Source organism: Thermophagus xiamenensis (genome assembly GCF_900112795.1).
Lineage (GTDB): Bacteria > Bacteroidota > Bacteroidia > Bacteroidales > Marinilabiliaceae > Thermophagus > Thermophagus xiamenensis.
Window position 1 is genome coordinate 1 of record NZ_FONA01000008.1, and the last position, 172,139, is coordinate 172,139.

At 39.6% G+C, this 172,139-nt stretch carries 152 protein-coding genes and 1 tRNA gene; 57 read left to right on the top strand and 96 right to left on the bottom strand.

Annotated features, from left to right (window positions below; translation table 11 throughout):
* The first annotated feature begins 601 nt into the window (after positions 1 to 601).
* The 5 genes from BM130_RS05930 to pncA all read left to right on the top strand — a co-directional run bounded on the left by BM130_RS05930 (position 602) and on the right by pncA (position 5,908).
* A complete protein-coding gene (locus BM130_RS05930) occupies positions 602 to 1,339 on the top strand; it encodes a polyprenol monophosphomannose synthase (RefSeq protein ID WP_010528325.1) in 738 nt (245 codons plus the stop codon).
* A 213-nt stretch (positions 1,340 to 1,552) separates the two neighbouring features.
* Positions 1,553 to 2,887 (top strand): dihydroorotase, encoded by a 1,335-nt coding sequence (locus BM130_RS05935; protein ID WP_010528326.1) that lies wholly within the window; start codon positions 1,553 to 1,555, stop codon positions 2,885 to 2,887.
* A gap of 129 nt (positions 2,888 to 3,016) precedes the next feature.
* A complete protein-coding gene (locus BM130_RS05940) occupies positions 3,017 to 3,514 on the top strand; it encodes a hypothetical protein (RefSeq protein ID WP_029626686.1) in 498 nt (165 codons plus the stop codon).
* Between the two features lie 166 nt (positions 3,515 to 3,680).
* Positions 3,681 to 5,159 carry a nicotinate phosphoribosyltransferase gene (locus BM130_RS05945; RefSeq protein WP_010528328.1) on the top strand — a complete coding sequence of 493 codons (1,479 nt, stop codon included), beginning with the start codon at positions 3,681 to 3,683 and terminating at the stop codon, positions 5,157 to 5,159.
* Positions 5,160 to 5,296: 137 nt separating this feature from the next.
* Positions 5,297 to 5,908 (top strand): bifunctional nicotinamidase/pyrazinamidase, encoded by a 612-nt coding sequence (gene pncA, locus BM130_RS05950; protein WP_010528329.1) that lies wholly within the window; start codon positions 5,297 to 5,299, stop codon positions 5,906 to 5,908.
* A gap of 27 nt (positions 5,909 to 5,935) precedes the next feature.
* Here the strand turns inward: pncA and BM130_RS05955 are convergent, their stop codons facing one another.
* The 6 genes from BM130_RS05955 to BM130_RS05980 form a co-directional block, all read right to left on the bottom strand.
* Positions 5,936 to 7,192: an aspartate kinase gene (locus tag BM130_RS05955; RefSeq protein WP_010528330.1), complete on the bottom strand. Its 1,257-nt coding sequence runs from the start codon at positions 7,190 to 7,192 to the stop codon at positions 5,936 to 5,938.
* 325 nt (positions 7,193 to 7,517) lie between these two features.
* On the bottom strand, positions 7,518 to 7,886 hold the full coding sequence (locus BM130_RS05960) for a helix-turn-helix domain-containing protein (protein ID WP_010528331.1): 369 nt from the start codon (positions 7,884 to 7,886) through the stop codon (positions 7,518 to 7,520).
* An 11-nt stretch (positions 7,887 to 7,897) separates the two neighbouring features.
* On the bottom strand, positions 7,898 to 8,092 hold the full coding sequence (locus BM130_RS05965; protein WP_010528332.1) for a hypothetical protein: 195 nt from the start codon (positions 8,090 to 8,092) through the stop codon (positions 7,898 to 7,900).
* A gap of 54 nt (positions 8,093 to 8,146) precedes the next feature.
* On the bottom strand, positions 8,147 to 8,476 hold the full coding sequence (locus BM130_RS15260; protein WP_138956929.1) for a hypothetical protein: 330 nt from the start codon (positions 8,474 to 8,476) through the stop codon (positions 8,147 to 8,149).
* Between the two features lie 506 nt (positions 8,477 to 8,982).
* Positions 8,983 to 9,585: a hypothetical protein gene (locus tag BM130_RS05975; RefSeq protein WP_029626687.1), complete on the bottom strand. Its 603-nt coding sequence runs from the start codon at positions 9,583 to 9,585 to the stop codon at positions 8,983 to 8,985.
* 5 nt (positions 9,586 to 9,590) lie between these two features.
* Positions 9,591 to 10,733 (bottom strand): AAA family ATPase, encoded by a 1,143-nt coding sequence (locus BM130_RS05980; RefSeq protein ID WP_010528335.1) that lies wholly within the window; start codon positions 10,731 to 10,733, stop codon positions 9,591 to 9,593.
* Between the two features lie 643 nt (positions 10,734 to 11,376).
* Between BM130_RS05980 and mfd the strand changes: the two genes are divergently transcribed.
* On the top strand, positions 11,377 to 14,757 hold the full coding sequence (mfd, locus tag BM130_RS05985) for a transcription-repair coupling factor (protein ID WP_010528336.1): 3,381 nt from the start codon (positions 11,377 to 11,379) through the stop codon (positions 14,755 to 14,757).
* 404 nt (positions 14,758 to 15,161) lie between these two features.
* Here the strand turns inward: mfd and BM130_RS05990 are convergent, their stop codons facing one another.
* The gene (locus tag BM130_RS05990; protein WP_010528337.1) at positions 15,162 to 16,244 is read right to left on the bottom strand and encodes a response regulator; all 1,083 of its coding nucleotides are present in this window, start codon (positions 16,242 to 16,244) and stop codon (positions 15,162 to 15,164) included.
* 308 nt (positions 16,245 to 16,552) lie between these two features.
* On the opposite strand from BM130_RS05990, the gene BM130_RS05995 reads away from it, so the two are divergent.
* From BM130_RS05995 to BM130_RS06040, 10 genes are all read left to right on the top strand, one after another.
* Entirely contained in the window at positions 16,553 to 17,287 is a 735-nt protein-coding gene (locus tag BM130_RS05995; protein ID WP_010528338.1) for a type III pantothenate kinase, read from the top strand.
* Complete coding sequence (gene bamG, locus BM130_RS06000; protein ID WP_010528339.1) at positions 17,280 to 18,554, top strand: BamG family beta-barrel-assembly machinery protein; 1,275 nt, start codon at positions 17,280 to 17,282, stop codon at positions 18,552 to 18,554. Before BM130_RS05995 ends, bamG begins: the two co-directional genes overlap by 8 nt.
* A 369-nt stretch (positions 18,555 to 18,923) precedes the next feature.
* Positions 18,924 to 20,282 (top strand): tetratricopeptide repeat protein, encoded by a 1,359-nt coding sequence (locus tag BM130_RS06005; RefSeq protein WP_010528340.1) that lies wholly within the window; start codon positions 18,924 to 18,926, stop codon positions 20,280 to 20,282.
* A gap of 3 nt (positions 20,283 to 20,285) precedes the next feature.
* Complete coding sequence (lptC, locus tag BM130_RS06010; protein WP_010528341.1) at positions 20,286 to 20,885, top strand: LPS export ABC transporter periplasmic protein LptC; 600 nt, start codon at positions 20,286 to 20,288, stop codon at positions 20,883 to 20,885.
* A gap of 341 nt (positions 20,886 to 21,226) precedes the next feature.
* The gene (locus tag BM130_RS06015; RefSeq protein ID WP_010528342.1) at positions 21,227 to 22,489 is read left to right on the top strand and encodes a hemolysin family protein; all 1,263 of its coding nucleotides are present in this window, start codon (positions 21,227 to 21,229) and stop codon (positions 22,487 to 22,489) included.
* A gap of 122 nt (positions 22,490 to 22,611) precedes the next feature.
* Complete coding sequence (locus BM130_RS06020) at positions 22,612 to 24,705, top strand: peptidylprolyl isomerase (protein WP_010528343.1); 2,094 nt, start codon at positions 22,612 to 22,614, stop codon at positions 24,703 to 24,705.
* Between the two features lie 482 nt (positions 24,706 to 25,187).
* Complete coding sequence (locus tag BM130_RS06025) at positions 25,188 to 26,012, top strand: ATP-binding cassette domain-containing protein (protein ID WP_010528345.1); 825 nt, start codon at positions 25,188 to 25,190, stop codon at positions 26,010 to 26,012.
* Positions 26,013 to 26,025: 13 nt separating this feature from the next.
* Complete coding sequence (locus tag BM130_RS06030) at positions 26,026 to 26,727, top strand: GTP-binding protein (RefSeq protein ID WP_010528346.1); 702 nt, start codon at positions 26,026 to 26,028, stop codon at positions 26,725 to 26,727.
* Between the two features lie 27 nt (positions 26,728 to 26,754).
* Positions 26,755 to 27,438, top strand: a complete 684-nt coding sequence (locus BM130_RS06035) for a (Fe-S)-binding protein (protein ID WP_010528347.1) — start codon at positions 26,755 to 26,757, stop codon at positions 27,436 to 27,438.
* Between the two features lie 90 nt (positions 27,439 to 27,528).
* Positions 27,529 to 27,816, top strand: coding sequence for a hypothetical protein (locus BM130_RS06040; RefSeq protein WP_010528348.1), 288 nt, complete (start codon positions 27,529 to 27,531; stop codon positions 27,814 to 27,816).
* An 18-nt stretch (positions 27,817 to 27,834) separates the two neighbouring features.
* Here the strand turns inward: BM130_RS06040 and BM130_RS06045 are convergent, their stop codons facing one another.
* The 14 genes from BM130_RS06045 to BM130_RS06110 form a co-directional block, all read right to left on the bottom strand.
* Positions 27,835 to 28,287, bottom strand: a complete 453-nt coding sequence (locus BM130_RS06045; protein ID WP_010528349.1) for a GatB/YqeY domain-containing protein — start codon at positions 28,285 to 28,287, stop codon at positions 27,835 to 27,837.
* Positions 28,288 to 28,331: 44 nt separating this feature from the next.
* Positions 28,332 to 29,837: a cell division protein FtsZ gene (ftsZ, locus tag BM130_RS06050; protein ID WP_010528350.1), complete on the bottom strand. Its 1,506-nt coding sequence runs from the start codon at positions 29,835 to 29,837 to the stop codon at positions 28,332 to 28,334.
* 27 nt (positions 29,838 to 29,864) lie between these two features.
* Complete coding sequence (ftsA, locus tag BM130_RS06055) at positions 29,865 to 31,220, bottom strand: cell division protein FtsA (RefSeq protein ID WP_010528351.1); 1,356 nt, start codon at positions 31,218 to 31,220, stop codon at positions 29,865 to 29,867.
* The gene (locus BM130_RS06060; protein WP_010528352.1) at positions 31,217 to 31,954 is read right to left on the bottom strand and encodes a cell division protein FtsQ/DivIB; all 738 of its coding nucleotides are present in this window, start codon (positions 31,952 to 31,954) and stop codon (positions 31,217 to 31,219) included. The genes ftsA and BM130_RS06060 overlap by 4 nt, the downstream gene beginning before the upstream one ends.
* Before the next feature lie 44 nt (positions 31,955 to 31,998).
* Positions 31,999 to 33,402, bottom strand: a complete 1,404-nt coding sequence (gene murC, locus BM130_RS06065; protein WP_010528353.1) for a UDP-N-acetylmuramate--L-alanine ligase — start codon at positions 33,400 to 33,402, stop codon at positions 31,999 to 32,001.
* Between the two features lie 388 nt (positions 33,403 to 33,790).
* Complete coding sequence (gene murG / locus BM130_RS06070; protein ID WP_010528354.1) at positions 33,791 to 34,906, bottom strand: undecaprenyldiphospho-muramoylpentapeptide beta-N-acetylglucosaminyltransferase; 1,116 nt, start codon at positions 34,904 to 34,906, stop codon at positions 33,791 to 33,793.
* Between the two features lie 58 nt (positions 34,907 to 34,964).
* Entirely contained in the window at positions 34,965 to 36,155 is a 1,191-nt protein-coding gene (locus BM130_RS06075) for an FtsW/RodA/SpoVE family cell cycle protein (RefSeq protein ID WP_010528355.1), read from the bottom strand.
* Positions 36,148 to 37,500 (bottom strand): UDP-N-acetylmuramoyl-L-alanine--D-glutamate ligase, encoded by a 1,353-nt coding sequence (gene murD, locus BM130_RS06080; RefSeq protein WP_010528356.1) that lies wholly within the window; start codon positions 37,498 to 37,500, stop codon positions 36,148 to 36,150. The genes BM130_RS06075 and murD overlap by 8 nt, the downstream gene beginning before the upstream one ends.
* A gap of 2 nt (positions 37,501 to 37,502) precedes the next feature.
* The gene (gene mraY / locus BM130_RS06085) at positions 37,503 to 38,735 is read right to left on the bottom strand and encodes a phospho-N-acetylmuramoyl-pentapeptide-transferase (protein WP_010528357.1); all 1,233 of its coding nucleotides are present in this window, start codon (positions 38,733 to 38,735) and stop codon (positions 37,503 to 37,505) included.
* 2 nt (positions 38,736 to 38,737) lie between these two features.
* Positions 38,738 to 40,207 (bottom strand): UDP-N-acetylmuramoyl-L-alanyl-D-glutamate--2,6-diaminopimelate ligase, encoded by a 1,470-nt coding sequence (locus BM130_RS06090; RefSeq protein ID WP_010528358.1) that lies wholly within the window; start codon positions 40,205 to 40,207, stop codon positions 38,738 to 38,740.
* Positions 40,208 to 40,218: 11 nt separating this feature from the next.
* Positions 40,219 to 42,333 carry a penicillin-binding protein gene (locus BM130_RS06095; RefSeq protein ID WP_010528359.1) on the bottom strand — a complete coding sequence of 705 codons (2,115 nt, stop codon included), beginning with the start codon at positions 42,331 to 42,333 and terminating at the stop codon, positions 40,219 to 40,221.
* A 334-nt stretch (positions 42,334 to 42,667) separates the two neighbouring features.
* Positions 42,668 to 43,069, bottom strand: coding sequence for an FtsL-like putative cell division protein (locus BM130_RS06100; protein ID WP_010528360.1), 402 nt, complete (start codon positions 43,067 to 43,069; stop codon positions 42,668 to 42,670).
* Positions 43,066 to 43,977 (bottom strand): 16S rRNA (cytosine(1402)-N(4))-methyltransferase RsmH, encoded by a 912-nt coding sequence (rsmH, locus tag BM130_RS06105; protein ID WP_010528361.1) that lies wholly within the window; start codon positions 43,975 to 43,977, stop codon positions 43,066 to 43,068. The genes BM130_RS06100 and rsmH overlap by 4 nt, the downstream gene beginning before the upstream one ends.
* Positions 43,978 to 44,094: 117 nt before the next feature.
* A complete protein-coding gene (locus BM130_RS06110) occupies positions 44,095 to 44,550 on the bottom strand; it encodes a division/cell wall cluster transcriptional repressor MraZ (protein WP_010528362.1) in 456 nt (151 codons plus the stop codon).
* A gap of 574 nt (positions 44,551 to 45,124) precedes the next feature.
* Here BM130_RS06110 and BM130_RS06120 point away from each other — a divergent pair.
* From BM130_RS06120 to BM130_RS06140, 5 genes are all read left to right on the top strand, one after another.
* The gene (locus BM130_RS06120; RefSeq protein ID WP_010528364.1) at positions 45,125 to 45,664 is read left to right on the top strand and encodes a glutathione peroxidase; all 540 of its coding nucleotides are present in this window, start codon (positions 45,125 to 45,127) and stop codon (positions 45,662 to 45,664) included.
* 264 nt (positions 45,665 to 45,928) lie between these two features.
* On the top strand, positions 45,929 to 46,780 hold the full coding sequence (gene glsA / locus BM130_RS06125; protein WP_010528365.1) for a lyso-glycine lipid O-acyltransferase GlsA: 852 nt from the start codon (positions 45,929 to 45,931) through the stop codon (positions 46,778 to 46,780).
* Between the two features lie 47 nt (positions 46,781 to 46,827).
* Entirely contained in the window at positions 46,828 to 47,784 is a 957-nt protein-coding gene (glsB, locus tag BM130_RS06130) for a glycine N(alpha)-acyltransferase GlsB (protein ID WP_010528366.1), read from the top strand.
* Positions 47,777 to 49,294 (top strand): dihydrolipoyl dehydrogenase family protein, encoded by a 1,518-nt coding sequence (locus tag BM130_RS06135; protein WP_010528367.1) that lies wholly within the window; start codon positions 47,777 to 47,779, stop codon positions 49,292 to 49,294. The genes glsB and BM130_RS06135 overlap by 8 nt, the downstream gene beginning before the upstream one ends.
* Before the next feature lie 105 nt (positions 49,295 to 49,399).
* On the top strand, positions 49,400 to 50,566 hold the full coding sequence (locus BM130_RS06140) for a serine hydrolase domain-containing protein (protein WP_010528368.1): 1,167 nt from the start codon (positions 49,400 to 49,402) through the stop codon (positions 50,564 to 50,566).
* Here BM130_RS06140 and BM130_RS06145 read toward each other — a convergent pair.
* From BM130_RS06145 to BM130_RS06160, 4 genes are all read right to left on the bottom strand, one after another.
* Complete coding sequence (locus BM130_RS06145) at positions 50,560 to 52,464, bottom strand: amidophosphoribosyltransferase (RefSeq protein ID WP_010528369.1); 1,905 nt, start codon at positions 52,462 to 52,464, stop codon at positions 50,560 to 50,562. The genes BM130_RS06140 and BM130_RS06145 overlap by 7 nt on opposite strands.
* A 75-nt stretch (positions 52,465 to 52,539) precedes the next feature.
* A complete protein-coding gene (locus BM130_RS06150) occupies positions 52,540 to 53,028 on the bottom strand; it encodes an SPOR domain-containing protein (RefSeq protein WP_010528370.1) in 489 nt (162 codons plus the stop codon).
* Between the two features lie 39 nt (positions 53,029 to 53,067).
* The gene (locus BM130_RS06155) at positions 53,068 to 53,907 is read right to left on the bottom strand and encodes a universal stress protein (protein WP_010528371.1); all 840 of its coding nucleotides are present in this window, start codon (positions 53,905 to 53,907) and stop codon (positions 53,068 to 53,070) included.
* A gap of 606 nt (positions 53,908 to 54,513) precedes the next feature.
* Positions 54,514 to 55,266: a YebC/PmpR family DNA-binding transcriptional regulator gene (locus BM130_RS06160; protein ID WP_010528408.1), complete on the bottom strand. Its 753-nt coding sequence runs from the start codon at positions 55,264 to 55,266 to the stop codon at positions 54,514 to 54,516.
* A 401-nt stretch (positions 55,267 to 55,667) separates the two neighbouring features.
* Between BM130_RS06160 and miaB (BM130_RS06165) the strand changes: the two genes are divergently transcribed.
* Complete coding sequence (miaB, locus tag BM130_RS06165) at positions 55,668 to 57,062, top strand: tRNA (N6-isopentenyl adenosine(37)-C2)-methylthiotransferase MiaB (protein ID WP_010528407.1); 1,395 nt, start codon at positions 55,668 to 55,670, stop codon at positions 57,060 to 57,062.
* A 221-nt stretch (positions 57,063 to 57,283) separates the two neighbouring features.
* Positions 57,284 to 58,447, top strand: a complete 1,164-nt coding sequence (locus tag BM130_RS06170) for a 1-acyl-sn-glycerol-3-phosphate acyltransferase (protein ID WP_010528406.1) — start codon at positions 57,284 to 57,286, stop codon at positions 58,445 to 58,447.
* 780 nt (positions 58,448 to 59,227) lie between these two features.
* On the opposite strand, the gene aspS is transcribed toward BM130_RS06170, so the two are convergent.
* On the bottom strand, positions 59,228 to 60,985 hold the full coding sequence (aspS, locus tag BM130_RS06175) for an aspartate--tRNA ligase (protein ID WP_010528405.1): 1,758 nt from the start codon (positions 60,983 to 60,985) through the stop codon (positions 59,228 to 59,230).
* Positions 60,986 to 61,289: 304 nt separating this feature from the next.
* Here aspS and BM130_RS06180 point away from each other — a divergent pair, with 304 nt between their 5' ends.
* Positions 61,290 to 61,736, top strand: a complete 447-nt coding sequence (locus BM130_RS06180; protein WP_010528404.1) for a nucleoside deaminase — start codon at positions 61,290 to 61,292, stop codon at positions 61,734 to 61,736.
* Between the two features lie 296 nt (positions 61,737 to 62,032).
* On the opposite strand, the gene BM130_RS06185 is transcribed toward BM130_RS06180, so the two are convergent.
* The 4 genes from BM130_RS06185 to amrB form a co-directional block, all read right to left on the bottom strand.
* Positions 62,033 to 62,791, bottom strand: a complete 759-nt coding sequence (locus tag BM130_RS06185) for a T9SS type A sorting domain-containing protein (protein WP_237706160.1) — start codon at positions 62,789 to 62,791, stop codon at positions 62,033 to 62,035.
* An 89-nt stretch (positions 62,792 to 62,880) separates the two neighbouring features.
* On the bottom strand, positions 62,881 to 63,981 hold the full coding sequence (locus BM130_RS06190; protein ID WP_010528402.1) for a hotdog family protein: 1,101 nt from the start codon (positions 63,979 to 63,981) through the stop codon (positions 62,881 to 62,883).
* A gap of 145 nt (positions 63,982 to 64,126) precedes the next feature.
* Positions 64,127 to 66,277, bottom strand: coding sequence for a spermine/spermidine synthase domain-containing protein (locus BM130_RS06195; protein WP_074964305.1), 2,151 nt, complete (start codon positions 66,275 to 66,277; stop codon positions 64,127 to 64,129).
* A 176-nt stretch (positions 66,278 to 66,453) separates the two neighbouring features.
* Positions 66,454 to 67,881 carry an AmmeMemoRadiSam system protein B gene (amrB, locus tag BM130_RS06200; protein ID WP_010528400.1) on the bottom strand — a complete coding sequence of 476 codons (1,428 nt, stop codon included), beginning with the start codon at positions 67,879 to 67,881 and terminating at the stop codon, positions 66,454 to 66,456.
* A gap of 668 nt (positions 67,882 to 68,549) precedes the next feature.
* On the opposite strand from amrB, the gene BM130_RS06205 reads away from it, so the two are divergent.
* Positions 68,550 to 68,622, top strand: a tRNA-Lys gene (locus tag BM130_RS06205).
* 364 nt (positions 68,623 to 68,986) lie between these two features.
* Here BM130_RS06205 and BM130_RS06210 read toward each other — a convergent pair.
* The 4 genes from BM130_RS06210 to BM130_RS15270 form a co-directional block, all read right to left on the bottom strand.
* The gene (locus BM130_RS06210) at positions 68,987 to 70,243 is read right to left on the bottom strand and encodes a S41 family peptidase (RefSeq protein ID WP_010528399.1); all 1,257 of its coding nucleotides are present in this window, start codon (positions 70,241 to 70,243) and stop codon (positions 68,987 to 68,989) included.
* Positions 70,244 to 70,465: 222 nt separating this feature from the next.
* Complete coding sequence (locus BM130_RS06215) at positions 70,466 to 71,167, bottom strand: LytR/AlgR family response regulator transcription factor (protein WP_010528398.1); 702 nt, start codon at positions 71,165 to 71,167, stop codon at positions 70,466 to 70,468.
* The gene (locus tag BM130_RS06220) at positions 71,164 to 71,775 is read right to left on the bottom strand and encodes a sensor histidine kinase (RefSeq protein ID WP_010528397.1); all 612 of its coding nucleotides are present in this window, start codon (positions 71,773 to 71,775) and stop codon (positions 71,164 to 71,166) included. The genes BM130_RS06215 and BM130_RS06220 overlap by 4 nt, the downstream gene beginning before the upstream one ends.
* A gap of 144 nt (positions 71,776 to 71,919) precedes the next feature.
* Positions 71,920 to 72,192 (bottom strand): hypothetical protein, encoded by a 273-nt coding sequence (locus tag BM130_RS15270; RefSeq protein WP_138956932.1) that lies wholly within the window; start codon positions 72,190 to 72,192, stop codon positions 71,920 to 71,922.
* 756 nt (positions 72,193 to 72,948) lie between these two features.
* On the opposite strand from BM130_RS15270, the gene BM130_RS06230 reads away from it, so the two are divergent.
* The 7 genes from BM130_RS06230 to BM130_RS06265 all read left to right on the top strand — a co-directional run bounded on the left by BM130_RS06230 (position 72,949) and on the right by BM130_RS06265 (position 80,342).
* Positions 72,949 to 73,791 carry a polyphosphate polymerase domain-containing protein gene (locus BM130_RS06230; protein ID WP_010528395.1) on the top strand — a complete coding sequence of 281 codons (843 nt, stop codon included), beginning with the start codon at positions 72,949 to 72,951 and terminating at the stop codon, positions 73,789 to 73,791.
* Positions 73,775 to 74,449, top strand: coding sequence for a DUF4956 domain-containing protein (locus BM130_RS06235; RefSeq protein WP_010528394.1), 675 nt, complete (start codon positions 73,775 to 73,777; stop codon positions 74,447 to 74,449). The genes BM130_RS06230 and BM130_RS06235 overlap by 17 nt, the downstream gene beginning before the upstream one ends.
* 52 nt (positions 74,450 to 74,501) lie before the next feature.
* A complete protein-coding gene (locus BM130_RS06240) occupies positions 74,502 to 75,176 on the top strand; it encodes a DUF2490 domain-containing protein (protein ID WP_010528393.1) in 675 nt (224 codons plus the stop codon).
* A gap of 1 nt (position 75,177) precedes the next feature.
* Positions 75,178 to 75,390 carry a hypothetical protein gene (locus BM130_RS06245; protein ID WP_010528392.1) on the top strand — a complete coding sequence of 71 codons (213 nt, stop codon included), beginning with the start codon at positions 75,178 to 75,180 and terminating at the stop codon, positions 75,388 to 75,390.
* A 622-nt stretch (positions 75,391 to 76,012) separates the two neighbouring features.
* Positions 76,013 to 78,259 (top strand): glycosyltransferase, encoded by a 2,247-nt coding sequence (locus tag BM130_RS06255; RefSeq protein ID WP_010528391.1) that lies wholly within the window; start codon positions 76,013 to 76,015, stop codon positions 78,257 to 78,259.
* A gap of 12 nt (positions 78,260 to 78,271) precedes the next feature.
* On the top strand, positions 78,272 to 79,198 hold the full coding sequence (locus tag BM130_RS06260) for a glycoside hydrolase family 130 protein (protein ID WP_010528390.1): 927 nt from the start codon (positions 78,272 to 78,274) through the stop codon (positions 79,196 to 79,198).
* A 118-nt stretch (positions 79,199 to 79,316) separates the two neighbouring features.
* On the top strand, positions 79,317 to 80,342 hold the full coding sequence (locus BM130_RS06265) for a glycosyltransferase family 4 protein (RefSeq protein ID WP_010528389.1): 1,026 nt from the start codon (positions 79,317 to 79,319) through the stop codon (positions 80,340 to 80,342).
* A 100-nt stretch (positions 80,343 to 80,442) separates the two neighbouring features.
* Here the strand turns inward: BM130_RS06265 and BM130_RS06270 are convergent, their stop codons facing one another.
* From BM130_RS06270 to BM130_RS06280, 3 genes are all read right to left on the bottom strand, one after another.
* Positions 80,443 to 80,952, bottom strand: coding sequence for a hypothetical protein (locus BM130_RS06270; RefSeq protein ID WP_010528388.1), 510 nt, complete (start codon positions 80,950 to 80,952; stop codon positions 80,443 to 80,445).
* A 35-nt stretch (positions 80,953 to 80,987) separates the two neighbouring features.
* The gene (locus BM130_RS06275) at positions 80,988 to 81,404 is read right to left on the bottom strand and encodes a hypothetical protein (RefSeq protein ID WP_010528387.1); all 417 of its coding nucleotides are present in this window, start codon (positions 81,402 to 81,404) and stop codon (positions 80,988 to 80,990) included.
* A 100-nt stretch (positions 81,405 to 81,504) separates the two neighbouring features.
* Positions 81,505 to 82,056: an RNA polymerase sigma factor gene (locus BM130_RS06280; RefSeq protein WP_010528386.1), complete on the bottom strand. Its 552-nt coding sequence runs from the start codon at positions 82,054 to 82,056 to the stop codon at positions 81,505 to 81,507.
* 261 nt (positions 82,057 to 82,317) lie between these two features.
* On the opposite strand from BM130_RS06280, the gene ychF reads away from it, so the two are divergent.
* Positions 82,318 to 83,418, top strand: coding sequence for a redox-regulated ATPase YchF (gene ychF, locus BM130_RS06285; RefSeq protein WP_010528385.1), 1,101 nt, complete (start codon positions 82,318 to 82,320; stop codon positions 83,416 to 83,418).
* A 487-nt stretch (positions 83,419 to 83,905) separates the two neighbouring features.
* On the opposite strand, the gene BM130_RS06290 is transcribed toward ychF, so the two are convergent.
* The 4 genes from BM130_RS06290 to BM130_RS06305 all read right to left on the bottom strand — a co-directional run bounded on the left by BM130_RS06290 (position 83,906) and on the right by BM130_RS06305 (position 92,260).
* Positions 83,906 to 84,295, bottom strand: a complete 390-nt coding sequence (locus tag BM130_RS06290; protein ID WP_010528384.1) for a DUF3859 domain-containing protein — start codon at positions 84,293 to 84,295, stop codon at positions 83,906 to 83,908.
* A 4-nt stretch (positions 84,296 to 84,299) separates the two neighbouring features.
* Positions 84,300 to 86,513 carry a tetratricopeptide repeat protein gene (locus tag BM130_RS06295; RefSeq protein WP_010528383.1) on the bottom strand — a complete coding sequence of 738 codons (2,214 nt, stop codon included), beginning with the start codon at positions 86,511 to 86,513 and terminating at the stop codon, positions 84,300 to 84,302.
* 5 nt (positions 86,514 to 86,518) lie between these two features.
* Positions 86,519 to 90,388 carry a translocation/assembly module TamB domain-containing protein gene (locus BM130_RS06300; RefSeq protein WP_010528382.1) on the bottom strand — a complete coding sequence of 1,290 codons (3,870 nt, stop codon included), beginning with the start codon at positions 90,386 to 90,388 and terminating at the stop codon, positions 86,519 to 86,521.
* A gap of 69 nt (positions 90,389 to 90,457) precedes the next feature.
* Positions 90,458 to 92,260: a BamA/OMP85 family outer membrane protein gene (locus BM130_RS06305; protein ID WP_010528381.1), complete on the bottom strand. Its 1,803-nt coding sequence runs from the start codon at positions 92,258 to 92,260 to the stop codon at positions 90,458 to 90,460.
* Positions 92,261 to 92,897: 637 nt separating this feature from the next.
* On the opposite strand from BM130_RS06305, the gene BM130_RS06310 reads away from it, so the two are divergent.
* Entirely contained in the window at positions 92,898 to 94,364 is a 1,467-nt protein-coding gene (locus tag BM130_RS06310; protein ID WP_010528380.1) for a glycoside hydrolase family 130 protein, read from the top strand.
* Here the strand turns inward: BM130_RS06310 and hemE are convergent.
* The 9 genes from hemE to BM130_RS06355 all read right to left on the bottom strand — a co-directional run bounded on the left by hemE (position 94,356) and on the right by BM130_RS06355 (position 106,029).
* Positions 94,356 to 95,387 (bottom strand): uroporphyrinogen decarboxylase, encoded by a 1,032-nt coding sequence (gene hemE, locus BM130_RS06315; protein ID WP_010528379.1) that lies wholly within the window; start codon positions 95,385 to 95,387, stop codon positions 94,356 to 94,358. The genes BM130_RS06310 and hemE overlap by 9 nt on opposite strands.
* Positions 95,388 to 95,565: 178 nt before the next feature.
* Positions 95,566 to 96,855, bottom strand: a complete 1,290-nt coding sequence (gene hemL / locus BM130_RS06320; RefSeq protein WP_010528378.1) for a glutamate-1-semialdehyde 2,1-aminomutase — start codon at positions 96,853 to 96,855, stop codon at positions 95,566 to 95,568.
* A 340-nt stretch (positions 96,856 to 97,195) separates the two neighbouring features.
* Positions 97,196 to 98,179: a porphobilinogen synthase gene (gene hemB / locus BM130_RS06325; protein ID WP_029626694.1), complete on the bottom strand. Its 984-nt coding sequence runs from the start codon at positions 98,177 to 98,179 to the stop codon at positions 97,196 to 97,198.
* Positions 98,180 to 98,383: 204 nt separating this feature from the next.
* The gene (locus BM130_RS06330; RefSeq protein WP_010528376.1) at positions 98,384 to 99,142 is read right to left on the bottom strand and encodes a uroporphyrinogen-III synthase; all 759 of its coding nucleotides are present in this window, start codon (positions 99,140 to 99,142) and stop codon (positions 98,384 to 98,386) included.
* Positions 99,143 to 99,404: 262 nt separating this feature from the next.
* Positions 99,405 to 100,328, bottom strand: a complete 924-nt coding sequence (gene hemC, locus BM130_RS06335; protein WP_010528375.1) for a hydroxymethylbilane synthase — start codon at positions 100,326 to 100,328, stop codon at positions 99,405 to 99,407.
* A 360-nt stretch (positions 100,329 to 100,688) separates the two neighbouring features.
* On the bottom strand, positions 100,689 to 101,927 hold the full coding sequence (gene hemA, locus BM130_RS06340; protein WP_010528374.1) for a glutamyl-tRNA reductase: 1,239 nt from the start codon (positions 101,925 to 101,927) through the stop codon (positions 100,689 to 100,691).
* A gap of 87 nt (positions 101,928 to 102,014) precedes the next feature.
* Entirely contained in the window at positions 102,015 to 102,407 is a 393-nt protein-coding gene (locus BM130_RS06345; protein WP_010528373.1) for a hypothetical protein, read from the bottom strand.
* A gap of 89 nt (positions 102,408 to 102,496) precedes the next feature.
* The gene (hisS, locus tag BM130_RS06350) at positions 102,497 to 103,858 is read right to left on the bottom strand and encodes a histidine--tRNA ligase (protein WP_010528372.1); all 1,362 of its coding nucleotides are present in this window, start codon (positions 103,856 to 103,858) and stop codon (positions 102,497 to 102,499) included.
* Positions 103,859 to 104,892: 1,034 nt separating this feature from the next.
* Positions 104,893 to 106,029 carry an AI-2E family transporter gene (locus BM130_RS06355; RefSeq protein ID WP_010527090.1) on the bottom strand — a complete coding sequence of 379 codons (1,137 nt, stop codon included), beginning with the start codon at positions 106,027 to 106,029 and terminating at the stop codon, positions 104,893 to 104,895.
* 890 nt (positions 106,030 to 106,919) lie between these two features.
* Between BM130_RS06355 and BM130_RS06365 the strand changes: the two genes are divergently transcribed.
* From BM130_RS06365 to BM130_RS06385, 5 genes are all read left to right on the top strand, one after another.
* Entirely contained in the window at positions 106,920 to 107,588 is a 669-nt protein-coding gene (locus tag BM130_RS06365; RefSeq protein ID WP_010527089.1) for a ferredoxin--NADP reductase, read from the top strand.
* 466 nt (positions 107,589 to 108,054) lie between these two features.
* Positions 108,055 to 109,419: a tRNA (N6-isopentenyl adenosine(37)-C2)-methylthiotransferase MiaB gene (miaB, locus tag BM130_RS06370; protein ID WP_044138541.1), complete on the top strand. Its 1,365-nt coding sequence runs from the start codon at positions 108,055 to 108,057 to the stop codon at positions 109,417 to 109,419.
* Positions 109,420 to 109,548: 129 nt separating this feature from the next.
* A complete protein-coding gene (gene mtaB, locus BM130_RS06375; RefSeq protein ID WP_010527087.1) occupies positions 109,549 to 110,868 on the top strand; it encodes a tRNA (N(6)-L-threonylcarbamoyladenosine(37)-C(2))-methylthiotransferase MtaB in 1,320 nt (439 codons plus the stop codon).
* A 105-nt stretch (positions 110,869 to 110,973) separates the two neighbouring features.
* Positions 110,974 to 111,246: a DUF493 family protein gene (locus tag BM130_RS06380; RefSeq protein ID WP_010527086.1), complete on the top strand. Its 273-nt coding sequence runs from the start codon at positions 110,974 to 110,976 to the stop codon at positions 111,244 to 111,246.
* 348 nt (positions 111,247 to 111,594) lie between these two features.
* The gene (locus BM130_RS06385) at positions 111,595 to 112,893 is read left to right on the top strand and encodes an NAD(P)/FAD-dependent oxidoreductase (protein WP_010527085.1); all 1,299 of its coding nucleotides are present in this window, start codon (positions 111,595 to 111,597) and stop codon (positions 112,891 to 112,893) included.
* Positions 112,894 to 112,961: 68 nt separating this feature from the next.
* Here the strand turns inward: BM130_RS06385 and BM130_RS06390 are convergent, their stop codons facing one another.
* A complete protein-coding gene (locus BM130_RS06390) occupies positions 112,962 to 113,408 on the bottom strand; it encodes a hypothetical protein (RefSeq protein ID WP_029626532.1) in 447 nt (148 codons plus the stop codon).
* A 156-nt stretch (positions 113,409 to 113,564) separates the two neighbouring features.
* Positions 113,565 to 113,903: a DUF4870 domain-containing protein gene (locus BM130_RS06395; protein WP_010527083.1), complete on the bottom strand. Its 339-nt coding sequence runs from the start codon at positions 113,901 to 113,903 to the stop codon at positions 113,565 to 113,567.
* A gap of 586 nt (positions 113,904 to 114,489) precedes the next feature.
* On the opposite strand from BM130_RS06395, the gene BM130_RS06400 reads away from it, so the two are divergent.
* Positions 114,490 to 115,599, top strand: coding sequence for an adenylate/guanylate cyclase domain-containing response regulator (locus BM130_RS06400; protein WP_010527082.1), 1,110 nt, complete (start codon positions 114,490 to 114,492; stop codon positions 115,597 to 115,599).
* A gap of 37 nt (positions 115,600 to 115,636) precedes the next feature.
* On the opposite strand, the gene BM130_RS06405 is transcribed toward BM130_RS06400, so the two are convergent.
* Positions 115,637 to 116,482, bottom strand: coding sequence for a hypothetical protein (locus BM130_RS06405; protein ID WP_010527081.1), 846 nt, complete (start codon positions 116,480 to 116,482; stop codon positions 115,637 to 115,639).
* A gap of 629 nt (positions 116,483 to 117,111) precedes the next feature.
* Between BM130_RS06405 and BM130_RS06410 the strand changes: the two genes are divergently transcribed.
* Positions 117,112 to 118,857 (top strand): response regulator, encoded by a 1,746-nt coding sequence (locus BM130_RS06410; protein WP_010527080.1) that lies wholly within the window; start codon positions 117,112 to 117,114, stop codon positions 118,855 to 118,857.
* A 31-nt stretch (positions 118,858 to 118,888) separates the two neighbouring features.
* On the opposite strand, the gene BM130_RS06415 is transcribed toward BM130_RS06410, so the two are convergent.
* The 36 genes from BM130_RS06415 to rpsL all read right to left on the bottom strand — a co-directional run bounded on the left by BM130_RS06415 (position 118,889) and on the right by rpsL (position 143,746).
* On the bottom strand, positions 118,889 to 122,203 hold the full coding sequence (locus BM130_RS06415; protein WP_138956859.1) for a ligand-binding sensor domain-containing protein: 3,315 nt from the start codon (positions 122,201 to 122,203) through the stop codon (positions 118,889 to 118,891).
* Between the two features lie 360 nt (positions 122,204 to 122,563).
* On the bottom strand, positions 122,564 to 123,877 hold the full coding sequence (locus tag BM130_RS06420; RefSeq protein ID WP_010527078.1) for a citrate (Si)-synthase: 1,314 nt from the start codon (positions 123,875 to 123,877) through the stop codon (positions 122,564 to 122,566).
* 199 nt (positions 123,878 to 124,076) lie between these two features.
* Positions 124,077 to 125,381 (bottom strand): phosphopyruvate hydratase, encoded by a 1,305-nt coding sequence (gene eno, locus BM130_RS06425; RefSeq protein WP_010527077.1) that lies wholly within the window; start codon positions 125,379 to 125,381, stop codon positions 124,077 to 124,079.
* Between the two features lie 157 nt (positions 125,382 to 125,538).
* Positions 125,539 to 126,123 carry a 50S ribosomal protein L17 gene (rplQ, locus tag BM130_RS15880; RefSeq protein WP_010527076.1) on the bottom strand — a complete coding sequence of 195 codons (585 nt, stop codon included), beginning with the start codon at positions 126,121 to 126,123 and terminating at the stop codon, positions 125,539 to 125,541.
* A 5-nt stretch (positions 126,124 to 126,128) separates the two neighbouring features.
* The gene (locus BM130_RS06435) at positions 126,129 to 127,121 is read right to left on the bottom strand and encodes a DNA-directed RNA polymerase subunit alpha (RefSeq protein ID WP_010527075.1); all 993 of its coding nucleotides are present in this window, start codon (positions 127,119 to 127,121) and stop codon (positions 126,129 to 126,131) included.
* A 9-nt stretch (positions 127,122 to 127,130) separates the two neighbouring features.
* On the bottom strand, positions 127,131 to 127,736 hold the full coding sequence (rpsD, locus tag BM130_RS06440) for a 30S ribosomal protein S4 (protein ID WP_010527074.1): 606 nt from the start codon (positions 127,734 to 127,736) through the stop codon (positions 127,131 to 127,133).
* A 141-nt stretch (positions 127,737 to 127,877) separates the two neighbouring features.
* Positions 127,878 to 128,267 carry a 30S ribosomal protein S11 gene (gene rpsK, locus BM130_RS06445; RefSeq protein WP_010527073.1) on the bottom strand — a complete coding sequence of 130 codons (390 nt, stop codon included), beginning with the start codon at positions 128,265 to 128,267 and terminating at the stop codon, positions 127,878 to 127,880.
* 11 nt (positions 128,268 to 128,278) lie between these two features.
* Positions 128,279 to 128,647 (bottom strand): 30S ribosomal protein S13, encoded by a 369-nt coding sequence (gene rpsM / locus BM130_RS06450; RefSeq protein ID WP_010527072.1) that lies wholly within the window; start codon positions 128,645 to 128,647, stop codon positions 128,279 to 128,281.
* A 12-nt stretch (positions 128,648 to 128,659) separates the two neighbouring features.
* Positions 128,660 to 128,776 carry a type B 50S ribosomal protein L36 gene (gene ykgO, locus BM130_RS06455; protein WP_010527071.1) on the bottom strand — a complete coding sequence of 39 codons (117 nt, stop codon included), beginning with the start codon at positions 128,774 to 128,776 and terminating at the stop codon, positions 128,660 to 128,662.
* Positions 128,777 to 128,926: 150 nt separating this feature from the next.
* Positions 128,927 to 129,145, bottom strand: a complete 219-nt coding sequence (gene infA, locus BM130_RS06460) for a translation initiation factor IF-1 (protein ID WP_010527070.1) — start codon at positions 129,143 to 129,145, stop codon at positions 128,927 to 128,929.
* Positions 129,146 to 129,160: 15 nt separating this feature from the next.
* On the bottom strand, positions 129,161 to 129,946 hold the full coding sequence (gene map / locus BM130_RS06465; RefSeq protein ID WP_010527069.1) for a type I methionyl aminopeptidase: 786 nt from the start codon (positions 129,944 to 129,946) through the stop codon (positions 129,161 to 129,163).
* Positions 129,947 to 129,967: 21 nt separating this feature from the next.
* Positions 129,968 to 131,305 carry a preprotein translocase subunit SecY gene (secY, locus tag BM130_RS06470; RefSeq protein ID WP_010527068.1) on the bottom strand — a complete coding sequence of 446 codons (1,338 nt, stop codon included), beginning with the start codon at positions 131,303 to 131,305 and terminating at the stop codon, positions 129,968 to 129,970.
* 69 nt (positions 131,306 to 131,374) lie between these two features.
* Positions 131,375 to 131,821, bottom strand: coding sequence for a 50S ribosomal protein L15 (rplO, locus tag BM130_RS06475; RefSeq protein WP_010527067.1), 447 nt, complete (start codon positions 131,819 to 131,821; stop codon positions 131,375 to 131,377).
* A gap of 33 nt (positions 131,822 to 131,854) precedes the next feature.
* A complete protein-coding gene (rpmD, locus tag BM130_RS06480) occupies positions 131,855 to 132,031 on the bottom strand; it encodes a 50S ribosomal protein L30 (RefSeq protein WP_010527066.1) in 177 nt (58 codons plus the stop codon).
* An 11-nt stretch (positions 132,032 to 132,042) separates the two neighbouring features.
* Positions 132,043 to 132,561: a 30S ribosomal protein S5 gene (gene rpsE, locus BM130_RS06485; RefSeq protein ID WP_010527065.1), complete on the bottom strand. Its 519-nt coding sequence runs from the start codon at positions 132,559 to 132,561 to the stop codon at positions 132,043 to 132,045.
* Positions 132,562 to 132,566: 5 nt separating this feature from the next.
* Positions 132,567 to 132,923, bottom strand: a complete 357-nt coding sequence (gene rplR / locus BM130_RS06490) for a 50S ribosomal protein L18 (RefSeq protein WP_010527064.1) — start codon at positions 132,921 to 132,923, stop codon at positions 132,567 to 132,569.
* A 22-nt stretch (positions 132,924 to 132,945) separates the two neighbouring features.
* Positions 132,946 to 133,497 (bottom strand): 50S ribosomal protein L6, encoded by a 552-nt coding sequence (gene rplF, locus BM130_RS06495; protein WP_010527063.1) that lies wholly within the window; start codon positions 133,495 to 133,497, stop codon positions 132,946 to 132,948.
* 17 nt (positions 133,498 to 133,514) lie between these two features.
* Positions 133,515 to 133,910 (bottom strand): 30S ribosomal protein S8, encoded by a 396-nt coding sequence (gene rpsH, locus BM130_RS06500; RefSeq protein WP_010527062.1) that lies wholly within the window; start codon positions 133,908 to 133,910, stop codon positions 133,515 to 133,517.
* A 55-nt stretch (positions 133,911 to 133,965) separates the two neighbouring features.
* Positions 133,966 to 134,235, bottom strand: a complete 270-nt coding sequence (gene rpsN / locus BM130_RS06505) for a 30S ribosomal protein S14 (protein WP_010527061.1) — start codon at positions 134,233 to 134,235, stop codon at positions 133,966 to 133,968.
* 4 nt (positions 134,236 to 134,239) lie between these two features.
* Positions 134,240 to 134,797, bottom strand: a complete 558-nt coding sequence (gene rplE, locus BM130_RS06510) for a 50S ribosomal protein L5 (RefSeq protein ID WP_010527060.1) — start codon at positions 134,795 to 134,797, stop codon at positions 134,240 to 134,242.
* Complete coding sequence (gene rplX / locus BM130_RS06515; protein WP_010527059.1) at positions 134,797 to 135,117, bottom strand: 50S ribosomal protein L24; 321 nt, start codon at positions 135,115 to 135,117, stop codon at positions 134,797 to 134,799. The genes rplE and rplX overlap by 1 nt, the downstream gene beginning before the upstream one ends.
* Before the next feature lie 19 nt (positions 135,118 to 135,136).
* On the bottom strand, positions 135,137 to 135,502 hold the full coding sequence (gene rplN / locus BM130_RS06520; protein ID WP_010527058.1) for a 50S ribosomal protein L14: 366 nt from the start codon (positions 135,500 to 135,502) through the stop codon (positions 135,137 to 135,139).
* A 2-nt stretch (positions 135,503 to 135,504) separates the two neighbouring features.
* Positions 135,505 to 135,762, bottom strand: a complete 258-nt coding sequence (rpsQ, locus tag BM130_RS06525; protein WP_010527057.1) for a 30S ribosomal protein S17 — start codon at positions 135,760 to 135,762, stop codon at positions 135,505 to 135,507.
* 5 nt (positions 135,763 to 135,767) lie between these two features.
* On the bottom strand, positions 135,768 to 135,968 hold the full coding sequence (rpmC, locus tag BM130_RS06530; RefSeq protein ID WP_010527056.1) for a 50S ribosomal protein L29: 201 nt from the start codon (positions 135,966 to 135,968) through the stop codon (positions 135,768 to 135,770).
* Positions 135,969 to 135,973: 5 nt separating this feature from the next.
* Positions 135,974 to 136,405 (bottom strand): 50S ribosomal protein L16, encoded by a 432-nt coding sequence (gene rplP / locus BM130_RS06535; protein ID WP_010527055.1) that lies wholly within the window; start codon positions 136,403 to 136,405, stop codon positions 135,974 to 135,976.
* 30 nt (positions 136,406 to 136,435) lie between these two features.
* Positions 136,436 to 137,143: a 30S ribosomal protein S3 gene (gene rpsC, locus BM130_RS06540; RefSeq protein ID WP_010527054.1), complete on the bottom strand. Its 708-nt coding sequence runs from the start codon at positions 137,141 to 137,143 to the stop codon at positions 136,436 to 136,438.
* A 10-nt stretch (positions 137,144 to 137,153) separates the two neighbouring features.
* The gene (gene rplV, locus BM130_RS06545; protein WP_010527053.1) at positions 137,154 to 137,564 is read right to left on the bottom strand and encodes a 50S ribosomal protein L22; all 411 of its coding nucleotides are present in this window, start codon (positions 137,562 to 137,564) and stop codon (positions 137,154 to 137,156) included.
* Between the two features lie 34 nt (positions 137,565 to 137,598).
* Positions 137,599 to 137,868, bottom strand: a complete 270-nt coding sequence (gene rpsS / locus BM130_RS06550) for a 30S ribosomal protein S19 (protein ID WP_010527052.1) — start codon at positions 137,866 to 137,868, stop codon at positions 137,599 to 137,601.
* Positions 137,869 to 137,889: 21 nt separating this feature from the next.
* The gene (gene rplB, locus BM130_RS06555; protein ID WP_010527051.1) at positions 137,890 to 138,714 is read right to left on the bottom strand and encodes a 50S ribosomal protein L2; all 825 of its coding nucleotides are present in this window, start codon (positions 138,712 to 138,714) and stop codon (positions 137,890 to 137,892) included.
* Positions 138,715 to 138,719: 5 nt separating this feature from the next.
* Complete coding sequence (gene rplW, locus BM130_RS06560) at positions 138,720 to 139,013, bottom strand: 50S ribosomal protein L23 (RefSeq protein WP_010527050.1); 294 nt, start codon at positions 139,011 to 139,013, stop codon at positions 138,720 to 138,722.
* Positions 139,014 to 139,024: 11 nt separating this feature from the next.
* Positions 139,025 to 139,654 carry a 50S ribosomal protein L4 gene (gene rplD, locus BM130_RS06565; RefSeq protein WP_010527049.1) on the bottom strand — a complete coding sequence of 210 codons (630 nt, stop codon included), beginning with the start codon at positions 139,652 to 139,654 and terminating at the stop codon, positions 139,025 to 139,027.
* Positions 139,654 to 140,271, bottom strand: coding sequence for a 50S ribosomal protein L3 (gene rplC, locus BM130_RS06570; RefSeq protein WP_010527048.1), 618 nt, complete (start codon positions 140,269 to 140,271; stop codon positions 139,654 to 139,656). The genes rplD and rplC overlap by 1 nt, the downstream gene beginning before the upstream one ends.
* Positions 140,272 to 140,293: 22 nt before the next feature.
* Positions 140,294 to 140,599, bottom strand: coding sequence for a 30S ribosomal protein S10 (gene rpsJ, locus BM130_RS06575; protein WP_010527047.1), 306 nt, complete (start codon positions 140,597 to 140,599; stop codon positions 140,294 to 140,296).
* Between the two features lie 21 nt (positions 140,600 to 140,620).
* Positions 140,621 to 142,732, bottom strand: a complete 2,112-nt coding sequence (gene fusA / locus BM130_RS06580; RefSeq protein WP_010527046.1) for an elongation factor G — start codon at positions 142,730 to 142,732, stop codon at positions 140,621 to 140,623.
* A 40-nt stretch (positions 142,733 to 142,772) separates the two neighbouring features.
* A complete protein-coding gene (rpsG, locus tag BM130_RS06585; RefSeq protein WP_010527045.1) occupies positions 142,773 to 143,249 on the bottom strand; it encodes a 30S ribosomal protein S7 in 477 nt (158 codons plus the stop codon).
* A gap of 122 nt (positions 143,250 to 143,371) precedes the next feature.
* Positions 143,372 to 143,746 (bottom strand): 30S ribosomal protein S12, encoded by a 375-nt coding sequence (gene rpsL / locus BM130_RS06590; protein WP_010527044.1) that lies wholly within the window; start codon positions 143,744 to 143,746, stop codon positions 143,372 to 143,374.
* Positions 143,747 to 144,315: 569 nt separating this feature from the next.
* On the opposite strand from rpsL, the gene fabD reads away from it, so the two are divergent.
* The gene (gene fabD, locus BM130_RS06595) at positions 144,316 to 145,203 is read left to right on the top strand and encodes an ACP S-malonyltransferase (protein ID WP_010527043.1); all 888 of its coding nucleotides are present in this window, start codon (positions 144,316 to 144,318) and stop codon (positions 145,201 to 145,203) included.
* Between the two features lie 232 nt (positions 145,204 to 145,435).
* Here fabD and BM130_RS06600 read toward each other — a convergent pair whose 3' ends face one another.
* Positions 145,436 to 148,438: a PEP/pyruvate-binding domain-containing protein gene (locus tag BM130_RS06600; protein ID WP_010527042.1), complete on the bottom strand. Its 3,003-nt coding sequence runs from the start codon at positions 148,436 to 148,438 to the stop codon at positions 145,436 to 145,438.
* Between the two features lie 72 nt (positions 148,439 to 148,510).
* Here BM130_RS06600 and BM130_RS15755 point away from each other — a divergent pair, with 72 nt between their 5' ends.
* A complete protein-coding gene (locus BM130_RS15755; protein WP_258164877.1) occupies positions 148,511 to 148,636 on the top strand; it encodes a hypothetical protein in 126 nt (41 codons plus the stop codon).
* Positions 148,637 to 149,298: 662 nt separating this feature from the next.
* Here the strand turns inward: BM130_RS15755 and BM130_RS06605 are convergent.
* Positions 149,299 to 150,858 (bottom strand): Rne/Rng family ribonuclease, encoded by a 1,560-nt coding sequence (locus BM130_RS06605; protein ID WP_010527041.1) that lies wholly within the window; start codon positions 150,856 to 150,858, stop codon positions 149,299 to 149,301.
* A 239-nt stretch (positions 150,859 to 151,097) separates the two neighbouring features.
* A complete protein-coding gene (locus tag BM130_RS06610) occupies positions 151,098 to 151,382 on the bottom strand; it encodes an HU family DNA-binding protein (protein ID WP_010527040.1) in 285 nt (94 codons plus the stop codon).
* Between the two features lie 122 nt (positions 151,383 to 151,504).
* On the opposite strand from BM130_RS06610, the gene mutY reads away from it, so the two are divergent.
* From mutY to BM130_RS06640, 6 genes are all read left to right on the top strand, one after another.
* A complete protein-coding gene (mutY, locus tag BM130_RS06615) occupies positions 151,505 to 152,563 on the top strand; it encodes an A/G-specific adenine glycosylase (RefSeq protein ID WP_010527039.1) in 1,059 nt (352 codons plus the stop codon).
* 109 nt (positions 152,564 to 152,672) lie between these two features.
* Positions 152,673 to 153,179: a single-stranded DNA-binding protein gene (locus tag BM130_RS06620; protein WP_010527038.1), complete on the top strand. Its 507-nt coding sequence runs from the start codon at positions 152,673 to 152,675 to the stop codon at positions 153,177 to 153,179.
* A gap of 23 nt (positions 153,180 to 153,202) precedes the next feature.
* Positions 153,203 to 154,531: a gliding motility-associated protein GldE gene (gene gldE / locus BM130_RS06625; protein ID WP_081474939.1), complete on the top strand. Its 1,329-nt coding sequence runs from the start codon at positions 153,203 to 153,205 to the stop codon at positions 154,529 to 154,531.
* Complete coding sequence (gldD, locus tag BM130_RS06630; protein WP_010527036.1) at positions 154,528 to 155,121, top strand: gliding motility lipoprotein GldD; 594 nt, start codon at positions 154,528 to 154,530, stop codon at positions 155,119 to 155,121. The genes gldE and gldD overlap by 4 nt, the downstream gene beginning before the upstream one ends.
* A 33-nt stretch (positions 155,122 to 155,154) precedes the next feature.
* A complete protein-coding gene (locus tag BM130_RS06635; RefSeq protein ID WP_010527035.1) occupies positions 155,155 to 155,790 on the top strand; it encodes a 4'-phosphopantetheinyl transferase family protein in 636 nt (211 codons plus the stop codon).
* 81 nt (positions 155,791 to 155,871) lie between these two features.
* Positions 155,872 to 156,606 carry a phosphoglycerol geranylgeranyltransferase gene (locus tag BM130_RS06640; RefSeq protein ID WP_237706103.1) on the top strand — a complete coding sequence of 245 codons (735 nt, stop codon included), beginning with the start codon at positions 155,872 to 155,874 and terminating at the stop codon, positions 156,604 to 156,606.
* Here the strand turns inward: BM130_RS06640 and BM130_RS06645 are convergent.
* A complete protein-coding gene (locus BM130_RS06645; protein WP_010527033.1) occupies positions 156,590 to 156,946 on the bottom strand; it encodes a DUF190 domain-containing protein in 357 nt (118 codons plus the stop codon). The two genes, BM130_RS06640 and BM130_RS06645, sit on opposite strands and share 17 nt — an antisense overlap.
* 607 nt (positions 156,947 to 157,553) lie before the next feature.
* Here BM130_RS06645 and fusA2 point away from each other — a divergent pair.
* The 5 genes from fusA2 to BM130_RS06670 all read left to right on the top strand — a co-directional run bounded on the left by fusA2 (position 157,554) and on the right by BM130_RS06670 (position 163,889).
* Positions 157,554 to 159,713: an elongation factor G2 gene (fusA2, locus tag BM130_RS06650; RefSeq protein WP_010527032.1), complete on the top strand. Its 2,160-nt coding sequence runs from the start codon at positions 157,554 to 157,556 to the stop codon at positions 159,711 to 159,713.
* A 314-nt stretch (positions 159,714 to 160,027) separates the two neighbouring features.
* A complete protein-coding gene (locus BM130_RS06655; protein ID WP_010527031.1) occupies positions 160,028 to 161,032 on the top strand; it encodes an MlaD family protein in 1,005 nt (334 codons plus the stop codon).
* 348 nt (positions 161,033 to 161,380) lie between these two features.
* Positions 161,381 to 162,010: an ABC-type transport auxiliary lipoprotein family protein gene (locus BM130_RS06660; protein WP_010527030.1), complete on the top strand. Its 630-nt coding sequence runs from the start codon at positions 161,381 to 161,383 to the stop codon at positions 162,008 to 162,010.
* A 49-nt stretch (positions 162,011 to 162,059) separates the two neighbouring features.
* Complete coding sequence (locus tag BM130_RS06665) at positions 162,060 to 163,121, top strand: ABC transporter permease (RefSeq protein ID WP_010527029.1); 1,062 nt, start codon at positions 162,060 to 162,062, stop codon at positions 163,119 to 163,121.
* An 18-nt stretch (positions 163,122 to 163,139) separates the two neighbouring features.
* The gene (locus BM130_RS06670; protein ID WP_074964312.1) at positions 163,140 to 163,889 is read left to right on the top strand and encodes an ABC transporter ATP-binding protein; all 750 of its coding nucleotides are present in this window, start codon (positions 163,140 to 163,142) and stop codon (positions 163,887 to 163,889) included.
* Positions 163,890 to 163,904: 15 nt separating this feature from the next.
* Here the strand turns inward: BM130_RS06670 and BM130_RS06675 are convergent, their stop codons facing one another.
* Complete coding sequence (locus BM130_RS06675) at positions 163,905 to 165,194, bottom strand: MATE family efflux transporter (protein WP_010527027.1); 1,290 nt, start codon at positions 165,192 to 165,194, stop codon at positions 163,905 to 163,907.
* Between the two features lie 209 nt (positions 165,195 to 165,403).
* Between BM130_RS06675 and BM130_RS06680 the strand changes: the two genes are divergently transcribed.
* The gene (locus BM130_RS06680) at positions 165,404 to 166,006 is read left to right on the top strand and encodes a superoxide dismutase (RefSeq protein ID WP_010527026.1); all 603 of its coding nucleotides are present in this window, start codon (positions 165,404 to 165,406) and stop codon (positions 166,004 to 166,006) included.
* A 170-nt stretch (positions 166,007 to 166,176) separates the two neighbouring features.
* The gene (ung, locus tag BM130_RS06685) at positions 166,177 to 166,848 is read left to right on the top strand and encodes a uracil-DNA glycosylase (RefSeq protein WP_010527025.1); all 672 of its coding nucleotides are present in this window, start codon (positions 166,177 to 166,179) and stop codon (positions 166,846 to 166,848) included.
* 336 nt (positions 166,849 to 167,184) lie between these two features.
* Here the strand turns inward: ung and BM130_RS06690 are convergent, their stop codons facing one another.
* Both BM130_RS06690 and BM130_RS06695 read right to left on the bottom strand, forming a co-directional pair.
* Positions 167,185 to 167,634 carry an Hsp20/alpha crystallin family protein gene (locus tag BM130_RS06690; protein WP_010527024.1) on the bottom strand — a complete coding sequence of 150 codons (450 nt, stop codon included), beginning with the start codon at positions 167,632 to 167,634 and terminating at the stop codon, positions 167,185 to 167,187.
* Between the two features lie 505 nt (positions 167,635 to 168,139).
* Entirely contained in the window at positions 168,140 to 169,051 is a 912-nt protein-coding gene (locus BM130_RS06695; protein WP_029626528.1) for a proline dehydrogenase family protein, read from the bottom strand.
* Between the two features lie 407 nt (positions 169,052 to 169,458).
* On the opposite strand from BM130_RS06695, the gene BM130_RS06700 reads away from it, so the two are divergent.
* Complete coding sequence (locus BM130_RS06700; RefSeq protein WP_254771979.1) at positions 169,459 to 172,083, top strand: PKD domain-containing protein; 2,625 nt, start codon at positions 169,459 to 169,461, stop codon at positions 172,081 to 172,083.
* Positions 172,084 to 172,139: the final 56 nt, after the last annotated feature.

Sequence of the window (172,139 nt, forward strand, 5' to 3'; positions counted from 1 at the left end):
AAAAGTTCTTTAAGCTCTTTTAAGTATCTCCCATCCAGGGAATGTCGATACCCTTACTCAGGTTCTGCATCTATTACTTTCAAAGATCTTTTTTTTCATCTCTTGCTTTCACCCCCCTTCACCTCAACCACTCTTTCCCTCTCGCAAAAGCGAGTGCAAAAATAGAACTTTTTATCTCTTCATCCAAATCTTTTTTCAACTTTTTTTCGCCCCCTCGACTACTCTTATCCTACTATTTTTGCCAATTGAACTGCTTCGTTAAGCGGATGCAAAAGTAGACTTTTCATTTTATTTTTCAATACTTTTTTCAATCTTTTTTTGCTGTTTTTTTTAATTGCCTATGTATCAATAGCCCATTTCCAGAAATTAATTGTCATAACCATTAACCATACTCCGGAAAACCCCAATTTAAACAGGGAGTACATGTGGCATGGCCCCAATTAAAGTAATGAAATTTCCTACCAAATAATATCGCAATCATTCCCGATAATAACCATATGTCATCCTATTTTTGTATTTTCGTGTAATCATTGACAAAGATGATATATATGAAATTTAAAGACCTAATATAAGAAAAAGAAATCTTACCAATAAAATATAAATGACAGAAACAAAAAACCTGGTAATTATTCCAACCTACAACGAAAAAGAGAATATCGAAGCCATTATTAAAGCTGTATTATCCCAACCAACAGCTTTCGATGTGTTAATAGTTGATGACGGCTCACCCGATGGTACCGCCACGATAGTAAAGAAGCTTCAAGAGACCTTTCCCGGAAAACTTCACCTAATTGAAAGGAATGGAAAACTAGGATTGGGCACGGCATATATTACAGGCTTCCAATGGGCACTGAAAAACGGCTATGAATATATTTGCGAGATGGATGCCGATTTTTCACATGACCCCAATGACCTAAACCGGTTGTACGAAGCCTGTGTAAAGGAAGGAGCACAACTGGCCATAGGCTCTCGTTATAAATCGGGCGTAAACGTAGTGAATTGGCCTATAGGTCGGGTTTTAATGTCTTATTTTGCTTCGGTTTACGTTAGATTGATAACCGGAATGAATATCATGGACACAACAGCAGGGTTTAAATGTTATCATCGAAAAGTCCTGGAAACTATTAAATTGGATAAGATAAAACTCAAAGGTTACGGGTTTCAAATAGAGATGAAATTCTCGACATGGAAATATGGTTTTAAAATTGTTGAAGTGCCCATTATTTTCACCGAACGCAAGCAAGGGGCTTCAAAAATGAGTGGCGGAATCTTTAGTGAAGCATTCTGGGGGGTCATTAAAATGAAGATTAGCAGCTTCTTTAAAAAATATGAAGTTTAGGGATAGATAGTTAGATGGTAGATTATTAAACTTTTAGATGTAAGATCAACAGATGGTTGGATGGCAGATTATTTGAAAATATGAAGATGAGATCCCCAATACATTATATATATAATCCATCAATCAAAAAAATTACCAACCCGGCCAGGACCTTTTATAACAATCAACCAAAAAGCGAGTCAATATTTATAATAAAATTAATGGATAATTGGCATGAGCATTCTGATAAAAAATGCATCGATCATAAATGAGGGACAATCCTTTAAGGGAAGTGTATTAATCAATGACCGGTTTATCGAAAAGATTCTCAAGGCAGATCAGCCATTGCCATCGGCCGACCGTATAATTAATGCCGAAGGATTGTATCTCTTGCCAGGAGTTATAGATGACCAGGTTCATTTTCGCGAACCGGGACTTACTCATAAAGCCGATATATCCACCGAGTCGAAAGCAGCCGTGGCAGGTGGGGTAACATCTTTCATGGAAATGCCCAATACCAACCCTCAAACGACCACAATTAAAGCACTCAATCAAAAATATGAAATTGCCCGAAACCAATCCTATGCCAATTACGCTTTTTATCTGGGTGCCACCAACGACAACCTTAAAGAGTTATTGAAAGCCGATCCACAAAAAGTATGTGGGATAAAAATTTTCATGGGTTCATCTACTGGCAACATGCTGGTGGATAATCGTGACACTTTAAATAATATATTTAAAGAAGTACCCATTCTCATTGCCACTCATTGCGAAGACGAATCCATCATCCGTGCCAACATAAAGCGTTACAAGGAGCTTTACGGTGAAAATATGGCCTTTCGCCACCATCCCGAAATCAGAAGTGCCGAAGCTTGTTATCGTTCTTCTTCATTAGCAGTTGAGTTAGCTACAAAATATAATACACGTCTGCACATTCTGCATATTTCAACAGCACGTGAGCTAACCCTTTTCAACTCAGGCCCTATAGAGGATAAAAAAATCACAGCCGAAGTATGCGTCCACCATCTTTGGTTTACCGACGAAGATTACGACCAATACGGATCCCGAATTAAATGGAATCCTGCGGTAAAGAGCCGCCAAGATCGCGAAGCCCTTCGTGAAGGCATAAAGAATAATAGGCTCGACGTGGTAGCTACCGATCATGCGCCCCATACCATCGAAGAAAAGAACAACGACTATTTTCAGTGTCCTTCCGGTGGTCCGTTAATCGAACATTCGCTCATTGCCATGCTGGAAATGGCACAGCTAGGAATCTTTTCCAAAGAGCTGGTGGTGGAAAAAATGTGCCACGCCCCGGCACGTCTTTTTCAGATCGAAAAAAGAGGATTTATAAAAGAAGGCTATTATGCCGATTTAGTTCTGGTAACCCCCAACCAAAAGAATACCATCCACGATGAGTCGGTACACTACAAATGCCAATGGAGCCCGTTTAGCGGTACCACCTTTTCGCACAGGGTGACCCATACCATCGTCAACGGACATATAGCCTATGAAGATGGCCGAATCAATCCCACCCGTTATGCCATGCCACTGGTATTTAATCGATGATTTAATATTTACAATTACTGAAACAAACAGCCGGCCCCGCCAATAAAACCATACAGGAACTTATAGACAATGCGATACGACCACTCTAAAAAAAACGGTACACCCAACCCCATAAAAAAACAACAAAACATGAAGCACAAGTCTTTTGTTCCATTTATGTTGCTGACATCAATGCTGTTTATGATGGCCTGTGGGGAAAACGGACGCCAGCCATCTTCATTAGGCAATGCCGTTTCTGGCATAGAAGTGGCAGATACCATATTATATCCGGTAGATATTATCAATCTTGACACTACCGACACCTGGGCCGACCAGCGACTAAAACATCTTCAGCGAGGACGGATGATCGATATGCTTTTTGAGTCGGTGTATCAAGGGAAAGCACAGGCCTACGACTATTACAGTGATCAACCACTCAGCACCGAAAAGCTAAGAGAAATGGAAGCATCCGGTCAGTTTGAACGGAATGAAGTAGCGCAACTACAGTTTGAAGAGGCCTGGTATCTTGATACCATTAATAACAGAATGACAAAGGAGGTTCAGTCGGTCCTTCTGGCCTGGCCGGTATACGACAGCAGGGGAAATTTTATTGCTTTTAAGGCAGGGTTTGTGGTAAAGTTTGATTAAGGCAATGAATTGTTATGCAACAACAGGAAATAAAAATCAGAAGACAATTGGAGGATTGTTAGATTACTACATCATTAGATTTAAGAATGCATAGACCATTGATTTGAAATCATTAAATTGCCGCTTAATAGAAGGGGCGATAGTAAACAGGCTAAAAAAACGAGAAATGGACACATTACAAAGCACCTATAAAGGTTCATTGGCATTGCTCACCGACTTTTATGAAATCACCATGGCCTACGGCTTCTGGAAAAACAATATGCATAATCGCCGGGCAGTTTATCATCTCTTTTTCCGCAATAATCCTTTTAATGGTGGTTTTGCCGTAAACTGCGGGCTGGAATATGTAATTGATTACTTAAACAATTTTCATTTTTCCGATTCAGACCTCAGCTACCTTGCCAACATAAAAGGAAATGATCAGAAACCAATCTTTGACCCGGCATTTCTTGACTACCTGAAAAACCTTAAATTCGAGTGTGATATTGATGCCATTCCCGAAGGAACCATTGTATTTCCCAAAGAGCCATTGCTGAGAGTTAAAGGACCAATTCTGCAATGTCAATTAATTGAGTCAGCCCTGCTAAATTTTATTAATTTTCAGACGCTAATAGCCACCAAGGCTGCCAGGGTTAACATAGCCGCCAAGGGAGATCCGGTGATGGAATTTGGTCTTCGACGAGCTCAAGGCATCGACGGAGCACTGGCAGCTACCAGGGCTTCCTTTATCGGTGGATGTGCCGGCACATCCAATGTTTTTGCCGGGAAAAAATTTGGTATTCCGGTATTAGGCACCCATGCCCACAGCTGGGTACAAGCATTTGACGATGAGATGGCTGCTTTTGAGGCCTTTGCCAATGCCTTACCTAATAACACCACATTACTGGTAGACACCTACAATACACCTAAAGGGATAGACAAGGCCATCGTGGTAACAAAAAAAATGGAAGCCAAAGGTTACAAAGTTAGCGGTATAAGACTAGATTCGGGCGACCTGGCATATCTCAGCCAATTGGCTCGAAAAAAACTTAAAGAAGCCGGACTGGGACATCTGAAAATCGTTGGCGGCAACGACCTTGACGAACACCTTGTTGCCAGCCTGAAACAACAGGAAGCCGAAATCGACAGTTGGGGTATTGGAACCCGTTTGGTCACAGCTTATGACCAACCGGCATTGGGCGGAGTTTATAAGCTTTCGGCCATTGAAACAAAAAAAGGACATTGGGAAGACCGTATAAAATTATCGGAACAATCGATTAAAGTTAATATTCCCGGCGTTCAGCAAGTAAAAAGATTTTATAAACAAGGGCTGATGGTTGGTGATATGATTTACGATGAACGTACCGATCTTTCTGGACGGGTCAAAATCATCGATCCTGCAGATCCTACGCGTTCTAAAGTTTTGGACAAGCAACATCTCGAATGCGAAGATTTGCTTAAACCCATCTTCAGAAAAGGAAAATGTTGTTTTCAAAAAGAATCCATTTATGACATAAAAAAACGAACTTCTGAACAACTTCAATTGTTAGATAAAACCATTAAACGATTTATTAATCCACACAGCTATCCGGTAGGTTTGGAAGAAGGTTTATACAAGCGCCGCATGGAATTGATTATGAAATACAAAGAAGAGTCAAACCAATAATTATCATTGCCGGCTCTCATCGTTTAAACCTAACTCAATATTTAGCGCTCTAAGAAATTTAAAAACAAAAATTTTGTCCGTAAAATAGCGGAATAAAACAATAAGCAATAGATTTGCAATCCGAAAAACAACAGGTTATGGATGCTTTACTCATCGTGGATGTTCAAAACGACTTTCTTCCGGGTGGTTCTCTCCCGGTTCCCGAAGGCGATAAAATAATCCCGGTAATTAATGCTCTTCAACCGCGGTTTAAGCACAATATTGCCACGAAAGACTGGCATCCTGCCAATCATGGCAGCTTCGCATCAAATCATCCGGGCCATCAAGTGGGCGAGGTTATCACTCTCAACGGACTGGAACAAATATTATGGCCGGACCATTGCGTAAAGGGCAGTCCGGGCGCTGAATTTTCCCCATTGCTTAATCAAGGCCTTATTCAGAAGGTAATTTTCAAAGGTTCTGATCCGGCTGTAGACTCATACAGTGCCTTTTTTGACAACGGGCGGCGTATACAAACCGAACTTCACAATTATCTTCGCATCAAGGGTATTAAACGACTATATGTTACAGGTTTAGCCGCCGATGTATGTGTATATTTTACCGTGAAAGATGCTCTGGAATTAGGATATGAAACCTTCCTGATCACCGATGCCACCAAAGGAGTCAATTTACAGCCCGATGATACGGAAAAAGCTTTTGAAGATATGAAAAACAGAGGTGCTAAACTAATTCGTTCAGAAGAGATTTAGTAAAATAGCCTCGCATTACTACCGGATTCATAAAGTCTTTATAACAAACCGTGCATTTATTCGGGTTATTTGCGAATCGATAACCGTTCGACCTTTTAATTTTTCTTCGATAATGCTTTGCGTATAATGTCGAATAGTCAGAAGTTCCACATTGTCGTTGTAACGCACCACTAACTGTTCTTTTAACTTTTCCAGCAATGGCATTAACTCTCTGCCATTATCGACACAAGCAGTGAAATTAAGAGCCGATGTTTGCAACAAATTAATTCTGACATGAAATTCATTAAACACGGCCAGGATCTCGCTTAAATTGCCTTCTGTAATAAAGGAAAAGTCACGAGGCGACAAGGTCAGAAAAACCTGATTTTTTCTGAGGATATAAATAGGCATATTATTATTGCCGCCTTCCTGTTGAATGATGGTTCCGGGAAGATCGGGATTCAGAAAAGATTTCACGTACAGCGGAATTTGTTTATTCTGAAGAGGCTTTAAGGTTTTTGGATGGATAACCTGAGCTCCGTAATAAGAGAGTTCAATAGTTTCGGCATAAGATAAAGTATCCATTTTTTGTGCATTGGGGAAAATCCTCGGATCGGCATTCAACACCCCGGGAACATCCTTCCATACCGTCACCCTTTCTGCATCCATCACGTGGCCTATGATGGCCGCAGTATAGTCGGAACCTTCTCGTCCCAGCGTCGTTGTAATATTACTAATTGTACCGCCAATAAAACCCTGCGTAACGTAGACGTCCACTTCTTCAAAAGTAAAAGCCTCGGCCATAAGTTTGTTCGTTAATGACCAGTCAACATTGGCATTCCGGTAAAGGTCATCGGTTTTCAGAATTTGCCGCACATCAATCCATTGGGTTCGAATACCCGAATATTTTAAATAAGCATTAACCAAGAGAGTCGAAAACAATTCCCCGTACGACACTATCTGATCATATTCGTAATCAAAGTGCAAGGATGGTTGCTGCTCCAAGCGCTGAGATAGCGATTCCACACAGTCGTAAAAAGGACGCAATTCGGGTATATCAACCTCCCCAAACAGGTCTTTTGCTATTTTTTCATGATAGGCGATTATGTTCCGAAACCGCTCCTTCAGCTCCGCATCGTTGCCGGAAAAATAGCTCTCTACCAGTGCTTCCATGGCGTTGGTGGTCTTCCCCATGGCCGAGATCACCACCACGAGTGGTTTTTCCAAACCCTCAACAATTCGCACTAAATTGCGCACAGCATTGGCATCTTTCACCGATGCCCCGCCAAACTTGGATACCTGCATGAAATATTAGATACTAGATTATTAGATACTAGATTATTAGATGCTAGATTATTAGATGTAAAATAAAATTCATATACATCTTAAACCATTTAAGCGTGGGTAAAGATAGCATTCGTGGAAATGAAAATAAACAAAAGCAGGCGACAATATTGAAATAGATGATTAGATTCCAGATTAATAGATTTTTAGATGCAAGATTAAAGATGATTCATATTCATTTTAAACCATTTAAGCGTGGATAAAGATAGTATTCGTGGATAGGAAATTAAACAAAAGCTGGCGCCAAATATTATAGCTGTACTATAAAGAAAATTACCGAAGTCCCTTATTTGACCAATTGATAATTCTGCACCAACAAATCGGTTTGCAAATTCAATCGGGTAGAAAGCTTTCTAATCATTTCAACCGTCAGTCTTCGTTTTCGGTTTAAGACCTCGGACACCCGACTTTTACCGCCGATTTCCGGAACCAAATCCACCTGTCTCAGATGCATTTCCTCCATCCGTATCTTAATCGCTTCAATGGGGTCAGGTGCCTCAATGGGGTAATATTTCTTTTCATACTCATCCACCATTAATCCAAGAATCTCCAGCTCATCACTCTCGGGTGTCCCCGGCTTTGCATCAAAAAGGTATTCCAACCTTTTCAGGGCAGCTCTGTAATCCGATTCTGTTTTAATAGGCTTCAGTACCATAACCACAATTATTAGATACGGTTAGCATCTATCTTGTCATACTCTTCTCTCGTCCCCTCATCCATCAACGCCTCTTGCTCCAGCGTTTTTTTATGCTCATTAATTAAAGAAGCCAGTCGGCTCACATCAGGATATTTATCAAAATCTATTCCCGCGACTCTCGGGTCATTTAGTTGCTTTGAATAGTCAGAATTAAATGCAAACATTCAGAGCAGTTTTTTCAAAAATGGCCAAAAATGCCCTATCGTCCAAATTGAGGTCTAAGACCTGTACAATATTAACGATTCGAGAATTATCACCATGCTTCCTTTAAGCGGTTGGTACAAGGTTTTCCGTAACTCCTGGAAAGTATTATACCAACATCCGGGATAAGTTTTACCAACACCCGGGATAGGTTTTCCCAACATCTGGGATAGGTTATACCAACACTTGGGAAAGGTTATACCAACATCTGGGATAGGTTTTCCCAACATCAGGGATAAGCTTATCCCAAGAGCTAGGAAAGGTTTTACCAATACCAGGTATAAGGTTATACCAATACCGTGTATAAGCTTATCCCAACTCTTTGGATGGGATATTAGTATTCTCACATAAAAACAATCTGCGCCTTCGTGTCTCTGCGTTTTATTTAGCATTCAAATACACAGGCTGAAGGCAGAAGTGAGGACGTTAACCTCACAATCTTTTTAATTTATTCCACAGAGACTTGGCGTCCCGGCGTTTAATCCCCATGATATTCTCTGCAGCTCACCTGCTCAGCTTTTCAACAGCTTATTTTTATTTTTTATTGTCATAAACACCAGGAAAGCGGTAATCACAAACAACCCAACAGCTGCTATAACCTTTCTTACCGCCTCATTGAAAGAAGAAAAAAGTGTGATATAAAACCCCCACTACGGCAAACTGGAACAGACCTAAAGAGTGTAATCTGTATTTTTTAGGAATAGTCCATTTTGCATTGGTCATTAACAATCCCGAAACACCCATACCTGCAAAAAGAAACAATCGGGCAAAAGAGCTTTGGTGATTTAATAAGTAATTTTTATACGAATGGAAGAATTATTTCTTATAATTTCCGCAATGTTTTATCAAAATACTACCTTGGTTGAAAGTCCCTTAGTCTTTCATAAGCCCTTCTTAAACTATCGCTCTGAGACATTGCAAATTCAATATTCCATAAATTAAAAACAAATTCCGTTAAGCGACCATTGTAATTAGGACCTATTTTTGCATTTATATTAATCGGGACAATTTCTTCTCTAATATCTCTTCTTCTTGAATGTTTAGCCAATTGAATTAAAGTACTTTTAGGATCCGGCAAACCATCAGGATCCCGAGGAATTCTATCAACAGAAATCTTAAAAAAACGTGCAAGACCCTTTCTGTCTGCCAGAAGCCATGCCTCTACCTCACGCACAGCAATTCGAAAAATAAAATTTGGATTCAGTTCAAAATTAATCCAATCATCTATTAATTCTAAAGGACAACCATAATTATCAAGGTCGGCAAGCATAAAATGAGGATTCACTACCGATGCTTGGTTAAATCCTCTAATATTGGTTTTCAAATAGCCAAATCCATTCCCTGGATAGGTTTCATGTACTCTATATTTATCAGGAAACTTTTTTAACAGTTGGGACATCACTGCCCCACTAAGATCGTCTTCATAAATCAAAGTAACATACAATAAATCACTCATTTTCATCAAAAAAGAGCCAACTGACTGATATCCTTTGGTTTGGTACTGGGAAGTATAGCTTGTGCAGGGGTCATACCACCCTCTAACATTTTCTTAAAGGAAGGCAAAGATGAAGCCGGTTGAACCGTTGTGCCTTCAGTCGAAGGCATTAAGACAAGAATCTCATCCAACGAAATACCTTTATCGCTAAGCAAATCAGGGCTGTGCGATGTTATCAAAACCTGTCTCTTTTTAGGCTTTTGTAATTTATAGATCAATGCAGGAATTTTGGAAACGATGGCACCATTCAAAGATAATTCCGGTTCTTCCAACAAAAGCAAGCTGTCCCCTTCCTGTAATGACCAAAGCAATCCGATAAGACGTAAAGTTCCGTCAGAAAACTGATCTTCCCGTTGTTTCCCGGCACTGGGTCGCCAATGATCATAAACCGCTTCCAAGTGAGGCCTTCCGTTTTCCTCTTTGAATTCAAACTGTTTAAATTGTGGAACCGCTATTTTCAATGCAGATTCAATTTTCCTTAACCAGGCATTTCGGGTATTTCTATTTACTTTTGAAATACGCTCCAAAAAACTCTTTCCAAAAGGATCGCCCGGCAAATCAGGTCCAGTAAACGACTGCGGATGTTTTAACAATTGGGGTAACAAATGTTGATACACGATACTTTCCAAAAAACGTGCTATTTCCCTAAATTCTTTATTGGCATTTATTTGTTCCAAATGTGTTTGATACAACCGCTCTTTATCATTTTCGTCATGCTTATCGGGTCTGTTTAAAATTAACTTGTTTTTTTTCCATACCTTCTCATAAACAAGAATGGGTAACCGGTAACCTCTAACTTCCTGTTTAATTCCTATGGCATATTTCCACAACACTTCCTTTGAACCGTATTCGGAAAGTTCTATTTCTACCTCTACTTCAGGATGCTTCCTGGCTGACAGGCATCTAATCTTGGATATTCCTCCACGGTCCAATACTGCATTTTGCAATCCTCCGCCTGCTTTAGCTATATCTCGTAAAAACCTGAAGACATCCAACAAATTAGACTTCCCCGAAGCATTAGGCCCGACAATAAAAGTCCGGCCACTTAATGGGACATCTATCTCTTTAAAATTCTTCCAATTTATTAGCTTTATTCGGGAAATGATCATCACTATACGTTTTTTGATTTTATTTAGCCATAATCCCTTTGAATACCGTATGCCGAAGACTTTAAATCTTTAATAAAGTCTGTAGTCCTTATGTTTCTTTTTCCTAAAAAAGTCGGTTTATTCTTATTTCAAAATTACAATATTTTGCCAATCTCTTATAATACCACACCTAAAGGTTTTTGCTATTTTAACCTTCATTCAATTCTCAATTCCTCTGTTGGCTATTAATACAAGCAAAACCCAATGAAACGAGCATGGCGGCTTGCTGCCGCAAAAGAGCATGTATAATATTTGTTAAGCCATGCGAGTTCCATCCAGCCAATAACTTAAATAAAATTTATACGGATGAAAAAAAATAAATATACGTAGATTTTCCTACTCATGACATTAATAAAACCCATAGATATGGTAATAATACTCAACTCTCACCTTGTGAAAACCATATGGTTATTTAAAGAGGTCACTGTTATCCTGTGGTATAACCATCACATTTCGCTAAAAAAAAATGCTCCGCCCTCAAAATTCTCTTCAATAAACCGCTCAGCGTCATGACATCTCAGCATTTTATTAAGTTCTTTCAAAAACTCTCTGCGTCATGGGGTCTTTGTGTTAAGAATAACTACTTTTGCAAAAAATTTTATCAGTGGAGTTGAGTGTTTTATTAGAGATTTACAAAGACCATAAACAGGTAAAAGAATTAGCAAAGTGGGCAGGAACGGCAGAAGGTAACCTATACCTTAAGGGCCTTACGGGGTCGTCGGCAGCTGTGGCAGCAGCCACACAGGGAGCATCACACAAACACCTTTTTATCTTATATGACAAAGAGGAGGCCGCCTACTTTTATCACGATTTAATGCAATTGACAGGCGAGTCGGCAGTATTTTTTTTCCCATCCAGTTATAAGCGTTCTCCGGCTTTTGGACAAATCGACGGCAGCAATGTAATTCTTCGCACCCAGGCCTTAGAACAACTTCAGAAAGATTCAGCCCCTTGCATGGTGGTAACCTATGCGGAAGCCTTACTGGAACGCGTTCCCTCCCGGAATGAAATGAAAGGTCAGTCAATGACCATTCGAACCGGCGACCAGTTGGATATGGCTTTCGTCACCGATTTTTTGCAGGAAATTGGATTCCAACCTGTCGACTTTGTTTATGAGCCCGGGCAATATTCGGTTCGCGGTTCTATTATCGACATCTATTCTTATGCCGATGAAGACCCTATTCGCCTGGACTTTTTTGGCGACGAAGTGGAAAGTATCCGCACTTTCGACATAGAAAGTCAGCTGTCTCGTAAAACGTTATCAACCATTTCAATTTATCCCAATCTGTCGGAAAAATCACAAGACGAAGAAAGCTATATCTCTTTACCCGAATTTTTGGATAACCAAACCCGGTTATGGATTGAATCCCCCCTTCAGATAATAGAAAAAGTAAGGGATATTTATAATATGGTGGTTGAAAAAAATCGTCAAACCGATAAAGAAAACGACCAGGAGATTCCATCAGCCACAACACTTACCCACCCTGAAGAGCTGGAAAAGAAATTTAATCAGCACTCTAAAATCATCTGGGGCCGACAACTTTTGAACGATTCGTTACGCATAGTAACGTTCGAAACCTCACCTCAACCGGTATTCAAAAAGAATTTTGAACTACTCGAATCCGACATTCAAAGAAAACAAGAAGAAGGATACCGAGTTTTCATACTTTCCGACAATCCCCGGCAGCTCGAACGCCTCAGGCAAATTTTCGAAGACAGAGACCAACAGCTTACTTACACCGAAATCAATAAAACACTCCACAGCGGGTTCATAGACCATCACCTGAAAATTTGTGTATATACCGACCATCAGATTTTTGACCGTTATCATAAATTTTCTTTACGAACCGATAAAGCCAGGGCTGCCCGTCAGTCTTTATCCATTAAAGAGCTTACCAGACTTAATCCCGGCGATTACGTTGTGCACATAGATCACGGGGTAGGTCGATTTGGGGGACTTGTCACCACCGATGTCAACGGACAAAAGCAGGAAGCTATCAAATTAATTTACAAGGATAATGATGTCATCCTTGTAAACATTCACTCACTACACCGCATCAGCAAATTTAAGGGTAAGGATGGTGAACCACCGCGTATCAACAAATTGGGCACAGGGGCCTGGCAACGCACAAAGGAAAAAACCAAAAAGAAGGTAAAAGATATAGCCCGCGAACTCATCTCCCTTTATGCTGCACGAAAAGCGCAACCCGGTTTTGCTTTTTCGCCCGACTCGTTCATGCAGAAAGAGCTGGAAGCCTCCTTTATATTCGAAGACACACCTGACCAATATAAGTCAACGCAAGCCATAAAAAGAGACATGGAAGAAAAAACTCCCATGGACCGACTGGTGTGCGGCGATGTGGGTTTCGGAAAAACCGAACTGGCCATACGTGCAGCCTTTAAAGCGGTGAGCGACAACAAACAGGTGGCGGTTCTGGTGCCTACTACCATTCTGGCACTTCAACACTATCAAACATTTAAAGAGCGACTCAAAGATTTTCCTTGCCGGGTTGAATACATCAGCCGATTAAGAAAGTCGTCGCAAATTAAACAGGTCATCAAAGACCTGAAAGAAGGTAAAGTAGACATTATTATAGGCACTCATCGACTTACCGGGAAAGACGTAGTATTTAAAGATTTGGGACTACTTATTATTGATGAGGAACAACGCTTTGGCGTGGCCGTTAAAGAAAAACTTAAACGCTTAAAAGTAAATGTTGATACTTTAACCCTTACAGCAACACCCATTCCGCGAACTCTCCAGTTTTCGTTGATGGGTGCCAGAGACTTGTCAATTTTGAATACGCCTCCGCCCAACCGGCACCCCATCATTACCGAATTGCATGTTTTTAATGAAGCTATTATAAAAGAGGCCATCACCTATGAACTGGAACGCAACGGGCAGGTATTTTTTATTAACAACAGGGTGCAAAACATCTATGAACTGGAAAAAGCCATCAACCGGTGGCTGCCCGATGTTAGAACAGTTGTGGCACACGGGCAGATGGAGGGCCAGAAGCTCGAAAAAATAATGCTCGACTTTATGGCCGGAGATTATGACGTGCTGATTGCCACCACCATAATTGAATCGGGTCTCGACATCCCCAATGCCAATACCATCATCATAAACAATGCCCATCAATTTGGCCTTAGTGAGCTCCATCAGCTTAGGGGAAGGGTTGGCCGGTCCAATAAAAAGGCTTTTTGTTACCTTCTGGCACCTCCCTTGAACACGCTGACTAAAGATGCCCAACGCCGCTTACGCATCATCGAAGAGTTCTCAGACCTCGGAAGCGGATTCAACATTGCCATGCAAGATTTGGACATCAGAGGTGCCGGAAATTTGCTGGGTGCAGAACAAAGCGGATATATTGCTGACATCGGTTATGAGACCTATCAACGCATTCTGCAGGAGGCCATGCTGGAACTTCGCGAAGAAGAATTCCCCGACCTTTTCAAAGATAAAGAGCCGCAAGATGAAGACCAGCAACCGTTTGTTCAGGACTGCCAGATTGAAACCGATATTGAAGTTAGAATTCCTGAATATTACATCTCCAATACGGCCGAACGAATGGAATTGTATCGGGAACTGGATAATATTAGTAACGAAGAAGATATAAAAAGTTTCGAGTATAAACTCAAAGACCGGTTCGGCCCCATTCCCGAACCCACAATAACATTGCTCGACATTGTAAGAGTAAGGTTAAAAGCCCAATCGATGGGCATCGAAAAGTTGGTGTTAAAAAATCAAACCGCACGTCTTTATTTTGTAAGCAACCCGCAAGCCCGATTTTATCAGTCGGAATGCTTCGGAAAAATCTTACAGTGGGTTCAGTCACATCCTAAAGATGTGCAAATGAAACAAAAGCAAGAGAAGCTAATCCTCAAAATAAAAAAGGTTGATAATATTCAAACATTAAATAAATTACTCTGTGATATTATTGCTGATAAAACGTGTAAAGAAAACAGCCTTTCCTCTTCTTAAATTATTTGCGATTAGCATTGAATATTTATTGAATCGGAATATCAAAAAACATTTATATACAACCTTTCAAGTATTGATTCATGCTATATTTTTCTAAATTAGGATTTTAAATATTCAATCTTCTTTTATGGGCATGCCTCCATTTTCTTCATTGCGACTCAATCGCATGCTCCGATGCGACTCAATCACATGCTTCGATGTGACTCAATCGCATGCTTCGATGCGACTCAATCGCATGCTTCGATGCGACTCAATCGCATGCTTCGATGCGACTCAATCGCATGCTTCGATGCGACGCAATCACATGCTTCGATGCGACGCAATCACATGCTCCGATGCGATAGATTTGAGCCCATTGGGCCATAAAATTAAGTTCTTAATATTACCCAATAGAATAGTTCAATCTATTTTTCTACAGCCTCATTAATAACCACAATCATTTCTTCGGGTTGACCATCCCGATCCCGCAAAACCAATCCACAACACTTAAGAAAATGTGAATTGGTTTCGATAGACAATTCAACATTAGAGTCTTTTTCCTTATTATTAAAAATATTAGCCAAAGCACCCTTATCAAATTTCATCCACGGGCGTAAAGTAAACACCGAATGGCCGCGCATGTCAAATGCCGGAGAAACATAATCGCTAAATGTCTTATTATAATCGACAACTTCAAACAAATTATTAATAAGCAAAATAGCTCCCATTCCGGACAAAGCTGCTTCGCGCCATTTTTTTAATTCGTCAATTTGAGCCATATATCCCGAAACCTCAACCAACATCAACTGAAAAGCCGATGACCCATAAAAAGAGATGCGCGAAGCGTGTACAAAAACCTTTACCCTTTTTTGGTGAAAAGTTTTAATTACCATATAAAAGGGTTGTATCTCTTCACTATTTTCATCTTTAAAAACCTTTTCTGCTTTGGCCACCCATTCCTCATCCACAAAATCGGTCAAATTAGCTCCTATCATATCTTCCATATAATGGGTTTTGAAAAGGTTAAGCGCCAAATTATTCAGATAACGAATCATCCCTTTCTGCACAATAACAATGGCAATAGGAGCTTTAGAAATATAATCCCGAAAACTTTGTTCCCGACGCTTTTGATCCAAATCGGCTTTATGGCGGTAGTAAGCCAGTTCCATGGTTATTCCCAACTCTTTTTTGGTAATGGGCTTTACCAGATAACCATAAGAGTTGGAAATAACGGCCCGTTCAACAACTTCTGAACTGGTATCGCCCGAAACAAAAATGACCGGAATTTCATATTCCCGCTGAATCTTTTCTGCCGCTTCGATACCATCCACATCCCCTTCCAGGTGTATGTCCATCAAAACAATATCAGGGTTACGACTCCTGGATTGTTGAAGTGCCTCTTCGCCCGTTTTACACCTACCAATTATTTCAAATCCCAAATCTTTTAAAAACAAAGAAAATATTGCTGATATAAATCGATCATCTTCTACTATTAAAACTTTTCTCATAGTATGGTATAATTTTTGGTCATAACTTTAATTCAATTTTCCAAATCTCAATCAAGATTAATTATTCAACTCATTTTAAGGCACTTGACAAACACATCCAAGAATTGCAACAAAACATATCAGTTACGTTTTTATAAGTTTTTTTAGAATACAAAATACAGGTAATACTATTTATCCGAAAAAGAAACCAAATCAACTTAATCAATAACTTCTATCACCCAACATCAAGAATAGCCATAAATAAAACCAGATAAAGTTATACAAGAGGCATTCCTTCAATTATCAGGAAAGCTGTAACTTTGCACCAAATGGATCATTTTGAAAGTATGAATTTAGCAATAGATCAGGGAAACAGCAGCATTAAACTGGGATTTTTTGACAAGAGCAAACTTATTGCTACTTACAAGCTGATTTTTCCTGACAAAAAAATGTTAAATGAACTTTGCCAGCTTCATGCGCCTCACAAAGTCATTTTATCATCGGTTACCAACAACACCCAACCTCTGGAAGAATTTTTCAGTTTAAAAAACATACCCTTTGTTAAATTAAATTCCACAACCTCATTGCCCTTTAATCATCGGTATTCGACACCTGAAACATTAGGATTAGACCGGGTAGCTGCCATTGCCGGAGCAATAACTTTATATCCCGCCACCAACCTATTGGTGATTGATGCCGGAACAGCCATAACATTTGACTTGGTAGTGAATAACACTTTTATAGGCGGCAACATATCCCCGGGCCTGCAAATGCGCTTCAATGCGCTACACCAACAAACCCAAAAATTACCATTAATAAATAAGGGACCTTCTCCTTTTTGGGGAACTTCAACCCTTGAAGCCATAAGATCGGGAGTGCAATATGGGATAGCTATGGAAATTGATGGCTATATTCACCAGGCATCACAAAAATATCCCGGTCTCAAAACGATAATGACAGGCGGGGATGCAGATTTTTTTGTAACCTACACAAAAAATATCATCTTTGTAAATCCAAATTTAGTATTATACGGTCTCAACAGAATATTAGAATACGATGTGTAAATTTTTTAAATATTACCTTTTTTTCTGGCTGTTGGTGGTCTCCACCGTCGCTGTGGCCCAGAAACGAACTTATTCCCCCTTCTCACGCTATGGTATTGGCGAAATTAATCCATACGGATTTGGGCAAAATACAGGGATGGGCAATGTCGGAATCGGTGTGAGAACCAATGAACATATCAATTATTTAAACCCGGCGGCATATTCGGCTATCGATACCATGTCCTTTTTTTTCGAAACAGGATTAACCACTTTCACCCAAACATTTGATTCGCAAGGGGGGACGGAAAAATACAATGACATAGATTTCAGCTATTTTGCCATGGGATTTTCTATTTCAAGGAATATAAAAGCCTCATTTGGTTTAAGACCCTTCTCTAATGCAGGATATAAATTTGAATCTTCCAACAACATCTCGTTAAGCCGGCGGGCCATTGGAACGGGTAATTTGTCGGCTGCCTACGGCGGATTATCGGTCAGGGCTATACCCCAACTCTCTCTGGGAATGCATGCAACTTACCTTTTTGGAAACCTTCAGCACACCACTTTTATAGAGTTCCTGGATGATAATAACGCTTATAAATACGGCATTCAGAACGAGATACATGCCAACGATTTTGTATATGACTTTGGGGTGCAATATTCACAACAAATCAGTGACGATGAACAAATTACTGCCGGTATTACCTTTAGGCCACAGCAGCAGGTGGGAGGAGATTTTCAAAAAACAGTAGCCAAAGGTTCGGTGTATGCCGAAGATGGGATGCTTTTTACCAGCAGTTATATCATCCCTGAAGTTTCCGACACATCTAACATCACCAGCTTTGAAATGGCCAGTTCGGTGGGTGTGGGTATTTCCTATAACCGGAAAAATCATCTGTTACTTGCCGCCGATTATGTTATTTCCAACTGGGGAGATATTGACTTCCCGGATGACTTGACACAAACTATCAACAGTTCCTTCTTCTCGGCCGGAGCAGAATATATCCCCAATATTCGTTCAAACCGGTATTTGTCGCGCATAAGATATCGGGCTGGAATACACTACGGTACACAATACATTCAGATCAACAACGAGGATATAAATAAATTTGGCATAACTTTTGGACTAGGATTGCCATTAAACAGAACCAAAACATCGGTAAACCTTTCATTCGAATATGGGACATTAAATCCATCCGGTGATCTGGACCTTAAAGAAAAGTATGCCAGGATGACGCTCAATTTCACTTTTCATGAGTTTTGGTTCATTAAAAGAAAATTCGATTAACCCATTCAGAGCATAATCAGTTTATATATTTTTAATATCTTTGCCGATGATTTTTTCAAAAAAAAAACGCGGAAAGTTATTTAGCTTCGGAAAAACCCATTATTTAAAGGGTTCTGGAGACATGAACGCATGAAGAAACAGAGGAAAATAGTTTTCACATCAGTAAGATATAACAGTATAACCCTTTATCCGTTTTAGAAAATTAAACAAGGTCAGAATAAAAACAAATAATAAAACAATCAATTAATAAAATAAATTAGAATTAGAAACATTAACGGCAATTAACAATCAGTTTACGACAAGTTCAATAACCAATAGCATCAGAGGGGATTATAAACTGATTTCGTATCTAATAAAACCTTTTTTCAAATGAAAGCATTTACAATTATAGTATTAGGATTATTACTTTCTCTGTCCCAAACATTTGCCCAAAAAGGGGTGGAAGACGGATCAAAATACGGACATGGTGAGGATAGCATACGATGTCTTAAGAATCTGTCGTTATATACTGAATTAGTTAAACAAAAGTTGTATGATGATGCCTATCCCTATTGGCAAATAGCATTTAACGAATGTCCTCTGTCTACTCGTCGTCTATACACCGATGGGGTAGACATCATGACGCATAAAATTAAAAACGCCAAGGATGATGCCGAAAAGGAAACTTATTTCCAAAAGCTTATGGAGGTATATGATCAGCGAATGAAATATTTTGGAGACCATTCCCGTTACGGCACACCATATATCAAAGCAACAAAAGCAATAGACATTCTTGAATATAAAAAATCGGATCCCGAATACAGAAAGCAGGCATATCAGCTTCTGGCAGATGCTATCGCTAATGATGGTGCCAAATACCAACCGGCAGCATTCGCCCTGTATGTAACCACATCCATTGCATTATGGAAAGATGGTGAAATTAGTGGCGAAGATGTGGTAAACAATTATACCTCTGTCTCATCAGAAATTAACAAGTTGATTGAAGACCCCAAAATGGCCAAATACAAAAACATGTACACCAAATTATCAGGCCAATTGGAAGATGTTTTTGCCGGTAGTGGTGTAGCCAACTGCGAAACATTGGATAAAATTTATTCTCCACAACTGGAAGAGCACAAAGAAGATCTAGACTGGCTTAAAAGAGTCAATCGCCTGTTAACCAATGCTCTTTGCGATGACTTAGAATTATTATTCAAGGTTTCTGAGTACATGTACAATATTGAGCCATCCAGTTCTGCAGCCTTTGGCTTGGCCAGGATGTATCTCAAATCAGGTGAATCTGATAATGCCATAAAATACTATGAAGAGGCCATAAAACTGGAAGAAGATAACGAAAAGAAAGCGGATTACTATTATCAATTAGGTCTTGTACATTTAGCCGGAAAGAACTATGTATCGGCACGCGCCAATGCACTAAAAGCCATTGAAAATAAAGCGAACTGGGGCAAACCCTATATCTTAATTGGGAAAGCCTATGCGGCTTCAGCCAACAGCATTGGAAGCAGTGAATTCGAGCATAAAACAGCCTACTGGGCAGCCGTAGATAAATTTATCAAAGCCAAATCGGTTGATCCCGAATCTGCTGAAGAGGCCAATGAATTGATTAGAACCTATAGCAACCATTTCCCAAAAACCGATGAAATTTTCTTCCAAGGATTGGAAGAGGGTTCTTCCTATACCGTTGGTGGATGGATTGGTGAACGAACAACCGTTAGATCCTCCCGTTAAAAAATGAAAGTAATTTTTTTCGAAAAATACATATCAATAACAGCAGGCAAATTTTTATTATTGCTTGCTGTTATTGCTTTTATTTCATCTTGCCGGTCAAACACCCCTGAAGAGATAAAAGCAGTGGTTGATGAGGGCAATTTTCCTTCGCTTTCGGTCAACGAGCTGGAAAGTGTCATTACAGATTCGGGACGAATAGCCTATCGATTCCGAACTCCGGAAATGAATCAATATAAAAACAGAGTTAAACCCTATACCGAATTTCCCAAAGGCTTACACCTTATCGTTTATAATAAAGATGAAGAAATAGATGCTCAAGTTAAAAGTAACTACGCTATCTATTACGAAAAGGAAAAACTTTGGGAGCTAAAAAACAATGTAGAGGCAGTTAATTTCAAAAACGAAGTCATCAACACCGAACAATTATTCTGGGACACTGAAAAGCACATCATTTATTCCGATGAATTCATTAAAATAACCACCGAAACGGAAATTCTTACCGGTTATGGTTTCGAATCGGATGAAAAACTTGAAAATTACACCATAAAAAACATCAGTGGCATTTTGGCGGTCGAAGAAGAGGAAGGTAATGAACCTGAATAACCTGCTTAAATGATATTAATGAATCGTCTTTAATACCTTTATTCTATAACTTACAGGCTATATTTAAGACTAAAAATCAAGGCAGTAAAAGTTTCTTACACATCACAAAACCAGCAACTACCTATCGCAATAATGTTAATGACAAACCATCATTTCCACAGACAAATCTTTTAGCAGGTCTGCTTATTTTGCTTACAAATTTCCCGGAAAAGACTTCAAATGATACAAGGAATAAGTCAGAAAAAAATTAATTCTTACCGATTCATTCAAAAAATAAACAAACAAGATTGCATAGATTTTATTAATTTGGCGCAACAAAGAAGTTGTCTGCAAAAAGAACAATGGAAAATTTACCTGTAATTATTGTTACCATATTAGTATCCGCTTTTTTTTCCGGCAGCGAAATGGCTTTTCTGTCTGCAAACAAATTGCTTATTGAATTAAACCGGAAAAAGAATCCTTATCTGGCCAAAATTATTGATATATTCCTCCGCAAACCAGGAATGTTTATTACCACCATACTAATCGGCAATAATATTGCCTTAGTAATTTACGGGATATACACCTCCCGCCTGTTTGAGCCGTTTATTGCCAGGTATCTTAGTTCCGACTTTTCCATACTACTCTTTCAAACCCTATTTTCAACGCTCATAATACTTGTAACCGCCGAATTTTTACCTAAAATTATCTTCCGAATCAATCCCATTTTCACACTCAACATTTTTGGTATTCCACTGGCTATTTTTTACGGATTATTCTATCCCATATCTAAAATAACCCATGGGATATCCAACTTTTTAATACGGAAGATCAGCAACCCCGAAAACCACACCAGAACGGAAGACCTGGTCATCGGACGACTAGATTTCGATAATCTTTTAGCCGAACACAATGAGAATGCCCAAAATGATGAGCAAATCCCGCAAGAGGTCAAATTGCTTAAAAATGCCATGGACTTCTCATCACTAAAAGTACGGGAATGTACTGTTCCCCGCACCGACCTCCAGGCAGTAGACATAGAAGACTCTATTGAAACAATTCGACAAAAATTTATAGAAAGCGGGCATTCCAAAATTTTGGTTTACAAAGAAAACATTGACAATATAATAGGATATGTTCATGTATCAGAATTGTTTAAGAACCCCAAAAAACTCAGAAATATAATTAATCCAATCAGTATAGTTCCGGAGACCATGACCGCCAATAAACTTTTGGAACTCTTTACCAAAGAACATCGGAGTATTGCTCTGGTGGTCGACGAATTTGGAGGAACAGCCGGAATTATCACACTGGAAGATATTCTGGAAGAAATTTTCGGCGAAATTAATGATGAACATGATGTCTCAGACCTGGAAGAACAGCAAATAGATGCACATTCATATAAATTTTCGGGACGACTTGAAATTGACTATCTCAACGAAAAATACCAACTGGGTCTGCCAGTAGCGGATGATTATGAAACCTTAGCCGGCATGATTTTAAGCTACAATGAGTCGATCCCCAAAGAAGGAGAAAAAATCCACATTCCTCCCTTTGAGTTTCAAATCCTGGAAGCGAGCAAATCTAAAATTGAAGTAGTTAAACTCATAAAACAGGAAGAATAGCTTAAACATTTATTTGTATCCATTATAAAAATATAACCACCTAATCCGACAAGAAAAGAGATTGTCCTTTTTTTTGTATATTCGTGACCTGATTTTTAAAAACAAAATTAATTTGAATTCGAATGGCAACTTTAGAGAGAATCAGAAGTAAAGGAGGAGTACTTGTAGCCGTCCTAATCGGCCTCGCCTTATTAGCCTTTATATTGACAGACCTTTTAAGTTCAGGAAGTTCCATCTTCAGAAGATCACAAATGATGGTAGCTGAAATAGAAGGGCAGTCAATTTCTATCCAGGAGTTTCAGTCCAGGGTGTCAGAAATGGAAGAATACGCCAAGCTAAACTCTGGTCAATCATCGCTGGACGCGGAAATGATAAACCGCTTAAGAGATCAGGCCTGGAACCAAATGGTCAATGAAATACTTTTAAATGCCAAATATGAAGCGGTTGGCATTAGTGTTTCTCCGGCCGAATTACTGGATATGGTTACAGGGCCTCAGGCACATCCAATGATTCAGCAATTATTCACTAATCCTCAGACCGGCATTTTTGACAAGCAGCAGGTTATTCGTTTTTTAAAGTCGAAACAGTATGACCCCACAGCTAATTTCTACTGGAATTTTGTGGAAGATCAACTTATAAATGAACGATTGTACGAAAAATATTCCACCCTCTTCCAGAAAGGGTTGTATGTTACTAATCAATGGATTAACAGCGAAGCCAAAGCTCGGTCACAATCGGTTGATTTCAATTTCGTAATTAAACGTTTAACCTCGGTACCCGACGATCAAGTTTCTGTTACCGAAAAAGAAATAAAAGCATATTACAACGACCATAAAGAAACCTTTAAACAAACCGCCAGTCGCGATATCGAGTATATTACCTTCGATGTAGAACCAACCGATGAGGATCGGGAAAATACCAGACAAACGGTTCTGGATATGAAAAAAGACTTCAGCTCGCCTGACATTGATCCGGTTCAATTTGTCAAATTCAACTCCGATATTCCTTTCAATTCCAACTATTTTAAACCGGAAGCACTAGAACCCGAAATTCGTGATTTTGTTACTTCTGCTTCCGAAGGAGATGTTTACGGACCTTATTTTGAAAACAATACCTATAAATTAACCCGATTAGTGGATGTTGCTCAATTGCCCGATTCCGTAAGGGCTCGACACATTTTATTACGCAACAATCCCCAAAATCCGGATGAAGCGGAACAACTCGCCGATAGTTTAATGAATCTCTTGAAAAACGGTGCTGACTTCGCTGAGCTGGCACGCCAATATTCTGAAGATCCCGGTTCTGCTATTAACGGTGGCGAATTGGGATGGTTTAGACAAGGACAAATGGTGCAACCATTTAACGATGCCTGCTTTTTCGGGAAAAAAGGAGATATCGTAAAGGTCGAAACCAACTTCGGATGGCACATCATTCATATTATAGATAAGGGAAGAGCTACAACCAAATATCAACTTGCGACTTTAGGACGCGAAGTAACTTACAGCTCAAAAACATATCAGGATGTTTATTCACGAGCAACGCGCTTTGCAGCTCTGAATAACACCGTCGAAAAATTCAATCAAGCCATTGAAGAGCAAAACCTGACAAAAAAGTATGGCCGGAATCTGCAAAAAAATGACCGTTTTGTAGGGAATCTGGAATCACCCCGCGAATTGGTTAAGTGGGCTTTTAAAGCAGACATAGGAGAACTTTCACCTATTTTTGAATTTGGTGATCAATTTGTTATTGCAGTTCTTTCCAATATCACTGAAGAGGGTTACATGCCTCTTGATGCGGTACGAAATAGAATTGAACGACAATTAATGAATGAAAAGAAAAAAGAAATCCTGATAAAACAATTTAAGGAACAAAAAGCTAGTCAAAGTTCCTTAGAAGAAATCGCTAATGCATTAGAAGGTGAATTGCACTCAGCCACAGATGTTACCTTTAATACCTTCCAGGTTACAGGGGCAGGAACCGAACCGGCATTGGTTGGGTTGGCTCTTTACTCGCCTGTTAATGAAATTTCAGAACCGGTAGCTGGGAACAATGGAGTTTACATGGTTGAGGTTACGAATAAAAAAGAAACCGAAGTTGACACAGAGTTAATTAAAAATCAACTTAAAAGCTCTTTATTTCAAAAAATCAGCTATCAATTACTTCCTGAAATTCGTGAAAAAGCAGAAATCATAGATAACCGATCAAATTTTTATTAACATATCAATTAAGGTTAAAACTTTCATAGTATAAAAGAGGCTGTCCAAAAAGGCAGCCTTTTTCCTGTTTTCCGCACTTTTCCGGGACACCTTCGTAACAATCTGTAAGTCAATTGTGATTTTTAAATTTGGGTGTTCCAAAGTTATTTCTTTGTTTGTCGGAAAGAAAAGTAACGCTTCCGGAAGCCTTTCTTTACAAGGAATACAGAAAGTCCGAGGCAAGTATAAAGTAGTAAAAACAATAGGGCATACCACAACACGGCACAAAGTAGAAGAACTTGTCAATTTGGCCAAACAGGAAATGCGTTATGACTCATCTCAATCTTAATACAAAATGCTTATTACCAGATATTTATTTTTACAACTACGTATACTCTTTTCCTTCCATAAGTTTTAAAACGTAATCCAAAATTACGATTTAAGACTGTTTTCTTTAAAACAGATATGCTCCAATTTTGCCATATAATCAATAACCACAAACTATGGAGCAAATCAGAAACATTAAGATTATTGGCGGTATTGATAAATCGGGAAAGCATGAAAATATTAAATGCTTCGATATTGCACAAGGTGAGATTATCGGCATTGTAGGCCCCACCGGAAGCGGGAAAAGTCAGCTAATTGCCGATATAGAGCAATTATCACAAAAGGACAGTTCTACACGCCGCCAGATATTAATTAACGGAGAAATCCCTTCGTCTGAACTGCGTAACAACCCCAGACAAAAATTGGTGGCTCAGCTGTCTCAAAACATGAACTTTCTGGCCGACATGAATGTCAAGGATTTTCTTCTACTGCATGCGCAATGCCGGGGAAAAAGCATGAAAAACATCGATAAAATTATCTACATGGCTAACCAGTTAACCGGTGAACCAATAAAACCCAAAGATAATCTTACCATTTTAAGCGGTGGTCAAACACGTGCCCTGATGGTAGCTGATGTAGCAGTAATTAGTGAATCACCCATTGTGTTGATCGATGAAATCGAAAATGCAGGTATCAAAAAACACGAAGCTCTGGAACTGCTTTCCGGATATAACAAAATCATACTCATTGTCACTCATGACCCGGTCATGGCTCTTAGTGCACAAAAAAGAATAATCATGAAAAACGGGGGAATGACAGCCGTTATTGATGCATCTCCGGAAGAAAAAACAATTTCTTCTCAACTAAGCAAGGTAGATCAAACCATGCTTAAATTAAGAGAAATGATACGGAATGGACAACATATTGAGGAAAAAGACATCAACCAGATATTTCTCAAGCCAACTGTCAATAACAAAATGGCAACATTGATCCATCATTAAATAATCCTATCATATGAAGCTAGTAATTATTGCCGGAACACCAGGTGCAGGTAAAACATCTATATTGATCAACACGATAAAAATACTGAAAGGAACAATCACAAAACCTGCCGTTGTAAAAGTAGACTGTCTTGCCACTGACGATGATAAACGATTTGCTACTTTAAATATACCAGTCCTAACCGGTCTGTCTCGTGATATGTGCCCTGATCATTTCTCAATTTATAATCTGGATGAAATGATAAAATTTGCTGACAAGAACAGTGCCGATACACTAATTATGGAAACAGCCGGTTTATGTCACCGATGTGCACCTTACACAGACAATTGTCTTGGCATTTGTGTCATTGATTCTACAAGTGGGCCTAACAACCCCGGTAAAACAGGGCCCTTCCTGAGTTGTGCCGATATTGTGGTTGTCACAAAAGGCGACATGATTTCGCAAGCCGAACGCGAAATATTCAGGGAAAAAATACTTGAAGCCAATCCTGTATGCAAAATTTTAGATATCAATGGCCTTAATGGACAGGGTGCAGCTGAACTTGCAAAGCACATCATAGCATTCGATAAAAAAGTAACAGACAGAGAAAGGCTCAGACACAATGCGCCTTTCTCTGTCTGTACACTATGTGTTGGCGAACAACGTGTAAGCAAAAAATACCATCGTGGATTACTCAGAAATATGAATGGTTTCCAGAAATATATCGGTGAATAGCAAACCAAAAAAGTAATACAAATACTTATGCAAAAAAAAATATCAGCTCTTTTGCCCGGGTTTAACTGTGGAAAGTGCGGATGCAGCCAATGTGAAGATTTTGCCTTATCTTTAATCAACGGAAAAAAAGAACTACGCACTTGTCCCGTACTAACGCGTCCGGGGTTCGCAGCCAATAAAACCTCCATTGAGAAACTCATTCAAAAACAAATTCAAAATAACAACCATAATATCATTGCCGGGGTTATTGATAATTACAAGGCAGACATTTTCCTTAAACCTCTTAAAAACGAAAAAAGCTGTCGGGAAACCCTTTTACCCTTTTGCACAATCGAACTGAAAGCAGGAGATATCATAAAATATCGCCCGTTGGGTTGCCCGATAACACACATCGCCAAAATAATTGATATCCAACACTCCCTCATCACAGTGGCAATTAAAGGCCCGGATAATGATCGAAATTTCGAAAACAATGCAGTTATAGATGTTGGCATTTGTATGGTACTTGCATTTCAGGGCAGATACGAAGGTAAAACATTAAAAGTTGGCGAAACTATACGTTTTCTTCCACATCATTGCATGATGCAAAAAGTTCATAGTGGTGTAGTTGTCCAACTAGAAAAAGAAAAGGTAAGAATTGAAATTATCGATCTGAAAGTATGGGGAATGCCGGATACAAATTCCGACAACCCTTACATATCATATAAATAAGTTTTTTCACGTAAGGTAAAATTAGGTGAAAAGCCTGTTTTTTAGAACTTCAGACAGACCCACTTTTGCTGAAAATAAAAAAGTTGAAATATGACTAAATTATTTTCAGCAATCCGGTTTTCTTTGTTCCTGATATGCTTTGCTTTTCCTTTTAATAAAGCATTTGCTCAGATAAGTGTAGCTGCCCACTATCGTCCACGCTTCGAAATTCGCACCGGTAATCGTGAATTGATTTCTAAAGATACCGAACCTTCGCTTATTGCATCTCAACGCATGCGGATGTCGTTAACCTGCGGGAAAGAATTCCTGAAACTCACCTTTTCACCCCAGGATGTGAGAGTCTGGGGCGATGAAAATCTGACCGGTTCTACCATATAAATTGGTAAAACCCTATCGTTATTGAGTCAAAAGCCGCTTGACAGTATCTGAAATATCTTTTCCATCGGCTTTACCTGCCAATTTTTTGGTAGCGGCACCCATAACCTTTCCCATATCTTTCATTGATTCAGCACCTACCTCTTCAATAATTTTTTTCAGTTCTTCCTCCAGCGCTTCTGGACTTAGTTGTTCCGGAAGGAATTGGGCAATTATTTCAGCTTCGGCCATCTCATTATCATAGAGGTCGGCTCTTCCCTGTGCCGAGTAGATATTGGCCGAATCTTTTCGTTGTTTCACCATTCGTTGTAAAATCTTAATTTCCTCTTCTTCAGAAATTTCTCCTCCCGAATTGGCAGCTGTACGTGCTTCGAGCAATTCTTTCTTAATACTCCTTAAAGCTTCTAATTTAAGCTTATTCTTCGCCTTCATGGCGTTTTTAATTTCCTCAGAAATTTTATCAATCAAGCTCATATATAAAAAATCGTTAGTTAAACATTTTTTACCGGCAAATTGGGTTAATCCACATTATCATGCAAATAAGGGTTATTATCGCTAATTCGAGGATTTCCTTTGCCACCCGAAAGAGTAAAACGGGAAACCTTCCGGTCAGGATTTTTACTTCCTTTTCCTTTTTGACGGGCACTGTTATCATCAATCGATACATTCCGTCGTTTATAGGCCGGAATATTTTCCATCTCATCAATAAGTTTTTCATCATTCAACTCTTCAGGGGTTAACGCAGCAGCCGAACCATATTGAAACAGTGGCTCAACATTATTTTTATTGGTATCTAAAGCCCAGGAAAAAAGGTCGTCGGAATCGGTGGCATCAACCTTATTGGAAGAGTTGGTATTTTCGCCATATAACTGCTCTATCTGACGTTCTTTATCATTGTCAATATCATCGAAATTAAACACTCTGGCATTTTCATCTTCAGAGGGTTCTTCAGCCACAGCCTGTTCGGGCTCATCACTAACATTCCCGTTTTCATCCATAGTAAACCGAGTCACCTTTTTTTGAGCCACTTTCGGCTGTTTATTGATAATATGACTTGAAGCAAAACCGGTAGCGATAATGGTAACTCCCACTTCATCATTCAGACGCTCATCGGTCCCCGACCCCCAGATAATGGAAGCCGAATCACCCACACGATCCTGTAGATAATCGGTAATAATACCAACCTCATCCATCGTTATTTCATCGGTACCGGAAGTAATATTTAGTAAAATATTCTTTGCACCTCTAATATCATTATTATTGAGCAATGGTGATTCCAGGGCGGCCTGAATGGCATCGATGGCCCGATCTTCACCTCCGGCACTGGCAGATCCCATCAGAGCGACCCCACTATTTTTCATCACCGTTTCCACATCGGCAAAGTCAACATTGATATACCCATGCACAGTTATTATTTCGGCAATGCCCTTGGCAGCAGTAGCCAAAACATTATCGGCGCGCGAAAAAGCATTACTCAACTTTAAATCGCCGTACATCTCACGGAGCTTCTCATTATTAATTATCAATAGAGAGTCAACATGTTTTTCCATTTCGGCAATGCCGTTAAGCGCCTGTTCAATTCGAACCCATCCCTCAAACTTAAATGGTATGGTAACAATACCAACAGTCAGGATTCCCATTTCTTTGGCGGCTTTGGCAATTTCAGGGGCGGCACCGGTTCCGGTACCTCCACCCATTCCGGCAGTAATAAAAACCATCTTGGTGTTATCTTCCAACACTTTATTTACCGATTCAAGGCTTTCAATGGCTGCCTCTCGTCCTTTCAGAGGTTTATTGCCGGCTCCGCGACCTTCGGTCAGGGATGCGCCCAATTGTATTTTAAGCGGCACAGGACTATTGGCCAGGGCCTGCGCATCGGTATTACAAACCACAAAGGTCACATCCTTAATACCCAAACCATACATGTAGTTTACCGCATTACTTCCACCACCACCAACACCTACTACTTTGATTATAGATTCGGGATTATCAGGTATATCAAAATTCATCAGATCATCAATCATAGTTACCTCCTTTTTATTGGAGCAGGATTACATTTCGGTATCTCGTTCGTCAAAGATACTGGCAAAATTGCGTTGAATCTTTTCGAAGAGGTCACCTGTAAACTCCGTTTTTTTCGATTTTTTGGATTTCTTAGATTTATTTCCGGATGATTTTTTCTTTTTTCCTGTGGTCTCTTCGGGTGGCATATCTTCAAAAAGCACCTGTTCTCGAGTAACGATAGTGCTACCGGGATATTTACCAGCCGACATCATTAAACCAATCGCTGTAACAAGCGATGGGTCGTTAAGCGCATCCTTTTCTTCGGTAGAAAAAGCTCTGGATGAATTACCAATTCTTACATCCAAACCGGTTTTCAGCTTTGTAAGCTCCGATAAATGATTAAGTCTAGCCCCACCGCCTGTCAACACAATACCGGCGCCCAGTTTATCATAAAAGCCCGAACGTTCCATATGATGAATAATAAGCTCAATAATCTCTTCCATTCTGGCCTGGATGATACATGCCAGGCTTTTAAAGGAAATTTCCTTTGGCTCCCAGCCGGGAATTCCGGGTATGGTTACCAAAGCATCTTCCCGTGCCAGAGTTCCCAAAGCTGAGCCAAAACGTGTTTTTAAGGCCTCAGCCTGTTTATACAAAATGGCACATCCTTCTTTTATATCACTCGTTATTACATTACCACCGAAGGGTATGACCGCTGTATAGCGCAATATCCCATCATGAAACAAGGCAAGGTCTGTAGTACCCCCTCCTATATCAACCATAACAACACCGGCTTCTTTCTCCTCATCAGACAATACGGAGTCAGAAGATGCAAGGGAGGACAATATTAACCCATTAAGTCGAAGACCCGCCCTTTCAATACATTTTTCCAGATTTTTAATCGTAGTACTTCTACCAATTACCACATGAAAGTTTCCTTCAATTTTTTGTCCCGAATATCCCTCCGGCGATTTTTTGATACCACTCTCATGATCTACAATATAATCCTGAGGAATAACATGTAGAATCTTTTCATCCGGTTCAAGAACAATACGATAACTATCTTGTAAAAGCTGTTCCACATCAAAAGTACTGATAACGCTTCCTCCCTTAATAAACCTGTAGGAACGGTTTCCCATGGTCCGAATATGTTGACCCGTAATACTTGCATACACCTCGCTCAGTTTAATACCAAGCCTATCTTCGAGGGCTAACACCGCTTGCTGTATGGACCTGGCCGTCTCCTCAATATTCAACACCGCGCCCCTTTTGACTCCTGTGCAGGGCACTTTTTCAATTCCCAACACTTCCAGCAATCCGCTAGGATGCTTGCGGCCAACCACCGCAACTACTTTTGTAGAGCCTATATCGATGGCTGAGATTAAATTTAATTCCTGACTCATATATTTCTGTTTTTCGAGCAAAGTATTTGTCCTTTATATTTCAAATTAATCACATGATATTCGTTCCATTCTCTGGGCGATAGGCCATATTTATACAGTGCCTTCAGATTCCTTAGCTTTTCATCAATTCTTTCGGGTGGTCCGAAAAGAATAAGATGGTCACCAACACGGGGAACCAACACATAATCTCCGTTTTTCTTTATATAAACCTGCTCAATTTGGGCTAACCAAAACGAATCTTCCCTAAAACGACGTGCAAGATATATTAAATGGTCCATTTGTCCCTCTAGATTCCCGCTTACAACCATAACCCTTGCTGCGTAATGGTCGAATAGCGGCATCTCATTACCATCTTCATCAATATAGTAAGAACGATCATTCTCGAAAACCCTGAAAAGCGGATTGTGCTGAAGCAGGTCTATTTTAAGCTTACCTTCTATGGTATTGTAAACTTCGCAATTAGCAACTGCAGGGTGTTTCTCAACAAATGCCTCTATCTTGTTCAGTTTTAACTCATTAATGGGCACACCCAAAACCTGGTCAAATTTGGCAATAATGGCATTCTTAATTTCATTGGTCCGAACAAACCGATATTTTAAACTATCAAGAATATTAACCTCCACTTCGGAACAAACCACCTTATTTTGATGGTTCTCAACAAACCCCAACATCACAGGGAAATAAAGAACCAACAAACCCCAAAGTAAACTATTTTTTATCTGCCTCAATAGCATATTAATAATCAAATTTCCGTTCTAAGTCAAAAATCAAACAAAATTTACAATCTTTGTTTGGTTTTGCAATAGTTATGACCCCATTCACAAATATCGGGCACCAACCTGTCGATGTCGCCAGCACCCATTGTTATTAGCACTTCAGGTTGCAAATGATTCAAAAAAGGTATCAGCTCCTCTTTTTGCATCACTCTACATTTATCACCCTTAATAAAATGAGCTATCGTCTCGCTCGAAATATCGGGAATTGGCTCTTCCCGCGCCGGATAAATGGGTAATAAAACAATATGATCTAACCCTTCGTCTAAAGCTTTGGCAAATTCTCCCGCAAAATCACGCGTTCGTGAATAAAGATGTGGCTGAAAAACACCCGTAACTTTTCTCCCCTTCCACAAAGAATGAACACTATTCAATGTGGCCCTAATCTCCTGAGGATGGTGGGCGTAATCATCGATATAAACCAATCGGTCATCATTAATAAAAACCTCAAATCGACGAGCAATACCTTTAAATTGCGGCAAGGCTTTTACTAACTCCTCGTATCGAGCACCACACATCATCGCCAGCGATAAGGCGGCAACGGCATTCTCCACATTTACCATTCCCGGTATTCCCATTTTAAATCCTTTAAACAGGCCATCCGGCGTACGCAAATCAAAACAATAGAAGCCGTTGTATTCTTGCACATTAACAGCAGCAAAGTCCGACTCCCCGGCAATGGAATAAGAAAACATTTTTACACCGGTATCGATATCCTTCGGCAAGGGGAGACCCGATTTTACCAGCAATTTTCCTCCCGGTTTTATTCGATTAGCAAATCCGGCAAACCCCTTACGCATCTCGGCTGCGGTTCCGTATACATCTAAATGATCGGCATCCATGGATGAAATAAGCCCAATTGAAGGACTAAGCTGCCAAAAAGAACGATCAAACTCATCGGCTTCCACAACCACTACTGGCGATTCAATATTTCCAAGAAAATTGGTATCAAAATTTTTGGCTATTCCACCCAAAAAAGCATTTACACCAACATGGCTATGATAAAGTAAAAAGGCTGTAAGCGTCGAGATGGTCGTCTTACCATGCGTCCCGGCTACACAAACGGAATACATATCTTCGGTAATCATACCCAAAACCTTTGACCGCTTCAACACTTCAAAACCATCATTTTGAAACCACTGAAGCTGAGGATGATATTCCGGAACGGCCGGGGTATAAACCACCAGTGTGCCGGTAGGATTTTTAAACTCGTCTGGAATAGCTTCAACACGCTCATCCAGGGTTACTTTAATTCCTTCACTTGTTAACGCCCTGGTAATTCGACTTTCAACCCGGTCATATCCGGCAACCGAATGTCCGGTAGTATTAAAGAACCGCGCCAAAGCACTCATTCCAATACCGCCAATCCCAATAAAATAGACACTATGATATGTTTCAAACAACCTCATTTCATTCGTATATAATTTATTTAACTCATTGGCCGAATGGAACTCGCATGACCTAAAGTTTATACATGCTCTTATTGTGACAAATTTTCTTGGTCATGCTCGTTTTATCCGTATAAAATTCACTTACTTCATTGATATATTGTTTCTTAAAATTAGTCATTAGTGGTTAGTCATTAGAAAATCAAGACTAAGGACTAATTAACTAATCACTAATGACTTCTTCTGCCTTCTGCCTGTGCACTTCTGCCTTGGGCTTTTTATACATGTCCTTTTGTGGCAAAAGTCGCCATGCTCGTTTCATTCTAATTTATTTAATCGATTTGGTCAATTAAACCGTGATTTATTTCAATAGTATACCGACCATTTCACCAAAGTCATCATGGTCGTTTCATTTTTTATTTAATTCCACAATTTTTTCTACCTCAGCAGCTATTTTATCTGCCGCATCAGGAAAGGCAAACTGTTTAATTCTTTCTTCCAATTGTTTTCTTCTGTTTTCATCATCCAATAAAGAGAGTGCCTCGGTGACCAACCGTTCTGAGGTCTCTTTATCGGGCACCAGTAAAGCAGCACCCTCTTTAACCAGCGACATGGCATTTTTGGTCTGATGGTCCTCCGCAACATTGGGTGATGGTACCAGTATGGATGCTTTCCCTAACAAAGAGAGTTCACTGATGGAACCTGCTCCTGCCCGTGATATAACAACATCGGCAGCAGAAAAGGCCAATTCCATGTTTGAAATAAAAGGCTCAAGTTTAATATTTTGAGCATTGTATTTTTGTAATTGCCGATTTAAATCATCATAATAATATTTTCCGCATTGCCAAAGTACCTGTACATCCTGAACTTTTATTAATTCATCCAGTTTTGCCAAAACACCTTGATTGATGCTTGCCGCACCCAACGAACCTCCAATAACCAAAATAGTTTTTTTCTGAGCATCGAGTCCTAACCGTTCAAAAGCCTCATCTCTATTAACCGGCATCAACAGCCGCTCTCTCACCGGATTACCCGTCATTACCAACCGGTCTGCCGGAAAAAATCGTTCCATTTCCGGATAAGCCACACAAATACATTTGGCTTTGGTTGCCAAAATCTTATTGGTAATACCCGGATAGCTGTTCTGCTCTTGTATAAGAGTTGGAACGCCCAGGGCTGCCGCAGCTCTTAATACCGGGCCACTGGCATAACCACCCACGCCCACCGCTACATGAGGCTTAAAGGAACGAACAATCTTTCTGGCTCTAATTATACTTACTGCCAATTTATAAAAGAAGGTAACATTTTTGAAGGTTAAACGACGTTGAAAACCTGCCACCGGCAATCCCTCAATACGATAGCCGGTTTCGGGAACCTTTTCCATCTCCATACGTCCCAATGCTCCAACAAACAATATTTCAGCCAAAGGATTCCGTTTCTTTATAGCATCTGCAATAGCAATGGCAGGAAACACATGGCCTCCTGTTCCGCCTCCACTTATAATTATTTTAAGTTGTTGATTCATCTAATTCTTTATCAAAAAATTGAGTTAACACAAAAATTTCTCTCAATCAAAAATAGCATTATTGCCCTTGGGTAACTTCCGATTGGTTAATCTGAGTCTTTTTCCCCTGCTCCTGATAATGCCTGCTAACGCTTAATATAGCCCCCAACGCCAAACAGGAAAAAAGTATAGAGGTTCCTCCCATACTCACCAACGGCAAAGGCTGTCCGGTAACGGGGAATATGCCCACGGCAACACCCATATTTACAAAAGCTTGAATCACCAGCATCAGCCCCAACCCTAAAACCATGAAAGCCGGGAAAGTACGGTTGCTTTTTCTGACCAGCACCCCAATCCTCCCTAAAAGGAAAAAATAGGCACCGAGAACCAAGGCAGCTCCAAAAAAACCAAACTCTTCTGCAATAATTGCATAAATAAAATCGCTATAGGGATGTGGTAAAAAGTTTCGTTGATCGCTGTTGCCAGGACCTTTACCCAAAATCCCTCCTGTAGCAATGGCTATTTTCGATTGTGTGACCTGGTAATTATCTCCAAACTCTTTATTTCCTTCTTCTTTATCCAAAAAATTTTCGACACGAGTGGCCCATGTCTCGGCTCTATCAATAAGCACTATACCATTCATCGCCAAAATCAAAACCAAGGACACCACCGTTAAACCCGCCAAGCCGGTTAAAAAAAGATATTTAAAAGGCACTCTGCCCAAAAACATCATGAGCATCACAACGCCTCCCAATAACAGTGAGGTTGAAAGATTTTCCGGGAAAATCAATAGGCATACAATGCCGGTATGAATCATTATGGGCCAGAAAGCACCATAAGTTGGCTCATTCTCCTGTTGATGCTGCGCCAAAACCCGTGCTACATAAACTATAAGGGCAAGTTTTGCCATTTCAGACGGCTGGAAACTTAATCCAATACCGGGCACTTTAAGCCAGCGGCTCGCTTCATTCAAATTCTGACCCACAAAAAAGGTTATAATCAACATTAATATAGAAAGATACAAAGCTGGCAGACTAAAAATAACAAAATATTTGTAGGGAATTCGATGCACCACCACAATCAGGGCAATGCCTATCAACAAAAAAGACAGTTGTTTAAACATAAAATAAGTAGTATTGCCTCCCTGGGTTTGATAGGCCAGACTCCCTGTAGCGCTATATACCGTTAACAGCGACACAAAAGACAGGAATATAATGATAACCCAGATATTCTGGTCTCCCTTAATATTTTTTCGGACGAAACTACTCATATTGGTTCTTCAGTTTATAAACTTCCTCTTTAAAGAGTTTACCCCGATGTTCGTAGTTTTTAAATAAATCAAAACTGGCACATGCAGGCGATAATAAAACCACATCTCCTGGCTTACTCTGTTTTTGGGCTACACTAACCGCATCGGCCATGGAACGGGTTTCAACTATTTCGGGAATTTTCCCGGTAAATGCCGATATTAGCTTACGGTTATCAACGCCGAGACAAATTAATGTTTTAACCTTCTGCCCGGCTAAATCCTCCAATAAGGTGTAATCATTACCTTTGTCGGTTCCTCCGGCAATCCACACAACCGGTTTATCCATGCTCTCTAACGCATACCATACCGAATCGACATTTGTAGCTTTACTGTCATTAATGTAAAGGACCCCGTTAACCTCATCAACACTCTCCAGCCGATGTTCTACCCCATCAAAATCTTTTAATCCTTCAATTACTGCTTGAATAGGCGTGTCTACGCTAAGCGCGGCTAAAGAGGCTGCCATTCCGTTACAAATGTTATGTTTTCCCGATAAGGCAAGTTGGTTCAAAGGAAATGTAACCCGATTTTCGAGTGTTTTTATCACCATTTGTTCATACTCCACACACGCTCCCTGGCCATAAACATCACTTAAAGCAAAAGGATATCTAATGCCCGGATATTGCATATCACCCATACGTTTCATGATTTCCTGGTCATGTGCATTATAAATAAACACACTCTGTTTATCATGATTATTCAATATTCTGAATTTGGCATCCACATACTTTTCGAACCGATAATCGTATCGGTCCAAATGGTCGGGTGAAAGATTGGTAATTACCGCTACATCGCACTTAAAATCGTACATATCCTCCAGCTGAAAACTGCTCAGTTCCAAAACAAATAATTCCGGATCGGAAGAAATGAGATGGCGAGCCAAGCTGGTTCCTATATTTCCGGCTAGCCGAACATCTTTCCCTCCTTTTTTTATCATATGATAAGTCCATGTTGCCGTAGTGGTTTTTCCATTACTGCCTGTAATACCAATCATCTTAGCTTTTGAAAAACGCCCGGCAAATTCTATTTCCGAAATAATTGGTATTCCTTTCTGTCTGATTTTTTTTATCAAAGGGGCATGTTCCGGTATGCCGGGGCTTTTTACAACCTCCAGGGCATTTAATATTCGTTTTTCGGAATGCTTACCACTTTCGAATTCAACACCTGCCTTTTTCAGCTCGTCACAGTAACCGGACTTGATGGTCCCACAATCGGATAAAAAAACCTTTATTCCTTTGGCCTTTGCCAAAAGAGCAGCTCCGGTTCCGCTTTCGCCACCTCCTAATACTACGAGCTCGTCTCCCATTATTATCGAATTTTCAATGTTACAATAGTTAATACCGCCAGAATAATACCTACAATCCAAAAGCGAGTCACTATCTTGGACTCGGGATAGCCCTTCAATTGATAATGATGATGAAGCGGTGCCATCTTAAAAATACGTCTTCCTTCGCCATACTTCTTACGGGTATATTTAAAATATCCCACTTGAAGTAATACAGAGACATTTTCTACCAGAAAGATTCCACACAATATGGGAATAAGCAATTCCATTCGAATAAGAATGGCAAACACGGCAATAATTCCGCCAATGGTCAAACTGCCCGTATCACCCATAAAAATCTGGGCCGGGAAAGAGTTATACCATAAAAAACCTACGGTGGCCCCAATAAAAGCACTCATATAAACCACCAATTCTTCGGAATGGGGCACATACATAATATTGAGATAATCGGCATAAATGGTATTACTGGACACGTAGGCCAGGATTCCGAGGGTAGCTCCAATAATGGCAGAGGTCCCTGTTGCCAGTCCATCCAAACCATCGGTAATATTTGCACCGTTTGACACTGCTGTGGTAATAAAAATGACAGCTATCACAAAAATAATCCATCCCCAATGGTCGGCTTTCTCACCTCCAAACCAAAGCAATGACTTGTAGTTGAACCGGTTGTTTTTAAAAAACGGCACATTGGTAACCGGCGCTTTCACAAAAATAGCATTCTTCGTTTGGCTCAATTTATCTGTTTCAACTTGATGAGTTTCAGCCTTAGTAACAGGCTCCATCCTTACCACCACATCATCGCTGAAATAAAGGGTAAGACCTACAATAAGCCCTAATCCAACCTGACCAATTATCTTAAACCCACCTGCTAGTCCTTTCTTATTCTTTTTAAAAACTTTAATATAATCGTCAATAAAACCTATCAAACCCAACCAAATGGTGGTTGTAATCATAAGTAATACATAAACATTATCCAGTTTCCCGAACAATAAAACAGGTATTAAGATGGAAATAATGATAATGAGTCCCCCCATAGTAGGCGTTCCCTTTTTTTGGTATTGACCTTCGAGCCCCAAATCACGAACTATTTCTCCTATTTGCTGCCGTTGCAACAAACGAATAATGAACTTTCCGAAAATCGTTCCTATCAGCAGAGCAAAAATGACAGCCATTCCCGACCGAAAAGAGATATACTGAAACATCCCTGCCCCGGGAAAATCTATTGATTCAAGATATTTAAATAATGGAAAAAGCATGACTATTTATATTGTTGTTCAAAAAATTCCCTAATTACTTCTCTGTCGTCAAAATGTATTCTTTGTCCTTTCACTTCCTGATAAGTTTCATGTCCCTTTCCGGCCACCAAAACGATATCCCCTTTTCGGGCGATGGAACAAGCGGTTCGAATAGCCTCTTTTCGATCAACAATAGTCAGCACTTTTATTCGTTCGGGGAAAGAGACTCCTTCCATCATTTGGTCCAGGATAGTTTTAGGGTCCTCATCTCTTGGATTGTCGGAAGTTAATATTACCTTAGAACTGTTTTTCACGGCTTCTGACGCCATAACCGGCCGTTTGGATTTATCTCTGTTACCTCCGGCACCCACCACAGTTATCAGTGTTTGTCCAGGCCTTCGGATATGGTTTATCGATTCAAGTACATTTCTTAGAGCGTCGGGCGTATGGGCATAATCAACGATAGCGGTAACCCCTTCTTCAGACCGGATAATTTCAAATCTTCCATTTACAGGTGTCAAACGACTCATGGCCACCAAAATATCCTTTTTACTCCAGCCCAACTCACAGCCGGCGCCATATACTGCCAGCATATTTGAGGCATTAAAACGACCTACAAAAGGTGTCCAAAACTCTTCTCCATCAATGGTCAGCTGCATCCCCTCAAATGACTCTTCTATTATTCGCGCCCGGTACGAAGCCATTTCTCTTAACGAGAAAGTCTTAACACTGGCATCGGTATTCTGAACCATCACCCGCCCATGTTTATCATCTAAATTGGTGAGGGCAAAAGCCGAGGACGGCAAATCATCAAAAAATGACTTCTTAACACGAATATATTCATCAAAAGTTTTGTGGTAATCCAGATGCTCATGAGTAATATTTGTAAAAATCCCTCCTTTAAAAAACAAACCATCAATACGTTTCTGATCAATGGCGTGCGAACTCACCTCCATAAAACAATAACGACAACCGGCTTCTACCATTTGATACATTAACCGGTTTAAAGTCAAGATATCAGGCGTAGTATGAGTAGCTTCAACCTTTTCCTCATCCACATAATTGGCTACGGTTGAACACAATCCGGCTTTAAACCCTAAAAAACGGGCTGTTTGATAAAGTAAAGTGGCTATGGTTGTTTTACCATTGGTTCCCGTAACACCCACAAGATTGAGTTTAGAAGAGGGATAATCATAAAATTTCCCAGCTATATATCCCAAGGCATGACGGCTGTTTTCAACAACAATAAAAACAGCATTTCCCGTCAATTCTTTTGCCACTTCTTCACATACAACAGACGCAGCACCTGAGGAAACAGCAGCCTGAATAAAATCATGTCCATCTCGTTGAGTCCCTCTTAAAGCAACAAAAAGGGTATGGGGCCCTACTTGCCGACTATCAAAAGTGATATTATTAATAATAGGATCAAGTGTACCAATCTTCCGAAAACCAGGAAGACCATCAATGCATTCCGATAACTTTTTTTGTATCATTGAAAATTTAATTATTCAAGATAAATTACAATTTTTTGTCCCGTTCTTACCGGCAAACCGGCATCAATGGATTGCCGCACTACCTTTCCGACTCCACTTATGGCAACCTTTAAACCACAATTTTCAAGGACAGCCACAGCATCCTTGGCTCCCATACCTTTTACGAGAGGAACAACTTTTTGAGGAAGGGGTTTAGGTTTTAATTTCACTGCATGTTCTAATGCTTGGGTAGAAATCCATTCTGAAGTTATGCCTTGATTCTGAACAGGAAAATTTAATTCCTCAAAAATTACGGATAACTCATCGCGGGTTCCACCTTTCGACCAGGGATAATACCCTTCTGTAATTTTGGGTTGCGAAACTTCCACCGGCAATTTTTCATAACTCAACGCATATACTCTGTCGGCGATTTCACGAAAAACGGTTCCTGCCACCTCATTACCATAATAAACGTCGTTAGATGGGCTATTAACAACAACGATACAGGAATACATGGGCTGGTCGGCAGGGAAAAATCCCACAAAAGAGGCGATATATTCGACGCCATCCTCACCCTTATACCCACTATTTCCTCTTGCTATTTGAGCGGTACCTGTCTTTCCGGCAATTTGATAGATATCGTTACGGATATTTTGGGCAGTACCACGCTCTACCACACCTTTAAGCAGTTCACGCACTTTCTCAAGTGTTGCAACCGAGCAGATAGCCGGATTTAGCACTTCGGGCTCAAACTCCTGTAATATTTTCCCATGCTGACTAATTGCTTTGACAAACATGGGTTTAACCATCTTTCCGTTATTTGCAACCGCATTATAAAAAGTGAGGATTTGCAACGGGGTCATCTTTACTTCATACCCTATAGACATCCATGGCAATGTTACGCCCGACCATGATGGATCGCCAGGATATTTGATAACCGGTCTCCCCTCACCTTTTATTTTTATTCCTAACGGTTTATTTAAACCTATAGCATAAAGGCGATCCACAAAACGCCGCGGATTATCTTTATAATTGTCAAAAATAATTTTCGAAATTCCAATATTGGAAGATTTCTCAAAAGCTTCTCGAACGGTAATTTTCCCAAAACCTCCATGGTGGCTGTCGCGCATAATGCGGTCATAATAGCCATATGCTCCATTACCGGTATCTACCGTATCGGTAAGTCTTACTTTCCCGTCTTCAAGCGCAGCAATTATAGAAGCAAGTTTAAAGGTAGAACCGGGCTCTACAGCCTCTCCTATAGCATAATTAAAATAATCTTCAATGTAAACGCCGGGCTTACTTTTATGTAAATTCACCATAGCCTTGATGGCCCCCGTCTCTACTTCCATAAGAATGGCCACACCATGGTGTGCATCATGCTTTTGCAACTGACGCATCAAAGATTGCTCAGCCACATCCTGCAGTTCAATATTTAAAGTAGTAATCAGATTTTTACCGTCTTGCGGGGGTATTTCTTCTTCAGGTATCCAACTACCTGCAATGCGTTTCCAGGTGCTAACACCATTGGTACCTCTTAACACGTTGTCGTAAGCGCGCTCTAACCCCACCATCCCACCTTTCGACTTCTCACCATAGAGTTTACCAATGGTACGGGCGGCCAAAGAACCAAACGGAAGACGACGCTCCTCATAATGGCGGGGAATAAAACCTCCGGAATTTCTACCTCTGCGAAATATTGGAAATTCTTTAATTTCCTGAAGTTCTATATACGAAATTTTACGTGGATGTACCAGGTGATAACGTTCTCCGTTTCTCCGGGCACGTATTAAATCTTTTTTATAATATGAAGGCGGATGATCGCCAAAAAAGCGAGACAAGCAAATTGCCAAACTATCTATCTGAGAGTTAAAAACATGACTTGTCAGCCCATTGGCATGTAAATCCATGTAAATACGATAACTCGGTACCGACAACGAAATTTTCTTCCCGTTTTCATCCAGTATATTTCCCCGGTTGGCTTCAATTATAATATCGTTGCTTTCTAATGTCTTTGCTTTTTCTTCCCACTTGGACGCCTCAAATATTTTTAGTTTAATCAATTCAAACAAAATTACCAGGACAAGAATTCCAAAAAAGGTGTAAATAATTCCCAGTCTAAATAATATTTTTTGTTTGATTGCCATATCATCTTTTTAAAACAAAAAAATACCTAACTTTTCTAACGCAACAAACACAATTTACAGTGTAATTTCTAAGTGCATTCGCATACAGCTCACTTAAATCATTGAAATTAGCCATTAGTGGTTAGTTAATTTGTCATTAGTAAATCAACACTAACCACTTGTTGACTAATGACCTAATAGCCTATTGACCTATTGGCCTAATGGCCTAACAGCACTTCTGCCTGTACACTTCTGCCTCTATAATTTTTAATATTCTTGTTGTGACAAACCTTCCTGGTCATGCTCGTTTCTTTTACCTCAACTAAGCCAGGTTAAATATTCTGCTATATTTAAATTACTCATCTAATTTTTCCACTTTTAATATTCTGGGTGGTGTTTTTAAAACTTCCAGATCTATTCCGGCCCTATGTACACGGTCCATTACTTCACTTTGTTTGCTCATATTCATCAGCTCGGAAGAGGTGGTAATCGCCTCATACTTCAACTCTTTCAATTCTTTCATCAAGTCGGCCTGACGCTCCAATAAATGTTCCGTCTGATAACGGTTGCCGATATACAAAAAGGCCAAAAAAACAATAAAGGTCATAAAACCCCAATGGCGACCAAGTTCTTTCCCTGCCAAAAAGCGACCATGCAAGAATTCTTTAAAAGAGATACCTTTAAGCTCATTAAACTCCTCTTGACCGGTAAGGAATTCGCCATCTTTGGCTTTATGTTGTCCTCTAAACCACTTCATAATCTTTCTGCAATTCTTAATTTAGCACTTCTGGCTCTGGGATTGGCAGCAATTTCATTTTCGTCAGGTACCACCACCTTTCGAACAACAGCTTTAAAAGGCACATCTTTATTTCCGTAAATATCGGTTTCAGGTTGATTGGTATCCCATCGTCCGGAACGAATGAAATTTTTTACCATACGGTCTTCCAACGAATGATACGAGATGATAACCAACCTTCCGCCCGGTTGGATAATTTGTGGCAACTGACCAAATAGTTCTTCCAAAGCACTCATTTCCTGATTTACTTCAATTCTAAGTGCCTGAAATACCTTGGCCAGATATTTGTTTTCCTCTCGACGCGGCGCAGTTGTTTGGGCAACCTCTTTTAAATCGAAAGTTTTTTGAAAAGGCTTCGTTGCCCGGTACTTTAAAATCGATTTAACCAATCGTCCCGGATTATTTATTTCTCCATAGGTACGGAAGAGACCAAACAATTTTTCTTCGCTATAACTATTTAACACTTTGGCAGCAGTAAGGTCGGAACCGACCGACATTCGCATATCCAATGGGCCATTATAGCGGAACGAAAAACCTCGTTCCGCCACATCAAAATGATGAGATGAAACTCCTAAATCTCCCAATACCCCGGCAACAGAAGATATTCCAAGAAAATCAAGAAAATTGGACAAATAGCGAAAATTGTGTTTCACTAACACAAATCGGGAATCTTCAGGTGCCTGCCGCCACGCATCCTGATCCTGATCAAAGGCAATTAGCTTTCCTTCCGGACCTAACCGCTCTAAAATAGCCCGGCTATGGCCGCCTCCTCCGAAGGTTAAATCAACATAAATGCCCGAAGGATCAATATTTAAACCTTCAATAGAGGCTTCTAGCAGTACGGGTATGTGATATTGTGCTGACACCATTTAAGTTTTATCTAGATTATTAGCAAAATGGAACTATACAATTAGTGCTTAGTCCCTTGAGCAGTACCTCTAACTTCAGGCTTCTGCCCCATAGCCAAAGACGCCACGTGTGTTGCATCACTCATTATTTTTATTACCCAAAATCTTCTCGGCAAGATCTCCCAATTCGTCTTCTGTCGCGCTCCGATTCACATATTTTTCTCTATCCCATAGTTCTATATACCTGTCAACTCCAAGCAAAACCACATCTCGTCCTATCTCTGCCTGCTCCATCAGTCTTTTGGGTACCAGAAACCGACCATTCCCATCAAGTACAATTTCCGCCGACCCACGAAAAAAAAGTCTTAAAAAGCGATTATGCTCCCGGTTATAAGGATTTAACCCAGATCGGATTCTTGCAAGTTCTTCTTCCCAAACTGAATAGGGATACAAAACCAGGCATGCTTCAAACAAATCTTTTCGAACAACCAAACGCGCATCCCTTTCCCCAAGAGCCTTTTTAAAAGCCGAAGGAAAAACAATACGCCCTTTTGCATCGGTTCTGCACTCAAAATCTCCAATAAATGTGTACATTACAGTTTGAGAAATATTTCCGTAAAGCTACAATTTTTTTAAACCACTATCAACCACTTTTAACCACTTTATCACTTTTTTAATTATTAAAAATCCACTTTTTATTTTTTGCACCCTAACCTTATTTTTTTGTTGAAGCCTAATTTCCTGCAATAATGCCTTAATGCAGCAAATGACAGCCAACCTGAAATATCTGAAAAGAAAAAACTCCAACAGTTAAGAGAGGTAAACAGATTTTTTTCATAAAAAATGTATACTCAATTACCCTCATTTTATCCATCGGCACAAAGAAATTGTTGTCCTAATGGAACTATTGCATTATAAATTTGTTTAACTTTTTTAAAGATGAAACAAGCATGGCAAGAAGGGTTGTCACAACAAGAACGTGTATAAAATTATAGAGGCAGAAGTGCACAGGCAGAAGGGTTGTTAGGCCAATAGGTCAATAGGCCGATAGGCTATTAGTTTATTAGCAAACAAGTGGTTAGCATTGGATAACTAATAAGTAATGACTAACCACTAATGACTAATTTCAAGAACCAATAGTTCAATGAAATAAGTAAATTTTATCCGGATGAAAGCATCAATTATTTTAATGGCATTATTATTTACCTCAATCATTCCCGGCAAAGGACAAATCAGTTTTTACGATTTTAAAGTAAAAACGCTAAATGGTGAAACCTTCGATTTTTCCCAATTAAAAGGGAAAAAAGTAATGATAGTAAACACAGCCAGCAAATGTGGTTTTACTCCTCAATATGAACAATTGCAGGAAATCTACCAGCAGTATCAAAATGAAGGTTTTATCATATTAGGCTTTCCGGCCAACAATTTCAACAATCAAGAACCGGGAACTGCTGAAGAAATAAGTGAATTTTGCCAAATTAATTTCGGCGTTACCTTTCCTATGATGGCAAAAATTAGCGTCAAAGGCGACGACCAACACCCCCTTTACCAATGGCTTACAAAAAAAGAACTGAATGGCGTGCTCGATAGCAAAGTAAAATGGAATTTCCAAAAATATCTGATTGGGCGAACAGGAAAGATTGAAAAAGTTATTCCCCCTCGTACCAAACCCAATGACCCCGAAATTATCCAATGGATTAATGAATAACGCAATAGTTGATAATCATCCTCTGCTAAGAGGTGCAAACTGTCGGTATTTACCTTTGCTGAAAATGTTAAAAACAGAAGATAGCCAAACACATTTTGGCATTCTGAGAAACTTTTCGGATAAGTTGCAATAGCAATGCAAAAAAAACATTTAAAAATCTCTAAATAAAATCAGCATATCACTTAAATTTTGACAGCCTCTAAATTTAATGGTTCATAAATAGGTTCATTTTTTGTAATATTGGCCCGTCAAAATATTTTCCAAATGGAACCTAAAGGTTTAAACAACATTCAGCCCGAAAAAAAATTCATCGATGTCGAGCAGGTTTTTGCCAGCAAAAACCCATCCTTATTAAAGGTCATTCCCAAATTTTTTATCAGTTACCTTAAACGTATTGTCCATCAAAAAGAGATTAATGCATTTTTAGCCGAAAAAGGTCACTTAAAAGGTGTCGACTTTTGTCGTTCTGTTCTGGATGATCTTTTTGGTGCAAAATATTCGGCAATTGGGCTTGAAAAATTGCCATCTCAGGGACGTTTTATCTTTGCCAGCAACCATCCGCTGGGTGGGTTAGATGGTATCGCTTTAATTGTGGCGGTCAGCGAAAAATTTCCAAACATTAAATTCCCGGTAAATGATATTCTGTTAAACCTGAAACCCCTTCAAGAGATTTTCGTACCCATCAATAAGCATGGTGGTCATTCCAAAACGGCGGCTAGACTAATTGAAGAAGCCTATGAGTCTGATGCACAAATATTAATGTTCCCGGCCGGTCTGGTGAGTCGTAAACAAAAAGGTGTCATCCGTGACCTGGAATGGAAAAACAATTTTGTACGCAAAGCGGTCAAACATCAGCGGGATATCGTTCCGGTCCATATCACCGGACACAATTCCAACTTTTTTTACCGGCTGGCAAACCTAAGAAAATTCTTGGGCATTAAAGCCAATATAGAAATGTTGTATCTGCCCGATGAAATGTTCAAACAATTTAATCAAAATCTTACCATCCGTTTTGGGACACCCATCCCCTGGCAAGAAATTAAAGATACCGGAAAACCCGACGAATGGGCCCGAAAAATTAAAGAAAAGTGTTATCAACTTGCCGAAATCGATTAATTTTGTACTAACCTGACCAATTTTACAAAGTTTATAATAACTAATACATGGAAAACAAACCAATTATTCCTCCTGTACCAAGAGAAGAACTGGAAGCTGAATTAACCCAGGAGCGCTTTGTTCGTTACACCAACAAAGGCGAAAACAAGATTTACGATTTTACAGCCCACGAAGCCCCGGCGTTGATGAGAGAAGTAGGCCGCTTACGTGAAGAGTCTTTTCGTAATGCCGGAGGAGGAACAGGAAAAGAATGTGATATTGATGACTACGATACCGGCCCCAATCCTTATCATCAACTGATTGTTTGGGACCCAAAAGCTAAAGAAATTTTAGGAGGATACCGGTATATTATGGGAAACACCATTAAACCGGATGCCGACGGAAAAATTCATTTAGCCACAGCCCGCATGTTTCATTTTTCCGAAAAATTCATTAAAGATTATTTGCCCAAAACCATTGAGCTGGGGCGCTCCTTTGTACAACCACAATATCAATCGAGTAAAATGGGCGCTAAAAGCCTCTATGCGCTCGATAACTTATGGGACGGGTTGGGTTCTTTAATCATAAATCACCCCGAAATGGAATTTTTCTTCGGGAAAGTGACCATGTACACCCATTCCAACCTCAAGGTGCGAAACCTTATCAGGGCATTTATGGAAAAATATTTTAATGACCCCGACAAGCTGGTGTATCCCTATAACCCGGTAAAAACATCACTGACCGAGAGCGAAATCAATGTAATATTCTCAGGCCAATCTTTTGACGAAGATTACAGAATACTTAGTAAATCGGTTCGGGAATTGGGAGAAAATATTCCGCCATTAATCAATGCCTACATGAACCTTTCACCTTCGATGCGCACATTTGGCACTGCTGTTAATGAACGATTTGGGGGCGTGGAAGAAACCGGCATCATTATCACCATCAAAGAACTTTATCAGGCAAAAGTAAACCGACACGTTCATAGTTACAAGCCCAACGAACCTTCGGCAAAAGATGAGTAAAAACGACACATTGAATTATTTCGACCTGGTGGTCATTGGAAGTGGACCGGGTGGTTTTGCCGCCGCCAGCAGAGCACTGGATTATGGTCTTAATGTGGCCCTGATTGAAAAACAGCATCTGGGTGGTGCCGGTATCCTTAATGGGGTCTTGACCTCAAAAACCATGTACGAATTGTCGATGGATTACTCCGTCGCCGCACGAATTGACAGAGGCTATCGTGCCAGTGCCCTCTCTGTCGATTATGGCAAAGTGAGAAAAACCGTTCTGGAAGCGGCTCGCGAAAAGCAATACCAAATGCGTAGCCAAATTGAGACATTTTTTAACCAAGCCGGTTCGGGTAATATTCAATTAATTTCTGGACATGCCAGATTTGTTGATGAGTCTACCATTGAGGTCAAAGACAAAAACGAACTCCACCTTATAAAAGGTAAATATTTTATTATTGCAACCGGTTCCCGCCCAAGAGAATATCCCAATTTAAAAACCGACGGCAAACGCATCATTACCTCCGATAATATTTTGTCGTTGAATGAATTTCCGGAACGCTTGCTCATCATTGGTTCCGGAATTATTGGTTGTGAATTTGCCACCATTTTTTCCAACTTCAAACAAACACAAGTACACCTTCTTGACCGGGCCAACAGGGTACTTCCTTACGAAGACGATGACCTCAGCCGATTCGTAGCCCATAACCTGGAAAACAACGGCGTTAAAATTCATCATACCGCACAGCTTAGATGCATCAGAAAACACCCACAACATCTGGAAGTGGTATTGGACTACGATGCCGGACACAGCAAAGTTATCGAGGTGGATGTAGCACTGGTGGCCATTGGGCGAGAACCCAACACCCACGACTTAGGCCTGGAAAATATTGATATTACACCTAATGACAGAGGATACCTGCCGACCTCTGAAACAGGCAAAGTGATCAATTCAAAAGGTCTTTCCAACATTTATGCTGTGGGAGATATATCCGGACATGCCAACCTTTATAGTGTTGCTCAGGTAGAAGGACGGTTGGCTGTGGATGACATTATGGGTAAAATTTGTTATAAGCCCGACTATGCCAACATGTCCACACTGATGTTTTTTAAACCTGAAGTGGCAGCTGTTGGTGCCAATGAAAAAACACTGCAAAAAGAAGGCATTGGTTATAAGGCGGTCTTTTATTCCAACGAACTCGTTGACCGGGCCATCGCCATGCGCAATACCAATGGTTTTGTAAAAATTCTGGTAAGCAACGACGAAAAGCAACGTATCCTTGGTATGAGAGCAGCAGGACCGCAGGCTTCCGCCTTTATTGTCGCCATTGCTCATCTCATTAATCAGGGCAACAGCGTGAGCGAAGTTTTAAAAACCTTCTATCCACATCCCAGCATTACGGAAGGCATACAGGAAAGCATGCGAGCATTGGTGTCCAAATCAATTTTCAAGCCCAGGGCTTTCCCCGATAACATTATTGTAAAGGAATGGAACCCCGGAGATCCTCCATCACAAATTTTTTGACCGGTAAATATTGGGGTATCTGTCGCTTTGCTTGAATTGATTGACCCGAAACAGAACTCTCTGCTATCGTAAATAAGCTAAAACAGTAGAATTAATTTTAATTTAATGGACAATTCAAACAAAAGCCGCCCGAAATCAAGATTTGTCAAATTTTTTTTGGGTACCTTAACGGCAATAGCACTGATTTTTGCGCTTTTACCCCAATATCTTCAAAAAGGGCTTATCTATTTTATGCCGGATATCGATGATTATAAAATTTTCCCAAACCGAACTATCAATGCAGGAAAACCTATAAAATGGCCTCTTTCCGAAAAGTATAATAATATAACATTACCATCGGAACAAATCGACTCTTTGGAAAAATACAAAACTGTTTCATTCCTGGTTATTCAAAATGACTCCATCCTTTTCGAAAAATATTGGGACGGACATTCCGACACCACGCGTTCCAACTCCTTTTCCATGGCTAAAAGTATTGTAGCCTTACTTGTTGGTGCTGCTTTGGACGACGGTTATATCCATAGCCTTGACGAAAAGGTAAAAACACACCTTCCATGGCTTAAAGGACCTTACCGCGACTCCCTGACCATACGTCATCTATTGACCATGAGTTCCGGGTCCAGTTGGGACGAAAGTTACAATTCCCCATTCTCAGTAACTACCCAGGCTTATTATGGCAACGATTTAATGGCCACTATCCAACAAATTGAATTTAATGAGCCGCCCGGCAAAATTTTCAATTATCGCAGCGGCGACACTCAAATCATTGAACGACTGCTCAATAAAGTCACCGGAATGACCATTTCCGAGTATGCCTCACAGAAGCTATGGCAACCGCTGGGCGCAGAAAAACCGGCCCTTTGGTCGCTAGACCGCACCAACGGCATCGAAAAGGCCTATTGCTGCTTTAACAGTACAACCCGCGATTTTGCACGGCTGGGTAGTTTAATTTTACACCAAGGTGTTTTTAATGGTCGAAAGTTAATTTCTGAAAACTACATCCGGGAAATGGCTACACCTGCTGATTATCTCGTCAATCAAAAGGGTGAAACGGTCGATTATTACGGTCTCTTTTGGTGGATAATACGCTTCAAAGGTGAAGTCATTCCTTACGCCCGAGGCATTCTGGGTCAATATATATTTGTATTACCAAAGCATAACGCTGTGGTGGTAAGGTTAGGTCATCAACGCAGCAAATCCTATCTTAACCATCATCCCACCGATGTGTATGCCTGGCTAAATACAGCCTATACCATTCTCAACCATCAATAAGCCCGGCCGTTAATGCCTTCAATAAAATTAATAAAGGCTGTATTAACCACTTTATTTCCCCCGGGGGTGGGATAGTTTCCGGTAAAATACCAGTCACCCTGATCGTTGGGACATGCCTTATGAAGGTTTTCTACAGTTTGATATACAATTTCCACCTCAGCATTAATATCATGAGGCTTAAGCATCTGAGCTATTTTTTGGGAAATATCTTCATCAGTAAAAGGGCGATAAATCTCCTTCACGTAATTAACAATCTCTTCTTTGGGAAGATTTTGTTGTTCCTTGCATTGCTTGTAAACGTTGTCAATCACCTCTTCCCTACCTGTCTCCTTTAACAACTCAATGGCCGCCAGAAATGCACAAAAATCCTTTAAGCGTGCCATATCTATTCCATAACAATCGGGATAACGAATTTGTGGTGCCGAAGAAACAACAATAATCTTTTTGGGATGTAAACGATCCAAAATTCTCAGAATGCTTCGTTTTAGGGTAGTGCCCCGAACAATGGAATCATCGATAATAACCAATGTATCTACATTGTTTTTAACAATGCCATAGGTAACATCATAAACATGAGCAACCAAATCATTACGGTTGTTATCATCGGTAATAAAGGTGCGCATCTTAACATCTTTGATGGCCACCTTCTCGATGCGCGGCTCCAGGGCCAGAATATCCGTCACCTTTTCTTTGGTAAGTTCTTCGCTACTCAACGCCAAAATGCGCTCCGCCTTAACCTTATCCAGGTGTTCCCGGATGCCTTCCATCATACCGTAAAAAGCCGTCTCTGCGGTATTGGGGATGTAAGAAAAAACGGTATTTTCAAGGTCCCAGTTAATTTTATCGAGAATGATGGGTGAAAGCAAACGTCCAAGCTCTTTCCGTTCTTTATAGATATCCCGGTCACTTCCACGGGAAAAATAAATCCTTTCAAAAGAGCATGATTTTCGTGTTTGCGGCACCGAAACCATCTCTTCACTGATGCGGCCGTCTTTTTTAATTATTAAGGCATGCCCTGGCTTAAGCTCTTTAACCTCTACCGACCGAACATTCAAGGCGGTCTGAATCACCGGGCGTTCGGAGGTAACAACAACAATTTCATCATTATAGAAATAGGAAGCAGGTCTAATTCCCCAGGGATCACGGGTCACAAAAGCATCACCATGTCCTAGCAATCCGGCAATAACATACCCACCATCCCAACGACGGCTCGACCGCTCCAATACTTTTCTCAAATCAAGGTCACGCTCTATCAGTGCAGATATATCCTTATTGGTATACCCTTCGTTTTTGAATTGCCGGAAAAGCAACTGATTTTCCTCGTCTAAGAAATGCCCAACATTTTCAAGCATCGATTCCGTATCGGTATAATCTTTAGGATGCTGGCCAAGATCGATTAAAGTTTTAAAGATCTCATCAACATTAGTAAGATTAAAATTCCCGGCTAAAACAAGATTCCTGGAACGCCAGTTGTTTTCACGCATCACCGGATGCACATAATCGATGCTGTTATTGCCGAAGGTGCCATAACGCAAATGTCCTAAATATAATTCACCGGCAAAAGGCAAATGCTCTTTAGCCCACACGGGATCCTTTAGCAATTCGGGATGATGCTCATAAACAACATCAAAATGGCGATGGATGGCTGAAAAGACTTCCTGAATGGGATTACCTTCGTTAGAACGCTGCCGAAAAAGATATTTTTTACCCGGTGGTTGATCAATCTTCAGGCTCACTACTCCTGCACCGTCCTGACCTCTGTTGTGTTGCTTCTCCATTAATAAATACAACTTGTTGAGGCCATACATCCACGAACCGTATTTTTCTTGATAATAGGTAAGAGGCTTTAAAAGTCGGATTAGGACAATTCCACATTCATGTTTTATCTGGTCGCTCATAGGTTTAAGAAAATAGAAGCTGCAAATTTATGGCAATTTATTGAAAAGGCCAACGCACAAAAAAAGCCCGTTTATTCACAACGGGCTCTCTATTTTTAATTCTTTTAGTGCGATATCGTCAGTTCGAACAATATAACAGGCCGGAAACATTTTCCTTAATTTTTTCATGAGGGGCAAGGCTTCGTATTTGTGCCGAAAGCTACCTACCCGCACACGCCAAAAAGGCGCACTGTATTCAATAAAAATATTTTCATCGGGAAACTCCTTTAAGACTTTGGCTTTTACATCCATTGCCTCCTGGCGGGCCTTGCTGCCAACTCCACTGAATAGCTGAACTCTAAAACCCTCTACTCCGCCCGAACGTTTATTCATGTCGATACGCGTCAGCACCAAATCTTTCATCCCTTCCGATTGCTCAATGGTAATAATCCCTTTGTCCGGTTCTACCTTTTGCAAATGCTCAAATATATTTTCATTGGCAAAATCACTTTGCCCGGACACCTGCCCCATTATCCCGACTCCTATACCTAGCTGAATAACAATGGTTAAAAAATACCCTTTCATGCGCATTTGTCTCTTTGGTCGGGGGTAAAAATACAATTTTTATTCCTTAACCGGAACAATGAGAACAGGAATATCAGAAGTATTCAAAATTTCGTTGGCAAAAGGCCTGAAAAAGCTTTCGAATGGGTTAGTCGATTTAATGAGGTGTATGGCTATAACTGATGCCGACTGTTCACGCGCAAAAGACAGAATATTTTTCACATCGCCCTGCCAATTGAAATTTGTTACGGAAACATTCAATGAAGTATTATTTTGAATATATCGTTCAGCCTGACGGGCATAAATATTACTTCTTCCGGGAATTAGCCATTTTGATTTTTTTTGTAGCGCCACAACAGATACTTCTGCCTTTAAAAGTTTAGCGAAGCCTGCCACAACCGGCACAATTTTACGGGCCAGTTTGTGGTAGTCGATCGGTAGCAATACCTTATGCGGATTTTCCCACCTCATCCCTTTTCTAACTGTCAGCACCGGACAAGGGGCATGAGACACCAAACGATAAGCATTACTGCCCAGCCATTTTTCTTCAACCCCGGATATACCATGGGTTCCAACAACAATTAAAGAAGCATCGTCGTAGCGAGCCTGATTGGTAATTTCGCGTACCACATTTCCTTCCCGTACTTTATAATCAAACTCGCCATTGTGGACCTTATAGTCGGGTAAAAATTTTTTAACGAGATGTTCCAGCCATTGTCTGGCTTGTCCAATGATACGCTCTTCCGGATTATCGCCCAAAAATTCGGGAGCATATTGCTGGCCGGTTTGAACATGAATAATTCTGAGAGCTGAATTCAGTTCGTTGGAAAGTCCGACGGCTACTTGCAGCGCAAACACAGAATTATCTGAAAAATCGATAGGTACAAGGATTCGTTTCATTCGTATAAAATTTACTTATATAATTAGTTTAAAGTCCATTATGGCCATCCCTCACCCCTTAATCCCCTAAAGGGGAAATTTACCAACCCGCAATCATAAAATCGATAAATCTCACTTCTGCCTTCTGCCTGTGCACTTCTGCCTATATCATTTTATACATGTCCTTTTGTGGCAACAGCCGCCATGCTCGTTTCATCCGTATAAAATTTACTTAATTTATTGATATATTGCTTCTTATAAGTAGTCGTTAGTGGTTAGTAGTTAGTCATTAGTTATTTAATACTAACCACTTGTTAACTAATGACTAATCACTTCTTCTGCCTTCTGCCTGTGCACTTCTGCCTTTGTCTTTTATACATGTCCTTTTGTGGCAAAAGCCGCCATGCTCGTTTCATCCGTATAAATTTTACTTACTTCGTTGACATATTGCTTCTTATAAGTAGTCGTTAGTGGTTAGTAGTTAGTAATTAGTGGTTAGTTAATCAACGCTAATCACTAATGACTGTTGACTAATGACCATAAACTTCTTCTGCCTTCTGCCTGTGCACTTTTGCCTTTGTTTATACGTCAAAACCGGCCAGGGGGTTGCACCTATCGTTCACTTTCTTACTCAGATTCAATAGCTTTCGCCAACTCGTCGGTCATCTCCAAATTATGATAAACATTTTGCACGTCATCATTCTCCTCAAATTCATCAATCATGCGCAGAAATTTCTTGGCCGTTTCGACATCAACTTCCTTATATGTATTAGGAATTCTCTGTAAACTGGCATTTTCAACCTTAACGCCCAATTCATCCAATTTTTTCTGAACGGCACCAAAATCTGCCATTTCTGTGGTAACGATTATTAACTCCTCTTCCATTTCAATTTCCTGAGCACCGGCATCAATAAGCTCCAATTCCAGGGTTTCGAGGTCCATCTCATTGGTTTTAACAATCTGAAAAACCCCTTTCCGTTCAAAGAGAAAGCTTAACGAACCATTAGTGCCCATGCTTCCGCCTCGTTTGTTAAAGATAGAACGAACAGCCCCAACGGTACGATTGTTATTATCGGTCATACATTCCAAAAACACGGCGATACCTCCCGGTCCATACCCTTCGAAAGTAATCTCCTGGTAACTGTCACCGCCGGCCTCTGAGGCTTTGGATATAGCTCTGTTAATATTATCTTTAGGCATATTAACCGAACGGGCATTTTGTATCGCCAATCGAAGTCGGGGATTGCTTTCCGGGTCGGGGCCACCTTCCTTAACAGCAACCTGAATTTCTTTGGTTATACGTGTAAACATTTTAGCTCTCTTCGCATCCTGAGCCCCTTTCCGGTGTTTAATATTGGCCCATTTACTGTGTCCTGCCATATTTCAGATAATTTTTGATTTAGAAAATTTTACCAAAATCAACCATTCACTGATATACACTTTTTTCCCTTTCTAAAAATGGGAAATTAAAATTTTAGTAATATGATTTATCGTCTTTAAAAAACGCATATTTTCAACCGCAATCATCAAAAAAATTATGGGATATAAAATTTTCTTCGCCAAAAAAAAGAACGTCAACATCACGTATCAATAAAAAAACCAGACACTTCCTGTCATTTTTGAAGTGCCGCCAAAATGGCATGCAAAATTACAAAAAACAAAAAACCCACACAAACAACTGATTATATTCACCTTACAAACAAACCTCCAATCTAACTATTTTACAATTACTTGGGCAAACCATCCATAAATACTAAATTAGCGCCCTCATAATTCATATCATGGAAAAGAGCAATCCACACACTACGGTAAACCGGAATACAGATTATCGGCCAGGTGAAAAAGAAAAACAACTGTACATTGAAACCTATGGCTGTCAAATGAATGTTGCCGACAGTGAGGTAGTGGCATCCATCATGCAAATGGATGGTTACACAACCACCTCTGAGGTTTCCGGTGCCAATGCCATCTTCATTAATACCTGCTCTATCCGCGAAAATGCTGAGCAAAGAGTGCTGGGTCGTATCAGAGAATTTAAAGCCCTCAAAAAGAAAAACCCCAGCCTGATTCTTGGGGTTATTGGATGTATGGCCGAACGCGCTAAAGAAGAACTGCTCGACGAAGGTGTTGACCTGGTTGCCGGCCCTGACGCCTATTTGGATTTGCCCAACCTGGTAAGCATGGCCGAACAAGGCGAAAAGGCCATCAATGTAGAATTGTCCGAAACACAAACCTATCGCGACATCATTCCCAAACGATTAGGGCCAAACAACATCTCTGCATTTGTGAGCATTATGCGCGGATGTAATAATTTTTGCTCTTATTGTGTTGTGCCCTATACCCGTGGCCGCGAACGTAGTCGAGACCCATTCAGCATTAAACATGAAATCGAGGACCTTGTCAAGAAAGGTTACAAAGAAATTACTCTGCTGGGACAAAATGTCAATTCTTATCGGTTCGACAACCAAAACACCAAAATGAACTTCCCTGAATTACTGGACTTTCTCGGCAATACGTTTCCTCATACACGGATTCGCTTTACCACGTCGCATCCTAAAGACATGAGCCTGGAGACTCTCAAAGTGATAGCCCGACATCAAAATCTTTGTAAACACATCCATTTACCCATTCAGTCGGGATCCACCAGAATGCTTAAATTAATGAACCGTAAATACACCGCTCAAGAGTATCGGGAAAAAATTATGGCCATCCGTGAAATAATACCCGAATGTGCCATCTCTACCGACATCCTCAGCGGTTTTCATTCCGAAACCGAAGAAGACCATCAACAAACCCTGGAGATGATGCGGTGGGCCAAATTTGACATGGCTTATATGTTCAAATATTCCGAAAGACCAGGCACCTATGCTCAAAAAAAACTGCCCGATAATGTGCCACCCGAAGTTAAAGGCCAAAGACTCAATGAAATTATTCAATTACAAAATCAATTATCGCTTCAAAGCAACAAAAATGATATTGGTAAAACTTTTGAAGTTCTTATCGAAAATATTTCAAAAAAATCAAAAAATGAATTTGTGGGTCGTACATCACAAAACAAAGTAGTTGTTTTCCCCAGAGCAGAATACAAAATTGGCGATCTGGCAAGGGTTGAAATTGTAGATGCCACTCAGGCCACTCTTATTGGTCGACCTGCAGATTCGCCAAACATTCCTTAACTTTGAACATGAAAAAGTTTTTGCCAAACTCTCAAAACAGTAAGTTTTTTCTTTGTCAACTAACAATAGCAGAATGGTTTTCATCACCAGACATCCATTATGAATAACCATTGATTTCAATATATTTGCTAAAAGTTAAAACCTTTAATAAAATAACTAAGCCGAAAATTTTTAAAACCGGCTTGATTCCTTAATTTTACTTGTAAATCAAAAAGTCAAAAATGACCAAAGAACTTGAATTTGAATCGATACGTCCTTACCAGGACCATGAAATTCAACAGGTATTTGAACGATTAAAAAAAGAAACCTCATTTATTGAACTCATTGGCTTTCTTTACCCTGAATTGCCGCCACAAAAATTCATTGACAAACTGATGAAAATAAAAACCATCCGGCAATTCCAGCAAGAGGTTATATCACCCTACGTTAAAGAAATCATTAAAAACACAACCAAAGGTATCACTTCCGAAGGGCTTGAATATCTTAACCCCAACGAAGCTTATCTTTATATCTCCAACCACAGGGACATAATTCTTGACCCGGCAATTCTGAACATTATTTTGTTTGAGAAAGGCTTCGATACTACCGAAATTGCTATTGGCGACAATTTATTAATTTATCCGTGGATAACCGATTTGGTAAAACTCAATCGCACTTTTATTGTGAAGCGCAACTTGCCAATTCGGCAAATGATGGAAAGTTCTACCTTACTTTCGAAATATATCCGACACACCATAACCCAAGTAGGCCACAGCATTTGGATTGCACAACGCGAAGGCCGGTCTAAAGATGGAAACGACCGCACTCAACTCAGCCTTCTTAAAATGCTGAACATTAGCGGCAAAAATGAATCGGTAGCCGAAAATTTCAAAGAACTTAAAATTGTTCCAGTTTCCATATCGTACGAATATGATCCCTGCGACTACCTTAAAGCCCTTGAATTACAACATAAACGTGACAACCCCGATTATGTAAAAACACCGGACGATGACCTCAAACATATGGGGGCAGGATTACGTGGACGCAAAGGACGGGTTCATTTTGCTTTTGGACAGCCTATTTGCGGAAATGAATTTGACAAACTCAAAGAGCTGCAAAACAAAAATGAAAAGTTTGAATTTCTTGCCCGACTCATTGATGAACATGTTCATGAAAACTACAAACTGTGGCCGGGTAACCTCATCGCATGGGATATGTTGAATGCCAACGATGAATACAGACATAAATATACTCCTGAAGAAAAAAAGACCTTCCTCAATTACATCGAAGAACATCTTAACCGTATTGATGGGGATAAAGAGTTCCTAAGAAGAACTCTCTTCGAAATGTACGCAAACCCCGTGGCCAACAAGCGTGAACTCTTGGGAAAATCAGTTCTCGATTAATCTTACGTACAACTTAATAATTCTTTCAACACTTACGAAGAAAAGACGATTTCTCCTAAATACAAAAAATGCGTATGGTCGGACACTATAGAATTCTTCCGTCAACAAAAGTGTCCGTCCATACATGTAATACTATATTCCAAAGCTTTGGGCTAATCTCTAAAATTCAGAGAAGAAATCGAAGCCAAATGTCCCTTCAAAAAGTAATTATTCAGTAAAATTTAAATTCAATTTCGGCCGTCAATTTTCGACCTGTAATTTTACAGATTCAATTTCGGCCGCCGATTTTCGACCTGTAATTTTACAGATTCAATTTCGGCCGTCGATTTTCGACCTGTAATTTTACAGATTCGATTTCGGCCGTCGATTTTCGACCTGTAATTTTACAGATTCAATTTCGGCCGTCAATTTTCGGCCTGTAATTTTACAGATTCAATTTCAATCGTCAATTTTCGACCTGTAATTTTACAGATTCAATTTCAACCGTCAATTTTCGACCTGTAATTTTACAGATTCAATTTCGGCCGTCGATTTTCGACCTGTAATTTTACAGATTCGATTTCGGCCGTCGATTTTCGACCTATAATTTTACAGATTCAATTTCGGCCGTCAATTTTCGACCTGTAATTTTACAGATTCGATTTCGGCCGTCGATTTTCGACCTATAATTTTACAGATTCAATTTCGACCGCCGATTTTCGACCTGTAATTTTACAGATTCAATTTCGGCCGTCGATTTTCGACCTGTAATTTTACAGATTCAATTCCAACCGCGTAGAGTTATTTCCCACTATCTTTCAGCGCAATTCCAAGCTCATCGAGCTGCTCCTGACTGATGGAAGAAGGCGCATCATTCATAATATCACGACCGGCATTATTTTTTGGGAAAGCAATTACTTCGCGAATAGATTCTACTCCGGCAAACAAAGCCACCCAACGGTCAAAACCAAAGGCCACACCGCCATGGGGTGGGGCTCCGTATTTAAAGGCATTCATCAGAAAACCAAATTGTTTTTCGGCCTCCTCTTTAGAAAAGCCCAATACTTTAAACATCTTTTGTTGCAGTAAATCATCATGAATCCGAATGGAGCCTCCACCAATTTCATTACCATTGATAACCAAGTCATAAGCATTGGCTCTCACCGCACCCGGGTCAGAATCCAACAAGGCGATATCCTCCTCTTTTGGTGAGGTAAAGGGGTGATGCATGGCATAAAAGCGTTGAGTATCATCGTCCCATTCAAGTAAGGGGAAATCTACGACCCAAAGGGGAGCAAACCTATTTTTATCGCGTAATCCCAGGCGATTACCCATTTCAAGGCGTAGTTCGCTTAGAGCCGAGAGGGTTTGTCGTCGTTCTCCGGCAAGAATTAAAAGCAGATCGCCGGGTTTAGCACCACACTCATCGCACCAAACCTTAAAATCTTCAGGGGCAAAAAATTTATCCACCGAAGTTTTAAACGACCCATCGTCATTATATTTCACATAAACCAACCCTTTAGCACCAACCTGAGGCCGCTTGACAAAGTCGGTGAGCTGATCAAGCTCTTTACGACTGTATCCGGCACATTGAGGGGCACAAATAGCTCCAATATACTCGGCATCATCAAAAACCCTAAAGCCCTTACCGGAAGCTATCGAAGTGATATCAACAAAACGCATATCAAAACGAATGTCGGGTTTGTCGGTACCGTAATATTTCATAGCATCAGCATACGACATTCGCGGAAAGTCGCCCTCAATGGTCACACCTCTTATGGTTTTAAAGAGATGCTTGGTCATCGCCTCAAAAGTGGACAGAACATCCTCCTGCTCGACGAAGGACATTTCACAATCGATTTGGGTAAACTCGGGCTGACGGTCGGCACGCAAATCTTCATCCCTAAAACATTTTACGATTTGGAAATAACGATCGAAACCGCCCACCATTAAAAGCTGTTTAAAAACCTGAGGCGACTGCGGCAAGGCATAAAATTGCCCGGGATTCATACGTGATGGCACCACAAAATCTCGTGCCCCTTCGGGGGTAGACTTCATTAAAACAGGGGTTTCAATTTCAATGAAGTTTTGGTCGTTCAAAAACTTCCGCACTTCCAGAGCCATTTTATGTCTCAGTTCCAATGCTTTCCGCACGGGATTTCGACGCAGGTCCAGATATCTGTATTTCATTCTAAGCTCTTCTCCCCCATCGGTATCATCCTCGATGGTAAAAGGGGGAAGGTCGGCACTATTTAAGACGTTCAGGGAATGGATGATAATTTCGATATCTCCGGTAGCTATTTTTTTATTTTTATTGCTTCTTTCAGCCACTTTACCGGTAACCTGCACCAAATACTCACGCCCCAACTCTTTCACCTGTTGGCTCAGTTCATTATCTTCTTCATTATTTACCACCAATTGGGTAATGCCGTACCGATCACGAAGATCGATAAAAGTCATACCTCCAAGATTCCGGACATGCTGTACCCATCCGGCCAGGGTAACGGTTTTATTGACGTCAGACAACCTTAGTTCTCCACAAGTATGTGTTCTGTACATTATTATTTGATTTTTTGAGGGTCTTTTTAACCCCCGGGTCAACATAAATTTTGATTTTGCAATATCTTTGCGAAAATAAAAAGAAAAAAAGAAACCGCCGGCATGCTTTTTAAATAAGGTCTCAGAAACTATCGCTTAATTGTAAAATAAGTAGATTTAGAGAGGGTTAAAAGCAATCATCCACACCGAAGGATTTCCGCAATGGACAAATTGCTGTAAAATACTCACTACAAAAAGAGGCCTTTTAATGGCATCTAATTTTTTAGAATCTTGAAATCAGGATAGTGAAAACAATCAGTTAACTATGGAAAAAATAGATTTTACCGACCAATATTTCATGCAGCAAGCCCTCAAACAAGCCAAGGAAGCCCTGGATAAGGACGAGGTACCCGTTGGGGCTGTCGTGGTTAGCGAAGGCACCATCATCGCCAAGGCGCATAATATGACTGAAACACTGAACGACGTTACTGCCCATGCCGAGATGCTTGCCATCACTGCTGCTGCCGAACAACTGGGAAGCAAATATTTACCCAACTGCACATTATATGTCACACTGGAACCTTGTACCATGTGTGCCGGAGCTATAAATTGGGCACAAATAGGACGTATTGTTTTTGGTGCCGAAGATGAGAAAAGAGGCTTTCAACGATTAAATCCCTCACCGCTTCATCCCAAAACCAGTATCACTTCCGGAATCCTGAAAGAAGATTGTATGGCCCTCCTAAAACAATTTTTTGCTGCCAAACGATAATTTTTTATTCGTATAAATTTTACTTACTTCATTGATATATTGGTTCTTAAAATTAGTCATTAGTGGTTAGTCATTAGTGATTAGTCAACAGTCATCAGTGTTAATAGACTAGTGACTAATGACTAATCACTAATGACTAATCACTTCTTCTGCCTTCTGCCTGTGCACTTCTGCCTTTATCGTTTATACATGCTCTTTTGTGGCAAAAGCCGCCATGCTCGTTTCATTACAAAAAAAATTCCCTCTCACGGCATTGCCGAAAGAGGGAATAACCCAAGTAACCCTATGAAGAATAATTAGCGAACAGCCACTTTCTTCATTGTCAATTGGTTACCTAAGGCAACTCGCACAATATATATGTGGCCGCTGGCTAATTCAAACTGATGTAAACCGGCGGTGGCCGGCATGCTGGTAATAACCTGACCGTTTAAGCTATAAATATCGATTTTTCCCAAAGCGGTGGTTTCCCCTCCCATGAAGTTGTCAATTTTCACCTTTAGGGTTTTATCAGCACTATAAATTTGAATATTGTTTTCCTCTGTTTCCGAATTCTCTAATATACCGGTAGGAACTTTTGCCCCGGAATTTCTGGTCAAATGAAGTACAAACCGTTCATGTTCAATACCTAATTCCAAAGGCGTATAAGTATAAGACGTTATTCGCAAATTGACATACCGTTTTTTAAACTTATCTTCCAATACGACATCAAACTCTTCGGTAAAATCAGACAAATCGGCAGAGATAATACAATCATCCTCAACTCTGTTTCGAACACTTATGGGCACTGAAACATAATTTTTTCCTTCAAGTGAAGAAAAACCGTTTATGGCCATAGGAGAATTATCTATTAAGGTAAAGATCTCCGGAATCTTTTCCGACGAATTAAACATTTTATCGGAATCTTCGGGACCATAACCGTCCGAAAAATCATCATAATAATAAATTACTGCAACATCATACAGGTAGGTATTTTGAATCTTTAATCGGATTAAATCATATATTGTAGAGGATTTCAAAGAACCGGAAGCGGTAGAAACATCAGTTATTTCATTCACTTGATTTTGACTGTGTATATTATCCGCCAATCCCCAAATGGTTAATAAGAAAATCAGAAGCAACAATCTCGAGGCAAGCCTTAAAAGATTTAGATGTCAACTTTTCGCAACACGCTCCAATCAATGACACAACACACCTTATCACGCAATACAGGACATTTTTCATCAATAATTTGTCTCACCTGAGAAGGACGTTCCACTCTGGTATCAAATAAAGATTTAGGGAAAGCCACATCCGATAACTCAGGTTCGGTATCCATATTACGAATGCCAAAAGTTCGAATAAAGACCTCTTCGAAGCCGGGCATCAATTGATTCACCCCACGAACAAAACTAAAGGCACCGATGCGATCCTCGGCATATACGGGATTTACATGAAAAGCCACATCAATTTGCTGCATAAGAATTTGTCGAAATTCGCGGGCAGCAATACCGGAAACCATTGCAATGACCATCCCCCCCGGAATAATAATCTCAAAAGGCTTATACCGTTGGTAATTATAATGTGAAGGATGTGTATTTTTCAGATAGGTAGACCAGAAAAGGTTTTCGCTTTTCCCAATAGGCCGCACATAGGGGTGCAGAATTAAATCTCCCGCCTCTAACCTGATCATCACATTATCCATGCTAATATTACGTGCCCTGGCCAAAATTTTTTCTTTAAACAAATTATTCTGATAAGGTATTTTTTGTTCCGATGATATGGTTTTTCTGGGATTAATTTCAGGGAAAAGCGAAACACGTATCAAGGAAAAAACCGGCTCTCCTTTTTGGTTAAACAACAGATGCGACGATTCAATAACAGAGTTTCCAGGTCGGGACGACTTATAAACATTGATGATTTTAATACTACACGAAAAGGTATCGCCAGGGAAAGCCGGATTAAGATAGATGGCATCACGTAAGGCCAACTTTAATACACTTGAATGGGCAAAATTTTCAACCCCCAGGCTAAGTGTTAGATTCATCAAAAAACTATAGGGTAGAAAAATTTGTGGAAATCCCAGACGACCGGCAAATTCACGACTACTTTCCGGATAAGAAGAGGTAGGCATAAATCCGCTCCACATGCTCAGTACCGATTCATCAACGGTAATATTATATCGACTGACAATATCTTTGCCAATAAAGACCTTTTCCAGATCAAGTCCGTATTCAACCTTGCGATTTGCTTTTATAAATTCTTCCATATGCTTAACTCTTCCCCACAAAAATAGGAAAAATGCTTTTGTCGCATTCGTTATTGGTTCTTATAATCCAACCTTTAATCACTTCCACACACCGGCCAATACCTCACCACAAATTGTGTAAAGCTTTCTTGCCATGGTCGTTTTATCAGGAATTATTTTTTATCAACAGTAAACCGCCTATTAGCAGTCCCATTCCCAAAAGATATCCGGTATTAACTATCCCGACATAAGGTACAAAAAATATGGCGGTGATAAACGATCCCAAGGCACCGCCCGCAACATCGGCTACATAAATACCTGCCGCACCTTGTGCTATGCTACCCCGATATAGGGATAACCCGGCAACAAAAACTCCGCCACCCAACATGGCTAATATAAATATCATAACCAAAACCACAACCGGAAAAACGATCAGGCCCGCCGTTCGATCCGCTACAGGAACAGCCATTATACACAACAGGGCCATTATGATCAACATCACGGAATAATATCTTGCCTGAAAAAAGAATACTTCTCTCTTGGCCAGAATTGCTCCCAGGGCCAGACCTGCCATGAACAATGAGAACAACACACCTGTTGCCCTATAGAGATCACCCATCACCAATTGCCACATCAATAACATGACCACCTGCATGCCACCTAATACAATCCCTGACAAAAAAACACCTCTTGAGACACTGCGAAACACTATTATCCCCATCACCAATAATACAACAACCACACCGGCAAACCATTGAATAGACACATCCCAGAAATTTCCTATTTCCCGAAGGGCCATCTGAAACATAACAGGCCTTTCCCGTGTGTTTACAGGCCCTCCACCGGCCACAATCTCTTCTACTTTACTGATTTGTTGGTCCAGAAGAAGAGTAGGAAAATAATCCCTATTCACCAATTGGTTTTGTGCTACCACTTCCGGGTGATAATCCCACCATTGGGCAACAATACTTTTTTCGGAAGCTATCAGCCACACTTTTTCTCCGGCCCATATACGCAAAAAAGGAAAAACACTGCTCACCGTCTCTTCTATAATGTTTAAAATATTTTTCACCGATTCTGACCAATAAGGTACATTATCAATTCCGCCCGTGACCATTAAACCACCCTCATTCAGGTTGCGTTTAACCTGACTATAAAAATCGGTCGTAAAAAAACGCGTGGTAGCCAAATCGACAGGAATGCCCCCGCCCACCAAGATTACATCATAGCCTTTTTCAGATTTATGCCTCTTCAAATATCTTAAGGGATCGTCATGGATGAAATGAATCCGTTCCGATCTTTTGTTGAAATTGGCAAGCAATGCCTTCTCCATATGGATATGAGCCCTGTCAGGTGAAATAAAATCTATTTGCAGAGAGTCATATTTCAAAGCTTCAACAGTAAGACCAGGGGTACAGTTGATTAAGAGAAGACGTTTGGGCGCCGGATGTAGCAACAATGCCGGATGAAGCATCTCTTCCCGATAATCGGGCACCAAGCGGTCTGAATAATAATGACCGTTTCCAAAAAATTCAATAGAAGTATCGCAACCTAATAGGTCGATGTGCCCATAAGGGGAAAAAAAAGTTTGACATAAAGCAGAGTCATGTATTTTTTCTCTGGCAAAATTATACTGTGGCATGAAATTAAGGATAGCTACAACAGCGATACTTATCAGCGCCAAATAACGATAAACGGGTTGTTTAATTGGTGCAAATAAAACTATAGCAATAACCATGTTGATCAACAATAAAAAAGAAAGCACCGAAAAAGCATCCATCCACAACAGGGCGGCAAAAGAAAAGAGGAGCCCGGATAACAGGCTTCCTTTTTGCTCGGCAATGTAGAGATGCTCTGTCTGGCGCATCCCGGTTACATTGCTTAATGCTCCCGCGAACCATGTAAACAGCATTCCTGAAGGAAAACAAAACACAAAGGTTACCAATCCGGTTGTGAGCAACCATTGCGACAGTTGTGGGGCAACCCCTTCCGGCACCATCCATCCTTTAAGTAAATAAAGCAACCAAAGCGCCACATAAGCCGATACACCCGATATTAAAGGAAACAGTCCTGCATAAGACCATTGATAATTACCGAAATATCTGGCGGTATAGGCGCCTGCACCCGTAAACAACATCCAAAAAGAGAGAAATATCCCAACAATTAACTCATTTACTGAGTATAACGAAGTAAACTCACGGAGCAAAACCACCTGAACCATTAACATGGTAAATCCGCTGACAAATACCGCTAACCGCCCCTTTCCGGTAAATGTAAGCGACCAACTTCTTTTTGGCTTAGTTAATATTTTTCCCATTCTTACTTTTAATTATTCTACAAAAATCTTAAACCAGAACAATCCCCATAATGTTCTTTAAAATTACTTTTACACTCCACAACCTTAATCTGGATATTATATGCTTTTAAGCGATAATAAGAGGATACAGACACAGTAATTAGCAAAAAATTTTCATTGCCTATAAAAGAAAAACCTTATTCGCCAAAAACCAAAGCTTCGTAAATATAGATATTTGCATCACGCCATCCCTCCCAGCCAATACCGGCTTTATCGCGTGCACAATGCCCCAGCAATTCTTCACGTCCCCATCCGGTTTTGATGGCCACCTGAGGCAAAAAAGTACCGCTTTTGCCGTCTTTTTCTATCACAATACCATGTCGGCCGGGTATTATTTCCGATATATCATTAATCATTTGTAACGGCGTCAAAAGAGAAATCTCAATTTTTATTTCACCCAATTCTTCTTCTTTTACGGGCGTAAATCGTGAATCGTTAAACGCTGCCGCAGCAGTCATACGCTCCACCACCTTCCACAAGGGCAAAGAGGTTGACAAGTTACCAATACACCCTCGCAATTGCTCATTTTTATACAAAGAAACAAAAGCTCCGGCCGGTGTTTTCAATGCAACCGACAAAGCTTCGGAGGGTGCTTCTGGTTGCTGATAGCGCACCACCGCTTCTAAAGTTTTGCGAGCTCGATTAAGCAGCCATTGTTTTTCCTGATCATTTAATGAGAAACAATTATGGGCAGTGGTTTTGGATTCTTTCTTTCGAAAAACGGCAATAGCATGGTAACCCACCACGCGTGAAGAATCACCGAAAGGTACATCACCTGAATTCCGATATTCTATATGTCGAAAATCCAAACAAGTATCATCCTGGGTAATATACAACAAAGTAAGCACCGAGGTCCAACCACAAAGACTGGTAACCAAATTCGTTACTCCCAATTTTCGATTCTGTTCCAATGTATTCAAAAGCAAATCAGGGTCATTCTTAAGAATGGCATCAACCGTTATGGCATCAACCTTTTTCGCATCTTCATATTTAGGGTAATGTGAAAAATCGGTACTTATCACAAATAAATTTCCCGGCTTAAAATAAGGTTTAAGAGCTTCCGCCACCATCCGGGCACCCACAGCATCGTGAGGCCCCATAACTATTGGCACAAGCTTAAAGCTATTTTTTAAGCGATACTGCAAGAATGGCAACTCAACTTCCAATGAATGTTCATCTTTATGAGGTGCAAATATATCGGTTATATATGGGGAACTCTCTACCAGTTTTTGGGCCAACGCCTTATCTACGTCGACTCGTCCCAGAGGTGTCAAATAATCGCCTTGAGTATATACCGAAGCACCATTAAAGGCCATCCGATGACTTGAACCTATTAAAAAAATAGTTTTATAGTGAGCATTTTCATTAATTTGTGCGAAACCTGATGCAGCGACACCGCCAGAATATAAATATCCAGCATGCGGAACAATAAGGGCAGCCACCTGAGCATCCCCAACCCCGGGTTGAGCTTCTTCAAACAAACTTTTTAAATGATTTTGCAGCGCCACCGGCTCCCCCGCATAAAACATTCCCGCCACCGACGGTTGTCTATCTTTTACTTCCATAGTTTTTTATTTTTTCATTCGTATATAATTTATTTAACTCATTGGCCGAATGGAACTCGCATGGCTTAAAAAATTTATACATGTCCTTTTGTGGCAAAAAGTCGCCATGCTCGTTTCATTCGTATAAAATTTACTTATTTCGTTGATATACTGCCTCTTACAAGCAGTCGTTAGTGATTAGTCGTTAGTTACTAGTTATTTTACACTAACCACTTGTTAACTAATAACTAATCACTTCTTCTGCCTTCTGCCTGTGCACTTCTGCCTTGGACTATTTTATACATGTTCTTTTGTGGCAACAGCCGCCATGCTCGTTTCATCCGTATAAAATTTATCTAAGTTATTGGCCGGATGGAACTCGCATGACAAAGGATTTATACATATTCTTTTGAGACAACCCTATGTTGTCATGCTCGTTTCATCCCGTTACGATTTAAAATCGTACTAAATAACACTCTTGGCCATGCTGGTCTCTAAAATTTATCATCCATGAATATACTTAAAGGTACAAACTAAATTTCCACACTCAAAAAAAATTCAGATATTAATCCTTTAAAAACCCGCATTTTACGGCAAACGAAACATTTTTTAACGACATTTTTTTCTTGAGAAACTTGTGAGTTCCAAATTAACCCCCTATTTTTGCACCGCGTTTGAGAAAAACGGATGACTCAGTAGCTCAGCTGGTAGAGCACATCCCTTTTAAGGATGGGGTCCAGGGTTCGAGCCCCTGCTGGGTCACCTCACAAAAAGCCACCTAAAAAAGGGTGGCTTTTTTTATTTAACTCTATCCCTATATTCGCAAAAAAGAAGGCATAACAACCGGCGGCGAAAGCATAGCAACAACAACTGTATTACTTGTAAACATTGTTTATTACAGAAACCCATTACTAAGAACATTAATACGACTCCTTCAGAAATCGCAATCCCTTCCAACATTCCTTTCGATGAAAGATATTTTTAACATCATCTACTCCCTCTTTCCTCCCATTGTTTATTGCCTATAATCATTAAAATATGGCAAAAAAAAGCAGTGTGTCTGCAAAGAAACAGCCACACTGCTTAATATTTGAATAAATTCGGTTCCGATATATAACCAACTCCTCTAGTTGGCATCCATCAAACCGGAATGTTCTGAAATAATTAAATTTCGCTTCTTTTCAAGTTTGGGCGTCGTTAACTTTGTTAAGTTAAGAGAAGCCGATTTCAGTGAACTTTCGGTCGTTAACTCAACACCGGTAGCAAGGCTTAAAGCTTTAGCCAGTGCGGCATCCGACAAATCGCCAAAGGGAGTTGAAGATAAATAATCCGGTTCAACCTCATCATCGACAGGTATACCAGTAATAAAATCGGTATAGCCATCGGCATTGGCATATTTCATAACGATTGGTATAATAGCCCACTCTTCATTATCATCAGGCATCACCCAGGCACCATAACATTTTCCGTAAGTATCTTCACCAATCAACGTCACGTCCATGTAGGGCATCAGGCCGGACATAACCAACTCACTGGATGAGGCTGTCCCTGAAGATGTTAAAAAGTATACTCTTTTCATATTAATATTTACCACATCACTCCGGAAATAGTAATATAAATTATCCTCATATTCATTTAAATTATATTCAAAATAACTTTGTAAGTTATCATTATACTGCAAAGAAATAAGCACGTCTTCCCCTGAAGCAGTTTCCGTCGGTGCAATGGCCGATGCCAGATAGACAGCAGCATCAATATCTCCGCCGGGATTGTATCTTAAGTCGACTACCAAATCAGATATTCCTTCTGTTTGAAATTCTGAGAAAACTTCATCTAAGGTAGTCAAAAATTTGTCGTCCTTTCCCGTAATAAACTCTGCATATACCAAATAACCTACTTTGTGACCTTCCAAATCAATAACATCGTGGTACAGTACCGGATTGGTTTCAACAACCCTTGCCACCAAATTAATAGATTCTCCTGTATAGGATATAATATTGTTGTTAATTTCTGCTAACTGAACAGAATAAGCATCCTGGCTATAGAGGTCATAATAATTACTGGTATTTAATTCAGTATTATCTATGGAAAGAATTATATCGCCTCGTTCAATACCTGCCTCGTCTGCCGGTGAGCCTTCATATACATAGTCAACTACGATATAAACACTCTCATTATCACTCATCAAATAGAATGACGGACTGTACCCCATCTCGACAGGTTCACCGTCATACGATGCTTCCAATGAAGCGTAATCATCGGTAATCCATGACCATTTATCCTTTTCTTCGTAAATTAATTTATAGAAGTATTCTTCCGGATCTTCTTCCTGCTCATAATCAATATCAGACATTCGGTCATTCCACAAATAATAAAGCTCCATATTTTCATAAATCTACTCATTCACATCCAAAACATCCTGCGAAATAGTTGTTTTATCAATATCATCTTCACAAGAATAAAGCAAGAATAAAATTCCGAACACCATTAATAAAATTCTATTTTTCATCAGCACACATTATTAAAAAATTAAAAGCAATTACACAACGACACTCTAACACATATAACATTTTCTTTAACTGTTTTATTGCACCCTTTCTTTATATTATGGTTTAAATATATCTATTGCCTCTTTAAATGACGATGAATAGGCCTTTCCTACAGGAACTTGCTTGTTTCCTATAATAACATAATGACTGTTAAAAGTCTTAATTTTAGCAATGGGGACAACATATGACCTGTGAATCCTTATAAACCGATCAACCGGTAAAAGCTCCATAATTCCCTTCAAATTCAAAAGAGGCATATAAACCTTTGATGAAGTATGGATTCGAACGTGGTTATCCATTGCCTCTATGTAAGAAATATCGGACAATACAATTTTATGATTCTGATAACCCGATTTAATGAAAATATATGCTTCATCCTCTTTTTGACCGGCAATAGATTTCAACCTCATCATTTCGTCTGCCCGTTCTATTGCTTTTAAAAAACGGGAAAAATCGAAAGGTTTCAGCAAATAATCAATGGCATTCAAATTAAATCCTTCTACAGCATATTTACTATAGGCAGTTGTAAAAATAACAAATATTTCTTTATTGAGTTTATTATATAATTCTATTCCGTTTACATCGGGCATCTCAATATCCAACAATAACAAATCGGGTTTCACCTGCTGAATTATGGGAAAAGCCTCTACCGAGTCGGAGCAATATGCCTCAACCTTTAAAAAAGGAATCTGTTCCGAAAAGGTCCGAATTAAACCTAATGCATCGGGCTCATCATCAACGGCTATACATCTTATCATGACAAATTAATTTTTAAGTCTACTTTAAAGGTGTTTCCACTTTCATCAATTTTCAAATTGTGCTTTTGGGGATAAGTAAGTTCCAACCGTCTGACCACGTTACTCAACCCTATTCGTGTACTTTTTTTAATAGTTTGATGTTCCTTTTTATTTTCGGCATGAAATAGTAACCAATCTCTTTTTACATCCAAATGGATTAAAATTTTGGATTCCACATGGGTACTAACCCCATGCTTAAAAGCATTTTCAACAAAAGGCAATAGCATCAGAGGCGCAATAATTTGCTGCTCAACATCTCCCTTCACTTTAAAATCAACGACCGTTTTTTTCGGTAGTCGCATTGCCTGAAGATCAATGTACTGGTTTATGCACTCAATTTCCTTGTTCAAAGGAATAAATTGAGCTTGAGTTTCCGTTAAAACAAACCGCATTAGATCCGACAGTTTTATAATGGTTTCGGGAGCATCATCCGACTTCTGTATAGACATATAATAAATGCTGTTTAATGTATTAAAAAGAAAATGAGGATTTATTTGCGCTTTTAATGCAGTAAGCTCAGCACCTACCTTTTCTTTTTCAGCTTGTTTTTTTACGCTGTTCAGTATCAAACCAAAAAGCTATGATTCGGGTTCCGGTACTTATCATAAATACCAAAACAAATGAAACGAGCATGGCGACTTTTGCCACAAAAGAACATGTATAAATTTCATTAAGCCATGCGAGTTCCATTCGGCCAATAACTTAGATAAATTTTATACGAATGAAAGAATGGAACCTTCAGGAACACCATTAGGCCTTCTCCGAACGTCGGGTAATCCGTCGGCAGGAAGGTCAGAAACAGGGCGTCTTCCCTTGGGTGAATGAGGTGGTCCACCCCAAAACATGGGCGACGTTTCGAAATCTCTCTCTTCCGGTAACCGCAACCATCCCGAAAGACTCGATAAATAAAGATAAACCGACAGTATGGACAGGGTTATCACCACAAAACCTAAAAATTTTTTCCTGGCTAAAAAAACAGGTACCAAAACATGCGAATTGAGATAATAATAGCCTATCAGAAAAAAAAAACATCCCTACAAACAATACAGGATGTTGCAAAAAATGAATATCATAAAAGGGAATAAACAACAAAAGAAGCATTAAAAAGCCGCTCCATATCATTACATGAATAATGACATTGATATTCCATTTTCTCATCAAAAAATTGTTTATATAACTTAATTGTTTAAAAACCTACCTTTTAACTCTTCCACTTCCAATAAAAACCTCTTCGATTGTCAAAGTATTATCTATACTATAACTTTCGGGCCGCCACACATTATTAGCTTACTGCGACAAGACGCTTTGCTATCAAAGCTCCGATTAGTTTTATAACCTGAATAGTTTTTTCAACAATCACTATTTAGTTGTAGTCCCCCTACAATCGATTCAATTAACAACGATTTTTTTTACAACATCTTAACATACAGCTCCAAATATTAAATTTTGAAGCCAAAAAACACAAAAAAATATACCAATTGGGAAATGTCTTCGACAAAATCAACATCAATATCTACCAATTTTTTTACCCCAATTGATTAAACAAAAAATAAAAATTTCTTAAGATTCAATTCACCATCATTTTTCAACTGTTTACCCTCATTTTTGAGCAGAAACTTTCTTCAAACCTATTTTTGTTTTCACAATCATCCCCCGCACAACACAGTACATACACAATAATAGACCAACAGTGGTTTGGAAAAGTACATACACACTGTATTGGACCTCTAAAAAATTGTTGTATGATTTATACTGAAAAACAAATATTGCATTACACTAATTCTTCGAGCAGAAAACCAGACGAAAATATTGGACAATATCAACTAACAAACAAAATCCAAAAGTGCCTGGAACAATTTTCACCAGTTTCATTACTGCAAATGAAGAAGGTACAATTAATGACCCGTACCGACAGGAAATTTGTTGTAGCGGCTAACCTTTTGCCCGATTTGTTGTCGGCCGTAGCATCTTTTTACAAAGTACAACAGATTGACCAAAAACGGATAGCGACTTATGCAACCGTCTATTATGATACTCCCGACTATTTTTTCTATCACGCTCATGTAAAAGGAAAACTCAATCGCACAAAAATACGCATTCGACAATATGTTGATTCCGATCTGAGCTTTCTCGAGATTAAAAACAAAAACAATAAGGGAGTAACAAATAAAATACGCATTCAAGCCAAAACAGTTGACAACAACAACCTATCCTTTCTCAAACAACATGTTTCGGTAGTAAACCCTAAAAACTTACCCCCCTCACTGAATAATAAGTTTCAACGAATAACCCTGGTAAATCACCAATTTACCGAACGACTTACAATAGATTTTAACATCATTGTAAAAAATTGCAGAGAAAACAATGAAGCGGCCATCCCAAACCTATGTATTATAGAAGTAAAACAAAGCCACCCGGCACCAACGCCTTTGATCAATTTTTTAAAATATTATCACATTCGTGCATCAGGCCTGAGCAAATACTGCCTGGGAATCAGTATCACTACTAACAATGTTAAAAAAAACAACTATAAACCAAAAATACATTTTTTACAAAAAAGATTAAACCATGATTTATTTTGCTGACATAATAGACATTGACATAAAAGGAATGCCCAAAGAGATGGAAGATCTTCTGGTACTCATGATTCGTTTCGGCATTAACCTTATTATTACAAGTGGTATCATTAGATTTCTTTACTACCCCAGGGCGAAGCGAAGAGATTATTTTTTCTCTTTTATATTAACCAGCTCTACCATTTTTATGCTGCTCTATCTCCTTGATTCCGTAAAAGTACAGGTAGGTTTTGCCCTCGGACTTTTTGCCATTTTTGGGATTTTAAGATACCGTACCGATACTTTACCTATCCGTGAGATGACCTATCTATTTATGATTATTGGCATTTCTGTTATTAATGCCCTGGCTAAAGATGTAGGATTGCTCGAAATAGCAGGCACCAATCTGATTTTTATTTTGGTTACTGCCTCTTTGGAAAGCAATAAAATATTGAAACACGTTTCGGCCAAACAAATTGTTTACGAAAAAATAGAACTAATAACGCCCGATAAACGAAAAGAATTAATTCAAGACCTTGAACAACGTACAGGCATTAACATTATTAACGTGGAAATCGGACATATCGATTTCCTTAAAGATACCGCTCAAATCACAATCTATTTCAATAGCAGAGAAACCAACCATGCGGTGCAGCACTTACCCTCAAATAAAGATGATTTTGATTAGCCTTTATTCTGCTGTCGCCTTATGACCAATAACTTAAGTAAATTTTATACGGATGAAAAAGACTTTCTGCATACTTTTGATATTGATTACCGCATCGGGCATAAAGGCTCAGGAAGAGACCAACTATGGCTGGTGGACAGAATTTGGCACCGAAAAAGAGATAGCCAATAATTTGGATGTCGAACTATCGGAAGAGATAAGATATTTCTTCGATTTGGGAGAAATAGACAAGTTTAAAACCAATCTTGGATTAACCTATAAAATCAGCAGTCGTTTAAGATTCGGTCTTAAATATTCATGGACCTACAACCATGACACGGAAGATGATTTTTACGCCCACCGTCATAGAATAACTGTTTCTGCAAGAATGAAAGAGGATGTGGGCCGATTCGAAATTTCTCTTCTGGAGAAACTGCAATTTAATTACTATGATACGGAAAAGGAAGATGTCGATTATTCACCCAAAACTAATTTGCGTTCCCGAATAAAAATAGCTTATAACTTACCTACAACCAAAATAGAACCTTTCATTCAAGCCCAATTTCGTTATCAACTCAACAATCCCGATGGTAATGAATTTGACAATTCCAGATTCGCCACCGGCATTTCATTCCCCCTGTCCAACAAACTTGAAATGGATACTTTTCTTCAATTAGACCAGGAACTCAACAGAAAAAGTCCGGATAAAATATGGATTTTGGGAACTAACTTAAAATTTGAATGGTAATATGAAAATAATAAACCGACGGCGAAGAAATACTCACATTGAACCTGGCAAAAGTTTTCAATGCCTGTTATTTTCTTCATCCAAACTTAAACAGGGCAGATCTTTCAACATCTATTATGGCGGAAGCTCTTCTGGAGAAATTATCAATGGCATTTATCAAGATGGAAAAACATGCTCTTATGTGGCAAAAGTCGTCATGCTCGATCCATTGTAATGAATTGTCATTTTTCTTACAAAACAAATATTCAGAAAGATTGTCAAATTGACATTTATTATCTCAATGCACGCCAATTTGACAGTCATCAATCAACAAAATTCATCTCACTACCACCTCTTTTCTTCTCTTAAATCTTCTTTTATAAAAAATCAGGTTGCTGTCATTTTCTCAGAAATGGTTTTAAAAACTTAACCAACCATACTGACCAATACGCCCTTTCAATGAACATTCCAGGACTCATGTCAGCAATAGGTTACAATCACCTTATCTGTCTTCTTATCCCCTAAGCAATACTTTTATTTTTCTACAAAATAACACTCAAAAAAAATTGGCCTGCAATTTGCTTTTTTAAGAATGATTTTTTATAATCCCATTACACTGTTTCAAAATATGACATTTGAACTTTTGTCCGAAAGTTCGATGTTTTCCATTTTGGCCCAAATCTTTACTATCATTGGCCAACATCTAAATTTCTTAATATTACTGACTATACCGATTCCATCAAAGAACTTCGGACAACAGCTTAAACGTCACCTTCCTTATTACTGAAACATAAGAGCTCTTTGGGTACCTAAAGGGCGTTGTTTATGCATTTTATAAAAAACTAAAATACAGCATTATGAAAATTGCATTTATAGGCACCTATCCACCGCGGAAATGTGGAATTGGAACCTTTACCAACAACCTGGTGAAAGCAATTCATGTCAATACGAACAACAAAAAAATTACCGATACAGCAATGGTAATTGCCATTAATGAAAATGGCAATAAATACGATTATCCGGAAGAAGTTAAACACATTATCCGTCAAAATCATCAACGAGATTATGTTAATGCCGCCCGTATCATAAATTACAGTGATGCCGGTGTATGTGTTTTAGAACACGAATTTGGAATTTTTGGCGGCGATGACGGAGTCTTTATCTTACCTCTACTCCACCGTTTAGAAGTTCCACTGATTGTTACTTTTCATACCGTACTAAAAGATCCAACCTATACGCAACGGTCCATTGTCCAGGAAATAGGGAAAAAAGCTGCAAGAATAGTGGTAATGAGCCGAAGAGCAGTTGATTTCCTCGAAGAAATTTATCAAATTTCAAGAGAGAAAATCGTACTTATTGAACATGGAGTTCCCGAATTCGAAAAAATTTCTCGAGAGGTTGCCAAAGAAAAACATGGTATTAAGAACCGTAAGGTTCTGCTTACCTTTGGCCTTCTAAGCCGAAACAAAGGGATAGAAACAGTAATCAATGCCCTTCCGCCCGTAGTAGAGAAACACCCCAACTTGTTATACATTGTACTGGGTGCAACACATCCTTCGGTATACAAACATTCTGGCGATGAGTATAGAAATTACCTTAAGCGCCTGGTAAAAAGCTTGGGCTTAGAAAAGAACGTCTTCTTCAATCATGAATTTGTCACCGAGAACAAACTTTTCGAATATCTCACTGCCAGTGATATTTATATCACCCCATATCTCAGTGAAGCACAAATTACCAGTGGCACCCTTTCTTATGCGGTAGGGGCCGGTTGTGCCGTAGTTTCTACGCCTTACTGGCATGCCCAGGAACTCTTAGATAATGGCAGAGGCCGCCTTTTTGGATTTAAAAACTCTGATGAACTTTCCGGCATTTTGCTTGAATTGCTGGACGACGAGCATAAAATGGAAGCTCTACGAAAAAAAGCTTTCGAATACGGTCAAAAAATTCGCTGGCCCAAAATTGGCAAACAATACCTTTACCTGGCCGAATATGTTTTCGACAATTGGGAAAAAGAAACAGAACCCGACAAACTTGCTATTGACATTTCTCTAATGCCTTCCTACAACCTGGCGCACATCAAACGGCTCACCGACGACACCGGCATCGTACAGCATGCTAAATACGGAATTCCTAATCTTAAAGAAGGCTACTGCGTTGATGACAACTCCCGAGCTCTTATTATGGCACTAATGGCATGGAGGCAAAATAAAGACAAAGAAGCCTTGTCGTTAATCCCGGTATATCTGAGCTTTATACACTATATGCAACGCGAGAACGGCAACTTCCGAAATTTCTTGAGCTTTAGCCGACAATTCCTCGATGAATATGGCTCTGATGACTCATTTGGAAGAACTATTTGGGCCCTTGGATACTTAATCAGATTTGCGCCTAATGATGCCTTTAAACAAATTGGTCGCGATATTTTCTTTAAATCCATTCCTCATTTCGACCATATCAAATCCATAAGAGGGGCTGCCAATACTATTATTGGCATTAGTTATTATCTCAAAGATTCGCCCAATGACGAAGGCATGGTTGCCGCAATGAAAAAACTATGTGAAAAACTAACTCAGGCCTATCACCAAACCGCTTCCGATGACTGGCATTGGTTCGAAGATGAAATGACCTACGACAATGCCATTTTACCGCTTTCTCTTTTTACAGCTTACGAAGTTACAGGCATAGAAGAATATTATCAGATTGCCATGAAAACCACCCGGTTTTTGGAATCCATAGTATTTCGTTCAGGTTACTTAATTCCCGTTGGCAACCAGGGGTGGTATCAACGTGGGGGAAAAGCTCCGGAATTTGACCAGCAATCCATCGACGTTATGGCCATGATATTGCTGTATTACCAGGTTTTCCAAATCACCAAAGAAAAAAGTTATATCGAAAAAATGTTTACCAGTTATTTATGGTTTCTGGGCGAAAATTCACTGCGATTACCTCTCTTCGATCATGAAACCATGGGCTGCTGCGACGGCCTCGAATCGCAAGGCATCAACCGCAACCAGGGTGCCGAAAGCACTCTGGCCTACTGGATATCACACCTTACGGTACTGGCAGCCCAGGAAAAAGAACACATATTTGAAAACCTTTCGTAATTGTTTTGGATTATGTTGGTTACTCGCTATCAATACAACCCTGTATTAACAAAAGATGACATTCCTTATCCGGTAAGTACAGTCCACAATGCCGGTGTTACCACTTATAACAACGAATATATCATGCTGTTCCGTTCTCACAAAATGAACGGACGCAGTATTTTAGGTCTGGCAAGAAGCATCGATGGCTTCCACTGGAAGGCCGATGAACAGCCTTTTATGGAGCCGGCCAAAGAGGGTATTTTTAAGAAATATGAAGAATTCGGGGTGGAAGACCCCCGCATCACTTTTATCGACGGCGAATACCTGATAACCTATTCGGCCTATTCAAGACACGGCGTTCGTATTGGCCTGGCCAAAACAAAAGATTGGCAACAAGTAGAACGATTTGCTCTTATCACTGAAGCTGATTATCGGAACGTAGTCATATTCCCTGAAAAAATTAATGGTCTTTATGTTCGCCTGGACCGGCCTCATAGTGAAATTGCCCCCTGGTCCATATGGATCAGCTACTCTCCCGACCTTCGCTATTGGGGCGACGCACAGCGCATTATTGCCCCTGCACCCTACCACTGGGATGAAATGAAAATTGGGCCGGGTGCTCCACCCATAAAAACCGACAAAGGATGGCTCAACATATTTCATGGTGTTTATCCAACAATGGATGGCAGCGTTTATAGGCTGGGCGTTGCGCTGCATGACCTGAAAGACCCGTCTAAAATCATTGGGGTAGGCGATGATTGGATTTTGCAACCGGAAGAACCTTACGAACTTACCGGTTATGTTCACAACGTGGTTTTCACTTGCGGTGCTATCCCTGAAAATGATGGAACCATTAAAATTTATTGGGGCGCCGCTGATACTGTTATGTGTGCCGGCACAGCTAAAATTGATGATCTGGTAAACCTTTGCCTTAATAATAGCAGACCACCTCTTTAGCCTTAAATCAATTCTTTTAAAGCGTTATACTTTTCTTTAAATCCATTTAGTGGAAGCAATTCTATCATTTTTGTGTTTATAAATTCATTTTTAAACATAAAAACTACCAATAAAAACCATGAAAATAGCAATTCTATCACCCGTAGCCTGGCGAACCCCACCCAAACACTATGGCCCTTGGGAACAAATGGCTTCCAATCTTGCCGAAGGACTTGTAAAAAAAGGAATTGATGTTACCCTATTCGCAACCTTGGATTCGCATACGCAGGGAAATTTAGATGGAATAGTACCGGTTGGCTACGAAGAGGATAAAAACACAGATCCTAAAGTGGCTGAATGCATGCATATCAGTTATGCAATGGAAAAAGCTTCTGATTTTGATATCTTACACAACCATTTCGACTTTTTACCCCTAACCTATTCCAGACTTATTAAAACTCCAATGGTTACAACTATCCATGGCTTCTCCTCGCCCAAAATTATTCCTGTATACAAGCGTTTTAACGACATTAATCATTATGTTTCCATAAGCAATTCGGACCGAAGCCCTGAATTGAAATACAGCGCTACAATCTATAACGGGATAGATGCCTCACAATTCTCACTAAACCTGAACCCCACAGCTGATTATCTTCTTTTCTTTGGCAGGATTCACCATGATAAAGGAACCCGTGAAGCCATTGAAATAGCCAAAAAAGCCAAAATGAAACTAATTATTTCCGGTATCATCCAGGATAAGAAGTATTTTGAAAAGAATGTTGCACCGTTTATCAACGATGATGACATCATTTATGTAGGAAGTTCCGGACCAGAAAAACGCAATCAACTTTTGGGAAATGCAAAAGCATTGCTTCATCCCATCAATTTCGATGAGCCCTTTGGATTAAGCGTTGCGGAAGCCATGTTTTGCGGAACTCCCGTTATTGCTTTTAACAGAGGTTCTATGCCAGAACTAATCAATGACAAGGTCACAGGTTTCTTGGTCCATGACATTAATGAAGCTGCTGAAGTTATTCCTCAAATCAAACTAATCGACAGAAAGCAATGCAGAGAATGGGCTGAATCCCATTTTAGTCAGGATAAAATGGTTAACGACTATATTCAGTTATACCAAGAAATCCTTCAAAAAAAAGAATTTTTTTAGAAGAATTCATATAACTCTGTGCGACTCTGACTATTTACCTAAAAATCCACTAAACACCGTCCTGACAAAACAACAGAGGACCACAGAGTTTTTTTAATCATCAGGCAGCATCTTTCGATTTTTTATTCTTTTGGCAATCGGAACATGAAGTTGGTTTATCGCCTCGAAGCTGGTGGAGCATTTTCTTTTTAAACTCATGTTCAGCACCATAATATTTAATTATCTGGTCGATGGTTAATATTTTTTTAAATTTCTCATGATATTCTTTTTCGAGTTTTGCTTTCTTCAAGTTATAATCAACATATTCATCAAGGATAACTTCTTTTTCGGCCTCACTTAGGGGTTCTTTGGAATGATATAATTTATTGATATTTTTTTTCTTTTCATCCCATAATTTATCCATCTTTTCCGACATTTCATTGTACAGCGGCCAAAATAGTTGAGCATCCTTTTCCGATAAACCAATCCGCTCGGTTAGAAAAGCCACTTTTTGAGACTTCAGTCGATCGAGACTGGAATCATCCTCTTTCCCCTGAGCCATTAAAGGGGAAAAACTTATTTGCCCAAAAGTTAAAACCAACAAAAACAGGGCTTGTATTATTCTGTTCATAATATTGTTTTTTTACCTAAATAAACCACAAACAATTATTCAAAATAAGTAACAGCGAATAAATCTTCTTCACTTATACTACCCAAAAACAAAGAGTCTGTAGGATAAATTAAAATAGTATCTTCTTCAATAACCAAATCATTAATCTCATTCTCATCAATTATCAATGCCAAAGAATTTATAAACTCCTCATCCAACTCCCTCACAACATTGGCATTAAAATCTCCTTTAAAAAGCCTTGGAATATTATAATAAACCAATGCAATAATTAAAAAAGAAGCAGCCATGGCCAACCACGGTTTTACAACGGCCATTACTGTCTTATACCTTCGCTTGTCTTTCTTTTCCATTTCGGACTTCATTCGTTCAAAAAACCGATCCTCAAATCCTTCAAAATAGTTTTCCGGAACCCGAAACGGACATTCTTTTTTGCCAAAAATACTTTCATCCATAATACTCTTCCTTTACATTTCCTTTTCTTCACCTTCCTCGCCTCAACAAATGTTAACTGCTTTATTTAGAACATTTAAAATCACAAAGGTTTAAACCCCATTAAAAAACTTCATTTTTAATAAAAGCTTCTATTTTCCTGACGGCATGGAAATAGGAAGCTTTTAAAGCACCCACAGAGGTTCCCAAAATTTGGGAAATCTGTTCATAGGTCATATCATCGAAATATTTCATATTAAAAACCAATCGTTGTTTCTCCGGAAGAGCTAACAAACATTTCTGCAAACGTTTTTGTATTTCATCTCCACTAAAAAGGGCATCGGTTTCCAACATGTTTCCCAACATCATTTCCATGTCTGCATCTTCATTCAATAACGATTCCTTCTTCTTATTAATATAATTCAATGTCTCATTTGTTGCAATTTTATATAACCAGGTATATAAAGATGCATCACCACGAAAATTTCTCAAATTTTTCCAGGCTTTCATGAACGTATTTTGCAATAAATCATCAGCATCTTCATGTATAATCACCATTTTACGTATATGCCAATACAATCGTTCTTTATATTTTTTCATCAGGAGCACCAAGGCTTCATTCTGTCTGTCAGAATCTTGGGCAAGTTGAAGTATCTCCTTGTCATCAGGATGCATGTCTATTTTTATTGTTTTACAATTGCTAAGATAAAAAAAGAAATATTTTACTGTATAAACGGTTAAGAGAATTAAGTACGTTTCCCGATAAATTGGCACCTATTTTGACTTCGTCAGGCATCCTTTCCTTGCACTATAAAATAAAACCAAAAGCAAAGATCATTCTCTCTTTTCTAAAAAACGACTAACTTTGCAATCTTGATTTCCTCTTTAAGAAAGTGTAACCGGGGAAAGCCCATAAACAAAAAATAATAGAGAACAATGGCATTACAATGCGGTATAGTTGGTCTACCAAATGTTGGAAAATCAACCCTTTTTAACTGTTTATCAAATGCAAAGGCTCAATCAGCCAATTTCCCATTTTGTACCATAGAACCAAATGTTGGGGTTATCACGGTCCCCGATGAGCGACTGATTCAACTGGAAAAGCTGGTTAAACCACAAAAGGTAACTCCTACCACCATCGAGATTGTGGATATTGCAGGCTTAGTTAAAGGAGCCAGTAAAGGTGAAGGGTTGGGCAACAAATTCTTGGCCAACATCCGTGAAACCGATGCCATTATTCACGTATTGCGATGTTTTGATGATGATAACGTCACGCATGTTGACGGCTCGGTTGACCCTGTTCGCGACAAAGAAATCATCGACCTAGAATTACAGCTTAAAGACCTGGAAACCATAAACAACCGAATTGGAAAAACAGAAAAACTGGCAAAAAGCTCCAAAAACCCGGAAGATAAAAGATTGTTAGAGGTGCTAATAAAATACAAAGAAGCCCTCGAAAGTGGAAAATCTGCCCGTACTGTTCCCCTGACTGACCAAGAAGAGAAAGTTGCCAAAAGCCTTTTTCTGCTAACGAATAAGCCGGTTCTTTATGTTTGCAATGTTGATGAAGGGTCGGTAACCACCGAAAACCAATACGTTCAGGCAGTAAAGCAAGCCGTCAAAGACGAAAATGCCCAGGTACTGGTTATTGCAGCACAAACTGAAGCCGAAATAGCAGAATTGGAGACTTACGAAGAACGACAAATGTTCTTGGAAGATCTTGGGCTAAAAGAATCGGGAGTTGCCAAACTCATCAAATCAGCTTATAAGCTACTTAACTTAAACACATTCTTTACTGCCGGCGAAAAAGAGGTGCGCGCATGGACTTTCCCGGCAGGGGCACTAGCTCCGCAAGCTGCCGGAATTATTCATTCTGATTTTGAAAAAGGTTTTATCCGCGCCGAAGTTATTAAGTATGAAGATTTTATTGCTTTAGGATCAGAACAAGCCTGCAAGGAAGCCGGCAAAATTCATATCGAAGGGAAAGAATATGAAGTTCAGGACGGAGATATTATGCATTTTCGTTTTAATGTTTAATTCTTTTACATCAAGGGAACTTTTTCACAATATAAAACACAGACATTCAGGCAAAAGATTCATTTTTCGAACTTTTACCTTACAAAATCATCAATGAATCGCTGTTTTTGAGAAGTGCGTTACAGTCATACCCCCCCTCAAAATCAAGTCTTCTGATTTTACAGAAATAAACATTCCCCACACCCAAAATTTTACTGGCATTTTTTTTGTAAATTACAGCATTTACGCCCCAAACAGAGCGTAAAATCGTGTTTTAAAAATAGTTAAAATTTCACAACTATAGTTTCCATCATTCGAAATATCTTTAAAAAATTTTTCCTTTGTAGAAATGAATTTTTTTAGAAAAATGAATACGAGAGAGAAAGAAAATGATACAATAGCTAAATTGAAGCGTAAGATCTTGATTTATTCAATCATAGAAGTAGCTATCGTAATTGTGCTCATTATTTTCGGTGCATTCTTGTTTAACATTACTTTTGCGTAAAATTCACGGGATGTATAGAATAAATTTTTTACGAGCAATTTCTTTATTCTGAAGTTTGGTAATCAAGATCCATTCCCCGGCTTTGTCGTTATAGGGTTCCCATACCGTATCCCCCAGAAAAAAATCCCAATCATTTGAATGGATCAAAACCTGGCCTTCAAAAGGAGGCATGATGCTTCCGTCTTCGTCTTTGAAAGGAGGATGATGAATTTCATAATCCAGTAATTGTCCTTTAGCTCCTTTTATTTTCAAAACATATCCAAATTCTACTTCCGGTTCAATTGGTATTTTAGTAGTTATCTCTTTTAATTTTGGTAGTTCTTTAGAGGTATTATTCCACTTACTGTAAATACCGTAACTGTATAATTCTATTTTCGGTTTATTTTTAGGCATTCTCTTAATTCTCTTCCAAGTAGTAGCGCAATTGATCTAACATTATGGGGACATCCGTTGGCTCTACCCCATGTTTAAATAAAATCTCTTTATCTTCCTCGAAAGCATCAACAAATTCTTTCAGTGAAAAGTCTTTATGCCGAATAGATTTTAAATACCATTCCAAAGCTTCTTTTCTTTGTCCCATACACCAAACAATATGCCCCATATTCATAAAGTCATGCGGTGTAGGATTCTCTTCAATTGGTTTCAGGCCGTATTTTTGGGCCTGTTCAAGTTTTCCTTCCATAAGGCAACACCAGGCAATAGGCCGCCAAACCCGATGATTGTCGGGGGCCAAATACTCCACTTTGAAATAATACTTAAGGGCTTCATCGTATCGTTTAAGCTCTAACAAACAATGTCCAATACTTACCTGAGTATGCAAATCATCAGGCTTTTGTTGTTCTGCCAGCTTATAATACTCTAGTGCTTTATTGGGATTTTTTAAATAACGATAGCAAAGCGCAATTTTTTTGAGGTTCCAAACTTGAACATCTCCATAGAGTTCTGCCTGCTGATAATAATTTAAAGCTTTCTCATAATCCCCTAGTTGTTGAAAACTAAAGGCCAGTTTCTGCAATACCTGAACATCGGGAATTTGTTCTTTTTCAACTTCTTTCAAATAAACGGCTGCCGCTTCCTCAAAATCATTCTTGCTAAACAAATATTCAGCCAACTTTAAGGATAAATTATGCCCGGGGGCTAATAGCGAAAGGAACCATTTATTATGAAAATCGAACGGCCAACTAAACGGGTCATCAAAAGATTGCCGTTGGGGATGAAGTTTAAAAAAGCGATATAAATCCTGAACATACTGATTGGAAATATAAAGTATCTTTTTTTGAGGATCCACTAATTCATCACTCTTCTGCAATTCTCGCATAGCTTCTATTTCCGAGCCGAACATACGGCCCATCATCTCTTTCTGCATGGCCGGCATCTGAGAGATACTCATAATTAAAGAATATTTATCTGAATTACAAAGCACTCCCGAATCGGCCATTGAGCGAAGCATCTCGCTGTCATTAAATGGTCCGGCTTCATCTTTCAAAGCCTCACGAACAATTGGGTTCGGATAATAAAAAGGAAGAAACCAGTGATAGATATCGTTGAAAAAAGGAAAGTTTTTCAGCATTCGGAAGGTAGACATAAATAAATCGGCACCCTCCATTTGCATTCTGCTCAGCTCTTCCAATTTATCCATAAGCTCCGGCGAATCTGAAAATATATCCTCCCAGTCGGGATTTTTGTCCTCAGAAAATACATCCCCCAATAAATTGTCCAGATCTAGTTTTCGCCGAAGATTGGGCTGAATGCGTGCCACCTCCGGGAGAATCTCTTCGTTCATCTTTTTAGTTAGTTTTTCCGTTTCTCTGGTACGCACAATCTGAATCAAGATGGTTTGAATCATCTCCGGCGAAAAGATGTCATTTAATTTACTGATGCGCTCTTTTACTCCTTGCTCGTAAGGAAGACGAGAATCATATTTGTATAAAACAAAGATAAGTCCGGTAAAAGCCCTAAGCCGTACCTGAGGATTGGTGTGTTCACACAAATCAAAGAGCAAAGACAGATTATCCCTATTAAAAGTAGCCAATAAATTTAAAGTTAAGGCACTGACCATGACACTTTGCCAAGGCCAATAAAAATCATCTCCCCAAAAAACAGAGCGGATATTATCTTCTCTTCCTTTTGCAAAATCGGGCAAGGCAGCAATCATCTCAAAAAGACGGTCCAATGACTTTTCCAACTGGTATGGAAATGGAATATCGGGGTCAACGGTATAGGCTACCATATATTTATCCCCTTCCTGAAGATAGGTTTGAACAACACTATCCAGCTCTTCCGTAGAAAGACTGTTTAAGTATCTACGAGCATCAAAAAGCCAACCACCACCCGTTCGTAGATACAGAGCATCCACGATTTTATCGGCCAGCGTATAAATGTCTGCCAACAAATGATTATATACTTGTTGACGTTCAGGATCAGTAAACCCTTCCACCGTATATCTTAACAAACTTTTATAAGTCATTTCCAGTTGGTAAAGCCCGTCGATCAAATCACTGCTATGCGTTTCTTTTACAAGTTCCGATAATTGATCCAAAGACTCCTTTACCCTCTTCTTATCCAGAAGGGTATAAATCTGTTTTTGCTTTTTCTGAACACTGCCGTTCATAAACTTTATTTCTTTTCAAACTTTAATATAACATCAATTCCCGAATCTTTAAAATCGCCCTGAGTGAGTCGAATCAATAAATTACGAATAATCTCATATTCCAAAGAGACCGTTTGGTGAAACAAGGCACCATCTTCATTTACGCCAAAACCCCTCTGATAAGTTACAAAAAGATTATTGGAAATGTATTTCCCAACCATAAAGGTAGCACTTTCCCAATCATCACCCGCCTGAATTTCCAACATATCCACATTAAACTTTTCACCAATGGTTTTGGTCAATTGTGCCGACACCAGTCCTGACAGCATGGCAGTTGGCAAATTTACTGACAGACCCTCTTTACTTCCAAAACTCAACTCATCAAACGACTGATTAAATATAAGATAAGCCATGGCATCCCGCTCGCTGACCTCTGTCCCGTTAAGGGTAAATAATAACTTTGGCTCAAAGGCCGTGCCACTAACAGTCATAATGAGTTCTTTCTTTTGTTTATCAACACCTCTGAAGGTGTAACCGGCTTCCAATTCTATTCGGGGATTGGTCTCTTTGCCGCCTGTAAAAGTCAACTCGCCTTCATTAATTATTAATTTTCTGCCATACAAGGTATAATATCCTCTGGTAATACCCAATATTCCAAATACTTCAAAATACTCATCATTTTTCAAAAGGTCTAAATCGCCGTATAGCTCCAGGTTCATATCCTCCGACCGAAGCCAACTGTTTCGCGGTATCTTTATATTTATTTTTCCTTTTAGCGGTTTCAACAAATTGATTTCACCTTTACCCTCTTTTGCTGCCATCCTTAAATCCCCGTCTTCCGGTTCTATACTATCAGTTACATTCTTTTTTAATGCCTCTACCAGCATAGGCTCATCCATAGCTGCTTCACCTCCCATATTCAACAAAGCCGGTAAATATAATCTGGATTGAAGCACAGTGATTTCACCACCAAAAGTAGGATTTCCTTCCTCCAATTTAAACCAGGTATCGCCATTAATTTCTATTTCGTGATTAGGGTGACGCGACAAGAAAAAATCTCGTGCCTTTATCGTTATATCGAGACCGGAAAGTATTCCGGACCACAAATTGGGTTTAAAGGTTCCCTTCCCAAAAACCAAGAAAGTTCCTTTATCTCTGGCGGCAAAAAGTGAGTCTAACTCTATCCGGTTACTATCGACCCTTGCCATCAGCTTCACATCACTGTATCTCAAACCATAAGAAGGCAACGACAGCTCACCCCCGGAAACATTCAAAAAGCCCTTTAATACAGGATTGAGCAGCTGACCGGATAATTTTATATCCATATCCACCAATGCCCGAAAATATTGATTATCGGGATCATCAAACTCAAAAAAAGCAGAAGGACGTATTTGATTTGCCACCACCCTCCCTGATACATCTCTATAGCTGGCAACCATTAACGAATCACCCCCATTAATTTTTACCGGCGACATTATCTCCACAAACAGTGAATCTCCTGTTTTGCTGTGAACGGCGGTGTATGCCCTGAGTGTGTCATCCGATTGTCTCATATTCAAATGCATCTGACTTATTCTTGCCGGGTCGATAGCCAAATCACTCAATAACAAATCCAATTTCAATTCAGGATTGCTTATCGGTCCCGATGCCTGTAATTCCAATGAAGCCCGGCCGCTCAATGACTGTTGTACTACCCCTGATTTTTCCAAAACCGATATATCCAGATTATCCACCGACACATCTATCTGTACCGAATCACCCAAGGTAAATTCTCCGTTAGCCCTTAATCCAACACCTTTATCTTTCTGACCCGTTAAATTGAAGTCCTTCACCATATAATGTTCAGGACCTAGTGACAACTTAATACTATCACCCTCCAATGAGTATAAATCATATGGTGTTTGAATATTCAGTTCCGGGATGGAAATATCTAAAGGGGCAGACAATTCACCTAAAGCACCTATCTGTAGCCATAATGAATCGGTAATCCACAAGGTGCTGTTAACCTCCCAAGCATCATTCTTCAATTGCCCTTCAATTTTAATTGAGTCGCCTTCTATACCTCCCGCCGAAATACCTTCGGCCAGGATATCTGCATGCCCCCACATTGCACCGTCCTTTATTAGAAATTTGGGAACTCTTACTTCAACCTCATCAACATAAACAATGGTATCATACCGAAGCGCTTCCCCATAAATATTAAGTTTTGCCATCAACGAATCCGGCACACCCTCTACCTCGCCGTCAAATCCCAGAAAACCCCAAGCACCGGGTTGGTCCACATAATTCCTAAATGCAATGAAATCATTAATCTTACTTTCAACACGGGCATGAATAAGTCCTTCTCGCGAATATTCCCCAGCACCGTAAAAGGCCAATGAGCCGTTACTGATTTCTAACGTGTCCAACACCAAGTCACCGCTATCCATTCGGCCCCGGGCTAAAAGCCAGCCCACCGGAACACCTGCCACAACAGACTCATTCATAGTTAAATTAAACCCTGCCGATAACGACTCCAAAGAGTTTCCTCTTCCGGTAACGGATAAAGACATATTGACCAGCGTACTGTCACCCCATGCCGGCAGAAAACGCCCTAACGGAAACCGGCTCGCCATTATCTTCAACTGAATAGGTGAATGGGGTATATCTACCTGTGCATTTCCTGACACGTCAAACACACCATCTTTAGTCTCTATCCTCGACTCAAAATTTGTTGCCCCGCTCTTATAAAGCCCTGAAAATTGAAATTCTTTGACAGGATAATCCTCCCACATACTGTTTGAAAAATTGGCATTTACCGTTAAGGGATTTAAACTATTTTTTAGTCCATTACCGGTAATGTCTATTTCGCCATTCAAGACAACCGGAAAACCCGATAATAAAAACCACTTCGATGGCTCGTAAGCATCAAAAGTTATCTTTAAATCCGTATCAACTTTAAATCTCGACGAATCACTCAAAAAATCAAGAAAATTGGTTAATTGCCCGCTCAATCTGACTCTCTGGCCTTCATATTCCGCCATCCAATCAATACTGAGGTCTTTGTCTTGAAGCTTAGTTTGTAAGTCCATCCTGGGTTTCACACCTATCCGGAAATCGGGTAGCAGCCAGGTTAAATCTTCTGAATCAAAAGGTTCAGACTGGACAAAAACTTCAGAACTATCACCTTGCCGGTCGGAATAAGCTCCTTTTGCCTGAATAGTATTCCTTTTTGTTTCTAAAGCAAAATCGGACAGCGAGAATACTGAATCTCTCAACGCTACATTAAACTGTAAATGTTGCAAGTCCGGTATCGGCCGAGACGTTTTAAACCCTAAATGAAGAAGATTAAGATATATTGATTGCGGACTGTACCCGCCTTCCAATTCCATATTTAAATCAGAAATACCTATCGGTTTTAAATCGCTAAACAACACCACTAACGTCCGACCATCGGTAATATCCAACCGATTTACGAAAAATGAGAAGGACGAGGATTGGGAACTTTCATTCTCTGAAGATGGCGCCTTCGTTTGAAAAAACTTTTCATAATTCCATAAAGAATCGGCTGACTGCTTCAGTTTAACTACGGGATGACCAATTATTAATGTTTTAATCCGGACTTCTTTCTTCAACAATGGCCAAAGGGAATACTCAAGAAAAAGGTCATCAATGGCAATTAACGTGTCGATTTGATTTTCTCCGATAAACAAACCGTGAATCGACAAACGATTAAAAAAATTACCTTTCAGGGTTTCGATCCTCACCTGCCCGGCAATGGTCTCATTTAACCCTTTCACCACTTGCTCTTTTACCACCCGGCGGAAAATTGACGTTTGGGTAAACAACCCAAGTAAAAGCAACAGGGCTAAGAAAACCGAGAAAACAATCAATATGTACTTTACAACTTTATTCACAATTTATTTAAGAATTTCCTTAAAGCTTCTCGGAATGGGAAATCTTTTTTCCGGTCCGACAATTAAAAATTAAAAAGCGTGGCCCACATTCAGGTGAATTTGCCATTTACTGTTTTCATCAAACACAGGACGAGCAAAGTCCATCCCTACAGGACCTATTGGTGTGGCAAAACGAAATCCCGCTCCGGCCGACCAATGAATTTCGTTCAATCTGAAAGTACTTTCCCGACTCCATACATTGCCCCAATCGACAAATAGCACAATACTAAACGGGCCAACAACCTTGATGCGGGGCTCAACACTACCTTCCAGTAAGGAATTACCTCCCAAAGGGATACCCTCATCATCCAACGGTCCGAGCATATATCTTGACCATCCCCGCACCGAACGACTACCACCGGCAAAAAAACGCTCTTCAACAGGGGTCGCTTCCGACTCGCCAAAACGAATGATGTTTCCTGCCTCTAATCGCATGGCCAACACCACACCGTTGGTCACCGGCTGAAATCGCTTCCCTTCAAACATATACTTAAAAAACGGATAGGGCGAATTAAATATAGCGCCATTTACCTTTGCATTTACCGCCAAAGACCATCCCAGGGCAGGTTCCGACTTAGGCATAGAATTATTGAAACTCATACCCACCGAAAAGCCATTCTTCGAATAGGTACTCTGATCCATATCCTCCAGCGACCGTTCAAAATCAGACGCAATTTCAATGTCAACCCGCTCGTAAAACATAGAGACCGACCCGGTTAATCGACTTCCAAAATTATGGTATAAAGAAAGGTCACCACCCCACAGGAAAGATTCAAAACCTTCTTCTTTACGTTGCCGTACGGAAGGATTAAATTCTAAAGATGAATTGGGGCCAAAAATGGATGGCTGTGTTATTATGGCTTCAAAACGATAAGGTTCCAAACCCGAATGCTTGGCATAAAATTTTGTTCGCATGGTTTTTCCCGGAAAACTTAAATAACCCATCTCCAGAAATGTTCTGAAATGTTCTTCCAGACCATAACCAACGCCCACACGAGTAGAAAGACGAGGTGCTTCTTCTGTTTTAACTGTCACAGCAAGCGTATCAGAAGGCGGATTGGTCAAGGAAGTCTGAAACGATGCAATACGGAAAAGGCCCAGTCCATATACCTGCTTCTGCGATTGTGAAATAGCTTTGTAATTATAAATCTCTCCTTCTCTGAAGGTAATCTGCTTTTCTACAGCTTTTAACGGAACCCTTTCATTCCCAACAATGGTAACTTCTCCAAATCGACATAAAGGGCCTTTTTCTATTAGCCAGTTTATCGATGCAAAAAGTGTATCTGAAGACAAGGATATATCTGGTTGCACCTCCACATAAGCATAACCACGCGAAGCAAACCATTCGGTTATACGCTTCTGATCCTGCCTTACCGCATCATCACGAAAACTACTTCCTTCCTTAACAATAAGTTCTTGTTTCAGTTGTTGAAATTGCTCCCATAGCAGAACAGTGTCTCTTTCCGTACCTTTTACTCCGGTAAAAAATACGGACCTAACAATAACAGGAGTACCCTCATCAATTGCTATAGTCAGATCAACCCGATAGTTTTTGCTAATCTTTTTAAGATTTTTCAATTCTACCTTAACCTGCAAAAAACCATTCATCTGATAAAAGGAAACCAGTCGCGCTTTATTCAACTCCCAGGCATCCGAACTATAATATGATGGCTCTTTTTTAAAAAAAGTTTTACCGACCCACGATGCATTGGTAAAATCTATCTTATCCATCAGCTCCCCTTTGCTGAAGCTTTTGTTCCCCTTAATTTTTATGCGCCGTACCTCTCCATTCTCCTGTCCATTTAGAAATATGGGTATCCACAGGATAAACAATAAAAGCAGTAATATATTATTAATGGTTTTCAGTTTGTATATATTTTGGAAATCAAAAATTACACCTTCAATTATACTATGTTATTGACCAAATAACTCTTACATAATTCAAGCTTAAATAGGCTGATATACTTCGCAAAATTCTCCAGGCATAATTCATTTTTCTTCTAATGTAACATTTTTTAATTATCCCACCATAATTAAATTCATTGTAAAACACTGCCATATTAACACTTTGAAGTAAAAACTGTCTTTTTTATAAAATCCGGTTTCAGACCTGAACATTTTTCAAAATTAAGACATTAGGCCATTCTAAATTTTGTCGTTTCATCTTAATAATGCGGTGCGATTATTGTAGCATAGGTTGAATAATTTCTAAATTTGCGAGCATTATTTGTTAACCCAAATAAAACGAGCATGGCGGCTTTTGCCACAAAAGAGCATGACCAAAAAAACTTGTCCCAATAAGAACATGAATAAACTTTAGGTCATGCGAGTTCCATTAGTCCAATAAGTTAAATAAATTTTATACTAATGAAACGAGCATGACAATGAGAGATTTTCACAACAGAGAATGTATAAAACTCTTTGTCATGCGAGTCCCATCAGACCAATAACTTAGAAAAATTTTATACTGATGAAACTATCCGTTGTCCGTAAGAACACTATCATTTACCCTAATAACAACAGGGTAATTGCACGTTTCTTTTTCAATGGAGATCAACGCGCTAGCAAGGTGATTGAAAATATTTTAAAAATGCCTGAACATGAAGTTAGCGCTAACATGAGTCAGATACTTCGAGAATTTACGCGACGGCATCGAAGTATTACCACCTTATTCAAAAAACACTACAACAAAGTAAGGCATTTAGTACAAGACTTAAATGGAAAAACACTGCTTTCCGAAAACCGAAAATTACTCATAGGCGCCTATTTTACAATGGAATATGCCATTGAATCGGCAGCCTTATTCAATCCTTCGATTGTGGAGGATCCCGATCAAAGTGGTTTGGAGGAAGGACAAACCCGTGTTATCATAAGCCTTAGAGGGACCGGTGAAGGACATATATCATCGCTGGTATTCCGCAGAGCAATCATTGATCAAAATAACGATATTCACCTTCAGGAAGAGGGCAACCAAATTGATGAAGCAGAACTGGTAAAAAGTTACCATTACCACAAACATCTTTTTATTGCCAGATTAAACGACATGGGGATTCAACCCCACCTTTATGAAAAAGTGCTTCGACAATTACCCGATGAATTCAATTACGATCAGGTACGTGAAGCCGCGCAAAAACTTCAGGCCGATGAACCGGACCTGACATTGGAGGCTCAAAAAGCCTTACAAGAAATTTTATGGCTGGCAGGTTCTTATACAGAAATAAGATTCTCTTTAGATACCGACCTGTCAGAAAGAGTTATATTTCCTTTGTCTAAATTTGAAAAAAACGGCATAGAAGATGCTCGTTTTGTACGTTTTGTTGAAGATGACGGCTCAGTAACCTATTATGCCACCTATACGGCCTTTGACGGATATACCATTCTGCCTAAATTAATTGTTACGAAAGATTTCTACAGGTTCAGGATTTTCCCTATACATGGAAAATTTGCAAAAGATAAGAACCTGGCACTTTTCCCCCGTCGCATCAACGGAAAGTATGCCATGATTAGTCGCATTGATGGTGTCAATAACTATATCATGTTCTCGGATGATCTGAGCATGTGGCGGGAAGCACAAATATTGCAAGAACCACTCCATCCATGGGAGTTAATGCAAATTGGGAATGGGGGCTCACCTCTGGAAACCGAACATGGCTGGCTGCTCATCACTCACGGCGTAGGTCCTGTCCGGAAATATTCTTTGGGTGCCTGCCTGCTGGATTTGGAAGACCCCACGAAAGTTATTGCCAGATTAAAAGAACCATTGCTGATTCCATCAGAAAATGAAAGAGCCGGATATGTACCCAATGTGGTTTATACATGCGGCTCTTATATTCATAATGGTGAATTAATAATTCCGTATGCCATGAGCGACTACGCATCCTCATTTGCTACGGTCAACCTGGATGATCTTATTCGGGAATTGAAAGCCTCATCCTGACCAATTGGCTGACTTCACCCATTCCACAACTAACCGGGCATTTTCATAAGGAATGTCCGGTAGAAAACCATGGCCTAAATTTATTACCAGGTTAGGGTATTCCCGGTAAAAAGGCAGATAATTTTTCAGGGTTGCCAGGATCTCTTCTTTGGGTGCATATAGCAGACGAGGGTCTAAATTTCCTTGCAACCCTACTTCCTGCTGAACCAATTCGCGGGCATGACGCAATGGCATTTGCCAGTCGATGCTAACATAATCGGCAACATCAGAAGTGATGTATCGAATGCCGGTTCCAAGCCCTTTGGGGAAAAATATAAAAGGTACACCCATCTGACGCACCGCATCCGAAATTCTTCGAATTGCCGGCCAAAAAAGTTCCATATATAATTCTGCAGGAATAAGCCCTGCGTGTGTATCAAACAGCTGAAAAATGTCGACACCCGCACGAATTTGATTTTGTGCATAAATAATCGACATTTCAGTTATGGCATCAATCAGTTTCCGGGCATCTTTTTTATTAGTATAAAGGTATTTTACCGCGTCCGGGAAATTTGGAGTCCTGGCCGTGCCCTGCAACATATAACACAGCGTAGTGAGTGGAGCCCCGCAAAAACCAATCAGCGGAATATTTTCCGGACGAAGTCTTACGATTGTCTCGATGTTGCGATAGATATAATCCAACTTTGAAGCATCGGGCGTCAATACCCGTGAAGGGTTAGTGGTTTGGTGCAACGGTTTCTCGAACACCGGACCATGATCCGTAAACGACAAATCCATACCCAAAGCCACCGGAATAACCAAAATATCGGAAAACAGGATCGCCGCATCCACACCCAAATCATATACCGGCATCAACGTCACTTTGGCCGCTAACTCGGGTTCTCTCATCAATTCCTGAAATGAATACTTCTCTTTCAACCGTTGATAATTGGGTAATATACGTCCCGCTTGCCGCATAAACCATACCGGCGGTCGTTCCGTCGAATACCCTTTCAGCTTATTTTTCAGTAAAGATTCTTGCATTAATATTAATTTGGAAATTTAAAAACTCGGCAAACACCAACCACTGCTCTTGCTTTAAAAATTAACAACCATCATATACAGGGCTTTCCATATCATTCACATAAATAAAATATTGACAATTGAATTTTGCACAATACCCTATATATAGATTTCCCCGTTTCTCATGGGCAAACTTCTGCTAAATTTCCTTCAATACTTTTTCCGATACTTCAATTAACCGGTCAATATCTTCTTCTGTATGAGCATCAGATACAAAAGTACACTCAAACTGGGATGGCGCCAGATAGATGCCATTTTCAAGCATCTTTTTGAAAAAGGCCGCATATCGTTTGGTGTCGGATTTTCCGGCCTGTTCAAAATTAGTGACTTGCCCCTGGTCGTTAAAAAAGAGAGTCATCATACCGCCAACACGGTTAATCACGGCGGGAACCCCGGCTTTTTCAAGATTATTTCTTAATCCTTCCTCTAACCGCACAGCTTTCGCTTCTACCCTTTTATAAATACCCGGATCGTTTTTTAGTATTTGTAGGGCTGCTTTACCGGCCGCCATGGCTAACGGATTCCCTGATAAAGTGCCGGCCTGATAAACAGCTCCCTCCGGTGCTAAGTGATTCATTATTTCTGCATGTCCTCCAAATGCACCTACAGGCAAACCTCCTCCGATAATTTTACCCATGGTCGTCAAATCGGGTGTTATACCCAGGAATTGCTGAGCACCTCCCGTCGACAATCGAAATCCGGTGATCACCTCATCAAAAATCAACAAAGCACCATAACGGGAAGTTAAGGCTCTCAACCCTTCCAAAAAGCCGGGGGCGGGAGGAATAACACCCATGTTTCCGGGAATCGGCTCTACAATTACCGCGGCTATCTGACCATCATTATCCTCAAACAGTTTTTCTACCGAAGCCAAATCATTATATGAAGCTATTAAAGTATCCTGTGCGGCAGCTTTTGTAACACCCGGGCTGTCGGGAAGACCAAAGGTCATAGCACCTGAACCCGCCTGAATCAAAAAACTGTCGGCATGTCCGTGATAACATCCGGCAAATTTAATGACCTTGTCTCTTTGGGTATAACCACGAGCCAGACGCAAAGCACTCATGGTAGCTTCGGTCCCGGAGCTGACCATTCGGACCTTTTCTACTGATGGCACCATCCGGATAATCAGCTCTGCCATCTCATTTTCCAATAAGGTGGGAGCTCCGAAACTGGTTCCGTCAACAGCTGTTTTCTGTATGGCTTCCACCACCTCATCTCTTGCATGACCAAGAATGAGAGGCCCCCATGAAGCTACAAAATCGATATATTCGTTACCATCAATATCCCACACCCTGGCACCTTTTCCTTTCTGGATAAACACAGGGTTTCCTCCTACACTCTTGAATGCCCGAACCGGCGAATTAACACCCCCGGGCATCAACTCACATGCTTTTTTATAAGCTTCTTTACTTTTTACTGTATTCATTTAGTACAAATTTTTTCTAAGTTCCTGGCCAAATGAAGTTTAAAGTTAGTCATTAGTGATTAGTCGTTTGTCACTAGTGGTTAGTGGTTAGTCACTAGTGGTTAGTAGTTAGTTAATCAACACTAGTCACTAATGACTGTTGACTATTGACTAATCACTAATGACTTCTTCTGCCTTCTGCCTGTGCTCTTCTGGCTATGTCTTTTATTTTATACATTTCTTTTTGCGGCAAAAGTCACCAAACACATTCAGGTTACTTTTATTTCTAATTTGCCATAAGGAATCTGCGATTGGCAGAGCAATCACAAATTCCTTAAGATGATTACCTCCGGCAATCGGCTCAATTTTCTCCTTTACTATTCAGAATAAACTCTTTGGCATGATAGGTAATTATCACATCTGCTCCGGCACGTTTTATGGAAGTAAGAATTTCTTTGATAATGCGTTTCTCATCAATCCATCCTTGCTGAGCCGCAGCTTTAACCATAGAAAACTCACCGCTTACATTGTATGCCACCAGTGGCATATTGAAGGTCGACTTAACTCTCTGTATCACATCCATGTAACTTAATGCCGGTTTCACCATTACCATATCGGCCCCTTCGATAATATCTTGTTCCACCTCCCGTAATGCTTCATCCGAATTGGCCGGGTCCATCTGGTAAGTTGAGCGATCGCCAAATTTAGGTGCACTTTCGGCAGCATCACGGAATGGCCCGTAAAAGGCCGATGCATACTTGGCCGAATAAGCCATGATAGGGGTATTCTCAAATCCGTTTTCGTCCAACGCCTTGCGAATAACGCCGACACGACCGTCCATCATGTCACTGGGCGCAACAATATCGGCACCGGCCTCAGCCAGGGTTACCGATTGTGCCGCCAGCGTCTTCAATGTCAAATCGTTGTTGACATCTCCATCTACAACCGTTCCGCAATGGCCGTGGACAGTATATTCGCAATTACAAACATCTGCCACAATCATCACCTCCGGCAACTCTTTCTTCAAAGCTCGTATAGCGCGCGGAACAATAGCATCATGACTACATGCTACGCTGCCATCTTCATCCTTCTCTTCGGGAATACCAAACAGTAATATTTTATCAATACCTGTTGTTGTGTAAAGATCTTTAACCTCTTTTACCAGCAAATCTATGGACCACTGGTAATTCCCCGGCATGGAATCGATGGGATTTTTCACCCCTTCGCCGGGACATACAAAATAGGGCATAATCAAATCATCCCGGTTAACAATGGTTTCGCGAACCATATTCCTTATTACCGGGGTTTTGCGTAAACGTCTCAGACGTGTTATTGGAAAACTCATAACGTATATGTTTTATAATCGTTCGTCTTTTTTTTCAGACGGATTATTTTCCGTCTCTACATATATTTTGGGACCGATGGTGATCCGTCGCTCCTGACCAACGGATGGTGATCCGTTTCTACTGGCGGACGGATGGTTATTCGTCTCTACCTGTATTATGGGACCGATGGTTATCCGTTGGTTCAGATTGATAATTATCCGTCTTTACATATGATTTATGGTTTCTAATGCGCACTGTGCCAATCCATAATAACTTTGGACAGGGGACGTGCCTAATGGTTCAATACCCAACCGGCGGGCGGCATCAGATGTGGTTTCGCCAATACTTACCAATCTCAATGGCCGCTTGATTTTATCTTTAACCAATGCCATAAGGTTCTTAACTCCCGAAGGACTACTCACCGCAATAAGGGTATAATCATCATATATGATTCGTTTCAATATGTTTTCATCGACATTTTCAGGCACCCGTGTTTGATATACATCCACCCGCTCCACCTGATTTTGCGGGGATAACGCCTCTTTCAACCGGTTTGGTGCCAAATTACCCAGAGCCAAAAGAACCTTTTGACCGGAACCAACAACCTCTGCCAGCTCATATGAAAATTTCACACCCGATGTTCCACTACCTGTAAAATGCGGCTCGTAACCTTTTGTCCTTAATGCCTTCGCTGTTCCCGAACCTATTACCGCTATTTTATTCTCTCGTGAAAAAGAATACCGCCTCAAAAAAGAATGAACCCCGTTTTTACTGGTAAAAACAATCCAATGATAGTCTTCCAAATCGTGATTAAGTCGAAACGACAAATCAGCGATTTCAATCATAGGAAGCGACAATAAAGAGATGCCGTTTGCGGTCATCACCTCCCGGAACTGCTCCCCTGCATCGACAGGCCATGTGGTTATAACGGTTATTCTTCTGTTCATGATTCCCGGGCCCTGTACTTTAGCCTTTATTGGCATAAATTGATAAATTCAACTTCTGCCTTTTTATCCGCATAAAATTTACTTAATCCATTGATATTTTGCTTCTTAAAAGCAGTCATCAGTGGTTAGTCATTAGTTATTTAGCACTAACCACTAATGACTGTCGACTAATGACTAAAAACTTCTTCTGCCTTCTGCCTGTGCACTTCTGCCTGTGTCGTTTATAGATGTTCTTATTGTGGAAAACCTTCATGCCATGCTCGTTTCATTTTTATTATTGATTAAGCCCCCCTTATGTTTATCTAATAGTCTCGAGAATTTGTCGTCCTCCTGAGTTCAATAATTTTTGGGCGAGCTGAACGGCACATTTTTGCGCCTCTGCCTGTTTGCATTCAACGGTTTCACGTAACAGTATGCGGCCATCGATTGCTCCAATCATTCCGGTTAAACGCATGTTGTCACCCACCAATTGAGAATAACAAGCAACCGGAACCTGACACCCACCTTCAATGGTTTTAAGAAATGCCCGCTCGGCATTGGTGGTTAAAAAAGTCATTTCATCCGTTACGGCTTTCACAACTTCCGATACAAGGGAATCGTCTGACCGTATCTCCATGGCCACGGCGCCCTGACTTACCGCAGGCAGTATCACTTCGGGCTCAAGAAATTCGGTAATTTTTTCTTCCAGTCCGAGACGGATGAAGCCTGCACCGGCCATGACCAAAGCATCACAAAGCCCTTCTTCCATTTTTCGCAGTCGCGTTTCTACGTTACCCCTAATATCCACCACTTTAAGATAGGGATATTTATGCAGAATTTGTGCCTGTCGCCGAAGACTCGACGTGCCAATTCGGTCGTTGGATGTCAACTCTTTTAGTGAGCGTCCGTCCCGCGACACCAAAACATCCCGCACTTCACCCCGGGGCAGGACGCCACCTAACCTCAGTCCTTCCGGCAAGTCGGTAGGCAAATCTTTGAGACTGTGAACGGCAATATCCACCTCACCGTTCAACAAAGCATTTTCTATTTCCCGGGTAAACAGTCCTTTATCGCCGATTTTTGACAATGCTACTTCCAAAACGGCATCCCCTTTGGTTTTAAATGGAATGATATTAACAACCATTTCTGGAAAGCAACGCATCAGCGCGTCTTTCACCTGATGAGCCTGCCACAACGCCAGCTTACTGCTTCGCGTTCCTATATTTATTGTCTCTTTGGTCATTATTTTTTAACACCCTTATGTATCTGGTTTATTCGCAAAAAATCAAATTAACTCACTGACCTTATGAATCTTATAGTTAATGAACAGTAGTTAGTTATTAGTCACTAGTCATTAGTGGTTAGTTTATTTTGTACATCAAATACAAGATGTTTAGATTATTAGATACAAGATATAAAATGAATGTTTTACAGTAACAATAACTTGAAATACGTATACCAATCCCTTCAATCTTTTCAATCTCCTCAATCCCTTCAGCCCCTCAATTGTCCCAATCCTTTAGGCTAATTCGGCTTTTACCTCAACTTGAAAGATTCTTAATATCTATAAATCTAAAATCTAAAAATCTGACACATTAATCTTTTACCATTCAAACAATTTGTTAATTACCTGAATAAGCTCCTCTTTTTGTCCGTTTTGGGTGGTTTCTTTAAGATTCTTAATCAGTTTTCGGCTCAGTTTATCCGCCAGGTGCTCACCGTAGTTTTTCATCATATCAATTTCCTCCTCCGATTTGGAAGAACGAAAAGCCTCTATACCTTCATTGTTAAGCTGATGAACCGAGGTTATGATATTTTGAATAGTCGGCGATAATTTAAGGGTAGCCAACCACTGCTGAAATTCATCTGTTTTGCTTTCGATAATTTGTTCGGCCGTATCGAAGTAACTTTTCTTTTTCTCTTCGTTTTGTACCACCACTTTTTTAAGATCGTCAATATTAAGCAGACGAATATTTTTCATCTCTGCCAGGCCGGGGTCAATATTTCTGGGGACTCCCAGGTCAATCATCATCACTTTATGCTCAGGAGCTTTACCTCCAAGCAAAGATTGATTAATCATATATTCCCCAATAATAGAAGAAATCACTATTTCGGCTTTGGGAATGGCACTGGCAAGCTCATCGAACGGAACAATACGGGCATTAAAACGTTGTCCCAGCTCTTGCGCTTTGGAAAGGGTCCGGTTGGCAATGGATATATGTTGACAACCGCGCTTAAAAAGGTTTTTTACCACGAGCTCGCCTGTTTCACCTGCACCAATTAGAAGAATTTTTCGTTTGTGAAGATCAGAAAAATGTTCACGGCATTTTTCCACAGCGGCATAGCTTACCGAGAAAGCGCCTCTGCTTATTCCGGTACGCGATCTCACCTGTTTCCCCACTTCAAGGGCTTTGATAAAAAGGCGATTCAGCACTTTATCCATAGCACCCAGCTCTCTGGCATATTCCATGGCATCCTTAATCTGTGAAACGATCTGGTATTCACCGAAGACCATGGATTCCAAACCGGAAATAAGCCTAAACAAATGTATTACCGCATCGCGTTTGAAATAATGGTAAAAGTACTCTTTGTTTATGGATTCATCGCCCGAAAAGTCCAACAAACATTTATTAATCAATTTTATGGCACCACTAAGGCACTGGGTACGGGCCGAAAAATAAAGTTCGGTACGATTACAGGTGGATAATATTACTATGCCATCTATCTGCTGATGAGCCAAAATAGAGGCAGACAACTTTTTAATATCCTCATTATTAAAGGCATACCGCTCTCTCACCTCTACCGGGGCGGATTTATGACTTAATCCGATTATTCCAATCATTTTTATACATGGTATTGGATATTAACTATTGAAATGAATATAACCGACAATATGCCGGTAGCATCTTCGAATGGGAAGAAGTAAATCCTAACAGATTCGACAGGGAGGTGAAAGTCCTGACCAACAAAACCCGGAAAGCTGACTTTTAACAAGTTCCGAACGCAACAAATGGCGGCCGGCCCTCACCACTCGGGAAAAACTAAAAGTAATCCGTTGGGGATGCGCTTTCTCCTTTTCTTTGCGATCACACTTTTTTAATGGACAATTTTTAAACTCATGTGAGGCAACCCGGAAATCCGGACCTTCAGGCGATAAAATCAACAACCTATCAGGCTGATGCTCCCGGATTATGCGTTTGCTGTTATCAGAATTGAAGGCATAATCAGGCTTTTGGGCCGGTGCTTCCAATGAATAAATAAGCACCATTCCCAATGCAAGAAAATAAGGAAGTACAGAACCTGCTATGCCTAATAAAAACATTTCAAAAAAGGTTGCTCATTACCTGAAAAAACAAAGATAGTAATTTTGAGCAGGGATAAAAAAGAAAAAAGAACAAAGGCTTACAATTATTATCTTATTATCTCTGCAATTTCTTCAGGCTTTACAGACCGTTGTTCTCCACTATTCATATCTTTCAGGGTAACAATGCCTTTATTCATCTCTTCTTCGCCTACCAGTGCCACAAATCCAATATTTTTCTTATGGGCATAATTCATCTGTTTCTTTAATTTGGCATTGTCGGGGAACACTTCCACTCTGAGCCCCTTTTGCCGTAACTCACCGGCCAGTCGCAGACAATAGCGTGCTTCAACAGCTCCAAAGTTAACAAACATAAGTTGTGTAGCAGAAGTCACCTCCGGCGGATAAAGGTCAAGCTGATTCATTACATCGTATATTCTGTCGGCACCGAATGAAATACCTACGCCCGACACATCTTTCAACCCGAAGATGCCGGTTAAATCATCATATCGTCCACCGCCGGTAATACTACCAATTTCCACATCGAGAGCTTTTACTTCGAAGATGGCACCGGTATAGTAATTAAGCCCACGGGCGAGGGTAAGATCCAATTCCACGTCAGTGGCTAAATTCAGTTCTTTTAATACATCTAACACTTCACTTATTTCATCAATTCCTTTCTGTCCTGTTTCCGACCCGGCCAGTATTTCTTTCAGTTGTTCCAACTTTTGAGAATTGGAACCACTCAGCGACAAGATAGGTTGCAGCTTATCAATAGCCTCAGCTGATAAGCCTTTTTGCGCCAGTTCGGCATTAACCTTTTCGAGACCAATCTTTTCCAGTTTGTCAATGGCCACGGTAATATCGGTCAGACGGGTTGCCTCGCCAATAATTTCGGCAATTCCTGCCAACACTTTACGGTTGTTGAGTTTTATAACCACCCGGATTCCCAGTTTTCGAAACACCTCATCCACAATCTGAATCAGTTCCACTTCATTGAGCAGACTGTTACTACCCACCACATCCACATCGCATTGGAAGAATTCACGGTAGCGGCCTTTTTGAGGACGGTCGGCCCGCCATACCGGCTGTATCTGATAGCGCTTAAAGGGAAACGTAAGCTCACCCTGATGTTGTACTACAAAACGGGCAAAGGGAACCGTCAAATCATAACGTAACCCCTTTTCCGATATTTGTCCGGTCAATCGGTTAGAATCTTTATTGGCCAGCAGCGTTTCATCGGCTTTTTTAAGGTAATCGCCCGAATTCAAAATTTTAAAAAGCAATTTATCGCCTTCATCGCCATATTTTCCGAGAAGGGTATCCAGATTCTCCATAGCAGGCGTTTCCAACGGCATATAGCCATATTTACAGAATACACCCTTAATGGTGTCAAAAATATAGTTGCGCCTTACCATTTCGGCGGGCGAGAAGTCACGAGTCCCTTTGGGGATGGATGGTTTTTTGGCCATTTTAATGTTTCTGTTTTTAGATTCGGCAGCAAATTTAGAAATTATTCACCGTCAAAGAACAATATATTTAAAATTGACAATAATTAGCATTCTCCGGATGGGAAGAAATTTAAACTTAAAAACAGCTTCCGCAAAAGATTACAAATTCCTTGCTTTTGTTGGCTTTGGACTATGTATAAGTAAACATTGTTCCCCTGCACGGATTAAGAATGAAACAAGCATGGTGACGTTGGCCACAAAAGAACATGTATAAAATGATATAGGCAGAAGTGCACAGGCAGAAGGCAGAAGTGAGATTTATCGATTTTATGATTGCGGGTTGGGAAATTTCCCCTTTAGGGGATTAAGGGGTGAGGGATGGCCATAATGGACTTTAAACTAATTATATAAGTAAATTATATACGAATGAAACGAGCATGACAATGAGAGATTTTCACAAAAGATAATGTATAAAACTCTTTGTCATGCGAGTTCCATCAGGCCAATGAATTAGATAAATTTTATACTGATGAAACGAGCATGGCGACTTTTGCCACAAAAGAGCATGTATAAAATGATATAGGCAGAAGTGCACAGGCAGAAGGCAGAAGTGAGATTTATCGATTTTATGATTGCGGGTTGGGAAATTTCCCCTTTAGGGGATTAAGGGGTGAGGGATGGCCATAATGGACTTTAAACTAATTATATAAGTAAATTACATACGAATGAAACGAGCATGACAATGAGAGATTTTCACAAAAGATAATGTATAAAACTCTTGGTCATGCGAGTTCCATCAGACCAATGAATTAGATAAATTTTATACTGATGAAACGAGCATGGCGACTTTTGCCACAAAAGAACATGTATAAATTTTATTAAGCCATGCGAGTTCCATTCGGCCAATGAGTTAAATAAATTATATACGAATGAAACGAGCATGACAATGAGAGATTTTCACAAAAGATAATGTATAAAACTCTTTGTCATGCGAGTTCCATCAGGCCAATGAATTAGATAAAATTTATACTGATGAATATACCTGGTGACAAACATTATTTTCGGATTATTTTCCGCCAAAGCTTTTTGAATTTATCAAGTGTCAGAGAATGTTTGGCAGTCCCCTGATCGCCCAGCAGAAAAGCAAAGGGTTTCATTGAATCGATATGTGAAAAAACTATTCGGGTTATTGCCAAAAAAGGAACAATGAGCAATAAGCCGGGAATACCCCATATAAAGCCTGCAGCCAATAATCCGGTAATGATGAAAAAGGGGTTCACCCGTACATTTCCGCCCACAATATTGGGTGTAAGAATATTGTTATCAATAAACTGAACAATACCGAACAAAATGACAACTCTAAAAGCGAGGGCAGGGTCATTTTCACCAATTAATGCAAAAATTAGAGGGACGGCACCACCTAACAGCGTGCCAAAATAGGGAATGAAATTAAACATGGCCGATATAATCCCAAAAGCAATGGGATATCGCAATCCAACAATCCACAAACCCGTTGAATTAATGATGCAAAGAATTATCACCACCATCAACACCCCGGCCATATAACGTACAAACACATGTGATATCTCTCTCAATATGGAAATCACTTTGTAACGGTTTTCATACCCGAAATTCATTATCAGGAAACGGGCAAATTTGCTCCGATAAAACAAAAACAGAAAAATATATACTGGCAACAGGCCAAAGCTGACAATGATACTGGCCGTCGAATTAAAAATATTTTGAAAATATTGCCCCCCCGACGACAACATGTTACCTATCTGCTCCTTAATCAACATTTTAGTTTCTTGACGGTCGAAACCGAAATGAGCACTAATATCTGCAACAAAATCGGCCAGCTTTCGCATACCGGCCTCGGCCAATCGCGGTAAATCATTAGCCACCGAAGATATTTTACTAAAGGCCAAAAGCCCCAACGTAAACAATATTCCCAGACCGGTTACAATGACAATTAAATTGGCCAATATACGCGGAAACTTATGCCGCTCTAACCAATCTACCACAGGAAAAAACAAATAAGACAACAAAAATCCGAAAGCGATAGGCCATAAAAAATCCCGAACCGCTATTAACCCATAAATAAAAAGAATAATGGCCAGCAAACTGTAACTCATCCGCTGGGCTATTAAATAGCGCCGTTCCGAACGTATGCTTTCCAAGCCTTTCTTCATGTCATTAATAATTTTCCTGTTTTACTTTTTACTAATTCAAATTAATTCCTAACACAAAACCGGTTATAAATTTTTGAAACAAGCATGACCAGGAAAGCTTGTCACAACAGGAACATGTATAAACTTCAGGTCATGCGAGTTCCATCAGACCAATAACTTAGAAAAATTTTATACTGATGAAACGAGCATGGCGACTTTTTGCCACAAAAGGACATGTATAAATTTTTTAAGCCATGCGAGTTCCATTCGGCCAATGAGTTAAATAAATTATATACGAATGAACCACCAGACAAAAAACGATTTTTGCAACCGCATATTCCTTTTCTCGTGTTTTTTTCACAATCTCCGACAGCTTTTCATTTTCAACATGATTTTTCGGTCATCACCCTCAATTTTACGTCAATTCCGAAAAATTTTCATTTTCACCACGAATTTCTGACATTCCCCGTCGAATTTTCATTTTCACCGAGAAATTTTCATTTTCACCACGAATTTTTGACATTCCCCTTCGAATTTTCGTATTCACCAAAAAATTTTCATTTTCACCGCGAATTTTTGACAATCCCCGTCAAATTTTCGTATTCACCGAGAAATTTTCATTTTCACCGTCAAATTTTGACTTTCACCGAAAAATTTTCGTATTCACCGAGAAAATATCATTCTCCCCGCAAAATATATATCAACAGGCAAGGCATCCACCAATTTAAGAACAACCCTAATCATTTTTCCAAACCAATAATAATCAAAAAAAATAAAAATATCCGGCGAGTCTTATAATACATCTACGAATATAATGAAACAAGAGCAAGAAGAAAACAAATAATTCAGGACTTTCTCATCCTTTATTTTCAAAAACATTATCTTTGCGGGCCAAAGAATTATTTTAAAACATGTTGCAGGTTACCGACATAGAGCAAAGTTATTTCAGGATTACGGCCCTACGGTGGCTCACCGATGAAACATTTTCGCTGAAAATGCCGAGAGGAAAATTCACCTTTCGTGCGGGACAGCACATCACACTGGCCATACCGGGGGATACCCAAAGCAGGGAATATTCTATCTATAGCGGTGAGCACGATGAAACACTGGATGTGTTAGTAAAGGTAGTTAAAGAAGGTTATTTCAGCCGACGCCTGGCACGTTTGCAGCCGGGCGATTTGGTAGAAGTTGACGGTCCCTTCGGCGAATTTGTCATCGATGCCGGCAAAGCTGAAACAAACAACCATATACTCATTGCTACCGGAACTGGTATTGCTCCGTTTAGAAGCATGGTACGTACTTATCCAAATCTCAATTATAAAATTATTCACGGGGTAAGATACGGACATGAAGCGTACGATAAACAAGAATATCACCCGGAACGTTATATCCTATGTACGTCGGGCGACAAATCGGGGCATGTGCACGGTCGTTTAACCAAACATTTGAAAACATTGAATTTTGAACCAAATACAGAATTTTACCTTTGCGGCAACAGCAACATGATATTTGATGCCATAGACATACTGAAAGATAAAGGTTTCTCGCGTGAACAAATTCACTGTGAAGTTTATTTTTAAAAAGATGGCAGAAGGACTGTTAGGCCAACAGGACATTAGGTCATTAGGCCAATAGGTCAATAGGTTATTAGGGCGTTAGGGCGTTAGATAAGGGATTGAAGATTCTAACATAATGTGGCGTCTGACGAAGCCCAAACGGTAGTGGGGATACCCTATGGTCAGGTCTTTTTGATGCCGCAGGCATAAAATTATGGTAGAATGGATATGCCGGAATCCTAAAAATGCCGCAGGCATGACATTCGGTGATGCAACGAGCACGACAACATCCGGTTATAGCAAAAGAACATGGATAAAAAACAAAAACTGTAGTGCACAGGCAGAAAAAAGAAGAAATGATTAGTTATTAGTCAATAGTCATTAGTGAACCAGTTATTAGTGATAATCTATTAGTAACTAACAACCAACCACTAACCACTAATAACTATTTAGAATCAATATATCAACATAGTAAGTAAAATTTATACGAATGAAGTATCACCTCATAACATTAGGCTGCCAGATGAACATTGCCGACAGCGAGCGGGTAAGTGCAGTATTGGAAAGTATGGGTTACGAACGAACCGAAAAGGAAGAAGAAGCCAATTTGTTGGGCATACTGGCCTGTTCGGTCCGACAAAAGCCTATCGACAAGGTATACAACCAGATAGCCAAGTGGAACCGCTGGAAGAACCACCGAAACCTTATCACCTTTATTTCGGGCTGTATTCTTCCGGCCGACAAGGAAAAATTTCTGAAGCTGTTCGACATCATCTTTCCCATGAGTGAATTGTCGCAGCTACCCGATATGATTCGCAACTACGGGGTAGTTAACGAAGCCTCACTGCGTACGCCCGAACCATTGATGCCTAAAAACAAAAACATATTGGGATTGTGGGGCATAAAACCCAAATACCACTCATCGTTTGAGGCTTTTGTGCCCATTCAGAATGGTTGTGATAAATTTTGCACATTCTGTGCCGTTCCATACACACGCGGGCGAGAAGTGTCACGACCCTCGGAAGAAATTTTGGAAGAAGTATCGCAGCTCATCAATAAAGGATATAAATCCATCACCCTGTTGGGGCAAAACGTGAACTCGTACGGGTTGGACAAGAAAGGCGCTGAAAAATCGTTTGCCCAATTACTGAGAGAGATTGGTGAACTCGGAAACCGGTCGGGGAAAGAGTTTTGGGTTTACTTTACCTCACCGCACCCGCACGATATGACAAGAGAGGTAATTGAAGTGATTGCGCAATATGATTGTCTGGCCAAACAGATTCATCTGCCCATGCAGAGTGGCGACGAAAAAATCCTGATTAAGATGAACCGTCGCCATACAATGGAAAAATACCGACAAATAGTAAATGACATTCGTGAGCTATTACCTCAAGCCACCCTCTTTACCGATATCATTGTAGGCTTTACCGGTGAAGGTGAAAAAGAATTTCAGAACACACTGGCGGCAGTAGAAGAATTCCGCTTTAACATGGCCTATATTGCCATGTATTCTCCCCGTCCCGGTGCTGCCAGTTACCGTTGGAACGATGATGTGCCTCTGGAAGTAAAAAAAGAGCGTCATCACCGTTTGTCGGAAGCCATGAAAAAACATACGCGCCGATACAACGAAAGTCTGGTAGGTAAAACCCTCAGGGTGCTCGTTACTGGGCAGGACCGCAAAACCGGATTCAGTAACGGATTGACCGAAGGCAAAATAACGGTACGCCTTGACCGTTATGTTCCTGAATTATTAGGACAAATGGTGGATGTTCAAATCACCTCTGCCGCTGACATGTCCCTCAGTGGCGAATTAAAAGAAAATCCGGTAGAAACGGATTATCATCCGGCCACGTAGCGACGGATTAAGATCCGTCCAGCAGAAACGGATTATCATCCGTCCAGATAACAACGGATTATCATCCCGTAACCGTATCGTCCCAACCCATTGGCAAACATCACCCCACCAACAGAATGAGAGAATATCATGGAAAAGGAAAAAATTAGAAGAGTAGCATTTAAAACATTGGGATGCCGTCTCAACCAATACGAGACCGATGCCCTTGCATCGCAATTCGACAAAGCGGGATATCAGATTGTCGATTTCAAAGAAAAAGCCGACGTGGTGGTGGTAAACACCTGCACGGTGACCAACCAGAGTGACCAAAAATCACGCAACCTCATCAGCCAGGCCATCCGCAACAACCGGGGCGCCGTGGTAGTGGCCACCGGCTGCATGGTCAATAATCATAAAGAACAGCTCGAAAACGAGAAAAAAATCACCTATGTGGTCGAAAACAATCGCAAAGGGAACATACTGGAACTGGTGGATGCTCATTTAAAGGGCGAAATTATCCATCCCTCCGATTTCGAGGGCGATGTTTTTCGGTTTAGTGCCGTAGATAAAAGTCTGCATACCCGCAGTGCCATCAAGATACAGGATGGCTGTGACAATTTTTGCACATTTTGCATAATTCCTATGGTACGGGGCCGTGCCGTAAGCCGGCCGCTACCGCAAATTATTGATACGGTTCGAAAGACTCTGGATAATGGCTTTAAAGAGTTGGTGATAACGGGTGTCAACATTGGCCGTTATAGGTGGGAGGATAAAACTTTTGAAGACGTACTGGAAGCCATACTGGAACTACCGGGTGATTTCAGGATACGCATATCATCATTAGAACCTGATGGCTTTGGCGACAGATTTTACGACCTGTTTACTCATCCCAAGCTGGCGCCTCATCTGCATTTATGCTTGCAGAGCGGCTCAGACAAGGTGTTGCTTCGGATGCGCCGCATGTACGATTTAGAGCTGTTTGCTTCCATATTGGAACGTTTCAGGGCCATCCGACCCGATTTTAATTTCACCACCGATATGATAGTGGGTTTTCCCGGCGAGACAGATGAAGATTTCGCGGCCAGCCTGGATGCTGTTGAACGCTTTGGGTTTAGCCATGTCCACACCTTTAAATATTCGGTGCGCAAAGGAACACGGGCCGAACGCATGGAAAACCAGGTGCCGGAGACCATTAAAAATGAGCGCTCGGCTATGTTGAGAGACATTGCCGAAAAAAACAAAGAACGCTATTACGCTTCATTTATCGGGAAACAACAACGTGTGTTGATAGAAAAAATTGACCGGGACGGATGGGCACATGGTTACGGCGAACATTACATTCCTTTCAGAATTAAATCCGGTCAAGCGGAAAAAAACACTTTTGTAACTGTTACCGCAAAAAACCTCGACTATTTGGATGATAAATGCATCTTAACCGGCGATGTTTTATCTTTGGTAAACAAACAATAAGGGAGAGAAAGATGTTAGATTCTCAGATATAAGATTCATAGATTTAAGATATATAAAGAGAAATAACAGACCCAAAAGACAATTTCAGCATTTAAACGAGGGGATATGGCATTAAAAGATTACCGGGGGTTAAGAAGAATATTGGATGAGATAAGGGAATGGCCTCAGGTCTACATGTTCAAATTTATCGTGCCCAATCAATACGGGAAAGTGGATAAAGTGGTTTCTCTGCTGCCGGAAACCGGGAAAGTGTCGTTCAACCATACCAAAAGTCTTCACTATGTGGCAGTAACCTGTAAGGCAGAAATGCATCATCCCGATGACATCGTAAAAATAACCCAGGAAGCTACGGCCATTGAAGGCGTACTGGCACTTTAATATTAGGCAGAAGGGCACAGGCAGAAGGCAGAAGAAGTGATTAGTCATTAGTCAACAAGTGGTTAGTGTTAAATAACTAGTGACTAACGACTAACCACTAATAACTTCTTTTAAGAAACAATATTTCAATGAAGTAAGTAAATTTTATACGGATGAAACGAGCATGGCGGCTGTTGCCACAAAAGGACATGTATAAAATGATATAGGCAGAAGTGCACAGGCAGAAGGCAGAAGTGAGATTTATCGATTTTATGATTGCGGGTTGGTAAATTTCCCCTTTAGGGGATTAAGGGGTGAGGGATGGCCATAATGGACTTTAAACTAATTATATAAGTAAATTTTATACGAATGAAAATTATCAGAGCTGAGGAAAATAAGGTTGACCATAAAAAGAGAGTCGTTGTGGTGGGAGGTGGCTTTGCAGGTCTTCAGCTTGCCCGGAATCTGGACCATCGGCTTTTCAATGTTTTATTGATAGACCGCCTCAATCATCATCAGTTTCAACCCTTATTTTATCAGGTAGCCACCTCACAAATAGAGCCGGCCAGTATCTCTTTTCCCTTTAGGAATATCTTCAAAGGCAAGAAGCACATTCAGATTCGCCTGGCTTCGTTGGTTCGGATAAATCCGGAAAAGCAAAGTATCACCACCAACATTGGAGATTTTGAATATGATTATCTGGTAATAGCAATAGGCTGCAGAACCAATTATTTTGGCAATCCAAATATTCAGGACAACACCTACTCCCTAAAAACAACGTATGATTCCATAACCATTCGAAATCATATTTTACAAACTTTTGAAAGGGTGATCGCTGCCCCCAAAGAAGAGCGGAAAAGCCTGCTCAATCTGGCCATAGTAGGCGGTGGCCCCACAGGGGTGGAACTGGCCGGTGCTTTTGCAGAAATAAAGAATGAAATATTACCCAAAGATTATCATGATGTAGACTTTTCCAAATTCACCATTCGGCTAATCGAGGGTAGCGATCGTATTCTGGGAAATATGAGTCCTTCATCGAGCGAAGCGGCCACCCGCTACCTTAAAAAAATGGGTGTCATCCTGCAAACCAATACTTTGGTAAACAATTACGATGGTGAAACCTTAACCCTAAGCACAGGGGATAAAATAAAGGCTAAGAATGTCATTTGGGCTGCCGGTGTCACCGGACGAACCGTTGAAGGACTTCCCACCGACGTAACAGTGGCCGGAAACCGAATAAAAGTAGACCGGCATAATAGAGTTTTCGGATTCGATAACATATTTGCCGTTGGCGATATTGCATACATGGAAACGCCCGAATACCCCAAAGGACATCCTCAAGTTGCCAATGTAGCCATTAATCAGGCACGTCTTCTGGCTAAAAACCTGAAGCGTCATCTCCTCAACAAACCCCTTAAGGATTACGAATATACTAACCTGGGGACCATGGCTACCGTTGGCAGAAATAAAGCGGTGGTAGAATTTCCCTTCATGAAATTCAAAGGCTATCCTGCCTGGCTGATATGGATGTTTTTGCACCTGATGCTCATCCTGAGCGTTAGGAATAAGCTCATAATCTTCATCAACTGGGGATGGCTTTATATAACCAAAAATACATCGTTACGACTGATTTTAACTCCGCCGGGTCAATCCGGAGAAAAAAGATAAAATCAGCACAATTGTTCTTTTGATACCGAAAATGTTATTCCACCATCAAGGCTAATTACTTTGACATTTCAAGCCTTAACGTTACTATTGCGATACCATTTAAAAGATAAAACTACCAGAGCAATAACTTTCATAAGTTCCAGTACAACATATATTATATGTACAGGAGATCCGGGCAGCGTTTCTCCATTAATAATTCGCACGGCGCGTTCTGCAAGAACGGGCAATAACGCAAAACTTTGCACAAGCAATATAGAAACAACAACACCGGAAAACCATTTTATTCCACTACTTATTCCTGAATATTCCCGGACGACAACAAACATGTAACCGGCAGCTAATAACCATTCAAGCAGATTTAGTGCCCGAAAGACACGCATTCCTATGCTTAGACCTATAGGTAAGGTTACGCCAGGAGCCTGAAATTTTATCCAGGCTTCCATAAAACTAATAGCGCAAACGGCCCCTGTCCAAAACATCAGAATTACAATACCTCCAAAAGCAGTTAGTCTCATATGTAAAGTTGATTTATAAAAAAACAGGGTAAAAATAAGAAAACCGGCAATAAAAGACAAATTTATCCTTTATTGTCGGTCTTCTAATAACGACTTTTATTTTCCTTTTAATCAGTCAGGATATATGAACCGGACTTAAATCGATTCCTCAATCAACTATTTTATTAATCTCAGATTGAAAGGATACCGATATGGACGTCCCTCACTGGTTTCCATAATAGCCTTTATAACAAAAATAATATACAGTATCACTATCGCAATCAAAAGAGGAATGCCTATCAGGACAATGCTCAGCAAACTTGCAATGATGGTTGCTATAGAGATGGTAATCTGAAAATTAAGGGACTCTTTCCCTTCCTGCTCCACAAATGGATATTCATCCTTTTTTATTATCCAGATAATTAAGGGGCCCAGCACATTCCCCATTGGAAAAATTAAACCGGCAAAGGCCGCTAAATGACAATACATTCCCCAATTTTTCTCTTCTGACATCATAGACAAATAAATTTTACACATATAAAATATTTAACATCTAATTTCCTTTCGGTCCCCAATAATAAACTTGAAATATCACCAAATTTATTAATGTAACAAAAATGATTTCTAGGGACACAATAAGAACCTCAACCAATTTTTTAAGACCATACGAAGTCCATTCAGGGCATGAATTTAATAATTATGGTAACTTCTGCCCTTTGATTTTAAACAAAGGTATACAGAAAATGGATTCAAATTGAGTAAAAGCAGTTTAATTCGTTAATATGTTACAAAAAATAGATGTTCAATACCAACTCAGTAAGAATGGTTAACCCCAACAATTCCAAAATCTTAATAAATGGTTGGTTGAATTGAAAAATAACGGAAGAAAAATATCGTTATATCAAAAAAATTAAACAGTTCGTCAAATATCATATCCTCACATTACACTAAACAACCAAAAACAATATTGTTTTCAAATTATACTTCAACAACTTACAATTACTTTAAACAAAAATACAATCACTAATTGAGTTATAATAATTAATATTTAAGTATTATTTTTGTTTTTAATCAAACCTAATAATTAATCAAAATCCTAAAAATGCCTACCACCAAACTAACCATTTTAATTGCCGACGATGTAGATAGCGAAGCTGAATTTATCAAGGCACAGTTGACATCACTGGATGAAAAAACAGAATTTCTTAGAGCAAGAAATGGCTATGAGACCTATCGTTTAACCCTTGAGAAGACGCCCGACCTAATACTACTGGATTGGCAAATGCCTGAAATATCGGGACTGGAAGCTCTAAAAAATTTAAAGCACCATAAAAAGACCCAGGACCTTCCTGTAATCATCATTTCAGGTTTTTCAGAAGGCGAAAGGGTAAAATCGGCGCTGGAAGAAGGTGCCGTAGACTACGTATGTAAACCCATAAATAGAGATGAATTAATAGCCCGTGTTCGGTCGGCATTAACTCTTTCTAAAACCCTTCGGGCATTAAAAGAGCAGAAAGCACAGTTGGAAGAGGAGCAAAAGAAAACCCAACACATTTTGCAAAGTATTTTACCTGCCGAAGTGGTGAAGCTACTCACCCAAGGGATAGTAATACAGCCTCAGCCATATAAAAATGTTACCGTATTGATGGCCGATTTGGTTAACTTTACGGAAAAAGCTACCCGCATGTCGCCAAGGAAATTACTGGAAGAGCTTCGTATTATCTTTACCCGGTTTGATGAAATATCTCAAAAACACCAATGTGTACGTATCAAAACCATCGGCGATGCCTATCTGGCAGCAAGTGGGTTGTTTAAGAGTACGGAAGATCATGCCCTGAAAGCCGCAAAGGCAGCCATGGAGATGCGCGATTTTATCATTAACCGTAACCAGGAAAAAGGGGTACAATGGGAAGTACGCATAGGCCTTAATTCGGGGGATGTCATTGGGGGCTTTATCAGCGAAAATAATCTTTCTTACGATATTTTCGGCGACAGTGTAAATATGGCCGCCCGTCTGCAAAGTTATTGCGGACCGATGCAGATCAACATATCTGAATCAACAAAAAAACTATTAGAACCATACTACACATTTATACGTCGGATTCCCCAAAAAGTAAAGGGGAAAGGCATGATTGAGATGTATTATATTCATAAAGCAAAAAAACCGGCGGTATCCAACCAGTTAAAGTCAAATACACCATCCGGTTTTTAATGCTATAAATCCATTAAGGATTAACTAATACCATATCTTAACGAATTTTTTTCAGGTCTTTGAGCTGAAAAGCATCATCTTGTGCTTTTTTCATCATCTGGTAGTCAAAATAATAAATTTCAGGATCGCCGGCACCCACAATAACTTTATACACCCTGGCCCTGATGCGGGTATTTTCCGGTCCTACCTTGTGCAAAAACACCACATCTTCACGACGCTCTTTAATCGCCTGAGCAACCTCATCAGGCGTAACAATTTTAAAAGAATGAGGATAAATCTGGCGTATTTCTGCTTCTGTATCAATATCTCGAGCCAAATCGTCTTTAACTAAATACAATGTTTTATTGGCAAGTTCTTCCTTTTTCTTGCGGTTATAATATTTGAAAGGGTCACTGCCAATTAATGAAGGATCATCAAGCATCAATTGAACGTGATTTTGCATAAATCTTAAGAATGCTTCAAGTTTGTAACTGTATGTATCATCTTCGACCTGCAAATAACTTAAAGGCAAAGAACATAAATCTGGCATATCACGGACACTTTTGCCTCTTTCGGCCATCAGCAGACTTAAAAAACGATAACGCGCCTTGGTTCTATCTTTATCGAAAGAAGCGATGGTAATCATTAAAAAGGAATAATTGGGGTTGTTCCGGTAGGCCTCAAATTGGGCATCATCAATAAATTCGTAAGGTGTAAGCGTCCAGGTGTTTTTCATAACCTCACGGATAACAAGATTAAAATCGCTCATCGGATTCTTTTCCAGCAAAACGAGCGTTTTGGTTTTAACAAAATTCTGATAATCTTTTAATTCCGGCACATGATCCTGAGCCGAAACAAAAAATTGATACGGCATTAAAAAGAATAACAAAAGTAATTTTCTCATAATATCTTCTATATTTTTTGGATTAGTTATAATAAAAACTCTTTTCGCTCAAAAATAAACAAAAAAAATGCGATATTTAACCTTATATTTTACATCATTTCATTGTTTATTTGCATAAATCCAAAATAAGTCATTGGCTGAATGGATTTTAAAACTAGTTTTTAGTGATTAGTGAACAGTCATTAATGGTGCTTACACTAATGCCTGAATATTCGCCACTAATCACTAAAACCCTCTTCCACCATCTGCCTGTGCACTTTGTATACCTGTTTTTGTTGTGACAAACTAAATTGGTCATGCTCGTTTCATCCGTATAAAGTTTATCTTCGCAAGGACATTCATAAGATTCTGTAATTTACAATCTATTGAATGATTAATGGCGGCACAGAAAGTAAAAACCAGCGAAAAAGAGGCCTCTAGAGGACTAAATGTTCCTCCGGCCCACCAAAAAAAGAGAAAAAAACCATCGTAAAAAGCAATTTTGAGATAACGGAATATTTTTTTCTTCGTACAAATTTTACGTTAACTACTGGTTTATCTGCTTTCTGGTAAATCAATAAAAATTAACAAAATAAGTTTTACACCTTTAAAGTAAGAACCATAAACCCCAAAAGATAAAACCCAATAACATGCTCACTAAAATCCTTAACAGATTAATCAGCCAATTTATTCCGGAAAAGGAAGAAAAAAACGACATGGCCACCATGACCAAGTCTCTATTAACGAATATTATTCATTTTATCTTTTTCTTCATTATTCTGACTCAAGGAATAATCTCATTGATTGATGAAAACCTGGTATTAACAGTCTTACTTTTATTAATTGTACCCATGTTTGCCATCAGCTATTTCATTTTTCGGAATCAAGGCTCTCGAAATTCACAATGGTCATTATTAACCATACTTTTTCTCTCATTTTTGGTTTTTATAATTACCGGAGGCAATACCGGGTCCGACGGATTTTGGGCTGTCTTGTTTCCACCTGTTTCCTTGATGCTTGCTGGCAGAAAGAAAGGCGGGTACTGGTCATTGTTGTTTTTGGCAATGTTATCAATCTACTTTATAATTCCCATAGGGAATAGCTGGCTAATGAGCTATTCAACTGAAGAAAAAGTGATATTAATAGCCATCTACTTAACCAGCTTTATTTTAGGCTATACATTTCAATTTATACGATCTGAGGTTCAGCTTGAAAAAGACCGTCAGATATTGGAATCAGAAAATCGATACCGAGCGCAGGAAAATCTAATCAACAGAATATCCTATCAGATAAGAATCCCGTTAAACAATATTACGGGAATTCTCGAAATGGTTGAAAACACACAGATGGATGAGAAACAACGAGAATATTTTCACACCTTACAAACCAGCACAAATAATTTAGTAGATACCATAAACAATCTTGTTTTTTCTTCGAAAACGGTTTTTCATTTTCCAGAAAAAAACACCAGTTTTAACCTCTATTCTTTATTAAATGACACACTTCAGTTATTACCTAAAAAGTCGGGTGAAACAAAATTTCGGTTCAATCTATTCATCGCCGGAACCATTCCCAATGTATTAATAGGCAACAGTATAAAAATTAAGCAAATATTATTAAACATCATCCATAGCATCTTAAAAAATACAGCTCATCACAATGAGCAAATCACCGTAAAAGTAAAACGCTTGCCAGCTCTTCCGGGAAATGTAGAATTGCTGTTTCAGGTGATTTCCAACATAAAAATTCCGGATCAACATTCACCATTTTCGGAAGAAGGATTTTATAATTCAAAGGATATCGATCGCATCAATCACAGTCGGCTCATTGATTATTTAGACCTTGGCATCACCATGAAAATTATTGAAGCCGAAGGAAAAACATTTAACATATTTCAGGAAAAGAACAAAACTGTTTTTGAATTTACATCCAGCTTTTCAACCAGTCTAAATACAGCAATAGAGCCTCTCAATATTAATTCAGCCATAAACATTAATGAAAAGTCATCAAAGACGGCAAAAAAATTAAAAGAAGCCAACATACTACTAGCCGAAGATAACTCCAGCAATCAGCAAATTATATTACTATACATAAAAGATTCAGTAAACCGGGTTGATGTAGCCTCCAATGGAAAAGAAGTACTCAATAAGTTCGGAAGGATGAAATACGACCTGATTCTGATGGATATTCAAATGCCCATAATGAATGGACTAAAAGCCACGAAAAAAATCAGAGAAATAGAACAAGGTACCGATACGCATACGCCGATTATTGCAGTTACAGCCAATGCTTTTCCGGAAGACAAGACCCGATGTTTGGCTGCCGGCATGGACGATTTCATTAGTAAACCGTTTCAACCGGAGGAATTATTAAGGATGATTGAGAGGCATTTATAGAACTATCAAAAAATAGCAGTGTTAAGGGAAATCAAAGTTCCAAACGATTCCCCAAAGGCTTAAATCCAATAACCAACATATCATCTACCTGTTCATTTTCACCATTCATCCAATCCTCGATTTTTTGGTGCAATATGGATTTTTGTTGTTGGAAAGGAAGATGATGTATATTGAGTAAAAGCAATCGAAATCTTCTATATTTAAATTTTTTATGATTGGGCCCACCGAACTGATCGGGCACACCATCGGAAAAAAGATAAATAATATCCTGGTCTTGGAGCAAAATTTCCCTTTCGGTAAAGACAGGCATTTCACCATCTTTCAGATACCCTATAGGAAACCGATCGCCTTTATAACTATGAATTTCGTTGTCCCGGATTAAATAAAAACCGTTATACGCACCTGCAAAAGTTAACTTCTTTTTATGCCTATCAATAGACAACATAGCCATATCCATCCCATCCTTAACATTAGATTCAAAACCGGGCAAATTTTGATCATGATGAAGGGTCCTGATTAATTCTTTATTCATCGTATCCAAAATTCGGGCAGGGTCTTCAATACCCTGAAATTCCACCACGTTTTTCAACAAATCCATACCAATAATGGACATAAAGGCGCCGGGGACGCCGTGCCCGGTACAGTCAACGGCTGCGACAAATACCTTATCCCCTTTTTCATAAAACCAGAAAAAGTCTCCACTAACGATATCTCTTGCTCTGAGATAAACAAAAGAGTGCGGGAATACCGCCGAAAAAGCTTCTTCGGCAGGCAGCATGGCACGCTGAATTCTCCTGGCATAGTTAATACTATCAGTTAACCGCAGGTTAATACGTGAAAGGATTTCCCGCTGGGTTTCCAACTGTTTTTTGTTAACGGTCTTTTCCAGAAGATCTCTGTTGACTTTTCGATAATGTCGAATGCGATAATTGATAAACAAATGGATTATAAAAATCAGAACCAAAAAGTAAAACGCGAAGGCGTAGTTTGACATCCAGAGAGGCGGTTTAACAATTATCTTCAACTCCAACGGGTCATTATTCCATGTAAAATCATTATTGGAAGCAATAATTTTCAACGTATAAGATCCGGGCAACAGATTGGAAAAAGAAACTCTATTATCGAAAGTTACGGGTCCCCAATCGGCATCATAACCTTCTAAAAATGTTTTGTAACGGTTTTTGGAAGGTTCAGTAAACTCCAAGGCAGAGAATTCAACATCAACTTTAAGAAAAGGTTTGTATTTAATTATCAGATTGTCTCGATTGGGCCACAAATTCATTTGTTCTTTTCCTTTTTCGGTAATGGAAATATTGGTAAGAGCCAGCGATGGCCTAACAAGATTGTAATTAATGGAATCGGGATGAAACCAGCAAAGGCCATTGGTACTTCCGAAAAACATAGTTCCTTCACGATTTCTGAAAACACTGTTTTTATTGAAAACATAATCAGGAAGCCCGTCCCGTATATCAAAACTATAAATGGTTCCATCAGGATTCAAACAAGCAATACCTTTGTTGGTAGAAACCCAGATTCGATTGGTATGATCAGAAACAACAGCTTTAATAACATCATTCTCCAGGTTAGAACATCCAGGGACCAAACGAGTTGATATATCGGGAAAAGAGATCTCCCACAAACCGGAAGTGGTACCTGCCAGGACCGTCCCCTTATAAGAAAAAGAGAGGGACAAAACGGGCGTTTTTAATATTTTCCCTTGAAAACCGAAGAAAGGAACCCTCAAAATTTGTTTTGAGCGATGATCCCAATAATTCAATCCTTCGGATGTACCGATCCACAAATTACCAGTTTCATCTAAACAAAGAGAATGAATATAATCACTTAGTAATCCGCTCGTATCTTTTTTATCAGAGAAAAAGCTAAATACATTGCGTCCCTCAATCCGATACAAGCCAAAACAAGTTCCAACCCACAAATTACCATCCAGATCGTTTTGGAGCGCATATATATAATTATTTTTCAAGAGATTATAAACACCCTTTTCTAAACCCGGATTAAATTCCACAAAACCATCAACAAATTCGTCATAAAAATATAATCCGCCATTGGTTCCGGCCCATAATCGACCTGTACGATCCTTATTTAAAACGTAAACATTTAAAGAGCTATTATTAGACTCCTTCTTCCCGGGAATTATATAATGTTTAATTCGATTCTTGTCCGGAAAGAATCTATAAATTCCGTCCTCCAAGGTTGCAAGCCATAAACTTTGATCACTATCTTCAAAAACACTTTGAAAATTTTTAGAATTCAGAGGATCCGTAATATTAGCATTGCTATAAGGAAACACACGGAATTTAGGCGGTGAAAGATTAATTTTAAAAAGGCCATTAAACCTTGATCCTACCCAAATTATTCCGGATCTATCCTGAAAAAGAGCAGTAATTTGCCCAATTTTTTTTGACTCATGATGGGGAATGATTTCTATTTCCTGACCGGTTTCGGGATTAAACGCTATTAGCCCTTTGTTAGTTCCGGCCAAAATAGTTTCTTCATTTATACGAATAATTTTTTTAAAGTCAGGAGCCTCCAAAGAAGAGAAAGCGTAAGAAGGATCTGATATAACACTATTTTCAAAATCTAATACTTTTAAACCCGAAGAAGAAGCTACCAGAAATCTCTGAAAAGTCAATGGCAAAATATCATATATAATGCTTTTACAGGCAAAGCCGCCACCAACAGCATTAGTAAATCTGGTAAACTGTCGGCTTATAATATTGAACCGATTTAATCCATCTTTGGATCCCACAAGCAAGGAAGAGTCTGATTCCTGAACAATAGGATATCGTAATACTTCGGCCATATTAAAAACGTTATTGAAATGACCAAAGTTTTCAAACCCGGATGTTTCATCAATAAAAAGCGACAAAAAAGACTCCGTTTTAATCCATAAACGTCCTTGGATGTCAACCAATAATCCCAAAACATTATTTTCAGGTAAAAAATGTAAAGAATCGGGATTGGCCAAAAATCTGGTAAATTTTCCGGTAGAATAATCAAGTTTGTTAAGGCCATTGCTAGTCCCGACCCATAGATTATTATTAAAATCTTCAACTATCGCAGAAATATGATTCGCAGAAATGGAGTTATCATCAGCAGGATCATATCTAAATTTAATAAACTCATAACCATCATAGCGATTCAGGCCATCATCGGTCCCAATCCATAAAAAGCCAAAACTATCCTGATAAATTACTGTGATGGTATTATTAGACAACCCATCCCTAATGGTAAAGTTGGGAATTTTATCTGCCACATTGTTCCCAGCAGATTCGGTAGAAAACAGCAAGGAAATTAGAGTTAGGTATATAATTAGTTTTCTCACTACAATAAATAAATTGGCAATAACAAATCAATATTTCCAATAAGTTAATTTTAGGAAAATACAAATAATAATGATTCTGCCAGAAATAACCTTATTGCAATTACGAAAATAAAAAAAAGCTTACAAAAGAAGAATTTATTTCAACAAAAACCGGCGATGCCCCAAAACTGGCATCACCGGTTTATAAACTGATTGACAATTAATTAAATCACTAAACAACTGAAACCAACAAAAGAAAAAATTAATTATGGATATATTTTTTATTATATCCTTTTCAAAGCTATATAGTAAAAAACATACTATTTGCACGACTCACTTAAAAAACTGAAACCTTACAAGCCAGCAATAAAACTAAAAGTATCAAGCCTTAAATCCTACTTTTTCCATAAACCAATCAAGTGTTTGAGATTTGGGACGTTCAATAGGAAGGCCGTAAATTCTATCCCAAATTAACTGGGTAAGAACACCTAAAGCCCTGGAAACACCGAAAAGCATAGTGTAAACCGGGTACTCTGTAATACCGTAACTAGAAAGCAAGCTACCTGAGATAGCATCTACGTTGGGCCAAGGATTTTTAACCTTTCCGGTTTGCACCAAGATTTCAGGGACTACTTCATACACCTGTTTTACCAATTTAATTAAAGGAGCATCAGGAATATACTTATTAGCAAAATCCAGTTGAACGGTAAATCTTGGGTCAGTTTTACGTAACACGGCATGTCCATAACCGGGAATGACATTTCCGGAATCGAGTGTTTTTTTAGCAAATTCTCTGACTTGTTCGGTGGTAGGTGAATCGGTACCCAGTTCATCCATCATTTTTTCGAGCCAGTGCATTACATTTTGATTGGCCATGCCGTGCAACGGACCAGCTAAACCATTCATTCCTGCAGAAAAGCTATAATAAGGATTAGACAAAGCAGAACCTACCAGATGTGTAGTATGAGCGGAAACATTACCTCCCTCATGGTCGGCATGAATTACCATATATAAGCGCATAAGGCGTTTTACCTCCTCGGAGTCGAATCCCATCATATGAGCTAAATTACCAGCCCAATCGAGAGAAGGGTCAGGATCGATATACTGTTCATTGTGGAAAACCCTGCGATAAATATAGGCAGCAATTATTGGCAGCCGGCTAATAAGATCCATAACCCCTTCATACATCGGATCCCAATATTCTTTTTTATCCAAACCGGCCAGGAAAGCCCTCCTGAAGTGAGATTCTGTACTCATGGCCAAGATCGCCACGTTAAATTGGATCATTGGATGGGCACTTTTGGGAACAGAATCAATGACATTAAAAACGTGCGGTGGTATATTTTTTGCTCTTTCAGCCCAGTTTTGACTAAGGAATTTTACATCGTCATGTGATGGCAACTCCCCCAACAGCATAAGATAAAATAACCCTTCTGGTAAAGGTTCGCCATCCTCCTTCAACTTTGGCAGTTTTTCCCTTAATTCCGGGATTGAATAACCTCTAAACCGAATACCTTCTTCAGGGTCTAGTTTGGAAGTGCAAGTTAATAATGAAACAACGCCTCTCATTCCTGAAAACACCTGATCGAGAGTAACTTCTTGAATGACTTTGTCGCCATATTCTTTTTGGAGCTTCTTAACCAATTCAGCTTGAGGTCTTCCTATCGTAATAAGCTTTTCCTTAATATAATCCATATTTTTAAATAATTATTATTTGAAATTAATGATTTCAGGTATAAACCGAAAGAGACCAGAACTGATATTTAAACAACGAGAAATAAAAATTGTTCTGTAGAAGTATTAAAGCAAAAAGCCGAACAGAATAAATCTGCTCGGCTTATATCCTCCAAAAAGAAAAAGGTTCCCAAAAGGGAAAAATATTGCGGAACCCAAGTTATTTTTTCACTACTCTTTGGTAGCCATAAATTGCAGCACTACCTAATTCTTCTTCGATACGGAGCAGTTGGTTATATTTAGCCATACGATCGGAACGACTCAGAGAACCGGTTTTAATTTGTCCACTATTAGTTGCTACGGCGATGTCAGCGATGGTAGCATCTTCAGTTTCTCCGGATCTATGCGAAGTAACGGTAGTGTAACCTGCTCTGTGGGCCATTTCTATAGCATTCAGGGTTTCGGTAAGGGTACCAATTTGATTTACTTTGATCAAAATAGAGTTACCGGCTCCTAATTCAATACCCTTTTTAAGATATTCAACATTTGTAACAAAAAGGTCGTCACCAACCAATTGACATTTACTTCCGATTTTATTGGTAAGATTAACCCAACCATCCCAATCACCTTCATCACAACCGTCTTCAATAGAATCGATGGGGTATTTCTCAATCAACTGAGCCAGGTATTCGGCTTGTTCTTCAGAAGTGCGCTTAGCACCATTGGGCCCTTCGAATTTGGTATAATCATAAATACCGTCTTTATAAAATTCGGAAGAAGCACAGTCCAAAGCTATGGATACTTGTCCGCCTTCAGCAAGTCGTCCGGGTTTATAACCGGCGTTTTCAATAGCCTTAATAATGCAATTCAATGCATCTTCAGTACCATCCAATTCAGGGGCAAAACCACCTTCATCGCCCACGGCGGTGCTGAGACCTCTTTCTTTCAAAACTTTTTTAAGAGCATGAAACACTTCTGCACCCATCCGAAGACCTTCACGGAAACTGGTAGCGCCCACGGGACGAATCATAAATTCCTGAAAAGCAATAGGAGCATCAGAATGGGAACCACCATTAATAATATTCATCATGGGGACAGGAAGCGTAACGGCATTAGTACCACCAATATATCTGTACAAAGGCAGATCAAGGTAATTGGCAGCAGCTTTAGCAGTTGCCAATGAAACCCCTAAAATAGCATTAGCACCTAATTTACTTTTGGTTTTAGTACCATCCAGTTCTAACATTTTATTATCAACGCCTACCTGGTCCAGTGAACTCATACCAACCAAGGCAGGTGCGATAACATTATTTACATTTTCAACGGCTTTTAGCACGCCTTTTCCAAGGTAGCGATTTTTATCTCCGTCTCTTAATTCGAGTGCTTCATTTTCTCCGGTAGATGCTCCAGATGGTACTGCGGCCCGGCCAACAATTCCACAATCGAGGGTTACTTCAACTTCAACGGTAGGATTTCCACGTGAATCCAAGATTTCACGGGCATGAACATTAGCAATTTGTCCCATAACTATTTTAATTTTATCTGTTAAATAAAAAAGATAGAATGTCGGATTTTATCCGCACCCAAATATTATAACATAATGGCAATTTGTCAAAAAAAAAGGATAAAGCTAAGTGCCTTTATCCCTTTTTAAGATTTTTTAAATCAAAAACAATCAGGCTTTATTCCTCCTTTTTAACATCATCATTGTCAGCAGGGGCAGAATTACTATCCTGAACGTTTGAAGAGGAATCTTCAACCACTTCTGCATCTTCTACAGCAGAGGTATTTTCTGCAGAGGTTTCAGCAACCTGTTCGGCCGCTTGACTCTTAGACGACTTCTTTCCTCTCCGGCTACGACGTGTGCGCTTTTTCTCTCCTTCTCCGGATTTGGCCGACAACATGTTTTCATTATAATCGACCAATTCAATTAAACACATTTCAGCGGCATCCCCCTGTCTATTCCCAAGTTTAAGAATCCTGGTATATCCGCCGGGGCGATTAGCCACTTTTTCAGAAATATCCCGGAAAAGCTCGGTGACCGCTTCCTTATTTTGCAGGTAACGAAATACCATTCTCCTGGAATGCGTACTATCGTTTTTTGATTTATTGATCAGGGGCTCCACATACATTCGTAAAGCTTTAGCCTTTGCCACAGTTGTCTTTATTCTTTTATGCATAATAAGCGAACAAGCCATATTGGCAAGCATAGCCTTACGGTGGGCACTGGTGCGGCTTAAATGATTAAATTTCTTTTTATGTTTCATCGCAATTATTCCTTGTCTAATTTATACTTCGAAATATCCATGCCGAAAGTCAGACCCATATTTTCCAGAAGATCATCCAACTCGGTAAGAGATTTTTTCCCGAAATTCCGAAACTTAAGCAAGTCGTTTCGATTATATTGAACCAATTCGCCAAGAGTTTCAACGTCAGCAGCCTTAAGACAATTAAGAGCTCTAACGGAAAGATCCAAATCAACGAGTTTGGTTTTCAAAAGTTGACGCATGTGGAGTACTTCTTCATCAAATTCATCGGCATCACTCTTTTCTTCGGATTCCAGAGTAATTTTTTCGTCAGAAAAGAGCATAAAGTGATGGATTAAAATTTTGGAGGCCTCCTTCAATGCATCTTTAGGATGAATAGAACCATCGGTCTGAATTTCCAAGTTTAACTTTTCATAGTCGGTTTTTTGTTCAACCCGATAGTTTTCGATATCATATTTAACGTTGCGAATTGGGGTATAAATGGAATCTATGGCAATAGTACCCAAGCCCAGGTCAACACCCTCATTTTCGCTAGCCGGTACATACCCTCTCCCTTTATTAATGACAATAGTCATTTGCAGTTTCACATCGGGATCCATGTGAGCAATTTCGAGATCTGGATTAAGTACCTTAAACCCACTAAGAAACTGATCAAAATCACCAGCGGTTAAAATTTCTTTGCCGGTAATTTCAATGGTGCATTTCTCCTGGTCGTGTCCTTCAGTAATTTGCTTAAATCTGACCTGCTTAAGATTAAGGATAATTTCGGTAACATCCTCAACGATTCCTGTAATGCTGGAAAATTCATGGTCAACACCCTCAATTTTTACAGTTGTTATCGCATATCCTTCCAGAGAGGACAACAGGATTCTTCTTAAGGCATTTCCAATGGTAATACCATATCCCGGCTCAAGCGGACGAAATTCAAAACGGCCGAATTTATCGTCAGCCTCGAGCATAATGACTTTGTCAGGTTTTTGGAATGCTAATATTGCCATAAGAATAAATTATTTAGAGTACAATTCAACGATCAACTGTTCTTTAATATTTTCGGGTATTTCAGACCTTTCGGGCACATTAAGGAACTTACCTTGCATGCTATTAGAGTCCCACTCCAGCCAGGAATATTTTTGAACGCTAGAATTCTTCAGAGATTCATTAATAACTTCAAGTGATTTGGACTTCTCGCGCACACCAATCACCTGATCGGGCTTGAGGGTATAGGAAGGAATATTAACAATTTTACCATCCACAGTAATGTGCCGATGCAATACCAATTGTCGGGCAGCAGCTCGAGTAGGGGCAATGCCTAAACGAAAAACAACGTTATCCAGTCTGGATTCTAACATCCCCAGCAATACTTCACCGGTAATCCCTTTTTTACTGGAAGCTTTTTTAAACAAATTACGAAATTGCTTTTCCAACAATCCGTAAGTATATTTTGCTTTTTGTTTTTCTTTAAGCTGTACGCCATACTCACTGGTTTTGCGTCTACGCTGGTTGCCATGTTGTCCGGGAGGATAATTTTTTCTTTCGAAATATTTATCCGGGCCGTAAATTGGTTCTCCGAATTTACGCGCAATCTTGGTTTTAGGACCAATATATCTAGCCATTCTACTAAATTTTTGATTTTAAATTTTTGATTTTAAATGATGAATATGACAGCCGCAAGATTATAGAGAGGAGGTACAAAATATAACCCATCATAATTCAAAACTCAAAATCAAAAATTTGTGATTAATAACTAGTTAAAATTATACTCTTCTTCGTTTGGGTGGACGGCAGCCGTTATGCGGCAGAGGTGTAACATCCACAATTTCGGTAATATCAATGCCACTGGCATGAATGGCGCGAATAGCTGATTCACGCCCGTTTCCAGGACCTTTAACAAATACTTTCACTTTTCTTAGCCCTAAATCATGAGCAACTTTAGCGCAATCATTAGCAGCTACCTGTGCGGCATAAGGAGTGTTCTTTTTTGAACCACGGAATCCCATTTTACCGGCACTGGACCAAGAGATCACCTGACCGTTATTATTGGTCATGGAAATAATAATATTATTGAAAGAAGAATGTATATGGGCCTGACCAACAGCCTCAACTTTAACAATCTTTTTTCTTTGACTTCCCGTCTTCTTTGCCATAATTCACTCAATTATTTCTTTTTATTAGCAACAGTTTTCTTTTTGCCTTTCCGTGTGCGGGCATTATTTTTAGTGGACTGTCCACGAACCGGAAGACCAATACGATGACGAATACCGCGATAACAGCCAATATCCATTAATCGTTTAATGTTAAGCTGTATTTGAGACCGAAGTTCACCTTCAATGGTATATTTTGCCCCAATAATCTCTCTAACTGTGGTAACCTGCTTGTCGGTCCAGTCCTTGACTTTGAGATCGCGATCAATACCCGCTTCATCAAGTATCTTACGCGCGCTACTCCGTCCAATACCAAAAATGTAAGTAAGCGCAATTTCGCCTCTTTTGTTTGTAGGAATATCTACTCCTCCTATTCTTGCCATATTACAAATATTTTATCCTTGACGTTGTTTAAACTTAGGGTTTTTCTTGTTAATCACATATAAGCGACCTTTCCGCCGTACGATTTTACAATCACTACTCCGTTTTTTTATAGATGTTCTAACTTTCATACTAATTAAATTTTCATATTTTTAATATATCAAGGTATCAGGGTAATATTACCCTCAAACCTTGCTATTAATTTAATTTAACAATTTCCAAAAATTCATGACCAAATTCAAATAAAATAAAAAAGAATAGCCATGAACATCTACGCATAATTATTTATATCTATAAGTTATTCTGCCTTTGGTTAAGTCGTACGGTGACATTTCCACTTTAACTCTGTCACCGGGCAAGATTTTTATATAATGCATTCTCATTTTCCCGGAGATATGGGCAGTAATAACATGTCCATTCTCCAACTCTACGCGAAACATGGCGTTAGAAAGTGCCTCAATAATGGTACCGTCTTGTTCAATAGAAGCTTGTTTAGCCATAAATGATGTATCGTTTTATTTTTCAGACTGCAAATGTAATACTTCTTCCACAAATTTAAAACTGCTCAATATATCTGCTTGGTCTTTTCCTACTGCAACAGTATGTTCAAAATGTGCGGAAACCTTTCTGTCTCTGGTACGGATGGTCCAACCATCAGCTTCCTGTACGATATGCCTTTTCCCCATGTTAATCATTGGTTCAATGGCAATAACCATACCCTCTTTTAATTTAACTCCGTTACCCCTTCGACCATAATTAGGCACCTCTGGCGCTTCGTGTAAATTTTTTCCTACTCCATGACCAACCATTTCTCTAACAACGGAAAAGCCAAATTGCTCCACATATGATTGAACAGCAAAACCTATATCTCCAATTCTTTTTCCTTCAACAGCCTGTTCTATACCTTTATACAAAGAAGTTTTTGTTACTTCAAGCAACTTTTTAACCTGAGGATCGACATCTCCAACACAAAAAGTATAAGCGGAATCACCATAATAACCATTAAGCAAAACTCCACAATCAACCGACACAATATCACCCTCTTTTAATGGCGTGTTATTGGGAATACCATGTACCACCTGATCATTTACAGAAGTACATAAAGAATTGGGGAAACCCTGGTAATTTAGAAAGGCAGGCTCCCCACCATGATCACGAATAAACTCCTCGGCAATTTGATCCAATTTTAGTGTTGAAATCCCAGGTTTAATCCATTTAGCCAATTCTCCCTGAGTTTTGCCAACCAACATGTTACTTTGTCGAAGAAGTTCAATTTCTTCTTTGGTTTTCAAATAAATCATTTTACACAACCACTCCCTTCTTTAATACATCGAAGCTCCACCTCCGGTGCGTCCTTTAATTCGGCCTGATTTCATTAAACCGTCGTAATGCCTCATTAACAAATGACTTTCAATTTGCTGTAAGGTATCCAACACAACTCCAACAAGAATCAACAGCGATGTACCACCATAAAAATGGGCAAAAGACTGATCAACACCTGCAATCATTGCAAAAGCAGGAAGGATAGCCACAATTGCCAGGAATATAGAGCCGGGCAAGGTAATTTTAGACATTACTGAATCTAAAAATTCCATAGTCTTTTTCCCTGGTTTAACTCCGGGAATAAACCCCCCGTTTCGTTTCATATCTTCAGCCATTTGCTGAGGATTAACGGTTATAGCCGTATAAAAATAAGTGAAAAGAATAATTAAAACAGCAAAAGTGAAATTATACCAAAATCCGGTATAATTAGCAAAAGTAGCAGCAAATCCGGTAGCGGTTTCACTTTCCGAAAATCCTGCAATAGTAATGGGAATAAACATAATGGCTTGGGCAAAAATAATAGGCATTACCCCGGCAGCATTAACTTTTAAAGGAATATACTGACGAACACCGCCATACTGTTTATTACCAACAATACGTTTGGCATACTGAACTGGGACTCTTCTGGTACCCTGAACCAAAAGAATGGTTCCGGCAAAAACAAAGAACAAAACAACCAATTCAATAAGTAGCATAACCAAACCACCGCCTTCCTCAAGTCTTGAAACAAACTCGGCAATAATGGCAAACGGTAATCGGGCTATAATCCCTATCATAATAATCAATGAAATGCCATTGCCAATACCTTTATCGGTAATACGTTCACCCAACCACATTACAAACATAGAACCTGCGGTGAGAATAATGGTTGAAGTAACAGTAAAACTCCATCCAGAAGAAGCAAAGGCGGTTTCGGGCAATTGAGCATGAAGATTAGCGATATAACCGGGTGCCTGGAATAATAAAATAACCACAGTCAAATAACGCGTAATCTGATTAATTCTCCTCCGACCACTTTCACCTTCGCGTTGCAACCGCTGAAAATAGGGTATTGCGATACCTAACAATTGAACAACAATAGAGGCAGAGATATAAGGCATAATTCCTAATGCGAAAATCGACGCATTAGAAAAAGCCCCTCCGGAAAACATATTTAATAAACCCAGTACGCCACTACTGGTCTGTGCCTCAAGATTGGCTAGTTGATTTGGATCAATACCCGGAATAACCACAAAAGACCCCAAGCGGTAAATTAAAATAAAACCAATTGTAGTCAAGATACGGGACTTCAGGTCCTCAATTTTCCAGATATTACGGATGGTTTCTATAAGCTTCATGAGTATTATTTTCTATTTAAACAGACAAGGGAAGCCCTCATCCCCAAAAAGGAGGAGGGCCCCAACTGTCTATAATTCTTCTGTAGTTCCCTGAGCAGCCTCAATAATTTCTTTGGCTTTTTTAGAGAAAGCATGAGCTTTAACATTCAACTTTGCTTTCAACTCTCCTTCACCCAAAATTTTTACCAGGTCATTTTTACCAATCAAACCAGCTTCACGCATAGTTTCGGGTGTAATATCGGAGATATTCTTTTTTTCATACAAATATTGCAAAGTACGAACATTAATAGCTTTATACTCTTTGCGGTTAATATTTTTAAAACCGAATTTAGGAACTCTTCGCTGCAAAGGCATTTGTCCCCCCTCGAAACCAATTTTTTTGGCATAGCCGGAACGAGATTTGGCGCCTTTGTGACCACGAGTAGAGGTGCCACCCAATCCGGATCCTGGACCTCGCCCTAAACGTCTTCCTTTATGGGTCGCGCCTTTAGCAGGTTTAATAGTATGTAATTCCATAATATATTCAGATAAATAACGTTAAAACCTAAATTATTTCTCAACCTTAACCAGGTGCTTAACTTTTTCGATCATTCCGAGAATATTGGGGGTATCCTCATGTTCAACGGTACGGTTTAGCTTTTTCAGACCAAGTGCATCTAGAGTACGTTTTTGTTTATAACTACACTTAATGCGACTTTTAATCTGTGTAACTTTTATTTTAGCCATCTTTAAGAATTTTATCCGTTAAATACTTTATCCAGGGATACTCCTCGCTGTTGCGCAATAGTGTAGGCATCACGCAATTCGCAAAGAGCCTTGATAGTAGCCTTAACAAGGTTGTGCGGATTAGAAGATCCCTTAGACTTAGCCAAGACATCGGTAACTCCTGCACTTTCTAAAACAGCGCGCATAGCACCTCCAGCAACCAACCCTGTACCATGAGAAGCGGGCTTCATAAAGATCCGCGCTCCGCCAAATTTGGCTGATTGTTCATGAGGAATAGTCCCATTCAAAATGGGGATACGTACCAGGTTTTTCTTGGCCGCTTCAACCCCTTTCGCAATGGCTGTAGTAACCTCATTAGCTTTACCAAGTCCCCAGCCAACAATACCATTTTCATTACCGACCACAACAATAGCAGAAAAACTGAAAGTACGTCCACCTTTAGTTACTTTGGTGACACGATTTATGGCAACCAGGCGGTCTTTAAGGTCGATATCGTTATTATTTCTAACTTTTTTAATATTTCCAGCCATAATATTTAGAATTTAAGACCGGCCTCTCTTGCAGCTTCGGCCAATTGTTTAACTCTCCCATGATATAAATATCCATTGCGGTCGAAAACCACTTGCTGAATGCCAGCTTTAAGGGCACGTTCAGCAATTAATTTCCCGACCATAGCAGCTTTTTCACTTTTCGTTCCGCTATGAGAAGCGATTTCTTTTACGAGCGAAGAGGCAGCTGCAAGGGTTCTTCCGGTTTTATCATCTATAAGCTGAACCGAAATTTGTTTATTACTACGAAAAACAGACATCCGGGGCTTTTCAGCGGTTCCGCTAATTTTTTTCCGGACCCTTCTTTTAATTTTTAGTCTTCTATTTAGTTTTGAAAAAGCCATATCTTAAAAAAATTTACTCAGATTAAACCTTAGCACTCTTACCAGCCTTACGACGAATTTGTTCCCCGACAAAGCGAATACCTTTTCCTTTATAAGGTTCAGGTTTACGTAAGGAGCGCAACTTTGCACAAACCTGTCCAAGAAGTTGTTTATCGGCCGATTCAAGAGTAATTAAAGGATTACTTTTACGGTCGGTTTTGGCTTCAACTTTTATTTCTTTGGGCAATTGAATATGTATAGGGTGTGAATAGCCCAAGGAGAGTTCCAAAACCTGCCCGTTATTTTGAGCACGGTATCCAACTCCCACTAATTCTAATTGTTTCCGGTATCCTTGAGAAACACCGACAACCATATTGTTAATCAGAGATCGATATAAACCGTGTAAAGCCTTATATTTTTTCTCATCTGAGGGCCTTTTCACTTTGATTGTTCCTTCACTCACTTCCACCGTAATATCGGGGTTGATTTCCTGGTGAAGTTCGCCTTTTGGGCCTTTAACGGTAACAACATTTTCTTTAACAGTTACGCTAACGCCCGAAGGTATGTTAATTGGTAAAATTCCTATCCTTGACATAACTAAACCTCCTTTTTTTAATAAACGTAACACAAAACTTCACCACCTATTTTTTTCAACCGAGCCTCTTTGTCGGTCATAACCCCTTGACTGGTGGATACAATAGCAATCCCAAGTCCGTTCAAAACACGAGGAATAGAACGGTACCCGGCATATTTTCTCAAACCGGGTTTAGAAACACGTATCAATTTTTTAATAGCGGCTTCTTTAGTTTTGGGATCATACTTAAGTGCCATTTTAATGACACCTTGTTTACCGTCGTCAATAAACTTATAATTTAAGATATAACCTTGATCATATAAAATCTTGGTCATTTCTTTTTTAAGGTTGGAGGCAGGCACCTCAACAACCTTATGCTTAGCCATTACGGCGTTTCTGACTCTAGTCAGATAATCTGCAATTGGATCTGTCATCTTCTTAAGTTTAAATTGATCCCGCTAACGGGACAATATTTAACACTTACTCTCCTTACCAACTAGCCTTTTTTACACCAGGAATTAATCCGGCGGAGGCTAATTCACGAAAAGTAATCCTACTAACTCCAAACTGACGCATATAACCTTTAGGACGTCCGGTAATTTTGCACCGGTTATGTTTTCTAACGGGCGAAGCATTGCGTGGTAATTTTTGCAACCCTTCATAATCACCGGCAGCTTTAAGCCTGGCTCTTTTTTCAGCGTACTTGGCAATTAGTATTTCCCGTTTTCTATCACGGGCTTTCATGGATTCTTTTGCCATAAAATCAGTTCTTTTTAAGGTTTTTAAAAGGTAATCCGAATTCCCGGAGTAAAGCAAAGGCTTCTTCATCCGTGTCGGCAGAGGTGACAAAGGTAATATTCATACCCATAATTTTATTCACCTGATCAATATTAATTTCAGGAAAAATAATTTGTTCCTGAATACCTAAGGTGTAATTACCTCGTCCATCCAATTTATCACTAATACCTTTAAAATCTCGAATACGAGGCAAAGCAACACGAATCAAACGCTCCAGAAATTCATACATTTTGTCACGACGCAGGGTTACACTGGCCCCAATAGGCATCCCTTTACGCAGTTTAAAATTGGAGATATCCTTTTTGGAATACCTGGGTATAGCTTTTTGTCCGGTAATGGCAGTTAATTCATTGATAGAGATATCCACCAGTTTTTTATCTGCCACAGCAGCGCCTACACCCTGGTTAATAACGATTTTCTCCAATCTAGGGACCTGCATAACCGATTTGTATCCGAACTCTTTCAGAAGAGCCGGAACAATTTCTTCTTTATATTTTTTTTCTAATGTAGGTGTATAGCTCATTACTTAATCTCCTCTCCTGATTTTTTTGAATAACGAACCAATTTACCCTGGTCGTTAAGTCTACGACCTATACGGGTAGCTTCCCCTGTGGAAGGATCCTTCAGGTTTAGATTGGAAATATGAATAGGTGCTTCTTTTTTAATAATACCGCCTTGTGGATTTTCGGCATTGGGTTTGGTGTGTTTACTAACCAAATTAATGCCTTCCACAATGGCACGCATTTTTTTGGGAAAGACCTCCAGCACCCTTCCTTCCTGACCTTTATAGACACCGGTATTTACAATAACGATGTCGCCTTTTTTAATATGTAATTTCCCCATAATATTTCAAAATAAAAGATTAAAGCACTTCGGGCGCCAATGAAACAATTTTCATATAACCGTCGCGTAATTCACGTGGAACGGGACCGAAGATACGTGTGCCACGCATTTCTCCGGCATTGTTGAGCAAAACGCAAGCATTGTCGTCGAAGCGGATATAAGATCCATCGGGACGTCTTACTTCTTTCTTTGTACGAACTACCACTGCTTTGCTCACAGTGCCCTTTTTCATATCGCTAGACGGTAAGGCACTTTTAACAGTCACCACAATGCGGTCGCCGATGGAAGCATACCTACGTCCGGTACCACCCAGGACGCGAATGCAAAGGACTTCTCTGGCACCGCTGTTGTCAGCAACATTCAGTCTGGTTTCTTGTTGTATCATGATTACTTAGCTCTTTCAAGAATTTCAACTAATCTCCAACGTTTGGTTTTACTCAAGGGTCTGGTTTCCATTATTCGTACCATATCCCCTTCATTACAGGCATTTTCGGCATCATGAACATGAAACTTTTTGGTCTTTTTTACAAATTTACCGTAAATGGGGTGTTTTTCACGTATTTCCACTGCCACAACGATAGATTTGTCCATCTTGTTGCTCACCACAATGCCTGTTCTTTCTTTTCTAAGATTTCTGGTTCCCATAAAACTCATTGTTTTTCATTCAATTGTTTTTGACGCAAGATAGTTTTCAAGCGTGCAATATCACGTCGGGTGTGTCTAATCTTCATTGGATTTTCCAGAGGCGAAATGGAATGATTAATTTTCATGCGAACCAGTTCCTGACTAAGCGTTTCAATACGCTCTTTAATTTCGCTTGGTGTCATTTCTCTAATTTCCGAACTTTTCATACCTCTTAATCATTTGAAGATTCGACATAATCCCTACGAACTACAAACTTAGTAGTAACGGGTAGTTTTTGAGCAGCCAAACGTAAGGCTTCTTTAGCTACATCATATGGTACTCCGTCGCATTCGATAAGAATACGTCCGGGCGTAACGGGAGCAACAAAACCTTCGGGGCTACCTTTCCCTTTACCCATTCTCACCTCAGCAGGTTTCTTGGTAATAGGTTTATCTGGGAAAATACGTATCCATATTTGACCCTGACGTTGCATATAACGTGTCACTGCTACCCGGGCAGCCTCAATTTGCCGACCGGTAATCCATTTTGATTGCAATGACTTAATACCAAAAGAACCGAATGCAAGTTCATGCCCGCGTTGGGCGTTGCCCTTCATTCTTCCCTTTTGTTGTCTTCTGTATTTTACTTTTTTTGGTTGTAACATCGTTAGTTCAATTAAAGGTTTAACCGACGATTACTTTCTTCTCTTCTTGAAACCGCCTTTTCCGCGACCACCGCCTGAATCTTTCGCACTATAACTAGGTGAAAGATCGGGTTTTCCGTAAATTTCGCCTTTACAAATCCAAACTTTGATACCTATCAAACCTGTTTTTGTAAGAGCTTCGGCTTTAGCGTAATCAATATCGGCACGGAAAGTATGAAGGGGCGTTCTACCTTCTTTATACATTTCGGAACGGGCCATCTCTGCACCGTTTAAACGGCCAGAAACCTGAATTTTAATACCTTCAGCACCCATTCTCATGGCAGAGGCAATGGCCATTTTCACCGCCCGGCGGTAAGCAATACGTCCTTCAAGTTGCCGAGCAATATTATTGGCAACAATGATGGCATCCAACTCCGGTCGCTTAACCTCAAAAATATTTATCTGAACTTCTTTATCCGTAATTTTCTTTAACTCTTCCTTGAGTTTATCCACTTCTTGTCCGCCTTTCCCGATAATAATACCCGGCCGGGCAGTATGCACGGTAATGGTCACCAGTTTCAAAGTACGTTCAATCACGATACGTGAAACACTGGCCTTTGCCAGACGAGCATTAAGATATTTACGGATCTTGGAATCTTCCAAGAGCTTATCGCCATAATCTTTACCTCCGAACCAGTTGGAATCCCATCCTCGGATAATTCCTAATCTGTTACTTATTGGATTTACTTTTTGTCCCATCTAGCTCAATTTAATTTTCTTGGTTTTCAATCTTACTCTCAACCTTAATGGTAACGTGGTTCGACCGTTTCCTGATGCGGTGAGCCCGTCCTTGCGGTGCTGGTCTTAACCGTTTAAGAATACGACCTGAATCCACATAAATTTCTTTAATATAGAGGTTGGCATCTTCCAGCCGGACATTTTCATTTTTTTCCTTCCAGTTGGCGATAGCTGACAACAATAATTTTTCAACCCGTCGGGAAGCCTCTTTGGTGGAAAACTTCAAAACATCGAGTGCCTTATTAACCTCCATGCCGCGAATCATATCGGCAACGAGCCTCATTTTACGGGGAGAAGTAGGCACATTACGAAGCCTGGCAACACATTCCTGTTTTCTGGCTTCTTTTAATTTTTCTGCTCTTATTCTTTTTCTTGCACCCATTATTTTTTCATTAAATAATTAGAACTACGGGCGATCATTTCTTTCTGTTACCTGCATGCCCACGGAAAGTACGCGTGGGAGCAAATTCGCCCAACTTATGTCCTACCATATTTTCGGTAATATAAACGGGAATAAATTTATTTCCGTTATGAACCGCAATAGTATGCCCCACAAATTCGGGAGCAATCATTGATGCACGGGACCAGGTTTTAATAACCGACTTTTTGCCGGACTCATTCATGGCTGAAATCTTACGTTCCAGTTTATAATGAATATAGGGTCCTTTTTTTAAAGATCTGCTCATAATTCAAATACAATTAACCGTTTACTTTTTCCTTCGTTCGAGAATGTATTTAGAAGAAGCTTTCTTGCGATTCCTGGTTTTATAACCTTTAGCAAGAAGGCCTTTCCGTGATCTGGGGTGTCCCCCTGAAGCACGACCTTCACCACCACCCATTGGGTGATCTACAGGGTTCATCACTACACCACGTACTCGTGGACGACGTCCAAGCCACCGCGAACGTCCGGCTTTTCCTGAACGCTCCAATGCGTGATCAGAATTACCAACAGCTCCAATAGTAGCTCGACAAGTGGTAAGGATCATTCGCGATTCTCCGGAAGGTAATTTCACAACGGCATATTTTCCTTCGCGAGCAGATACCTGTGCAAAGGTTCCTGCACTGCGTACCAATGCTCCCCCCTGACCGGGACGTAGTTCTATATTATGAACAATAGTACCCAAAGGAATATCTCCTAAAGGAAGAGCATTCCCAATTTCTGGTGGCACACCGGGCCCTGATAAAACCTTTTGTCCTACCTGCAAACCATTAGGTGCAAGAATGTACCGTTTTTCACCATCTTCATAAACCAGCAAGGCGATTCTTGCACTCCGATTAGGATCATACTGAATAGAATCAACCACTGCCGGAACACCGTCTTTATCTCTCTTAAAATCGATTACTCGGTACTTCCTTTTGTGGCCACCACCAATATAACGCATGGTCATTTTTCCGGTGTTGTTACGACCTCCGGTTTTTTTAAGTGGCCTCAACAAGGACTTCTCTGGTACACTTGAGGTAATCGTATCAAATGCACCAATAATTTTGTGTCTCTGCCCTGGTGTAACGGGCTTTAGTTTTCTTACTGCCATGTCAATTAAATATTGCTAAAGAAATCAATCTTATCTCCTTCGGCTAATGTTACAATTGCTTTTTTGAAAGAATTAGTACGCCCGCTGATGATACCGCTTTTGGTATACCGTACTTTGGCTTTACCTTGATAATTCATGGTATTAACGCGATTAACGGTAACTCCATACATCTCTTCAACGGCCTTCTTTATTTCAAGCTTATTGGCTCGCTTGTCAACAACAAAGCCATATCGGTTTAAGGTATCGCCCAGCATGGTCATTCTTTCTGTTACAATCGGCTTAATAATAATATTATTCATAACTTAGTTTGTTAAGCGTTAAACAGTTGAACGATTTCTTCCACCGAACTTTCGGCTAAAACAAGCGATTGGGCGTTCATAATATTATAAGTATTCAAACTGGCTAGATTTGCCACCTGACATTTGGGAATATTCCTGGCTGAAAGAATTACATTTTGATCTACATTCTTAAAGACAAAAAATGTTTTCTTTCCATCTAGCTTCAGATTTTTCTGAATATTCACAAATTCTTTGGTTTTGGGTGCCTCCATTGTAAAGTCTTCAACAACAACAATAGCGTTGTTCTTAGCTTTGTAAGCCAAAGCCGACTTACGCGCCAATTGCTTTAATTTTTTATTTAATTTAAAGCGATAACTTCTCGGGCGCGGACCAAACACACGACCACCCCCTCTAAACAAGGGCGATTTAATACTACCGGCACGAGCAGTACCAGTACCTTTTTGTCTTTTAATCTTTTTTGTACTACCGGCAACTTCAGAACGCTCTTTTGCCTTATGGGTACCCTGACGGTTATTGGCCAAAAATTGTTTCACATCAAGATAGATGGCATGATCATTGGGCTCAATACCGAAAACAGAGTCGGGCAATTGAACTTTCCTGCCGGTTTCCTGTCCTTGGATATTAACTACGTTCAGTTCCATTACTTTTCGATAATTAAATATGAACCCTTAGGTCCCGGAACAGACCCTTTAACCATCAAAAGGTTATTTTCGGGAATAACTTTAACAACTCTCAGGTTTTCAATTTTAACGCGCTTACCGCCTGTACGGCCGGCCATTCTCATGCCTTTAAACACCCTTGATGGGAAAGAAGAACCTCCAAGCGAACCGGGTGCTCTGAGACGGTTATGCTGACCATGTGTCTGATCGCCCACACCGCCAAAGCCGTGACGCTTAACAACCCCCTGAAAACCTTTACCTTTGGAAATTCCGGTAACATCAACAAAGATGTTTTCCTCAAAGAGGTCAACGGTTAATACATCCCCCAATTTCAGGTCTTGTTCAAAATCTCTCAATTCAACCAGCTTGGCCTTGGGAGAAACACCAGCCTTTTTAAAATGCCCTAACATTGGTTTGGTGGTGTTTTTCTCTTTTTTATCGTCAAAAGCCAATTGCACGGCTTCATACCCATCAACCTCTTTGGTTTTAATTTGGGTGACGACGCAAGGACCAGCTTCGATAACAGTGCATGGAATATTTTTTCCATCGGCACTGAAAACGGAAGTCATTCCGATTTTTTTTCCTATTAATCCTGGCATTGCTTTATAATTAAAAATTAGATCACACTTTAATTTCTACTTCCACCCCACTAGGCAGTTCAAGTTTCATGAGGGCATCAATAGTTTTAGCCGTTGAGCTATAAATATCAATCAGCCGTTTATATGATGCCAGTTCAAATTGTTCGCGCGACTTTTTATTAACAAAAGTAGAGCGCAACACGGTAAAAATCCGTTTATGAGTAGGAAGCGGAATGGGACCACTAACGACAGCCCCTGTCGATTTCACAGTCTTCACGATCTTCTCGGCAGATTTATCTACCAAATTATGATCGTACGACTTCAGTTTGATTCTTATTTTTTGGTTCATAATCCTAGATGAGAACGGTTTCTATAATAATTCAACATTACCTTTTGCCTCTTTCACCACTTCAATTGCAATATTTCTGGAAACTTCTTCATAATGGCTAAATTCCATAGAGGAAGTAGCTCTTCCTGAAGAAATAGTTCGCAACGAAGTTACATAACCAAACATTTCAGCCAAAGGAACCATAGCTTTAACCACCCTGGCACCCGCTTTCGATTCCATACCTCCTACTTGTCCACGACGTTTGTTGAAGTCAGAAATGATGTCACCCATATATTCTTCCGGGGTAACCACCTCTACCTTCATAATAGGCTCAAGTAAAACGGGTTTTGCCTTCTTGCAAGCGGCCTTAAACGCCTGACGAGCAGCTATTTCGAAAGACAGCTGATCAGAGTCTACCGGGTGGAAAGAACCATCAAGCAATTCTACTTTCAGGCTATCAACATTAAATCCGGCAAGCACCCCATTTTTCATGGCTTCTTTGAAACCTTTTTCTACAGATGGGATGAATTCTTTAGGGATATTACCGCCTTTAACCAAGTCGATAAACTGAAGGCCGGTTTGTCCTTCGTCAACAGGACCAACCCGAACGATAACATCGGCATATTTACCACGACCACCGGTTTGTTTCTTAAATACTTCTCTATGCTCAACCGTCTGAGTAATTGCCTCTTTATAGTTAACTTGTGGACGTCCCTGATTACATTCTACTTTAAACTCACGACGCAAACGGTCAATAATAATTTCCAGATGCAACTCACCCATTCCACTAATAACGGTTTGCCCGCTATCTTCATCGGTTTTAACCTGGAAAGTGGGGTCCTCTTCTGAAAGTTTGGACAAGGCATTACCCAGTTTATCCAAATCTTTCTGGCTCTTGGGTTCAACGGCAACACTGATAACCGGATCGGGGAAATCCATTGATTCTAACACAATAGGATGCTTTTCTTCGCACAATGTGTCTCCGGTACGTATATCTTTAAACCCGACACAAGCGCCGATATCACCAGCTGAGATAACCTCCCTTGGCAGCTGCTTATTGGATTTCATCTGATAAAGACGGGCAATACGTTCCTTTTTCTCGGTCCGTGAATTCCACACATACGATCCTGAATTAATTTTACCCGAGTAAACCCTAATAAAAGCGAGTCGACCCACAAAAGGATCGGTAGCAATTTTAAACGCAAGAGCTGTAAAAGGTGCATTTTCATCATGCGGGCGGCTTTCGGTGTTACCGGTTTTAGGATTAGTACCTTCAATTTCGGCCACATCAACGGGCGAAGGCAGGAAACCCACAATAGCATCGAGTAACCTCTGAATTCCTTTATTTTTAAAAGCAGAACCACATAACATGGGCACAACTTTCAGATCGATGGTGGCCTTTCTCAGAACATCAATAATTTGTTCTTTGGTAATGGAATCGGGATCTTCGAAATACTTTTCCATCAATTCATCATCATACTCGGCCACAGCTTCGATAAGCTTACCACGCCATTCGGCCACTTCATCGGCCATATCGGCAGGCACATCCTCCAATTTATAATTGGTACCCAGCATGTCATCATCGTACCAAACAACGGCCTTATTTTCAATTAGGTCAACAACCCCTCTAAAACTATCTTCTGCACCAATAGGCACTTGAATAGGAACGGGATTAGCTCCTAATACTTCTTTCACTTGACGTACCACCTCAAAAAAGTTGGCACCTGAACGGTCCATCTTATTAACAAACCCCAGACGGGGTACGCCATACTTATTGGCCTGACGCCATACCGTTTCGGACTGAGGTTCTACACCTCCAACAGCACAAAATACAGCAACAGCACCATCCAAAACCCTGAGCGAACGTTCTACTTCAACAGTAAAGTCAACGTGGCCGGGGGTATCTATGATGTTGATTTTGTACTCTTGGTCATTGTATTTCCATTGCGTTGTAATGGCAGCGGAAGTAATGGTAATACCTCTCTCTTGCTCCTGCTCCATCCAATCCATCGTAGCGGAACCATCGTGCGTTTCCCCTATTTTATGGGTCATACCGGTATAAAACAAAATGCGCTCGGTAGTGGTAGTTTTGCCGGCATCGATATGCGCCATGATTCCGATATTTCTCGTGTATTTTAAGTTAGCCTTTGCCATAATAATCCTCTAAGCTATCCTCTTTATATAATGATTAAGTTTAAATTCTAAAATGAGCAAATGCACGGTTAGCTTCAGCCATTTTGTGCATATCTTCTTTCCTTTTGAAAGCGCCACCCTCTTGGTTGTATGCCGCAACAATTTCAGCAGCCAGTTTCTCTGCCATAGATTTGCCGCTACGTTTACGGGCAAATGTTATCAAATTCTTCATACTTACCGAAACCTTACGCTCGGGACGAATTTCGGTTGGAACCTGGAATGTAGCCCCACCAACGCGTCGACTTTTTACCTCGACTGAAGGTGTAACATTTTCCAAAGCTTTCTTAAACATCTCTAGAGAAGATAGTCCCTCCTTTTCAGCCTTCTCTGCAATCATATCCATCGCACCGTAAAAAATATTGAAAGCGACAGATTTTTTTCCATTCAGCATCAAATTATTAACGAATTGAGTCACCAATGTATCATGATACTTGGGATCGGGAAGAATGACTCTCTTTTTTGGTTTGCTTTTTCTCATTTCTAACTTTTTGTTTATTAGCTTTTTTATTGGCTGTATTCAAGTCTTCAACGACCCGTCGGGGGGTCATTTACTCAACCACTGTTTACAAACCAATAAACAAAACCATCATGAAACTTAAATTACTTTTTAGGACGTTTTGTACCGTATTTAGAACGACGCTGTGTACGACCTTCCACACCGGAAGTATCGAGAGCACCACGAACAAGGTGATACCTTACACCGGGCAAATCTTTAACCCTGCCACCACGAACTAACACAATAGAGTGTTCCTGTAAGTTGTGACCTTCACCCGGGATATAAGCATTCACTTCTTTTCCGTTCGTCAACCTTACCCGTGCAACTTTACGCATTGCTGAGTTCGGTTTCTTGGGAGTTGTGGTGTAAACCCGTACACATACCCCTCTACGTTGCGGACAACCATTCAAGGCAGGTGATTTACTTTTTTCAACCTGTTTCTTCCGTCCTTTCCTTACTAACTGTTGAATTGTTGGCATATAGTCATTTATTTTTAAACTTAATATTCTCTGTTAAAACGGGTTGCAAAGGTAGCTTTTTTCTGCAAAAACTGTATTGATTTTCAATATTTTTCACTCCTTGGCACAAAAAAGCGGTGCAAAAGTACTAATTTTCAAATGAAAAATCATAACATTATACGATTTTTTTAGTGTAAAGAATTGGTTAAAAATGGTTTTTATCTTTTTGTGCAACCGACAAATTGGCTCCTCATTTTTCAATCTGCCGCACCTCCCTTAAAGTTTTTTGTTTTTTTAACACTTGCAAAACATCAACTTTTATTGTTTTTGACAGCACTTAATTTTTTGAACAAAAGCAGCAATTGGGCATAAAATTGAACCATTAATGCCCCGGCAACAAAATTGGAATAGGACAGTAATGAGCAAAGCTCTCAACCACTTAAGAAATGTAATGCTCAACCTAATAAATTTTAAAAAATTGGCTGAAGAACATCTCATTTACACCGCCCAAAGAATCATCTAAGAAAAAAGAATAAAACATATTGTATATTTGCACCGCCAAGAATAAAATTTTTTAAAACCAAAAAGAAATGAAAGCATACGTATTTCCCGGCCAGGGTGCTCAATATGTTGGAATGGGGCAGGATCTCTATGAAAATCATCCCTTAGCCAAAGAACTATTCGAAAAAGCCAATGAAATATTGGGCTTTCGAATTACCGACCTTATGTTTGAAGGCACGGACGAAGATTTAAAGCAGACCAAAGTCACTCAACCGGCAATATTTTTGCATTCTGTCATTCTAGCCAAAACCATAGAACAATCATTTAGTCCGGAGATGGTTGCGGGACATTCGTTAGGTGAATTTTCTGCTCTGGTAGCGGCCGGGGCACTCTCTTTTGAAGACGGATTAAAACTGGTATCCCAAAGGGCTATGGCCATGCAAAAAGCTTGTGAAATGCAACCCTCAACCATGGCGGCAATTGTCGGATTAGAGGACTCCGTTGTTGAAGAGGTCTGCCAATCTATCGATGAAATCGTTGTGCCAGCCAACTATAATTGCCCGGGACAATTGGTAATTTCAGGAACATTCGAAGGTATCGACAAAGCTTGTGAAATATTAACCGAAAAAGGTGCCAAAAGAGCACTAAAACTTTCGGTAGGTGGTGCATTTCATTCACCATTGATGGAGCCTGCTCGTGCCGAATTAGCCGAATCAATTAATAATACTGCATTCAATACTCCCGTTTGTCCGGTATATCAAAATGTGGATGCCAAACCTTATACTGATCCCGAAAAAATTAAAGCTAATCTAATCTCACAATTAACAGCGCCGGTAAAATGGACACAAACCATTCACAATATGCTGGCCGATGGTGCCGACCATTTTACTGAAATTGGTCCGGGAAAAGTGTTGCAAGGGTTAATCAAAAAAATTGACCGAAAAGTTACCACTGAAGGAATTAACAAGTTGCAATAAAACAAACCAGAGAGAGGTGTCTAATGTTCCAATATAACCCAATTAGCCTCCTCTCTTTGTTTTATATCAATCTATTTTGTTTTTAATGGTTCGTCAACAGTCACTGGGGAAATCAACACGAATACGGTTCATTAATTACTAAAAGCTCCTTTTGCCTGTACACTTCCACATCAGTTTTTTCCACCTCTACATATTGGTATGCCCAACTCTCCTGATCATGCTCGATTCAGGATTACTCCATCGTTCTATCCGGGGAATCATTCCACATGACCAGCGCTTTTTGTTGCTTGCCATCCATCAAAATGGTTAACGGGGTATTAAAACGTACATGAGTAAAAAAACCGGTATCCTGGATTACTTGTTGTTTTTTTAGAAAATCAAGGTTTACAAATTCATTTTTGTTTTGTTGCTGAATAGAAAAGTACCCAATGTTCATTGAGGTAACATTATGGAAGAAATGAGATCCCAACGAAGCATCCAAAGGAAAATCGGGTAGTCCCATCTCCACAATAACACGAGCTTTCGATATTTGTGACCAAAAAACCGGAATGCCGGTAGAGGGGTCACGCGTACCCCAACGGCCAGGACCAATCAAAACATATTCCCGTCCCTCCTGCTCCATCGTTTCATTTATATGCGCAATTTCCTGAGCCATTTGTCGTGTTTTAGTCCGGTCAAATTTTTCAACATTCATAAATACCACATCACAGATGTGATCGTAACGTCCATTACCCATCCCTTTTTCGGATTGAATAAAAACGCGCTCCCGAACCACATCGGAAAAATCCACATCCATATGTTTTTCCAGACGAATGAGCGGTTTTATTTGCAACAACCAGAGAGTGGGATTCCCACGATCGCCCGGATCCAGATCTAAGGCAAATTCAATTTCGACAGGTGCACCCATAGCTTCCCGGAAATAACGCAATAAAACATCTAAAGTACGGGCCAATGGCACCATATCATATTTTAAAATATCGGCAAAATTCACCACCCTGGGACCAGGGATAGAAAAATCATTAACCAAACGATCATTATTAGGATCGTAAACACTGGCACAATGTTTCAGATTACCGTCTTCCTCGGCCTCTCTAATATCTAATTTACTGATAAAAGCCTCTTCGCCTTCTTTCAAAAAGTCGACCTCCTCTTTTTCCATATCGACAGCATAAAAATACTGCTGTGAATCTTTAATCTGGTCGCCTAAAGAACTCAGTTCAAGTCGCGGATAACGCGGACAAAACCGCCAGGCCCTCTCTCCACCTACAACATATTTCCCTAATCCCACACCAATAACTGCAAAACCATCTTCGGGCTTCATATATGAGAAGGGATAATAATTAAACGATTGAGCAACCCCACTGATATGAGGATAGTAACGATTATGAGCTTTTTGGCCTACCAATTTTTGAATAATAACGGCCATTTTTTCCTCATCTATTTTGTAATGTACCGCTTCGAAATAAGCTCTGGCAGTAGGACTAAAAATAGAGGCATAAACTAATTTTATTGCAGAAGCCAACTGAGCATACCGCACTTCAGGATTTGGATGATTATTGGGAAGCACGAAGGTAGAGAAGACTCCGGCAAAAGGTTGTAAAAGACTGTCTTCGAACAGGCCGGACGATCTCACAGCCAACGGTGCATCCATATACTCAATATACTGCCGCAATTTGCGTTCAACCTCATCACTCAAGTCGGCAGCTAAAAACTGTTGCTTAATAGATTCAAAGTTTTTCTCTTCGTAAACCGTTTCAAACAAATGATTTTTCTCCAGAAACACCGAAAACTCACCTGCACCAATAATGGTAGTGGGTGGTATTTTAATATTTAAATCAGGGACTATTGACAGAAAATCAATGTTTTCAATAAAATTACTAAGAAAAGCCAACCCTCTTCCTTTTCCTCCAAACGAACCATCTCCAATGCGCATTACAAACTTATCTTCTTTAACCAGTGCAGGATCGAAAGGAACAACGCGGCCTCTCATACGCTCTAACCGAGCCTCTTCAAAAATATCCAAAATCTTCTGTCGTAATTTTGTAGTACTGTCAAAATCCTCGATCCTGTAAGGTCTTAATCGCTTGGCAATAGAAATTTCACCGCGAGCCATCAACCAGGTAGAAATACCGTTTCGGCGGGCATGATAAAGTAACGATTCAGAAGGTATTTCTCTCAAACACTTTATAAATTCTTTTAGATTCCGGGCAGTAGCCAAAGTAACCCCTCTGGAATTGGTAAAAACAAAATTTCCGAATCCCAATTTCTGATGGATAAAATTATAAAGGTCCATGCTGAGGGTGTCAGAATTTTTATCGATAAAATCGGCCTCAACCACCTCAGCTTTTCGAGCATTTTCCGGATCAGATGACTGCAGAAGGGTAGGAATGTTAATTTTACTTTTTACATATTTAATCAGGTCAACCCCGGCATTCTCATCGGGTTCTCCCTTGCGCATATACTTAACATCGGAAATAACACAGATTAAATTATCAAGATACTGATCAACAATTTCGACGGCTTCTTCATAAGTACTTACCAATAACACCTTGGGGCGAACCCTCATCTTAAGAATTTTATGAGTCTGGTCCGAGCTTTCTTCTGCCAAAATATTCTGGGTTTGAATCATAATGATAGAATACAACATTGGCAGATAACGCGAATAATAGCGTTGAGAGTCCTCTACCAGTAAAATAATTCTCACATCTCCGACCTTTACATCATTTGCGGCATTAACCTTATCTTCCACATATTTAATCATGGCCAGGAAAACACGGGAATCGCCATTCCAAACAAAAACTTTATCAATATTACCCTCCAACGCTGATGTGTGGTCAAAATATTTAAGGTCTTCATTATTATTTACCATTAAAAGAACCGGAAGCGAGGGGCAAATTCGACGAATTTCCCGGCTTAAGGTTAGCGGCATGGTTTTATCCAACCCGACCATTAAGATCACCATATCGAACTTTCGTTCGTTTATTAACTGCAACGCTTCGTCGTAAGTGGCAACACTGGTAATCCGGGGGGCCGAAAACAGATTGAGCTGCAAATATTCGCCAAAAATCTTATCAAAGAAACGTCCTTCCCTTACAATGGAATAAGAATCATAATAAGTAGCTACCAAAAGTACCTCTGTCACTTTAAAGGACATCAGTTCCTGAAAAATATCCTGATCGGTCTTTTTTCGTTTATAGATTTTGGATAGCTCAACATATTGATTATCATTAATCATAAGCTAAACAAGAATTAAGAAAACCAAAACAAGGTATGAGATTTTAGCGAAAAAACAAAAGTTTAGACCGGGATGAAACAGCTTAATTTGGGAAACAACTGCAACAGAAAAGATAACGTCCCGGCATTGAGCCAAAGTATCGACCAGTCAGGATACAAAAGGAAATTAAGAGAAATATCCATCCGGCTAAAACTATAAGAAAAAGGGCAACCCCAGATACATTTAAACGACATATTAATCACAGCCGGGCAAAAAATTTCCATTCCCGGCAAAAAATGTATCTTCCCTGCCACCTATTTAAAGTCGCTGGCGCAACTTTGGGGTTTCCCGGCGATTCTTCGGCTCCTCCTGCCAATAATTGGCAGGCGCTGGCATTATTTTAATGGTTCCGGGCAGATGATTAGGCCTTCCCGGCAATGTTAACAGGCTTCCTGGCGGGCAGGAAGAGGTAAACCTATGGCAGGAAAAGAAAATTCTTCACCCGAAGCGCTTTTATCCCCCCGGCATATGAATATTTTTACCAGCCGGGCGAACCAACCCGGTAGAAAAGCAAAAAAAAGAGGGTGCCTAAAAACTCTGTAATACTTTGTGTAATATGGATAACATTTTGCTTAACAAACTGTTCCGCAAAATATCACCAATTGCCACAAAATAATAATGTGTTTTTAGGCACCCTCTATAAATTTTTCTTTAAAGCTTTTTATTTCCCCCTAAACATCTGTTCAAATAAAATGAATCAGACAGGGTAATTAAAATATGGCTATTTCCTAAATGTCAATAATAAAAGACATTCAGAATTCCAAAATATTAAACATATAATTACTCATTTCTTTAAATATACAAGTAAAAAAACAGAGCCCTTAAATACCCGGATGCACTATCTGTTTTTTAGTTTTATCATCAACAAACTTGTATTCAAGAAATGCAAGAGAATCGGCGGGTTTCACCTTAATACCAAAACCAAGATTAAGTTTCCATCTAAAAATCTGCGATGGAAATCCTTGCTTCAAGTAGGCATAAATATAAGGATGAACCCACAAGGTTAGTCTTTTCACTTTCAATTCTTGCACAACAAACCGGATTTTATCATTCAAAGTATCGGCAAACAGGATGGAAGGTGTAATTTTCCCTTTTCCGTGACACACAGGGCACTTTTCACTGGTGTCAATATGCATTTCGGGCCGAACCCTTTGCCGGGTAATCTGCATCAGCCCAAACTTACTGAGTGGTAAAATATTGTGTTTGGTTCTGTCGGACTCCATCACTTGTTTCATTTTTTCGTAAACCTGTTGACGGTGTTCGGCAGATTGCATATCAATAAAATCGACAACAATAATACCACCCATATCCCTAAGCCTTAACTGCCTGGCAATTTCTTCGGCTGCAGCAAGATTAACTTCTACAGCATTGGTTTCCTGGTCTGATGCTGATTTTGACCGGTTGCCACTATTAACATCTATTACATGCAGAGCTTCGGTATGTTCGATAATAAGGTATGCTCCACTTTTAAAAGAGACCGTGCGGCCAAAAAGGGCTTTAATTTGTTTTTCAATTCCAAACTGGTCGAAAAGAGGCGCATTCCCCCTGTAAAGCTTTACAATTTTTTCTCTTCCGGGAGCTATAAGTTCCACATATTCCTTAACCTCCCTGAAGACATCGGCATTGTTAATAAACACCGATTGGAAAGAAGGATTAAGAAGATCTCTAAGGATGGCAGAGGTACGACCAATTTCTCCCAAGACAAGACCGGGAGCTTTAATGTCGCGAATTCTGGCTATCGCATCTTCCCATCGTTTAATGAGCGTACGAAGTTCTTTGTCTAATTCGGCCACCCTTTTACCTTCAGCTACGGTTCGAATGATAACACCGTAGTTTTTAGGTTTAATACTCAAAAGCAGCCGCTTCAAACGGCTTCGTTCCTCCGGAGAATTAATTTTCTGACTTACCGATACGCGGTCTGAGAAAGGAATAAGGATAAGATTCCGACCAGCAATTGAAATTTCTGAAGTAAGCCTGGGCCCTTTGGTTGAAATAGGTTCTTTGGCAACTTGTACCAATACTTCCTGACCGCTTGACAATACTTCGGAAATGGTTCCCGATTTATTAATGTCGTTTTCCGGTTTAAATTTGTGCAAAGAGATACTCCCTTTTTTAGTTTTGGCTTGCTGAATATATTTATTTAGGCTTAAAAATTGTGGTCCCAGGTCCAGATAGTGCAAAAAAGCATCTTTCTCATACCCGACATCCACAAAGGCAGCATTTAATCCGGGCATAATTTTTTTTACCTTGCCCAAATAAATATCGCCAACGGCAAATTTGACATTGCTCGGTTCTCGCCGAAGTTCTACCAAACGCTTATCTTCAAGCAAAGCAATGACAAGTTCGCTGGGAGTTACATCTACAAATAGTTCTGCACTCACAATACGAATTAAATTAAATTATCACTATTTCAAAGAACGACTTAAATGAAAACAACAAAAGAACAAACGGCACTTTGGCCATTTGTTCTTGATAATTACTTATAAGAAATCAAAAAACTACTTTTTCTTTTTGTGACGATTCTTACGTAGTCTTTTCTTTCTTTTATGAGTTGACATTTTATGCCGTTTTCTTTTTTTACCACTAGGCATAGTTTCTTCTATTTTAATAAGTTAAACATCTACTTTACATTGTTTTTAACCTTCGTCACAAAACTCTTGGAAGGTTTAAACGAAGGAATGTAATGTTCAGGAATAATAATGGTAGTGTTCTTGGAAATGTTACGGGCAGTTTTTTCTGCACGCTTTTTCACGATAAAACTACCAAAACCTCTCAGGTATACATTTTTACCTTTTACGAGACTTCCTTTTACTGTTTCCATGAAGGCTTCTACAGTCTTCTGTACTGTAACCTTCTCAATTCCAGTATTCTTCGAAATTTCATTAACAATATCAGCCTTTGTCATCTCTTTGTAAAATTATTTAATTATCAACTATTTAGAAGTCAATTTTAAATTTCAGTGTGCAAAGATAAAGGAATTCCATAAGAAAAAAAACTAAACCCTTATTTTTGCATAAATTTTTAATAATGACCAGTTTCCTTTTCAAAATAATACAATGGTATAAAAACCATGCCCGTGACTTGCCATGGCGCAAAACCACTGACCCTTACAAAATTTGGATATCGGAAGTAATACTTCAGCAAACACAGGTAAAACAGGGGTTAAGTTATTACCTTCGCTTTATCCGGTCGTTCCCGGATGTCCAGGCATTGGCTGAAGCATCAGAACAAGAAGTTTTACGTCAATGGCAAGGTCTGGGATATTATTCCAGAGCCAGGAATCTTCATTCCGCAGCAAAAACCATTGTCAAAGAGCAAAATAGCTTGTTTCCACAAACATACAAAAAAATATTGAAATTAAAAGGAATTGGACCATATACAGCTGCTGCAATAGCCTCTATTGCATTCGGAGAGCCCGTTCCGGTAATCGATGGAAATGTTTATCGTGTACTGTCTCGTTTATTTTTAATAGATCTCCCCATAGACACTACTGAAGGGAAAAAATATTTCGAGAAGTTAGCCTGGCAGCTTTTAGATCGTCATGATCCGGGCACATACAATCAAGCCCTTATGGAATTGGGTGCTTTAATCTGCAAGCCGGCCAATCCGCTATGCCAACAATGTCCGGTGAAAGAATTTTGCAAAGCAGCATCAAAAAAACAGCAACAACTCTTCCCGGTGAAAAGCAAAAAAATAGTTAAAAAGAAACGATGGCTGCACTACCTGGTTGTTTCGCAAAACGGTCATACCATTCTTCAGAAAAGGACCGACAATGATATATGGAAAGGACTTTACCAATTCCCGTTAATAGAAACCACAAGCTCTTGCTCAACTCAATCAATACGGCCTAAAATTCTGGAAATTTTTCCGGAAGCCATCAGTATAAAAAAAATTAATCAAGTAAAGCATTTGCTGACCCACCAGGAACTACACATCTCTTTTTATAAAGTAATATGGCCCGAAAACCGCTCTTTATCCTTAGCATCTAACCCTCAGCCATTGAAATTGGTTAAAAATGATGAAATAGTGGAACTTCCCTTGCCACAAGTAATCAAAAAAAACATCTCACTAATAATTAGTCATTGAATTTCAATAAACTATAAATCACACCAAAAGAATTTTTCGTTCTGATTATGAAACAGTCTTAAAAGTTTAGTACCTTAGCTGTTTAGAATCCTAAAAATCCGATTAATTTATGATTAACAAGGTAATTTTAATAGGCAATGTAGGGAAAGACCCGGAAGTAAGATATTTCGACAATAACGAAGGAGTTGCCAATTTTCCGCTTGCCACCACCGAACCAGGATTTACCACACGCGACGGCCGACAAATACCGGAGAGGACCGAATGGCACAACATTCAGGTTCGAAGAGGTCTTGTTAAAGTTGCCGAAACATATATAAAAAAAGGTACTCAGTTGTATATTGAAGGCAAACTGCGTACGCGCTCATACGAACAAAATGGTGTAACCAAATACATCACCGAAGTGGTGGTTGACACCTTAAAATTATTGGGTAGAAAAGCAGATAATCCGGCAGCAGCCAATACTTCTGCTGCGGCCTCTTCATCGGCACCAACGTCAACTCCTGCCTCTGAAGGAAGTCCTTTTGCTCCACCTCAGAGTGCACCGCCAATGAATGAAGAAGGCTTCACCTCGGGAGATGAAGGTTTGTCTCAAGAAGAGGACGATTTACCTTTTTAGTAAGTTGATTAAATTGTCATTCCTTGGAAACAGATTTATTTCTATCGCATTTTCCCGCAGTAATAGCCAATATAGTATATCATCCTCCAACAACAGAGATAATAGTGGCCATCATAGCCACCCTGTTACTTTTGGGAGGTTCGGCTTTTGTGTCGGGATCAGAGGTAGCTTTCTTTTCCCTTAAGCCAGATGATATAAACTATTTCAGAAATGAAAACTCTAAAAGGAGTCAACAAGTCATCAACCATCTGGAAAACCCTGAATTACTACTGGCTACCATCCTGATTCTTAACAATTTTATAAATGTAGGCATTGTCATCCTGTCGGCCTATATCTCAACCGGACTATTATCATTTGGCGATAACACAACCCTTAAATTTATTTTTGATGTAGTCATCATCACCAGCATAATACTTTTTTTCGGCGAAATTTTTCCAAAAGTATTGGCCGGACATTCGCCCCGAAAATTCGCCACCACAGCATCTTCTATTCTTAAAACGGCTGTGAAAGTATTGAAGCCTTTAAGTATGTTGCTGGTTAAATCATCAGAATATGTAAAAAATAAAGCGGCTCAAAAAATCAACAACCTCTCATTGGATGATATTTCCGATGCTCTTGATTTGACTGGCGACGAAGTTTTTGAAGAAAAAGAAATCCTCAAAAGCATTGTCAATTTCGGAAACATTAATGCGGGGGAAATCATGACCGCCAGAGTAGATGTGACTGACCTCGAAATAAAAAACGATTTTAACAAAGTATTGTCAGTAATAGTGGAATCGGGTTATTCCCGAATTCCGGTATTTGAAGAAACTCCGGATAATGTTAAAGGCATTTTGTACGTCAAAGACTTGTTGCCTTATTTGGGACAAGACAACACCTTTAATTGGCAAAAATTAATCCGACCGGCATACTATGTTCCTGAAACCAAAAGAATAAATGATCTTCTTACCGAATTCCAGGCAAATAAAATCCATATGGCCATAGTTGTCGATGAGTATGGCGGAACATCAGGAATTATTACGTTAGAAGACATTCTGGAAGAAATCGTGGGTGAAATTAGTGATGAGCTAGACGAAGAGGAAGACTTTTTCTCTGTGCTGCCCGATGGTTCGTTAGCGTTTGAAGGGAAAACTTTGCTAAAAGATTTCTTTCGCATCACCGGCCTTGACGAACATGTTTTCGACAAAGTAAAGGGCGAAGCAGAAACATTAGCCGGGCTATTACTCGAAATCAAGGGCGTTATTCCCGAAAAACACGAAATTATTGAAATTGGCCCTTATAAATTTAATATTTTAGCAGCAGACAAACGACGTATAAAAAAAATCAAATTTGTTCAAAAAGGGAAATCATGAAGGCTAACATATTTCTTTTATGGCTGGTGGTCATTTTTTTGGCCGTTGCCTGCAATAATACTTATCCGCCTAAACCCAGAGGTTACTTCAGGATTGCTCTGCCACCCAAAGAATATGTGCCGATAGACACTCTTTTACCCTATTCTTTTGAACGTCCTGTTTACTCAAAAATAGTTCCACACCAAGGTTACTCAGAACCCTACTGGATCGACCTTTTATTTCCACAGTTTAAAGCACAAGTCCATTTTAGTTATAAACCAATTGAAAAAAACTTATATCAATTATTCGAAGACAACCGTGAATTAGCTTTTAAGCATACTGTTAAAGCCGATGCCATTAAAGAACGATTATTCGAAGCCCCTGAAAAAGAAGTTTATGGCATACTCTACGAAATAAAAGGCAATACTGCTTCACCTATTCAGTTTTTTGTTACCGACAGTGTTCGACATTTTCTCAGAGGTTCTCTATACTTCGACGTGGTACCCAACAAAGATTCAATTGCGCCGGTACTGAATTTTATCAAAGAAGATTTAACCCACCTGATTGAAACCATTACCTGGAGAACCGACATGGCAAACAAGCCAAAATAAAGCTCTTCCTTGCTAATTCTAATTTTATCGTAAATGGCCATTGTTTTTGAGCAAACTAACAATAACAGCACAAGAATTGCCGTGTGGGAAATTTCAGAAAATGAAGAAGAACTGCTAAACCTGCTGCCACCATTGGAAAACAAAGAGGAAAAATTTCTTCAAAATATATCCAATGCTTCGCGACGAAAAGAATGGCTGGCCTCAAGAGTTTTAATTTATCAACTTACCGGTCTTTATCCTGCAATCGGTTACAATGAGAGTGGACAACCATATTTAATCAACAGTTGTGACAACCTCACCATTTCTCATACAAAAGGTTATGCCGCCATCGGGTTATCCCAAAAAACAATTCCAGGCATAGATATTGAATATCCGTCGGACCGCATCAGGAAAGTTTCGGACCGCTTTCTTAATACTGCAGAACAACAGTTTATACAAGAGCAATATTTTGATATTCAATTAGGCCTTATTTGGTGCGCCAAAGAAGCGGTTTATAAAGCAGCCGGACACCCCGGAATTTCTTTTAAAGAACAGATTATTGTTTCTCCCTTTATTCCTCATAATTCTCAGGGAAGTTTTGTTGCAACTTTTCATTCACAAAATCAGACTCAACCTTTTTCATTAAATTACCACCTGACTAAAGACTACTATTTGGTCTGGACAAAATAATCCCACATACCGTTTTATTGTAGAGTAATGTTTTGAAACTTCATATATTTGTCGTCAGAAACCTGATTAATTTCCATTAGTTTGAAAATATACAACTATATAAGCCAGCATATAGCCCAAAAGAAAAAGATGCTTGCCTTGCTTATTGACCCGGATAAATGCCAGGGTGAGAATCTGGTACAACAAACAAATTTAATAAACCAACATAGGCCACACCTGATTTTGGTTGGTGGAAGCCTGACCACCTATCCGGTAGATGAAACGGTTCAATATTTAAAAAAACATACCGATATTCCTGTAATTCTTTATCCCGGTCATCCGATACAATTATCATTTTCGGCTGATGCGTTATTGTTTCTTTCCATGATATCGGGCAGAAATCCCGAACTGTTAATAGGTTCACATGTTGTTTCAGCACCTATAATACGAAAAAAAGGTTTGGAAGCCATTTCCACAGGGTATATTTTAATTGATGGGGGTATTTCCACATCGGTTGAATATATTAGTCAAACCCGCCCAATACCTTCTGATAAATATGATATTGCTGCAGCAACAGCAATGGCTGGCGAGATGCTTGGACTTAAAACCATTTACCTCGATGCCGGAAGTGGGGCTCAAAAACCGGTAAACCCCGAAATGATTAAAACAGTGAGAAAAAACATTCAAATTCCGCTTATGGTAGGTGGTGGTATCAATGGCCCGGAAAAACTGAAAAACGCTTTCGAAAGTGGTGCAGATATTGTGGTTGTAGGAAACATACTGGAAAAAGACCCATATTTGCTTCAAAAGTTTATGGAAATTACCCTTCAGTGTTAATTTTCCCATATCTCAACACTTCCACATCTTCCATAAATATTAATCCGCCCCCACCCGCTTTATCCATAATCCGGTTGACTATTTTTGCAAAATCAAATAAACGCTCGTAGACGTCAACCAACCATATAATCACTGGGACATCATCGCTTAGCGCAAAAATTTTACTGCTATGCAGCAAATTATCAGCCCCATACGACATATCCCCCCTCACTATTGTGGAACCAGCTAATTTATACTTTTTGGCAGCATAAATAATGACCTCATATAGTGGTCGCTGATAAACCCTTTCCGATTCCCCAACAATTATAGTCAATTTTTTGACTTCCCCCGAAAGATTCATGTTTTTTAAGTTGTTTAGGTTTCCTTTCTCTAATAAAACGAACCTTATAAAAACTCTTCTAATCCCTGACAATAAGACAGAATAGATTTGGTTTGGTCCACTCTATAGGCTCAACGCCCCATGTTCACAATTCACTAACCAATAATACTAATGACTAAATCTACTAATGATTAAAAACTTCTTCTGGCTTCTGCCTGTGCACTTCTGCCTCTATATTTTTACTGCGCCAACCTTAATTGTTTAATCCCACATTACCAACAATTTAAACACTGTCTTCTATCATTATATTTTTTAACATATTACAAAAATCAATTTAGCCAACTAAATTGATAATATCAATTTATATTTAAACTATATGGGCTTTTATGTATAAGTTCAATATTTTACATGACTATTTAATCTAATATACGCCCATACAAAAATTAATTTCTTCACAAGCGATACTATCTGTATTTTTCAATTCATGACATTATTTATATATATCACATAAAACTTAAGTATCAGATAAAGAAAAAATAAACCATTAGCTTGTATCTTATCAAGGATTTATTAATTTTACAGTCATCCCATTTTTAACTTATTTTATCACCTTTTAAAAATTACTGCCATGAAAGTATATCATGCCGATCAAATCAAAAACATATCGCTGCTTGGAAGTAGCGGCTCGGGAAAAACCACCCTTGCAGAAGCAATGCTTTTCGAGGGTGGTGTTATAAAACGCAGGGGAAGTGTGGAAAATCAAAATACAGTTTCGGATTATCACCGGGTAGAGCACGAATATGGCTACTCGGTTTTTTCGTCGGTATTGTTTACCGAATGGGAAGGGAAAAAATTAAATTTTATCGACACTCCCGGGGCCGATGACTTTATCAGTGGAGCCATAACAGCTCTCAACGTCACCGATACTGCCCTTATGATGTTAAATGCGTCGCAAGGTGTAGAAGTAGGTACCGAAAATTTATTTAGATACACCGAGAACTATCACAAGCCGGTAATATTTGTAGTAAATCAACTTGACCACGAAAAGGCCAATTTTGAGATGACCATGGAAATGGCTCATGAAACTTTTGGTCATAAGGTGGTCATTGTCCAATACCCCATCAATGTAGGCCCGGGATTCGATGCTTTAATAGATGTTTTAAAAATGAAAATGTACAAATGGGGACCGGATGGGGGTGTCCCGGAAATTTTAGATATTCCTGAGGAAGAAAAAGAAAAAGCAGATAAGTTACATAATGAACTTGTAGAAGCAGCGGCAGAAAATGATGAAGACTTGATGGAACTTTTCTTCGACAAAGGAACCCTTGACGAAGAAGAGATGCGCCGAGGAATACGCAAAGGCTTGGTAGCAAGAGATCTTTTCCCCGTTTTCTGTGTATCAGCAGCAAAAGACATGGGCGTTCGTCGCCTGATGGAATTTCTGGGAAATATTATTCCTCTTGTATCAGAAATGCCACCAAAGGTTAACAACCAAGGCCAAAAAGTACCCTGTGATCCCAACGGACCTGCTTCCATCTTTGTCTTCAAAACAAGTGTTGAACCCCACTTAGGTGAAGTTAGCTTTTTTAAAGTAATGTCGGGAAAAGTAACTGAAGGCATGGATTTGATGAACATGACCCGAGAAGTAAAAGAGAGACTTTCTCAACTTTATTGTGTGGCAGGAAACACTCGACATAAAGTGGAGGCTCTTCAGGCCGGAGATATTGGTGCCACCGTCAAACTAAAAGAGACCAAAACAAATCACACGCTCAATGAAAAGGGATGTAACCACATTTTTGAGCCCATCAAATATCCTGAACCAAAATACAGAACAGCTGTAAAACCTGTAAACGAAAGCGATGATGAGCGACTCGGCGAAATACTGCAACGGATCCACGAAGAAGACCCAACCATAGAAGTAGAATACTCTAAAGAACTTAAGCAAATTATTGTTTCCGGACAAGGGGAGTTTCATTTGAATACCATGAAATGGCGAATAGAAAACAACGACAAACTCCCCATTGAATTCTTACCTCCCAAAATTCCTTATCGCGAAACTATAACCAAACAAGCCAGGGCCGATTATAGACATAAAAAACAATCGGGAGGCGCCGGACAGTTCGGTGAAGTACACTTAATTATCGAACCTTATTATGACGGTATGCCAGACCCCACAACCTATAAGTTTAATGGGCAAGAATATAAAGTAAACGTCCGTAATACAGAAGTGGTAGAACTATCGTGGGGTGGAAAGCTGGTCTTCTGCAATTGTATCGTAGGTGGGGCTATCGACAGTCGCTTTATGCCTGCAATACTCAAAGGCATAATGGAAAAGATGGAAGAAGGACCTTTAACGGGCTCCTACGCGCGTGATATACGCGTCTGTGTGTACGATGGGAAAATGCACCCGGTCGACTCAAATGAAATAAGCTTTAAACTAGCCGGCAGAAATGCCTTTAGCCAGGCCTTTAAAGAGGCTGGTCCCAAAATCCTTGAACCCATTTATGATGTGGAAGTACGCGTCCCTTCCGATCGCATGGGCGATGTTATGAGTGATCTCCAGGGCAGAAGAGCTATTATTGAGGGAATGAACAGTGAAAAGGGGTTTGAAGTGATTAAAGCAAAGGTACCATTAAAAGAAATGAACAAATACTCAACCTCTTTAAGCTCAATTACAGGTGGTAGAGCTTTCTTCTCAATGAAATTCAGTAAATACGAAAAAGTTCCTCCTGAAGTGCAACAGGAGCTCTTAGCAGCTTATGAAGCAGAATCAAAGAAAGAAGAGTAATTAAAAATATTCTAAATCTCTTTATTGAGGGCTGCCACTGTGAGCAGCCCTTTATTTTTTCGCAGTATCATTGTTATTTTTACTTCATAATAGGATTAAAATTTGACCACTAACTATTTCAATACAATATTAAATTTCAATTATCTTTGAACTTACCCAATGATATAACGTTTGAAACGTTAATTAATTTAATCGAAAATCATTGAGCAAATAAACAGTAACATAACCAACTAATATTGTAACAACCAGAACTTGTATAAACCGAAGGTCTTAAGAGTTTCATCCGGACAATAACACAGATAAACTTAAAACGAATGCAAAATCGCTCAAAAAAAATACGCCTTGGAATATTCATTTTAATTGGGACAAGTATTTTATTGTTTTTAATCGTATATATAACTGCCCGAGAATTTTTCAGAGAATCAGACACCTATTATGTGACTTTCAGAGATATATCTGTGAGTGGCATGGAAACGGGAAGTCCGGTAAAGTATCTAGGCATAAACGTAGGCACTATCTCAAAAATTAGTATTAATCCGGAAGATATTACAAGCATTATTGTAGAATTGGCACTCAAACCTGGCACACCAATAAAGGAAGATGCTAAAGCCGATATTGTTGCCCTGGGCATTACCGGCATGAAGGCTATTGAAATAAGAGGCGGAACCAATGAGGCAAAGCTGTTAAGTCCTGGCTCTTATATCCAGGCAGGTTCCTCATTAGCTTCTGAAATAACGGGTCGTGCTGAAGTTATTGCTAAAAAAGCCGAAAATGTCCTTAACAATTTACAAGTATTTACGCACCCCGACACTTTAGCGCAAATTATTACTACTTTCAAAAAATTTAGTAAGCTGGCACAAAATGCCGACCAAGCAATTCTTAAAATAGATTCCTTAATCGCGCAAAATAAGCAAAACCTTCATTTTACCCTGGAAAATGCTGCCAAAATAAGTGACTCAATTCTAAATGTCACTCATTCACTCAAGGAAACAACAGAAAAAATCAACCTTTTGATACAAAGTGATTCAATAAACCAAATCATTGGTAATACCAGAGATATCACGCAAAAACTAAAGGAATCGGACATCTCTCAACTTATTGAAGACCTTGCCAGGGTAGCAAAACAAACAAAAGAACTTCTGGAAAAGGTGGATGATGATATTAACAAAGGGAGCAAAGATTTCCTGGAAAATCAAGAGATGCTCAAAGCAACTCTTCGGAATTTAGAGGAAGCCTCACGGAAAATCAACAACAACCCTTCCATCCTCATCCGTAAAAGTAAAGCTAAAAATTTGCCTGATGATCTTTTCAAAGACTAGTATCTTTACTTTTAAATTCAATAAATTTCAAAATATTGAAAGTGAAAATTCATTGAAATCGTTTGCCATAAAAGATCCTATGCCTTAAATTAAAATATGATTTTATCGCAATATATATTCCTGGTCATGCGAGGTCCATCCGACCAATGAGTTAAGTAAACTTTTTACGAATGAAACGAGCATGGCGGCTTTCGCCACAGAAGAGAACACATAAAACTCTGAGGCAGAAGGCAGAAGAAGTTTATAGTCATTAGTGATTAGTGTTGATTTACTAATGACTAATTAACTAACCACTAATGACTACTTTTAAGAAACAATACATCAATGAAGTAAGTAAATTTTATACGGATGAAACATATATTCTATAAATCTTTAATTATTACATTTTTATTTACAGGTTGCGGGACACAAAAAACCGTAATAAAAAGATTTTATACGCTCGAACAAACGGACAAACTGAATATAAACCGTTTAAATGACACCGTTCAAATTAATGCCCGATGCGAAGTTGAAGATGTATTCGTATATCCAGCCTATTCAACACGAAAAATTGTCTTTAGAGATGCATCACATCAAATACGCTATTTTGAAGATCATGAATGGGCAGTTCATCCCTCGGAAGTTTTGACACGTATGACCATTGATTTTTTATCGGCTCAAAATCTCTTTTTAAAAGTTTCTAACCGTTTCTGGAAACATACACCTAAATATCATGTGAACACCACAATTTATAAGATGGAAGTGGTTCCTACCGAAAACAGAAAAAATTTCACTGCACACCTAGAAATCAATTTCCAATTAACAGATGCAAAGACAGGCTTGGCAATCGTCAACCATTTTGCAAACAGAGAATCCGAACTGGAAACAAAAAATTTAAATCTGCTAGCAGAAAGTATTAGCAATTTATTTTATGAAGAGTTGGAAAAATTTGCCACTAAAATTAAAGACGAACTTTCAAATAGGGAAATTGGTGAATAGGCAAAAAATAAATATATCAAACCATTTTTCCCAACAAGGGAATTTAATTATGCTTAATAATAAGCTAACCATTTCTAATACTGCAGAATTTCTGCATGACTTGGACAACCTTTTTCGCAAGACAAAAGAAACCAACCTTACCATTGACCTTGCAAAACTCAATGAAATAGACAGCGCCGGTTCCCTTGCCATTCATCAATTACCAGAAATAGCCGCAAAATACCATATCAGCATTAAAATAGAGAATGCCGATGAAAAAATAAAAAGAAAAATGGAGTTGTTTCGGCCAGTTGCCGTTAACTTCACTAACCCCAGAGAAAAGAAAGAAGGGCTTTTTATGGTTTTGGGTGAAAAAACCTCTCATTTTTTTACAGAATACGTTATCTCATTTTTGTATCTCGTTTCTGATATTCTCTATTGGTCGATTAAAGACCTCTTTTCCCGAAAGCATCGAAGAAAAGGTGAAGTAATTAACCAAGCCATATCTATTGGCGTTAATGCCTTACCCATTGTTATGGCCATGGCATTTATAATTGGCCTGGTCTTAGCTTTACAATCATCTTTTCAACTTCGCAACTTTGGAGCTAACGTCTATATTGTTGATTTAACAGTTATCGCCATGATGGCAGAAATGGGGCCACTAATAACGGCGATTATGGTGGCAGGCCGAAGTGGCTCTTCAATAGCTGCCGAAATTGCCACAATGAAAGTAACAGCCGAAACCGATGCCTTGCAAACCATGGGCCTCAATCCCATTCGGTTTGTAGTAATCCCTAAGATTTATGGCAGTTTGATTACCCTGCCATTTTTAACCATCCTTGCATGTATGGCAGGCATTATCGGCGGCGCAGTAGCAGCCAATTTTTATTTGGATATTACACCAGAAATTTTTTTTAACAGAATGCCTCTGGTCCTTTACCAAAAAGATATTTTAACAGGAATTTTTAAAAGTCTTTGTTTTGCATTTATAATTGTCATTACAGGAACTTTTTTTGGTTTTAAAGTAAAAGAAGGCGCTGAAGGAGTTGGAAAATCTACCACCAGCGCAGTAGTAGCAGCGATTGCCTTAGTAATAATAGCAGATCTTGTTTTGGGCATATTGTTTTACTGATTGATTATATAGCAATATATGCAGGAAAAAATCATAGATGTTAAAAATCTCAGTGTATCGTTTGATGAAAGACAGATATTGGAGGATGTTTCTTTTTCGGTAAACCAAGGCGAAATAGCGGTTATCCTGGGAGAAAGTGGGTCGGGAAAAAGTACAATACTTAAACACATGTTAGGCCTTTTCCCATTAGCACCAGGAACTGTAACCATCTTCGGCCAGGACATTGCGGAACTGGATGAAGACATTGCCATGAAATTTTATCGGAAACTGGGTGTGTTTTACCAAAACGGAGCTCTATTAAATTCCCTGACTGTAGCCGAGAACATTGCTTTACCCCTCGAACAACATACAGACCTACCTGCCGATATAATCGAGGATTTAGTACGTACCAAACTTAGCCTGGTTAATCTAAATCATGCATTTCACCTATATCCCTCACAATTGAGTGGAGGTATGTTAAAGCGGGCCGCCCTTGCCCGGGCAATTATTATGGATCCCCCCCTGCTCTTTTGCGACGAGCCTGGTGCCGGACTAGACCCGGTATCCCTGGCAACACTCGATGAGTTAATTCTCAACCTTCGGGACCAATTGGGAATGACAGTTGTTATGGTAACTCACGAAGTTACCAGTATTTTACGTATTGCCAATAAGGTGATTTTTGTAAATAAAGGTCGTATCGCCTTCGAAGGTTCGTTAGAGGAAGCTCAAATTTCGGATGTTCCGGAACTTCGAGCTTTTTTCAGAGTTGGTACCGGCGGGAAAAAATAACTTTTACCGAAAAAACTATTTCATAAGTTTCGGAAATAATAAGGTAAGAAAAACCCCCCTCGCCAACATAAAAAGAACCATACCCAACCATAAGGCATGATTGTTCAGTGTTGGATATAGCAAATAAAAGGGTAAAAAGAAAAAAAACACCGACGCTATAACCATACTATTGCGCATGGCCACCGAAGCCGTTGCTCCAACAAATACGCCATCCCATATATAGGAACCAAAACTAACCAAAGGTAAAATTACAATCCATGGCAAAAACTCTTTGCCTCGTTCTATTACCTCGATTTGGTCGGTAAAAAACGACAGCAAATGTTGGCCTGCTACACCATAAACAATTGTAAATAATAAACCCAATCCAGAACCCCATCCAAATAAAAGACGCAAGGTTTGTTTCATATAAGCTTTGTTGCCGGCACCGAACCAACGGCCAACCATGGCTTCGGCAGCATATGCAAATCCATCCAAAAAATATGAAAAAAATAGTAAAAACTGTAGCAAAACACTGTTGGCGGCAAGTGTTATGTCCCCCAATCCGGCCGACTTAGATGTAAAAAACGTAAACACGGCTATAATACCTAATGTACGAATAAAAATATCTCGGCCAACATTTATTAAACGTGTTAAGCCTTTTCTCAGATATTCTATCTTTATCGTAAAATATTGCCATACCCAACGATATTTTTTAAAGAAAAAAACTAACGCCAATACCAACCCACTATATTGCCCCACTACCGAACCTAATGCAACTCCCTTAGCTTGCATGCCAAAAAAGCGTACAAATAAAATACTGCACACTACATTGATTAAATTAACTGATACAGAAATAATCATAGGATAGTATGCATTTTGCATTCCCAAAAACCAACCGGAAAATACCATTAGCGAAATGGCGGCAGGGGCTGCCCATATCCTCACATAATAATATTGTCGTGATATTTCCTTAACACTATCAGACCCCTCTAAAAGACGGAAGGCAATTTGTGCCACTGGAACCTGTAACATCAATAACATAAAAGAACCAGCCAAAGCAATCATTAATCCCCGCTGAAGCACCAATGACATCTCTTGCCTATTTCTTCCCCCAAACGCCTGTGCTGAAAAACCGCTTATACTCATCCGCAAAAATGAGAAACCCCAGTAAATAAAATTGAAAATAACTCCACCCAACGCCACAGCCCCCATAAAAACAGAACTATCTAAATGTCCCATCAAATGAAGATCTACCATGCCTAATAAAGGTATGGTTAAATTCGAAAGAATATTAGGAACAGCCAATCGAAGGATCTCTTTATTCATATTCTAATTTTAGGTCAGTTATTAAAGCTTAATTTTAAAACTACAAATGTAACAATGTATTCAGACTTATCATTTGCTTGTAATCAATGCCACATTCCCTTTATTAACATTTTTTCATCTTGTTTATTTGGAATTAATCCAAATAGGCATTAATTTTGGACAACATTATCCGAATTAAAGAAATGTCTAATCGTAAAAACTAAAATATTATGGCTTTTGAATTACCAAAATTAGATTATGCGTACAACGCACTTGAGCCCTACATTGATGCTCAAACCATGGAAATCCATCATACCAAACACCATGGGGCCTACACTTCAAAATTAAATGCTGCCATTGAAGGGACCGACTTGGCGAATAAAAGCATTGAAGAAATTTTAGCTAACGTATCTCAACATTCTGCTGCGGTACGTAATAATGGTGGTGGTTATTACAACCACAATTTATTCTGGAAAATTATGACTCCCAACGGGGGTGGAAAACCATCAGGCCAACTTCTAGAAGCCATCGAAAAGGACTTTGGTTCTTTTGAACAATTTAAAGAAACTTTTAACAATGCTGCAGCCAGTCGTTTCGGCTCAGGATGGGCCTGGCTTGTCAAGCAGGAAAATGGGAAATTAGTTGTTGGCAGCACCCCAAATCAGGATAATCCTTTAATGGACTTATCAGAACTCAAAGGTACACCCATCTTAGGACTGGATGTGTGGGAACATGCTTATTACCTAAAATATCAGAACAAACGTCCGGAATATATTGATGCTTTCTGGAATGTTGTTAACTGGGAGGAAGTGGCCAAACGCTTTAGCGCCTAAAATTACTTATTAACCATTTGTCAATCAACTTCTAAGCCCGCGAAAATTTGTTTCGTGGGCTTTTTTTGTTATGATGAATTATAATTTTCTGCCAATTTGACAAACTCTACCAGTCTTTTCTTTTTTAATCTCGGTTCTTATTACATTTGTAACATAAAAACATAATAATTATGTCTCAAATTGATCCTCAGATTGAAGAAAGCTGGAAGAAAGTTCTGATTAATGAATTCAATTCTCCTTATTTTTTAAGTCTCAAGCAATTTTTAATCGAAAGGAAAAAAAAACATACCATTTATCCTCCCGGTCCTCTAATTTTCAATGCATTTAACCAAACTCCCCTAGACCGTGTTAAAGTTGTGATAATTGGACAAGATCCATACCATGGTCCCGGCCAGGCACATGGTCTTTGTTTTTCGGTTCCCGAAGGAATTAAACTGCCACCCTCTTTACAAAATATCTTCAAAGAAATTGCAGATGATATTGGGACCCCACCACCAGCCTCGGGCGATTTGACACGCTGGGCAAAACAAGGAGTCCTTTTGCTCAATGCCACACTTACGGTACGGGCTCATACACCAGGCTCACACCAAAATAAAGGCTGGGAACAGTTTACTGATGCAGTTATAAAATTTGTTTCCGATTATCGGGATAATATCGTCTTTTTACTTTGGGGCAGATATGCGCAAAATAAAGAAGAACTAATAGATAGCACCAAACACTTAATTTTAAAAGCAGCACATCCGTCGCCTTTCTCTGCCCGAAATGGATTCTTTGGATGTAAGCACTTCTCTAAAACCAATCAATGGTTAGAAGAACACGGAATACAAAAAATTGAATGGTAAAGAAAACACAATAAACGAATAAAACGATCATGGCGACTTTTGACACAAAAGAGCATGTATAAAAGACAAAGGCAGAAGTGAACAGGCAGAAGGCAGAAGAAGTGATTAGTCATTAGTCAACAAGTGGTTAGTGTTAAATAACTAATGACTAAAGACCAACCACTAATGACTACTTTTAAGAAACAATATATCAATGAAGTAAGTATAAATCTATACGGATGAGATATATTGCTATAAAGGTGATTCATATTCAAAAAATAAAATCCCTTTGCCAATACAGCTGACAAAGGGATTTTTTTCATTTTAAATTGCAAACTCGTTAATAATTGCCGTTACTTATTTTATTTCAATAATGCGAGATGGTTTGGGCTTAACTTCTTCACGCTTTTGTAAAGTAATAATCAATAAACCATCTTTATACTTCGCATTTATTTTGCTCTCATCCACTTCATTCTTGGGAATGGAGAATGAACGATTAAAGGATGAGTAGCAGAATTCGCGACGTGTATACCCTTTTTCTTCATCTTTCTCTTCTGATTTATCCTCTACTTCGGCAGAAATACTCAGGACTCCATTGTTAATTTCGACTTTGAAATCATCTTTTTTCATTCCCGGGGCAGCAACTTCTATTACATATTCATTTTCATCTTCCCGTACATTTACTGCGGGAGTTGAAGCTCTTCGCCAGGGAAAAACCGGAGTGTTAAAGAAATCACCACCAAAGAAATCATCAAAAATATTGGTGATGTCGGGAAACTGGTTATTAAATCTTCTTACAACTGTCATAGCTAAATCCTCCTATTTTTTTAGTTCGACATTTTCTTTAAGCATTCGCTTTAGCATTTTTCAAACCCAATGCCAATTCAAAAAAAACGTCCAAACAGGAGAATTTTTCATTATTTTATGTCATTTTGACATCTTTCTTTGTTAAACAATGCCATTATGACAGCTAAAATATCTTCTTTTTCACTATTCTTATCTTACTCATCTTTTATTACAACTTTCATTTATTGGCACAAAACCCAGCTAATTCATTATTATTAGGAACATTGCTTAATTAAACGTTTATAAATATCCTTATTGTGCCAAACGTTTCTGGTTTTGCTCGATGCATCCTCAAAAGAACAGTGAAAACAGAAATTTCAGGGAATTAAACTACAGTTAACATAGAGATAATACATTTACCATTCAAAACAATAATCTTTGAAGTGTGGAAACAATTTAATTTCCTCCCAACAATTCCTGTGTGAAAAGGGTCGTTTCGAATGCGGAACGACCCTTTTGTATTAAATCAACCTCTTTTAAAAAGAGCCTTTAATATATATGTTATCAAATGAGGATTTTCTTTTAACCGACGAGAAGAATAGCCAAACCACTCTTTACCATAAGGAACATAAACCCTCATGGGATGCCCTGCCTTAACAATCTGAGCCCGCAAATCAGGAGTCACTCCATATAACATCTGAAATTCATAACGGTCAGGCTTTACTGCAAGCGATTTTATCAGCGTTTGTGCATAATCCGTCAATGCCCGGTCGTGGGTGGCGATTCCAACATAGATCCCCTTTTGAAGAAAAAACTCTAAAGCTTTAATGTATTGTTCATTAATAACTTTTCGTTCTTTATAAGCAATCTCTGGTGGTTCCACATATATCCCTTTACAAAGACGTACATTGACGGGTGTCGAAGAAGAATGCAATTTCTCCAGGAAGAGTAAATCGTTCGGTGTTCGCTTTAAATAAGCCTGAATAACTATCCCTACGTTTTGTGGGAATTCGGCATGTAATCTTCGATATAATTCCAACTCATCATCAACACATCGACTATCTTCCATGTCAATACGTACAAAAGAATTATATTCCTTTGCCTTGGCTACAACTTCCCTAACAAACTGACAACATACTTCGAAATCTATTAACATTCCAAAATTGGAAGGTTTAAGAGAATATGTTACAGACAATTTTTCTCGCTCAAAACGCTCTATCATATCTTTATAAATATCCCGAACCATTCTGGCCTCTCCAATATCAGTTATATATTCGCCCAAATGGTCAATGGTTGACGAAACACCATTTTTTGCAAGCCGAGAAGCAACGGCCACCGCGCTGTCCAATGTTTCTCCTGCAATATATCTTTTAGAGAAAAGCCAAACAATTTTTTTGGGCATCCACGGCAAAACTGAAGCAATTATTTTATTAATCATACGTTAAAACAATAAGGGCCAATAATCCATCCGGACTTTGGTAGGTGAATAATAATCAACCTTTAAAATTTCCATTTTCAGCATTAAAAAAAAATGATTCATCTCATTATCAGCGCTACCAAGGAAGAAAACTTAAAACCAATTATTTTTTCTTTTCTGTAGGCCAAGCTAAAAGTAAAGCCAAAAAGAAGTCAGGAAGATATTGTCTCTGCAGAGTTATTGCATTTAGGGCACCACACTATCCACCTAACAAATGCAAGGTGGGGAACAGCATTTTTTGACAAATGATTAAACAATCTTTTACATGGGTTTTAAGAAAGGTAAGCCTTTCCATTTTCTCCATTCGTTGCCATCCAATTCGGCCGAATGTAATTCACACTGGTTACCTGTTATTTTTTATTTTCTTATTGAGCCATACTTTCCTCTGCTCATTTAATTCGGCAAAAGCCCAAAACTGTGACTATCAGGGTGGACAAAACGACGATTGGATTTTCGACAAACGTTGCGCTCCGGTTACGGTACAGCGTACTGTTACCTTTCGGGGAGTCAATGACGGTGGAACCGGAAATGTAAGCATTTATTTTGATTGGGGTGATGGATCTACCCCCGATATTGTGCCGGCAACCGAAATAAGTTCCAATAATTGGCAAGCTGATGCTTCACATATTTACCCAATCGGAGGAGACAATTGTAATTATGAAGCACAAGCTTACTTAATGGTTAACGGAGTTCTTTGCACCAGCTCGGTTCAGACCCAAATTGCCACAGTTTGGGATATAGACAATCAAAATGGAGGAATCATTGACATTTCTCCTGAAATATATCCCATATGCGTAGGTAACGATGGCAGCGTCCAATTTGCAGACATTAGCCAGTGGAATTGTACACCACCCGATGAAGAAGACACGCCTAACTTTAGAAATCGATGGACCCAATGGGTTTACGGTACCGACACAACCAATATCTCTACCGCCACGGTTGACGGTATAAATTATCCATGGCCATACTATGGACCAATAAATTATTACGCCGGTGATACTGTTTTATCTCCAGCCCCACCGGCGTCCCTTTCCGAAACCATTTATATACCGCCCGGATACAATGTTGGCGACCGTTTTATTGTAACAATTCGAAACTGGAACGCCTGCAACCCGTATGATGACCCATCCATTCCGGGTCCACCATCCGACCCTGTAAATGGCGATCATCCGCCTGTTGTAACCACTGCGATGGCGATTATTGTCGATCTGCCGGATAACACCATTTCGGCTGCAGGCCCTTTTTGCGAAACCGATTTACCAACACAACTAATCGCTGCAACCCCCGGCGGAACATGGTCAGGACCGGGGATAGACCCTGAAACTGGCATTTTTAATCCCACAGAGGCGGGAGCCGGCAACCATAACATTGAATACAATGTTACCAATTCTAATGGCTGTTCTGTTACCGGCTCAATAAATCTGGAAGTAAAAGAATCACCTGTTGTTAACATCGCTCCGGGAACTGAGGTTTTCCTTTGTCCCGGACTAGACCTTCAACTATTCGCAGAAATTTCCGGTGGCACCCCACCCTATACGATAAACTGGAGTGGCGACACCTTGCCTCTAAACAATACTAACACAGTAAATCCGACCTTTTATACTACCAACATCGGAACTTATCATTTAACAGCGTTGGTTACAGACGATACCGGTTGTTCAAATCAAACCGACATAACCATTGAAGTAGAAGATGTCTTTATAAACTTTGATCCAAATCCCATAGCATTGTGTGCCGGTGAAACCATGGTTTTATCGCCCATAATCTCAGGAGGAAGTAGAAATTTTATTACCCACATATGGTCAGGTCCAAACGTTGATAAATTATCGGCAACCGATATTGCTAACCCGGTATTTTTCTCCACAGACACCGGCACATTTCAATTCAATTATCAGGTTGTAGATAGTATGGGATGTTCTGACCAAACAAACTTAACAGTTATCGTAAAAGAAAAGCCTTTTGCTTATGCAGGTGTCGATACTTTAACATGCTCACTACAGTATCAGCTGCATGGAAATGTAAATAACGCCGACAGTTCTCATTGGTCAGTAATCTCGGGGCCGGGAAACATTTTCTTTGACGACCAAAATTTGGGCACGGCGACTATTTCTGCCGATCAACCGGGCACTTATTTACTTGTATGGGAACTACGAAAAGGGAACTGCCTGGATACCGATACTGTGGAAATAACCTTTTCAGAGGCTCCCACACCAACAATTATTGGTCCTTTTCAACTTTGCGGATTAATAGCAGAGCTTGAAACATTTCCGGGGATAAACGCCGGAACTTGGTCATTAACTTCAGGACCGGGAGAAGCATCTTTTTCGAATATAAACAATCCGCAAACACAGGTAGAGGTATCTACTCCCGGCATTTATACCTTTAGCCGGCTGGAGGTCTCACCTGACGGATGTATTGGTGAAACCACCCAAACCATCGAATTTCTACCCCAAGCCATTGCGGATATGGGGTCTGTTGATGCAGAAAACTGCTCTCCTATTGAAATCACTTTTGAAAATCATTCCATTAATGCTGATACTTACCAATGGAATTTTGGTGACGGAAGTGCTTCTAGCGAAGAATTGCCAACTCATATCTACGCCGTAAGCGGAACAGAACCAGACACATTAACAATTGAATTACAAGCTTTAAATTTACATGGCTGCAACGATACTATTTCAAAACAAATAATTATTAAACCTGTCCCTGTCGCATCTTTTGATGCCGATCCGCTGGCAGGATGTTCACCGCTTGAGGTCTCGTTTACCAACAACTCGGCAGGTGCCGACATATTTTATTGGAATTTCGGTGATTCTTCTTCTATAGAAACAGGGTTTTCCCCTTCTCATACTTTTGTAAATGCTGAAAACTACGTACAATCATATCAAGTCAATCTTACTGCTGAAAATAGTTATGGATGTACCAACTCCCATTCTGTATATATTACCGTTTATCCCGGATTATGCATTAGAATAATTAAAAGGTGGACTTAGGCTTTCCACTTTCGCAAATATTCCGTCCATCCAGGGTCGCCTTTTTGCATTCAAAG

Bases quoted from the DNA above. Each gene is read 5' to 3' on its own strand.
- BM130_RS06040 (WP_010528348.1), top strand. From the start codon at position 27,529: ATGACTAAATTATTTTCAGCAATCCGGTTTTCTTTGTTCCTGATATGC.
- BM130_RS06600 (WP_010527042.1), bottom strand. From the start codon at position 148,438: ATGATTAATGATAATCAATATGTTGAGCTATCCAAAATCTATAAACGA.
- BM130_RS06215 (WP_010528398.1), bottom strand. From the start codon at position 71,167: ATGATAAGATGTATAGCCGTTGATGATGAGCCCGATGCATTAGGTTTA.
- BM130_RS06275 (WP_010528387.1), bottom strand. From the start codon at position 81,404: ATGGATGAAAGTATTTTTGGCAAAAAAGAATGTCCGTTTCGGGTTCCG.
- BM130_RS06390 (WP_029626532.1), bottom strand. From the start codon at position 113,408: ATGAGACTAACTGCTTTTGGAGGTATTGTAATTCTGATGTTTTGGACA.
- BM130_RS05990 (WP_010528337.1), bottom strand. From the start codon at position 16,244: ATGAGAAAAGTTTTAATAGTAGAAGATGATCGATTTATATCAGCAATA.
- BM130_RS06420 (WP_010527078.1), bottom strand. From the start codon at position 123,877: ATGGATTATATTAAGGAAAAGCTTATTACGATAGGAAGACCTCAAGCT.
- BM130_RS06020 (WP_010528343.1), top strand. From the start codon at position 22,612: ATGGCAACTTTAGAGAGAATCAGAAGTAAAGGAGGAGTACTTGTAGCC.
- BM130_RS06095 (WP_010528359.1), bottom strand. From the start codon at position 42,333: ATGGCAATCAAACAAAAAATATTATTTAGACTGGGAATTATTTACACC.
- fusA2 (WP_010527032.1), top strand. From the start codon at position 157,554: ATGAAAGTATATCATGCCGATCAAATCAAAAACATATCGCTGCTTGGA.
- mtaB (WP_010527087.1), top strand. From the start codon at position 109,549: ATGGAAAAGGAAAAAATTAGAAGAGTAGCATTTAAAACATTGGGATGC.
- BM130_RS06025 (WP_010528345.1), top strand. From the start codon at position 25,188: ATGGAGCAAATCAGAAACATTAAGATTATTGGCGGTATTGATAAATCG.
- hemC (WP_010528375.1), bottom strand. From the start codon at position 100,328: ATGACCAAAGAGACAATAAATATAGGAACGCGAAGCAGTAAGCTGGCG.
- BM130_RS06695 (WP_029626528.1), bottom strand. From the start codon at position 169,051: ATGATTAATAAAATAATTGCTTCAGTTTTGCCGTGGATGCCCAAAAAA.
- BM130_RS06345 (WP_010528373.1), bottom strand. From the start codon at position 102,407: ATGTTTTTATTAGGCATAGCAGGTTCTGTACTTCCTTATTTTCTTGCA.
- BM130_RS06680 (WP_010527026.1), top strand. From the start codon at position 165,404: ATGGCTTTTGAATTACCAAAATTAGATTATGCGTACAACGCACTTGAG.
- BM130_RS06245 (WP_010528392.1), top strand. From the start codon at position 75,178: ATGAAAATAATAAACCGACGGCGAAGAAATACTCACATTGAACCTGGC.
- BM130_RS05935 (WP_010528326.1), top strand. From the start codon at position 1,553: ATGAGCATTCTGATAAAAAATGCATCGATCATAAATGAGGGACAATCC.
- rplC (WP_010527048.1), bottom strand. From the start codon at position 140,271: ATGCCAGGATTAATAGGAAAAAAAATCGGAATGACTTCCGTTTTCAGT.
- BM130_RS06060 (WP_010528352.1), bottom strand. From the start codon at position 31,954: ATGCTATTGAGGCAGATAAAAAATAGTTTACTTTGGGGTTTGTTGGTT.
- BM130_RS06110 (WP_010528362.1), bottom strand. From the start codon at position 44,550: ATGTACACATTTATTGGAGATTTTGAGTGCAGAACCGATGCAAAAGGG.
- rpsE (WP_010527065.1), bottom strand. From the start codon at position 132,561: ATGGCTGGAAATATTAAAAAAGTTAGAAATAATAACGATATCGACCTT.
- ychF (WP_010528385.1), top strand. From the start codon at position 82,318: ATGGCATTACAATGCGGTATAGTTGGTCTACCAAATGTTGGAAAATCA.
- pncA (WP_010528329.1), top strand. From the start codon at position 5,297: ATGGATGCTTTACTCATCGTGGATGTTCAAAACGACTTTCTTCCGGGT.
- ftsZ (WP_010528350.1), bottom strand. From the start codon at position 29,837: ATGATTGATGATCTGATGAATTTTGATATACCTGATAATCCCGAATCT.
- BM130_RS06635 (WP_010527035.1), top strand. From the start codon at position 155,155: ATGGCCATTGTTTTTGAGCAAACTAACAATAACAGCACAAGAATTGCC.
- BM130_RS06655 (WP_010527031.1), top strand. From the start codon at position 160,028: ATGCAAAATCGCTCAAAAAAAATACGCCTTGGAATATTCATTTTAATT.
- murG (WP_010528354.1), bottom strand. From the start codon at position 34,906: ATGAATCAACAACTTAAAATAATTATAAGTGGAGGCGGAACAGGAGGC.
- BM130_RS06395 (WP_010527083.1), bottom strand. From the start codon at position 113,903: ATGATGTCAGAAGAGAAAAATTGGGGAATGTATTGTCATTTAGCGGCC.
- BM130_RS05940 (WP_029626686.1), top strand. From the start codon at position 3,017: ATGAAGCACAAGTCTTTTGTTCCATTTATGTTGCTGACATCAATGCTG.
- rpsN (WP_010527061.1), bottom strand. From the start codon at position 134,235: ATGGCAAAAGAATCCATGAAAGCCCGTGATAGAAAACGGGAAATACTA.
- BM130_RS06660 (WP_010527030.1), top strand. From the start codon at position 161,381: ATGAAACATATATTCTATAAATCTTTAATTATTACATTTTTATTTACA.
- rplR (WP_010527064.1), bottom strand. From the start codon at position 132,923: ATGGCTTTTTCAAAACTAAATAGAAGACTAAAAATTAAAAGAAGGGTC.
- rplD (WP_010527049.1), bottom strand. From the start codon at position 139,654: ATGGAACTGAACGTAGTTAATATCCAAGGACAGGAAACCGGCAGGAAA.
- BM130_RS05980 (WP_010528335.1), bottom strand. From the start codon at position 10,733: ATGATCATTTCCCGAATAAAGCTAATAAATTGGAAGAATTTTAAAGAG.
- ykgO (WP_010527071.1), bottom strand. From the start codon at position 128,776: ATGAAAGTTAGAACATCTATAAAAAAACGGAGTAGTGATTGTAAAATC.
- BM130_RS06330 (WP_010528376.1), bottom strand. From the start codon at position 99,142: ATGCCAATAAAGGCTAAAGTACAGGGCCCGGGAATCATGAACAGAAGA.
- rplF (WP_010527063.1), bottom strand. From the start codon at position 133,497: ATGTCAAGGATAGGAATTTTACCAATTAACATACCTTCGGGCGTTAGC.
- BM130_RS06045 (WP_010528349.1), bottom strand. From the start codon at position 28,287: ATGAGCTTGATTGATAAAATTTCTGAGGAAATTAAAAACGCCATGAAG.
- BM130_RS06255 (WP_010528391.1), top strand. From the start codon at position 76,013: ATGAAAATTGCATTTATAGGCACCTATCCACCGCGGAAATGTGGAATT.
- BM130_RS06385 (WP_010527085.1), top strand. From the start codon at position 111,595: ATGAAAATTATCAGAGCTGAGGAAAATAAGGTTGACCATAAAAAGAGA.
- infA (WP_010527070.1), bottom strand. From the start codon at position 129,145: ATGGCTAAACAAGCTTCTATTGAACAAGACGGTACCATTATTGAGGCA.
- BM130_RS06090 (WP_010528358.1), bottom strand. From the start codon at position 40,207: ATGATACAAAAAAAGTTATCGGAATGCATTGATGGTCTTCCTGGTTTT.
- BM130_RS06280 (WP_010528386.1), bottom strand. From the start codon at position 82,056: ATGCATCCTGATGACAAGGAGATACTTCAACTTGCCCAAGATTCTGAC.
- hemA (WP_010528374.1), bottom strand. From the start codon at position 101,927: ATGATTGGAATAATCGGATTAAGTCATAAATCCGCCCCGGTAGAGGTG.
- BM130_RS06690 (WP_010527024.1), bottom strand. From the start codon at position 167,634: ATGACAGTTGTAAGAAGATTTAATAACCAGTTTCCCGACATCACCAAT.
- BM130_RS06195 (WP_074964305.1), bottom strand. From the start codon at position 66,277: ATGGGAAAAATATTAACTAAGCCAAAAAGAAGTTGGTCGCTTACATTT.
- glsB (WP_010528366.1), top strand. From the start codon at position 46,828: ATGGAAAACAAACCAATTATTCCTCCTGTACCAAGAGAAGAACTGGAA.
- BM130_RS06270 (WP_010528388.1), bottom strand. From the start codon at position 80,952: ATGAACAGAATAATACAAGCCCTGTTTTTGTTGGTTTTAACTTTTGGG.
- BM130_RS06210 (WP_010528399.1), bottom strand. From the start codon at position 70,243: ATGGAGCTTTATTATTTGTGGAATGACCGAATGTCTGATATTGATTAT.
- BM130_RS06675 (WP_010527027.1), bottom strand. From the start codon at position 165,194: ATGAATAAAGAGATCCTTCGATTGGCTGTTCCTAATATTCTTTCGAAT.
- ung (WP_010527025.1), top strand. From the start codon at position 166,177: ATGTCTCAAATTGATCCTCAGATTGAAGAAAGCTGGAAGAAAGTTCTG.
- rpsC (WP_010527054.1), bottom strand. From the start codon at position 137,143: ATGGGACAAAAAGTAAATCCAATAAGTAACAGATTAGGAATTATCCGA.
- BM130_RS06670 (WP_074964312.1), top strand. From the start codon at position 163,140: ATGCAGGAAAAAATCATAGATGTTAAAAATCTCAGTGTATCGTTTGAT.
- BM130_RS06145 (WP_010528369.1), bottom strand. From the start codon at position 52,464: ATGAGCGACCAGATAAAACATGAATGTGGAATTGTCCTAATCCGACTT.
- BM130_RS06005 (WP_010528340.1), top strand. From the start codon at position 18,924: ATGAAAGCATTTACAATTATAGTATTAGGATTATTACTTTCTCTGTCC.
- rpmD (WP_010527066.1), bottom strand. From the start codon at position 132,031: ATGGCTAAAATAAAAGTTACACAGATTAAAAGTCGCATTAAGTGTAGT.
- BM130_RS06410 (WP_010527080.1), top strand. From the start codon at position 117,112: ATGCTCACTAAAATCCTTAACAGATTAATCAGCCAATTTATTCCGGAA.
- BM130_RS06645 (WP_010527033.1), bottom strand. From the start codon at position 156,946: ATGAATCTTTCGGGGGAAGTCAAAAAATTGACTATAATTGTTGGGGAA.
- BM130_RS06135 (WP_010528367.1), top strand. From the start codon at position 47,777: ATGAGTAAAAACGACACATTGAATTATTTCGACCTGGTGGTCATTGGA.
- rplQ (WP_010527076.1), bottom strand. From the start codon at position 126,123: ATGAAACATAAAAAGAAATTTAATCATTTAAGCCGCACCAGTGCCCAC.
- rpsQ (WP_010527057.1), bottom strand. From the start codon at position 135,762: ATGGGAACCAGAAATCTTAGAAAAGAAAGAACAGGCATTGTGGTGAGC.
- BM130_RS06400 (WP_010527082.1), top strand. From the start codon at position 114,490: ATGCCTACCACCAAACTAACCATTTTAATTGCCGACGATGTAGATAGC.
- rpsH (WP_010527062.1), bottom strand. From the start codon at position 133,910: ATGACAGATCCAATTGCAGATTATCTGACTAGAGTCAGAAACGCCGTA.
- BM130_RS06235 (WP_010528394.1), top strand. From the start codon at position 73,775: ATGATTTATTTTGCTGACATAATAGACATTGACATAAAAGGAATGCCC.
- rplV (WP_010527053.1), bottom strand. From the start codon at position 137,564: ATGGGTGCAAGAAAAAGAATAAGAGCAGAAAAATTAAAAGAAGCCAGA.
- BM130_RS06610 (WP_010527040.1), bottom strand. From the start codon at position 151,382: ATGACAAAGGCTGATATTGTTAATGAAATTTCGAAGAATACTGGAATT.
- fusA (WP_010527046.1), bottom strand. From the start codon at position 142,732: ATGGCAAAGGCTAACTTAAAATACACGAGAAATATCGGAATCATGGCG.
- BM130_RS06355 (WP_010527090.1), bottom strand. From the start codon at position 106,029: ATGAAGAAAGGCTTGGAAAGCATACGTTCGGAACGGCGCTATTTAATA.
- ftsA (WP_010528351.1), bottom strand. From the start codon at position 31,220: ATGAGTCAGGAATTAAATTTAATCTCAGCCATCGATATAGGCTCTACA.
- BM130_RS06405 (WP_010527081.1), bottom strand. From the start codon at position 116,482: ATGAGAAAATTACTTTTGTTATTCTTTTTAATGCCGTATCAATTTTTT.
- BM130_RS05995 (WP_010528338.1), top strand. From the start codon at position 16,553: ATGGATCATTTTGAAAGTATGAATTTAGCAATAGATCAGGGAAACAGC.
- secY (WP_010527068.1), bottom strand. From the start codon at position 131,305: ATGAAGCTTATAGAAACCATCCGTAATATCTGGAAAATTGAGGACCTG.
- rpsM (WP_010527072.1), bottom strand. From the start codon at position 128,647: ATGGCAAGAATAGGAGGAGTAGATATTCCTACAAACAAAAGAGGCGAA.
- BM130_RS05930 (WP_010528325.1), top strand. From the start codon at position 602: ATGACAGAAACAAAAAACCTGGTAATTATTCCAACCTACAACGAAAAA.
- BM130_RS06230 (WP_010528395.1), top strand. From the start codon at position 72,949: ATGATTTATACTGAAAAACAAATATTGCATTACACTAATTCTTCGAGC.
- rplN (WP_010527058.1), bottom strand. From the start codon at position 135,502: ATGATACAACAAGAAACCAGACTGAATGTTGCTGACAACAGCGGTGCC.
- rplO (WP_010527067.1), bottom strand. From the start codon at position 131,821: ATGGAATTACATACTATTAAACCTGCTAAAGGCGCGACCCATAAAGGA.
- rpmC (WP_010527056.1), bottom strand. From the start codon at position 135,968: ATGAAAAGTTCGGAAATTAGAGAAATGACACCAAGCGAAATTAAAGAG.
- fabD (WP_010527043.1), top strand. From the start codon at position 144,316: ATGAAAGCATACGTATTTCCCGGCCAGGGTGCTCAATATGTTGGAATG.
- BM130_RS06150 (WP_010528370.1), bottom strand. From the start codon at position 53,028: ATGAAAGGGTATTTTTTAACCATTGTTATTCAGCTAGGTATAGGAGTC.
- hisS (WP_010528372.1), bottom strand. From the start codon at position 103,858: ATGGCCAAAAAACCATCCATCCCCAAAGGGACTCGTGACTTCTCGCCC.
- hemL (WP_010528378.1), bottom strand. From the start codon at position 96,855: ATGAATACAGTAAAAAGTAAAGAAGCTTATAAAAAAGCATGTGAGTTG.
- lptC (WP_010528341.1), top strand. From the start codon at position 20,286: ATGAAAGTAATTTTTTTCGAAAAATACATATCAATAACAGCAGGCAAA.
- amrB (WP_010528400.1), bottom strand. From the start codon at position 67,881: ATGGAAGTAAAAGATAGACAACCGTCGGTGGCGGGAATGTTTTATGCG.
- BM130_RS06620 (WP_010527038.1), top strand. From the start codon at position 152,673: ATGATTAACAAGGTAATTTTAATAGGCAATGTAGGGAAAGACCCGGAA.
- BM130_RS06180 (WP_010528404.1), top strand. From the start codon at position 61,290: ATGGAAAAAATAGATTTTACCGACCAATATTTCATGCAGCAAGCCCTC.
- rpsS (WP_010527052.1), bottom strand. From the start codon at position 137,868: ATGAGCAGATCTTTAAAAAAAGGACCCTATATTCATTATAAACTGGAA.
- hemE (WP_010528379.1), bottom strand. From the start codon at position 95,387: ATGCAAGAATCTTTACTGAAAAATAAGCTGAAAGGGTATTCGACGGAA.
- BM130_RS06435 (WP_010527075.1), bottom strand. From the start codon at position 127,121: ATGGCAATATTAGCATTCCAAAAACCTGACAAAGTCATTATGCTCGAG.
- BM130_RS06035 (WP_010528347.1), top strand. From the start codon at position 26,755: ATGCAAAAAAAAATATCAGCTCTTTTGCCCGGGTTTAACTGTGGAAAG.
- BM130_RS06100 (WP_010528360.1), bottom strand. From the start codon at position 43,069: ATGAAGTGGTTTAGAGGACAACATAAAGCCAAAGATGGCGAATTCCTT.
- BM130_RS06155 (WP_010528371.1), bottom strand. From the start codon at position 53,907: ATGAAACGAATCCTTGTACCTATCGATTTTTCAGATAATTCTGTGTTT.
- rplW (WP_010527050.1), bottom strand. From the start codon at position 139,013: ATGAATAATATTATTATTAAGCCGATTGTAACAGAAAGAATGACCATG.
- rplB (WP_010527051.1), bottom strand. From the start codon at position 138,714: ATGGCAGTAAGAAAACTAAAGCCCGTTACACCAGGGCAGAGACACAAA.
- miaB (WP_010528407.1), top strand. From the start codon at position 55,668: ATGGAAAAGAGCAATCCACACACTACGGTAAACCGGAATACAGATTAT.
- BM130_RS06240 (WP_010528393.1), top strand. From the start codon at position 74,502: ATGAAAAAGACTTTCTGCATACTTTTGATATTGATTACCGCATCGGGC.
- BM130_RS06075 (WP_010528355.1), bottom strand. From the start codon at position 36,155: ATGAGTAGTTTCGTCCGAAAAAATATTAAGGGAGACCAGAATATCTGG.
- map (WP_010527069.1), bottom strand. From the start codon at position 129,946: ATGATTTATTTGAAAACCAAAGAAGAAATTGAACTTCTTCGACAAAGT.
- BM130_RS06160 (WP_010528408.1), bottom strand. From the start codon at position 55,266: ATGGCAGGACACAGTAAATGGGCCAATATTAAACACCGGAAAGGGGCT.
- rsmH (WP_010528361.1), bottom strand. From the start codon at position 43,977: ATGGTGTCAGCACAATATCACATACCCGTACTGCTAGAAGCCTCTATT.
- BM130_RS05965 (WP_010528332.1), bottom strand. From the start codon at position 8,092: ATGTTTGCATTTAATTCTGACTATTCAAAGCAACTAAATGACCCGAGA.
- BM130_RS06290 (WP_010528384.1), bottom strand. From the start codon at position 84,295: ATGCCTAAAAATAAACCGAAAATAGAATTATACAGTTACGGTATTTAC.
- gldD (WP_010527036.1), top strand. From the start codon at position 154,528: ATGAAGGCTAACATATTTCTTTTATGGCTGGTGGTCATTTTTTTGGCC.
- BM130_RS06140 (WP_010528368.1), top strand. From the start codon at position 49,400: ATGGACAATTCAAACAAAAGCCGCCCGAAATCAAGATTTGTCAAATTT.
- rpsL (WP_010527044.1), bottom strand. From the start codon at position 143,746: ATGCCAACAATTCAACAGTTAGTAAGGAAAGGACGGAAGAAACAGGTT.
- aspS (WP_010528405.1), bottom strand. From the start codon at position 60,985: ATGTACAGAACACATACTTGTGGAGAACTAAGGTTGTCTGACGTCAAT.
- BM130_RS06260 (WP_010528390.1), top strand. From the start codon at position 78,272: ATGTTGGTTACTCGCTATCAATACAACCCTGTATTAACAAAAGATGAC.
- BM130_RS06365 (WP_010527089.1), top strand. From the start codon at position 106,920: ATGTTGCAGGTTACCGACATAGAGCAAAGTTATTTCAGGATTACGGCC.
- mutY (WP_010527039.1), top strand. From the start codon at position 151,505: ATGACCAGTTTCCTTTTCAAAATAATACAATGGTATAAAAACCATGCC.
- BM130_RS06310 (WP_010528380.1), top strand. From the start codon at position 92,898: ATGAAACTATCCGTTGTCCGTAAGAACACTATCATTTACCCTAATAAC.
- murC (WP_010528353.1), bottom strand. From the start codon at position 33,402: ATGAGGTTGTTTGAAACATATCATAGTGTCTATTTTATTGGGATTGGC.
- BM130_RS06170 (WP_010528406.1), top strand. From the start codon at position 57,284: ATGACCAAAGAACTTGAATTTGAATCGATACGTCCTTACCAGGACCAT.
- rplX (WP_010527059.1), bottom strand. From the start codon at position 135,117: ATGGGGAAATTACATATTAAAAAAGGCGACATCGTTATTGTAAATACC.
- BM130_RS06190 (WP_010528402.1), bottom strand. From the start codon at position 63,981: ATGGAAGAATTTATAAAAGCAAATCGCAAGGTTGAATACGGACTTGAT.
- eno (WP_010527077.1), bottom strand. From the start codon at position 125,381: ATGGGACAAATTGCTAATGTTCATGCCCGTGAAATCTTGGATTCACGT.
- rpsD (WP_010527074.1), bottom strand. From the start codon at position 127,736: ATGGCTAGATATATTGGTCCTAAAACCAAGATTGCGCGTAAATTCGGA.
- BM130_RS05955 (WP_010528330.1), bottom strand. From the start codon at position 7,192: ATGCAGGTATCCAAGTTTGGCGGGGCATCGGTGAAAGATGCCAATGCT.
- BM130_RS06030 (WP_010528346.1), top strand. From the start codon at position 26,026: ATGAAGCTAGTAATTATTGCCGGAACACCAGGTGCAGGTAAAACATCT.
- rplE (WP_010527060.1), bottom strand. From the start codon at position 134,797: ATGAGCTATACACCTACATTAGAAAAAAAATATAAAGAAGAAATTGTT.
- mraY (WP_010528357.1), bottom strand. From the start codon at position 38,735: ATGCTTTTTCCATTATTTAAATATCTTGAATCAATAGATTTTCCCGGG.
- BM130_RS06120 (WP_010528364.1), top strand. From the start codon at position 45,125: ATGAAAGCATCAATTATTTTAATGGCATTATTATTTACCTCAATCATT.
- BM130_RS06295 (WP_010528383.1), bottom strand. From the start codon at position 86,513: ATGAACGGCAGTGTTCAGAAAAAGCAAAAACAGATTTATACCCTTCTG.
- glsA (WP_010528365.1), top strand. From the start codon at position 45,929: ATGGAACCTAAAGGTTTAAACAACATTCAGCCCGAAAAAAAATTCATC.
- bamG (WP_010528339.1), top strand. From the start codon at position 17,280: ATGTGTAAATTTTTTAAATATTACCTTTTTTTCTGGCTGTTGGTGGTC.
- rpsJ (WP_010527047.1), bottom strand. From the start codon at position 140,599: ATGAACCAAAAAATAAGAATCAAACTGAAGTCGTACGATCATAATTTG.
- BM130_RS06380 (WP_010527086.1), top strand. From the start codon at position 110,974: ATGGCATTAAAAGATTACCGGGGGTTAAGAAGAATATTGGATGAGATA.
- BM130_RS05945 (WP_010528328.1), top strand. From the start codon at position 3,681: ATGGACACATTACAAAGCACCTATAAAGGTTCATTGGCATTGCTCACC.
- murD (WP_010528356.1), bottom strand. From the start codon at position 37,500: ATGGGAGACGAGCTCGTAGTATTAGGAGGTGGCGAAAGCGGAACCGGA.
- BM130_RS06665 (WP_010527029.1), top strand. From the start codon at position 162,060: ATGCTTAATAATAAGCTAACCATTTCTAATACTGCAGAATTTCTGCAT.
- BM130_RS05975 (WP_029626687.1), bottom strand. From the start codon at position 9,585: ATGAGTGATTTATTGTATGTTACTTTGATTTATGAAGACGATCTTAGT.
- BM130_RS15755 (WP_258164877.1), top strand. From the start codon at position 148,511: ATGAAACAGCTTAATTTGGGAAACAACTGCAACAGAAAAGATAACGTC.
- BM130_RS05960 (WP_010528331.1), bottom strand. From the start codon at position 7,886: ATGGTACTGAAGCCTATTAAAACAGAATCGGATTACAGAGCTGCCCTG.
- rpsK (WP_010527073.1), bottom strand. From the start codon at position 128,267: ATGGCAAAGAAGACGGGAAGTCAAAGAAAAAAGATTGTTAAAGTTGAG.
- rplP (WP_010527055.1), bottom strand. From the start codon at position 136,405: ATGTTACAACCAAAAAAAGTAAAATACAGAAGACAACAAAAGGGAAGA.
- rpsG (WP_010527045.1), bottom strand. From the start codon at position 143,249: ATGAGAAAAAGCAAACCAAAAAAGAGAGTCATTCTTCCCGATCCCAAG.
- miaB (WP_044138541.1), top strand. From the start codon at position 108,055: ATGAAGTATCACCTCATAACATTAGGCTGCCAGATGAACATTGCCGAC.
- hemB (WP_029626694.1), bottom strand. From the start codon at position 98,179: ATGAGTTTTCCAATAACACGTCTGAGACGTTTACGCAAAACCCCGGTA.
- BM130_RS06265 (WP_010528389.1), top strand. From the start codon at position 79,317: ATGAAAATAGCAATTCTATCACCCGTAGCCTGGCGAACCCCACCCAAA.
- BM130_RS06015 (WP_010528342.1), top strand. From the start codon at position 21,227: ATGGAAAATTTACCTGTAATTATTGTTACCATATTAGTATCCGCTTTT.